We start from the raw sequence: 230686 nt of genomic DNA, 5'->3' as shown, positions 1-230686 counted from the left end.
AGCGCAGGGCGTGTTCCGGGTGCTGGGCGCGCGAGAAGTTTTTCGCCGATCCTTCCAGCGGCGAGGTCACCACGTTCCAGCCGGCGCGACCGTGGCTCAAATGGTCGAGGCTGGCGAACTGCCGCGCGGTGGTGAACGGCTCGCTATAGGAGGTGGACAGGGTGCCGACCAGGCCGATGTGATGGGTTGACGCCGCCAGCGCCGACAGCAGCGTCAGCGGTTCGAAGCGGTTGAGAAAGTGGGGAATGGACTTCTCGTTGATGTACAGGCCGTCAGCCACGAAGGCGAAGTCGAATTTCCCCTGTTCGGCTTTTTTCACGGTATCCAGCACAAAACCGAAGTTGATGCTGGCGTCCGGCACCACATTGTTGTGCCGCCAGGCCGACATGTTTCCGGCCGCGCCCTGCAATATCACGCCCAGCCTCAGCTGACGCTGGTCAGGACTCGTCTTTTGTCGGGGAATCGTTTTTTCACTCATCAGCATGCTCCCTACAGCGAAATTTGGCGAAAAGAAACCCGTCTCCGGCACGGATAAAGCGCTGGAGAAACCTCATGTTCAGGTGGTTAATGGAGAGTTAAGAAAACTGAAAAATACTATTGATGAGAGGCTACAGGATGTAAAACAACAAAATTGAATATGGCAAAGCAAAAAAACGTCTCAGGGGGTTTTGTGATTTGTTTATTCAGGAATTGAAATTGACGCTTATGCGCCTATTTTTCGAACGCGAGCAGAATAAAAATTAAGTTAGGAAAGTATGCAGTTCACTACGCTGATTATTGTGATTCTCATTTTATTTATAGTGCGGATTTGTACTAACCAAACCCTGTTTTGTTATTTATGGATTTTTCCAGGCTATGAAAATATGCGGGAAATTTAGGCTGGATCACAGAAGGGAAATATATGAGTTATCGTCTTGGCTTATTGGATCAAAGCCCGATTGCGGAGGGGATGACCGCCGCCGATGCGCTGGCCCGGACCGTCGAGCTGGCCGGCCTCGCCGAAGCGTCGGGGTATTCCCGTTTCTGGGTGTCTGAGCACCACAACTCCGATGCACTGGCGGGATCGTCGCCGGAAGTGTTGATTGCCTGGCTGCTGGCCCATACCCGCCATATCCGGATTGGTTCCGGCGGGGTGATGTTGCAGCACTACAGCCCCTATAAGGTGGCGGAGAATTTCCATGTTCTGTCGTCGCTGGCGCCGGATCGGGTCGATCTGGGCGTCGGCAAAGCGCCGGGCGGTTTTCCCCTGTCGACCCGTGCGCTGCAACAGGAGGTTGACCCGGCGCGTCAGGTGTCGTTCGCCGATAAACTGCGGCAATTGCATGAACTGCTGGAACCGGGAGCGACACAGGATGCCGACTTGCGCGCTACGCCGTCGCCACCGGCGCCGCCCACGCGTTTTCTGCTGGGCGCCAGTGCGGAAAGCGCGCGTCTGGCGGCGTCGCTGGGCTGGAATTTTGTGTTCGCCGGGTTTATCCAGCCCAGTGAAGCCCTGTTGACGGAAGCATTGTCGACCTGGCGCGAGTACCAGCCCGAGCAGGCGCAGGCGCTGTTGTCGCTATCGGTGATCGTGGCGGATAGCCATGACGAGGCGAAAGCGCTGGCGGGCGAGCGGTATAACTACAAGGTGTATATCGGGGACCGGGCGCCGCTGAACGTGCTGTCGCAGGAACAGGCGGATACGCTGGTGCAGCAGTCCGGCAGCGCGCAGTTTCGTATCGAGAAGCAGGCGCAGAACATCCTGTATGGCACGGCGGCGGAGGTCCACCGCCAGTTGCAGCACTATCACCAGCGCTTTGGCGTCAGCGAGTTCATTATTCATACCCCGGTTAACGACCCGGCAGCGCGGCTGACATCAATCAGAGGGTTGGCCGCCGGGCTCAGGGCGCAGGATTGACGGTAGCCGTCGACATTTCCCGTCTGGGGCTGTCCTGCCGGATGGCAAGCAGCATTTCCAGCAGGCTTGGGTAATCAGCCAGACCGGAAAAGTCAAAGGGGTGGGCCCCGTCGCGATTGGGCAGCAGGTGACATTGCAATTCCCGTTCGTAGTAACGCGGGTATTGCGCTTTTTCAATCGCCGACAGCGCCCGGTAGTTTTTCAGAACCTCGGTAAAAAAGCGTATTTGCCACTGAGGATGGCGGTAGTTCAAGCGGGCCTGCGTGACGACGTGCTGTCGCCAGGCTTGATCCTGGGCGTAGGCTTCACTCCAGGCGGCCCGGCGTTCATTCAGGGTAAACACGCCGCTTTCATCGTAGACAATCAGCGATAGTTGCTGGTAAGTCAGGCCGTTGAACGGGTTTGCGCCGTAGTCGTTGACAAAGGCGGAGGCCTGCCGGGCGCGCGCCAGCCGTTCAGGGGCATCGTCAGCGGGTTGCCCGGAGCGGTCATCCTGATAACTATCGTCGTTGTCTATACCGGTGAGCTGGTCGAGCAGCGCACGGGCTTTTTGATGCAATTCCTGACGGCTCAACGCTTCCGCCCGGGCGCTGGCGCGCCTGGCGGCATCATGTAATTGCCGTTCGAGCAGGGAAGAAAAAAATATATTGATATCTGGCATACGCGTTCTCTCCAGAAATGAGCCAGCAACCTGCTTCTCAAAAGCCTGCATAAAAGAAGAATGAAATAGTGGTTGTGGTGTTGTCGAGTAATAACGCTATGTGAAATTAACGGCTTTATTTTTAATTCATGACATCAACAGTGATTGATGCGCCATTAGATGTCGATTTAATTTGCCAGAATGCCAGCGTGTGCTCAATCAGATTTTATATCTACCGCATCTTATTCATTTCACTCGCCAGATATTACCGATAAACCCACGTGATGGCGAGCGTTCTAAAATGACAGTTATTCCACAGCGATATTATGACGCTGCGCAATAGATGGTAATGATTGGAGAAAAACTAAAATACGGAGAGTTGTTGCGCTGAATAACCATCTTGCCTGACAGATGGAAACCGGGAAGGCGTTGGCGTGGCCTCGGCCGCGTCGGTGTCATCCTGAGAACGGCGCCGAGGGCGGGAAAAGGGCGCGGGCGGCATTGCCGCGCTGTATCGCCAGCCGGGGGATGCGCAGTAACGGATTGTCGATATTATAAACAAACGAAACTAAAGGCACGAAAAAGCACTTGCCATAGTGGGCGAACCGGTCCATAATCAGCGCCATTCCAAACGCCTTAAAGTGTTAAAGCCTTTTTAATCAGTTGGTTACAAAGAATTAGATGCTTCAAGGCGCTTTGAATAACCATCCTACGCGGGAATAGCTCAGTTGGTAGAGCACGACCTTGCCAAGGTCGGGGTCGCGAGTTCGAGTCTCGTTTCCCGCTCCAAGTTTTCTTTCTGTTTTCTCTCATTTTCTTGTCGTTTCCCAAACAGCTTCAATCATAAGCCACTGCTATTTGGCGCTATCTCGATTTCATATATTATCGTCGCATGAGTTTCCCCTAGACGACGAACATGACATCCATTCTGCTGTTGGACTCCCGTGCGGATGAGCTACGGGACGTGCTGCGCGAAGCGGCGCCGGACTTACCGTTGCTGATTGGCTCAGGTGAGGTTGCTCAGGCTGCGACCTGTGATATCTGGGTGGGCGAGCCGGATAAGGCTGCCCTGTTGCTGGCTCAGGGGGCGAAGCCTCGCTGGTTACAATCGACCTGGGCCGGCTATAAACCTTTACTGGCAGCGGGGTTACCGCGTGATTATCGGCTGAGCCGGGCTGTCGGGGTGTTTGGGCAGCCTATTGCTGAATACGTGCTGGCTTACTTGTTGCAGCATGAGCTGCATTTATCGCAACGGTTGCAGAGTCAGCAAAGCGGCGAATGGAAAAAGATATTGCCGCGGTCGCTGTTCGGGCGTCGGGTACTGATTGTCGGCGCGGGGGATATTGGCCGGGAGGTGGCGGCTTTTTTGCAGCCTTTTGGCGTGGAACTGTTCGGGGTTGCTTATTCACCGCGAGAGATGCCGATGTTTGCACGGGTAGAAGGGTTGTCATCGCTTGAGCAAGCGGTAGCGTCTGCGGATTACGTTATCAACATTTTGCCGGATACGCCGGCGACAACGGATATCTATCACGCCGGCGTGTTTGCAGCGATGAAGCCTTCGGCGTTGTTTATCAACGTTGGCCGTGGCACCGCGGTGGTGGATACGGATTTGTGCGCGGCCTTGCACGAGGGGCAGATTGCCGGGGCGGTGCTGGATGTGTTTCGGCAGGAGCCTCTGCCGGGCGATCATCCGTTCTGGCGGACGCCGAACCTCACCATCACGGCGCATGTCGCCGGGCCGCTGGTACCCGCTCGGCTGGGGAAACTGTTTCTGGACAACCTGCCGCGCTTCCGACAAGGACAGACGTTAGCGGGAGAGGTGGATTTCGATAGAAGTTACTGATGGTAAGGCAGGAAATCAGGCATCCTTGCCGCCGGAAAAGGGGATGACTATACGTGCTCTCTATGCAGAAGTTTTTTGTAAAGATTGACGTAGTCATTCACCATTTTTTCAGCCGTGAATAACTCATGGAATCGTTTTTGGGCGTTTTGGCCCATTTCCTGCGCTTTTTCCGGGTTAATCCACAGATATTCCATCGCTTCACGCAGTTTTGCCGGATCCGATGGCGGCACGACAATTCCGGTTTGGCCATCAATGTTAATAAAAGATGTGCCTGTGCCAATTTCACAAGAAATCAGCGGTTTACCATACATTGCCCCTTCCAGCAGGGTGATTCCAAATGCCTCTGTTCGTAATTGAGACGGAAAAACAATGCCGGAGCACAGCTCAAGTAATGTGTTCTTATCGTTGTCAGGCAGTGCGCCAAGAAAATAGACATTTTCAATGTTTTTTCTTGAGACTTGTTCTTTTAGCTGTTTTTCCTGAGGCCCGGACCCAATAATAACAATGTTTATTTCCGGATTATTTTCTATGGCAGCTAAAAGCGTGCCCAGTCCTTTGTAATACCTTAGATTTCCGATAAAAAGCAGAAAGCGTTCAGGTAGGATTTTCTGCCATTTCAGCTTATTGTCATTATCAATAACCTGATGAGCACGGGAATCAAGCCCAATGGGAATCACCGAGGTTTTATGGCTGAATTTTTGCAGCGTCTCACTTGTTGCCAGATAGTTTGGCGACGTTGCCACAATTGATGTCACCGACTCCAAAAAATTGTACATCAGCGGCTTATACAATTTCAGCAGATACTTTTGTTTCAGGATATCAGAGTGATAGCTGACGACTGTCGGCTTTTTAATTTTGCAGATAAAATGCAGCATATCAGCAAAAGGATAAGGGAAATGGTAGTGAATGATATCTGCGGATTCTGCCAGCTTTTTGAATTTTCTTATAGAGGATAGGGAAAACGGGGTCGAAGATATTTCGAAAAGTTTATGGTCACAGGTAACGTTATGGTGGTGAAACTTTTCTATACCGCTGTCTTTACCAGGAGCAATATATTCAACCGTTGAGTTAACGTCATGATGAGCCGCACCCTCACAAAGCTGAAATATAACCTGCTCAATTCCACCATAAGTATAGGGATAGTAAGTTTTATAAAAATGCAGAACGTTAATCATGTTTTTCCCAGAAGATAACGAGCCGCCTCATAAAGAGACGGCTCTTTCGCTTTATTCTGTTGACAGCTTGATATAAAGCTCAGCCTGAGACTGAAGAGTATATTTCTTCTCTCCAGATGATGGTTTTTTGGGCTTGGCAGGAATAAAACGTGTTGTTTTGGTTGCCAGTTCCAAATAGTTACCGATATCGAATCGAGAATAGTTGCTGTAGTCTGGAATCAGACGGAATAATTCATCAAATGCAAATGACGAAGAACACAGCACTTGTTTGGATACGTCCATACAAATGGAGGCGATACCGGAACCATCCTGGCCGTTTTCCACATATGGCAACCAAACGTAGTCAACCGATCCTGCAAGGTTGATAAAATCTTCGTTATCGTATTCACCCATGAAGAAGACGCGGTCCGCGACTTTATCGCAATGAATCTGATGCTGAAGTGATGAAATGTAATGGTTAACCAGTTCGTTATTCTTGATCGTCTGAGGGTGCTGTCTGCCAAAGATCATTAATTTATAACCTTTCGGCATGCAGGATAACGTCTTGATCGCCATTGAGTGGCCTTTGTATTCATTCACAAAGCCAAACATACCGATGATTTTATCATTCTCACGGAATTTATATTTTACTCTAATCGCCTTCAGGAGATCCGGCGATGTTTCATGTGATTCATCAACGATTTTCAACGGATGTACATGAACGTTATCGTAATTAAAGAATAATTCAATTTGCTCCTTCGCTCTTAAGGTATGAGCGATAATATTGATTCTTCTTTTGATAAGGTTCTTGATAATGGTCGCGTTCAGGCGGGTCGATACATTACGTCTGAGTTCGGCGAAATACATTCTGATGGCTGTTTTGACGCGCAGTTTGAGAGCCTGTTTAATGGCTTCACGCTGTGACGCGCTATCGCTAACCAGTCTTGGGCTATGCAGCGTCACACTGGTGTGCGGGTTGGCGGAAACCAGTTTTAATGTGCGCTTGATGATATCGGACGGGATAGTGCCATAGAGCCCGGCTTCAAACTGAATATTCACACCGTCAAACTGTTTGAGTTTTTCACACAGATCGTCGATATGTTTGTCGGCTTTCTTTCTGATATCAGGGTTAACAGACTGAGTTAACAACAAGTTTAAGCTGAGACACTCAACATGAACGCCAGCATCTGTCATGGAGTCCATTAAAATCTTTGTAAAATAAGCATTGCCACAGCTTTCGGAGAAGCTGGAAATTATAGCTATTTTTTTCATTTTCTTATCCTGGAAACATTGTTCTCATACCAAGAAATTGTATCTGAGATTTGCAGGTTTAAATCAAACTCTGGCTGAAAGCCTGAATCATTCAAGCGTTTTATTGATACACTTCTTTTCGGAATTCCGATCGGAGCATTCGCGTCCCACACTGCCGTTATCTTGTTATCATAATAACGGGCAATCGCGTTAACGATATCTCCCATTGACGTTTCTACGCCGCTGGCAATATTGACCACACCGCTCAGGTTATTCATGACGTGTAGTGCTGCCAGACCAGCCTGCTTATTGTATAAGAAATCTCGTGTCGTTTCAGGTCTACCCCATACTGTCAGTTGATTATCACCGCGTTGCAAACTGTTGTATGTTTTATCGATCAATGAAGGAATGACATGTCCATTGATTGGATCAAACTTATCGTTTGCGCCAAACAGGTTGGTGAACAGGGCATAACAATAATCAACATTATGATACTGGTTCAATATTTTGAGATAGGCCAGGGCATGCCGTTTGGACATGGCATACCCATACTCGCCTCCATGAGGCTCGCCCAACATCAAGTCGTCTTCATCCAATGGTAGCTGAACATACGGGAAAGGATAAGAGGCGACGGTACCAGCAAAGAAGATTTTTTTTACGTTAAACTTATGGCAAGCCAGAATAACGTTCTGGTTGATAATGGTATTGTTGGATATCGATTTTAGCTGGTTATCCAGATTTCCTTTCAAACCGAATACAAGCGATGCCAGATGGAAAACATAATCAGGTTGGTGCTGATTAAAATAATCATCAACGCTTTCCTGACTCAGGCAGTTCATCTCATTTCTATTCGGTGTGAGTACATTATCATAACCATTTTTCGCCAGCGCATCGATTAAGCCATATCCTAAGACACCGCCTGCGCCAGTGATTAAAATCTTGCTCTTCCTTTCCATTTATTCACCATTATAGATAATTATCTATCTCAGAGAGTGCCAGTTCTGTAATAGTTCCGTTCTGTAGTAAGAAGAACTTATTACAGTATTTTTTGATAATATCTTTGGAATGAGAGGCCAGTACCAGGACAGATGTATTGTTGATCATCTCTTCCAGTTTTTTCCCCATTTTTTCTCTGAAATAGGTATCGCCAACGGTCAGCCATTCATCCATCAGCAGAACACTGGGTTTCAGGATAGAGATGATGGAGAAGGCAAGGCGTAACAGCATACCGCTGGAATAGGTTCTGACGGGGAGATTGATATAATCACCGAGTTCACTGAATTCGATAATGTAATCGATATGCTTGGAGATTTCTTTTCTTCTCAAACCAAGCAGGATTCCTCGTATAAAAATATTCTGGTATCCCGTTGCCTCACTGTCCATTCCCATTGCCATATCGATGAGGGAGACAACTTCCCCCTCAATATTGATAGCGCCGGAAGAAGGGTGATAGACACCGGCCAGAACACGTAACAGCGTAGTTTTCCCTGCGCCGTTATGCCCTATCAGCGCGACCCGTTCGCCTTCATGTATATCAAAGGAGACATTATTCAGGGCCTTAACCGTGACATAACTTGTGCTATCGTTGAATCCACCCCCGACGGTACGCTTGAAAAGCATCTTTTTCAGGCTTCGCTGGGATGATGAATATATCGGAAACTCAACGCTGACGTTTACCGCCTCAATTATTTTCTTCATATATTAAAGCCAGTACGCAATCTTGGTTTTAGTCTTATTGAGAGTTATCATTGACAGTATAAACAGAACAACAGTTATCGCGGTCGCGATAATTATTGAGTTCTGGTCTGGCAAATGACCAAGCATGGGCTCACGGATAATGTTAAAGAAATGAACTAATGGATTGAATTGTACCCAATAAAGCCATTGTTCATTCAGCTGATCTGTTTTCCACATGATTGGAGTAAAGTAGAAACTGACGAGCAGAATATTTTGAATAATCATCTGCATATCTCTGAATCGGGTACATATGATACCTAAGATCAGAGAGCTTGAGACTAATGCCACTGATAGCAATACAAACCCTATAATGGATAGTAGGGCGGTAACAGTCCATCCTGGGCCGACAAAGGTAATAACAAAGATAATAATAATGAAGTTATGAAGGAAAACAATAATGTTTCTACTTAATATTCTTAACATTATTGATGTGAAAGATATTTTCGACTGACGGATTATATAATCAAACTGAATAAAACCATTGCTGGCTTCTGTCAGTTGGGTAGATATATATGTCCAGAATACCTGACCAATACAGAAAAAAGGAAGGTAATCTTGTACATCCAACTTAAAGAGAGTTGACCACAATAAGCTCAACATCCCTACCAGAATAGCAGTACTGATCGTTACCCAAAAAGGGCCTAGTGTTGAACGTTTATATCTCTGCTTTATATCATACCAGGATAAAACGACCCACGACTCTGGGTTTTTTAACGCTGATTTTAAGTCATTTAACATGTAGGAAATGCCCAAATTAATAAAAGAGCTGATTAACACAGCTCTTTTAATTTGTTGTATCGAGTTATTCTACGCTTACGCTTACATCGTAACCGTTGGATTTCAGCAAAGCGAATTGCTTGGCTTTTTCCAGGTCATAAGCGACCATTTCATCGATCATTTCTTCCAGTGTTGTTTCCGGTACCCAGCCCAGTTTGTTTTTGGCTTTGCTCGGGTCACCCAGCAGCGTATCTACTTCAGCAGGGCGGAAGTAACGCGGGTCGACAGCCACGATCACATCGCCTACTTTCAGTGCCGGCGCATTATTACCGGTGATTTTGGATACTACTGCTTTTTCGTTGACGCCAGTACCGGTGAATTCCAGTTCGATACCCAGTTTGGCCGCAGACATTCTGATGAAATCACGTACGCTATACTGAACGCCGGTCGCGATGACGAAGTCTTCCGGTTTTTCCTGCTGCAGCATCATCCACTGCATTCTGACGTAGTCACGAGCATGACCCCAGTCGCGCAGAGAATCGAGGTTGCCCATGTAAATGCATTTTTCCAGGCCCTGCGCAATGTTGGACAGGCCGCGTGTGATTTTACGAGTCACAAACGTTTCGCCGCGACGCGGAGATTCATGGTTGAAGAGGATACCGTTACAGGCGTACATGCCATAGGATTCTCTGTAGTTTACTGTAATCCAGTAAGCGTACATTTTAGCTACGGCGTACGGGCTTCTCGGGTAGAACGGCGTGGTTTCTTTCTGCGGGATTTCCTGCACCAGACCATACAGTTCGGAGGTGGATGCCTGATAGAAACGGGTTTTTTCGGCCAGGCCCAGGAAACGGATGGATTCCAGCAGGCGAAGCGTGCCGATAGCATCAACATCCGCCGTGTATTCCGGGGATTCGAAGCTGACTGCAACGTGTGACTGGGCGCCCAGGTTGTAAATTTCGTCAGGCTGAACTTCAGCAATAATACGAGTCAGGTTGGAGGTATCAGTCAGATCGCCATAATGAAGGTTGAATTTTACATTCTCTTCATGGGGATCCTGATACAAATGGTCAACACGCTGTGTATTAAAGAGTGATGAACGGCGCTTAATACCGTGAACTTCGTAACCTTTTTCCAAAAGGAACTCAGCAAGATAAGAACCATCCTGCCCTGTTACACCGGAAATCAAAGCAACTTTCTTCATCTATAATTCTCCAATATTATTTTACTGTCTTGATATTAAGATTTAATAATTTTATCTAGCTTCTCAACTTCGGCACGCAGTAACTCGCTGCTGTTGTTGGTCTCTACATTCAGTCTCAGAAGCGGTTCGGTGTTGGAAACTCGGACATTGAACCTAAAATCCTCGTATTCAATACTCACTCCATCAACATATTCTGCGCGCTTGGCATTACCTACATAGGCTTCTTCAATCCGGGACAGAACTTCTTTTGAATTCTCAACGCGATAATTTATTTCTCCGCTGCACGGGAATAAATTTACTCTTTCATTCAGGGTGTCTGAAAGCGTGGTTTTTTTAATACACAGTAACTCTGCAACCAACAACCAGGGGATCATACCGCTATCGCAGTAGGCGAAATCTCTGAAGTAGTGGTGTGCGCTCATTTCACCGCCATAAATAGCGTTTTCGCTACGCATCCGTTCTTTGATGAACGCATGGCCGGTTTTTGACATGACGGGAACGCCGCCGGCTTTCTTAACGATATCAATCGTATTCCAGGTCAGGCGTGGGTCATGGATGATTTTTGCGCCAGATTCTTTCTGCAGAAAGGCTTCGGCGAGCAAGCCGACAATGTAGTAACCCTCGATAAACTCGGCATGATTATCATAAAGGAAGCAGCGATCAAAATCTCCGTCGAACGCAACGCCCATATCCGCATTATGCTTGAGCATGGCATCAGAGGTATCTTTGCGGCATTCAGGCAGTAGAGGGTTAGGGATACCATTAGGGAAATTACCATCCGCCTGATGGTGTACCTTGATAAATTCAACCGGGGCGTTGGCTTGTTTGAATCGTTTCTCGATCTCATCGATAACGTGACCAGCGGCGCCGTTGCCGGAGTTGATGACCAGCTTGAGCGGTTGCGTGAAATTGTTGAGATCGATGTAGCTCATTAGATGGTCGACATACGCATTCAGTATGTTGATCTTCTTATAAGAACCGCGCTTTTGCGGATCAACCGCAGGGAAATTGTTTTCTTCCGCAAGCCGCTGAATATCTCGTAACCCAGTGTCGCCGCTGATCGGCTTTGCATTATCCCGGACTAACTTCATGCCGTTGTAATTCATCGGGTTATGACTGGCTGTGACCTCAATGCCGCCATCGAGGTTCAGGTGGAAAGTGGTGAAATACACTTCTTCCGTGCCGCTTAATCCGATATCCAGCACATCGGTGCCAGAGTCCATCAACCCGTTTGCCAGCGCCATTTTCAGGGATTCGCTGGTTAGACGAACATCGCCGCCTACGACTACCGTTTTGGGTGAAAGGAATTGCCCGTAGGCTCGGCCGATGCGATAAGCGATATCCTCATTCAACTCTTTGCCTAATTCGCCGCGAATATCGTAGGCTTTGAAACACGTTAATGCTGACATATATCCCTTCTGAAATTTTGATTATCAGTTTATTTCAATAAAATCATCATCACCCAAATAGGAACCAGATTGGATTTCCAGCATTTCCAGCGGGATCTTCCCAGGATTCTCAAGCTTATGCATAGCGCCAATTGGGATAAAAGTGGATTGATTTTCAGTTAATAACTGGGTTTTGTCCTGAATGGTCACCTTGGCCGTACCAGACAGAATGACCCAATGCTCGGTGCGGTGATAATGCATCTGCAATGGGAATGATTCGCCGGGTTTTACGGTAATGCGGTTAACATTAAATCTGTCAGTGCGTACAATCAGGTCGCAGCGTCCCCAGGGCCAGTAAGTTTCCCGGTGACGGCGGTATTCGCGGCGGCATTTTTCTTTCAGGAATTCGACCACCCGTTTTACATCCTGAACCTGATCTTTCTGGACCACCAGCACTGCATCCTTGGTATTTACAATTACCAGGTTATCAACGCCGATTGCGGCAACCAACTGGTCATCGGTATTGATATAACAGTTCTTGGTGTTATGCAGGAAGGTATCGCCTTTCAGGGAGTTGCCGTCGTCATCTTTGTCATTGACTTCCCATAGCGCCGACCAGGAGCCGACATCGCTCCATCCTGCGTCCAAAGGAACAACAACGGCGTCTTCCGTTTTTTCCATTACAGCGTAATCGATGGACTCATCCGGGCAGGTAATAAAGTGCTCGGTCTGGACATTAATAAAGTCCCCTTGCTGACTAACGCCATCAATAGATAATTGGCACGCTTTCAAAATATCGGGGCGGAATTTTTCCAGTTCCTGCAAATAACGCTTGGCTCGGAACATGAACATACCGCTATTCCAGTAATATTCGCCCGATTGCAAATATTCCTCTGCAATCTCAAGGCTTGGTTTTTCAACAAACCGTAAAACCTTATGAGGCGCAAATTCGTCACCGGGTAATTTTTCGCCGCGCTGAATATATCCGTAGCCGGTCTCAGGGCCGGTAGGGACGATACCAAACGTGACCAAACTTCCTTTCTGGGCGTAAGCGATGGCTTTTTTGATGGAGGAGTGAAAGGCGGCTTTATTTTCAATGATGTGGTCGGCGGCCAGCACCAGGAGGAGAGGGTCTTCTCCCTGCCTGATCGCATTCAGTGCGGCTAACGCGATCGCCGGAGCGGTATTACGCCCCGCAGGTTCCAGAATGATATTGTTGGATAGCTGGTTAATTTGTCTCAACTGTTCTGCAACCAGGAAGCGATGTTCTTCGTTACAGATAACTACAGGCGCTCGTGTTTCAATACCACTCAGACGGTTAACCGTTTCCTGCAGCATGGAATTCTGACCGTGGAGACAAATGAACTGCTTGGGATAAAGTTCACGTGAAAGCGGCCACAGGCGACTACCTGTACCACCAGCCATGATTACGGGGAGTAACATCTTGTAATAACCTTGATTGTTTTCCGTTCGAAAAAGGGTTTTTCGAATCGCTTGGGGATATATTAATTCAGACAAGCTACCGCCCTTGGCTCACAGTTGCCAAAGCTCTGAATTGTATGGGTTTTATATATATCAAGCAGATGCGCCTGCATCGTCTATGTTCAGTACCTATCTTTTACTGCGCCGATTTTACAGGTTAAGTCACTATTTTACAGCAATGACAGACTTTTTTTAGTGGTGATTTTCCTATTTGCTATTTTCGATAATAAGAATCTTTATCGTTTACTGCCTTATATAGTAGAGTGTTCTGAAATAGGACAGCGCTTCCTTACTTCAAAAGTAAGGCTGGATAAGTTTTTGCGTCATCGGCAGAGTACGGAGGTGCTGCGATGGCTGGCGGATAAAATCATTTATCGGGTGTCTGCGCGGCGCAAAGAAAGTTGTTTTCCCCCCTTGTCAGAATGGGCGGATTGGTTCATAATGCTGCCCTCTTTGCGATACAGCTTTTAAAACACAGTTAAATCAATAAGTTAGCTGTGATGCAATAAAAGTAGCGCAAAATGTGATCACGTCAGTTTGCGTTTGGCGGAAAAGCGTCGATACTTAAGCGTTGCGTGTGCGGGAATAGCTCAGTTGGTAGAGCACGACCTTGCCAAGGTCGGGGTCGCGAGTTCGAGTCTCGTTTCCCGCTCCAGTTTTACACTTCTTCATCTCTTCATTTTCATACAACTTTTCTGCATATGTTCATACTTTTCTGAACAGACTTATCCACAGCCTGAAAATGGGTTTCGTGCGTCTGTCTGGAAATGTCATGAAAAAGACGTCATTTCAAGATATTGAAATAAAAAGATAAATTTATGATAAAAAACGCTATCCAGATCACTTGTACTTTTTGTGATGATTGATTGACAACGCTTTTTTAAAATTATCCACAGATGGATGGTTCAGGATCGTCAAACAATCGCAACGCAAAATTTCAGGCGTCTCTCGGCAAACCTTTCTCTATCGCGCGGATTAACCGCTTTTTTTGCGGCGGCTGAACATCAATAGGCTGAACGTCGATAGATTGCTGGCTGCGTCGGGTTAGCTGTTGGTCGATGGCCCAATGAATATGTTCATCCAGCAGGGCACTTTCTCCCAGCCTGCTCTGCAGCGCCAGGATGATCTTATCTTCGTAGGGCGCGTTGCCCAGTGCGACGGCGATATTACGCAGCCAGCGTTCGTGGCCGATGCGCCGGATAGCGGAACCTTCAGTTACCCGCAAAAAACGGGTTTCATCCCAACTAAACAGCGCCAGTAATTCTGGTGTATGCAAGGCCGCCCGTGGGCTGAAATCGGGTTCGTCGGTAAGTTGTGAGAAGCGATTCCAGGGGCAAATCAACTGGCAATCGTCACAGCCGTAGATGCGGTTTCCCATCAATGGACGCAGAGGCTCCGGAATTGCGCCTTCCAGCTCAATGGTCAGGTAGGAAATACAGCGGCGGGCATCAATAGTGTAAGGCTCGACGATTGCGCCGGTAGGGCAGGTCGTCATGCAGGCTACGCATTTACCACACTGCTCTTCAACCGGCTGGTCTACCGGCAAAGGCAGGTCAATAAGCAGTTCCCCCAGAAAGAACCAGGAACCCGCTTCCCGGTTCAACACCAGTGAGTGCTTGCCAACCCATCCAAGCCCAGCTTTAGCGGCCAGTGGCCGTTCCATGATCGGTGCGGAATCGACAAAGGGACGAAACTGTAATTCGCCGCAATGCTCCTGAATTCGGTCGCCCAGCTTTTTCAGCCGTTGGCGCAGTAACTTATGATAGTCGCGTCCCAGAGCGTAGCGGCTGACATACCCGAGATGCGGGTTTTTCAGCGTGCTGGCAAATGCGGCTTTGGCCGGCAGATAATTCATGCGCACGCTGATGACGCGTAACGTTCCGGGCAACAGTTCATGCGGGCGGGCCCGCATCATGCCGTGGCGCGCCATCCATTCCATTTCGCCGTGATACTGCTTGTCTAGCCACGCCTGAAGACGGGGTTCTTCATGAGACAAATCCGTGTCGCAAATCCCCACTTGCTGGAAACCCAATTCAAGCCCCCATTGCTTGATGAGCTGTGCGAGTTCGTTGAGATCGTAGGGGTATGTCATGCGTAACCATCAAGAAGAAATCGGGCGTCTGATTTTATCACATTGTCCCGGCATCGTTCGCGGCGAGTCGGTGGTAGCGAAAGAAACAAATAGACATAATTATTAATATTTTCCCACAAAGTGTCGATAACTTGAGCGAATTGGCGGTTTTCGTCATGGCTCTGGGAGGAGATGAAGTGGAAACAGTAGCGCTTTCAGCCTATCGGCTGGTGAATCAGGATCTGAATTTGCGTATTGACCCCAATCAGCCACAGGAGACGACGCTGGCGTATGTGACGCGCGCGGAGAAACCGATGGTTGAATACGTCCAAATCAGCAATGAGGGACGCCAGCTGGCAGAGGGCGATATTGTGGACTCGCCGGCGCGGTATTATTTTTCTTCGCAGATCGATAATGGGGTGTCGGCGGCGCTGGCCGATCAGCCGGAGCAGGTTTCGCAAGCCATATACCGCCTGATTGACGACAACTTCGTGAATGCGGCTGAGCTGGACGACGAGCAGCGTCAGCTGGCGCTGGAGCTTGGTTTGTCGCAGGCCGGCTATTTCGCCGAACGCTATCTGAGCGGTAATAAGAAAACGGCGTTTATGGAAAGCATGAACCTGCTGGCATCGGTAGTGAAAACACGCCAGGTCGATGACAACGGCAACATTTCTTATCTTACCCTGCCTGAGCGAGTTCCCGGCACGAACGAGTATAAAGTGGATGTCGCCGAACTGATGAAGGAAAAAGATCCTGGCCGCTATCAGGCATATCTGGGCGCGCTGGAAAGCGGTGGCGACTGGTTTGCGCCTTATCTCGATTTTGTGAAGCAATTTCCCCAGCACCCCGAATGGATTAGTGAATATCAGGAGAATGCGGGGAAATTGTTCCAGTCGATTGCCGGCGACCAGGTAGCGAACCGTTTTGCCTCGGCGGATCTATCTTCATCGGCGACGTTGATTAACGATGTGCGTGAAACGTTGCTGATGAGCTACGACGAACAAACCGTGCAGACGCATGTACAAGCATTAAGACAGTTTGTCGACGTGCTGGAAGGATCGCTACGCTGAATTGCGTTCAGCGTATTGTTATCCTTATTCCGTTTCTCCGCATATGGCGCTTCCCGGCAGAGCTTGCTAAGTTGAGGCGCACTATCCTGCTACCGACGGAGGGATGACATGCATCAAGACCATCGCGTGTATCAGCCCGGCGGATCATTACCCGACCTGCCTCATACTGTTTTTTTACCCGACTGGCTGCGTCGTGAGGAGCCTTATGCCGCGCGTTATGTCGGCGTCTCATTAAATACGCTGATGCAGCGTGCGGGCGATGCCGCTTTTCGTATAGCGCAACAGCGATACCCTACCGCCCGGCACTGGCTGATTCTGTGTGGGCACGGCAACAACGGCGGCGACGGGTATGTGGTCGCTGCTCTGGCGCGCGGCGCAGGAATTGCGGTCACGGTGGTTGCGGGGATCGGCGATCGGCCGCTGCCGGCAGAAGCGCACCTGGCGCGTCAGGCATGGTTCGATGCCGGGGGACGCGAGCAGCATGTCGATGCGCCGTGGCCTGATGATGTCGACCTGATCATTGACGGCCTGCTGGGAACCGGGCTGTCGTCCGCTCCCCGCGCGCCTTATGACGCCCTGATCGCTCAGGCCAACCGCCATCCGGCACCGATCGTCGCGCTGGATATTCCTTCCGGATTGAATGCGCAAACCGGCGTCTGCGCAGGGGCAGCGATCCATGCCGCTCACACGGTGACGTTTATTGCGCTGAAGCCCGGTTTATTAACCGGCCAGGCACGGGATGTCGTCGGGCAGCTTCATTACCATGATTTAGGGCTTGGCGACTGGCTGGCGCAACAATCGGCGCCGATCGCGCGTTTGACCGCGGCGTCGCTAACGCAATGGCTGAAACCACGGCGTGCGGGCGCGCATAAAGGCGAGCACGGCCGTTTGTTGATTATCGGCGGCGACGAAGGCACCGGCGGTGCGATTTTCATGGCGGGAGAAGCGGCGTTACGCAGTGGCGCAGGGCTAGTGCGAGTGCTTACTCACAAAAGCTATCTGGCCGCCTTGCTGGTGGCTCGCCCGGAACTGATGGTACAGGAGCTGACCACCGATTCGGTCAAGGCTGGCGTCGAATGGGCGGATGTAGTGGTGATCGGGCCGGGGCTGGGGCAGCGCGAATGGGGAAAAAACGCACTGCGAATCGCAGAAAATTGTAACAAATCCATGTTATGGGATGCCGATGCGCTCAACCTGCTGGCAATCAGCCCGCATAAACGTCAGAATCGCGTTTTAACGCCTCATCCCGGCGAAGCCGCCCGTCTGTTGAACTGCCGGATTGCCGATATTGAAAGTGATCGCTTACTTGCTGCACAACGCCTGGTGAAACGCTATGGCGGCGTGGTAGTGCTAAAAGGCGCCGGTACGGTGCTGGCTGGCGAGCAGGGCGAATTGGCGATCGCCGATGTGGGAAATCCCGGCATGGCGACCGGCGGTATGGGGGACGTGCTGGCAGGCATGATTGGGGCGATGCTGGCGCAAGGGCTGTCGTTGTACGACGCCGCCTGCGCCGGTTGTGTAGCCCACGGAGCGGCAGCGGACTGGCTGGCGCAGCGGCAGGGCACACGCGGGATGTTGGCAACCGATTTGATGGCGGTATTGCCGCAGTATGTAAATCCTGAGCGGATATCCTTAGAAAACACAGAATGAAGACGCTTTTGTTACCTTTGCCGGACGAGGCAGCCACGATTGCGCTGGGAGCGGCGTTAGCCCGAGCCTGCGAGCGCGCCACCATTATTTATCTGCTGGGCGATCTGGGGGCGGGTAAAACCACGCTGAGCCGCGGATTTCTGCAGGCGTTGGGGCATCAGGGCAATGTGAAAAGCCCGACCTATACGCTGGTAGAGCCCTATGCGCTGCTGCCGCGTCCGGTGTATCACTTCGACCTTTATCGACTGGCGGATCCTGAAGAACTGGAGTTCATGGGCATTCGTGACTATTTGTCGCAGGACGCCCTCTGCCTGATTGAATGGCCGCAACAAGGCGCAGGCTTCTTGCCGCAAGCCGATGTTGAATTACATCTTGGCTATCAGGGGGCGGGCCGACAGGCGGAGATCAAGGCCCGTACGCCGCAGGGCGAGCAGATCGTAGCGGCGCTGGCCGCCTGGCCGGAGCAGGAAGCGCCATGACTGTGCGGTTGATGAAGGCCCTGCTGGGGCTACTGCTGATGTTGTCATGGCCGCTGTGGGCGAGCAGCCTGACCGATATCCGGGTAAATAACGCCGCCGGCGAGGCGGTCGTTACGCTGAGTTTTAGCGGTCAGCCGGTGTATGAATACTTTTCGCTGAATAATCCAAACCGGGTGGTTATCGATATCAGCCAGTCCGGCATGATGAAAGGGCTGCCGCTAGCGTTTAACGGCCAGAATCTGATTGCCCGCATTCGCACCAGCAACGCCAAAGACCCGAAAAGCCTGCGTCTGGTGCTGGACCTGACCCAGAAGGTGCAGGTTCGGGCCGTGAAAGAAGGCAATGGCGCCGTCTTTACTCTGACCGGCGAACGCAAAACGGTGGCCCGCAAACCAGTGGCCCAGCCTATGCAACCGTCGGCGCAGGCCGGGCGTAATCCTCTGGTTCCCCAGACATCGGCCACGGCGGTAGCGGCTGCGCCGACCCGGGTATCGGGACGGGCGGGCAGCGGCGAGAAAATCATTGTCGCGATTGACGCCGGCCACGGCGGTGAGGATCCGGGCGCCACCGGGCCGGGCGGGCTACATGAAAAAAATGTCACTATCTCGATAGCCCGTAAACTTCGCGCCATTATGAGCGCCGATCCGGAGTTTAAACCGGTGCTGACCCGCGACGGCGACTATTTTATTTCGGTGATGGGGCGCTCCGACGTGGCGCGCAAGCAAGGGGCTAACCTGCTGGTGTCCATTCACGCGGACGCGGCGCCTAACCGCGGCGCGACCGGCGCATCAGTATGGGTATTGTCCAACCGGCGCGCCAACAGTGAAATGGCCAACTGGCTGGAACAGCATGAAAAACAGTCCGAATTGCTGGGGGGCGCGGGCGATCTGCTGGCCAACAGCGCGGCCGATCCGTACCTGAGTCAGGCGGTGCTGGATCTGCAGTTCGGGCATTCGCAGCGGGTGGGGTATGATGTGGCGGTGAAAGTGCTGCGCGAGCTGCAGCGTGTCGGCAGCCTGCATAAGCGCCGGCCGGAACACGCCAGCCTGGGCGTATTACGTTCACCGGATATTCCGTCGTTGCTGGTGGAAACCGGGTTCATTTCTAATCCGAGCGAGGAACGGCTGCTGGGCAGCAACGAGTATCAGGAAAAGATTGCCAACGCCATCTATCAGGGGTTGCGCAGCTATTTCCAGACTCATCCGTTACAAAATATCCCAAAGCAGGAAAACCGTCCGCTCGGCTCGCAGACGGTGAAAAACGCAGCAGCCCCTGAGCCGGCTCAGATCGCAACAGGAGCAACGGTACGCCATACTGTCGCGACCGGCGAAACATTATCGGGGATCGCCGCGCATTATGGCGTCAGTATGAACGCCATTCGTGAAGCAAACCGCCTGAAAAAAGACGTGGTCTGGGTGGGGCAACGGCTGAGGATCCCGTCCGGCGCCTCACCGGCGGTCAAGACGGCTTCGGCGACGAAGAGCAAACCCGTTGCGGCCGCGTTGTCTTCGAGCGTGAAGAAAAGCGCAACCGTGATAAAACACAAAGTGACGCGGGGCGATACGCTGAGTGCCATCGCCAGCCGGTATGGCGTGAGTATGAAAGCGATCCAGCAGGCGAACAACATGTCTTCCGGAACCGTGCAGTTGGGGCAAACGCTGATTATCCCTTCTGCCTGATCAGGGTGATAAAACGAGGAGAGTCCATGCCGATTCAGGTGCTGCCGCCCCAGTTGGCGAACCAGATCGCTGCCGGCGAGGTGGTGGAGCGGCCTGCTTCCGTCGTCAAGGAACTGGTTGAAAACAGCCTGGATGCCGGAGCGACGCGGATCGATATCGAAATCGAACGCGGCGGCGCGAAGCTGATTCGCATTCGGGATAACGGCTGTGGCATCGGTAAGGCGGATCTGGCGCTGGCGCTGGCTCGTCACGCCACCAGCAAGATCGCCACGCTTGACGATTTGGAAGCGATCGTCAGCCTGGGATTTCGCGGCGAAGCGCTGGCCAGTATCAGTTCGGTCTCTCGCCTGACGCTGACTTCCCGTACCGACGCACAGGCGGAAGCGTGGCAGGCCTACGCCGAAGGGCGAGAGATGGCGGTGACCGTCAAACCGGCGGCGCACCCGGTTGGCACGACGCTGGAAGTCCTTGATCTGTTTTACAACACCCCGGCCAGACGCAAGTTTCTGCGTACCGAAAAAACGGAATTCATGCACATCGATGAAGTGGTGCGCCGCATTGCGCTGGCGCGCTTCGATGTGGCGATCACGTTGCATCACAACGGTAAGCTGATCCGGCAATATCGCGCGGTGTCGGAGCCCGCCCAGCGCGAGAGGCGGCTTGGCAGCATCTGTGGCGCGGCGTTTCTGCAGCATGCGCTGGCGATCTCCTGGCAACATGGCGATCTGAAAATTCACGGCTGGGTGGCGGATCCGGCTGGATCGCGCCAGTTGCCGGAAATGCAATATTGCTACGTCAATCAGCGCATGATGCGTGACCGCTTAATCAATCATGCGATTCGTCAGGCGTATCAGGATCAGTTGCGCGATGAACAACAGCCGGCTTATGTGTTGTATCTGGAGGTCGACCCCCATCAGGTGGATGTCAATGTGCATCCGGCCAAGCATGAGGTTCGCTTCCATCAGGCCCGGCTGGTACACGACTTTATCTATCAGGCGGTGATAACGGTATTACAGCAGGCAGCATCGCCGGGGTTGACCGGCGTCGGCGATACGCAGACGCCGGCGACGACATGGCAGCCGGAAAACCGGACTGCCGCCGGTGAAAACCAGTTTGCCCGGCCGGCAGAACCAACGCCGGAGACGCCGAGAGCGGTATCGTCGGGTAGCGCGGGGCGTCACGTAGAGAGTCACCATGCTCGTGAGCGCCAGCCTGCCCGGACCGAGACGGCCGGTTATCAAAAGAAACAGGGCGAGCTGTACCAGCAGTTGCTGCATACTGAGTCATCGCGGCAGCAAACGGTCGCCCGAGAGATGTCGCCGGTCAGGGATGTGCCTGTGGCGCACGATGTGACGGTAAAGGCGGCGGTAGTTGGCGAAGCGCCGCTGGAGAGCCATGCGTTAGGGCTGGGGCGTGTGTTGACGGTGTATCCGCCCAGCTATGCGCTGGTGGAATATCAGCAAGGTCTGGCGTTGTTGTCGTTGACTGTGGCGGAACGTTACCTCAGGCAGGCGCAGTTGACGCCGTTGGACGCCGGCGAGGGATTACGACCGCAGCCGTTGCTGATTCCGCAACGGCTGACGCTGAACCCGTCCGAGCTGGCGGTCATGCAGCAGCAACAGCCGCTATTGACCCGTATGGGAATCGAGGTGGAACTGGCGCCGCCGCGCGCTACGCTGCGGGCGGTACCTTTACCATTGAGACAACAAAATTTACAAAACTTGATTTCTGACCTGCTAGGCTATCTTGCTGATTCTCATGACGCGAAGCCTGATGCGGTGGCGGCGTGGATAGCCGGGCGACTTGGCAGCGAGCGTGAAAACTGGACGCTTGCTCAGGCCGTACAGCTGTTGTCCGATGTAGAGCGTTTATGTCCTCTGCACGTGAAAACGCCGCCGTCAGAATTGTTATATGTGATGGATATTGAATCCGCCATCAGGGCGTTGAAGAAGCATGAATGAGTTTAAAACGGCGCAGCATCCGCCTGCTATTTTTATCATGGGGCCGACGGCGTCCGGGAAAACCGCGCTGGCGATGGCATTGCGCGAGCAACTTCCCGTTGAGTTGATTAGCGTGGATTCGGCGCTGATTTATCGCGGTATGGATATCGGTACCGCCAAGCCTGGTCCGGAAGAGCTGGCGCGAGCCCCGCATCGCCTGCTTGATATCCTTGATCCGGCCGAGGCCTATTCCGCCGCGGATTTTCGGCGCGATGCGCTGCAAGCGATGGCGGAGATCACCGCCGCCGGGCGCATTCCGCTGCTGGTGGGCGGTACCATGCTGTATTTCAAGGCGCTGTTGGAAGGGTTGTCGCCGCTGCCGTCGGCGGATGCGCAGGTTCGGCGGGAAATCGAAGAACGCGCGCGGACCGAGGGATGGGAAGCGTTGCATCGTCAGTTGAGTGCCATCGATCCGGTGTCGGCGGCTCGGATTCATCCAAATGATCCGCAGAGACTGTCTCGGGCACTGGAAGTTTTTTTCGTTTCAGGTAACACTTTAACCGAGTTGACAAAGACATCCGGTGAAGCGTTGCCCTATCGTGTTCATCAGTTTGCGATTGCTCCGGCAACGCGCGAGTTGCTGCATGAACGGATAGCGTTGCGTTTCCGGCAGATGTTGGAATCAGGTTTTGAAACAGAGGCTCGGGCGCTGTTCGCCCGGCCGGATTTGAATCCTGCGTTGCCGTCAATCCGTTGTGTCGGATATCGCCAGATGTGGTCATATTTGTCGGGCGAGATCGATTACGATGAGATGGTGTATCGTGGCATCTGCGCCACCCGGCAGCTGGCGAAGCGCCAGATGACCTGGTTGCGTGGCTGGGAAGAAGTTTGCTGGCTTGACAGCGACCAGCCCGGAGAGGCGTTACGCAAGGTGATTCAGGTTGTTAGTGCATAGGTTAGACGATTGTGTACAATTGCCTGTGTCTACAATTGACTGATTCTCGGCACAAATTTTTATAACGTTATTTTAGGGCCGCAGGGTTCTTTGTTACAAATAACAAGCAAATAAGGAAAATATAGAATGGCTAAGGGGCAATCTTTGCAAGATCCGTTCTTGAACGCTTTGCGTCGTGAACGTGTTCCGGTTTCGATTTATTTGGTTAATGGCATCAAGCTGCAAGGCCAGATTGAGTCTTTCGATCAGTTTGTGATTCTGCTGAAAAACACGGTTAGTCAGATGGTGTACAAACACGCCATTTCTACGGTAGTTCCGTCTCGCCCGGTGTCGCATCATAGCAATAATCCCGGCTCAAATAACTACCATGCCAATAACCAGTCTGCGCAGCAACAGCCGCAGCAGGAAAGTGATGACGCTGAATAACGCGTCCTTACCAGTTTACCACGGCGGGAAAAGCGCTGATTGCAGCGACTTTCACTGCCGTGGTCGCTTTTTTCTGAGAGGGTGCCCGGTTGTTTGACCGTTATGAAGCCGGTGAACAGGCCATACTAGTTCATATTTACTTTTCGCAAGAGAAAGATACTGAGGATCTGCTGGAGTTTGAATCTCTGGTGTCTTCAGCCGGAATAGACGCGTTGCAGGTGATTACCGGCAGCCGTAAGGCGCCGCACTCCAAATATTTTGTCGGCGAAGGCAAGGCGGAGGAGATCGCGCAGGCGGTCAAAGCGACCGGCGCCTTTGTCGTGTTGTTCAATCATGCGTTGACGCCCGCGCAGGAGCGTAATCTGGAACGGCTGTGCGAATGCCGGGTTATCGACCGAACCGGGTTGATTCTGGATATCTTCGCTCAGCGCGCCCGCACCCATGAGGGTAAACTGCAGGTTGAGCTGGCGCAGTTGCGCCACCTGGCGACGCGTCTGGTGCGCGGCTGGACCCACCTTGAAAGACAGAAGGGCGGGATTGGTTTGCGCGGGCCGGGTGAAACCCAGTTGGAAACCGACCGGCGTTTGCTGCGTAATCGTATCAGTCAGATCTTGTCCCGCCTTGAAAGGGTGGAAAAGCAGCGTGAACAGGGGCGTCGGGCGCGAACCCGAGCCGAAGTGCCGACGGTTTCGCTGGTGGGGTACACCAACGCCGGGAAATCGACCCTGTTCAACCGCATGACATCGGCGGATGTGTATGCCGCCGACCAACTGTTTGCCACGCTGGATCCGACCTTGCGACGCATCAATGTGGATGACGTCGGGGATACCGTACTGGCGGATACCGTCGGCTTTATCCGTGAGTTGCCGCATGACCTGGTGGCGGCGTTTAAAGCGACGCTGCAGGAAACCCGGGAAGCGACCTTGTTGTTGCATGTGGTTGATGCTTCTGACGCTCGCATTGATGAAAACATTGATGCCGTGAATGAGGTATTGGCTGAAATCGAAGCGGACGATATTCCGTTTCTGCTGATCATGAACAAGATCGACCGGTTGGAAAACATTGAACCGCGTATCGACCGTGATGAAGAGAACCGACCGATCAGGGTATGGCTTTCTGCCCAGACCGGAGAAGGGATTCCATTATTATTCCAGGCGTTGACTGAACGGCTTTCCGGAGAAATTGCGCATTATTCTCTGCATCTTCCTCCGCAGGCCGGGCGTCTGCGAAGCCGTTTCTACCAGCTTCAGGCAATAGAAAAAGAATGGATTGAGGAAGACGGCAGCGTAGGGTTGGTGGTCAGAATGCCCATTATCGACTGGCGGCGCCTGTGCAAGCAGGAGCAGAAATTGCAGGATTATATTGTCTGAGCGACACAGACAGTCTCATAACTCTGGGACATTGACCCCGAAAAATACCTATCATAATGAATGGAGCTAAACATGGCGTGGAATCAGCCCGGTAACAACGGACAGGACCGCGACCCGTGGGGGAGCAGCAATAACAATAGCGGCAACTCTGGCGGAAACAATAAAGGTGGACGGGATCAGGGACCGCCTGACCTCGACGATATCTTCCGTAAGTTGAGCAAAAAGCTCGGCGAACTGGGTGGCAAGTCGTCTGGTTCCGGTACCGGTTCTCAGGGCGGCGGCGGTAACGGCGGCCGTATTCTGGGGCTGGTCGTGGCGGCTGCCGTGGTGGTCTGGGGCGTCAGCGGTTTCTATACCATCAAGGAAGCCGAGCGCGGCGTGGTCACCCGTTTTGGCAAATTCAGCCATCTGGTTGGTCCGGGCCTGAACTGGAAACCGACCTTTGTTGATTCGGTGCGTGCCGTAAACGTTGAGTCCGTTCGTGAACTGGCGACGTCCGGCGTTATGTTGACGTCTGACGAGAATGTGGTGCGGGTGGAGATGAACGTCCAGTACCGCGTCACCCAGCCGGACAAGTATCTGTTTAGCGTCACCAATGCCGATGACAGCCTGCGTCAGGCCACCGACAGCGCGCTGCGCGGGGTGATCGGCAAATACACCATGGATAAAATCCTGACCGAAGGGCGCACCATTGTGCGTACGGATACCCAGCGCGTGCTGGAAGAAACCGTGCGTCCTTATGATATGGGTATTACCCTGCTGGACGTGAACTTCCAGACCGCTCGTCCGCCGGAGGAAGTTAAAGCCGCGTTCGACGATGCGATCGCCGCTCGTGAAAACGAGCAGCAGTACATTCGTGAGGCGGAAGCTTACGCCAACGAAGTCCAGCCGCGCGCCAATGGTCAGGCGCAGCGTATTCTGGAGGAATCCCGCGCCTATAAAGACCGCACCGTGCTGGAGGCGCAGGGTGAAGTGTCCCGCTTCTCGCGTCTGTTGCCGGAGTATAAAGCCGCGCCGGAAATTACCCGCGAGCGTCTCTACATAGAGACGATGGAGCGCGTGCTGAGCCACACCAACAAGGTGCTGGTGAGCGACAAAAGCAACAATCTGATGGTCCTGCCGCTTGATCAAATTATGCGTGGTCAGGGGGGCGTTTCGACCAGTGCGCCGACGAGCGGCAACGCCGCCAATCCGGCGCCGTTGCGTCTGCCGTCAACCTCATCAAACAGTAGTGGTGTCGGCTATGCGCCGCGTTCTTCCGGCAACAACGGCAACATTATGGATCAACGCCGCGCCAACGCGCAGCGCGACGAGAACATTCGCGTAGGGAGAGAATAAGCAATGCGTAAGTCAGTCCTCTTTATTCTTGTCCTGTTACTGCTGGTGGTCTATGCCTCGCTGTTTGTGGTGCAGGAAGGTCAGCGCGGTATCGTGATGCGCTTTGGCAAAGTCCTGCGCGACAACGAAAACAAGCCGCTGGTGTATTTGCCCGGTCTGCATGTGAAGATTCCGTTCCTTGAGTCGGTAAAAATGCTGGATGCCCGCATCCAGACCATGGAAAACCAGGCCGATCGCTTCATTACCAAAGAGCAGAAAGACCTGATTGTCGATTCTTATATCAAATGGCGTATCAGCGATTTCAGCCGTTATTACCTGGCTACCGGCGGTGGCGATGTGTCTCAGGCGGAAGTCCTGCTGAAACGTAAGTTCAGCGACCGTCTGCGTTCCGAGATCGGTCGTCTGGATGTGAAAGGCATCGTGACCGATTCCCGCGGCCAGTTGATGTCCGATGTGCGTGAGGCGCTGAACGCCGGTACCGGCGAGACTACGGAAGCGGATAACGCCATTGCCTCGGCGGCGGCGCGTGTGGAACGCGAGACTTCCAGCGGTGGTCCGCGGATCAACCCTAACAGTATGGCGGCGCTCGGGATCGAGGTGATCGACGTGCGTATCAAGCAGATCAACCTGCCAACCGAAGTATCGGACGCGATCTACCAGCGTATGCGCGCCGAGCGTGAAGCGGTTGCTCGCCGTCATCGCTCTCAGGGTCAGGAGCAGGCCGAGAAAATCAAGGCGGCGGCCGATTATGAGGTCACTCGTACGCTGGCGGAAGCTGAGCGTCAGGGTCGAATCCTGCGCGGTGAAGGGGATGCCGACGCGGCTAAACTGTTCGCCGGCGCGTTTAGTCAGGATCCGGCTTTTTATGGTTTTATTCGTAGCCTGCGAGCCTATGAGAATAGCTTTAACAGCACCAATCAGGATGTGCTGGTGCTGAGTCCCGACAGTGATTTCTTCCGTTATATGAAATCGCCCGAGAAAAGCCTCTCTACTCGTTAAGGTTATTTACCGCCACTATCAAGCCCGTGTTTACGGGCTTTTTTCTGTCTGGAGTTTTTTATGAATGTGAGCATCTGGCTGGCGCTGGGGTTGGTGCTAATCATGGAAGGGTTGGGGCCGTTGCTGTTTCCACGTATCTGGCGGCGGATGATCCTGACCATGGCACAACTGCCCGATAATGTTTTGCGCCGGTTTGGCGGGGGTATTGTGGTCGCCGGCTGTGTGATCTACTACATGTTGCGTAGTCGGGCAGGCGGCTGAAATTTCCGCTAAAAATGTGCGCAAACGTGTGCTAAAAGTACTGAAAGCCGCAAGATGAGATGCTAGAATCCTTTTTTAACCAATCTGGTGATTCTTGAGATGGGTAAGAACGTTGTCGTACTGGGCACCCAATGGGGTGACGAAGGTAAAGGCAAGGTCGTAGACCTGCTGACTGAACGGGCCAAATATGTTGTGCGCTACCAGGGTGGTCACAATGCTGGTCACACGCTGGTTATCAACGGTGAAAAAACCGTTCTCCATTTAATTCCCTCAGGTATTCTGCGCGAAAATGTCATCAGCATCATCGGTAACGGTGTGGTGCTGGCGCCGGATGCGCTTCTGAAAGAAATGACCGCACTCGAAGCACGTGGCGTGCCGGTGCGTGAGCGTCTGTTGCTTTCCGAAGCCTGCCCGCTGATTCTGCCGTACCATGTCGCGCTGGATAATGCCCGTGAAAAAGCGCGCGGCGCTAAAGCGATCGGCACCACCGGTCGTGGTATCGGCCCTGCGTATGAAGACAAGGTTGCGCGTCGCGGTTTGCGCGTCGGCGATCTGTTTGACCGGGAAAACTTTGCCGTCAAGCTGAAAGAAATTATGGAATACCATAACTTCCAGCTGGTGCATTACTACAAAGCAGATGCGGTGGATTACCAGAAAACGCTGGACGACGTGTTGGCGGTTGCCGACATCCTGACCGCGATGGTCGTGGATGTTTCCGATCTGCTGCACAAAGCGCATCAGCGTGGCGATCTGGTGATGTTCGAAGGCGCGCAGGGCACGCTGCTGGACATCGACCACGGTACTTATCCGTATGTAACCTCTTCCAACACCACCGCCGGCGGTGTAGCGACCGGTTCCGGTCTGGGGCCGCGTTATGTGGATTACGTGCTGGGTATCGTTAAAGCCTATTCGACCCGCGTTGGCGCTGGTCCGTTCCCGACCGAGCTGTTCGATGACGTTGGCGAGCACCTGTCGCAGAAGGGCAACGAGTTTGGCGCAACGACTGGCCGTCGCCGTCGTACCGGCTGGCTGGATGCGGTCGCGGTGCGCCGCGCGGTGCAGATTAACTCTCTGTCCGGTTTCTGCCTGACCAAGCTGGATGTTCTGGATGGCTTGAAAGAAGTGAAAATCTGCGTCGGCTACCGTATGCCGGATGGCAGCGAGGTGGATGTGACCCCGCTGGCTGCTGAAGGCTGGGAAGGCATTGAGCCGATTTATGAAACGCTGCCGGGTTGGTCTGAAAGCACCTTTGGCGTGAAAGAGTACAGCAAATTGCCGCAGGCTGCGCTGAACTACATTAAACGCATCGAAGAAGTGACCGGTGTGCCGGTGGATATCATTTCCACAGGCCCGGACCGTGAAGAAACCATGATTCTGCGCGATCCTTTCGACGCGTAATCATAATGGTGACTGCATGAAAAAGGACGGGCTTGCCCGTCCTTTTTGCTATCTGCTTGCCGGCAAACATGTTGCCGGCGATGTACGCAGCCTGCGATAAACCCGTTAGTCTTCGTCGTTCGTCGCCTGCGCTTTGGCGTTCAGCGCATCCAGCAGTTTGTTGTGAATATTGCCGAAACCGCCGTTGCTCATGACCAGAATATGATCGCCAGGTTGAGCGGTTTTGCTGATCATCTCCACCAGCGTGTCGATATCCGCGCTCCAGTAGGCTGGCTGAACGCAGGCGTCAGCCACTTCAGCCACCTGCCAGGGAATATGCTGGGGCTGGAACAGGAAGACACCGTCAGCGCGGCCCAGCGCCGGTGCTAACTCGTTTTTGCAATGACCCATTTTCATGGTGTTGGAGCGAGGCTCCAGCACGGCGAGAATCCGTGCGGTGCCTCCCACCTTGCTGCGTAGTGCGGCCAGCGTGGCGAGGATCGCGGTCGGGTGATGGGCAAAATCGTCATAGACCGACACGCCGTGCGCGGTGCCGCGCAGTTCCAGCCGGCGACGGGCGTTAATGAAACCGCCCAGCGCGCGGCAGGCTTCTTCCGGCGGGACGCCGACATGGCGCGCCGCGGCGATCGCCATCAGGCCGTTATGCATGTTGTGTTCGCCCACCAGATTCCAGGTGACTTCCCCGACCAGTTGGTCGTTGAGGTACACCTGAAACACGCTGGCGTCGGTGGTGACCTTTTTCGCTTTCCAGATGCCTTCCTCACCCACCAGTTCCTGTTCGCTCCAGCATCCCATGCCCATCACCTGTTTCAAATGCAGGTCGTGAGACGGAACGATGATGCGGCCCTTGCCCGGAACCAGACGCACCAGATGGTGGAACTGTTTCTGGATGGCCTTGAGGTCGTCGAAGATATCCGCGTGGTCAAATTCCAGATTATTCAGAATTAGCGTGCGCGGGCTGTAGTGCACAAACTTGGAACGCTTGTCGAAGAAGGCGCAGTCATACTCGTCCGCTTCCACCACGAAGAACGGGCTTTCGCCCAGACGGGCGGAGACGGTGAAGTTGCCCGGCACGCCGCCGATGACGAATCCCGGCTGGTAGCCGCAGTCTTCCAGAATCCAGGTCACCATGCCGGCGGTGGTGGTTTTGCCGTGGGTGCCGGCGACGGCGATAACCCAGCGTTCGCGCAGTACGTGATCATGAAGCCATTGCGGACCGGACATATAAGGGATATTTTGTTCCAGCACCGCCTCAACGCAGGGATTGCCACGGGTCATGGCATTGCCAATGATGACCAGATCCGGAGCCGGGTCCAACTGCGCAGGGTCGTATCCCTGGATAAGGGTAATCCCTTGTTCTTCCAGTAAGGTACTCATTGGCGGATAGACGTTAGCATCCGAACCGGTTACCTGATGTCCTTGTGATCGGGCCAGCAACGCCAGTCCTCCCATGAAGGTGCCACAGATTCCTAAAATATGAATACGCATACGTTTTCCATCTATATTCAGAGAGTCTGCCGTCCATTCTAACGCCTGGAATACGTCATAAGAAATGGATTTGCTAGGTACTCGCTTTCTCTTTGGGCTACACTGCAGACGCAAACGCTGGCGGTACAAAAATGAAACCGCTTTTCATTCGTAGATTCTGGAATAGTGTTATGAAAACGTTAGGCGAATTTATCGTCGAAAAACAGCACGATTTCTCTCACGCCACTGGTGAGCTGACTGCGCTGCTGTCGGCCATCAAACTGGGTGCGAAGATTATCCACCGCGACATCAACAAAGCTGGTCTGGTGGATATTCTGGGCACCAGCGGCGTTTCCAACGTTCAGGGCGAAGTGCAGATGAAGCTCGATCTGTACGCCAATGAAAAGCTGAAAGCGGCGCTGAAAGCACGTGGCGAGGTGGCTGGGATTGCTTCCGAAGAAGAAGACGAGATCGTTATCTTCGACGGTGAGCGCGCCGAAAACGCCAAATACGTGGTATTGATGGATCCGCTGGACGGTTCCTCCAATATCGACGTAAACGTCTCTGTCGGAACCATTTTCTCTATTTACCGCCGCATCACCCCGCTGGGTATGCCGGTGCGCGAAGAGGATTTCCTCCAGCCCGGCCACAAGCAGGTGGCTGCCGGTTATATCGTGTATGGCTCTTCCACCATGCTGGTGTACACCACCGGTCATGGCGTGCATGCCTTCACTTATGACCCGTCGCTGGGGGTATTCTGCCTGTCTCACGAACGTGTGTGTTTCCCGGAGAAAGGCAACATGTACTCCATCAATGAGGGGAACTACATTAAATTCCCGCAGGGTGTGAAGAAGTACATCAAATACTGCCAGGAGCAGGATGAGGCGACTCAGCGCCCGTATACCACCCGTTATATCGGTTCGCTGGTGGCGGATTTCCACCGTAACCTGTTGAAAGGCGGTATTTATCTCTATCCGAGCACGGCCAGCTATCCGGAAGGGAAACTGCGTTTGCTGTACGAATGCAACCCGATGGCGTTCCTGGCGGAACAGGCGGGCGGCAAAGCCAGCGATGGTAAAAACCGTATTCTGGACATCACACCGAAGAAACTGCATCAGCGTGCGCCGTTCTTCGTCGGCAACACGTCGATGGTGGAAGATCTGGAGGGGTTCCTGCGCGACTATCCGGACGCGTAAATTCACGCCAGCAGTTTAATTCAGGCCCGCCAATGCGGGCCTGAGTCGTTTTATGGCGTTGATAGCATCAGGAAAGGACGTGGTGTGAAACACTGAGCCTGATTTACTGCGGCCTGTCGAGTTGCAGCTCGAACCAGCTTTCCAGAATAATCACGGCGGAGGCGGCGTCTACACTGCCTTTGTCCAGCGCCCGGAACCCGCCGCGCTCGAACAGGTCTGCCCGCGCTTCTACGGTACTGAGCCGCTCGTCGTGCAGCTCAACCTTGACGCCGAAACGGCCATGCAGGCGCTGGGAAAACTTGCGCGCCCGGGCGGTCAGCGGTTGCTCGGTGCCGTCCATGTTCAGCGGCAGACCGACGATAACCAGCGCGGGCTGCCACTCGTTGAGCAGCTTTTCCACTTTTTGCCAGTCGGGTACGCCGTCCTGTGCTTTCAGCGACGTCAGCGGGCGAGCGGTGCCGGTGATCTCCTGACCGATGGCGACGCCGATGCTGCGGGTGCCGAAGTCGAAGGCCAGCAAAGTACGATTTCCCATCAGGCGTGCCCCGCTTCGGCGGCGATATTATGAATGTCCACGCCCAGTTTTTTAGCGGCGGCGCGCCAGCGCTCGGCAATCGGGGTGTGGAACAGCAGATGATGGTCCGCCTGCACCGTCAGCCAGGCATTTTCCAGCAGTTCGTTTTCCAACTGACCGCTTTCCCAGGCGGAATAACCCAGCGCCACCAGCGTATTGCGCGGTTGCTCCGGCGTGCCCAACGTTTCCAGCACATCTTTTGAGGTGGTGATCATGGTTTCGTCGGAAATGCTGATGCTGGACGCGAAGCCAGGAAGCGGCGTATGCAGGATAAAACCACGATCGTCCGCCAGCGGGCCGCCGGAAAAGACCGGTTTGTCGAGGCGAATCGCCGTATCCCGCGGGTTAGGCGTGATTTTCAGCTTTTTGAGGATATTTTCGACGGTGAACTGTTCCATTGGCTTGTTGATGATAAGGCCCATGGCGCCGTCCTCATTGTGCTCGCAGATGTAAATCACCGTCCGCCTGAACACGGGGTCCAGCAGAGAGGGCATCGCAATCAGAAAATGGTGCTGTAAATTCATCGTCTTATTATCGCTTCTCTGTCGGAGTGGATGTTTCCGGTTCGCCGCCGGGCAGCGAACCGGGCAGGGATACATCACCGACCGGGATACGGTCCGTGTATCGTTAACGCTGAGCCAGCCGGCGCTCAATGGCGTCCATCAGCATGCCGGTAATAGAGACATCCGGATAAGCCGCTTCGATTTCACGCACGCAGGTCGGGCTGGTGACGTTGATTTCAGTCAGGCGGTCGCCGATGATGTCCAGTCCGACGAAGATCAGTCCCTTCTGTTTCAGCACCGGCGCTACGGTACGGGCAATCTGCCAGTCGCTTTCGCTGAGCGGGCGGGCTTCGCCGCGGCCGCCGGCCGCCAGGTTGCCGCGGGTTTCACCGCTTTTCGGGATACGGGCCAGACAGTAGGGCACCGGCTCGCCGTCCACCACCAGCACGCGCTTGTCGCCGTCTTTGATGGCGGGCAGGTAATTCTGCGCCATGCAGTAACGACTGCCGTGTTCGGTCAGGGTTTCGATGATCACTGATACGTTGGCGTCTTCCGGTTTCAGGCGGAAAATCGACGCGCCGCCCATGCCGTCGAGCGGCTTGAGGATCACGTCGGTATGTTGCTGATGGAACGCACGCAGTCGGTCGGCGTTGCGGGTCACCAACGTGTCCGGCGTTAGTTGTGGGAACCAGGCGGTGAACAGTTTCTCGTTGCAGTCGCGCAGGCTCTGCGGTTTATTGACGATTAGCGTCCCTTTCTCTTCCGCACGCTCCAGAATATAGGTGGCGTAGATGAATTCGGTGTCGAACGGCGGGTCTTTACGCATCAGCACCACGTCCAGTTCATGCAGGGCGATGTCCTGCGTCGCGCCGAAGTCGTACCAGCCGTTGTAGTCGTACTGAACGCTCAGAATACGGGTCGTAGCGCGAGCTTCACCCGCATGTAGGTAGAGATCGCCCATTTCCATATAGTGCAGTTCCCAGCCGCGACGCTGCGCTTCCTGCAACATCGCAAAGCTGGTGTCTTTCTTGATATTGATGGACGAAATTGGGTCCATCACGATACCGAGTTTAATCATTGTTATCTCCTTTACCCCAGATCGCCGAATCGTACCTGCAGCGCGGTGATTGCGGTGAGCGCGGTGGTTTCTGTTCGCAGAACGCGAGGCCCCAGCAGAATATCAGTAAAACCCTGGGTTGCGGTCATGGCGATTTCGTCCGCCGACAACCCGCCTTCCGGGCCAATCAGCAGCCGGATGCGCGATACCGGCAACGGTAGCGTGTTGATACTGTTCGCCGCCCGCGGATGCAGATTCAGTTTTAACCCATTGTCCGGTTCCGCGCACCAGCTTTCCAGCGTCTGGACGGGGCGAATTTCCGGCACGCGGTTTCTGCCGCATTGTTCACAGGCGGCAATGGCGATTTTCTGCCACTGAGTGATTTTCTTCTCCAGCCGTTCGCCGTCCAGTTTGATGCCGCAGCGTTCGGAGAGCAGCGGGGTGATGACATTCACCCCCAGCTCAATGGATTTTTGGATGGTGAACTCCATTTTCTCGCCGCGCGACATCACCTGGCCCAGGTGCAGGTGCAACGGCGATTCCCGATCTTCGGTCTGCCCGGCGGCATAACGGACCCGCACGCTTTTTTTCCCTGCCTGCAAAATCTCGGCGTCAAATACCTGATTGCTGTCGTCGAACAGCTGCAGCGCCTGTCCGGCGTTCATGCGCAGCACTCGGCCCACATGGTTGGCGGCGTCTTCGCTCAGGTCCGTCTCTCCCCCCTGCGGGGCAAGCGTATCGGGATGAAAAATACGCGGTATTCGCATGAATAATCTGGCCTTACGTGGTTATCAGTCGGATGGGCGAATGGCCCGACGGACGTCAGCCACCGTGCGGCGACGGTGGCGACAGCGGCAGGCAATCATTATAAGAGACAAGCCGTTATAGTAGGGAGCGGCGTCAGGGCTGGCAAGCCTGTTGCACGTACGGGTTGTGGTTGCCCTGTACGGCGGCGATGCGTTTTTCGCGGGTGCACTCCCACGCGGTGACCGGATACTGCTTGTTCCAGGCGTCAAACAACTGGGTTTGCTGGCGGGACAGGTTCAGGTTGTAACGGTCGCGCATATAGAAGTAGGTGCGGGCGATCGCGCCGCGGGCGCGTTCGGGCGGCTCCGCCAACTGATTTTTAAAATCAATCTTCATCTCGCACTGGCCGTACTGGCGTTCGCCGCCATTCCACTGGCTGTACATAAAGTTGCCGCGATCGCCGTTCACTTCGCCAATCGCCGGCTGCAGGTTGTGTAAGTCGGTTTCTATCTGGCGGTAAACATCGTCTTTGGTGCAGTTTTTGCGGCCGCCGTCCTGCCAGCATTGGCGCTGATGACCAAACTGCCACGCCGGCACCACGTGTTCCCACTCGATGCGACTGGCGCGGTTGGCGTCTTTACGCACCTGATAACCGCAGGAAGCCAGGTCCGGCGTCCCTTTTTTGCCCTGCCAGTTGATCTTACAGCCGCAATAGAAGGTACCGGGCGCATCCTGATGGATTTTGGCGGCGGCGGCCTTGGCCTGCGTAAAATTGTTGATGTTCTGACCGGCGGCGGCCAGCGTCGTCAGGCCCGCGCCTAACACAGCGAAAATGACAAGATTGCGAAGCATATTCCAGAATCACCAGCAGGGTTGAAAGTGGGCAGCGTACCTGAAGAACACCATGCAGGCAAACGCAAAAAAGGCAGCATGAAACGCTGGATTTCTAGTTTAAACAGAGTTTGTTACGAGGGCGCGTAACCGCTCGCCGCAAGACCGGCAGCGGTATTCCGACTCGCCCCGAACGACCCGGTTATGGCGGCGCAGCGTCAGTTCATGTCGGCGGCAGGCGCACTGATAAGGGAAGGTTTTGCCCTGCACCGAGGCGAGCGCAAACTGGTGGGTCCGGCGGGCGGGCACGTTCAGTACGTTTTCCATCATCCAGCGCCATTCCCGGCCATGCGGCGCGGTTTTGCCGAAACGGGCGTATACCAGCAGATGCGCCAGCTCATGCGGGACGACTTCATCAATAAACGCCTGCTGGTTTTCCTGCAGCAATACCGGATTAAGGCGGATTTCCCACGTTTTTAGCCAGGCGCTGCCGGCGGTGGAGCCGCGTTGCTGATAATTGATGACGGGTTCGGGGTAATCACAGCCCAATACCGTGTTGGCCTGCTGAAGTTTTTCCCGCAAACAGCGCATCACCGCTTGCTGCAGGGCGATAGGGAGTCGTGGCGTGTTCATGCTGGCAGCTTACGGTCTGGGCGGGCCGGATGCAATAATGCCCGCGGCGGCTCTACAATAAAAAACGGCGAAGCAGAGGCTTCGCCGTTTGGCATGACAGTGCGGGTCGATTATTTCAGGCCGGCGGCGTCACGCAGTTTTTCTGCCACGTCGGTTTTTTCCCACGGGAATTCCGCACGGCCGAAGTGGCCGTAAGCCGCGGTTTGCTGGTAGATCGGGTGCAGCAGGTCCAGCATCTGGATCAGGCCGTACGGGCGCAGATCGAAGAACTGGCGGACCAAATCGACCAGACGGTCGCTGGACACTTTCTCGGTGCCGAAGGTTTCCACCATGATGGAGGTCGGCTCCGCTACGCCGATAGCGTAGGACACCTGAATTTCACAACGATCCGCCAGACCGGCGGCAACGATGTTTTTCGCCACATAACGGGCGGCGTAGGCAGCGGAACGGTCCACTTTGGACGGGTCCTTGCCGGAGAACGCGCCACCGCCGTGACGTGCTGCGCCGCCGTAGGTATCGACGATGATTTTACGACCGGTCAGGCCGCAGTCGCCCATCGGGCCGCCGATCACGAAACGGCCGGTCGGGTTGATGAAGTATTTGGTATTGGCGGAGAGCCATTCAGACGGCAGAACCGGCTTGATGATCTCTTCCATCACCGCTTCCTGCAGATCTTTCTGCGCGATGGATTCCGAATGCTGGGTAGACAGCACCACCGCATCGATACCGACGATCTTGCCGTTGTCGTATGCGAAGGTCACTTGGCTTTTGGCGTCCGGGCGCAGCCACGGCAGGGTGCCGTTTTTACGCACTTCGGACTGACGCTGTACCAGACGGTGCGCGTAAGTGATCGGCGCCGGCATCAGCACGTCGGTTTCGTTGGTCGCATAACCGAACATCAGGCCCTGGTCGCCCGCGCCTTGTTCCAGCGGGTCTTTACGGTCAACGCCCTGATTAATATCCGGAGATTGTTTGCCAATCGCGCTCAGTACGGCGCAGGAGTTGGCGTCAAAACCCATCTCGGAGTTGACATAACCAATTTCGCGGACGGTGCGGCGCGTGATTTCTTCGATATCAACCCAGGCGCTGGTGGTAATTTCGCCACCAACTAACACCATACCGGTTTTTACGTAAGTTTCGCAGGCAACCCGCGCTTTGGGGTCCTGCTCCAGAATCGCGTCAAGGACGGCGTCGGAAATCTGGTCAGCGATTTTATCAGGATGTCCTTCGGAGACCGACTCGGACGTAAAAAGGTGTTTAGCCATGAGTTTCTTTACCTTATAAGCTAAAGCCGTTAAGCAATATATCAGTTAATCAGTATAGATGGATTAACATCTGGACGGCTATTCTAGGTCACACTGTAGCCCCATGCCAGCAGTTTTTATGCCGCACGGGCCGGTTGAAGATGTTCATCGGCATCTTTTGCAGAAATGATAGGGTTTTTTACCATTTTCATTTTGCTTTTCCGGGGCTGGATAGGTATAAACGGCGGGCGGTTTTGTTGTCCGTAATTCGGGCGATTCCGGCGCGCTGCGCGACGCTTATCCAGGGTGATGCGCGAGCGTTGGCGACGGGGTTCGGCCCGATACTGTTTGACCATTTTCCTGATGGTTTTTCGTGATAGCCTGACCGCATCATCTGCGGCGAGCGTGGAGGTGATAGGATTAATGATCCGTTGTTTATTGAGTGAGTTGCGCCCGCTGCGCTTTTCTTCTGACGCCATCGCGTCACTGACTCAATCCTTTCCGACATTTGCCCGAAGTTGCCTGTCCCGCAGCGCAACGCAGGACTCCCGAGCTGGCTAACCTGCTTTTTTCTCCGCGCCAGTGAATGCGTTTGCATTCTTCCTGGTGATGTTTTCCCTGGTTTTCACCGACCCGAACCTCGGAGTCTGACATCGTGTTTTACACTAATAAGAGTCATAAAACGGCGGCATACTACTGCCCGTCGGGTTTTTCACTGCCGACGTTGCGCGCTTTTGCCGTGCCGCCGGTGTTTGTTGCGGGAAAAAATGTGATTATTCATCAAGAAGTGGAAGAAGGGGATCGCCATGTCTGACGATATGATTCAACCGTACTCGTCAGCGGCGGGTAAACACGATCATCTGCGCTCCATGCAGGAGGTAGCCATGAATGACCGCGACGCCAGCGAGATGCTGAGAACCTATAATATTGCCTGGTGGGGCAACAACTATTACGACGTCAACGAGCTGGGGCACATCAGCGTGTGCCCGGATCCGGATGTGCCGGAAGCGCGCGTTGACCTGGCCAAGCTGGTGAAAACCCGTCAACAGGGCAACCAGCGTCTGCCAGCGCTATTCTGCTTCCCGCAGATTTTGCAGCACCGTCTGCGCTCCATCAACGCGGCGTTTAAACGCGCGCGTGAGTCCTTCGGCTATGAAGGCGGCTATTTCCTGGTATATCCCATCAAAGTTAACCAGCATCGCCGCGTGATTGAATCGTTGATCAATTCAGGCGAGCCGCTGGGACTGGAGGCGGGTTCCAAAGCCGAACTGATGGCGGTGCTGGGCCACGCCGGTATGACCCGCTCCGTAATCGTCTGCAACGGCTATAAAGATCGCGAGTACATCCGTTTGGCGCTGATCGGCGAAAAGCTGGGCCACAAGGTGTATCTGGTCATCGAAAAGATGTCGGAAATCAACATGGTGCTGGAAGAAGCCGAGCGGCTGAACGTGGTGCCGCGTTTGGGCGTGCGCGCTCGTCTGGCATCGCAGGGCTCCGGCAAATGGCAGTCGAGCGGCGGCGAGAAATCCAAGTTCGGCCTGGCGGCGACGCAGGTACTGCAACTGGTAGAACTGCTGCGCAAGGCCAATCGCCTCGACAGCCTGCAACTGCTGCACTTCCATCTCGGCTCACAGTTGGCGAACATCCGCGATATCGCGACTGGCGTGCGTGAATCGGCGCGTTTCTACGTCGAACTGCACAAGCTGGGCGTCAACATCCAATGCTTTGACGTGGGCGGCGGTCTGGGCGTCGATTATGAAGGAACCCGCTCGCAGTCCGACTGTTCGGTCAACTACGGCCTGAACGAATACGCCAACAACGTCATTTGGGGTATCGGCGACGCCTGTAACGAATACGGTCTGCCGCACCCGACGGTGATCACCGAATCCGGACGCGCCGTCACCGCGCATCACACCGTACTGGTGTCCAACATCATCGGGGTGGAGCGCAACGAATTCAGCGAACCGGTAGCGCCGGATGAAGACGCGCCGCGCGCGCTGGAAAGCCTGTGGAATACCTGGCAGGAAATCAAGGAGCCGGGCAACCGTCGCTCTTTACGCGAGTGGCTGCACGACAGCCAGATGGACCTGCACGACATCCACACTCAATACACCCACGGCATGCTGGATTTGACCCAACGCGCGCAGGCGGAGCAGCTGTATCTCAATATCTGTCAGCAGATTCAGCAGCAGCTTGATCCGAGCAACCGCGCCCACCGGCCGATTATCGATGAACTGCAGGAACGTATGGCGGACAAGTTGTACGTCAACTTCTCGCTGTTCCAGTCGATGCCGGATGCCTGGGGGATCGATCAGTTGTTCCCGGTGCTGCCGCTGGAAGGGCTGGACAAGCCGCCGCAGCGTCGTGCGGTGCTGCTGGATATCACCTGTGATTCCGATGGCGCCATCGACCACTATGTCGACGGCGACGGCGTCGCCACCACCATGCCGATGCCGCCGTATGACCCGGAAAACCCGCCGCTGCTGGGCTTTTTCATGGTCGGCGCTTATCAGGAAATTCTCGGCAACATGCATAACCTGTTCGGCGACACCTCCACCGTGGACGTGTTCGTATTCCAGGACGGCACCGTCGAACTGGAAGAGTCGGACGAAGGCAACACCGTGGCCGATATGCTGGAATATGTGCAGTTGGATCCGGACGTGCTGATGTCCCGCTTCCGCGATCAGGTCAAGGAAACCGATCTGGCGCCGGAACTGCAAGCACAATTCCTTGAAGAATTTGAAACCGGCTTGTACGGTTATACGTATCTGGAAGACGAATAATATTTCGTACGGAAAGGTTGAGTACTGAAGAGGTGCTCAACCTTTTTCTTTTTCAGGGTGGCAGAATAGCCGGTTCTGATTGCTCTGCGGAATCGGGTTCCAGTTAGTATGTTGTTGCATACGGCTTATAAATACTTTGATGATAACGTTGTGGCGCAATACCGATACTGAATGTGGTATGGCATTGCGCTTTTCATATTTGATGACAGGAAAGGGTATATGTCTGATCTGAATCGTCAGCGGCTATTTTTTACCAGCTGCTTTTCCTATGCGTTGACCGGTGCGCTGGTTATCGTGACCGGTATGGTCATGGGTGATATCGCCCAGTACTTCAATGTTCCGATAGCCAATATGAGCAATACCTTTACGTTTCTGAACGCCGGTATTTTGCTGTCCATTTTCCTCAATGTGTGGCTGATGGATATTTTCCCGCTGAAAAAACAGTTGGTCTTCGGTTTTGTCCTGATCGTGCTGTCGATCATCGGGCTGTTCGTGGGTAAATCGCTGGCTGTCTTTTCCGTCTGTATGTTTACGCTGGGCGTGGTCAGCGGCATTACCATGTCGATCGGCACCTTCCTGATTACGCAACTGTATTCCGGCCGCCAGCGTGGCGCCCGTCTGCTGTTCACCGATTCGTTTTTCAGTATGGCCGGCATGATTTTCCCGATTGTGGCCGCGGCATTATTGTCCCGCCATTTCGGCTGGTACTGGATTTACGCCTGTATCGGGCTGCTGTACGTGGCGATTCTGGTGCTGACGCTGTTGTCTGACTTCCCCGCCATCGGCACGGATAAAACCAGCGCTCAGAAAACGGCTGTCGAGACGGAAAAATGGGGCATGGGCGTAGTATTTCTGTCGATCGCCGCGCTGTGCTACATCCTGGGACAACTGGCGTTTATCCAGTGGGTGCCGGAATATGTGACCAAATCCTTTGGCATGAGCATCGGCGATGCCGGCGAACTGGTCAGCAGTTTCTGGACGTCGTACATGATCGGCATGTGGGTGTTTAGCTTTGTGCTCAAATTCTTTGATTTGCAGCGCGTCGTTACCGTACTGGCTATTCTGGCCGCCGGGGCGATGTACCTGTTCGTGAGCAGCGATCAGCCCCAACTGCTGAAATACTTCATCTTCGGCCTGGGCTTTATTTCCAGCGCTATCTACACCACGCTGATTACGCTGGGTTCCCAGCAGACTAAAGTACCGTCGCCGAAACTGGTGAACTTCATTCTGACCTGCGGAACGGTCGGGACCATGCTGACCTTTATCGTCACCGGGCCGATCGTGCAGCACTTTGGCGTGCATGCCGCACTGGTGACCGCCAACGGACTGTATTTTGTGGTGTTCGTGATGTGCTTCCTGCTGGGGCTGGTGACCCGTCACCGTCTGCACGGGCATGAGGCCGCCGCGCATTAATCGGGGATAAACTCCGGCCAGTAACACCAAAAGGCATCCCTGGGGATGCCTTTTTTTATCAATCTTTCTGATGGATGCCGCGTGATTGTTTAGCGGACGCGCTCGCCCCGAGCCAGACGAACCGCCGCCCCGGTGAGTGCTGCGATTATATCCGTGCAAAATTATACCGCCCAAATGTAATGAAAAATCGCGGGCGTAAACAGGCAAAGCTGCTACATCGTGTGAGCTGGAACGAATAAAACCGCCCTGATAAAGCGAAAAGCCTGCTATCCGGCCTGCATGTCAGCAGATCCGTGCGTTTTTTCCGCTTGCTGTTCCATGTGCAATCGGCCGGGTTTTCATGTACATTTGTGGATATCTTTTCTTTGCCTTTTTGAGCTAACACATTGATTAATATGTTTTATGTTCGACAGGCAACTGTTCAATCCGATCTGGAGTAAAGCATGTCCTCTCGTAAAGAACTTGCCAATGCTATCCGTGCGTTGAGTATGGATGGCGTGCAGAAGGCCAAATCTGGTCATCCGGGCGCACCGATGGGTATGGCGGATATCGCCGAAGTCCTGTGGCGTGACCATTTGAACCACAATCCGGCCAACCCGCACTGGGCCAACCGTGACCGCTTCGTGCTGTCCAACGGCCACGCATCCATGCTGATCTACAGCCTGCTGCACCTGACCGGTTACGATCTGCCGATTGAAGAACTGAAAAACTTCCGCCAGTTGCACTCCAGAACGCCGGGTCACCCGGAAGTGGGTTATACGCCGGGCGTGGAAACCACCACCGGCCCGTTGGGCCAGGGGATCGCCAACGCAGTCGGTATGGCGATTGCCGAGCGCACGCTGGCGGCGCAGTTCAACCGTCCGGGTCATGACATCGTTGACCACCACACCTATGTGTTCCTGGGTGACGGTTGCATGATGGAAGGGATTTCCCATGAAGTCTGTTCGCTGGCCGGGACCCTGAAACTGGGCAAACTGGTCGCCTTCTACGACGACAACGGCATTTCCATCGACGGCCACATCGAGGGCTGGTTTACCGATGACACCGCCGCCCGTTTCGAATCCTACGGCTGGCATGTAGTGCGCGGTGTTGACGGCCACGACGCCGACGCTATCCAGCGCGCCATCAAAGCAGCGCAGAGCGTGACCGACAAACCGTCGTTGCTGCTGTGCAAGACCGTGATCGGTTTCGGTTCGCCGAACAAGGCCGGCACCCACGATTCCCACGGCGCGCCGCTGGGCGACGCCGAAGTGGCCGCCACCCGCGAACAGCTGGGCTGGAAATACGGTCCGTTTGAAATCCCGGCTGATATCTACGCCGCCTGGGATGCCCGCCAAGCCGGTCAGAGCAAAGAAGCGGCCTGGCAACAGGCGTTCAACGCTTACGCCAGCGCTTATCCGGAACTGGCTGCCGAATTCACCCGTCGCGTTAGCGGCGAACTGCCGGCTAGCTGGCAGGCGGAGTCGGCTAAGGTGATCGAACAACTGCAGGCCAATCCGGCCAAGATCGCCAGCCGTAAAGCCTCGCAAAACGCGCTGGAAGCCTATGGCAAGCTGTTGCCGGAATTCCTGGGCGGTTCCGCCGACCTGGCGCCGAGCAACCTGACCATTTGGTCCGGTTCCAAAGCCTTGAATGAAGACCCGGCAGGCAACTACATCCACTACGGCGTGCGCGAATTCGGCATGACCGCTATCGCCAACGGTATCTCGCTGCACGGCGGCTTCGTGCCGTACACCGCGACCTTCCTGATGTTCGTTGAATATGCCCGTAACGCGGTACGTATGGCGGCGCTGATGAAAGTGCGCAGCATCTATGTCTACACCCACGACTCTATCGGGCTGGGCGAAGACGGCCCGACCCACCAGCCGGTGGAACAGCTGGCCAGCCTGCGCGTGACGCCGAACATGAGCACCTGGCGCCCGGCGGATCAGGTAGAAACCGCGGTGGCCTGGAAATACGCCATTGAGCGCAAAGACGGCCCGACGGCGCTGATCCTGTCTCGTCAGAACCTGGCGCAGCAGGATCGTACCGCTCAGCAGTTGGCGGACGTCGCCAAAGGCGCCTATGTGCTGAAAGACAGCGGCGGCCAGCCGCAGCTGATTCTGATCGCGACCGGTTCTGAAGTGGAACTGGCGGTTGCCGCCTGGCAGAAACTGACCGACGAAGGCGTTAAGGCGCGCGTGGTGTCCATGCCGTCTACCGATGCGTTCGACAAACAGGATGCAGCCTACCGTGAAGCGGTACTGCCGTCTGCTGTGGCTGCCCGTGTGGCGATCGAAGCCAGCATCGCTGACTACTGGTACAAATATGTCGGTCTGAATGGCGCGATTGTCGGTATGGAAAGCTTTGGCGAATCCGCGCCGGCAGAAAAACTGTTCGACGTATTTGGCTTCACCACCGACAACGTGGTAGCGAAGGCGAAAGCGCTGCTGAAATAAGCACATCGCTTTGTTAGCCTCTCATGCAAGGCCGGGATCGTCTCCCGGCCTTTTTTGATCCCGTCAGCTTTTTGGTAGCAAACCGTGCGGTAATTTTTTGACGCAGATCACTCTTCTGGCATCCGCCCTGTCGCCATATTTCCTTTGACCGGCAATTCGTTTATGCTAGCTGAAGCGTTTCAGTTGTTGGTGTGACAGCATTTGGCCGTCGGGATCCCAATAGGATTCGGTTCGCAGCCCACCGCGCGCAACAAGCGGTTTATTCCTGACGACGTACTGATTATTCTATGATGCGCGATGCTTTTATCACTACACAGGGAATTTCATGACAATCCGTATTGCGATAAACGGTTTTGGTCGCATAGGTCGTAGCGTACTGCGCGCGTTGTATGAGTCCGGTCGGCGGGCCGAGATTGCGGTAGTGGCGATTAACGAACTGGCCAACGCCGAAGGGATTGCCCACCTGCTTAAATACGACAGCAGTCATGGCCGCTTTTCGTGGGATGTGCGTCAGGAATGCGATCGTTTGTCGGTAGGGGATGACACTATCCGCCTGTTGCATGAGCCGGACCTTCGTTCCCTGCCGTGGGGGGAGCTTGGCGTCGATATCGTGCTGGATTGCAGCGGGGTATATGGCAGTCGCGCCGATGGCGAAGCCCATCTGGCGGCGGGGGCGAAGAAAGTGTTGTTCTCCCACCCCGGCGCGCCGGATCTCGACGCCACCATCGTGTACGGCGTCAACCATCCGGATTTGCAGCCGGTTCACCGTCTGGTGTCCAACGCGTCCTGCACCACCAACTGTATTATTCCGATTATCAAGCTGCTGGACGATGCGTACGGCATCGAGAGCGGCACTGTCACCACGATCCATGCATCGATGAACGACCAGCCGGTGATTGACGCTTATCACCATGACCTGAGGCGCACCCGTGCGGCCAGCCAGTCGATCATCCCGGTGGACACCAAACTGGCGGTGGGCATTACCCGTTTCTTTCCGAAATTTGAAGACCGTTTTGAGGCGATTTCGGTGCGGGTGCCGACCATCAATGTGACGGCCATTGACCTGAGCGTCAGTGTGAAAAACGCGGTAAACGTAAGTGAAATCAATACGCTGTTTCGTCAATCAGCGCAGAATACATTTCGTGGTATAGTTGACTATACCGATTTGCCGTTGGTTTCCGTGGATTTCAACCATGACCCGCATAGCGCGATTGTGGATGGAACGCAAACCCGGGTCAGCGGAGGGCATCTGATCAAGACGCTGGTCTGGTGCGATAACGAATGGGGCTTTGCCAACCGGATGTTGGATACAACTCGGGCGATGGCGGCCTGCGGTTTCTGATAGGCGGCGCCGGGAGACCGACGCCTCACTCAAGCAACTTTAAAGAGAATCAACAAGAGGATTCACCATGGCTGTAATTAAGATGACCGACCTGGATCTGGCTGGCAAACGCGTGCTGATCCGTGCGGATCTGAACGTGCCGGTTAAAGATGGCAAAGTGACGTCTGACGCCCGTATCCGCGCTTCCCTGCCGACCATTGAAATCGCCCTGAAGCAGGGTGCCCGCGTGATGGTGACATCCCACCTGGGCCGTCCGACCGAAGGTGAGTACAACGAAGAATTCTCCCTGCTGCCGGTCGTGAACTACCTGAAAGATCGCCTGTCTTCACCGGTGCGTCTGGCGAAAGACTACCTGGACGGCGTTGACGTGGCGGAAGGCGAACTGGTGGTGCTGGAAAACGTCCGCTTCAACAAAGGCGAGAAGAAAGACGACGAAGTCCTGTCCAAAAAATACGCCGCGCTGTGCGACGTGTTCGTGATGGATGCGTTCGGTACCGCGCACCGCGCCCAGGCTTCTACCCACGGCGTGGGCAAATTCGCGCCGATCGCCTGTGCCGGTCCGCTGCTGTCCGACGAACTGGAAGCGCTGGGCAAAGCGCTGGGCAACCCGGCCCGTCCGATGGTCGCTATCGTGGGCGGTTCTAAAGTTTCCACTAAACTGACCGTGCTGGACTCGCTGTCCAAAATCGCTGACCAGCTGATCGTCGGCGGCGGTATCGCCAATACCTTCGTGGCCGCTCAGGGCCATAACGTCGGTAAATCGCTGTATGAAGCAGAACTGATTCCGGAAGCGAAGAAACTGCTGGAAACCTGTGATATTCCGGTACCAAGCGACGTTCGCGTTGCTACGGAATTCTCCGAAACTGCCACGGCGACATTGAAATCCGTTGCCGCCATTAAAGATGATGAACAGATTCTGGACCTGGGCGATGTGTCCGCAGAGCGTCTGGCTGAAATTCTGAAAAACGCCAAAACTATTCTGTGGAATGGCCCGGTCGGCGTATTCGAATTCCCGAACTTCCGTAAAGGTACGGAAATCATCGCCAATGCCATCGCCAACAGCGACGCGTTCTCCATCGCTGGCGGCGGCGATACGCTGGCGGCGATCGATCTGTTCGGCATTGCCGACAAGATCTCCTATATTTCTACCGGTGGCGGCGCTTTCCTGGAGTTCGTGGAAGGTAAAAAACTGCCGGCGGTGGTAATGCTGGAAGAGCGCGCTCGTCAGTAAGCGGTTTTAATCCGTTATCCGAAGCGGGAAACACGCCCGCTTCCGGTTGCCCGGTCAGCGGCCGGGCAACCAGCAAGTAAATCGTGCAGTAAAGCGTAATGATGCCGGCACAATCGCGGTTATGTCGGTAAGTAGCAACAGACAAATCTCTAACCCTCCACGGCCAACGAAACAGGACACGTGACATGTCTAAAATCTTTGATTTCGTAAAACCTGGTGTCATCACGGGTGATGACGTTCAGAAAGTATTCGCAATTGCCAAAGAAAACCACTTTGCATTGCCGGCGGTTAACTGTGTCGGTACCGACTCTATTAACGCCGTTCTGGAAGCCGCAGCCAAAGTGCGCGCGCCGGTAATCGTTCAGTTCTCCAACGGCGGCGCTGTATTTACCGCTGGTAAAGGTCTGAAAGCTGAAGGTCAGCAGGCGGCAATTCTGGGTGCGATTTCTGGCGCTCACCATGTACATCAGTTGGCTGAGCATTATGGCGTGCCGGTGATTCTGCACACTGACCATTGCGCGAAGAAACTGCTGCCGTGGCTGGACGGCCTGCTGGACGCCGGCGAGAAGCACTATGCCGCCACGGGTAAACCGCTGTTCTCTTCCCACATGATCGACCTGTCTGAAGAATCTCTGGAAGAAAACATCGAGATTTGCAGCAAGTATCTGGCGCGTATGGCCAAACTGGACATGACGCTGGAAATCGAACTGGGTTGCACCGGCGGCGAAGAAGACGGCGTGGACAACAGCCATCTGGACAACTCCGCGCTGTACACCCAGCCGGAAGACGTGGCTTACGCCTACGAAAAACTGAACGCCATCAGCCCGCGTTTCACCATCGCGGCGTCCTTCGGCAACGTACACGGCGTGTACAAGCCGGGTAACGTTCAGTTGACGCCGAAAATCCTGCGCAACTCTCAGGAATTCGTGTCCAAAAAATTCAACCTGCCGCACAACAGCCTGGATTTCGTATTCCACGGCGGTTCCGGTTCTTCTGCGGAAGAAATCGCCGAAGCGGTCAGCTACGGTGTGGTGAAGATGAACATCGACACCGACACCCAGTGGGCGACCTGGGAAGGCATCCTGAACTACTACAAGAAAAACGAAGGCTATCTGCAGGGCCAGCTGGGCAACCCGGAAGGCAGCGACAAGCCGAACAAGAAATACTATGACCCGCGTGTCTGGCTGCGTGCCGGTCAGGCGAGCATGGTAGCTCGTCTGGAAAAAGCGTTTAAAGAACTGAACGCGATCGACGTGCTGTAATTTTCTCAGTATGGTTTGACTAAGGCTCCTACGGGAGCCTTAATTTTATCTGCGCACAGATGACGCTAATAACGCTAACAGGAGCGAACAGATGGAAGAACTCAACGTAGCCGAAAGCATGGGTCGCCTGCAGTCATGGCTGGTAAACAACCAACATATCTTGCTGCAGTACGCGGTGAATATTGTCGCTTCGCTGGTGATCCTGTGCATCGGGATGCTTATCGCCCGCATTATGTCGAACACGATAAACCGGCTGATGGTGGCTCGCGGCATCGACGTCACGGTGGCGGATTTTCTGTCCGCGCTGGTGCGCTACGGTATCATCGCTTTCACGCTGATCGCGGCGTTAAGCCGGGTCGGGGTGCAGACCGCATCGGTCATTGCCGTACTGGGCGCCGCCGGCCTGGCGGTCGGTCTGGCGTTGCAAGGCTCGCTGTCGAACTTTGCCGCCGGGGTGCTGCTGGTGGTGTTCCGGCCGTTTCGTACCGGCGAATCGGTGGATCTGGGCGGAGTCGCCGGTACGGTGACGCAGGTGCAGATTTTTTCCACCACGTTGCTGACCGCCGACGGTAAAGTCATCGTGGTGCCGAACGGCAAGATTATCGCCGGCAATATCACCAACAGTTCCCGTGAGCCGGATCGCCGCACCGAAATTATTGTCGGCGTGGCGTATGACGCGGATATCGATGTGGTGAAAAAGGTACTGGGCGACATTGTGGCGGCGGATACGCGCATCCAGCAGGATAAGGGCGTCACCATTCGTTTAAATGAAATGGGTGCTTCCTCGCTCAATTTCGTCGTGCGGGTATGGACCACCAACGGCGATGCGGCGGCGGTGTACTGGGACCTGCTGGAAAGCTTCAAACGCGCGTTGGATGAACACCGTATCGGTATTCCCTACCCGCAGATGGACGTGCACCTGCATCAGACCGCTTCTTCGGCGAAGACGGGCTCCCAGGGCGCGCCTACGCTGTAACAACACGCCTCCGGTCGGCACCTGATGACGGTGCGGAGGCGGTTTCCTCTATTGCATCACATAAAATGCTGTTTCATGATGGTCCCCGTCCCGTCAGAGGTTGATGTCCTGACGGGCGTTATGATGAGGAAGATCAGACGTGATAAATGAACATAGCATTGATGAAGAGGGGAAGGCGGAAAAGCCGCTGGGTAGCCAAAGCCTGTTTCGCGGTTTGCAGTTGATCGAAATACTGAGCGATTACCCCAACGGGTGCCCGCTGGCGCGGATTGCCGAGTTGTCCGGCATGAACAAAAGCACCGTCCACCGTTTGTTGCAAGGGCTGGCCGGGTGCGGTTATGTCGCGCCGGCACGGCAGCCGGGCAGCTATCGTCTGACCACCAAGTTCATCGCTATCGGGCAGAAGGCGCTTTCGTCGCTGAATGTGTTGCACGTGGCGGCGCCGCACCTTGAAGAACTCAACCTGACGGTGGGCGAGACCGTCAATTTTTCAACCCGTGAAGACGACCACGCCATCCTGATTTACAAGCTGGAACCCACCACCGGCATGATGCGTACCCGTGCTTATATCGGCCAGCATATGTCTCTGCACAGTTCGGCGATGGGCAAGATTTTCATGGCCTATGGCGCAGATGACTACCCGGCCGAATACTGGCATACCCATCAGGACAGCATTCGTCCGCTGACCGACAATACCATCATCGAACTACCCGACATGGAGCGGGAACTGGCGGAGATTCGTCGCCAGGGGCTGGCAATGGATCGGGAAGAGAATGAACTGGGCGTCTCCTGTATTTCCGCGCCGGTGTTTGATATTCAGCACCGGGTGGTTTATGCCGTTTCCATTTCGCTGTCGATGGCGCGTTTGCAGCAGATCGGCATTGATGCGCTGGTCGCGCCGTTGCAGGAAACCGCCCGGAACATTTCTCACGAGCTGGGCTTTACGCCGTCGGCGTAAGCGTCTTCGTCCGGTTTTCATCCGGTTACGTCATTCTTAACCGGTATTCGGACATTCGCCTATATTGAATGGAGCCTGCCCGCGGTAGGCTTTGTCATTCACTCACATGCAAAGGGGATAACGTGAAGCTGAAAGTTCTGGCACTGACCACTCTGCTTGGTATTGGTCTGTCGTCGATGACGGTTCAGGCCGGCAATGAATTACCCAGCGGGCCGCACATCGTGACTTCCGGCACCGCCAGCGTCGATGCGACGCCGGATATCGCCCGGCTGGCGATAGAAGTCAGCGTTTCATCCAAGGATGTGTCCGACGCCAAAAAGCAGGTGGATGAGCGGGTCGCGCAATATTTTGCTTTTCTTGATAAAAGCGGTATCGATAAAAAAGATATTAACGCCGCCAACCTGCGCACGCAGCCGGAGTACGACTACCTGAAAAACGGCGGTTCGGTGCTGAAAGGCTACCGGGCGGTGCGCCAGGTGGAGGTGACATTACGTCAGCTGGACAAACTCAATGAACTGCTGGACGGCGCGCTCAAGTCCGGTCTTAACGAGATTCGGGCGGTGGATCTGGGCGTCGCCAATCCGGACGCCTACCGCGAGCAGGCGCGCAAAAAAGCGATAGAACAGGCAACGCAGCAGGCGCAGTCGCTGGCTAGCGGGTTTAACGCCACGCTGGGGCCTGTCTACAGCATCCGCTATCACGTCGCCAATTATCAGCCGGTGCCGGTCGCCCGCATGTTCAAAACTGCCGACATGGTGGCGCAAAGCGAAGTCTCTCAGACCTACGAACAACAGACCATTCACTTTGACGATCAGGTGGATGTGGTGTTTGAACTGCAACGCGCCCCCTGAGCCGGGCGCGGCGCAGCCCTAAAATAGACTGAATAGGGCTGCGGTTTTTAACGTCAGGACTGGCGCAGAACCTGACGCCCATGCGTGAGCAGGGCGTCGGTGACCTGCCGCATCATCCGGCTTTCCGGCGCAAAACGATGCCAGTACAGCATGCGGCGCTGGAACAGTCCCGGCGTCAGGTCGATCAGCTCGCCATTGGCCAGTTCTCTCTCGATTTGCAAATGGGGGATCATACAGCAGGTGGTGCCCTGACGAGCGAGCTGAACGAAGGCTTCGGACGAGTTAACGATGTGGCAGGGTACGCTGCCGGGCGGCAGATCGAAGTTCTGCTGCAAAAACGCCTGATGCATGTCATCCAGATGGTCGAACGCCACCACCGGCGCGCGCAGCAACGCGGAGCGGGTCACGCCGTTCGGGAAGTAACGGTTGGCGAATCCCGGCGACGCGACGAACAGGTAGTCCAGCGCGCCCAGTTTATCCACCAGACAGCTTGGCAACGGCTGAGGCTGAATACTCACCGCGCCCACCACTTCACCCCGGCGCAGGCGCTCCTGGGTGCGGGTTTCATCTTCCACCTGCAGATTCAGCCGGATCGGCGAATCCACCAGCACCGGTTGCAGCGCGGGCAGCAGCCAGGTCGCCAGGCTGTCGGCGTTGACCGCCAGCGACAGCAACAGCGGCGTTTCGCTGCTATTTTCGTTGCCCAGCCACTCTTCTTCCAGCAATTCAACCTGATGCAACAGCGCCAGCAGCTTCTGCCCTTGCTCGGTCGGACGCGGCGGAATCGTTCTCACCAGCAGCGGCTGGCCGAATAGGTTCTCCAGCTGTTTGATGCGCTGCGAGACGGCGGACTGTGTAATACAGAGTTTTTGTGCGGCGCGTTCAAAGCCTCGCTCACGGATCACGGCGTCCAGCGCCTGAAGGGTGCGATAGTCCGGGCGTTTCATGAAGGTGAAGATTCCTTTGCGTAAAAACCATTTCGGCAATATGCCACATTTTTGTGATGCGCCGCCGAAAAAAATCGCCTGACTCTGCGCGCGGAAGCTGAAATATTGCCGCGCTCAGGGTACAACCCTCTGCTTTTGAGCATGCCATGCCCTATAATACGCACACGTTTTCGTAGCTACAGGCACAAGCACACCATGACGCAGGATGAACTGAAAAAAGCCGTTGGCTGGGCCGCACTCGACTATGTTCGCCCCGGTACTATTGTTGGCGTGGGCACCGGCTCCACCGCCGCCCACTTTATTGATGCGCTGGGTTCGATCAAACATCAGATCGAAGGCGCAGTTTCCAGCTCGGACGCTTCCACCGCCAAGCTTAAAAGTTTGGGGATCCCGGTCTTTGACTGCAATGACGTCGATGTGCTCGATGTCTACGTGGATGGCGCGGATGAAATCAACCCGCACATGCAGATGATCAAGGGCGGCGGCGCGGCGTTGACCCGGGAAAAAATCGTGGCGGCGATCGCTCGTCAGTTTGTGTGTATTGTCGATGCGTCCAAACAGGTGGATGTGCTGGGACGTTTTCCGCTGCCGGTGGAAGTGATCCCGATGGCGCGCGCCTACGTGGCCCGCGAACTGGTCAAGCTGGGCGGGCAGCCGGTATACCGCGACGGCGTGATTACCGACAACGGCAACATCATTCTGGATGTGCATAACATGGATCTGTCCGATGCGGTGGCGATGGAAAACCGTATCAATGGGCTGGCCGGCGTGGTGACGGTAGGATTGTTCGCCAATCGCGGCGCGGATGTCGCGCTGGTAGGCTCATCCGACGGGGTGAAAACGGTTCGCCTGAAATAACTCGTTGTTGTTTCTTGCCCACATCCGGTGACGCTAACGGCGGCCGGATTTTTTTATCTAAAAAATCCGGCTATTCTTAACGGCTCATTTTTGGTACTTAATATCAGTTTTTCTTATTTCGCATCATCCCTGTGTGGTCCGGCTGGTGGTTGGCAGTATTTTTTGCCATGAAACCGTCTGAGCGAGGTGGCGCGAAAAAATGGGCAGGCAATCGTTTGTATTGCCGCTTGCGTATTTTTTGTTATGTTTGCAGAGACCGGTTTGCAAACCGTCATATCTGAAGTCTGAAAATAAGGTCGGGAAATGGCAAAGGTATCACTGGAAAAAGACAAGATTAAGTTTCTGCTGCTGGAGGGTGTACACCCGAATGCGCTGGAGAATCTGCGCGCCGCAGGTTACACCAATATTGAATACCATAAGGGGGCGCTTGACCCGGAAGCGCTGAAAGCATCGATTCGCGATGCGCACTTTGTGGGGATTCGATCGCGCACGCATCTGACGGAAGAGGTTTTCGCCGCTGCCGAGAAACTGGTGGCCGTTGGTTGTTTCTGCATCGGCACCAATCAGGTTGAACTGCCGGCCGCGACCAAACGCGGTATTCCGGTCTTCAACGCGCCTTTTTCCAATACCCGTTCCGTGGCCGAACTGGTGATCGGCGAATTGCTGCTGCTGCTGCGCGGCATTCCGACCGCCAACGCCAAAGCTCACCGTGGTATCTGGCACAAACAGGCGGTTGGCTGCTTTGAAGCGCGTGGTAAGAAACTGGGCATTATTGGTTACGGTCACATCGGTACCCAACTGGGTATTCTGGCCGAAAGCCTGGGGATGCACGTTTATTTCTACGATATCGAAAGCAAATTGCCGCTGGGCAACGCCCAACAGGTACGTCATTTGTCCGATCTGCTGAACATGAGCGATGTGGTCAGCCTGCATGTGCCGGAAACCGACAGCACCCAGAATATGATCGGCGCCGAGGAACTGGCGCTGATGAAGCCGGGTTCTATCCTGATCAACGCATCGCGCGGCACCGTGGTGGACATTCCGGCGCTGAGCAATGCGCTTGCCAGCAAGCACCTCTCCGGCGCGGCTATCGACGTGTTCCCGCAGGAACCGGCGACCAATAGCGATCCGTTCCTGTCGCCGCTGTGCGAGTTCGATAACGTGCTTCTGACGCCGCACATCGGCGGCTCTACTGAAGAAGCACAGGAGAACATTGGTGATGAAGTCGCCGGTAAGCTGGTGAAGTATTCCGACAATGGCTCCACGTTGTCTGCCGTCAACTTCCCGGAAGTGTCGCTGCCGACGCACAGCGACCGCGCCAGCCGTCTGCTGCACATTCATGAAAACCGCCCGGGTATCATGACGCAGATTAACCACATTTTTGCCGAGCAGGGCATCAACATTGCGGCGCAGTATCTGCAGACCAGCCCGGAAATCGGTTATGTGGTTATCGATGTGGAAACCGACGGCGCCGACACCGCGCTGCAACTGATGAAATCCATCCCTGGCACCATTCGCGCCCGTTTGCTGTACTAAGTGCGAGTGCCGGCCGGTTGTAACCGATAATTCGGCTTGATGAGGAAGCCAGCCCACCGGGCTGGCTTTTTTTACGCTGGTTTGGCGCTACAGCGTGATTACGACCTTGCCGCGCATATGACCGGCCAGTACGGCATCGTGCGCTTGTTTCAGCGTTGTCGTCGTCAGTCCGTTAAACGTCTGGCTGAGGGTGCCCTGCAATTCGCCGCTATCCACCCGTTGCGCCACCTCGCGCAGGATTTCTCCCTGACGCGCGATGTCCGGCGTAGTGAACATGCTGCGGGTAAACATGAATTCCCAGTGCAGCGCCGCGCTTTTCAGCTTAAGTTGATTCTGGTCCAACGGCCGGGTGTTTTCCACGATGGTGCAGATGTGCCCCATCGGTGCGATTAACCGGCTGATGGCATCCCAATGGCCGTCGGTGTCATTCAGGCAGAAAATGTAATCGACCTGCTCAATATTCTGCTTTTTCAATTCATCCACCAGATGGCGATAATCCACCACCAGATGCGCGCCCCGGTCGCGGCACCATTGTGCGGAGTCGGGACGGGAAGCGGTAGCGATGATCGTCGCTTCGCTGCGCTGCGCCGCCAGAGAAATAGCCAGCGAACCGACGCCGCCGGCGCCGCCGATAATCAGCAGCGTTTTACCTTTAGCCGCGTCCTGAATTTTCAGATGCTCGAATAATCCTTCCCAGGCGGTTAGGGCCGTCAGCGGCAGGGCGGCTGCTTCAGCCCAGTCCAGCGTGGCGGGTTTATGCGCGGCGATACGCGCATCGACCAGTTGGTGCGTGCTGTTGCTGCCGGGGCGGGTGATATCGCCCGCATACCAGATTTCGTCCCCAGGTTGAAAACCGCTTACCGCTGAGCCGGCCTTGATCACCACGCCGCTGGCGTCCCACCCAAGAATGCGCGGATGTTGCAGGCCGTCCCGACGCAACCCGGCATGAACTTTGGTATCTACCGGGTTAACCGATACCGCTTTTACGGCTACCAGCAGGTCGTGCTCGCCGGGTTGCGGTAATTCGGCGGTGATTTCTACGAAGTTCTCGGGTTGTCTGGGGTCAACGGCTATTGCTTTTACTGTCATGATGCGTTTTTCCATTGTTACGTGTTGGACTGCATAACAGTGTAGAACCTGTCGATAGTGCTGATAAGATGGACAATTACTAACGAAGTGTTCGGCTATGAAGAACAATTATGTTCAAACAATTACAGGATATGGCGCTATTTACGCTGGTGGCGGAATGCGGCAGTTTTACCGAAGCCGCCAGACAGGCGGGCATGGCCAAGTCGAGCCTTAGCCTGCGCATCAGTCAGTTGGAGCAGTCGCTGGGGCTGCGGCTGTTTAACCGCACCACCCGCAAGCTCAACCTGACCTTTGCCGGCGAACGCTATCTGGTGCATTGCCGGGAGATGCGACAAGCCAGCGAACGCGCCGAGATGGCGATGCAGCATTTGCGCGATAACCCCAGCGGGCGTTTGCGGATCACCAGTCCGGCCGGCTTGGGGGCTACCCTGCTGGCGCGCCTGACCGCGGAGTTTCAGTCGCGCTTTCCGGCGGTTTCGCTGGATATCATTGTTGCCGACCGGGTAATCGATCTGGTGGAGGAAGGGTTTGACGCCGCGCTGCGCACCGGCAAGCCGCAGGATTCTTCGCTGATTGGCCGCTCGCTGGGGCGGGTGCCGCATTATCTGGTCGCGTCGGCCGGGTATCTGGCTGGCTCCACGCCGATCGCGCATCCGCGTGAATTGCAGTCGCACCGGTGTATTGCACATCGAGCCTGGCCGGAGTGGGGATTTCACCATGAAGCGGAGTATTTCCTCTGGCGGCTGCCGCAGTCGCATATTACCGATAATTTGCTGTATGCCCGAGCCTGCGCGCTGGCCGGCGGCGGCATTACGTTGTTGCCGGAGTTCCTGTGCCGAGAGCAGTTGGACCGTGGCGAACTGGTCTGCCTGCTGCCTGGGTGGCGGGCGGATACCAACGATCTGTATCTGATTTATCCCGGACGCAAACTGAATTCGCCCGCCCTGAACTGCTTTATTGATTTTGCCCTGAGTTTTGAGGCATTGTGTGATTATTCTGCTCGTTAAGCTGTATCTCGTTCTCCACGGAGCCGGAGATTTGATCACGCGTGATTACACGCTGCCCGTCTGCCTCGTCAGAGAACGTTATTGCTTGCCTTAATGGCTTCAAACCTGGTGGTTTTTAAACCTCAGCGGTTTGAAACCGTGAAACCTTAATAACTTCATAGCTTCAAATCTTGCATCTTCTGGCTGCAAACGCGGTTTTTCCGGTTTATGTCCCTGCCACGCATGAATAACTCGGCCAGAAAAAGGAACCTGACCGTTTCTGTTGACCACTTATCAGCAGAGCATGCTACAGTCATCACGGTTTTTCTTTTTTAAAGAAACAACAATGCAATTAAATTAAAATGTTGTTTTGTTTTCCTGCTCCTGTGTGACGTCTGTTGCCTTTTTAGGCGCTTACGTGCAGTGGTCGGTGTTTGTCAGGAAAGAGTGAATGGCGCAAAGCTATACGTGCTTCTGCTGTTGACGCGGCGGAAGTGATCAGCATCCTGTAGTGAAAGTGAGAAATCGGAATGGCAGAACAAAAAGGGAATATCTCTTCCATAAATAACATTCGTCTTGTGACGCTCTTTATCACGCTGTTAACCATTATTCTGATTCTGTTTGCCCTCTCAATTGGTACTGCCAGTTATTTTCTCAAACAGAGTAATGCCTCTCTGGGGCGGGCTAATCTGGTGTCCGAGATCCGTGCCGGGATCAGCAGCAGCATGGACAATTTCCGTGTTTCCCGCCAGTTGCTGGTGCAGGCTGTAGCCGCATCGCGTATTGGTGATAAGGATTCCTACAATCAGGCTTTCAATGAAGGCATGGAGCGCATCAAAAGCTCGCAGAAACGCTTTGATGACTATATGGCTCGTACCGATAAGTCGGATGAAGAGAAGGCGCTGGATGCTGACCTGACCACCAATTACACCGCCTATCGGGACAAAGTAATGGTGCCGATGGTGGAGTTTGTGCGTAACGGCGAATTCGAAAGCACCATTGAGCTGGAAACCTCGCTGGCGCGCCAGCTGGATACCAGTTATGCCATGCAGGTACGAAAGGAAGTGAAATACCTGACGGACCATGCGAACAATATTAATACGCTGGCTTCTGATAATGCTCGTCTGGGGAATATCCTGATGGGCGTGTCGTTCATTCTGTCTATTCTGCTGGCAGCGTTGACTTATCTGGTGATCCGCCGGGCGATTCTGGTGCCGGTCAATGTGCTGATTACCCGTATCCAGAAAATTGCGCAGGGTGACCTGACGCAGCCGGCCGAAAATCTGGGGCGTAACGAAATCGGTATTCTGGGCCAAAACCTGCAGCATATGCAGGAGTCGTTGACCAACACCGTGACGGTGGTTCGTGAAGGCGCTGACTCTATTTATCAGGGCGCTTCCGAAATCAGCGCCGGCAACGTCGATCTTTCTTCCCGCACGGAACAACAGGCGGCGGCGCTGGAGCAGACGGCGGCCAGCATGGAGGAACTGACCTCCACGGTGAAACAGAACTCGGATAACGCCAACCATGCCAGCCAGCTGGCGCGCAACGCCTCCGGTAAGGCGGAGCAGGGCGGCAATATCGTTCAGGATGTGGTGAAGACGATGGGGGATATTTCGTCCAGCTCGAAGAAAATCTCTGAAATTACCAGTGTTATCAATAGCATTGCTTTCCAGACCAACATTCTGGCGCTGAACGCCGCCGTAGAGGCTGCACGCGCTGGCGAGCAGGGCCGGGGCTTCGCGGTGGTTGCCGGAGAGGTGCGTAGTCTGGCGCAGCGTAGTGCGCAGGCGGCGAAAGAAATCGAATCTCTGATTGGCGAATCCGGCAGGCTGGTGGATACCGGTTCGGAACTGGTTGCCAGAGCCGGGAGTACGATGGAAGAGATTGTGAAAGCGGTAGTCAGCGTGACGGATATCATGGGGGAAATTGCTTCAGCGTCTGATGAGCAAAGCCGAGGCATCGGTCAGGTGAATCAGGCCGTGCTGGAGATGGAAGGCACAACCCAGCAGAACGCCGCGCTGGTGCAGGAGGCTTCGGCCGCCGCCGTCTCGCTGGAATCACAGGCTGAACGTTTGACTCAGGCGGTGGCGGTCTTCAAGCTGAGACACCACAAGGAAAACGAGCCGGTCCGCGCCTCGTTGCCATCCCGGCCGGTCGCTCAGCCGGTGCCGGCGGTAGCCGCTCTTGGTGCGGGCAGATCAGGCCGTAACGACCAGAACTGGGAAACGTTCTGATTGCAGTGATGTGTGGCGGTCATCAGCAGGCCACATATCTGATGGAATCAAATGCGATCGAATGAAAATGGTCAAAACAGTTACCACCTCCCAGGAGGTGGTTTAACGCTGACAATGAAAAAGCCCGCCGGTTGGCGGGCTTTTGCTGTCACGGCGTCTTGACCGTGACAGGTGGCAGACGGACTGTCACGCCATTTTCTTGTACTTGATACGATGCGGCTCCAGCGCTTCCGCACCCAGAGTACGTTTCTTGTACTCTTCGTATTCTGTGAAGTTGCCTTCAAAGAATTCCACCTTACCTTCATCCTGATAGTCGATGATGTGGGTGGCGATACGGTCCAGGAACCAGCGGTCATGGGAAATCACCATGGCGCAACCGGGGAATTCCAGCAGGGCGTTTTCCAGCGCGCGCAGGGTTTCTATATCCAGGTCGTTGGTCGGTTCGTCAAGCAGCAGCATGTTGCCGCCAACCTGCAGTAGTTTTGCCAGGTGTACGCGACCACGTTCGCCGCCGGAGAGCTCCCCGATACGTTTGCCCTGATCGACGCCTTTGAAGTTGAAACGGCCGACATAGGCGCGGCTCGGAATCTCGAAATTGCCGATACGCATGATGTCCTGACCGCCGGAGACTTCTTCCCATACGGTCTTGCTGCCGTCCATCTTGTCGCGGAACTGATCCACCGACGCCAGTTGCACCGTTTCGCCCAGCGAGATCGTGCCGGAGTCCGGTTGTTCCTGCGCGGACAACATACGGAATAGGGTCGATTTACCTGCGCCGTTGGGGCCGATAATCCCGACGATGGAGCCTTTCGGGATGGCGAACGACAGGTTATCAATCAGCACCCGGTCACCGTAGGATTTGGTGAGGTTCTGCACTTCCAGCACTTTGTCGCCAAGGCGCGGGCCAGGCGGAATGAACAGTTCGCTGGTTTCGTTGCGTTTCTGGTATTCGACGCTGTTGAGTTCGTCGAAACGAGCCAGACGCGCTTTGCCTTTGGCCTGACGGCCTTTCGGATTCTGACGCACCCACTCCAGCTCTTTCTCGATGGATTTGCGACGAGCGGCTTCGGTGGAGGCTTCCTGTGCCAGACGCTGGTCTTTCTGTTCCAGCCAGGACGAGTAGTTGCCTTCCCACGGAATCCCTTCGCCGCGGTCCAGTTCCAGAATCCAGCCGGCAACGTTATCGAGGAAGTAACGGTCATGGGTGATGGCAACTACGGTACCTTCGTAGTCGTGCAGGAAACGCTCCAGCCAGGCGACCGATTCCGCATCCAGGTGGTTGGTGGGTTCGTCGAGCAGCAGCATGTCCGGTTTTTCCAGCAACAGGCGGCAGATTGCGACGCGACGGCGTTCGCCCCCGGAGAGGTTGGCGATTTTCGCTTCCCACGGCGGCAGGCGCAGCGCATCGGCGGCCCGCTCAAGCTGGTTATCAAGGTTGTGGCCGTCGTGGGCCTGAATAATCGATTCCAGCTCGCCCTGTTCTTTCGCCAGCTTGTCGAAGTCGGCATCCGGGTCGGCATAGGCGGCATAGACTTCGTCCAGACGGGTCAGCGCGCGTTTCACTTCGCTGACAGCCTCTTCAACCGCTTCACGGACGGTATGTTCCAGATTTAACTGGGGTTCCTGAGGCAGATAGCCGATTTTGATCCCCGGCTGTGGGCGGGCTTCGCCTTCGATGTCTTTATCAATCCCCGCCATGATGCGCAGCAGGGTGGATTTACCCGCCCCGTTCAGACCCAGCACGCCGATTTTGGCGCCCGGGAAAAAACTGAGGGAAATATTTTTCAGGATATGACGCTTCGGCGGAACAACCTTGCCGACGCGGTGCATGGTGTAAACGTATTGAGCCACGTTGCTCTGAGCCTCTTTCTGTCCAGTTTAGCGTTATGCCATTAAAGCATGGCGCCTGTAGGGGCATGATACCGGAAGCGCGCTGACGCCCCGCCGGCAAAAGGAATTTACTGTTGACGGAGTTTAGCTGTTTTCGCTGCATGATCCCAGCCATCCCGTCATCGTGTTGTTGACTCTGCGATGCAGCTTCCACCCATGATGGAACCATTGGGACGAATATCAGCCGAAACTGCGGGCGCTCTGGTAAAAGGATGTTAACGCTGCGAATTTCGTTCTGTTTTAAGCTGCTTTCGGCGTATCGTTGCCGGGCAGGATATGCCACACTGATTTAGTTTGAAAAAACCAACGTTAGTCAATGCAATGCAGCCGTCACGGGTATGAACGATGGCCGTGAACATTAATGACGGCGTTCGGCGGTAATGGCGGAAACGATAACGAGTGAGGTCAGGGCAGTTATGTTCAAATTAGGGTATTGGCGATATGTGGCCGCCGCACTGTGTCTCATTGGGGTATCGTGCCAGGCGTTGGCGGATTCTCTGGATGAGCAGCGGCAGCGTTATCAGCAAATAAAGTCCGCGTGGGATAATAACCAGATGGATGTGGTTTCCCAATTAATGCCGACGCTACGTGATTACCCGCTTTACCCTTATCTGGAATACCGAGCGCTGACGCAGGATTTATCGACGGTCAGCGAGGCGCAGGTCAAACAGTTTATGGCTTCGCACCCGACACTGCCTGCGGTGCGTACGCTCAATAACAGCTTTATCAATGAACTGGCTCGTCGTCAGGACTGGAATGGGCTGCTGGTGTTCAGCCCGGAGCAACCGAAGCCGGTCGCCTCTCTCTGCAACTATCTGTATGCCAAAGTCATGGTGGGGCAACCGCAAGGCGTCTGGGAGCAGACCCGCGAAATCTGGCTGACCGGTCGTTCATTGCCGCCGACCTGTGACAAGCTATTCTCTGCCTGGCAGCAGCAAGGCGGATTGACGTCGTTAATGGTTCTTGAACGGATGCGACTGGCGATGGATGCGGGCAGCGCAGGTCTGGTGAATCATCTTTCCAGACAATTGCCGGCAGATTACAAGACCATCACCGATGCGTTGCTGAGATTGCAAAGCAATCCTAAAACGATCGAGCGCTTCGCCCGCTCTGTCGGCCCGACGGATTTTACCCGGAGAGCGGTATTATCGGCGTTCAGCCGCATTGCCCGTCAGGATCCGGATGAGGCGCGGGCATTGCTGCCGCAGTTGATTCGCCTGCAGAAAATGCGCCCGCAGGAACGCCAGAGCATGGAAGATGACATCGCCTGGCGTCTGATGGGCAGCGATACCACCGAGGAGCAGGCGCTCTGGCGTGATGCCGTAATTCTGCGCAGCGCCTCGGCGCCGCTGCTGGAACGACGCGTCCGTATGGCGTTGGGTCAGGGGGATCGGCCCGGGCTGAAGCAGTGGATGGCGCGCTTGCCGGCCGACGTGCAGCAAAAGGATGAGTGGCGCTACTGGCGAGCGATACTGCTGATCGAACAAGGGCAAAAGCAGGAAGGCGAGAACCAACTGCGCGAATTGATGACGATTCGCGGTTTTTACCCGATGGCCGCCGCGCAGAAGCTCAATGTGAACTATCCGCTGACCATTATGATTGCCGCCAAACCGGAGCGCTCGATTGGGCAGTTACCGGAAGTGGCGCGGGTACGCGAGCTGATGTTCTGGGGACTGGAAAGTCTGGCTCGTTCCGAATGGGCGGGGCTGGTGGCTAGCCGGGATCGTCCGCAGCAGGAAGCGCTGGCGCGTCTTGCGTTCGAACAGCATTGGTATGACTTGAGTGTTCAGGCCACGATTGTGGCGAAACTCTGGGACAATCTGGAGGAACGCTTCCCGCTGGCATGGAATGACGATTTCCGCCGGGCGACGCAAGGTAAGGGCATCAGCCAGAGTTATGCCATGGCGATTGCCCGTCAGGAAAGCGCCTGGAACCCGCAAGCGCATTCCGCCGTGGGGGCGGCCGGCCTGATGCAACTGATGCCCGCCACCGCGCAGCACACTGCCGAAATGTTTAATATCGCCAGCTATACCAACAGCAGTCAGTTACTGGATCCGCAGATGAATATCCAGCTTGGCACCAGCTATCTGGATTATGTTTATCAATCGTTCGGTCAGAACCGCATTCTGGCATCCGCTGCCTACAACGCCGGGCCATCGCGGGTGAGTAACTGGTTGAAAGACAGCGACGGTCGGATCGACGCCATCGCGTTTGTGGAAAGTATTCCGTTTTCCGAGACGCGGGGATACGTCAAAAATGTACTGGCCTACGACGTTTTCTACCGTAGCCTGATGCAACAGCGCCCGACGACGTTGCTGATGGACAACGAGTGGCAGCGGCGTTACTGACCGTTAGCGGGGATTGCACGATATACGCATTCCCCGCCTTACGCAGGTGAAGAAAAGTCTCATCATGCTGGCAGTCGTTACCTCACGCCCGTCTCGTTAAGGCGGGCGTTTATCCTATTTGTTACGCTTTTTTTCATCATGAAGAGTATGTTATGCTGATGTACTAGTTAAATAGTATGGTGGCCGTTATGACATCACCTTCACTTCATGATCCGGTATTTTCCGAACAAGACGATGAAAACTGGCAGGCGTTTGTCAGCCTGTTCCAACAGGCGATGGCGGAAGGGCTGGAGCAACCGCTGCTGCAACTGCTGTTAACGCCGGATGAGCGAACCGCGCTGGGAACTCGGGTACGTATTATTCAGGAATTGATGCGCGGCGAGATGAGCCAGCGTGAGCTGAAAAATGAGTTGGGTGCGGGCATTGCGACCATCACCCGAGGTTCCAACAGCCTCAAATCCGCCCCGGCCAGGCTGAAAGTCTGGCTGGAGGAGCAATTGCTACCGGAGAAGAAGGGCTAGCGTTCGGGAAGCAATCAAACGGACGGCGCATGAATCGGGTGCTGATAAACCGGATTATGAAACGGCACTAGCGCCAGCAGCAACGCCTGATAATACACGCTGGTTCTGGACAGTTTGCCATCCGTGAATACGCCAATCGCGCCACCCTGACGTTTGATATCCTGAATGCCGGTCAGACGGGCCATTTCATCACCCAGTTCGCGGCCTTCGCCAATTCCCTGCAGAATGCTTTCCGGCAATACCAGACTGGCTGAACGGGATTCACCGCGGATGACCGCATTTTCAATCACCATCCAGGCGAACGTCATGCTTTCTTCAATGCCGGCTTCCACGCCTACCCAGAAATCAGCTTCCGGACGGACCTGCCGCGCTCTCATCACCCGATTCCTGGCGCCCGTTCGGGTTTCGACGGAACCTAACGGTTGACTGGGAACTCCACTATCTACATCAACCCCTTCGATGCGGCAATTATCCACACCAAAAACGTCGGCAAATGCTAAAGTGATGGCGTTAATCTTGGCCGGGTTGGTCGTAGAAGCGACAACATGGTACATAATGTTTCCCTACCTTGTAGTTAATTTGACGCAGTATAACGGAAAAAAATCATGTTACAGGTATATCTTGTTCGCCATGGTGAAACAGAGTGGAACGTGGCGCGACGCATTCAGGGGCAGTCGGACAGTCCGCTGACCTCGGGTGGCGAGCATCAGGCCCGGCTGGTTGCTGCAAGGGTCAGGAAACTGGGGATTACCCATATTTTTACCAGCGATCTGGGGCGGACCCGCCGCACTGCCGACATTATCTCGCAGGCTTGCGGCGACTGCCCGGTGATCATGGAGCCGGCTTTGAGAGAGCTGAACATGGGCGTGCTGGAGGAAAGGCTGATTGATTCGCTGAGCCTTGAAGAAGAGCGCTGGCGTAAACAGTTGGTGGATGGCACCCGCGATGGCCGTATCCCCAACGGCGAGTCCATGTCGGAATTGGCTCTGCGTATGCAGAGCGTGCTGGCAAAGTGCCTGGCGTTGCCGGAAGGCAGCCGCCCACTGCTGGTGAGTCACGGTATTGCGCTGGGCTGCCTGCTGAGTACGTTGTTGGGATTACCGGCCTGGGCGGAGCGCCGCTTGCGGCTGCGCAACTGTTCATTGTCTCGTGTTGATTATCAACAGAGCCCCTGGCTGGCGCTTGGATGGATAGTAGAAACCGCCGGAGACGTCTCCCATCTTGACGCTCCGGCGTTGGATGAATTGCAGCGTTAACGCTGAATTGGAATCAGGTATTCGCAGCGGATGATTTTGGGCGGTTCAGCTTCTTTGTGGCCTTTGGGGTAAAAGCGTTCAGCATCAAAACCTTTGCGGCGTGTCAGTTTATAAGTCGGCAGGCAGGTGTCGTAGAGGGTGATGATGAAATCCTGCAAATCATCCGCCGGGCCTTCATAAATAAACATGGCATAGTCGCCGCTCGGTAATACCACCGGTTCGCCGGGATGCACGCCCTCCGGAACATGGTGTGGTTCCAGCGCGGTGGTATACAGCACTTCATGTTCATCATCCTTCTCCTTGCTTGGGCGAGAATGATGCAGACCGTACAGCACCGGCGGGACCTGTTTGACTTCTCCCAAATACTGCCGCCAGAAATGGACGCGTATTTCGGTACGAAAACAGGTAATTTGCTCCAGATTACAGGTATAGCTCTGGGTCAGACCAACCAACTGCGTTTCCGGCAAGGTGACGAAGTGCGGTTGCGGCATGGTAAAAGCGCCGAGACGAATCGGTGGGTGGATACCGAAAGTATTCCAGTCATCCGCCCGACGATAGGATGCCGGCGTCTGGGCAAACTGCTTTTTGAACGCCCGGGTGAACGTCTGTTGTGAATCGAAACGGTACTGCAAGGCGATATCAAGAATCGGGCGACTGGTCAGACACAGTGCGACAGCCGCTTTGGTGAGCCGACGGGCACGAATGTATGAACCGATGGCATGACCCGTTACGTCCTTGAACATTCTCTGCAAATGCCACTTGGAATAGCCGGCCTTGGCTGCGACATTATCCAGCGATAAAGGCTGGTCAAGATGACCCTCCAGCCAGTTGAGCAGGTCACGTATGATACTGGCTTGATCCATAGATCGTCCTCATAGAACACACCGAGAGCTAAGCGTATAAGCCCGGCATAATAGCAACTTTTTCCCTGGGGCACTTACCAAGATTTTTGTGCCTGATGAATAAAGAATCTGATTAACATAGGCTGCTAAAGAAATCTATCCGACAAATGGTCTTTGAACCACAGAAACTACGCCATGGCGGCGACAAAGTGAGAGAAAGGCAATGATGAAAAGACGAATTGTGTTGATGGCTGCGGCCCTGCTCTGCGGTGCGACGTCAGTCTGGGCCGAGGAAATCGGATCGGTGGATACGGTCTTTAAGCTGCTGGGACCAGACCACAAAATCATCGTGGAAGCGTTTGACGATCCGGATGTGGCAAACGTGACCTGTTATCTGAGCAGAGCCAAAACCGGTGGCATCAAAGGGGGGCTTGGCCTGGCGGAGGATACATCGGATGCCGCCATTTCCTGTCAGCAAGTGGGGCCGATTACCCTGAGCGATAAGATCACCAGCAGCAAGGGAAAAGGCAGCGTGGTGTTTCAGCAGCGCACGTCGCTGATTTTCAAGAAACTGCAGGTGGTGCGTTTTTACGATGCAAAACGCAATGCGCTGGTTTACCTGACCTATTCCGATCGTATAGTGGAAGGGTCGCCGAAAAACGCGCTCAGCGCGGTGCCGATTCTGCCCTGGAGCAAGTAACGGCGATCTATCCCGGAAATAAACAACATCTCAGAAATAAAAAAGCCGGGGCAGACCCGGCTTTCTACATATTGGATATTGGCGCGTGATGACCGCGCCGGGAATCAGTCTTCCAGATCGCCGCAGAAGCGATAACCTTCGCCGTGAATGGTGGCGATGATTTCCGGCGTATCGGCAGTGGATTCGAAATGTTTGCGGATACGGCGGATGGTGACGTCTACCGTACGGTCATGCGGCTTCAGCTCGCGGCCGGTCATTTTCTTCAGCAGTTCGGCGCGGGACTGGATTTTTCCCGGGTTCTCGCAGAAGTGCAGCATAGCGCGGAATTCGCTGCGCGGCAGTTTGTACTGCTCGCCGTTCGGGCTGACCAGCGAACGACTGTTGATATCCAGCTCCCAACCATTGAAGCGGTAGCTTTCCACCAGACGACGCTCTTCGGTGCCGCCGCCCAGATTCATGGTGCGGGACAGCAGATTGCGTGCGCGGATGGTCAGTTCACGCGGGTTGAACGGCTTGGTGATGTAGTCGTCTGCGCCGATTTCCAGGCCCAGAATCTTGTCGACTTCGTTATCGCGCCCGGTCAGGAACATCAACGCCACGCTTGCCTGCTCGCGCAGTTCACGCGCCAGCAACAAGCCATTCTTGCCCGGCAGGTTAATATCCATAATGACCAGATTGATGTCATGTTCGGACAGGATGTTATGCATCTCGGCGCCGTCGGTGGCTTCGTGAACAACGTATCCCTCGGCCTCAAAAATGCTTTTGAGGGTGTTACGAGTTACCAACTCGTCTTCGACAATAAGAATGTGGGGGGTCTGCATGTTTGCTACCTAAAATTGCCAACTAATATAGAGATTCGAAAGTACAGAAGTCCTGGTTCTCTCGGGCGCTTTGGGAAATCGTGTTCACCGTTTTTTCGCCGACTGACTCAAGTACGTAAATACGTTTTGAAGCACTTGTTTCCACCCGACGCGAGCCTGATAACAGGTGGCGATGAGGTTTTGCAACAGAGCCTATTGTGGCGCACAGTTTAACCTTATTAACAGCAACATAACAGTGAGCACTGATTTCGCCGACTGGCAAATCTACGGTTCCATTGACATATATCAAATTTCATTGTAGCACGTTAGCAATTTGTGGAAAACGCACCACGAATACCGCTATCTATCACAATTTAACATTTTTATATTCACCACGGCATAATAAATGCTGATAGCTGAAGCGTTTCCATTTCCGTCGCGTCATTCGGCGGCGCGTCAATGCGGCTACGATTTCAGGCCATCTGGCGGGATGCGTCAAATCCCGGTAGGGACTTATTTTCCAGCGTAAATCATCGCTACATTTTATTCGTCAGCGCACCTGCCAGGTGCGTGCTGGGAGGTTGTGTGCAGTTTTATATCATTTTGGTGGCGCCCGCCCGGGCCGAAAACGTCGGTGCGGCGGCGCGCGCCATGAAAACCATGGGGTTTGGCCGGTTGCGGATTGTCGACAGCACTGCGCATCTTGAGCCGTCGGCGCGTTGGGTGGCGCATGGCTCCGGCGATATTCTTGATGGGGTCGACGTTTTCCCGACGCTGGCCGACGCGCTGGCGGATGTTGAGTTCACGGTAGCGACCACCGCCCGCAGCCGCGCCCGTTTTCATTACTACTGTGAGCCAGCGCAGTTGCTGAGCGTGCTGGAGGAAAAGCGGCAATGGGTCAGTTCTGCGGCGCTGGTGTTTGGCCGCGAAGATTCCGGGCTGACCAATGAGGAGCTGGCGCTGGCGGACATCCTGACCGGCGTGCCGATGGCGGCGGATTATCCGTCATTGAATCTGGGGCAGGCGGTGATGGTGTATTGTTATCAACTGGCGTCGTTGATGCAGGTGACCGCGGCCAAGCCGACGCAGGCTGAGTCCGGACAACTGGCGGCGTTGCGCGAGCGGTTTGCGCGTTTGCTGGTTCGGGTCGGCGCGCAGCAGGACGAAAAACTGCGCGACTGGCTGCAACAGCGGCTCGGATTACTGGAGCAACGTGACAGCGCTATGCTGCATAGGCTGCTGCATGATGTGGAAAAAGCGCTATCGGCAGAAGATCAGGGAAAATGAGGATTCTCTGGCGAATCATCATGACTGGCCGATTTTTCTGAATCATTGTTTGGGTTTTTTGTTTTTCCATAGTGACTTTATCCGCCGTCACCGGCGTAAAGTGGAGGGAGGAATGAAGAAATCCGTTGACTTAGCAGGGCGATTGCCATAACTAATAGGGCAGATAATTTTTCGCTCTACGAGAACGTTACGCAATGCATCACATCAGCCTGGTTACCACCACCATTATTATTACCACCGGTACGACGAGTAACGGTGCGGGCTGACGCGTACAGATGAATCCAGAAAAAGCCCGCACTTCACAGTGCGGGCTTTTTTTTTACCGTTATCGCGGGCTTATTGCTGCCCGCCAACCTTATAAGGCCGTTGCAAATGGCTTTCAAAAACGCTCCCGGCGTTTTTGGCAACTGAAAATTCAGGAGAACAGACAAAAATGCGAGTGTTGAAATTTGGCGGGACCTCGGTAGCCAACGCAGAACGATTTGCGCGTGTTGCCGATATCATCGAAAGCAATGCACGTCAGGGACAGGTCGCTACGGTGCTGTCGGCACCGGCGAAGATCACCAATCACTTGGTGGCCATGATTGAAAAAACCGTGGCTAAACAGGATATCCAGCCAAATATCACCGAAGCGGAAGTCATTTTTGCCGATTTGCTGCAGGGACTGGCGCAATCCCAGCCTGGTTTTGCCTATGACCGGCTGAAAGCGCGGGTGGACGAAGAGTTTTCCCAGCTCAAACAGGTGCTGCATGGCATCGCTTTGCTGGGGCAGTGCCCGGACAGCGTTAACGCCGCTATCATTTGTCGTGGTGAAAAGCTGTCCATCGCCATCATGGAAGCCGTATTTCAGGCGCGCGGCTATCAGGTATCGATCATCGACCCGGTGCGCAGCCTTCTGGCGCAAGGCCATTATCTGGAATCCACGGTAGATATCGCTGAATCCACCCGCCGCATTGATGAGCAGGCGATCCCCGCTGACCATGTGATCCTGATGGCGGGCTTTACCGCCGGCAATGATAAAGGCGAACTGGTGGTGCTGGGCCGCAACGGCTCTGACTATTCGGCGGCGGTGCTGGCCGCGTGTCTGCGGGCCGACTGTTGTGAGATCTGGACTGACGTCGACGGCGTGTACACCTGTGACCCGCGTCAGGTGCCGGATGCGCGGTTGCTGAAGTCGATGTCCTATCAGGAAGCGATGGAATTGTCGTACTTCGGCGCCAAAGTTCTCCACCCCCGCACTATCGCCCCCATCGCCCAGTTCCAGATTCCCTGCCTTATCAAGAATACCGAAAATCCCCAGGCGCCCGGCACGCTGATCGGTCTGGAAAGCAACGATAACCAGTATCCGGTCAAAGGCATCACCAACCTGAACAATATGGCGATGATCAACGTTTCCGGCCCTGGTATGAAAGGGATGGTCGGGATGGCGGCGCGCGTGTTCGCCGCCATGTCCCGCGCCGGTATCTCGGTGGTGCTTATCACCCAGTCCTCTTCCGAGTACAGCATCAGTTTCTGCGTGTCTCAGAGTGAGTTGCCGCGCGCGCGCAAAACGCTGGAAGACGAATTCTATCTGGAACTGAAAGAAGGCGTACTGGAGCCGCTGGACGTGGTGCAACGGCTGGCGATCATTTCCGTGGTGGGCGACGGTATGCGTACGCTGCGCGGCCTGTCGGCCCGTCTGTTCACCGCGCTGGCCAGCGCCAACATCAATATCGTGGCGATTGCCCAGGGCTCGTCCGAGCGCTCGATTTCGGTGGTGGTGAACAATGACGTAGCGACCACCGGCGTGCGGGTGGCGCATCAGATGCTGTTCAACACCAATCAGGCGCTGGACGTGTTCGTGATTGGCGTCGGCGGCGTCGGCGGCGCATTGCTGGAGCAGATTCAGCGCCAGCAGCCGTGGCTGAAACAAAAACACATCGACGTGCGGGTATGCGGCATCGCCAATTCCAAAGCGATGCTGACCAACGTGCACGGTATTCCAATGGATCGCTGGCGCGACGAGCTGGCGCGGGCGCGTGAACCGTTTAGCCCGGCTGCGCTCAGCCGTCTGGTGAAAGAGTATCACTTGCTGAACCCGGTCATCATCGACTGTACCTCCAGTCAGGCGGTTGCCGATCAATACGCCGATTTCCTGGCGAACGGCTTCCATGTCGTCACGCCTAACAAGAAAGCCAACACGGGCACGCTGCGTTATTACCACCAGTTGCGTCAGGCGGCGGCCAAATCCCGTCGCAAGTTCCTGTACGACACCAACGTCGGCGCCGGTCTGCCGGTGATCGAGAACCTGCAGAACCTGCTGAACGCCGGCGATGAGCTGATTCGCTTCAACGGTATTCTGTCCGGTTCGCTGTCCTTTATCTTCGGCAAGCTGGATGAAGGCATGTCGCTGTCCGCCGCCACGCTGCTGGCGAAAGAAAAAGGCTTTACCGAGCCGGATCCGCGCGACGATCTGTCCGGTATGGACGTGGCGCGCAAGTTGTTGATTCTGGCGCGTGAAGCGGGTTATGAACTGGAGCTGGACGACATTCAGGTCGATTCCGTGCTGCCGCCGGAATATGCGCAGGGCGATGTCGCCAGCTTCCTGGCGCGCCTGCCGGAGCTGGACGCCGAATTCGCCCGTCGGGTTGAAGCGGCGCGGGCGGAAGGTAAAGTGTTACGCTACGTCGGTAAGATCGACGACGGCAAGTGCCAGGTGACGATCAGCGCGGTGGGCGGCAACGATCCGCTGTTCAAGGTGAAGGACGGCGAGAACGCGCTGGCGTTTTACAGCCGTTATTACCAGCCGTTGCCGTTGGTGTTGCGGGGTTACGGGGCGGGCAATGATGTGACGGCGGCCGGGGTGTTTGCAGACCTGTTGCGTACGCTGTCGTGGAAGGTGGGAGTGTGAGAATGGTGAAGATTTATGCCCCGGCATCCATCGGGAATGTGAGCGTGGGGTTTGACGTGCTGGGCGCGGCGGTATCGCCGGTGGACGGCACCCTGCTGGGCGATTGCGTAACCGTGCGGGAAGCCGAACTGTTCAGCCTGCACAACGAAGGGCGTTTTGTCAGCAAGCTGCCGGACAACCCGAAAGAAAACATCGTTTATCAGTGCTGGGAACGTTTCTGTCAGGAAATCGGCAAGACCGTGCCGGTGGCCATGACGCTGGAAAAAAACATGCCGATCGGTTCCGGGCTGGGGTCCAGCGCCTGTTCGGTGGTAGCCGGCCTGATGGCGATGAACGAATTCTGCGGCAAACCGCTGGACGACACCCGCCTGCTGACGCTGATGGGCGAACTGGAAGGGCGCATTTCCGGCAGCGTGCATTACGACAACGTGGCGCCGTGCTTCCTGGGCGGTATTCAACTGATGGTGGAAGAGATGGGCATCGTCAGTCAGCCGGTGCCGGGATTTGACGACTGGTTGTGGGTGATGGCCTATCCGGGCATCAAGGTGTCCACGGCTGAAGCGCGGGCGATCCTGCCGGCGCAGTACCGTCGTCAGGATTGCATCAGCCACGGCCGCTATCTGGCGGGCTTTATCCACGCCTGCCATACCGGCCAGGCGGCGCTGGCGGCGACCCTGATGAAAGATGTCATCGCCGAGCCTTACCGCACGCGTCTGTTGCCCGGCTTTGCCGAAGCGCGCCAGGCGGCCAACGAGTTGGGCGCGCTGGCCTGCGGTATTTCCGGTTCCGGGCCGACGCTGTTCTCCGTGTGCAACAACATGGGCTCGGCAGAGCGTCTGGCAAGCTGGCTGCGGGAAAACTATCTGCAGAACGACGAAGGTTTTGTTCATATTTGCCGTCTGGATACCGCAGGCGCGCGACAATTGGGATAACGCATGAAACTGTACAATCTGAAAGATCACAATGAACAGGTGAATTTCGCCGAAGCGATCCGCAAAGGGCTGGGGAGCAATCAGGGCCTGTTTTTCCCGCTTGAGCTGCCGGAATTCGACCGCACGGCGATTGATGAACTGCTGGAACAGGATTTTGTCACCCGCAGCAGCCGCATTCTGTCGGCGTTCATTGGCGATGAGATGTCCGATGAAACCGTCTACCAGCGCGTTAAAGCGGCTTTCCGCTTCCCGGCGCCGGTAGTGCCGGTGAGCGAAGACATCGCCGCGCTGGAGCTGTTTCACGGCCCGACGCTGGCATTCAAGGACTTCGGCGGCCGCCTGATGGCGCAGATGCTGGCGGAAGTCGCGGGCGATCAGCAGATCACGATCCTGACCGCCACCTCGGGCGATACCGGCGCGGCGGTTGCGCATGCGTTCTACGGCCTGAAGAACGTGCGGGTGGTGATCCTGTATCCGAACGGCAAGATCAGTCCGTTGCAGGAAAAACTGTTCTGTACGCTGGGCGGCAACATTCACACTATCGCCGTCGACAGCGATTTCGATGCCTGTCAGGCGCTGGTGAAGCAGGCGTTTGATGATGAAGAGCTGAAACGTGCGATAGGGCTGAATTCCGCCAACTCCATCAACATCAGCCGTCTGCTGGCGCAGATCAGCTACTATTTCGAAGCGGTGGCGCAGTTGCCGCAGGAAGCTCGCAATCAACTGGTGATATCGGTACCGAGCGGCAACTTCGGCGACCTGACCGCCGGCCTGCTGGCGAAATCGCTGGGCCTGCCGGTGAAGCGCTTTATCGCCGCCACCAACGCCAACGACACGGTGCCGCGTTTTCTGCAAAGCGGCGCCTGGCAGCCGAATCCGACCGTGGCGACGTTGTCCAATGCGATGGACGTGAGCCAGCCGAACAACTGGCCGCGTGTGGAAGAGCTGTTCCGCCGCAAGAACTGGCAACTGAAAGAGCTGGCGTTCGGCGCGGTGAGCGATGAGACCACCAAAGCCACCATGCTGGAACTGGCGGCGCTGGGCTACACGTCCGAGCCGCACGCGGCGATCGCTTACCGTCTGCTGCGCGATCAGTTGCAGCCGGGCGAATACGGCCTGTTCCTGGGCACCGCCCATCCGGCGAAGTTCAAGGAGAGCGTCGAGGCGATTCTCGCTAAGACATTGCCGCTGCCGGCGGCGCTGGCCGAACGCGCCGATTTGGCGCTGCTGTCGCACCACTTCGCGCCGGACTTCGCGCAGCTGCGTCAATTCCTGATGGAACTGCCGCGCTAATTCTGCAACGTATTACTTCTGCACGTATGACGGCCGGAAAGGGGGAAACCGCTTTCCGGCCGTGTTCGTTTATGGAGCGGATAACCCGTTTTGTCAGGCGTCGCGTTCGCGGCGCTTGAAGATCAGTTCGTCTGCCGAGGAGTTGGCGGCGTCAAAGTAATAGCCTTCGCTGTCAAAGTTTTTCAGTTGCTCCGGCGTGGTCAGGCGGTTCTGAATGATGAAGCGGCTCATCAGGCCGCGCGCTTTCTTGGCGTAGAAGCTGATCACCTTAAACTTGCCATTCTTCTCATCGAGAAAGACCGGTTTTATCAGCCGCGCCTTGAGTCTGGCCGGTTTGACGGATTTGAAGTATTCGTCGGACGCCAGATTGATCAGAATATCGTCGTTCTGCGCTTTCAGCGCCTGATTGAGCGTGTCGGTGATGGTATCGCCCCAGAACTGATACAGGTCGTTGCCCGCGTCGTTTTTCAGCCGGATACCCATTTCCAGCCGGTAAGGCTGCATCAGGTCCAGTGGCCGCAGCACGCCGTACAGGCCGGACAGAATACGCAGATGCTGCTGGGCGAAATCGAAATCCGCCTCGTTGAAATCCTCCGCCGCCAGCCCGGTGTAGACATCGCCTTTGAACGCCAGCAACGCCTGACGCGCGTTATCCAGCGAAAATTCCGGGTGCCATTCCTGAAAACGGGCTGCATTCAGGTCCGCCAGCTTATCGCTGATACCCATCAGCGAGGCGATATTCGCCGGGGTCAGCTGTTTGCAATGCCGCATCAACTGCTGGGAATACTCCAGCAGAGCGGGTTGCGTGTAGCGTTGCGTGGGCAGCGGGCTGGTGTAATCCAGCGTTTTGGCAGGTGAAAGGGTGATCAGCATAAACGTATCCCGTTGGTGTCTTGAATGGCCTTACTGTAGCAAAAGCCGGTAAAAAAGGGGCGATGGCTGTGACAGGCGTGATAAATCAGCGTGGTTTAGGCTCTCGTGTGATTTTTCATCAAAAACAGGGGTAAAAGAAAAATAAATGATGTTTATTTTGTTGATTTTTAATTGAAAAAATATTTTGTTTCCTGCGTGCGGTTTTTTTCTGGTCCGCTTGCGCGGGCTTGGGCGCGTGTTATTATCAGGCTCTGGCGACAGTTCCTGCCACCAGTTCATGCACAAACAATGAGAAAGGCCAACATGACGGATAAACTGACTTCCCTACGCCAATTCACCACTGTGGTGGCGGATACCGGCGATATCGCGGCAATGAAGCTTTACCAGCCGCAGGACGCCACCACCAACCCTTCCCTGATTCTGAATGCCGCGCAAATCCCGGAATACCGTGCGCTGATTGATGACGCTGTGGCCTGGGCCCGCGCGCAGAGCGACAAACGCGAGCAGCAGGTTGTCGATGCGACGGACAAACTGGCGGTTAATATCGGTCTGGAAATTCTCAAGTTGATTCCGGGGCGCATCTCCACCGAAGTGGACGCCCGTCTTTCCTATGACACCGCAGCCAGCGTCGCCAAAGCGAAACGCCTGATCAAGCTGTACAACGATGCCGGCATCAGCAACGACCGTATCCTGATCAAACTGGCGTCCACCTGGCAGGGGATCTGCGCCGCCGAGCAGTTGGAAAAAGAAGGCATCAACTGTAACCTGACCCTGCTGTTCTCGTTTGCTCAGGCGCGCGCCTGCGCCGAAGCGGGCGTGTTCCTGATTTCCCCGTTCGTGGGCCGTATTCTGGACTGGTACAAAGCCAACAGCGACAGGAAAGAGTTTGCGCCGCACGAAGATCCGGGCGTCATCTCCGTTACCGACATCTACAAATATTACAAACAGCACGGTTATGAAACGGTAGTGATGGGCGCCAGCTTCCGCAATGTCGGCGAGATTCTGGAACTGGCTGGTTGCGATCGCCTGACCATTGCGCCGGCGCTGCTCAAAGAACTGGCGGAAAGCCAGGGCGACGTGGCGCACAAACTGTCTTACAGCGGTGAGGTGAAAGCGCGTCCGGCCAGACTGACCGAGTCCGAATTCTACTGGCAGCACAATCAGGATCCGATGGCGGTGGACAAACTGGCCGACGGTATCCGTAAGTTTGCGGTAGACCAGGAAAAACTGGAAAAAATGATCGCCGCGCTGTTGTAAGACGCGACGTCTTTTTCGTGTGGAAAACGGTCAGCTGGCGCTGGCCGTTTTTGTTTCTGCGTCGCCTTGCAGAGGCCGGGCGAGCGGGGTGGTGATCGTGCAGTTGCGGGTTCTTTTCGCCAGATACAGGTTAACGTCGGCGCGGCGGATGATTTCATCCAGCCCTTCATCCGGCGACTCGACGGTCACCAGCCCGATGCTGACGGTAATTCCCGGCGACATGGATGTTGAGGCATGGCCGAGCTCATGGATTCCCTCTCTGACGCGCTCCGCTACGCGCACCGCGTTTTCCTGCGAGATGTTGGGCAATATGACGGCAAACTCGTCGCCGCCCAGACGGCAGAGGATGTCATGACGGCGAAACGAATGCCGAATAACGTCCGCCACCGCTTTCAGCGCTTCGTCGCCCGCCGCGTGTCCCAGCGTGTCGTTGACCTGCTTGAAGTGATCGATATCAATCAGCATGGCGCACAGCGGCTTGTTTTCATGACGCGCCGCTTTCAACGCGCGGTTGGCTGACTGGTAAAACGCATCCCGGCGCAGAAAGCCGGTCAGATCGTCGTAACGGGCGGTGGTCGGCAGCTCAATCAGATATTTTTTTGCGACCAGCGACAGCAGGCTGCCCATGACGGCAACCATCAGGCTGATGCAGGCCAGCGTGATGACTTCCGCCGAGGTGGTGGCAATGTTGCCAAAGCCGGGCGAGGAGCCCAGCGTGGTGACGCGTATGCGTAAGCCGATCAGTTTGTCGGTGGGCGAGAGAATCGGCATGACGGTGGTGAGCTGCTCCTTTTCCGGCGGGTTACCGGCGGACGGCAGCAGATTCTGGCATACCCGAATGATCGCCATGTCGTTGAGGGAAAGATTCAGTTCTGACAGGCGGTTGATGCATTCGTGGCCGACGTCGCGGGTGTTGAACGCCATAATGCGCACCCGGGAAAACATCGAGTTGCCGACCTTGTAGAAATGGTCGCTTTCAGCGATTTCGCCGCTGGTGTTATAGGACTCGTACAGACGGATGATGCTGTCGAAATTGCGTTTTTCCTCCTGCCAGTCTTTCTGGCGGGAGTTCAGCAACAACAGGCTGGTTAGAGCAACCGAGAACAGGCCAAACAAAACAAAAGCGGAAACCGGATTGGCAAGCAATCTGACAATGTGATTTTTAATAAAATTCATTCACTTTTCCTGCATTTCCCGATGATGCGCCGTTGCCCGGCAATCGGTCTTACTTACCGAGTCTGCTCCGCTCGGGGATTTCGCTTACCGGGTTGAACCGAATGGTGCCCGGAATTCGCACAGTCGTGATTAACGTTGTGGTTTCCGTTCACTTTCCTTGTTCAATCTGGCTGCGACAATCACGCTGGCTGAGGTAGACTCTTAATTATTGTTATTGTCAGAAACATTAATCGATGAGCGAGAATTAACTCGTTGAATCGTTAGATATTGTGCACGGTCATAACGTATTTTCTTGTGGAACCGCGCAGATTTCGAACATTGTCGCATTAGCGAGCGGATTTTTGAACGGATTTAACGCTTCGGATTATTAATCAGACTGATAGAATAAATTTTTTGATAAACAAGAGGTGCTTATGAACAGTCTATGTGTTGGTTTGGTATCCATTTCTGATCGCGCATCCAGCGGTGTCTATCAGGATGAAGGCATTCCGGCTCTGCAGGCATGGCTGGCGGAAGCACTGACCACCCCCTTCGACGTGCAAACTCGTCTGGTGCCGGATGAACAGCCGCTGATTGAGCAGACGCTGTGTGAACTGGTGGATGAGTGCGGTTGCCATCTGGTGCTGACCACCGGCGGCACCGGCCCGGCGCGTCGGGATGTGACGCCGGACGCCACGCTGGCGGTGGCCGATCGGGAAATGCCGGGATTCGGCGAGCAGATGCGGCAGATCAGCCTGCGGTTTGTTCCCACCGCCATTCTGTCGCGTCAGGTTGGCGTGATCCGTAAACAGGCGCTGATCCTCAACCTGCCGGGGCAGCCGAAATCCATCCGCGAGACCCTGACCGGCCTGAAAGATGCGTCCGGCCAGGTCATCGTACCGGGGATTTTCGCCAGTGTTCCCTACTGCATCCAACTGCTGGAAGGACCTTATATCGAAACCAATCCGGACGTAGTAGCAGCTTTTCGCCCCAAGAGTGCGATACGCGATATAAAAAGCTGAAGTTAACGCAATTTGTTGATAACCATCGCCTGGTGCTGGTGTGCCAAAAATCTGCCGCTATAGTAAGGTTTCATTTACACAGCGATTTGAAATTATTTTCTTATTGTACTGGCATTGTGCGGTGATTTATGGCTGGCGAACAACACCGTCGATTGAATCGACACGATTATCAAACCCTTTCATTGGCGGCGCTGGGCGGCGCGCTGGAGTTTTACGACTTCATCATCTTCGTCTTTTTTGCCGCTGTTATCGGCGATCTGTTTTTTCCGTCGGATATTCCTGAATGGCTGCGGCAGGTTCAAACCTTTGGCATCTTTGCCGCCGGCTATCTGGCTCGCCCGCTGGGCGGTATCGTGATGGCGCATTTTGGCGATCGGGTCGGTCGCAAAAAAATGTTCAGCCTGAGCATCTTACTGATGGCCCTGCCCACACTGGGAATGGGGATGCTGCCGACCTATGCTTCCATCGGCATCGCGGCGCCTTTGCTGCTGCTGTTGATGCGGGTGCTGCAGGGCGCGGCGATCGGCGGTGAAGTGCCGGGTGCCTGGGTGTTTGTCGCGGAACACGTTCCCCGCTCTCGTATCGGCATCGCCTGCGGCACGCTGACCGCCGGGCTGACGCTGGGGATTTTGTTCGGTTCGATGATCGCCACGCTGCTTAATACCTTGCTGCCGCCCGCGCAGATCGTCGCCGGCGGCTGGCGTATCCCATTCTTTATCGGCGGTATCTTCGGACTTATCGCGCTGTATTTGCGCCGCTGGCTGCAGGAAACGCCGATTTTCCGCGAGATGCAGGCGCACAAAGCGCTGGCGGACGAACTGCCGCTCAAGACAATCGTGTTACGTCATAAGAAAGCGATACTGGTCAGCATGTTGCTGACCTGGATGTTGTCCGCTGGAATTGTCGTGGTGATTCTGATGGCGCCGGTGTATTTGCAAAAATTGCATGGTATCCCGGCGGCGTTGACGTTACAGGCCAACAGTCTGGCCACCGTTGCGTTAATGGTCGGCTGTATTATCGCCGGGCTGGCGGCGGACCGGATTGGCGTCGGCCGTACCTTCATCATCGGCAGTCTGTTGTTTGCGACGTGCAGCTGGCTGTTTTACTCCCATGCCGCGCAGAGCCATAGCCTGCTGTTTATCAGCTATGCGCTGGCGGGATTGAGCGTCGGGGTGGTGGGCGCGGTGCCTTACGTGATGGTGCGGGCGTTCCCGGCGGCGGTGCGTTTCTCCGGCATTTCCTTCTCGTATAACGTGGCATACGCCATTTTTGGCGGCATGACGCCCATTTTCGTTACGCTGATGATGAAGTGGACGCCGCTGGCGCCGGCCTTCTATGTGCTGGCGTTGTGCGCGTTGGGGCTGGTGCTGGGCGTTTATCTGCAAAGCCAGACTCACCGCGAGGTGGAAGCACAGGCTGAGCAGGTCGGTTCTCCGGCCGGGGTGTAGACTCGCGCGGACATCCGGACAAAAAAAGAGAGGCGCCTGATGCGCCTCTCTTTTTGCGTTGGTTTGCGTTGGTGCCGCTCTAAACGGTTTTCCGTCAGTGCGCGCCGCGAGCGCCAATCGGCAGTACGGTACGGCCGTACTGTTCGTTGAGCACTTCGGCCATCGCCAGATAGATGGCGCTGGCGCCGCAGATAATGCCTTCATAACCGGCGAAGGTCAGCAGCGCGTGGTTTCCGGTGATGTTGCCGATCGCCAGCAGGGCGAACAGCACGGTCAGGCTGGCGAACACGAACTGCAGTGCGCGGTTGGCGCCCAGGGTGCCGAAGAACATGAACAGGGTGAAGATGCCCCACAGCGCCAGGAACACGCCGAGGAACTGCGCGTCGGCCGCTTCCGCCAGGCCCATTTTCGGCAGCATGATGATGGCGACCAGCGTCAGCCAGAACGCGCCGTAGGAGGTAAAGGCAGTCACGCCAAAGGTATTGCCTTTCTTATACTCCAGCAGACCGGCCAGGATCTGGGCGATGCCGCCGTAGAAGATTCCCATGCTCAGAATAATGGAAGTCAGTGGGAAAAAGCCTGCGTTGTGCAGGTTTAACAGAATGGTGGTCATCCCGAAGCCCATCAGTCCCAGTGGGCCCGGATTCGCCAACGTTTTCGCGTGCATACATCCTCTGCAATAACAAAATGGTCAATGTGTTGTTGTGTCTCAAGGTTTGCCCGGCGGGCGTTCCCATGAGGTAAACGGAGCGTCGCCGGTACCCGCTGTCAGGCCGGGTCAATCCCTTTTCTGCGGCGAGCGCGGCATCATAGCGGGCGGGAATGGGCGATACAACCAGATAGGATGCGAATACTTTGATCAAAAACCGGGAAGATGCAGTTTTTTTTGGTTAGTGCCCCTTGATGCAGGAATTGTCGTCCCCATCTTAGAGTCATCAAAGCGGTTTGACCGAAAAGACAAAGACGATTTCGGGGTGTTGAAAAGCAACATTTCGCCCGCATAGTAGGTTAAACCACCACACCGGATATGACTTTTAAGTGGAGATGTTTAGATGGGTAAGATTATTGGTATCGACTTGGGTACAACCAACTCTTGTGTAGCGATTATGGACGGTACGCAGGTTAAGGTACTGGAAAACAGCGAAGGCGATCGCACCACGCCTTCCATTATTGCCTATACGCAAGATGGTGAAACTCTGGTTGGCCAACCGGCTAAACGTCAGGCGGTGACTAACCCGAAAAATACGCTGTTCGCCATCAAGCGTCTGATTGGTCGTCGTTTCCAGGATGAAGAAGTACAGCGCGACACCAACATCATGCCGTACAAAATCCTGCCGGCCGACAACGGCGACGCCTGGGTGGAAGTGAAAGACCAGAAACTGGCTCCGCCGCAGATTTCCGCTGAAGTCCTGAAAAAAATGAAGAAGACGGCGGAAGATTATCTGGGTGAAACCATCACCGAAGCGGTCATCACCGTACCGGCATACTTCAACGACGCCCAGCGTCAGGCGACCAAAGACGCCGGCCGTATCGCCGGTCTGGAAGTCAAACGTATCATCAACGAACCGACGGCGGCTGCGCTGGCTTACGGCCTGGACAAAGGCGTCGGCAACCGCACTATCGCTGTATACGACCTGGGTGGCGGTACGTTCGATATCTCCATCATTGAAATCGATGATGTCGACGGCGAGAAAACCTTCGAAGTACTGGCGACCAACGGTGATACTCACCTGGGCGGCGAAGACTTCGACAGCCGTATGATCAACTACCTGGTCGACGAATTCAAAAAAGAGCAGGGCTTTGACCTGCGTAACGACCCGCTGGCGATGCAGCGTCTGAAAGAAGCGGCGGAAAAAGCGAAGATCGAACTGTCTTCCGCTCAGCAGACCGATGTTAACCTGCCGTACATCACGGCGGACGCCACCGGCCCGAAACACCTGAACATCAAGGTAACTCGCGCCAAACTGGAATCGCTGGTCGAAGATCTAGTAACCCGTTCCCTGGAGCCGCTGAAAGTGGCGTTGCAGGATGCCGGGCTGTCGGTTTCCGAAATCCACGACGTGATTCTGGTCGGCGGCCAGACCCGTATGCCGCTGGTGCAGAAGAAAGTTGCCGATTTCTTCGGTAAAGAACCGCGTAAAGACGTGAACCCGGACGAAGCGGTGGCGATTGGCGCCGCGGTGCAGGGCGGCGTGCTGGCTGGCGACGTGAAAGACGTGCTGCTGCTGGACGTTACTCCGCTGTCTCTGGGTATCGAAACCATGGGCGGCGTGATGACTCCGCTGATTACCAAGAACACTACTATCCCGACCAAGCACAGTCAGGTGTTCTCGACGGCGGAAGACAACCAGTCCGCGGTGACGATCCACGTACTGCAGGGTGAGCGTAAGCGCGCCCACGATAACAAATCGTTGGGGCAGTTCAACCTGGACGGTATTCAGCCGGCGCCGCGCGGTATGCCGCAGATCGAAGTCACCTTCGACATCGATGCCGACGGTATCCTGCATGTTTCCGCTAAAGACAAGAACAGCGGTCGCGAGCAGAACATCACCATCAAGGCGTCTTCCGGCCTGAACGAAGACGAAATCCAGAAGATGGTGCGTGAAGCTGAAGCCAACGCCGAAGCGGATCGTAAGTTTGAAGAGCTGGTGCAGGCGCGCAACCAGGGCGACCACCTGCTGCACAGCACCCGCAAACAGCTGGAAGAAACCGGCGACAAACTGGCCGCTGCCGACAAGACCGCTATCGAAGAGGCGCTGAAAGCGCTGGAAACTGCGCTGAAAGGCGAAGACAAGGCGGACATCGAAGCGAAGATCCAGAAGCTGGCGGAAGCGTCTACCAAACTGCTGGAAGCCGCTCAGCAGCAACAGGCTCAGGCCGGTGCTGCCGGCGCCGACAATGCAGCCCGTCAGGATGATGATGTCGTTGACGCCGAGTTCGAAGAAGTCAAAGACAAGAAATAATCGCCCTTAAGCGGGCGCAGTAGCGGTAGCTCATACTGTTGCTGGCAACCAGCACGGGCGTCGGGGAAACTCTGCGCCCGTGCACGCATGTTGAGGGCAGGAAAAAAGAATGGCGAAGCAAGACTACTACGAGATTCTGGGCGTTGCGAAAGACGCGGATGAGCGCGAAATCAAAAAGGCTTACAAACGGCTGGCGATGAAATATCACCCGGATCGCAATCCGGGCGACAAAGACGCCGAGGCCAAATTCAAGGAAGTCAAAGAAGCCTATGAGATTTTGACCGATGCTCAGAAACGCGCGGCCTACGATCAGTATGGACATGCCGCGTTTGAGCAGGGCGGTATGGGCGGCGGTGGCGGCGCAGGTGGTTTCGGCGGCGCTGATTTCGGCGATATTTTCGGCGATGTTTTCGGTGATATCTTTGGCGGCGGTCGCCGTCAGCGTGCGAGTCGCGGCTCTGATTTACGCTACACCATGGAGCTGACGCTGGAAGAAGCGGTACGCGGCGTCACCAAAGAGATCCGTATCCCGACGCTGCAGGAATGCGACGTTTGTCATGGCAGCGGCGCCAGACCGGGCAGCAACGCGGTGACCTGTCCAACCTGTCACGGCAACGGACAGGTGCAGATGCGTCAGGGGTTCTTCACCGTGCAGCAGACCTGTCCGCACTGTCATGGCCGCGGCAAGATCATCAAAGATCCTTGCACGAAGTGTCATGGTCACGGGCGTGTTGAGAAAAGCAAAACGCTGTCGGTCAAGATTCCGGCCGGCGTGGACACTGGCGATCGCATCCGCCTGGCGGGTGAAGGGGAGGCGGGGGAATTTGGCGCCCCGGCCGGCGATCTGTACGTACAAGTGCAGGTACGCGAGCACCCGATCTTCCAGCGCGAAGACAACAACCTCTACTGCGAAGTGCCGATCAACTTCGCTATGGCGGCGTTGGGCGGTGAAATTGAAGTGCCGACGCTGGACGGGCGCGTGATGCTGAAAGTACCGGCGGAAACGCAAACCGGCAAACTGTTCCGCATGCGCGGCAAGGGCGTGAAATCGGTACGCGGCGGCATTCAGGGCGATCTGCTGTGCCGGGTGGTGGTGGAAACCCCGGTCAATCTGAGCGATCGTCAAAAACAGCTGTTGCAGGAATTGCAGGAGAGCTTTGGCGGCCCGACTGGCGAAAGCAACAGTCCGCGCTCCAAAAGTTTCTTCGACGGCGTGAAGAAATTCTTTGACGACCTGACGCGCTGATCCTGATTACCACCGTGACGCGGTGATAAAAACCGGCCGGTTTATCCTGGCCGGTTTTTTTATTGCCGTTATCCACCGATTCGGTTTTTTCGAGTATTAATCCAGTTTAAAACTGCTTTTAACGATGAGTGGTGTGGCTTAACCTTGCTATCCATTATCGGGCAGTGATGAGTGATGCCCGCCGATGCTGTAAGGGAGAAGAAACGTGATAAAGCTGTTCCGCTATCTGACCGGGCTGGAAGCGGCCGCCGGAATGATTTTGATTGCCGCGACTCTGCTGGCGCTGCTGGTCGCCAACATACCGGCCACATTGCCGTGGTATCAGTCCTTTCTGGAGATACCGGTGGTGATGGGCATTGGCGCGCTGGAAATTAACAAGCCGCTGCTGTTGTGGATCAATGACGGCCTGATGGCGCTGTTTTTCCTGCAGGTCGGTCTGGAAGTGAAACGCGAACTGGTGGTCGGCGCGCTGGCGAGCCGGCGGCAGGCGATACTGCCGGTGGTGGCGGCCTTTGGCGGGATGCTGGTTCCCGCGCTGTTTTTCCTGTTGTTTAACGCCGCTGAAGCGGAAACCCGTTCAGGCTGGGCGATTCCTACCGCGACGGATATCGCTTTTGCGGTCGGCATTCTGGTCCTGCTGGGTAAACGAGTGCCGGCAGGGTTGAAGGTGTTCCTGCTGGCGCTGGCGATCATTGACGATCTGGGGGCGATCGTGATTATCGCGTTGTTCTATACCCAGCAATTGCACTGGCTGGCGCTGTCGGGCGCGCTGGCGGCGATCGCTTTACTGGCGTACATGAATCACCAGCAGGTGATGAAAACGTCTGCTTATCTGCTGGTCGGGATTGTGTTGTGGGTCTGCATTCTGAAATCCGGCGTGCATGCCACGCTGGCCGGCGTGATTGTCGGTTTCTTTATTCCGCTGCGCGCTCCGGCGGGCCACCCCTCGCCCGCCAGTACGCTGGAACATGGGCTGGCAAGCTGGATCGCGTTTCTGGTGATCCCGCTGTTTGCCTTCGCCAATGCCGGCATTACGCTGCAGGGCGTCGCCGTCGAACACTTGCTGTCGCCATTGACGCTGGGCATCGCCAGCGGGTTATTGCTGGGTAAACCGATTGGCGTGTCATTGTTTAGCTGGCTGGTGATCCGCCTTGGGCTGGGCAGGTTGCCGGGCGGCGTGGATTTCCGTCAGGTGATGGCGGTATCGGTGCTGTGCGGCATCGGGTTCACCATGTCTATCTTCATTACGTTGCTGGCGTTTGGCGAGGTGGCCGCGCCGGACATCCTGTACGCCAAACTGGCGATCTTGCTGACGTCGCTCACGACGGCGGTGCTGGGCTACCTGACGTTGCGTTCGGTATTGCCTGCCGCGCAACGCTAAGGCGTGCATGAGAGAGAAGGGGAACGATCGTATGTCGCACATCAACTTCAATCATCTCTATTATTTTTGGCAGGTGTGCAAGACCGGTTCGGTGGCGGGCGCCGCCGAGCGGTTGTTCCTGACGCCGCAGACCATTACCGGGCAGATCAAGTCGCTGGAAGAACGTTTGCAGGGCAAGTTATTCAAACGTAAAGGGCGCGGTCTGGAGCCGACCGAACTGGGGCAACTGGTGTTCCGCTATGCGGACAAGATGTTTGCGTTGAGCCAGGAAATGCTGGATATCGTGAATTACCGCAAGGAGTCCAGCCTGCTGTTTGATGTCGGCGTTGCGGATGCCTTGTCCAAACGGCTGGTGAGCCGGGTGCTGGAAACGGTGGTGAATGAACAGACGCCGATTCACCTGCGCTGTTTCGAGTCCACCCATGAGATGCTGATCGAGCAGTTGAGTCAGCATAAGCTGGACATGATTCTGTCGGATTGCCCGGTCGATTCCGGCCAGCAGGCGGGGCTGTTTTCCCGCAAGCTCGGCGAGTGCTGCGTGAGTTTTTACTGTCGCCGACCGGAGCCGAGTCTGCCTTTCCCCGACTGTCTGTCGCAGCGTAAGCTATTGATCCCGGCGCGCCGCACCATGCTGGGCCGCAAGTTACTCAACTGGTTCAGCGAGCAGAATCTGCCGGTGGACATTATGGGCGAGTTTGATGACGCGGCGCTGATGACCGCTTTCGGTATGAACCATGACGCGGTTTTCGTCGCGCCGTCGCTGCATGCCCGCGAGATGGCCGCACAAGACGACATTATGGAAATCGGCCGCCTCGACAACATTCAGGACGAGTATTACGTCATTTTCGCGGAACGTATGATTCAACACCCGGCGGTGCAGCGTGTCTGCAATGCGGATTTCTCTTCCCTGTTTTGCGAATGAAACAATTTCACTGACGAGCAGGCACAAAAAAACCGGCCTGAGCCGGTTTTTTCAGCGATTCATCACGTAAACGTGATTATTGCATCGCGTTGATCTGCGCAGTCAGATTGGATTTATGACGAGCAGCTTTGTTTTTGTGGATCAGACCTTTGCTGGCCTGACGATCCACGATCGGTTGCATGTCATTAAATGCTTTCTGTGCAGCTTCTTTATCGCCACCGGCGATGGCCGCATACACTTTCTTGATGAAAGTACGCATCATGGAGCGACGGCTTGCATTGTGCTTGCGGCGCTTCTCAGACTGTACGGCGCGTTTCTTAGCTGATTTGATATTAGCCAAGGTCCAACTCCCAAATATATTCTATCGAGGACAATTCAAAGGCCGAGGAATATGCCCTTTTAGCCTTCTTTTGTCAATGGATTTGTGCAAATAAGCGCCGTTTGTACGCCAGCGCTTGTTACGTTGTGATGGCGCGGGATTTTAACAGCTTAAGCGTCGGGAATACAGCCTTTCGCGTCATAAATTCACCGTTTGCCGCCTTTGTGGCGTCAAGCGTTTGATTACGGGTTAAAAGCCGCACGCCCGGCGATGCGCCCGATTTTCGGTATATGAAAAATTCTCATCGAAGCGGGATGCTGAAATCCGCCGGGCCGGCACAAAAGGCATGAATCGCGGGTTAACCTTGCTCGCTGTACAAGGTATAATCCGCCGATTTCCACTGTTTTGAGCCAGTTATGCAGCTAATTCGCGGTATACACAATCTTCAGGCCTGCCATTACGGCTGTGTGCTAACTATTGGTAACTTTGACGGTGTCCACCGCGGACATCAGGCATTGCTTGAACGCCTGAAGCAGGAAGGGCAGGCACGCGGGTTGCCGGTGATGGTGATGATTTTCGAACCTCAGCCGCTGGAGCTGTTTGCCGCCGAGAAAGCGCCGGCACGGCTGACCCGCCTGCGCGACAAGGTGAAATATCTGGCGCAGGCCGGCGTGGATTACCTGCTGTGCGTGACGTTTGACGCCAGCTTTGCCGCTAACCATGCCAATACCTTTATCTCCAGTCTGCTGGTGGAAAAGCTGGGGGTGAAGTTTCTGGTGGTGGGGGATGACTTCCGCTTCGGGGCTGGCCGGGAGGGGGATTTCCTGTTATTACAGAAAGCCGGCGCCGAGCAGAATTTCGAGGTGATCAGCACCACCACTTTCTGCAGCAGCGGCAAGCGGGTGAGCAGCACCGCGGTGCGCGAAGCGCTGGCACAGGACGATCTGGTCCTGGCGGAGGAATTGCTGGGACACCCGTTCAGTATTTCTGGTCGGGTGGTGCACGGCAACGAGCTGGGTCGCACCATCGGTTTTCCAACGGCCAACCTGCCTCTCAAGCGCCAGGTATCGCCGGTCAGCGGCGTGTATGCGGTTCAGGTGTATGGATTGGGCGACGCGCCGTTACCCGGCGTGGCCAATATCGGCACCCGCCCGACCGTGACCGGAGACAAACGTCAGCAGTTGGAAGTGCATCTGCTGGATGTAACGCTGGATCTGTATGGCCGACATATAGATGTGGTGATGTGTAAAAAATTACGTAGTGAGCAGCGGTTTGCTTCGCTGGATGCGCTGAAGCAGCAAATCGCCAACGATGTGGTGGCCGCCCGTGAGTTCTTCGGGTTGAAGGCGCCGGTCTAATTTTTCTCTAGCCGAAAACGAAATCGAGAAGCGAATGAGTGACTATAAAACTACCCTGAATTTGCCGGAAACAGGGTTCCCGATGCGTGGCGATTTGGCCAAGCGCGAACCTGACATGCTGAAACGTTGGTATGAGCAGGATTTGTACGGGATTATTCGTGGCGCCAAGAAGGGTAAAAAAACCTTTATCCTTCACGATGGCCCGCCGTATGCGAACGGCAACATTCACATTGGTCACTCGGTTAACAAGATTCTCAAAGACATTATTATCAAGTCCAAAGGGCTGTCCGGCTATGATTCGCCGTACGTGCCGGGCTGGGACTGTCACGGCCTGCCGATCGAACTGAAAGTAGAACAACTGGTGGGCAAGCCGGGCGAGAAGGTGAGCGCCGCGCAGTTCCGCGAAGAGTGCCGCAAGTATGCCGCCGAGCAGGTTGCCGGGCAGAAGAAAGACTTTATCCGTCTGGGCGTGCTGGGCGACTGGGATCGTCCGTACCTGACGATGGATTTCAAAACCGAAGCCAACATTATTCGTGCGCTGGGCCGCATCATCGAAAACGGCCATCTGCACAAGGGCGCCAAGCCGGTGCACTGGTGCGCCGACTGCGGTTCCGCGCTGGCGGAAGCGGAAGTGGAGTATTACGACAAAACTTCTCCGGCGATTGATGTGGCGTTCAACGCGGTCGATCGCGCGGCGGTGCTGGCGAAATTCGGCCTGACCGACGATGCGGTAAACGGCGATGTCGCGCTGGTCATCTGGACCACCACCCCCTGGACGTTGCCGGCCAACCGCGCCATTGCCCTGAACGCCGAGATTGACTACGTGCTGATTCAGGTGGCCGGCAAAGCCATCATTGTTGCCGAAGGGCTGGCCGACGCGGTCGCTAAACGCATTGCCGGGAGCGACGTCAGCGCCCGTCTGGGTCACACCGTCAAAGGCAGCGATCTGGAACTGCTGCGCTTCCGTCATCCGTTCATGGGTTTCGACGTGCCTGCCATCCTGGGCGATCACGTTACGCTGGACGCGGGTACCGGTGCGGTACATACCGCCGGCGGCCACGGTCCTGACGACTATGTCATCAGCCAGAAATACCAGTTGGAAATCGCCAACCCGGTCGGGCCGAACGGTTGCTACCTGCCGGGCACGTTCCCGGGGCTGGATGGCCTGTTCGTGTTCAAAGCCAACGACAAGATTGTCGAGCTGCTGCGTGAGCGCGGCGCGCTGCTGCATGATGAAAAACTGCAGCACAGCTACCCTTGCTGCTGGCGCCACAAGTCGCCGATCCTGTTCCGCGCCACGCCGCAGTGGTTTGTGAGCATGGATCAGAATGGTCTGCGTAAACAGTCGCTGTCCGAAATCAAGGGCGTGCAGTGGATCCCGGACTGGGGTCAGGCGCGCATTGAATCCATGGTGGCGAACCGTCCTGACTGGTGTATCTCCCGTCAGCGTACCTGGGGCGTGCCGATGTCGCTGTTCGTTCACAAAGAGACGCAGGCGCTGCATCCGCGCACGACCGAATTGATCGAAGCGGTGGCAAAACGCGTCGAACAGGACGGCATTCAGGCATGGTGGGATTTGAACCCGGCTGACCTGCTGGGCGCGGACGCCGCCGATTATGAAAAAGTGCCGGATACGCTGGATGTCTGGTTCGATTCCGGATCGACCCACGCTTCGGTGGTGGATGTGCGTCCGGAATTCAGCGGCCATGCGGCGGATATGTATCTGGAAGGTTCCGACCAGCATCGCGGCTGGTTCATGTCCTCGCTGATGATTTCTACCGCTATCAAAGGCAAGGCGCCGTACCGTCAGGTACTGACCCACGGCTTCACCGTGGACGGTCAGGGCCGCAAGATGTCGAAATCCATCGGCAACACCGTTAGCCCGCAGGACGTGATGGATAAGCTGGGCGCCGATATTCTGCGTTTGTGGATCGGTTCTACCGATTATTCCGGCGAGATCGCGGTGTCCGACGAGATCCTCAAGCGTTCCGCCGACGCCTACCGTCGTATCCGTAACACCGCGCGTTTCCTGCTGGCCAACCTGAATGGTTTCGATCCGGCGCAGCATACGGTGAAACCGGAAGACATGGTGGTGCTGGATCGCTGGGCGGTGGGCTGCGCCAAAGCCGCGCAGGACGAAATTGTCGAAGCCTATGAGAGCTACGATTTCCACCGTGTGGTGCAGCGTTTGATGCAGTTTTGCTCCATCGAGATGGGGTCGTTCTATCTGGATATCATCAAGGACCGCCAGTACACCGCGAAGCACGACAGCGTGGCGCGCCGCAGTTGCCAGACCGCGCTGTTCCATATTGCCGAAGCGCTGGTACGCTGGATGGCGCCGATCCTCTCCTTTACTGCGGATGAGATCTGGGCTTATCTGCCGGGCGAGCGCGCGCAGTTTGTCTTCACCGAAGAGTGGTATGACGGTTTGTTCGGGCTGGCCGACAGCGAGCCGATGAACGATGCCTTCTGGGCCGACATGCTGAACGTGCGCGGCGAAGTGAACAAGGTGATCGAGCAGGCGCGTAACGACAAGCGCATCGGCGGTTCATTGGAAGCCGCGGTGACGTTATATGCCGACGACGCACTGTTTACGCAGCTCAACAGCCTGCAAGGCGAACTGCACTTTGCCTTGTTAACCTCCAAAGCGCGTCTGGAACATTACGAAAATGCGCCGGCGGATGCCCAGCAGAGTGAATTACCCGGCCTGAAAGTTGTCCTTAGTAAGGCCGACGGGGAGAAATGCCCGCGTTGTTGGCACTATGAAACGGATATCGGCAGCGATGCCGCGCATCCAGAGGTGTGTGGTCGCTGTGCGACCAATGTTGGCGGCAATGGCGAAGAGCGTAAATTTGTCTGATGAGTAAATCTATTGGAGCAACGGGTCTGCGCTGGCTGTGGCTGGCCGCACTAGTACTGGTGGTCGATTTGGGCAGCAAACAGTGGGTGATGACCCACTTTCAGCTGGGCGAATCGGTATCGTTGGTGCCATTCTTCAATTTTACCTACGCCCATAACTATGGCGCGGCGTTCAGCTTCCTGGCGGACAAAGGCGGCTGGCAGCGCTGGCTGTTTGCCGTGATCGCGTTGGTGATTATTGTGGCGCTGCTGGCGATGATGCATCGTTCCAGCGCCAGCCAGAAGCTGAATAATATTGCGTATTCGCTGATTATCGGCGGCGCGATCGGCAATCTGGCCGATCGACTGGTACATGGTTATGTGATCGATTTTCTGGATTTTTATGTCGGCAACTGGCATTACCCGACGTTTAATCTGGCGGATAGCGCGATTGTGGTCGGCGCACTGCTGATTGTGTTGGAGGGGTTTCTGGCTTCTCCGCAAAAAAAGCAGGCGGAAGGTAAATAACGCATGACGGAATTCGTGACAAACGGCGGTGAAGTGCTGGTACATTTTACGCTGATGCTGGAAGACGGTTCCGTGGCGGAAGCGACGCGCGAAAGCGGCAAGCCGGCGATGTTCCGGCTGGGCGACGGCAGTCTGTCGGCAGCGCTGGAGGCCCAGTTGCTGGACCTGCGGGTCGGCGACCGGCGCCAGTTTAGTCTGCCGCCGGAGTCGGCGTTCGGTCCCTCGAATCCGGACCTGATCCAGTTCTTTTTGCGTCGCGACTTTGCGCAGACCGGGGTGCCCGAAGTGGGCACCATCATGCTGTTCAGCGGCATGGCCGGTAACGATATGCCGGGCATTATCCGCGACGTGACGGAAGAGTCGGTAACGGTGGATTTCAACCATCCGCTGGCCGGGCACACCATCACGTTTGACGTGGAAGTACTGGAGATTCATCCCCCTTCAGACGGAGGCAACGCATGAAAATCCTGCTGGCTAATCCCCGTGGATTTTGCGCTGGCGTCGATCGCGCCATCAGCATTGTCGAGCGGGCGCTGGAAGTCTACGGCGCGCCGATTTACGTCCGTCATGAAGTGGTGCATAACCGCTATGTGGTGGAAGGGCTGCGCGAGCGCGGCGCCATCTTCATCGAGCAAATCGAAGACGTGCCGGATGGCGCTATTCTGATTTTTTCCGCGCATGGCGTATCGCAGGCGGTGAGGGCGGAAGCCAAAAGCCGGGAACTGACCGTTTTCGACGCTACCTGTCCGCTGGTGACCAAAGTGCATATGGAAGTGGCGCGCGCCAGCCGCAAGGGAACGGAAGCGATCCTGATCGGCCATGCCGGGCATCCCGAAGTGGAAGGCACCATGGGCCAGTACAACAACCCGAACGGCGGCATGTATCTGGTGGAAGGTCCCGAGGATGTCTGGGCGTTGCGGGTGAAAGACGAATCCAACCTTTGCTTCATGACCCAGACCACTTTGTCGGTAGATGATACCTCGGCGGTGATCGATGCGCTGCGGGCGCGTTTCCCGCAGATTATCGGGCCGCGCAAGGACGATATTTGCTATGCCACCACCAACCGTCAGGAAGCGGTGCGTAATCTGGCGGCGGAAGCCAGCGTGGTGCTGGTGGTCGGCTCGAAAAACTCCTCCAATTCCAATCGTTTGGCCGAGCTGGCGCAGCGCGTCGGCAAACCGTCTTATCTGATTGACTCCGCTGATGATATTCAGGAAGAGTGGCTGAAGAATGTCGCCTGTGTCGGGGTTACGGCTGGCGCTTCCGCGCCGGACGTGCTGGTTCAGCAGGTGATCAAACGCCTGCAGAACATGGGCGGACAGATCGCGATGGAGATGCAGGGGCGCGAAGAGAACATCGTGTTTGAAGTGCCGAAGGAACTGCGTATGGACGTTCGTGAAGTGGAATAACACGTTCGCCTTATCATTATGAGAAGATGCCAGACGATGAAAATCGCCTGGCATTTTTTTGGGAGCAAGCTCATGAACCGAATCCCCATTATTCTGGATACCGACCCGGGCATTGACGATGCCGTTGCTATCGCCGCCGCCTTGTTCGCGCCTGAACTGGAGCTGAAGCTCGTCACCACGGTGGCGGGAAATGTGGATGTGGAAAAAACCACCCGCAATGCGCTGCAACTGCTGCATTTTTGGGGCTCGACGGTGCCGGTCGCACAAGGCGCGGCGACGCCGCTGACGCGCGCGTTGCGTGATGCGGCCTACGTCCACGGCGAGTCCGGGATGGCGGGGTACGACTTTGTGGCGCATGACCGGGTAGCGCTGGAAAAGCCCGCCGTGCAGGCGATGTATGAATGCCTGATCAGCAGCGCCGAGCCGGTAACGCTGGTCACCATTGGGCCGCTCACCAATGTCGCACTGCTGCTGACCCAATACCCGCAATGTAAAAACAACATCAAGCGTCTGGTGATGATGGGCGGTTCGTCAGGACGCGGTAACTTTACGCCGAATGCGGAATTCAATATCGCGATTGACCCGGAAGCGGCAGGGCGGGTGTTCGACAGCGGAATCGACATTGTGATGTGCGGTCTGGACGTCACCAATAACGCGGTGCTGGCGCCGGATTACCTGGAAACGTTGCCGGGGCTTAACCAAACGGGCGCCATGCTTCATGCGTTGTTCAGTCACTACCGCAGCGGCAGCATGGCGACCGGTTTGCGTATGCATGATCTATGCGCTATTGCTTATCTGGTGAAACCGGCGTTGTTTACTCTGGCACACTGTTTTGTGGCGGTGGAAACCCGGGGCGAGTACACCGCGGGCACCACAGTGGTGGATCTTCAACATCGGCTGAATCGCCTGGCCAACGCACAGGTGGCGTTAGCGCTGGATGTGGACGGTTTCCGCGCCTGGGTGGCGCAGGTGTTGGCGCTGGCGCCCTAAGCTGTCTCGTAACGATGCGCCGTCGGCCAGCGTCATGAATAGGCGCTGGCGATATGAATACCTGCGGGGGCAGTTTACTCGCCGGCGGTGGATAACCGCGGCGGCCGGAAGGCTCTGGCTAATCGATAGCTTTTACTGATATCTCCGCTGTTTTGTCATAAATTTCTAATTATTGGCGTTTTCGGCTGGCAGCCCTTGGCCGGGCTGGTTAACCTGATAACGTTTTCTCATTCATCAACAGATAAAGAGTACGAATATGCGTGATGCACAAATCCGCGTCGCCATCGCGGGAGCGGGTGGCCGCATGGGACGGCAGTTGATTCAGGCTGCGTTGCAGATGGATGGCGTAGTGCTGGGTGCTGCGCTGGAACGTGAAGGTTCGTCCCTGCTGGGCAGCGATGCGGGAGAACTGGCCGGCGCAGGTAAAACGGATGTCACCGTACAAAGCAGTCTTGAGGCGGTCGTTGACGATTTCGATGTATTTATCGATTTCACCCGTCCGGAAGGCACGCTGAGCCACCTGGCTTTTTGTCGTCAGCACGGTAAAGGGATGGTGATTGGCACCACGGGGTTTGACGATCAGGGTAAAGCCGCGATCCAGCAGGCCGCCGCCGACATTGGGATTGTATTTGCCGCCAACTTTAGCGTTGGGGTGAACGTGTTGCTCAAGCTGCTGGAAAAAGCGGCCAAAGTGATGGGCGACTACACGGACATTGAAATCATTGAAGCGCACCACCGCCACAAAGTCGATGCGCCGTCGGGCACCGCGCTGGCGATGGGCGAAGCGATCGCCGGGGCGCTGGGCCGCGATCTGAAGCAATGCGCGGTTTATGCACGTGAAGGCTATACCGGCGAACGTGAGCCGAAAAGCATCGGTTTTGCCACCATTCGGGCCGGCGATATCGTGGGCGAACATACCGCTATGTTTGCGGATGTCGGTGAGCGTATAGAGATAACGCACAAGGCTTCCAGCCGAATGACGTTTGCAAATGGCGCAGTCAGGTCCGCATTGTGGGTAAGCTCTCGTAATCATGGTCTTTTTGATATGAGAGATGTGCTGGGGCTTGATGATATATAACAGGTGAAAATCTTCCTGTCTTTAATCTATTGATTTTAATGGCGCTAAGTTTGGCGCCATTGTTTTTATGTGAAAATGTTGGTTTGGTATTTATTTTTCATCAAAACCGATTTTTATCGGTGTTATCTGTCTTTTTCTCCGGTGTGCGTTAGCCATTTACGATTCCGGTTGCCGTTTTTGGCGTGATTTTAATCATTTCATCACTCATTGGCGCTGGCAACCGTTTACTTCCGATAGTTGATGTGTGTTTTTGCGGGTATGACCGCACATTAGCTCCTGAAGCCATAAAATAGTGAAAAAAAATCCGGTTTGGCTAGACAACGGTCAGGGGCCTCATTAAAATGCGCGCAATTTGCCAAAAATTTGCCTTACAGGTGGTTTTTGCATTGATTTAGTACGTCAAATCTGAATTAATATGCAAATAACGTGATTTTTTATTCCTTGGAGGGTGTTTTGATTAAGTCAGCGCTATTGGTTCTGGAAGACGGAACCCAATTCCACGGTCGGGCCATTGGGGCAGAGGGAACGGCGGTGGGGGAAGTGGTTTTCAATACGTCAATGACCGGTTATCAAGAAATCCTCACTGATCCTTCCTATTCCCGCCAGATTGTCACTCTTACTTATCCCCATATCGGTAATGTCGGCGCCAATAAAGCCGATGAAGAATCCCCCGCCGTTCATGCTCAGGGCCTGGTTATCCGCGATTTACCCCTGATTGCCAGCAACTACCGCAGCGAAGAAAGCCTGTCTGATTACCTCAAGCGCAACAACATCGTGGCGATTGCGGATATCGACACCCGCAAACTGACGCGACTGCTGCGTGAAAAAGGCGCGCAGAACGGCTGCATCATCGCGGGCGATGCGCCGGATGCGGCGCTGGCGCTGGAAAAGGCCAAAGCCTTCCCCGGCCTGAAAGGTATGGATCTGGCGAAAGAAGTCACCACCCGTTCCAGCTATAGCTGGCTACAGGGCAGTTGGACGCTGGAAGGCGAGCTGCCGGCGGCGAAAGAAGAGAGTGAACTGCCGTACCACGTGGTGGCGTACGATTATGGCGTGAAGCGCAATATCCTGCGTATGCTGGTGGATCGCGGCTGCCGCCTGACCGTCGTGCCGGCGCAAACCCCGGCGGAAGACGTGCTGAAACTGAATCCGGACGGCATTTTCCTGTCCAACGGCCCCGGCGACCCGGAGCCGTGCGATTACGCCATCAACGCGATCAAAGCCTTCCTGGAAACCGAGATTCCGGTGTTCGGCATCTGTCTGGGCCACCAGTTGCTGGCGCTGGCCAGCGGCGCTAAAACCATCAAAATGAAATTCGGCCACCACGGCGGCAACCATCCGGTCAAAGATCTGGACGGCAATCGGGTGATGATCACCGCACAAAACCACGGGTTTGCGGTAGATGAGACGTCTCTGCCCGCCACGCTGCGCGCGACGCACAAGTCGCTGTTCGACGGTTCGCTGCAGGGCATTCACCGCACCGATAAAGCGGCGTTCAGCTTCCAGGGTCACCCGGAAGCCAGCCCCGGCCCCCATGACGCCGCGCCGCTGTTCGATCACTTCATCGAGCTGATTGAGTCTTACCGTAGCCATACCAAATAATCAGAATCCGTTTAGTCACGCTGCGATAAAAGTACAAGGCGAAAACGCCGGCGCGGCGGTGAGTAAACGGGTTCGCAGGAGCGAAAAATGCCAAAACGTACAGACATAAAAAGTATCCTGATTCTCGGTGCCGGCCCGATCGTGATCGGTCAGGCGTGCGAGTTTGACTACTCCGGCGCTCAGGCGTGTAAAGCGCTGCGCGAAGAAGGCTACCGCGTGATTCTGGTGAACTCCAACCCGGCCACTATCATGACCGACCCGGAGATGGCCGACGCCACCTATATTGAACCGATCCACTGGGAAGTGGTGCGCAAAATCATCGAAAAAGAGCGTCCGGATGCGGTGCTGCCGACGATGGGCGGCCAGACGGCGCTGAACTGTGCGCTGGAGCTGGAACGTCAGGGCGTGCTGGAAGAATTCGGCGTGACCATGATCGGCGCTACCGCCGATGCCATCGATAAAGCGGAAGATCGTCGCCGTTTCGACATCGCAATGAAGAAAATCGGCCTGGAAACCGCTCGTTCCGGCATCGCGCACACGATGGAAGAAGCGCTGGCGGTGGCGGCGGACGTGGGCTATCCCTGCATTATCCGCCCGTCCTTCACTATGGGCGGCACCGGCGGCGGCATCGCTTACAACCGTGAAGAGTTCGAAGAGATTTGCACCCGCGGTCTGGATCTGTCGCCGACCAAGGAACTGCTGATCGACGAATCGCTGATCGGCTGGAAAGAGTATGAAATGGAAGTGGTGCGGGATAAAAACGATAACTGCATCATCGTCTGCTCCATCGAAAACCTCGACGCGATGGGGATCCACACCGGTGACTCCATCACCGTGGCGCCGGCGCAAACCCTGACCGACAAGGAATATCAGATCATGCGTAACGCCTCGATGGCGGTACTGCGTGAAATCGGGGTGGAAACCGGCGGTTCCAACGTGCAGTTCGCGGTTAATCCGAAAACCGGCCGTCTGATCGTCATCGAAATGAACCCGCGCGTGTCCCGCTCTTCGGCGCTGGCCTCCAAAGCCACCGGCTTCCCGATCGCCAAGATCGCCGCCAAGCTGGCAGTCGGCTATACGCTGGATGAGCTGATGAACGACATCACCGGCGGCCGCACCCCGGCGTCGTTCGAGCCGTCCATCGACTACGTGGTCACCAAGATCCCGCGCTTCAACTTTGAAAAATTCGCCGGCGCCAACGATCGCCTGACCACGCAGATGAAATCCGTGGGTGAAGTGATGGCGATTGGCCGCACCCAGCAGGAATCGCTGCAGAAAGCGCTGCGCGGTCTGGAAGTGGGCGCCACCGGCTTCGATCCGAAAGTGGATCTGGACGACCCGGAAGCGCTGACCAAAATCCGCCGCGAGCTGAAAGACGCCGGCGGCGACCGTATCTGGTATCTGGCGGATGCGTTCCGCGCCGGGATGTCGGTTGACGGCGTATTCAACCTGACCAACATCGACCGTTGGTTCCTGGTGCAAATCGAAGAGCTGGTGCGTCTGGAAGAGCAGGTAGCCGAGCAGGGCGCCAACGGTCTGACGAAGGAATTCCTGCGTCTGCTGAAACGCAAAGGCTTTGCCGACGCCCGTCTGGCGAAGCTGGCCGGCGTGTCTGAAGGTGAAATCCGCAAGCTGCGTTACAAATACGACCTGCACCCGGTCTACAAGCGCGTGGACACCTGCGCCGCCGAGTTCGCCACCGATACCGCCTACATGTACTCCACCTATGACGAGGAGTGCGAAGCCAATCCGAATCAGGATCGCGACAAGATCATGGTGCTGGGCGGCGGTCCGAACCGTATCGGCCAGGGCATCGAGTTCGATTACTGCTGCGTGCACGCGGCGCTGGCGCTGCGCGAAGACGGCTATGAAACCATCATGGTCAACTGCAACCCGGAAACCGTATCTACCGACTACGACACCTCCGATCGCCTGTACTTCGAGCCGGTAACGCTGGAAGACGTGCTGGAGATCGTGCGTATCGAACAGCCGAAAGGCGTCATCGTGCAGTACGGCGGCCAGACCCCGCTGAAACTGGCGCGCCAGCTTGAAGCCGCCGGCGTGCCGGTAATCGGCACCAGCCCGGACGCCATCGACCGCGCGGAAGACCGCGAGCGCTTCCAGCAGGCGGTCAACCGTCTTGGCCTGAAGCAGCCTGCTAACGCCACCGTCAGCACCATCGATCAGGCGGTGGAAAAAGCGGTCGGCATCGGCTATCCGCTGGTGGTGCGTCCGTCTTATGTACTGGGCGGCCGCGCGATGGAAATCGTTTACGACGAAGCCGATTTGCGCCGCTACTTCCAGACCGCGGTCAGCGTGTCCAACGATGCGCCGGTACTGCTGGACCGTTTCCTGGACGACGCGGTGGAAGTGGACGTTGATGCTATCTGCGACGGCGAGCGCGTGCTGATTGGCGGCATCATGGAACACATCGAGCAGGCTGGCGTGCACTCCGGCGACTCTGCCTGTTCGCTGCCGGCCTACACCCTGAGCAAAGACATTCAGGACGTGATGCGCCGTCAGGTAGAAAAACTGGCGTTCGAACTCTCCGTGCGCGGCCTGATGAACGTGCAGTTCGCGGTGAAGAACAACGAAGTGTACCTGATTGAGGTTAACCCGCGCGCCGCCCGTACCGTACCGTTCGTTTCCAAGGCGACCGGCGTGCCGCTGGCGAAAGTGGCGGCCCGTGTGATGGTTGGGCAGACGCTGGCGCAGCAGGGCGTCACCAAAGAGGTGATCCCGCCGTACTACTCCGTCAAGGAAGTGGTGTTGCCGTTCAACAAGTTCCCGGGCGTAGACCCGATCCTCGGGCCGGAAATGCGCTCCACCGGCGAGGTGATGGGCGTGGGCCGTACCTTCGCCGAAGCGTTTGCCAAAGCGATGCTGGGCAGCAACTCGCCGATGAAGAAAACCGGCCGTGCGTTGCTGTCGGTGCGAGAAGGCGACAAGGCGCGCGTGGTGGATCTGGCGGCTAAACTGCTCAAGCACGGTTTTGAACTGGACGCGACCCACGGCACCGCCGTGGTGTTGGGCGAAGCCGGTATCAACCCGCGTCTGGTGAACAAGGTGCATGAAGGCCGTCCGCACATTCAGGATCGCATCAAGAATGGCGAATACACCTACATCGTCAACACCACGGCCGGCCGTCAGGCGATTGAGGATTCCAAACTGATTCGCCGCAGCGCGCTGCAGTATAAGGTGCACTACGACACCACCATGAACGGCGGTTTCGCCACGGCGATGTCGCTGAATGCCGACCCGACCGAGCAGGTGATTTCCGTTCAGGAAATGCATGCCCGTATTCAGGGGTAACGGTACAAAAAAACCGTGCCGGTTCCGGCACGGTTCTGTGAAAGATAAAACCGGTCAATTGCGTCTGACCGGTTTTTTTTCGTCTGTATACAGGGGGCGCGTTTAGCTTAAGGCGACTTTGATACCGAGGGTGATCAACACGCCGCCGAGCAGTTTGTCGATCAGCTTCTGGGCTTTGGTCAGGCCGCGACGTACCGGCTCGCTCTGGATCAGGATAACCAGCAGCGGCCACCAAATCAGCGTCAGTCCCCAGATGATCCCGGCGTACCACAGTTTTTCGCCAAAGCTGGAATTCAGGCTCAACACCTGGGTAAACACCGCCAGGAAAAACAGCGTGGCTTTCGGGTTCAGCAGGTTGCAGAGGTAGCCCTGAATAAAGGCTTTCCACAGCCCGACGCGCTGCGGCGCCAGACCGGACAGGTCCAGCTTGTTGCCGCCGCGCGAGCGCAGCGCCTGAATGCCCAGCCAGATCAGGTAGGCGGCGCCGACGTATTTCAGCAGGCTGAACAGCCAGGGCGTGGTGGTGATGACCACCGCCAGCCCGGCGACGCAGTAGGCCATGTGGGTGGCGACGCCGGCAATGACGCCGACAGCGGTCATCATGGCGGCCAGCCGCGGGTAGCGGACCGCATTTTTGATCACCAAAAAGAAGTCCGGACCGGGAGAGATCATCCCCAGCGCGGCGATGGTCGCAACGAATAAAGAGGTTTCAAGCATGATGGATTCAGAATGACAATCAAGGAACCGACGGAAAAAGGTGGGCATAATACCGCCGGTGGCATTTTTTCGCACTATCAATCATCGATTTGAAATGTTAATAAACTTATAAAAACCGCGCTTATAGTGGTTGTATTCAGGCAGGGGACGGGAAAGTAACATGGTAAATGAAACCACACAGCAGCGGGATATCACCCGGTTGTGTATTCAGTGCGCGCTGTTGCTGTTGCAGCATGGCGCGGAAAGTATGTTGGTCGAGCAGTTGTCGTCGCGGCTCGGCGTTGCGCTGGGGATGGACAGTGTGGAAAGCTCGATTTCGGCTAACGCGATTGTGCTGACCACCATCATGCAGGGGCATTGCCTGACATCCACCCGTAAAAATGTGGATCGCGGTATCAATATGCACGTGGTGACCGAGGTGCAGCATGTGGTGATCATGGCTGAACATAAGCTGCTGGATGTGGACGGGGTGGCAAAGCGCTTTAGTCATATCAAACCGCTGCGTTATCCGCGCTGGCTGATGGTGACGATCGTGGCGCTGTCGTGCGGCTGCTTCAGCCGTCTGAACGGCGGCGGCTGGGATGCGTTTCTGGTCACGCTGATTGCCAGCGGCATGGCGATGTATGTACGGCAGGTGCTGACCGGCCGGCATCTCAATCCATTGATTAACTTCTGTATTACCGCTTTTGTGGCGACGTCGGCGTCCGGGTTGCTGATGCGAGTGCCTGGGCTGGAGCACAGCTCCTCCGTGGCGATGGCCGCCAGCGTGTTGCTGCTGGTGCCCGGCTTCCCGTTGATTAATGCGGTGGCGGATATGTTCAAAGGCCATGTCAACACCGGGCTGGCGCGCTGGACGATGGCCAGCCTGCTGACGCTGGCGACCTGTATTGGCGTGGTAACGGCAATGGCGGTATGGGGGCTGCACGGATGGGCATTGAACTGATTTGGGCGCTGATTCAGGACATGGTGCTGGCCGCGGTGCCGGCGGTGGGGTTCGCCATGGTATTTAACGTGCCGGTGAAGGCATTGCCTTACTGCGCGTTGCTGGGCGGGCTGGGGCACAGCGCGCGTTTTCTGATGATTCACTTCGGTATTCCCATCGAATGGGCGACCTTCGTGGCATCGATCATGGTGGGCATCATCGGTATTCGCTGGTCCCGCTGGTTTCTGGCGCACCCCAAAGTGTTTACCGTCGCGGCCGTAATCCCGATGTTCCCCGGTATTTCAGCCTATACCGCGATGATTTCGGTGGTGCAGCTTTCCCATCAGGGGTACAGCGAAGCGTTGATGCAAACGCTGATCACCAACTTCCTGAAGGCCAGTTTTATCGTCGGCGCGCTCTCCATCGGGCTGTCGTTGCCGGGGATCTGGATTTATCGCAAACGGCCGGGGGTATAAGGATTCGGTGTTCTCTTAAATATTGGGCGGCGACCCGGTAATCATATCGACGCATGAACGGGCTTTCCGTATAGTGGCACCAATTTTGTAGCCTGCAGGGTTTTACCATGGTGATTAGTTTGATTGCCGCACTGGCAGTGGATCGTGTGATCGGTATGGAGAACGCCATGCCGTGGCATTTGCCGGCCGATCTGGCGTGGTTTAAGCGCAATACACTCAGCAAACCCGTGATTATGGGGCGCAACACGTTCCGCTCCATCGGTCGGCCGCTGCCGGGGCGGCTGAATATTGTGGTGAGCAGTCAACCGGGCGACGATGACCGTGTGACCTGGGTGGCGTCGCTGGACGCAGCCCTGGCGGCGGCCGGCGACGTGGATGAGGTGATGGTGATCGGCGGCGGCAGTATCTATCAGCAGATGCTGTCGCAGGCTAGCCGTCTCTATCTGACCCACATTGACGCCGAGGTGGAAGGCGATACCCATTTCCCGGATTACGAGCCGGACGAGTGGGTTTCCACCTTCAGCGAATTCCATGACGCGGACGAACAAAACTCCCACAGCTATTGCTTCGAGATCCTCGAACGCCGCTGATTGCCGCTGCTTTTCCGATATCAAACCCGCTCATCGAGCGGGTTTTTCTTTTGTTATCCTAATGTATCCACATGTAACTAATTGGTCACAATCATTGCGTAGTATCTGCTTTGGTTTTTTATCATCGCCTCAGCACCGGACGGTAACGGCGCTGGAACCAGAACGAAAGCAAGAGGACGTAGTCGAACATGACCGACAAGATTGAGCACCTGAGCACTGATGAGCTGAATGTCGACCGCCTGAGCAATCCTGCCCGCCGCAAACTGCTGGGCAATGCGGGGGCGCTGGGACTGGCCGGTTTCCTCGGCGGCGGTATCTGGTCTTTTCCGGCAACGGGGCTGGCGGAAGGTCAGCCGCCGGGTAGCAAACTGTTGGGTTTCAAGGGCATTGCCGCCTCTGCCGATGATCATATCGCCATTGCCCCCGGCTACCGGGCCGAGGTGCTGATTTCCTGGGGCGACCCGCTGGTGGACGGCGCGCCGGCGTTTCATGCCGAAGGCAAGAACAGCGCCATCGATCAGGAAAAGCAGTTTGGCGACAACAACGACGGCATGAGTTTTTTCCCGATTGATGACCGTCACGGCGTGATGGCTATCAACAACGAATATGTGAACGAGCCATACCTGTTTGCGCACGGCGGCGCCAAAGCAGCCAGCTTGGAAGATGTGCGTAAATCTCAGGCGGCGCACGGCGTGTCGGTCGTGGCGGTGAAACGCGTAGCCGATTCGGCGCGCTGGGAAGTGGAACGCCCTTCACGTTATAACCGTCGCATTACCGCCAATACGGTTATGACCTTCAGCGGCCCGGCGGCGGGTCATGCGTTGCTGAAAACGGCGGCGGATCCGCAGGGCATGAACGTGCTGGGCACCTTCGGTAACTGCGCCAACGGCAAAACGCCGTGGGGCACCTATCTGACTTGTGAAGAGAATTTCGATACCTATTTCGGCACCCGGCATGCCGATTACCACACCACGCCGGAACAGAAGCGCTATACGCTGAAAGTGCATGAACCGGAACGCAACTGGGTGGATTTTGACGAGCGTTTCGATGTGGCGAAGCACCCCAATGAATTTAACCGGCATGGCTGGATTGTAGAAATCGACCCGCTTAATCCGGCATCGACCCCGGTAAAACGTACCGCGCTGGGGCGTTTCAAGCATGAGAACGCCGCGGTGACGGTGGCGAAGAATGGGCATCTGGTGGTGTACATGGGGGATGATGAGCGCGGCGAGTTCATCTACAAATACGTTTCCAACGGCAAGGTGGATCACGCTAATCCCTCGGCCAACGCACGTCTGCTGGATGACGGCGTACTGTATGTGGCGCAGTTTGACGGCGATGCGGGCGGCACGCCGCTGAAAGGCAAAGGGCGCTGGGTAGCGCTGGAGTTCGGCAAGAACGGGCTGACGCCGGAAAACGGGTTCCGCGATCAGGCGGAGGTGCTGGTTTTTGCCCGCAAAGCCGCCTCGCAGGTGAACGCGACGCGGATGGATCGCCCGGAGTGGATTGCGGTCAACCCGCATGACGGTCGCGCCTATTGTACCCTGACCAATAACAGCAAACGCGGCGAGGAAGGTATGCCGATCAATGCGGCCAATCCGCGGCCGAATAACGTCTACGGCCAGATCATTCGCTGGAACGAAAACGGCGATGCGACGGCGGACGTATTCGACTGGGACATGTACGCGCTGTGCGGTAATCCGGTGGCGCATCCGGATGGCATTAATCGCGGTACGCCGAACATCACGGCGGAAAACAGTTTCAACAGCCCGGATGGATTGGGGTTCGATCACGACGGGCGTCTGTGGATCCTGACCGACGGCAATTACAGCAACAAGGGCGATTTTGCCGGGCAGGGGAATAACCAGATGCTGGTGGGCGACCCGACCAGCGGCGAGATCCGTCGGTTTATGGTCGGTCCGAAATCCTGCGAACTGACCGGCATTGCGTTCACGTCCGACTACCGCACGATGTTCGTCAATGTGCAGCATCCCGGAGAAAAAGGGGATTCGCATTTCCCGAATAACAGTGTGCGGCCCCGTTCCTCAGTCATCATGATCACCCGTGAAGACGGCGGCGTGATCGGGGCGTAACGGCGCGAGATACACGCGAGAGGCAATATGACCGGCGGCAGAACCGCCGGTTACATCAGATGGCGAAGGCTTCCGTATCCGGCGCCATCAGCGACGGTTGGGTGAAGTAGCGTTGGTCTTCCCAGCGCAGGCAGGTGAGAACGCCGCCCCAGCAACAGCCGGTATCCAGCGCGTAGATGCCTTCCGGCGTGCCTTTGCCTTCCAGCGACGCCCAGTGGCCGAACGCAATCGCGTATTCGGCCGCTACCGGTCCCGGCAGGTCAAACCAGGGTTTCAGCAACGACGGCGCCTGTGTCGGCGGCTCCTTGCACAGCATGTCGAGCTGACCGCCGGAGAAGCAGTAACGCATACGGGTAAATACGTTGGTGCTGAACCGCAAACGCGCCAGCCCGCTCAGTTCCGGACTCCAGTGGTTCGGCATGTCGCCGTACATCGCGTCCAGAAACAGCGGGTAACTGTCGCTGCTGAGGATCGCTTCCACTTCCCGCGCGCACATTTTCGCGGTGTCCAGATCCCACTGCGGCGTGATGCCGGCATGAGACATCACCAGTTTGCGCTCGTCGTCCACCTGTAACAGCGGCTGACGACGCAGCCAGTTGATCAGGTCGTCCGCATCCGGCGCCGACAATAGCGCGTCCAGACGATCTTTGGGTTTGTTGCGGCTGATGCCGGCGTACACCGCCAGCAGATGCAAATCGTGGTTGCCGAGCACCATGCGCACCGCATCGCCCAGCGAACGGACATAGCGCAGCACGTCCAGCGAATCGGGGCCGCGGGCGACCAGATCGCCGGTCAGCCATAACGTGTCATACTCGGGGTCAAAGGCGACTTGCGCCAGCAGCGCTTTAAGTTCGACGGCGCAGCCGTGAACGTCGCCAACAAGATAGGTAGCCATAGTCTTTCAGTGTATCAGTGAGGGAATGGCCAGGCGGAATACCGTAATGGGGACCTGAAATGTTTCACCTTGATGGTCAATCATCTGGTAATGGCCTTCCATGGTGCCCATCGGCGTTTCCAGAATGGCGCCGCTGGTGTACTGGAATTCATTGCCCGGTTGAATCACGGGCTGCAGGCCGATCACGCCTTCGCCCTGTACTTCGGTTTGTTTGCCGTTGCCGTTGGTAATCATCCAGTAACGGCTGAGCAGTTTGACGTCATGACGACCCAGATTGCGGATAGTGATGGTGTAAGCGAACACGAAGCGCCCTTCCTCTGGCTGGGACTGCGCTTCTACATAGAAGCTCTGAACCTGTATACACACTCGGGGCGCGTTCATCATGACGACAACTCCAGCTTATTCCTGCGATGTGGGGTGCGCGGTCAGCCATTCGGCCAGACGGCAGTATTGCGCAATAGTGACGTTTTCCGCCCGGGCGTTCGGGTCCACTTCCAGCGCGGTCAATTGCTCCGGCGTGAACAGGTTGCCCAGACTGTTGCGCAGCGTTTTGCGTCGCTGATTAAAGGCTTCCGTGGTAATCCGGCTCAACATACGGGTATCCACCACCGGATAAGGCGACGTGGTGTGCGGCACCAGACGAACCACTGCGGAATCCACTTTCGGGGCCGGTTTGAAAGCCGTCGGCGGCACTTCAAGCACCGGAATCACCTGACAATAGTACTGCGCCATCACGCTTATACGGCCATAAGCCTTGCTGTCCGGCCCCGCCACCAGCCGGTTGACCACCTCTTTCTGCAACATGAAGTGCATGTCGCGAATAGCCTGAGTATAGCTGAACAGGTGGAACATCAGCGGTGTCGAAATATTATACGGCAGGTTACCAAAAACCCGCAGCGGTTGTCCCGCCTGTTGTGACAGGGCGGCGAAATCCACCGTCATCGCATCCTGCTGGATGATGGTCAGCTTGTCCCTGAGCGTCGGGTGAACCTCCAGCCGGGCGGCCAGATCGCGGTCCAGTTCCACCACGGTAAAGTGGTCGATACGCTCGCCGACCGGAATGGTGAGCGCCCCCAGACCGGGGCCGATTTCCACCATTGCCTGACCCGGCTGCGGGTGGATGGCGGAAACAATACTGTCGATCACAAACTGATCGTTGAGAAAATTTTGGCCGAAACGCTTACGGGCGAAGTGGCCTTGATGGACGCGATTATTCATTACGGTTAGCAATCATGTGGATAGCGAGATTTAATGCGGTGCGGAAGCTGCCCGGATCGGCCTGACCGCTGGCGGCAAGCTCCAGTGCGGTGCCGTGGTCGACGGAAGTACGGATAAACGGCAGCCCCAGCGTGATGTTGACGGCCCGGCCGAAGCCCTGATATTTCAGCACCGGCAGGCCCTGATCGTGATACATCGCCAGTACGGCGTCGGCGTGTTCGAGATACTTGGGTTGGAACAAGGTGTCGGCCGGCAGCGGGCCGACCAACTGGATACCGGACTGACGCAGTTCATCCAGCGCCGGAATAATGACATCCAGTTCTTCACGTCCCATGTGGCCGCCTTCGCCGGCGTGCGGATTCAGGCCGCAGACGTAGATGACCGGTTGGGCGAGGCCGAACTTGCGCTGCAAGTCCTGATGCAGAATGGTGATCACTTCATGCAGGCTGTCGCGGGTGATGGCGTCCGCGACGTCTTTCAACGGCAGATGCGTGGTCGCCAGCGCGACGCGCAGCTCCTCGGTCGCCAGCATCATCACCACACGCCGGCAGTGGCTGCGCTCGGCAAAAAACTCGGTGTGGCCGGAAAACGGAATCCCTGACTCGTTGATGATGCCTTTGTGCACCGGCCCGGTGATCAGCGCGGCGAAGTCGCCGTTCAGGCAACCGTCGCAGGCGCGGGTCAGCGTGTCCAGCACATAGCGGCTGTTCGCCACGTTCAGTTGCCCCGGCACCACGGTGGCGTCGGCGGCGACCGGCAGCAGCGTCAGCGTCCCGGCGGCCTGCGCCTGCGCACTCTGGTGCGGCTGGTACTCACGTAACGTCAGCGGCAGTTTCAGCGCCAGCGCGCGGCTCAACAGCAGCTCTGCGTCAGCGCACACCACCAGTTCCACCGGCCAGTTTTGCTGGGCCAGCGCCACCACCAGGTCAGGACCAATCCCGGCGGGTTCGCCGGGGGTGATCACCACTCGCTGCACCAGCGCTTCAGTCGGCATCAGTTCTGCCCATTCAGGATTTTCACGTAAGCCGCGGCGCGTTTTTCCTGCATCCAGGTTTGCGCTTCCTCGGCGAATTTACGGTTAAACAGCATGCGATAGGCGCGATCTTTCTGGGCGGCGTCGGTCTTGTCCACCTGACGGGTATCCAGCAACTGAATCAGATGCCAGCCGAAGGAGGAATGCACCGGCGCGCTGATTTCGCCTTTCTTCAATTGGGTCAACGCGTCACGAAATGAGGGGTCATACATGTCCGGCGATGACCAGCCCAGATCGCCGCCCTGATTGGCGGTGCCCGGATCCTGCGACAGCTGTTTGGCGGCGTTGGCAAAGCTTAACTTGCCGCTTTTGATCTGGCTTGCGATGTCTTCCAGTCTGGCTCTGGCCTGCGCATCGTTCATTACCACCGAGGTACGCAGCAGAATATGACGGGCGTGAACTTCGGTCACCGATACGGACTGATCGCCGCCGCGGGTGTCGTTGACGCGCAGAATATGGAAACCGACGCCGGAGCGGATCGGCCCGATAACCTGGCCTTTCTGCGGATTGGTCAGACGTTCGGCGAACAGTGACGGCAATTCCTGCGGACGGCCCCAGCCCATTTGTCCGCCTTTCAGCGCCTGCGGATCGGCGGAGTAGGTGATGGCCAGTTTGCCGAAGTCGGCGCCCTGCGAGGCTTCTTTCACCAGACGATTAGCCAGGCTTTCCGCTTTGTCGACCTGATCCTGCGTCGGGTTTTCCGGCAGCGGGATCAGAATCTGGCTCAGGTTAACCTCGGGACCGCTCGCTCCCTGGCTGGCAATCTGCTGGGCCAGCGAATCCACTTCCTGCGGCAGCACGGTGACGCGACGGCGCACTTCGCTGTTGCGCACTTCGGCAATGACCATGTCTTTGCGAATCTGGTTGCGGTAGGTATCAAAGCTGACGCCTTCGGCCGCCAGGCGGCTACGCAACTGGTCCACGCTCATGCGGTTCTGCGCGGCGATGTTGGCGATGGAACGATCCAGTTGCTCGTCGGTTACCTGAACGCCCATCTTCTGCGCCATCTGCAGGACGATGTTATCCATGATCAAGCGCTCCAGAATCTGGTGACGGAGCGTGGCGTCGTCCGGCAACTGTTGACCGGCTTCTTGCGCGTTCAGCTTGACGGACTGCAGCAGGCTATTGATATCGCTTTCCAGAACCACACTGTTGTCGACGACCGCGGCGATCTTGTTGACCTCCTGCGGCGCCGCAAACGCCATGTTGGCACTCAGTGCCAGCCCCAGAACAAGCGCTCTCCAGTTCTTCATACCTTTCCCGTTAATTTTATCCGCCAGGGCGGGTTAAATGTTTAATCGCTACCGGTCATTAGACGTTTATTGCCGCCAGAGTTCCCGGCGTTACCTCATCAGAACGCGCGCTGGTAAGGCAAAATACCGTTTTTCAGCATTTTTTCCGTACCCAGACCGTAATTGCTGCTCAGGCCGCGCAGTTCAAAGCTGAAGCCAATCTTGTTGTCGTAAACGCTTTGATTGGTGTTGCTATCCCACTTGGTGATTTTGCGCTCATAGCCGACGTTCACCGCCCAGCAGCAGGTATTGTATTGCAGGCCCAGCAACTGGTCGGCCGGTTGGTTGGCCTTGGTATCGTAGTAGTAAGCGCCCACGATAGCCCAGCGATCCGTCAACGGCCAGCTGGCGGTGGCGCCAATCTGGGAAATGCCTTGCTGGAAGCCAGGGTTGGTCACGGTCGGCAACATAGCCTGAATATATTTCGAGCTGGCGAAACGGTAGTTCAACTGGAACATACGTTCGCCGCCGCCACGGTATTCCAGCACGGCGTCGCCGAGCGTGAAATCCTTCAGGCGTTGGTCATACTGCGCGCCGCCGCGGATACCCCAGTTGTCGGCGAACTTCCAGTAAGAGTCTCCTGCCCAGCTCAGGCTGCCACGGTCATCGTTCTGGTCAATGGTGGACGCAGTCCCGGTACGCGGACGTTCAAAGTAATAAATTTGCCCCAGCGAGGCGTTGAAACGTTCTTCCAGCGTGCTGTCGTACAAACGGGTGGTGACGCCGGTCGAGACCTGATTGGCGGACGCGATGCGATCCAGACCGCTGAAGGTGCGATCGCGGAACAGGCCGGCGTAATCCGCCTGCAGCAGCGTGGAGTCATAAGCGCGGATCGTAGACTGGTCGCGGTACGGTACGTACAGGTATTGCGCCCGAGGCTCCAGCGTTTGGGTGTAGCCTTTGGCCCAATCCATGTTGCGTTCAAACACCATCTTGCCGTCGGTTTTGAACTGCGGCATCACACGGTTGACGTTGTCTTTCAATCGTTGTGATTCTAATCGTTGCTCTGCTGAATTATTGGGGTTGTTTCTATAAGTATCCAGATTTTCCTGCTGATAGTGGGTGGCCATCAGCTTGGTTTCGGTATTCAGGCTGGCCCAGCCGTTGGAAAGCGGCAACGACAGCGTCGGCTCAATGTGGAGCCGCGTAGCGTCCGGCATGTTCGGGTTGACGTTGGTAAATTTCGCCGCCTGACCGTAAAGGTATAAATCGAAGGGGCCGATATCATTCTTGGCAAAGTTGATATCCAACTGCGGCATGGCCCGGTACACGTCCCGATTAGCCAGGTTGCTGAAGATCTGATACTGGCGGGTCGACAGCGTGGCGTCCCAGTTGCGGGTGGCGTAACCCAGGCTGAACTTCTGGGTGGCGTAACCGTCGGTAGTGTTGCCGTAGACCGAGTCCAGGTCGGTGAAATAGTTCTGATCGCTGACCTTGGTGTAATCGACGTTGATACGCCAGACCTGATCGACAACGCCGCTGTGCATCCAGTGGAACAGCCAACGGTTGTAATTATCATCAGCCGCGTAGCCTGACTTTCCAGACAGCACATCGCTTTTATACTGTCTGTCGTTTTGCAGCCAGTCGAATTCGACCACGCTGAAACCGAAGCGGGACAGATTACGGAACTCGTTCTGCCACTGAATGCCGCGGTTGGTCTGCACATGCGGCGTGATGGTGGCATCGTAGTTGGGGGCGATGTTCCAGTAATAAGGGGTGATCAGTTCAAAACCATTACGGTTACCGTATTTGGCATTGGGGATCAGGAAACCGGAACGGCGCTTATCGCCGATAGGCAGTTGCATGTAAGGGCTGTAGAACACGGGTACGCCGGCGATGTGGAAGCGGGCGTTCCAGATTTCAGCCACTTCTTCCTGCCGGTCCTGGATCACTTCCGAACCGACTACACTCCAGCTATCATCACCGGGCAAACAGGATGTAAACGAGCCGTTATCCAGAATAGTGTAACGGTTATTTTCACGCTGCTTCATCTTGTCGGCATCGCCGCGCCCCTGACGGCCCACCATCAGATAGTCGCCGTTTTCCACGTCGGTATCTTTGGTGTTGAGATTGGACCAGGCTCGCGGACCTTTCAGGATGACCTGGTTGTCATCGTAATGCACGTTGCCGATGGCGGTGACGGTGCGGATAGGGTCGGCCTGACCGGGCTGCGGCTTCTGATGCAGCTGTACCTGATCGGCGGTGAGCACGCGGTTGCCCTGCTCGACGTTGACGTTACCCGTAAAAACGGCGCTATCCGGGTAATTAGCCTGTGATTGATCGGCTTTGATGTGCACCGGCAACTGGCTGGTGTCGCCATTAACCAGCGGACGATTATATACGGGGACGCCCGACATACACTGAGAGGCGAGATCGGCCAGCGCGTGCTGGCTGTACAGCGCCGACCAAATTAATGAGGCCAGCAGGGTTGGAAAACTTTTTTTCATACGCGGTATCTGGTGTTCCGTCATCAAGGGCATCATGCCGGCAAACGGTCAGAGACTATATCAGCCACCGGCGTGGCGCCAGTGCAAAATCCCCGCCATTTTCTATGCGTTGCCGTTAGGAGCAAAGATAAATGACGGGTATGATAAAGCAATTTTTGGCCGACGGCATGGGGATTTGAGGAGTATATGCGGTATTGGGGAAAGTTGCTGGGGCTAGCGCTGGGGATTGCGTCCAGCGCCGGTGTCGGCGGGTTGATAATCGGACTGTTGTTGGGTCATTTGCTTGACAGAGCCCGTGCATCCCGTCAGCGCGACTTTTTTTCCGCGCAAGCCACCCGCCAGGCGCTGTTTTGTCTGACAACCTTTCAGGCGATGGGGCATCTGGCCAAGTCGAAAGGCCGGGTGACGGAGTCCGATATCCGTATCGCCACCACCATGATGGACCGGCTGGAACTGCATGGCGAGGCGCGCAATGCCGCGCAACAGGCGTTTCGCGAAGGCAAAGCCAGCCAGTTTCCGGTACGCGGCAAACTGCGCAAACTGCGTGACGCCTGTATCGGCCGCTTTGATTTGATCCGGATGTTTCTGGAGATTCAGCTACAGGTGGCGTTTGTGGACGGCGCGCTGCACCCTAGCGAGCGGCGGTTGCTGTATCTGTTCGCCGATGAACTGGGCGTGACCCGCGAACAGTTCGAGTTGTTCATGCGTAATATGGAACGCGGCAACCACCAGTCATCAAAACAGAACAACAGCAGCGGTTACCAGTCGCGGCAGGGCAACAATTATCAATCACGACAGGGCAGCCATCAGTCGCGGCAGAACAGTAATTATCAGTCCCGACAAAACAGCAATCAGTCATCGCGTCAGGGCAACAAATCTTACCAGCGGCGAAACCAGTCGTATGGCGGACAGTCTTACGGCCAGCGGCCGCCTGTGTCGTCGCATGGGCCGACGGTTGAGAGCGCCTGCCGCACGCTGGGAGTGCGCAGCAGCGATGACGCCGCCACGGTGAAACGGGCTTACCGTAAACTGATGAGCGAACACCACCCCGATAAGATGATGGGCAAGGGCCTGTCGCCGCGCATGATTGAAATGGCCAAGCGCAAAGCGCAGGATATTCAGGCCGCCTATGAGTTTCTCAAAATCAACAAGTTTTCCCGCTGATCCTCTTCCCTTTGTCCTCTGACCGTCTCCTGTTAGCACTTGTTTGGCAGGAATCGTCGTTTTCTGCGAACCCGATTTAGCGCCCGGGCACGTGCGCTAGAAATCCGCTTCGCAGCGAAAATGCATCGGCGTGTTAAAAGCCGGATGGGTGATCGCCAGCTCCTGCGCGTGCAGCAGCAAGCGGGGCGCCATGGATTTTGCCTGCGGGTGGGCGTAGAAGCCGTCGCCGAGAATCGGGTGGCCCAGCGCCAGCATGTGGACGCGTAACTGGTGCGAGCGGCCGGTGATCGGCATCAGCTTCACGCGGGTGGTGCCGTCGCCGTCCCGTGATAACACGGCATAACCGGTCTGAGCGGGTTTACCCTGTTCAAAACAGACTTTCTGTTTTGGGCGGTTCGGCCAGTCGCAAATCAGCGGCAAATCCACCAGCCCGTCATCCGACGCCAGATGGCCCCAGACGCGGGCAATGTAGGATTTCTTCGGTTCCCGTTCGCGGAACTGGCGTTTCAATTCCCGTTCCGCCGCTTTGGTCAGCGCCACCACCATCACGCCGCTGGTCGCCATGTCCAGACGATGGACGGATTCGGCTGCGGGAAAGTCGGCCTGAATGCGGGTCATGATGCTGTCCTTGTGTTCCTCGGCGCGGCCGGGAACGGAGAGCAATCCGCTGGGTTTGTTCACCACCATGATGTGCTGATCCTGATACAGGATGTGCAGCCAGGGATCGCGGGGCGGGTTGTAGGGTTCCATGAATGGCTCCGGCATCGCGGCAAGAAGATCTTGCCGCGAAGTATATAGACAACCGATGGGGCTTACTGGTGCGCCACCACCACCAGACGGATGGCATCCAGACGCCAGTTGGCCTGCTGCAGGTTGAGCAGCACCTGTTCGCGCTGTTCTGCCAGCGCCTCCAGTTCGTCGTCACGGATGTTCGGGTTGACCGCCTTGAGCGCTTCCAGCCGCTCCTGTTCGCGGCGCAGCTGCGTTTCGGCGTTGCGCTGCGCGTCGGCGATCAGCGCTTGCGCCTGCGCTTCCACCAACGGTTGGGCTTTCTGCAGCATGTCATGCACATCGTCCTGCACCGCATTCACCAGTTTGCTGGAAGTGTGGCGATTGACCGAACTCAGTTGGCGGTTGAAGCTCTCGAATTCCACCTGCGCCGCCAGATTGGTGCCTTTGCGGTCCAGCAGCACGCGAATCGGCGTTGGCGGCAGGAAGCGAGTCAACTGCAATTTCTTCGGCGCCTGCGCTTCTACCACGTATACCAGTTCCGCCAGCAGGGTGCCGACCGGCAGCGCCTTGTTTTTCAGCAGCGACACGGCGCAACTGCCGGTGTCGCCGGACAGGATCAGATCCAGACCGTTGCGGATCAGCGGGTGTTCCCAACTGACGAACTGCGCGTCCTCGCGGGACAGCGCCTGATCGCGGTCGAAGGTGATGGTGCAACCGTCCTGCGGCAGGCCGGGGAAATCCGGCACCAGCATATGATCGGACGGCGTTAGCACGATCAGGTTATCGCTGCGGTCGTCCTGATGAATACCGATGATGTCGAACAGGTTGAGGGCGAAATTCACCAGATTGACGTCGTTATCCTGCTTGGCGATCGCTTCGGCCAGCGCCTGAGCCTGTTCGCCGCCGTTGGAATGCATCTCCAGCAGGCGGTCGCGGCCTTGTTCCAGTTGGGTCTTCAGCGCGTCATGCTGCTGGCGACAGGTGTGGATGAACTCGTCCAGTCCCGTCTGTTCGGACGGTTTGGCGAGCAGGTTGATTAATTGCTCGTAGTGGCTGTCGTAAATCGAGCGGCCGGTCGGGCAGGTGTGCTCGAACGCATCCAGCCCTTCGTGGTACCAGCGTACCAGCAGCGCCTGAGCGGTGTTTTCCAGATAGGGCACCAGAATCTGGATATCGCGGCTCTGGCCGATACGATCCAGTCGACCGATGCGCTGTTCCAGCAGATCCGGGTTGAATGGCAGATCAAACATGATCAGGTGACTGGCGAACTGGAAGTTGCGGCCTTCGGAACCGATCTCGGAACAGATCAGCACCTGCGCGCCTTCCTCTGCGGAAGCGAAGTACGCGGCGGCGCGGTCGCGTTCCAGAATCGACAGCCCTTCGTGGAACACCGCGGCGCGGATGGCTTCGCGGGTGCGCAGCACCTGCTCAAGTTGCAGCGCGGTGGCCGCCTTGGCGCAGATCACCAGCACCTTCTCGTCGCGGTGGCTGGTCAGAAAATCCAGCATCCATTCGACGCGCGGATCGAAACTCCACCAGGTGGCGTTGTCGTCTTCAAATTGCTGATAGATCTGCTCCGGATAGAGCATGTCGCGCGCGCAGTCTTCAGCGGATTTGCGGGCATTCATGATGCCGGACACGCGGATCGCCGTCTGGTACTGCGTCGGCAACGGCAGCTTGATCTGATGCAGTTCGCGTTTCGGGAAGCCTTTCACCCCCTGACGGGTGTTGCGGAACAGCACGCGGCTGGTGCCGTGGCGGTCCATCAGCATGGTGATCAGTTCCTGACGCGCCGCGGCGCTGTCGTCGCTGTCGCTGGCGATGGACTTCAGCAGCGGCTCGATATCCTGCTCGCCCAGCATGTCGCCGAGCGCGTTGCGATCGCTGTCGTTGATGCTGTTGCCGCTCAGCAACAGGGTGACCGCGTCGGCCACCGGGCGGTATTGCTGTTGTTCGGCGATAAACTCGTGGTAGTCATGGAAACGGTTCGGATCGAGCAGCCGCAGACGGGCAAAGTGGCTCTCCTGACCCAATTGTTCCGGCGTCGCGGTCAGCAACAGCACCGCGGGGATGGCGCGCGCCAGACGCTCGACCGCCTTGTATCCGGCGCTGGGCGCGGCTTCGCTCCATACCAGATGGTGCGCTTCGTCCACCACCAGCAGGTCCCAGTCGGCGTCCAGCAGTTGTTCGAAACGGGACGGGTTGCGGCGTACAAAATCCAGCGAACAGATGATCAACTGCTCGGTTTCAAACGGGTTGTCGCTGTCAAGGCGGGCTTCGGCGTAGCGCTCGTCGTCGAACAGCGAGAACAGCAGGTTGAAGCGGCGCAGCATCTCCACCAGCCACTGATGCTGTAATGTTTCCGGCACCACGATCAGCACGCGTTCCGCCCGGCCCGCCAGCAACTGCTGGTGGATAATCATGCCGGCTTCAATGGTTTTGCCCAGCCCCACTTCGTCCGCCAACAGCACGCGCGGCGCATGGCGCTGGCCCACTTCGCGGGCGATATGCAACTGGTGCGGAATCAGGCTGGCGCGCATGCCGCGCAGTCCGCCCCACGGCTGCAACGCCTGTTCGAGCTGGTGACGGTGCGCGCGGTAACGCAGCGCAAAGCGATCCATTCGGTCGATTTGACCGGCGAACAGCCGATCCTGCGGCTTATTGAACGTCAGCTTGCTGTCGAGGAACACTTCCCGCAGTTCGGCGGGTTCATCGGTGTCCAGCCGCTGGCCGATATAGGTGCGCAGACCATTCTCGTCACGCACGTCCTCCACCCGTAACTGCCAGCTTTCGTGGCTGGTGACGGTATCGCCGGGATTGAACATGACACGGGTAATGGGGGCGTCATTTCTTGAATAGAGACGGTTTTCGCCACTGGCCGGAAACAGCAGAGTGACCATGCGGGCATCCATCGCCACTACCGTACCCAATCCTAAATCGCTTTCTGTATCGCTGATCCAGCGTTGACCAAGTGTAAAAGGCATAAATTCTAAGCTCGATACTCGTCGTTGTCGGAGAATGTCTGAACAGAGGGCCGCCGACCCCTGCGTCCGGCAATACCTGACCCGCCCTGCGCGACAGTGGTGATGTCGGGCACAGCCTGTGATGCGGGTGTGGGGAACGCCCCGGGTATTCCGGTTATAACCGTCATACTTCAAGTTGCAGGTGCGTTGGCTTCCTTGGCTCATCCCGGTCACTTACTTGAGTAAGCTTCCGGGGATTCGCTGCGTCGCCGCCTTCCTGCAACCCGAATTATTTAGGGTATATTTAATTGACCGCTGTCTAACAGACAGACGTGGACTCACGCCTGATATTTTTGAAAGGGCGCTATGGTACTGGATGGTAGCCTGTTCGTCACCTGTCAGGCACCATCGGATTGTTAAAATAGCCCCATCTGTCCGGTAATCAGTGTAGCAAAATCATCGTGAATGAAAGGCAGTATCGCATCGGCCACTGGTTGTAACTGCTTTTCCACGTAGTGACTGTAATCCAACGGCGAGCGGCGATTCTCCAGCGGTTCCGGACCATTCACCGTGATGACGTAGCTTATCCAGCCGCCGCTTTGGTATTGCAACGGCCGGTCATGCTGGCGGTTGTAGTCGTCGGCCATTCTGGCGGCGCGTACCTGCGGCGGCACGTTACGCTGATAGTCGCTCAGTTTGTGACGCAGGCGTTTACGGTACACCAGCAGGTCGTCGTGTTCGCCGTTCAGCGTCTTCGCCACGTATTCCCGCACCCATTCCTGATACGGTTCGTGGTGGAAGATGCGCTGGTAAAGTTGTTGCTGGAATTGCTGCGCCAGCGGCGTCCAGTCGGAACGCACCGTTTCCAGCCCTTTGAACACCATCTGCTCGCCTTGCCCGGTAATGGTCATGCCGGCGTAGCGTTTTTTGCTGCCCAGTTCAGCGCCGCGGATGGTGGGCATCAGAAAACGGTGAAAATGGGTTTCGTACTCCATCTCCAGCGCGCTGTTCAGCCCGTGCTGCTGGTGGAGGTGCTGTTGCCACCAGTCGTTGATATAGGCCACCAGTTCACGGCCGATAGCATCCGCCTCATCTTCGCGGTGAGCGCGCTTAAGCCAGACGAAGGTAGAGTCGGTATCGCCGTAAATCACCTGATAGCCTTTGGCTTCAATCAGAGAGCGAGTCTGGCGCATGATCTCATGGCCGCGCAGGGTGATGGAGGAGGCGAGACGCGGATCGAAAAAGCGGCAGCCGCTGGATCCCAGCACGCCGTAAAATGCATTCATGATGATTTTCAGCGCCTGCGACAACGGTTTGTTGTTTTCCTGCTTGGCGAGGTCGCGCTCATGCCAGATGCCTTCCACGATGGCGGGCAGACAATGGTGCCGGCGGGAGAACCAGGCGCCGCGAAAGCCTTCCACCGCATGTTGCTCATCCGGCTGCTGTAAACCGGTTACCAGACCGACCGGGTCGATCAGAAAAGTGCGGATGATCGAGGGATACAGGCTTTTGTAGTCCAGCACCAGCACCGAATCGTACAGACCGGGGCGGGAATCCATCACGTAGCCGCCGGGGCTGGCTTCCGGCGGCACTTCGCCGAGATTGGGCGCCACAAACCCGGCCCGGTGCATACGCGGCAGGTACAGGTGGGTAAACGCCGCCACTGAACCGCCGCTGCGGTCCGCCGCCAGCCCGGTCACGCTGGCGCGCTCCAGCAGAAAAGGCATCAGATGGGTTTTCTCGAAAATGCGCGTTACCAGTTCGCAGTCTTTCAGGTTGTAGCGCGCCAGCGCGGGCTTGTCTTGCTGAAAGCGTTGTTCAATCTCTTCCAGCCGCTGATAGGGATTATCGCTGGCCTTGCCTTCGCCCAGCAGCGATTGGGAAACAAATTCCAGGCTGAACGAGGCAAAGTTCCAGGTGGCGGATTTTAGCGCTTCGATACCGTCCACGATCAGCCGGCCCGGCGCGCCGGCGAAGAAGTGCCCTTGCCGGTAGCCGTGTTCGCGCCATTCCAGCTCCTGGCCGCCGCGCCCGAACCGTAGCGGAATGCGGTAGCGCTCGGCGTGCTGTTGCAGCACCCGCAGGTCAAACTGCACCAGATTCCAGCCGATGATCACATCCGGGTCGTGGGTTTGCAGCCACTGGTTGAGTTTTTCCAGCAGTTGCGGGCGGCTGGCGACGTATTCCAGCGTCAGATCGCCAGCATCGTCGACGTTGCCGTTCTCCGGCCCCAGCATAAATACCTGACGCTGGCCGCAGCCTTCCAGACCGATGCAGTACAGCTCGCCGTGACGGCTGGTTTCGATATCCAGCGACACGGTTTTCAGCGGCGGGCGATAGTCGGGCGCCGGCTTCAGCCTGACCTGGTCGATCAAACCATCGGCGCTTTCTTCGCCGCTGAACCAGACCGGGGCGGTAATAAAGCGCTCCATCAGAAACCGTTCCGGCGGGCGGATATCCGCCTCGTACACCGGAATCCCCGCTTCCTGCAGTTTCTTTTCCAGACGCAGCAATTGGCGATATTGCAGGCAGTAGAGCCCGAGTTGCGGTTCGTGGTGGAAGTTTTTCAGCGCCAGCGGCCGCAGTTGCCAGTTCCTTTCACCGCTCAGTAGCTGGGTAATCTGTGCCTGATGCCGCATCGGCACAAACGCCACGGCCTGCTGCGGCGATAGCCTGACCCGGCAGGGGCCGTTATCGGTCGCCAGCCAGCATTCGACCTGAACCCCGGCGGGCGTGTCCTGCCAGTGGCGGGTCAATACGAATCCCTGACGCGGTGGTGAAAGGGTCATGGCGTGTAGTCAGATGGATAAATGAAATAATGCAGTAAATTATGTATATGCATACAGTATTTGTCCAGCGCTATTCCCCTGCATCGTGATGGCTGGCCTGGCGCGTTGCGTCATTGTTAAAAACGTTTATTTATTTAACCTGAGCGTATTCCATTCAGAATAAAACAACTCAGAATAAAACGACGAAAACGAAATTATTCCAGAAATAATCGCTGAAACCGGCAGGCCGAAAAAGGATAAACAGAGAATAATACATTTATGGGGAAATACATGAGCACCAATATGGCATGTTTTGCTATTGGTTGATTTATCTGTGAAAAATTACGCCGTTTTCGCACTAATAAAAAGCATGGCGGTGACGAATTGGTGCATGAGCGTTAACGGTTAATCAGCTGAGCTAGAAATTATTCATATCTTTTTCTTTTACGTTTTGATTATTAATACATTAATTATTTTTGTGTATTTGGCATATTTATTGCTGCCTCTTCCCCGGTGAACAGCCTGGATATCCTGTCACACAGATCTTCTTTTTATCACCCTGTATACAGCGTCATTTCATAGCTGAAATGTGATGTTTATTTTTGAAGAGGCGATCATGAAGAACAAATTTTTCAGATTTACTGTCGCAGCGGTAGCCGTATCGTCTTCACTGGCTTCAGTGGGGGCGTGGGCGGATGACATCAAGATTGGCGTGGTATTGCCCCTGAGCGGTGCATTGAGCGGTTACGGTCAGCCGTCCCTGAAAGGACTGGAGCTGATTAACGGTATCGAAACCAAACTGAAGAATGGCGACACCATCAAGCTGGTGGTGATTGACGACAAGAGCGACAAAGTGGAAGCGGCCAACGCCATGCAGCGACTGGTGTCCAGCGATAAGGTGGACGCGGTGATCGGCGAGGTAACCTCCACCAATACTATGGCGATGACCAAGATGGCGGAAGATACCAAAACGCCGATCGTCTCGCCGACCGCCACCAACGACCGGGTGACCAAAGGCAAAGAGTACGTCAGCCGCGTCTGCTTCTCCGACAGTTTTCAGGGCGTAGTGGGCGCCAACCTGGCGACGCGCGATCTGAAAGCGAAGAAAGCCGCCATCATGTTCGATAGCAGTAATGACTATTCGGTCGGGCTGGCCAAATCGTTCCGCACCCAGTTCCTGAAAAATGGCGGCACCATTCCGATTGAAGTACAGGCGCCCGGCGGCAGTAAGGATTTCAAAGCCCAGCTCTCCACCATCAAATCTCACAATGTGGACGTGATCTACATGCCGATTTACTACACCGAAGGCGCGCTGATCGCGGTGCAGGCCAAACAGCTCGGGCTGAAGGTGCCGGTGGTTGGCGGCGACGGTCTGGCGGCGGACCCGGTGTTCTTCAAAATGGGACAGGACGCGGTGGAAGGGTGGATGACCACCGACTACTACTCGCCGAACGCCAAAGAACAGACGCCGGAAGGGGAAAAGTTCATCAAAGCCTGGACCGCCAAATACAAGGAACCGACCCACACCTGGGGAGCGATGACGGCGGATGCCTACAAGATGATCGTCAACGCCATGAACACCTGTAGCGATCCGCACGATCGCGTTTGCGTCAACAAGGCGATCCGCGCCACCAGCAACTTCACCGGCATTACCGGCACCCTGACCCTGAAAGACGGCGACGCCATTCGTCCGGCGGTGATCAACGAGGTGAAAGGCGGCGAGATGGTGTTTAAAACGGTGATCAATCCGTAATCGGCGGTGCCCGCGGCCGACATGCCGCTATCAACGCGCAGGACGCGGGTTCACAGGAGCCGATGGACAAGCCCGATAATGCAGAAAGCGGATGCCCTATTTTTTCCGCGCCGCTGCGTGACTCGCCGCTGGTCTGGTCTACCACACTTCACGGCTGGCGCCCTGCCGCGCGGAACCCTTGCCGCCAGCGGCATCCGCGAATAAAAAGGCGGGGCGCCGCCTAACAGTAAAGGATGACATGATGGATCTTGCCGTTTTCTTACAGCAAGTGGTCAATGGCATGAGCCTTGGCAGCATGTACGCGCTGATCGCTATCGGCTACACCATGGTGTACGGCGTGCTGCGGCTGATCAACTTTGCTCATGCCGATATCATGATGGTCGGGGCTTTTATGGCCCTGCTCGGTTTTACTTCCCTCGGGCTGCCTTTCGGGGCCGCCGTGATTCTCGCGATTCTCATCGCCGCGCTGCTGGGGATCGCCATCGATCAAATCGCTTACCGCCCGCTGCGGCAGGCATCGAAGATCTCGATGTTGATCACCGCCATCGGCGTCAGCTTTTTTCTGGAGAACCTGTTCAATGTGGTGTTCGGCGGTAGCCCGCGCTACTTCGAGTCGCCGCCGTTCTTTAATCAGACCATCAATCTCGGGCCGATCGTCGTCACCAATGTGGCCTGGATCGTACCGTTGATGACGCTGGCGCTGCTGGCGGTGATCCTGTGCATTCTGTACCGCACCCGGCAGGGGATGGCGATCCGCGCGGTGGCGTTTGACGTCAACACCGTGCGGCTGATGGGCATCGACGCCAATCAGATCATCGCCTTCGTGTTCGCCCTCGGCAGCGCGCTGGCGGCGTTGGGCGGCGTGTTCTACGCCATCAGTTACCCCTCCATCGATCCGCTGATGGGGGTGTTGATCGGTTTGAAAGCCTTCGCGGCGGCGGTGCTGGGTGGCATCGGCAGCGTCACCGGCGCAGTGATCGGCGGTTTTATCCTTGGGTTCACCGAAGTGGTGGCGGTGGCGATGTTTCCGGAACTGGGCGGCTATAAAGACGCCTTTGCCTTCATGTTTTTGATTCTGGTGCTGCTGTTCCGACCGGTGGGCATCATGGGCGACGAACGACTGGAAAGGAGCCGTTTCTGATGAGAATGCCGCGGACTTCCCCGACGATGTGGCTGGGGTACCTTGCTGTGTTTGCGCTGGCTTTGCTGGCGCTGATCGGGCTGGATACGCTGTTCGACGACTATATCGTGCGCATCTTCTGTAACATCTTCATTTTTATGATTCTGGCGGTCAGCTATAACCTGATTAACGGCGTGACCGGGCAATTGTCTCTGGAGCCTAACGGTTTTGTGGCGATCGGCGCTTACATTACCGCGCTGCTGTTGCTGAGCTCGGACGCTAAAACCAACATGTTCGAGATGACGGCGCCCAGTCCGCTGATTCTGGCGGTACATGCGTCGTTTCTGCCGGCGCTGATCATCAGCGGCGTATGCGCGGCGGCGGTGGCGGTGTGCCTGTCGTTTCCGGTATTTCGCGTGCGCGGCGATTATCTGGCGATCGTCACGCTGGGGTTCGGCTTCATCATCAAGATTTTCGCTATCAACAATCCACAATTCACCAACGGCGCCATCGGCCTGAACGAGATCCCGCAGGTCAGCCACATTCTGTACTGGTGCGGTTTCATTGCGCTGGCGGCGGTGTTGTTCATCCTGCAGGTGGTGTACTCCAAATACGGCCGCGCCATGAAAGCGGTGCGTGACGATGAAGACGCCGCCATTGCGATGGGCATCAATACCTTTCGCATCAAGACCTGCGCTTTCGCCACCAGCGCCTTTTTCGAGGGGATCGGCGGCGGGCTGCTGGCGTCGCTGTTGACCATCATCTCGCCGGATCTGTTCGACTTCATGCTGACCTTCCAGTTGCTGATTATCATCGTACTCGGCGGGCTGGGCAGCACCACCGGCGCCATTCTCGGCACGATCATTGTGATCGGCAGCGGCGAGTGGCTGCGCTTCCTCGATCAACCGCTAACGCTGTTCGGACAGGATCTGGGCGCGCATCCGGGGCTGCGCATGGTGGTGTTCTCGCTGGTGCTGCTGGTGATCATGCTGTTCGCTCGTGAAGGGCTGCTGGGCAAGCAGGAAGTCTGGGATATCCGCAGGAGAAGCGCGAATGGAAAATAACCCGTTATTGCGCGTTGAGGGCGTCACCATGCAATTTGGCGGCCTGCGCGCCATCGATAGCGTCAGTTTTACTATCAACCCGGCGGAGATCTTTGGGCTGATCGGCCCCAACGGCGCCGGTAAAACCACGATGTTCAACGTGATCACCGCCAACTATAAACCGACCGGCGGCGCCGTCTGGCTGGACGGACAGACGCTGGCCGGGCTGAAACCCAATCAGGTGGTCAACCGCGGTATCGCCCGTACTTTCCAGAATATCCGCCTGTTTCCGTCGATGACGGTGCTGGAGAACGTACTGATCGGTCTCGATCGCTTTATCCCGTACTCGTTTTTGGAGGCGGCGCTGCGTATCGGCCGTTTTTTCCGCGCCGAGCGACAGGCGCGGGAAACCGGCATGGCGTTGCTGGAATACATCGGCATCGCCGAACACGCGCATTCGCTGGCCACCAACCTCAGCTACGGCAACCAGCGCAAGGTGGAGATTGCCCGCGCGCTGGCGACCTCGCCCAAGCTCTTACTGCTGGACGAACCGGCGGCCGGCATGAACCCACGAGAGACGGCCGAGCTGGCGCAGCTGATTTTCCGCATGCGCGCCGACTACGGCCTGACGGTGCTGCTGATCGAGCACGATATGTCGTTCGTCAACACACTGTGCGAACGGGTGATGGTGCTGGATTACGGCAAACCGCTATTTAGCGGCACGCCGCAGGACGCAGTGAATCACCCCGAGGTGATCGCCGCCTACCTGGGGGACATCGATTATGCTTAAAGCCAGCGATCTGCAGGTGTTTTACGGGCTGATTCAGGGGCTAAAAGGCATCGATCTTGAGGTTAACAACAGCGAAATCGTCACCCTGATCGGCAGTAACGGCGCCGGGAAAACCTCGACCCTTAACGGCATCATTAATCTGGTGAAATCCACCGGGACGGTCGGTTTCCTCAACGAAGATATTTCCCACAGCCCAACGCATCAGATCGTGCGTAAAGGGCTGGCGCTGGTGCCGGAAGGGCGCAAGGTGTTCACCAATCTGACCATTGAGGAAAACCTGCGCATGGGCGCCTACAACAACCCGGTCAATTTCGCCTATCTGCGCGACAAAATGTACGCGCTGTTCCCGCGTCTCAAAGAGCGGCGCAGCCAGATGGCGGGCACCATGAGCGGCGGCGAACAGCAGATGCTGGCGATCGCCCGCGCGCTGATGAGCGAACCGGTGTTGCTGATGCTGGACGAGCCAAGCCTGGGGCTGGCACCAAAGGTGGTAGGCGAATTATTTTCAACCATCAAGCAGTTGCAGAGGGAAGGCATCACCATCCTGCTGGTGGAGCAGAACGCCACCGCCGCATTGAAAATCGCCGATCGCGCCTATGTGCTGGAAAACGGACGTATTGCATTGCACGGTCCGGCGCAGGACATTCTCGCCAACCCAGAGGTGAAAAGGATGTATTTGGGGGGATAGAGTGAATAGCGGTACTTTGCTTATCAAATGTTAAGGTGGAGGTATCATGTGAAAAGCCGGTTGCCTCTGAGCAATCGGTTTTTTCCATATCTAGTGAGCGAGTTAGTGGAAAACCAAAACTCCTTTTGAGGCATTATGGCAGCATTGGGCCTGATCCGTTTCGGTTTTATTTATCGTTGACATAAAATGTAATGGTTAGTAACTTTATACCTCTAAACTAATGTAATCAGGGATTTGATATGGCAAACATTATTTATCTTTCGCTTCATGGAGAAAAACAAGGGCTTATATCAGCAGGATGTTCTACTGTTCCATCAATAGGGAATTTGTATCAGGCTGGGCATGAGGATGAAATATTTATATATGAATTAAATACCAATATTATGCGTGAAGAGAATATATCATTCCAGCCTGTTCAGGTACGAAAACCAATAGATAAAGCCACACCATTGATATCTCAAGCATTAAATGAGAATGAAACGCTGACATGTAATTTTTCCATTTTCAGGACTAGTATTTCTGGAGGGGTAGAGTTGTACTTTAAGATAAATCTTCTGGGAGCAATAATATCTAATATTAGCAGTTTTTATCCAAACTCATTAACGCATAACGATATACAGCCATGTGAAAATATTTCTATCAAATTCAATACAATTGAGTGGGAAAATGTTGCTGCGCGCACAAATTCTTATATGTTTTGGAGAGATTCTACAATGTAGTATCGCTTGATTATATCAAATTCAATGGAATGAGATGATTATGAGTAAACGCTCAGATATATTAAATGGCTCTGAAGCCACCTTGAAAAGCTATGGTTTAGTCTATACAGAAGTTTTGGGGTGGGTCGATTTGGGTCATGCTCAAGGTCTTGATATAAAGGCTTTGATGAGTCAGTTTGAGGCCGGTGAAAATGGAAGTCAACCATACTATGATGTCAAGTACTTCCAAGGGATGTGGAAATTCAAAAAAAAAGTTGGAATATCTAAATATATTGTTTGGAGAATAAAGAAAGGAACTACTTTATATGAAAGATATAGTATTGCTCTTGCCATGATGATGAAGGTGGCTTTTCGATTTGAGAATTTGCAGGACTCGTTCCCTTTCAGCACTATTACTGACAGTGGATTTAGCGGTGAAGACTTGGTGTCTGATTTACTTGGCTTTTATCGGGCAATATATAATAAGAATTACTTTCCTGAATTAAGACCTGTGAGTAAAGAAAGTGCTTTGAAACGATGGGATTTTTATGGCCCTATTGGCTCATTTAAGAATAAAACATTCAGGCCTATGTTGTTCCCTGAGCCAGATAAATATCCAAATTCAAGACCATATTGGGGGTTTTTGCCATCGTTTATGCTAACTATAAAACCATACTCTCGTTTCACATCAGATAAAGTTGGTATTGCAGTAGAGGATGGTACTGAGATACATAATAATTACTTTAATGGTGATTAAATGAGAAATAAATCTATAATATTGTTTTTCCTCTTAGGAGCATCGATCGCTTATTTTTTGTTTTATAATAATAGTTCAGAAAATCAAATTTCTTCTTTGGAAGATAGTAGTATAACTGAACCAATAATAAAAAACGTACCAAAAATATCTCAAAATTATCAAATCAAATATGGCGATGCAGAGGGGCCAGGGAAGCAGGTGATGGGTGTATATTTTGAAAACACTAAGGATATTAATACGTTAAGGAACTATGTTAAATCATTAGGTTTTATGATTAAGATAGATGACGGCTACCGAGAAGTGTGGGAATCGCCAGATAAAAATAAGTTTATTGTGCTTTCCGTTAACCGTGAGGATAATGCTACTTATTTTGAGGTTTTGTTATAAAAATACTATTTAATTTAAATGTTTGATAATTAAATTTAAGCTATATTAACTCAGGTTTGAATTGATAATTTTGTGGTACAGAATTATAACTAATCTGACGGATAGCTTTGTGCCAGTGGCGGATATGCTTACATTTCAGGTATGCTAATTAACCGGAAATAGGTCAGACTTGCACGAAAAAATTTGGGATTCTGATAAATAAGCTTCTCAGAAAGCGTTAAGCAATCTCCATGAAACCAAAGGGGGAGAAATGTCTACAATATTTGCGTTCGTCAAATTGTTTGAATGTAAGGAATATGCAGAAGATTTTCTTAAAGGTAAGCTTTTCATGAACACAATCCGCTCATTCAAGGAATACAAAGATGAAAATGGTGAGTTACGTGGTGATGAATATGAAGGTATTATTGCTCTTTATCAACCTGAGAAATTAAGAGAGGTAAAAATTGGTGAGGTTACAATTCCGGCTTCAGATCATGCAGCACCAATAGTCATTCATGGAGAGGATTTATTAGACCATAATGTTTTTTGTATATACTCATTGAATAGCCGAGGATATAGTTCAGTTTCAACAGAAACTTTATCTGATTTTAAGCGTACTATTGAACTTCATAAATCATGTTTTGGTTTAGGTAAATTCTGTGTAGTTGTTTTGAATGCTTCGAAATTTATCGACCGTTGCCGTGCCGCAATTGTGGAAAAAAAATTTGCCGGTCATCTTGGATTGGTCGACTATTTTGATGAGAATAAGTATCACGGATATATGGCAAAAGATAATCTTGGCTTTCAAAAACGAAGTCTTTTCGCTCATCAGCGTGAGTACAGAGTGAAAATTAAGACTAACAATAAAAAACCCGGACCTTATATTTTACCTATCGGAGATTTAAGTGATATTGCTTCTATAATGACGCCCCAGGAGTTTAATGAAAATTTGAAGTTACAACTACCTGATGGTAGTCGTGCATAATAATTTATAACGCCCACTTGCGTTAATATCCTCTTCTCGCTCGTTGCCGACTGTAAGATCTAACCGTGTTCTAATATAGAACGCAGCCAGATCAAGTTTTTATTTAATACAGATAAATTTAGGTTAACGTAATGTATTTTGAGAAAGATATTTTCTGAGCATCGCAATGCTTTTTTCATCGCCATTATTTTGTAGGCTGTCGGTAAGTGTGCTTTTGTCTACGATGGTTTTTTTATCTTTATCTAGCTCAAGCAAGAAATAGTTTTTCGCTCGTCTATTTCTTAATCCAACTGTATAAACAAATCCTATATATGTCTTCTCTTTTACCTCGATCTTCCCAACTGCATCGAGGCTTAGGCAGATTGAGTTTTCGAAATCACCCTGACCAATAGACTGAATAATATTACTAATTTCTTTTTTGTCTATCGACCAGCCAATAAAACACAATGGATTATATTGATTATAATACCCTTCGGCAGGAATTAATGTTCCTATATATTCCTCATTTTCAATGATGTTAAAAGATTGACCCTTATGTATTTTTATCTGGTCTATTCCCAGATGCTGAATTTTTGTAGCTGATTGTGATAAAAAGTGATTGCCGTCCATAGGGGCTAACGTAATCGATGCATGAGCTTGAAGTGATGCCGACAATATTATTGTTGTTAGTGTTTTCTTCATTGTTTTCTCTTGTCGATTTTCTTTATGTCTTTTCTAAGGTCAGCTATACTTTTCTTTTCTGAATCGTTTTGAAATCTTTCAATGAGCTGGCTCTTGTCTTCTATAGTTTTGTTTCCTTTGTTCAGCTCTATTAGAAAGTAGTTTTGAGCATATCTGTCTCTCAGTCCTACGGTGTACACAAAACCAATAAAGGTTCTTTCTTTTTCCTCTATTTTCCCTACTCCATCAAGCGTTGAGCAGAGTGAAAGCTCAAAGGATCCTTGTCCTATTGATGGAACAATATCTGATATTGTTTTTTTGTCAGTAGACCAGCCAATAAAGCATAACGGGTAATAGTTTTTATGAAATCCTTTGGCTGGAACTATTGTTCCTATGTATTTTCCATCTTCAATAATGTCAAAGCTCTGTTCGCTCTGACTTTTTATATCAACGACCCCTCTGGCATTTCCATATTTTACCACTTCATTTGATAAGGCTTGATCCTCATTCTTGACCAAACTAATAGAGGCCTTGGATTGTAATGAGGCCAATAACGCTATTAGCAAAGAAGTACATGCTATTTTTTTCATGTGGTTTACCCTAACTTAGCCCTGTTAACCTGCCCTTTGCCAACCGGAAAAGCAATCCTGGCTTCTTCCATGAATCAATCCATTTATTTTCTTAAAGTGATGCTTTTATAACAACAAAATGGCGCAGCTTCAAGGAAGTGGCAGTCCGGTAATGATGAACCTCGCGTCAGTTGCGTTTTTACTACTATCTGCCATATTCCCGCCGTTTCCTGCTATCATCCCGTTATCTTTGTTCATAAAAAAGCAGAAATGTAGAGATTTATGGAAGCCTGGCTGGAGCATCTGATCACTCAATCGTTAGCGTATTCGCTGACGGCGGTACTGCTGGTGGCGTTTCTGGAGTCGCTGGCGTTGGTGGGGCTGTTGTTGCCCGGCACGCTGATGATGGCGTCGCTGGGCGCATTGATCGGCAGCGGCAATATGGGGCTTTACCCGGCCTGGGGCATGGGCATTATCGGTTGCCTGCTGGGAGACTGGATTTCCTATTTCATTGGCTGGCGTTTCAAGGATCGGCTGCATAACTGGTCTTTCCTGCAAAAGCACCGCGCTTACCTGTATCGCACCGAAAAAATGCTGCATCAGCACAATATGGCGACCATTCTGATTGGACGGTTTTTTGGCCCGACTCGTCCGCTGATCCCGATGGTGGCGGGAATGCTGGAGTTGTCGCCCCGGCGCTTTGCGTTGCCGAATATCATCGGCTGTCTCACCTGGCCGCCGGTTTATCTGATGCCCGGCATTTTGGCCGGAGTGGCGATCGATATCCCCAAGCAGGCCGACAGCGGCAGTTTTAAATGGCTGCTGTTAATCACGGCTATCCTGCTGTGGGGAGCGGGCTGGTTGGTGTGGCGTCTGTGGCGTGCGCGTCGTGGAGCAAAAGCCGAATCAACCGGTTGGTTGACGCCTGCCCGTTTGTACTGGATGGCGCCGCTGGTTTCGGTTATCGCCGCCGCCAGTCTGTGGCAGTTGTGGCAGCATCCGTTGATGCCGGTGTACCGTCGCCTGTTGTGGAAAATTCTGATTGGTTGAATCCGGCTCGAGGGCCATACCAGGAATCGGTATGGCCCCTGCGGCTCAGCGGTAAAACTCCGCGACCTGATCAAAGATACGCATTTCTTCGCCGTGGCGGGTCACCTGCAGTACATCTTCCAGCTTTTCCACCTGACTGATCATCTGCGGTAGGCGCTGATCGTCTTTCACCAGCAGCCAGATGCGGCTCTGCTCGTTGCCCGGCAGCGGCATACACATGATGCCTTCCACGTTGAAAGCGCGACGGGCGAACAGCCCGCACACGTGCGACATCACGCCCGGATGGTTGCGTACCGATAGTTCCAGCGTGACCTGTGCGGTAATGGATGGGGTCTGCATGATTTAATCTCCAATCATCTCAATGTTGGCGGCACCCGGCGGTACCATCGGGAACACTTTTTCGTTGATATCGATAGCGGCGTGGATCAACGTCGGGCCGGGTCGTTGCAGTGCGTCGCGCAGGGCGGCTTGCGGATTATCCGCCGCGTTCAGATCGCAAGTGGCGAAGCCGAATCCGGCGGCAATCGCCAGAAAATTAGTCTGATAGCGGTAGTCGGACGCCACAAAATTCTGCTGGTAGAACAGATCCTGCTGCTGGTGCACCAGCCCCAGCGACTGATTGTTCATCAGCACGATTTTGACGTTCAGGTTCTCTTCCACGGCGGTAGCCATTTCCTGAATGTTCATCATCAGACTGCCGTCGCCGGAAAAACAGACCACGGTTCGCTGTGGTTCCGCCAGCGCGGCGCCGATAGCTGCGGGCACGCCAAAACCCATCGTGCCGAAACCGCCGGAGGTCAGCCACTGGCGTGAGCGTCGCAGCGGATACGCCTGCGCCACCCACATCTGATGCTGACCGACGTCGGTAGTAATGATGGCCTGATCGTCCAGTTGCTCGGCCACGGCGCGGATCAACCCGTAGTGACTGAGCGGGTCGTCGGCGTTTGGCATGCTGAATGGGAATTCACATTGCAGCGCGCGCACCTGAGCGAGCCAGTCGGCGCGTGGTTGACGGTCAACCAGCGGCAGCAACTGATCCAGCGCCTGCGCCACATCGGCGTGGAGCGCCACGTGCGGCTGACGGATCTTGCCGAACTCCGCCGGATCGATATCGATATGGACAACGCGGGCATCCGGGCAGAACTCTTCCGCTTTGCCGATGGCGCGATCGTCAAAGCGGGCGCCCAGTACGATCAGTAAGTCCGATTGTTGCAGGATCATATTGGTGTAACGGGCGGCGTGCATGCCGAGCATGCCAAGCGACAGCGGATGATCCACCGGCATGGCGCCCAGCGCCATCAGCGTCATGGTGGTGGGCAGCCCGGCGCGTTCCGCCAGGTCGATAGCCTGCTGATGTGCGCCGGCGCTGATGATGCCGCCGCCCAGATACAGGATCGGTCGCTTGGCCTGATTGATCATCGCGGCGGCGGCGCGAATGGCATCCTGATCCACTGCTGGCGCAGGGGTCAGTTCGGCCGGCGCGGGCAGCTCCGCCAGTTCGATGGTGGCCGTTTGCACGTCTTTGGGGATGTCTACCCAGACCGGGCCGGGGCGACCAGACTGCGCCAGCCGGAAGGCGTCATTGATGACCTGCGGCAGTTCGCTGATGTCGCGCACCAGATAGTTGTGTTTGGTGACCGGAATCGAGATGCCGTAAGTGTCTACTTCCTGAAAGGCATCGGTGCCGATCATGCCGGACGGCACCTGACCGGTGATGCACACCAACGGAATAGAGTCGAGTTTGGCGTCGGCGATGGCGGTGAGCAGGTTGGTGGCGCCGGGGCCGCTGGACGCCATGCAAACCGCGGCTTTACCGCTGGCGCGCGCCATACCCTGCGCGATGAATCCGGCTCCCTGCTCATGGCGGGCGAGTACGTGGCGAATGGTACGGCTTTTTCCCAGCGCATCGTACAGCGGCAGCGCCGCGCCGCCCGGGATGCCGCTCACTGTGGTGATGCCTTGCTGCTCCAGCAGACGGATGATCAGCTCAGCTCCTGTATAACGCATAGTCATATCCTTTATCAGAGCCGGTGTCAGGAGGAGCGGGGAGGGTGGACAAAAGAAACCCCGCTCGGCTTGCGCCGGCGGGGTTTGGGAATCTAGGCTTGATTCGGAACCCGTTACGGCGCGCTGCCGACCACGACCACCACGCGCACGACGACGACCGCGTCAAGCAGCGCGGTGTTGCTTAGTAGTGCGAAAGTAGAGGCGGCGTGTTTCACGGAGAACCTTATATTCGTTTGGGTTAATCAGCGTCTTCATCTAACCATGAGTGCGGAAAATCAGACAAGGCTCCGTTACGCTGAAAAAGCAAAATCGTGCGATAGATCACATTTTTTTGGTAAGGGTTTCACTTTGTCATTTCAGACCGAACTGTCATCCCAGACCGAGCACCCGCGCCGCATCCGGATGGCTAGCCAGTTCGTTGGTCGGGCCGTCGTGATAGATGCGGCCGTCCACCACCAGCACGCTGCGCGGCGCAATACGCGCGGCGTCTTCCAACTGGTGAGACACCATCAGCAGCGTCAACTGGCGATCCCGGCAGATCTCGTCCACCAGCGATAACATCTCCTGACGCAGGGCCGGGTCGAGCGCCGAGAACGGCTCGTCCAGCAGCAGGATCGGCTGCCGGCGGATCAGGCAGCGCGCCAGCGCCGCCCGTTGCCGTTGACCGCCGGAAACCTGCGACGGCAGGCGCTCCAGCAGCTCCGACAGTCCCATTCGGCTGGCGATATCGCGCAGCGTATCTCGCTGTTCCGCATTCAGTTTCAGGCCGGGGTGCAGGCCGAGCGCGATATTCTGCGCCAGCGTCAGATGGGGAAACAGGTTGTTTTCCTGAAACAGGATCGACACCGGGCGTTTTGCCGGCGGCGTGGCGCGGTGATCCTGTCCGTTAAGCTGCAAGCGGCCGCCGTCGGCCGGCAGAAAACCGGCGATCAGGCTGAGCAAGGTACTTTTTCCCGCGCCGCTTGGGCCCAGAATGGCGATACGCTCGCCGGGCTGCGCCTGTAAATCGAAGCGCATCGGCAGGTGTTGGTAGAGATAGGTCAACTTATCGAGCGCGATCATTAAGGCCTGCCAGTTTTTCAATCAGGGTAAACAGCATAAAACACAACATCAGCAGCAGCAGCGCCGTCACCGCGCCGTCGGCGCTGCGATAAGCGCCAATCTGCTGATAGAGATAAAACGGCAGGGTGCGAAACTGTTCGTTGCCGAACAGGGCGATGATGCCGAAATCGCCCACCGAGAGCACGCTGGCAAAGGCCAGCGCCTGGGCGATGGGCGCGCGCAGCGCCTTTAGTTCTACCACTCTGAGACGGTGCCAGCCGCGGATATCCAACGACTGGCACAACAGACTATAACGCGACGCCGTGTCATACATCGGGTTTTCCAGCACTTTCATCGCATAGGGGATTGCCAGCAGCGCGTTGGTCAACACCACCAGTCCGTAGGGAGAAGCCGGTAATCCGATGGTGCGGTTAAACAGCAGGAAAAAACCGGACGCCAGCACAATCCCCGGCATCGCCAGAATCAGCATCCCGCTTATATCCAGCAACTGGGCGGAGAGCCCCCGCCGGCGCAGTTTCAATTCCCGGCTGCTCCACAGCAGCATCAACGTCAGCACCACGCTAAGCGCGCCGGCGGCCAGCGCGATGCGCAGCGAGGTCCAGAGCGTTTGCCATAACGCCGGCTGGCGCAAGACATCCGGCAGCGAACGGTTCAGGCCGTCCGCCACCACCGCCAGCAGCGGCGGCAACAGCAATAGCAACGCTGCCGCAATCAGCAGCGTATCGGTAACGCGGCTGAACCCGCTGTCCTGCGGATCGCGCCATCGCAGGCGGCTACTGGCTCCCACCGCCAGCAGCCGGCTCAGCCGCTGACTGAACAACACCAGCCCCAGACAGCACGCCATCTGCAACAGCGCCAGCAGCGCGGCGCGCGCCGGGTCATAGTCGAAGCTCAACGCCTGATAGATCGCCAGTTCGATGGTGGTGGCCTGCGGGCCGCCGCCCAGCGCCAGTACGGTGGCGAAGCTGGCGAAACACAGCATGAAAATCAGCGCGCCGGCGGGCAACAACTGACGGCGCAGCCACGGCCACTCCACCAGCCGGAAAAAGTGCCAGCCGCGCAGGCCGAGCTGGGCCGCCAACTGGCGCTGCTCAGTGGCGATGCCTTCCAGCGCCTGCACAAACAGCCGGGTCGCCAGCGGCAGATTAAAAAAGACGTGGGCCAACAGAATGCCCTGCAAACCGTAAGGCGAAAAACGGTATTCGATACCGAATTGCATCAGCAGGCGCGCCAGCCAGCCTTCGCGGCCGTAGACGCTGAGGATGCCGAATACCGCCACCAGCACCGGCAGCACCAGCGTCATCGCGCACAGGCGCAGCAGCAGGCGATGGCCGGGAAAGCGGCGGCGGTACAACGCCCGCGCCAGAAACAGCGCGGGCAGAGTGGAAAGCAGCGCCGACAGCAGCGCCTGCCAGAAGCTGAAGCGAATGACATGCCACAGGTAGCTGTCATCCCACAACGACCGCCAGGGCGCGCCGGGCGCGTCCAGCCACAGCGCGGCGAACGCCAGCGCCGCGGTGCCGGTCAGCAGCGCGGCCGCCAGCAGCCCTGGCCACAGCCAGCCGGGAATCAGCGGCTGACGGCGCGTTGCCATGCCAGTACCCAATTCGCGCGCTGCTCGGCCACCTGTTGCGAGGTGAACTCCAGCGCGGTAGCCGGCAACAACAGGGTGTTATAGCCCGCGGGCAGCTCGGTTTTGACAACCGGGTACATCCAGTTGGTGGTCGGGATGATCTGCTGGAAGGTCGGGCTGACCATAAACTGCAGGAAGCGCGCCGCCAGTTGCGGATTTTTGCTGCCGGCCAATTGCGCGGCTACTTCGACCTGTAGATAGTGGCCTTCGCTGAAATTGGCCGCCGCGTAGCTGTCTTTCTTCTCGGCGATGAGGTGGTAAGCCGGGGAGGTGGTGTAGCTCAACACCAGATCGGCTTCGCCTTTCAGGAACAGGCCGTAGGCTTCGCTCCAGCCTTTGGTGACGGTGACGGTTTTGGCCGCCAGTTTCTGCCAGGCTTGCGGCGCCTTGTCGCCATAGACTTTCTGCATCCACAGCAACAGGCCCAGACCCGGCGTGCTGGTGCGCGGATCTTCATAGATCACTTTCCACGGCTGGTCGCTTTCCACCAGTTCGCGCAGGCTCTTGGGCGGGTTTTTCAGTTTGTCCTTGTTGTAGACGAAGGCGAAATAGCCATAGTCGAAGGGCAGGAAGGTGTCATTATGCCAGCCGCCCGGCACCGTCAACTCGCTGGTGTTGACACCATGCGGGGCGAACAGGCCGGTCTGCGCTGCCGCCTGTACCAGATTGTTATCCAGCCCCAGCACCACATCCGCCGGGGTATTTTTGCCTTCCATACGCAGGCGGTTGAGCAGAGCGACGCCATCTTCCAGCGCCACGAATTTCAGCTCGCAGTTGCACTCTTTTTCAAACGCGGTTTTGACGCCCGGACCGGGGCCCCATTCCGAGGCGAACGAGTCGTAGGTGTAGACCGTCAGGGTCGGTTTGGCGAACACAGGGGCGGACAGCAGTAACAGGCAGGACAGTAATTTCTTTAACACTTTGCGCTCCAATTGTTGAAGGCGGCAAAGGTCTTTGAGCAAGCGGGATGCAGTCTCAAATCCCTTCGCCGGTATTAACCGGATCAGGTTCGACGGGTATTTTCTCAGCGATGCAACGCCTATGCGCGTTGACCGCACCCCGTTGAGAACGGCGGTATTGTAAAGTGTTTGTCACATCAGGAAAAGCGCCATGACCGGCGACGAGCGCTCATGGCGTCGGGTTCGGCGGTGCAAACCAGGCGGATTTGAAATCGAACCAGCCCAGCGTGTTCATGCGTAGCCCCCGCATGCTGGCCTGCCCCTGCAACCGCAACCAGTGGTGGAACAACGGGTGGAGTTGCTGGCGGCTGACCAGCGACTGGCACCATTCCGCCAGCGACAACTCGCCCTGACGCCACTGACGCGCAGTGTGTTCCAGTTCGTCATCGCCCAGACAGTGCCGCAGCAGCGGCAGCTCGTACAGCATCGCGAACAGCGAAAATTCCAGCGGTAGATAAAAGTTGGCGCTGCCAAGCCAGAGATCGCTGGCGTCGTCGCCCTGACACCAGGCATCGAACTCCAGACAGCGTAGCGTCAGCGTGACGCCGTGCGACGCCAGCAGCCGGCCCATGATGCTGCTTATCACCGCGTATTCGGGATGGTCACGGTAGCAGGTGAGGGTGAGGTGGGTCAGGCCAACCGGTTTTTCCCGTACCGCCCGCGGTGGGCTGTGATGCCAGCGCGGCAGCAGGCCATAGGCGGGGGACCAGTCGCTCTGGTACGGGCTATCGGCCAGGCCAAGCATCGCCACCGGGCTTAACACCTGACACAGCCAGTGACGGATCTCCGGATCCGCCATCTGCGGCGAACGGCGGTCGAACAGCAGGAAATAGCAGCCTTCTTCCAGCCGGTTCTCCAGTTCATTGTCCGTGGTGTCGTCTCCCTGCAATGTAACCGTACAGGCGGGAATGATCGGCGCGTCCGGCAGCACCCAGATACTGACTTCGTCAATCAGCGCCCGGTAGCCGAAGTAGTCGTCAAACGCGGCGATTTTCAACTGGTTGGGCGAGTTGCGCACCACCTGATACGGCCCGGTGCCGATGGGCTGGCGCATAAAGTCCGGCAGCGTTTGCCACTCTTTGGGCAAGATCATCGCCGGTACGCTGCCGAGCAGCCACGGCAGCCAGTCATCCGGCATGCTGAGCCGGATATCCAGCACGAACGGCGTAGGGGAAGCGATGTCGCTCAGGTGTGAGAACAGCGGCAGCGCCGTCAGCCGGGACAGCGAGGCGATCACGTCCTCCATGGTCAGCTCCCGACCGTGGTGAAAACGGATGGCCGGGCGCAGATAGAAACGCCAGTGCAGCGGCGACAGCGCCTGCCAGTGGTGAGCGATATCCGGCAACAGTTCCCCATTTTCCTCATTTAAGCTGGTCAGCCCGCTGAAAATCTGACGGGCGATGTGGGTTTCCGAACGCCGCAACGCGCTGCCGGGCAACAGGTTGTGCATCGGCCGGTAGTACAGGATACGCAGCAGATGGCGCCCTTGCCGCACGCTACGCCCGAGGTGAGACAGCAACATCTGGCGCACGGTTTCCTTGTCGCCCACCAGTTGCACCAACTGGTCGATGCGGTCCTGCTCCAGCAGGTCTTCGGCGCGCTGCTGTTGCAGGGCTAACCCCGTGTAGAGAAAGCCGAGGCGCGAGCGTTTGCCGCGCCCGGCTTCCGCCTGCCAGGTGAGCCAACCCTGCTGTTGCATGGCGTTCAGCAGAGAGCGGATATGACGGCGGGAGCAGTTGAGCAGCAGCGCCAGTTCCTGCAGCGTGGTGTCGGTATCCTGACCTTGCAGGCATTGCCATAACCGGATGAATTGTTGTTGCAGGCGTGGCGAGGACATAAAAGAGGAACTCCGTGGCTCAAGCTCATCAATATATTTTTCCCTATATTACGCGGATACTTTCAGTCAGTGAATGGTTCAGTACGTGAACCGCCGCGAAGGGGAGGCAATATGTGCCGGTTATTCCGCTTTTATCATCACTGGCTCTGCCGGGGATGCCGCCGGGGATGGGGCGCACTCACCGCCGCCCAGCGGATGGCGTTGCTGCTGCAGGTTACCCAATGGCAGATCCGGGACATGGATGAGGAAGACTATCGTCGCTGGTTGTAAGGCCGGCGGCGACATCGAATGAGAGTGAGAACAGCGGCGGGAAACCGCCGCAGTGTTCTGAGTAATGGTGCTGTTCACCAGCCAGCGGAGTATTCCGCTGGCTTTTTTTATGGCGGAGCGTTATTCCACCGGTTTCAGGCGGGCGACAAAGTGGCGTAATACCGGCGGTTCGTAGGTAAAGGTCAGGCCTTTGATGCTGCCGGCTCTTTCCTTCAGCGCGATCAGCGAGTCGGCGATGTAATCCATGTGGTCGTTGGTATACACCCGACGCGGGATGGTCAGGCGCAGCAGTTCCAGCGGCGACGGTTTCTGCTCGCCGGTGTCCGGATCCCGCCCCAGCAACAATGAGCCGATTTCCACGCTGCGGATACCCGCTTCCAGATAGAGCTCGTTATTCAGCGCCTGCGCCGGGAACTGTTCCGCCGGGATATGCGGCAGCAGCTTTTTGGCATCGACAAACACCGCGTGCCCGCCCACCGGGTATTGAATCGGGATACCGCCGGCGCGCAGGCGCTCGCCGAGGTAGGTCACCTGACCAATGCGGTAGGTCAGATAGTCCTCGTTCATGCCTTCTTCCAGCCCGATGGCTAACGCTTCCATGTCGCGCCCGGCCAGGCCGCCATAGGTGACGAAGCCTTCCATCGGCACGCAGCGAATACGCACCTCATTGAACAGCTCTTCGTCACTGCGAAAACAGCACAGGCCGCCGATGTTCACCATCGGATCCTTTTTCGCCGACATGGTGAGCATGTCGCCGTACTGATACATCTCGTGGACGATCTCTTTGATCGAACGGTTTTCATAGCCGGCTTCGCGCTGTTTGATAAACCAGGCGTTTTCGCAGAACCGGGCCGAGTCGATCACTACCGGGATCCCGTGCTGCTGCGCGATGCGATACACCGCGCGCATGTTGCCCATCGAGATCGGCTGGCCGCCGGAGCTGTTACAGGTGACGGTGGTAATGATCGCCACCACGTTGTCCGCGCCGTGCTGTTCAATGGTGGTTTGCAGCAGGTCAAGGTCGAAATCGCCCTTCCAGTCGTAATAGGTGGTGGTATCGAAGGCTTTTGGCGTCACCACGTTGATGGCGCGCGCGCCGTTCAGTTCCACGTGGGCGGCGGTGGTATCGAAATGGAAGTTGGAAATAAACACCGGTTTCTTGCCGCCGCCGGCGCGCTGTTTTTTGGCGATCAGACACGGGAACAGGATTTGCTCCGCGCCGCGCCCCTGATGGGTCGGAATGGTGAACGGATAACCCAGCAGCGCCTTCACCTGATCACACAGGTGGTAGTAGTTGCGCGACCCGGCGTAGGCCTCGTCGCCCATCATCAGCCCCGCCCACTGGCGGTCGCTCATGGCGCCGGTGCCGGAGTCGGTCAGCAGGTCGATATAAACATCTTCGCTGCGCAGCAGAAACGGGTTGTAGCCTGCTTCCTGCAGGGCGCGTTCCCGTTCGTCGCGGGTGGTCATACGGATGTTTTCTACCATTTTGATGCGAAAAGGCTCAGGAATGCGTTTCATGCGATATCTCCATGACGCCCGTCGGCAGACGTAACCGCCGCGGTATGACGTCAAAAATAAATTGAAATAAAAGGGAAAAATCAGAGCAAAGCTGAATCAGGCATGAAACGGGCGTGGGAAATCGTTGGTGAGACGGTGGTCGATGTTGAACCAGGGGCGACAATCGCCGGAGAGGCTCAGGCGATAACACCGGATAACGCGTGTCATGAGGTCTCCTTATCTCGTGAGTAACGAATAATCAGAATAGGCGAAAAGCGGCGGACAAAACCGTGATCCCGCAGGCAATCCGGAGGTGGCTGGCGATGATTGGTATGAGAATAGAAATTGAGTCAATAATGTTTCTCATTATCGTGAGTAAATGATAAAACTGTGCGGGGTTTGAGGCCGTTATCGGCACAAGTCATTAACAGGCGGCACGTTGCCGGAGAGTCACAAGCAGAGAGGTAGAGGCGAGTTATGGCTGGGGTAAAGGAATATAAAGTGTTTGATGTTACGTTGGCCCACAAGACATTGCTTACCCCATCGCTGATGCGTTGTGTATTCAGCGGCGAAGCGGTGAAGAAGATGAAAATCTGCTCGCCGGATCAACGAATTAAAGTATTGCTGCCTGCCGAGGACGGCACGCCGCCGCGTCTGCCGGATGTCGGCGAGTGGTACAAGCTGGTGCAGGCAATGCCCAAAGCGCAACGCCCGATTCCCCGCACCTACACGCTGCGCAGTCTGGATACCGTCGCCGGAGAAATGGTGGTGGAGTTCGTGGTGCACGGCACCGAAGGCCCGGCTTCAGCCTGGGCGATGAGCGCGCAGCCTGGCGAAGAATTGCAGGTAGTGGCGCCGCGCGGCGATTTTGCCGGCGATAACGGCGGCTATGAATGGGTACTGTCGGAAAATACCCGTCAGGTGCTGCTGATGGGGGATGAAACCGCGCTGCCGGCGATCAAAGGCATTCTGGAACAGTTATCGCAACTGGATAACCCGCCGCAGGTGCAGGCTTTTATCGAAGTACCGTTGCAGGCGGATTGCATCGACTATCGCCATCTGACGTTCGCCGAGGTGGTGTGGCTACCGCGCGAAGGTACCGACGAGAGCTATGGCGAGCGCTTGCTGGACGCGGCGCGTCAGTCGGTTCGTCTGCCGGAAAACATTCACGCTGGCGCGGTAACGGTGGCTGAGATTCCGGATGGTGAAATCATGTGGGAGCGGGCAAATGCCCAGCAAGGTCAGTTCTTCGGCTGGGTAGCGGCCGAATCGTCAGCGGTGAAAGCACTGCGCCGTTACCTGTTGGGAGAAAAAGGCATGACGCAGGAGTCCATCACTTTTATGGCTTACTGGAGCCGCGGCCCGCGTCCACACTGAGGTTGTTGACAACAAAGGCCACCGAAGTGGTCTTTCAGACTGCTGAAAAACCCTATAAGCGCAAATGAAGGGTTTTCAGGCGTTAAAACTGTGCTGAGGCGGGTGACTTCGCCGGATGCGCGGCAGGGAAGCCGCGCAAGCCCGTGCCGCTCCGGGAGAGCGTCACGGGCGGTCCGAACAGCGAAGGCAAACGCCGAAGGAACCGCGTCAGCGGCACGGTTTAGCCCCTAGCCAGTGGTCAAGGAGAGGTGGCGTTTGAACCTCTCCTTGTCGTGCGTGCGATGAAATCGCAAAGAAGCAACACTGTTTATCCCGCACGAAATCATTCACTGCTCAGACAGACATCATCGTTCAAAACAATCCGGCTGTTTGTCAACAGCTACAAAACCCACCGAAGTGGGCTTTGTGCGTGTTGTCAAACGGCGAGGCCGAATTAACGGAGGAATGCCGGTTGTTGCTGCTCGTAGCGGGAGATGGCCGCTTCGTGCTGCAGCGTCAGGCCGATGCTATCCAACCCGTTGATCATGCAGTGACGGCGGAAGCTGTCGATATCGAACGAGTAGGTTTTGTCGCCTGCGTTCACCTGCTGCGCTTCCAGATCCACCGTGAAGGTGATGCCTTCGTGGCTCGCCACCAGTTTGAACAGGGAGTCGATATCGGATTCGCTCAGTTTGACCGGCAACAGCTGATTGTTGAATGAGTTGCCGTAAAAAATGTCGGCGAAGCTGGGGGCGATCACCACCCTGAAACCGTAATCGGTCAGCGCCCACGGCGCGTGCTCGCGGGAAGAACCGCAGCCGAAGTTCTCGCGCGCCAGCAGGATGCTGGCGCCTTTGTAGCGCGGCTGGTTCAGCACGAAATCCGGGTTGGGCTGCTGGCCCGCGTCATCCAGAAAACGCCAGTCGTGAAACAGATGCTGACCGAAACCGGTGCGGGTCACCTTTTGCAGAAACTGCTTCGGGATAATCGCGTCGGTATCGACGTTGGCGGCATCCAGCGGCACCACCAAACCAGTGTGTTGGGTAAATTTAGCCATGGGTTGCCTCTCTTAATTCAGTTCACGAATGTCTGCGAAACGACCGGTAACCGCCGCCGCCGCCGCCATAGCCGGGCTAACCAGATGGGTGCGGCCGCCGCGGCCCTGACGCCCTTCAAAGTTGCGGTTACTGGTGGAGGCGCAACGCTCGCCCGGATTCAGGCGGTCGTTGTTCATCGCCAGACACATGGAGCAGCCGGGCAGACGCCATTCGAAGCCGGCATCCAGAAAGATTTTATCCAGACCTTCTTCTTCCGCCTGCGCCTTGACCGGACCGGAGCCGGGGACGACATACGCCTGCACGCCGGCAGCCACTTTACGGCCTTTGGCGATGGCGGCGGCAGCGCGCAGATCTTCGATACGAGAGTTGGTGCAGGAACCGATGAATACCTTGTCGATCGCCACTTCCGTCAGTTTCACGCCCGGCTGCAGGCCCATATAAGCCAGCGCTTTTTCCGCCGAGGCGCGCTCCACCGGGTCGCTAAAGGATTCCGGCGCCGGGATGATTTGATCGACGGCGATCACCTGACCGGGGTTGGTGCCCCAGGTCACCTGCGGGGCGATATCGGCGGCGTTCAGCGTCACTACTGCGTCGTAATGCGCGTCGGCATCGGAGCGCAGGGTTTTCCAGTATTCCACCGCCGCGTCCCAGTCGCTGCCGGTGGGCGCGAACTGGCGGCCTTTCAGGTAAGCGAAGGTGGTGTCGTCCGGCGCTACCAGACCGGCTTTGGCGCCCATTTCGATCGCCATGTTGCACAGGGTCATGCGGCCTTCCATGCTCAGCGCTTCAATCGCCTTGCCGGTGAATTCCACCACATGGCCGGTGCCGCCGGCGCTGCCGGTTTTACCGATGATCGCCAGCACGATGTCTTTGGCGGTGATGCCGGCGGCGGCGTCGCCGGCGACATCAATCTTCATGGTTTTGGCGCGGCCCTGTTTCAGGGTTTGCGTCGCCAGCACATGCTCTACTTCCGAGGTGCCGATGCCGAACGCCAACGAGCCGAACGCGCCGTGGGTGGCGGTGTGGGAGTCGCCGCAGACGATGGTCATGCCCGGCAGCGTCATGCCTTGCTCCGGCCCGATAACGTGCACGATGCCCTGAAACGGGTGATTCAGGTCGTACAGCTGCACGCCGAACTCGGCGCAGTTCTTGATCAGGTCCTGCATCTGGATGCGGGCCATCTCGCCGCTGGCGTTGATGTCGCGGGTCTGGGTGGACACGTTGTGGTCCATGGTGGCGAAGGTTTTGCCCGGCTGACGGACTTTGCGGCCCATGGCGCGCAGGCCGTCGAACGCCTGCGGCGAAGTCACTTCATGCACCAGATGACGGTCGATATACAGCAACGGGGTTTCATTCGGCGCCTCGTGCACCAGGTGCGCGTCGAACAGTTTCTGATATAAGGTCTTACCCATGATTAGGCCCCTTCTGCTACAAATCGGGCGATGGCGTCGCCCATTTCATCGGTGGTGACGGCGTTGCCGCCGCTGACCAGATCGCCGGTACGGTAACCTTCCGCCAGCGCCTGATTGACCGCCTGCTCAATGGCGGTGGCGGCGTCATCAGCCCCCAGGCTGTAGCGCAGCAGCAGCGCGGCGGACAGGATCTGGGCGATCGGGTTGGCGATGTTCTTGCCGGCGATGTCCGGCGCGGAACCGCCTGCCGGCTCGTACAGGCCGAAACCTTGTTCATTCAGGCTGGCGGACGGCAACATGCCCATCGAACCGGTGATCATCGCGCACTCGTCGGACAGGATGTCGCCGAACAGGTTGGAGCACAGCAGCACGTCAAACTGAGACGGATCCTTGATCAACTGCATGGTGGCGTTGTCGATGTACAGATGGTTCAGACGGACATCCGGGTAGTCGCGGGCGATCTCGCTGACGATTTCGCGCCACAGGATCGAGCTTTGCAGCACGTTGGCCTTGTCGATGGAGGTGACGATGCTGCGGCGTTTGCGCGCGGACTCAAAAGCGATGCGGGCAATACGCTCGATTTCGAAACGGTGATACACCTCGGTGTCAAAGGCGCGTTCGTACATGCCGCTGCCTTCGCGGCCTTTCGGCTGACCAAAGTAGATGCCGCCGGTCAGTTCACGCACGCACAGGATGTCAAAGCCGTTGGCGGCGATGTCGCTACGCAGCGGACAGAAGGCTTCCAGCCCCTGATACAGGCGCGCCGGGCGCAGGTTGCTGAACAGACGGAAGTGTTTGCGCAGCGGCAGCAGCGCTCCACGCTCCGGTTGTTCCGCCGGCGGCAGGTGTTCCCATTTCGGGCCGCCGACCGAACCGAACAGAATGGCGTCCGCCTGCTCGCAACCTTCAACCGTGCCCTGCGGCAGCGGCGTGCCCTGACGGTCGATGGCGATGCCGCCCACGTCGTACTCGCTGGTGGTGATGCGCAGACCAAAACGCTGGCGAACCGCATCCAATACTTTATACGCCTGAGCCATTACTTCCGGGCCGATGCCGTCACCGGGTAAGACGGCAATATGGTAACTCTTGCTCATCACACTGTTTCCTGACTGTTGTGTTTGTTGTGTTGCTGCAAACGCTGCACTTCTTTTTCAACCAGTTGCGCGCGTTTGATGTTGTTTAATACGTTAACCATCGCGTTGGCGGAGGATTCCACGATATCGGTCGCCAGACCCACGCCGTGGAAACGGCGTCCCTGATATTCCACCACGATGTCCACCTGACCGAGCGCTTCTTTACCCTGTCCCTTGGCGGACAACTGGTATTTGACCAGCGTAATCGGGTAGCCGGTGATACGGTTGATGGCCTGATACACGGCGTCTACCGGGCCGTTGCCGGTGGCGGCTTCGGACAGTGTCTCTTCGCCGCATGACAATTTGACGGACGCGGTCGCCATCACGCTGGAGCCGGACTGAACGCTGAAGTAGTCCAGACGATAGAACTCGGTGCTTTCCTGCTGACTATTAATGAACGCCAGCGCTTCCAGGTCATAATCGAACACCTGGCCTTTCTTGTCGGCCAGCTTGAGGAAGTCGGCGTACAGGGTATCCAGATTGTAGTCGCCTTCTTTATAGCCCATCTCTTCCATGCGGTGTTTGACCGCGGCGCGACCGGAACGGGAAGTCAGGTTCAACTGCACTTCTTTCAGGCCGATGGATTCCGGCGTCATGATTTCGTAGTTTTCGCGGTTCTTCAGCACGCCGTCCTGATGGATGCCGGAAGAGTGAGCGAAGGCGTTGGAACCCACCACCGCCTTGTTGGCCGGGATCGGCATGTTGCAGATCTGGCTGACTGTCTGGCTGGTGCGGTAGATTTCCTGATGATTGATGCCGGTGTGCAGGTTCATCAACTGGCTGCGCACTTTGATCGCCATAATCACTTCTTCCAGCGAGCAGTTGCCGGCGCGTTCGCCGATACCGTTCAACGTGCCTTCCACCTGACGTGCGCCTGCGTGCACCGCCGCCATAGCGTTGCCCACCGCCAGGCCGAGATCGTCGTGGGTGTGCACGGAAATGATGGCTTTATCGATGTTGGGAACGCGCTGATACAAGGAAGCGATGATGTTGCCGAATTCGTGGGGCAGGGTGTAACCGACGGTGTCCGGGATGTTGATGGTGCGGGCGCCGGCGTTGATCGCGGCTTCCACTACCCGGCTCAAATCTTCGATCGGGGTGCGGCCGGCGTCTTCGCAGGAGAACTCCACGTCGTCGGTGTAGTTGCGGGCGCGTTTGATCATGTAGGTCGCGCGTTCAATCACCTCATCCAGCGTGCTGCGCAGCTTGGTGGCGATATGCATCGGCGAGGTGGCGATAAAGGTGTGGATGCGGAATGCCTCGGCGACGCGCAAGGATTCGGCGGCGACATCGATATCTTTCTCGACGCAGCGGGCGAGGGCGCAGACGCGGCTATTCTTGATATTGCGGGCGATGGTCTGTACGGATTCGAAATCGCCGGGGGAGGACACCGGAAAACCCACTTCCATCACGTCGACGCCCATTCTTTCCAGCGCCAGCGCGATCTGGAGTTTTTCCTTCACACTCAGGCTGGCCTGCAGCGCTTGCTCACCGTCACGCAACGTCGTATCGAAAATAATAACTTGTTGGTTCATCGGTCTGGTTCCTTTGTTCTGTTTGCTTGGGCGCCCGGCGAGTAAAAAAAAACCCGCGCAACGGCGCGGGTTTTTTATATGAGGTGTGACGTGAAATCAGCTCTGGATTTCGCCCACCGGCATACCGCGCACGTGAGATGCGTTTAGTAGTAGGCCTAGTAGCTGAGCGAAGTTAAACATGCTGTTTCGTTGTCCAAATCGATTAAAAATTCAGTTCTGCTTTTATTGGTACTTGATTCCCGCATTGATGTCAACCTCGGGATCGCATACGGTAGCCGTATCCGGTGTGTTTTACCCGTCACATTCCCGGCTGAAAAGCGGCGGAAAGCGCTTTGAGGCTGTTGATGGGCGCGGTAGACTGCCTGCCCAATTTTTACGCCCATTTTTGAGATTGCCAGGCCCGCACGCGCATGAAGACGAATTCACTCTCGCACTACCATCTGGTTCACCGTATTCAGCAGCAAATTGCTCAGCGCCCTAACGCGCTGGCGTTTCGCGAATGGGCGCCTGAACAGGAACAGCAGCTCGACTGGCATCAGGTAGGCGAGCGTATCCGCCGCATTGCCTGCGGCCTGCTGGGGCTGGGCGTTGATGTTCAGGAACGGGTGGCGATCTTTTCCGACAACGCCATCACCTGGTCGCTGGCGGATCTGGCGTTGCTGCACCTGCGGGCGATTACCGTACCGCTGTATGCCACCAGCGCGGCGGCGCAGGCGTCGTTCATTCTGAATGACGCGGATATCCGTACCGTTTTTGTCGGCGGTCAGGCGCAGTTTGATCTGCTGATGTCGCTGCGCGACAGCTGTCCGCAACTGCGCACCATTATTCTGCTGGATGAGCAGATTCGCCGTCGCGGTTGCGACATCGCGGTATCGCTGGAGGAATTTGAAGCGCAGGCGGAGTTGTCGGTGTGGGAGCCGGTGCTGCGCCAACGGGTGGCCGATCGGGATTTGAGCGATCTGTTTACGTTGATCTACACCTCCGGCACCACCGGCGAGCCCAAAGGGGTGATGCTGGATTATGCCAACATGGCGACCCAACTGGTGCTGCATGATGGGCGGCTGCAGACGAGCGAACAGGACGTATCGCTGTGCTTTTTACCGTTGTCGCATGTCTTCGAACGCGCCTGGAGCTTCTTCATCATGCACCGCGGCGCGCAGAACGTGTACCTGCGCGACACCGATCAGGTCCGTGCGGCGATGGCGGCGGTCAGCCCTACCGTTATGTGCGCGGTGCCGCGTTTCTACGAGAAAGTGTTCAGCGCCATCCATGAGAAAGTGGCGCAGGCGCCGTGGCACCGGCGCACGTTGTTTCACTGGGGGATCGCCCAGGGCCATAAACGGTTTTTACGCCGGCAGGATGGGAAACGCGCCGGAGTGTGGAACGCGCTGACGTATCGTCTTGCCGATCGGCTGGTGCTGTCGCGTCTGCGCCAGTTGCTGGGAGGAAAGGTCCGTTTTCTGCCGGCGGCGGGTGCGCGTCTGGATGACAATATCATCGCCTTTTTCCAGGCGATGGGCGTCCGTATCGTTTATGGTTACGGCCTGACGGAGACCTGCGCCACCGTGTCCTGCTGGGAAGCCGACCACTACCGGTTGGGGTCGGTCGGGACGCCGCTGCCGGGCATCGATGTGCGCATCGGCGAACAAAATGAAATCCAGGTGCGCGGCGCCACCGTGATGCGCGGCTACTATCGCCGCCCACAGGATACGGAAGCCGCCTTTACGCCGGATGGCTGGTTCAAAACCGGCGATGTGGGCGAGGTGGACGCCAATGGCAACTTGTTCATCACCGAACGCCTTAAGGATCTGATGAAAACCTCGGGCGGCAAATACATTGCGCCGCAACATCTGGAAGGCGCGTTGGGACAGGATCGCTTCATTGAACAGGTGGCGGTGATCGCCGACGCGCGCAAGTACGTCTCCGCGCTGATCGTCCCCTGCTTTGAGGCGCTGGAGGAGTATGCCCGTTCGATCAATCTGGGGTATCAGGATCGATTGGAGTTGTTGCGCCATAACCATATCCTGTCGCTGTTTGAACAGCGGTTGCGCGATGTGCAAAAAGAGTTCGCGCGTTTTGAACAGGTGAAGAAATTTACCCTGCTGCCTGCGCCGTTTAGTCAGGAAGAAGGCGAACTGACCCCGACATTAAAACTCCGCCGCAAGGTCATTCATCAGCGTTATCAGCTGGAAATCGAGGCCATGTACGCCGACTAGCAGACGTATCGGTGGCAAATCATCGCGCTGCATCGCAATTTTATCGTCAATATTTCACTCTGTAATGCCTGACCACGGCGGGATATTTTTTAACGCTGTGGTCACTCCTTAGCGTTTTATCTCTTTGCTTTCTCTTTTAACAGTTGATTTACCATAATCACGTCACTCCCAGCGGCGGCGCGGCGTTTGCCTGCTTCATAATCCGGCGTTATGTTAATAAGTTATATGTAAAAACCCGGGCGGTGTTGGGCGATGAGGCCGGCGTGTGATTGGAAACCGAATCCCCGCTTTGCGTCTTCATTCACCAGACGCCGTCTCAATGAGCACGGGGTGTTCCCTGTCAATACAGAAGCGACCCGCTATCTGAACAATTCGCATCTGAACAATAAAATAAGAGGCAAACCCATGGAGATGTTGTCAGGCGCCGAGATGGTGATTCGATCGCTGATCGATCAGGGCGTAAAACATGTGTTCGGCTATCCGGGCGGCGCGGTGCTGGATATTTATGATGCGCTACACACCGTCGGCGGCATAGAACACATTCTGGTGCGCCACGAGCAGGGCGCGGTGCATATGGCCGACGGTTACGCCAGAGCGACCGGCGAAGTGGGCGTGGTGCTGGTCACCTCCGGCCCGGGCGCCACCAACGCCATTACCGGCATCGCCACGGCGTATATGGATTCCATTCCGCTGGTGGTGATTTCCGGTCAGGTCGCCACCTCGCTGATTGGCTATGACGCCTTTCAGGAGTGCGACATGGTGGGGATTTCCCGCCCGGTGGTGAAGCACAGCTATCTGGTCAAACAGACCGAAGACATTCCCACCGTGCTGAAAAAAGCCTTCTATCTCGCGTCTACCGGCCGCCCCGGCCCGGTGGTGGTGGATTTGCCGAAAGACATTCTCAACCCGGCCAAAAAACTGCCTTATGCCTATCCCGATCAGGTCAGCCTGCGCTCCTATAACCCGACGGTGCAGGGCCATAAAGGCCAAATCAAACGCGCGTTGCAGACGTTGCTGGCCGCCGAGCGTCCGGTGATTTACAGCGGCGGCGGCGTGATCAACGCCAATTGCCATCAGGAACTGCGCGAACTGGCGGAAAAACTCAACCTGCCGGTGGCAAGCTCGCTGATGGGGTTGGGCGGTTTTCCGGGCACGCATCGCCAGAGTCTCGGTATGCTCGGCATGCACGGCACGTATGAAGCCAATATGGCGATGCACAACGCCGACGTGATTTTTGCCGTCGGGGTGCGTTTTGACGACCGAACCACCAATAACCTGACCAAGTACTGCCCGAACGCTACCATTTTGCATATCGATATCGACCCGGCGTCCATTTCCAAAACCGTGGCGGCGGATATCCCGATCGTCGGCGATGCCCGTCAGGTGCTTGGCCTGATGCTGGAACTGCTGGCGCAAGGGGAAGCGCAACAACAATTCGACGCGATGCGCGACTGGTGGTTGCGCATCGAACAGTGGCGCGCGCGTCAGTGCCTGAAATACAACACCGACGGCGACGCCATCAAACCGCAGGCGGTGATCGAAACCCTGCATCGTCTGACGGCAGGCAAGGCTTACGTGGCATCCGACGTGGGGCAGCACCAGATGTTCGCCGCGCTGTACTACCCGTTTGATTTGCCGCGCCGCTGGGTCAATTCCGGCGGCCTGGGCACTATGGGCTTCGGCCTGCCCGCCGCGCTCGGCATCAAGCTGGCGTTGCCGCAGGAAACGGTCATCTGCGTCACCGGCGACGGCAGTATCCAGATGAATATTCAGGAGTTGTCCACGGCGTTGCAGTATGACCTGCCGATTGTGGTAGTCAGCCTCAACAACCGCTTCCTCGGTATGGTGAAACAGTGGCAGGACATGATCTACTCCGGCCGTCACTCCAGTTCCTACATGGAATCCCTGCCGGATTTCGTCAAACTGGCGGAGGCTTACGGTCACGTCGGCATCACCATCGATACTCCGGATGAGCTGGAGCCGAAGCTGAAAGCGGCGCTGGAACAGAAAAACCGTCTGGTGTTCGTGGATGTGCGGGTGGACAGCAGCGAGCATGTCTATCCGATGCAGATCCGCGGCGGCGGGATGGATGAGATGTGGTTAAGCAAAACGGAGAGGACCTGATCATGCGTCGTATTTTGTCGGTATTGCTGGAGAACGAATCGGGTGCTCTGTCGCGCGTGATTGGCCTGTTTTCTCAACGCGGTTACAACATTGAAAGTCTGACCGTCGCCCCGACGGACGACCCAACCCTGTCGCGGATGACCATCCAGACGGTGGGCGACGAAAAAGTGCTGGAACAGATTGAAAAGCAACTGCACAAGCTGGTGGACGTGTTGCGGGTCAGCGAGCTGGGGCAAGGGGCCTACGTTGAACGCGAGCTGATGCTGGTCAAGCTGCAGGCTACCGGTTACGGCCGTGAAGAAGTTAAGCGCAGCGCGGAAATCTTCCGCGGGCAGATCGTCGATGTCACCGCATCGCTGTATACCGTGCAACTGGCGGGAACCAGCGAGAAGCTGGATGCGTTTCTCAATAGCGTGCGCGAAGTGGCGGAAATTGTTGAAGTCGCGCGCTCAGGCATCGTGGGCGTATCGCGCGGCGATCGCGTCATGCGCTGACGCCGTGCTGAAATTCGGCCATTTGTCTGATGGTTTGCTGATTTTCATACAGCAATACTGGCTTTTCTGATGGTAATATCTGGCCCGGCCATGACGCCGGGCTTTTCTGATCCTGATTGAAGTAAATAATAAAAGCGGTTGCCCGTCAGTGTTTTCTGCGCTTAGATCGGTATCATATCCACGGTTAATTCATGGTTATCGTTTCATTCTTTATTTTTTGTCCGGCTTATTAAGGGGTTGCCAGTGAAACTGGATGAAATCGCGCGTCTTGCTGGGGTTTCGCGTACAACGGCCAGTTACGTTATTAATGGTAAGGCGAAACAATATCGCGTAAGCGATAAGACCGTTGAGAAAGTGATGGCGGTAGTCAGGGAGCACAACTACCATCCGAACGCTGTCGCAGCCGGTCTGCGCGCCGGACGCACCCGTTCCATCGGGCTGGTTATTCCGGACCTGGAGAACACCAGTTATACCCGTATCGCCAATTATCTGGAGCGTCAGGCTCGTCAGCGCGGCTATCAATTGCTGATTGCGTGTTCTGAAGATCAACCCGATAACGAGATGCGCTGCATCGAGCATCTGCTGCAACGTCAGGTGGATGCGATTATCGTCTCAACGGCGCTGCCGCCGGAACATCCGTTTTACCAGCGCTGGGCTAATGATCCCCTGCCGGTGATCGCGCTCGATCGGGCGTTGGATCGCGAGCATTTCACCAGCGTGGTCGGCGCGGATATGGAAGACGCGGAGATGCTGGCGCAGGAGCTGCGCAAGGTGCCGGCGGAATCGGTGATGTACCTCGGCGCGCTACCGGAGTTGTCGGTCAGTTTCCTGCGCGAGCAGGGATTCCGACGCGCCTGGGAGGAAGATCCGCGTCAGGTGAATTACATCTATGCCAACAGCTATGAACGCAGCGCGGCGGCGGCGGTGTTTGAGGAATACCTGAAAACCAACCCGATGCCGCAGGCGTTGTTTACGACCTCGTTCCCGCTGCTGCAAGGGGTGATGGACGTGACGCTCAGACAGAGCGGACGCCTGCCGAACAATCTGGCTATCGCCACATTCGGCGATAATGAATTGCTGGATTTCCTGGAATGCCAGGTGTTGGCGGTGGCGCAGCGCCATCGTGAGGTGGCGGAGCGGGTGCTGGAGCTGGTGCTGGCGAGTCTGGATGAGCCGCGTAAACCGAAACCGGGTTTATACCGTATTCGTCGTAATCTCTATCGCCGCGGTTTTCTAAGCCGTCTCTGATCGTAAGCCGTTGCGGATCGCAAGTCGTTTCTGATCGGTAAGTCGTTTCTGAACGATAGCATGCGGCGCTGGAATAATTTTCTGTTCCACGCCGCATCGGATAATTCTTATTTTTTCCCCGCTTTTCTCTTCTTTTATATTTATACCCAAAATAATTCGAGTTGCAGGAAGACGGCAAGTGAGTGAATCGTGATGAGCTTACTCAGGTAAGTGATTCGGGTGAGCGAACGCAGCCAACACACCAGCAACGTGGAGTAGGACGGATATATTCCACAGCCGCTTGTTGCGCTGGATTAATGGCTGACAATTTGCGGACGAGCCGGAACGCCGACCCGGAACAGGCGACGGCAATATTCCAGAAAATAACCGTACGCCACGCCCATGAACATGGAAATTACCGCGTTGCTGGCAACCGCCTTCATGATTTGCGACGGCTCGGCGCCAATCGTCAGCAGAATGGCGGCATAAACCGGCGATTGAAAACTGACATAGGCAAACAGATCCGCCATATTTTTTCCCCAGCGTAAATCCGCGTTTAGGCGTAACGCCAGGGCAACGATGCGATCGCGATAAAGGCCGTAGGGCCAGGCAATGACGATATTGACCGGAATCGACAGCAGTCGGGAAGAGAGCGACTGCTGGAAGGTCATGCCGGACAGCAGGATTTCAATCGCCATGCCGGTCAGGAAGCAATACACCACCATAGCAACGGTATCGGCAACGATGCCACGCACGCGGAAAACGGGGGAAAACATATTGTATGGCTCCATGGTGAAGGATAATAACGTTGCTTGTGGCGTATTTTATTGGTGTTTAGTTTTGCTTTATTGCTTTGTTTGTAGTCTACATAACTATTTATTGCGTTTTAACTAGCTTAAAAAACTTATTTTTGCTCGTTTTTTGTTCAGTGGCGCAACTTTATGGTTGCAAATCGTCTTTTTCATTCGATTATCATGAGTTGGGTATTTAATTTTATATAAAACAACCAATTAATGAGATGCTGGCGATAGGAGGAAAAGCCGACCGGAAACGGCGTGGTTTGGAATGAAAAAGTTGCGGAACGGTAAAGTGCAAGTGAATGTGAATAATACTGGAAATAAATCCAGTTATTCTTTCTGACACTGATGAAACAGCGGGTTAATGTTTCAGACATGAATAGATAACCTGAGTTGAAGTAACCGACAGTGTGGTTCAGGTCAAAAAAATGGGATCCCGCGTCCAATAAATTCATTTTTCCCGTCATATTTTGTGCAGGCAGGAAAAATGACTTTTAAAAGTGCTTAAAAATCAGTCGATAAAAATATTTCGATATCGTATGAAGATTTAAGAAATACGTATCGAACTGTGACAGACAAAATAATATTGCACCGAATGAAAAATCCTATATCTTTATGCGCCTCCCCGAGAGCCATTAATTTTCCTTAAATAATCACAGCGTTAATCCTCATTATTTCTTCGTGGTGGTTTTTTTGCGGTTTTTTCACTCTCTGATTCGACGGGAAATAATGCCCGGGCGCATCCGTGCTGGCTTGACAAGCTTTTCATCCCCTCCGTAAACTCTCAAGAGTGGGGATTTGTGGGGCAAAGTGGTGAAAAAGGTCATGAAGGGTTAAATACTGTCATGTTTCGTGGGGCGACACTGGTCAACCTCGACAGTAAAGGACGGCTTGCCGTTCCCACCCGTTACCGGGACTTACTGAACGAGGAAGCTCAAGGGCAAATGGTATGCACCATTGACCTTCATCAGCCCTGCCTGCTGCTTTACCTGCTACCCGAATGGGAAATTATCGAACAGAAACTTTCTCGCCTGTCGAGTATGAACCCCGCTGAACGCCGTGTTCAGCGCCTGCTACTCGGGCATGCCAGCGAATGCCAGATGGATAACGCCGGAAGGATACTGATTGCATCTACGCTGCGGCAGCATGCGGGTCTTACGAAAGAAGTGATGCTGGTCGGCCAGTTCAACAAGTTTGAACTGTGGGATGAACAGACCTGGTATCGACAAGTCAAGGAAGATATTGACGCTGAGCAGTCAACTCAGGAGCCCTTATCTGAGCGGCTGCAGGACTTATCACTATAGTCATGGCAGAAACGTTTAAACACACCACCGTGTTGCTGGATGAAGCCGTCAACGGCCTGAACATTCGCAGCAACGGTATCTACATTGACGGTACGTTTGGCCGGGGTGGCCATTCCCGTCTCATTCTGTCCCGCCTTGGGCCGGAAGGCCGTTTGTTGGCCATCGATCGCGATCCGCAAGCTGTCGCGGTCGCCAATACCATTGATGATGCGCGTTTTTCCATCATTCACGGACCTTTTTCCGAACTGGCTGAGTATGTCGACGAGCGCGGGCTGACCGGAAAAATCGACGGCATCCTGCTGGATTTGGGCGTCTCTTCGCCTCAGCTCGACGATCCCGAACGGGGATTCTCGTTTATGCGCGACGGGCCGCTGGACATGCGCATGGACCCCACTCGGGGCCTGTCAGCGGCGGAATGGCTGATGAAAGCGGAAGCGGAAGACATCGCCTGGGTGCTGAAAACCTTCGGCGAAGAGCGTTTCGCCAAGCGCATCGCGCGCGCCATTGTGGAGCGTAACCGCGTCGAACCGTTGACCCGTACCAAAGCGCTGGCGGAATTGATCGCCGCCGCCAGCCCGATTCGCGAGAAGCACAAGCATCCGGCGACCCGTTCCTTCCAGGCCATTCGTATCTATATCAACAGCGAACTGGAAGAGATCGAGCGGGCGTTGGATGGCGCGCTGCAGGTGCTGGCGCCGGAAGGACGCTTGTCGGTGATCAGCTTCCATTCGCTGGAAGACCGGATTGTGAAACGCTTTATCCGCCAGCACAGCCGGGGGCCGCAGGTGCCCGCTGGTCTGCCGCTGACGGAAGAACAACTGCGTAGCCAGGGCGGCCAGACGCTCAAGGCGGCGGGCAAGATGATGCCGCCTGATGACGAAGTGGCGGAAAATCCGCGCGCGCGCAGTTCGGTGTTGCGCTTTGCCGAGAGACTGCCGTCGTGATCGGGAACGAGCGCCATTCGCTGGGCGGCGTGATTGGCGACGATCTGCTGCGACACGGAAAACTGCCGCTGTTGCTGCTGATAGCGGTGTTGGTGTCCGCCATTCTGGTGGTGACCACCGCGCACCGCACGCGCCTGCTGACGGCGGAGCGTGAGCGTCTGTTGCTGGAACGTGATGCGCTGGATATCGAGTGGCGCAACCTGATTCTGGAAGAGAATGCCCTGGGCGATCACAGCCGCGTCGAGCAGATCGCCACCGAGAAACTGCATATGGTGCACGTTGATCCTTCACAGGAAAATATTGTGGTTAAACAACAATGAATTGACAGGTATCGCCTAAATTATGAGAGCAGCGCGACCGGGAAAATTGAAGCGTCAGGAAGAACATGCCAGCTTTGTCAGCTGGCGTTTTGCGTTGCTTTGCGGCGGTATTCTGTTGTGCATGGTCGGGTTGATGTTGCGTGCGGCGTACCTGCAGGTGATCGCGCCCGACAAGCTGGTGCGTGAAGGCGACATGCGTTCCCTGCGCGTGCAGGAGATTCCGACCGCTCGCGGCATGATCAGCGATCGCGCCGGTCGCCCGCTGGCGGTGAGCGTGCCGGTTAACGCGGTCTGGGCCGACCCGAAAGACGTCAACGATCATGGCGGCATTTCACTGGATACCCGCTGGAAGGCGCTGGCGGATGCGCTGGGAATCCCGCTGGACCAAATCGCTTCTAAGGTGAACGCCAACCCGAACGGCCGTTTTGTCTATCTTGCCCGCCAGGTGAACCCGGCGATCGGCGAATACATCCACAAACTGAAACTGCCGGGCATCAATTTGCGGCAGGAATCTCGTCGTTACTATCCTTCCGGTCAGGTAACGTCGCATCTGATTGGTTTTACCAATATTGACGGCCAGGGGATTGAAGGCATCGAGAAGAGCTTCGATCGCTGGCTGACCGGCCGCCCCGGCGAGCGTACCGTGCGTAAAGACCGCTTTGGTCGGGTCATCGAAGACATTTCCTCGGTGGACAGTCAGGCGGCGCACAACCTGATGCTCAGTATCGATGAGCGCCTGCAGGCGCTGGTGTACCGCGAGCTGAACAACGCGGTGGCGTTCAATAAGGCCGAATCGGGCACCGCCGTACTGGTGGATGTGAACACCGGCGAAGTGCTGGCGATGGCCAACAGTCCCTCCTACAACCCGAACAACCTGACCGGCACGCCGACCGACGTGATTCGTAACCGCGCCATCACCGATATTTTCGAACCCGGTTCGACCGTGAAACCGATGGTGGTGATGACGGCGCTACAGCGCAACGTGGTCAAGGAAAATGCGGTGCTCAACACGTTGCCGTATTACATCAATGGCCATGAAATCAAGGACGTGGCGCGTTATAGCGAATTGACCCTGACCGGCGTGCTGCAGAAGTCCAGTAACGTCGGCGTATCGCATCTGGCGCTGGCGATGCCGGCTTCCGCGTTGGTGGACACTTACTCCCGTTTTGGTCTGGGCAAAGCCACCAATCTGGGGCTGGTGGGGGAAAGTCTGGGTCTGTACCCCAATCGCCAACGCTGGTCGGATATCGAGCGCGCGACGTTTTCGTTTGGCTACGGCCTGATGGTGACCCCGCTGCAACTGGCGCGTGTCTACGCCACCATCGGCAGCTTCGGCATTTATCGCCCGCTATCCATCACCAAAGTCGATCCGCCGGTGCCGGGCGAGCGCGTCTTTTCCGAACAGATTGTCCGTACCGTGGTGCACATGATGGAGAGCGTGGCGCTGCCTGGAGGCGGCGGCACCAAGGCGGCGGTGAAAGGCTATCGCATCGCGATTAAAACCGGTACGGCGAAAAAGGTCGGCCCGGACGGCAAGTACATCAACAAATATATCGCCTATACCGCCGGGGTGGCGCCGGCCAGTAACCCGCGCTTTGCGCTGGTAGTGGTCATTAACGACCCGCAGGCGGGGAAATACTACGGTGGCGCGGTGTCGGCGCCGGTCTTCGGGGCGATCATGGGCGGCGTACTGCGCACCATGAATATCGAACCGGATGCGTTGCCGACGGGTGAAAAAAGCGAGTTTGTAATCAACAGAAAAGAGGGTTCAGGTGACAGATCGTAACTTGCGCGATGTCCTGGCTCCGTGGGTGACCGATGCCCCGGAGCGCGCGCTGCGGGAAATGACATTAGACAGCCGCGTGGCGGCTGCCGGGGATCTGTTTGTGGCGATAGTCGGCCACAAGACGGATGGGCGGCACTATATTCCGCAGGCTATTGCGCAGGGCGTCGCGGCGGTTGTCGCACAGGCGGATGATGCCACGCCCGATGGCACCCTGACTGAAATGCACGGCGTACCGGTGATTTATCTGGGTAACCTGAACCAGCGTTTATCCGCGCTGGCAGGGCGCTTTTATCGCCAGCCATCGGCCTCGTTGCAACTGATCGGCGTTACCGGCACCAACGGCAAGACCACCACCACCCAGTTGCTGGCGCAGTGGAGTCAGGCGCTGGGCAAAACCAGCGCGGTGATGGGCACCGTCGGCAACGGCTTGCTGGGGCATGTGGTGCCGTCGGAAAACACTACCGGTTCGGCGGTGGATGTGCAGCAGATCCTGAGTCAGTTGGTGGAGCAAGGGGCGGATTTCGCCGCCATGGAAGTGTCTTCGCATGGGCTGGTGCAGCACCGGGTGGAGGCGCTGTCGTTCGCCGCCGCGGTATTTACCAACCTGAGTCGCGATCATCTTGATTATCACGGCGACATGGCGAATTACGAAGCGGCCAAATGGCGGCTGTTCGCCGAGCATCAGGTCGGGCAGAAAATCATTAACGCCGATGACAACGTTGGCCGTCGTTGGTTAAGCCGCCTGCCGGAAGCGGTGGCGGTGAGCGTGGCGGGCAAGATCGATGCCGGCCGGGCGCACTGGCTGAAAGCCACCCGTATCGATTATCACGACAGCGGTTTCACCGTGCAATTCGACTCCAACTGGGGCGCCGGTGAGATCAATAGCCGCCTGATGGGCGAGTTCAACGTCAGTAACCTGTTGCTGGCGCTGGCGACGCTGTTGTCGCTGGGCTATTCGCTGGAACAGCTGGTGAAGACCGGCTCTGCGCTGCAGCCGGTCTGCGGTCGAATGGAAGTTTTTCTTGCCGGCGGCCGGCCGACGGTGGTGGTGGATTACGCCCATACTCCGGACGCGCTGGAAAAAGCGCTGGCGGCGGCGCGTTTGCACTGCCGGGGCGTACTGTGGTGCGTATTCGGTTGCGGTGGCGATCGCGACAGAGGTAAGCGCCCACTAATGGGCGCGATTGCGGAACAGCTGGCGGATCGGGTGATTGTTACCGACGATAACCCGCGCAGCGAAGACCCGCAGGCGATTGTGACCGATATCCTGAGCGGATTGCTGGATGCGGGCCGGGTGCAGGTGATTGCCGGTCGGGCGGAAGCCGTCACCAGCGCGGTGATGCAGGCTGGCGCCGATGATGTGGTGCTGGTCGCAGGCAAAGGACACGAAGACTATCAGTTGGTAGGAAATGAGCGGTTGGATTATTCGGATCGCATTACTGTCGCGCGTCTGCTGGGGGTTATCGTATGATCAGCGTTTCGTTGCGGCAGTTGGCTGATGTGCTGGGCGCCCGGTTGGTGGGGGAAGACCTGATTATCAGCGAGGTGTCCACGGATACCCGTAAACTCACCGACGGCTGTCTGTTCGTCGCGTTGCGCGGGGAAAAATTTGACGCTCATGATTACGCGGCGGATGCCGTTAATCATGGGGCGGCCGCGTTATTGGTAAGTAAGCGCTTACCAATAGAAGTGCCGCAACTGGTGGTGGATGATACGCGTCTGGCGCTGGGTTCGATGGCGGGCTGGGTGCGGCAGCAAAGCCGGGCGCGCGTAGTGGCGCTGACCGGTTCATCGGGAAAAACCTCCGTCAAGGAAATGACCGCGGCGATTTTGCGTCAGTGCGGCAACGTGCTGTATACCGCCGGTAATTTCAACAACGATATCGGCGTGCCGCTGACGCTGTTCCGCCTGACGCCGGAGCATGATTACGCGGTGATTGAGCTGGGCGCCAACCATATCGGCGAGATTGCTTACACCACGGCGATGGTGCGCCCGGAAGCGGCGCTGGTGAATAACCTGGCCGCCGCTCATCTGGAAGGATTTGGTTCGCTCGAAGGCGTGGCGCAGGCTAAAGGCGAAATCTTTAGCGGCTTGCCGGCTCAGGGCGTGGCGATCCTCAATGCCGACAGCCACGATGAGGCGCGCTGGCACGATGCGCTGACCGGGAAAACCCTGTGGCGCTTTTCGCCGCAGGCGCGCGCGGGCGTCGATTTTTACGCCAGCGATGTCAGCATCAGCGAGCGTGGGACCGATTTCGTGCTGCATACGCCGGCAGGCAATATCGCGGTGACCTTGCCGCTGCCGGGGCGGCATAACATCGCCAACGCGCTGGCGGCGGCGGCGCTGTCGCTGGCGGTAGGCGCGTCGCTGGCTGCGGTGAAGGCCGGACTGGCGCAATTGCAGGCTGTGCCGGGGCGGTTGTTCCCGATTGCGCTGGCGCCTGGAAAATTGCTGCTGGACGACAGTTACAACGCCAACGTCGGGTCAATGACCGCGGCGGCGCAGGTGCTGGCGGAGATGCCGGGCTACCGGGTGATGGTGGTCGGCGATATGGCCGAACTGGGCCAGAATGCGCAGGCGTGTCACCGTCAGGTGGGCGAGGCGGCCCGCAAGGCAAACATTGAGAAAGTATTGAGCGTAGGCGTGCTGAGCGCGCTTATCGGCGACGCCAGCGGCGCAGGCGAGCATTTTGACAATAAAACTGCGTTGATCGCCCGTTTGCGGGCGTTGGTGGCACAGCACAATACCATTACCGTTTTAATTAAAGGTTCACGCAGCGCTGCGATGGAACAGGTAGTACACGCATTACAGGAGAATGCCACATGTTAGTTTGGCTGGCCGAGCATCTGGTCAAGTTTTATTCCGGCTTTAACGTCTTTTCGTATTTGACGTTCCGGGCCATTGTCAGCCTGCTGACGGCGTTAATCATTTCCCTGTGGATGGGACCGCATCTGATCGCCTGGCTGCAACGCCTGCAAATCGGTCAGGTGGTGCGTAACGAAGGGCCGGAGTCCCATTTCAGCAAACGCGGCACGCCGACTATGGGCGGGGTGATGATTCTGGCGTCGATCATTATTTCGGTGCTGTTGTGGGTCAACCTGGCTAACCCGTATGTCTGGTGCGTGCTGCTGGTGCTGGTGGGTTACGGCATCGTCGGGTTTGTGGATGACTACCGCAAGGTGGTGCGTAAGGACACCCGCGGGCTGATTGCCCGCTGGAAGTACTTCTGGCAGTCGGTACTGGCGCTGGCAGTCGCGTTTTCCATGTACGCGATTGGCAAGGATACGCCAGCGACGCAGCTGGTGGTGCCGTTCTTTAAGGACGTGATGCCGCAACTGGGCCTGATGTACATCGTGCTGGCCTATTTCGTGATTGTCGGCACCAGCAACGCCGTCAACCTCACCGATGGTCTGGACGGGTTGGCCATCATGCCGACGGTGTTTGTGGCGGTCGGTTTCGCGCTGGTGGCCTGGGCGACCGGCAACATGAATTTCGCCAGCTACCTGCACATTCCGTATATCCGGCATGCCAGCGAGCTGGTGGTGGTGTGTACCGCGATTGTCGGCGCCGGTCTCGGTTTTCTGTGGTTTAACACCTATCCGGCGCAGGTGTTTATGGGTGATGTCGGATCGCTGGCGCTGGGTGGCGCGCTGGGCACCATCGCGGTGCTGCTGCGTCAGGAGTTCCTGTTGGTGATCATGGGCGGGGTGTTTGTGGTGGAAACCCTGTCCGTGATTTTGCAGGTGGGTTCCTTCAAGCTGCGCGGCCAGCGGATTTTCCGTATGGCGCCGATCCACCATCACTACGAACTTAAGGGGTGGCCGGAGCCGCGGGTGATCGTGCGGTTCTGGATTATTTCGCTGATGCTGATGCTCATCGGTCTGGTAACGCTCAAGGTACGGTAAAAAATGGACTATCAGGGTAGAAAGGTTGTCATTATCGGGTTAGGGCTGACAGGGCTCTCCTGTGTTGATTTTTTCCTTGCACGCGGGGTGGTGCCGCGCGTGGTGGATACCCGTATTAGTCCGCCGGGCCTGGATAAACTGCCTGAGTCCGTTGAGCGTCATCTGGGTAGCCTTAATGATGAGTGGCTGCTGTCCGCCGATTTAATCGTCGCCAGTCCGGGTATTGCGCTGGCGACGCCGATCCTGTGCGAGGCGGCGGAAGCCGGCATTGAAATTATCGGCGATATCGAACTGTTCTGTCGCGAAGCGCAGGCGCCGATCGTCGCTATCACCGGGTCCAACGGTAAAAGCACCGTTACCACGCTGGTGGGTGAAATGGCGCGTGCGGCCGGTTGGGCCGTTGGCGTAGGCGGCAACATCGGCGTACCGGCGCTGGAGCTGCTCAAGCAGGAAAGCCAGCTGTATGTGCTGGAGCTGTCGAGCTTCCAGTTGGAAACCACTTACAGCCTGCACGCCGCCGCCGCCACGATCCTCAACGTTACCGAGGATCACACCAACCGCTACCCGTTGGGGCTGCAGCAGTACCGCGCCGCCAAATTGCGCATTTATGAAAACGCCAAAGTCTGCATTGTGAACGCGGACGACGCCCTGACCATGCCGGTGCGCGGCGCCGACGCGCGTTGCCTGAGTTTCGGCGTGGATGTGGGCGATTACCACCTGAACCGGCAGCAGGGTGAAACCTGGCTGCGGGTGAAAGGCGAGCGGGTGCTGAATACCCGCGAAATCAAACTGGTCGGTCAGCACAACTACACCAATGCGCTGGCTGCGCTGGCGCTGGCGGACGCTGTGGGCATTCCCCGCTCGTCGGCCCTGATCGCGCTGACTACCTTTACCGGCCTGCCGCACCGTTTCCAACTAGTGCTGGCGCGTCATGACGTGCGCTGGGTCAATGATTCCAAGGCTACCAATGTCGGCAGCACCGAGGCGGCGCTGAGCGGGCTGCATGTCGATGGCACGCTGCATCTGCTGCTGGGCGGCGACGGGAAATCAGCGGATTTCTCTCCGTTGCTGCGTTACCTGCAAGGCGACAGCATTCGTCTGTACTGCTTTGGCCGTGATGGCGGGCAACTGGCGGCGCTGCGTCCGGAAATCGCCGAGCAGACCGAAACCATGGAGCAGGCGATGCGTCTTATCGCCGGCCGCACCCAGCCGGGTGACATGGTGTTGCTGTCGCCGGCTTGCGCCAGTCTCGATCAGTTCCGCAGTTTCGAACAGCGCGGCGACGAGTTCGCTCGCCTGGCGGAGGAGCTGGGATAATGCGTTTTATCGGGGCCGGCATAGTCGAACGTCTGAAAAGCTGGGTGATGGGGACGCGTGAAAGCGACAACCTCAGCACCGTGCTGTATGACCGGACGCTGCTGTGGTTGACCCTGGGGCTGGCGGTGATCGGCTTTGTGATGGTGACCTCGGCGTCGATGCCGGTCGGGCAGCGGCTGGCCAGCGATCCCTTTTTATTCGCCAAGCGCGATGCGCTGTATCTGGGGCTGGCGTTTGGTTTGTCGCTGGTCACCATGCGGGTACCGATGGAGGTCTGGCAGCGTTACAGCGTGGTATTGCTGCTGGCGTCGATAGTGATGCTGTTGATCGTGCTGGTAGTGGGCAGCTCGGTTAACGGGGCGTCACGCTGGATTTCTCTCGGTCCGCTGCGTATTCAGCCGGCAGAGTTATCGAAGTTGTCGTTGTTTTGCTACCTCTCCAGCTACATGGTGCGCAAAGTCGAAGAGGTACGAAATAACTTCTGGGGCTTTTGCAAGCCGATGGGCGTGATGGTGGTGCTGGCGGTGCTACTGCTGGCTCAGCCGGACCTCGGTACGGTGGTGGTGCTGTTCATCACCACGCTGGCGATGTTGTTTCTGGCCGGAGCAAAACTGTGGCAGTTCCTGGCGATCATCGGTTGTGGCATCTTCGCCGTCGGGTTGCTGATTATCGCAGAGCCGTACCGCGTGCGCCGCGTGACGTCGTTCTGGAATCCGTGGGACGACCCGTTCGGCAGCGGCTATCAGTTGACCCAGTCGTTGATGGCGTTTGGCCGCGGCGAACTGTGGGGGCAAGGGCTCGGCAATTCCATCCAGAAACTGGAATATCTGCCGGAAGCGCATACCGACTTCATTTTCTCCATTCTGGGGGAGGAACTGGGCTATATCGGTGTGGTTTTGGCGTTGTTAATGATATTCTTCGTCGCTTTTCGGGCGATGTCGATAGGAAGACGGGCGCTGGAAATCGATCAGCGTTTTTCGGGCTTTCTGGCCTGCTCCATCGGTATCTGGTTCAGTTTTCAGACTCTGGTGAATGTCGGCGCGGCCGCGGGCATGTTGCCGACAAAAGGGCTGACATTGCCGCTGATCAGCTACGGCGGTTCCAGTCTGTTGATTATGTCGACGGCTATCGTGTTGTTGCTGCGAATTGATTATGAAACGCGCCTGACCAAAGCGCAGGCGTTTACGAGAGGTGCCCGATGAGTGGCGAAGGCAAGCGTTTGATGGTGATGGCCGGCGGTACCGGCGGGCATGTGTTCCCCGGTCTGGCGGTGGCGCATCATCTGATGGCGCAGGGCTGGCAGGTGCGCTGGCTGGGCACGGCCGACCGGATGGAAGCGGATCTGGTGCCGAAACACGGCATCGACATCGACTTTATCCGTATTTCCGGTCTGCGCGGCAAAGGATTGGCGGCATTGGTGCTGGCGCCGGTGCGTATCTTTCGGGCGGTGCGGCAGGCGCAGGCGATTATGCGCCGCTATCAGCCGGACGTTGTGCTGGGGATGGGCGGTTATGTGTCCGGCCCCGGCGGTCTGGCTGCCTGGCTGTGCGGCATCCCGGTGGTTTTGCACGAGCAAAACGGTATCGCCGGGTTGACCAACCGCTGGCTGTCGCGCATCGCCAAAAAAGTATTACAGGCATTCCCGGGGGCGTTTCCTCACGCGGATGTGGTGGGAAATCCGGTGCGTACCGATGTGCTGGCGCTGCCGTCGCCGACGGAACGACTGGCTGAGCGCAGCGGCCCGGTGCGGGTGTTGGTGGTTGGCGGAAGCCAGGGCGCGCGAGTGCTGAATCAAACCCTGCCCGGCGTAGCGGCGCGGTTGCATGACGCCGTTACCATCTGGCACCAAACCGGCAAAGGCGCTCAGGCGGAAGTAGAGGCTGCTTATGCGCAAGCCGGTCAGCCGCAGCACCGGATTACCGAGTTTATCGACGACATGGCGGCGGCGTATGCCTGGGCCGATGTGGTGGTGTGCCGCTCCGGCGCGCTAACCGTCAGCGAGATTGCCGCGGCCGGGTTGCCGGCGTTGTTTGTGCCGTTCCAGCATAAGGATCGGCAGCAGTACTGGAATGCGTTGCCGTTGGAACAGGCGGGCGCCGCAAAGATTATCGAACAGGCCGACCTCAGCGTGGACGCGATAAGCGAGGTGTTGTCGGCCTGGGATCGCGCCACGTTACGCGATATGGCGCAAAAAGCCCGAACCGTGGCGATTCCCGATGCGACGGAACGGGTGGCGGCCGAAGTCGCGGCGGCGGCGATGCAGCGGGCGGCTCACGCTGTCCGGAATTAATGATAATGGCCGGCAATAGCCGGCGTTGATGTAGGTTGCGATAGAAGATAGTGAATACTCAAGAACTGGCGAAACTGCGTTCAATCGTGCCCGAGATGCACCGCGTCCGGCACATCCATTTTGTTGGCATCGGTGGTGCCGGCATGGGCGGTATCGCCGAAGTCCTGGCTAACGAGGGCTATCAGATCAGCGGTTCTGATCTGGCGCCCAACGCCGTGACGCAGCAATTGACCGATCTGGGCGCCCAGATCTATTTCCACCATCGCCCGGAAAATGTGAACGAAGCGAGCGTGGTGGTGGTATCCAGCGCGATTACGGCGGATAACCCGGAGATTATCGCGGCACATGAGGCCCGTATTCCGGTGATTCGCCGGGCAGAGATGCTGGCAGAATTGATGCGCTTTCGTCATGGCATCGCCATCGCCGGGACACATGGCAAGACCACGACCACGGCGATGGTGACCAGTATCTACGCCGAAGCGGGGCTGGATCCGACGTTCGTCAACGGCGGGCTGGTCAAAGCCGCGGGGACGCACGCCCGGTTAGGGTCGAGCCGTTACCTGATTGCGGAAGCGGACGAGAGCGATGCGTCGTTCCTGCATTTGCAGCCGATGGTGGCGATTGTGACCAACATCGAAGCCGACCATATGGACACGTATCAGGGCGATTTTGAGAACCTCAAGCAGACGTTCATCAACTTCCTGCATAACCTGCCGTTTTACGGCCATGCGGTGATGTGCCTGGATGACGCGGTGATTCGGGAACTGTTGCCGAAAGTGGGGCGTCACATCACCACTTATGGTTTCAGCGACGATGCGGATGTGCGGGTGGCTGACTACCGGCAGGTCGGGGCGCAGGGGCTGTTTACGCTGGCGCGTCAGGGCAAACCGCTGCTGAATGTGACGCTGAACGCGCCGGGCCGCCACAATGCGCTGAATGCCGCGGCGGCGGTAGCGGTGGCGACGGAAGAAGGTATTGACGACGACGCGATTCTGCGAGCGCTGGCTCGCTTTCAGGGAACGGGGCGTCGGTTTGATTTTCTGGGCGAATTCCCGCTACAGCCGGTCAACGGCAAAAGCGGCAGCGCCATGCTGGTGGATGATTACGGGCACCACCCGACGGAAGTGGACGCCACCATCAAGGCGGCGCGCGCCGGCTGGCCGGATAAACGCCTGGTGATGATTTTTCAGCCGCATCGCTATACCCGCACGCGGGATCTGTACGATGACTTCGCGCACGTACTGTCCCAGGTGGATGTGCTGCTGATGCTGGATGTGTATCCGGCCGGCGAAGCGCCGATTCCGGGAGCGGACAGCCGGTCGCTGTGTCGCACCATTCGCGGACGCGGCAAAATCGACCCGATCATGGTGCCGGATGTGGAGACGCTGCCTGAATTGCTGGCGCAGGCGCTGCAGGGCGATGATCTGGTGCTGGTTCAGGGCGCCGGCAACATTGGCAAACTGGCGCGTCGGCTGGCGGAAAATCGTCTGCAGGCGAAGACCAAAGACTGAGAACAGGATGACTGAGCACGTGATGGTAGTGATGAAACGCACCCACGCTGACCACGACGAAACCGGCCGATGGCCGGCTGAGGTTCGGTGCGCCGACGTTTCGCGCTCAGTCCAGACAGACAACGGTTACCGCCGCGTATCTGTTGTGGAGTTGGCTGATTAGTATGTCGCAGGCGGCGTTGAATACACGCGGACGTGAGCAGGAAAAGGGCGCACGACGCAGCAATGGCAGTCAGCTGGCGGGGATTTTTTTCCTGCTGATGGTGGCCGGCACCATCCTGTGGGGAAGCTGGATGGTGCTGGGTTGGATGAAAGATGCCAGCCGTCTGCCGCTGTCCAGACTGGTGGTGACCGGCGAGCGACACTACACCACCAATGACGATATTCGCCAGGCGATTTTGTCGCTGGGCTCGCCGGGGACGTTCATGACGCAGGATGTGAATGTCATCCAGCAGCAGATCGAGCGCCTGCCCTGGATTAAACAGGCCAGCGTACGTAAGCAGTGGCCGGACGAATTAAAGATTCATCTGGTTGAATACGTTCCGTTTGCGCGCTGGAATGACCAGCTCATGGTTGACAGCGAGGGTAACACCTTCAGCGTGCCGGCTGAGCGCATCGGCAACAAAAAAATGCCGATGTTGTACGGTCCGGAGGGCGGTGAAGAAGACGTGCTGGAGGGGTATCGCGAGATGAACCAGGTACTGGCGGCAGGCAAGTTCACGGTGAAGATGGTGGCGATGACCGCGCGCCATTCATGGCAGGTTGGGCTGGACGATGATATCCGCCTCGATCTGGGACGTGATGACAGAAGTCGGCGTCTGGCGCGTTTTTTGGAGATCTATCCGTTGTTGCAGCGGCAGGCCCAGAATGAAAACAAGCGGGTTAACTACGTGGATTTGCGCTATGAAACCGGCGCAGCGGTAGGTTGGAGCCCGGCATTTATTGATCAGCAAAAAGACATTGATCAGCAAAAGAACGGTAATCAGCAACAAAATCAGGCACAGGCTAAACAGCAATGATCAAGTCGACGGACAGAAAACTGGTAGTTGGGCTGGAAATCGGTACAGCAAAGGTGGCTGCGCTGGTAGGTGAAGTTCTGCCAGATGGCATGATCAATATCATCGGTGTGGGAAGCTGCCCGTCACGGGGCATGGATAAAGGCGGCGTTAACGATCTGGAATCGGTGGTCAAGTGCGTTCAGCGCGCCATCGATCAGGCCGAACTGATGGCTGATTGCCAGATTTCATCCGTGTATCTGGCGTTGTCCGGTAAGCACATCAGCTGCCAGAACGAGATCGGCATGGTGCCTATCTCCGAAGAAGAAGTCACGCAGGACGATGTCGAAAGCGTGGTGCATACGGCCAAATCTGTCCGGGTCCGTGATGAGCACCGTATTCTGCATGTGATCCCGCAGGAATACGCCATCGATTATCAGGAAGGGATTAAAAATCCGGTCGGGCTGTCTGGCGTGCGGATGCAGGCCAAGGTGCACCTGATCACCTGTCATAACGACATGGCGAAGAACATTGTTAAAGCGGTGGAGCGTTGCGGTCTGAAGGTGGATCAACTGATTTTCGCCGGGCTGGCATCGAGTTATGCGGTGCTGACTGAAGACGAGCGCGAACTGGGCGTGTGCGTAGTGGATATCGGCGGCGGCACCATGGATATGGCGGTGTATACCGGCGGCGCGCTGCGTCACACAAAAGTGATTCCTTATGCTGGTAACGTAGTCACCAGCGATATAGCCTATGCGTTTGGCACGCCGCCCACGGATGCGGAAGCGATCAAGGTACGTTACGGTTGCGCGCTCGGTTCCATCGTCAGCAAAGATGAAACCGTAGAAGTGCCGAGCGTCGGCGGTCGTCCGCCGCGTAGTCTGCAGCGTCAGACGTTGGCGGAGGTGATTGAGCCTCGCTATACCGAGTTATTGAATCTGGTGAATGACGAGCTGTTGCAGTTGCAGGAACAGCTGCGCCAGCAGGGCGTGAAGCATCATCTGGCGGCCGGCATCGTGCTGACCGGCGGTGCGGCGCAGATTGACGGTCTGGCGGCCTGCGCGCAGCGCGTGTTCCACACGCAGGTGCGCATCGGCCAGCCGCTGAATATCACCGGATTAACGGATTATGCGCAGGAGCCCTATTACTCGACAGCAGTGGGGCTGCTGCATTACGGCAAAGAGTCTCATCTGAGTGGCGAACACGAGGTTGAGAAACGCGCCTCAGTCAGCAACTGGTTTAAACGCCTGAACAGCTGGCTGAGAAAAGAATTTTGACGGTTATCAAAAGAGATCATTTAGCACGACTTTTTTGATCTTGAAGTAACACAGGCACAAGACGGAGAGAAACTATGTTTGAACCAATGGAGTTAACCAACGACGCGGTGATTAAAGTCATCGGCGTCGGTGGTGGCGGCGGCAACGCTGTCGAACACATGGTGCGTGAACGCATCGAAGGTGTTGAATTCTTTGCGGTTAACACCGACGCTCAGGCACTGCGCAAAACGGCGGTCGGCCAGACCATCCAGATCGGTAGCGGTATTACCAAAGGTCTGGGCGCTGGCGCCAACCCGGAAGTGGGCCGCAATTCCGCCGAGGAAGATCGCGAAGCACTGCGTTCTGCGCTGGAAGGTGCGGACATGGTGTTCATCGCAGCCGGTATGGGCGGCGGTACCGGTACCGGCGCAGCGCCGGTGGTGGCGGAAGTCGCCAAGGATCTGGGTATCCTGACGGTTGCCGTGGTGACCAAGCCGTTCAATTTTGAAGGCAAGAAACGCATGGCGTTTGCCGAGCAGGGGATCGCGGAGCTGTCCAAGCACGTTGATTCGCTGATCACCATCCCCAACGATAAACTGTTGAAAGTGCTGGGGCGCGGCATCTCCCTGCTGGACGCGTTCGGCGCGGCTAACGACGTGTTGAAAGGCGCGGTGCAGGGGATTGCCGAGTTGATTACCCGTCCGGGTCTGATGAACGTCGACTTTGCCGACGTGCGCACCGTGATGTCCGAAATGGGTTACGCCATGATGGGTTCCGGCGTGGCTCGCGGTGAAGACCGTGCGGAAGAGGCGGCGGAAATGGCTATCTCCAGCCCGCTGCTGGAAGATATCGACCTTTCCGGCGCGCGCGGCGTGTTGGTTAACATTACCGCTGGTTTCGATCTGCGTCTGGATGAATTTGAGACTGTTGGTAATACCATTCGCGCGTTTGCATCCGATAATGCGACGGTAGTGATTGGTACGTCGCTGGATCCGGATATGAACGACGAACTGCGGGTGACCGTGGTCGCCACCGGCATCGGCATGGACAAACGTCCGGAAATTACGCTGGTTACCAACAAGCAAAGCAGCCAGCCGGTTATGGACCACCGCTATCAGCAACATGGCATGGCGCCGCTGACGCAGGAAAAACCTGCGGCCAAAGTGGTGAATGACCAGAGCGTGCAAACCAATAAAGAGCCGGACTATCTCGATATTCCTGCTTTCCTGCGTAAGCAGGCTGACTAAGGTTAGGTTGGAATCTCCGCTCTTTGTGCTAAACTGTGCCGCCGGCCTTGGTGTAAGCTAAGGCCGTAGGTTCAGATGAATGCGAGATAATACGATGATCAAACAACGTACATTAAAACGTATCGTACAGGCGACAGGGGTCGGTCTTCATACCGGCAAAAAAGTCACCCTGACTATGCGTCCTGCACCGGCGAACACCGGGGTCATCTATCGTCGTACTGACTTGAATCCACCGGTTGATTTTCCGGCTGATGCCAAATCCGTGCGTGATACCATGCTCTGTACTTGCCTGGTTAATGAGCATGACGTGCGCATTTCGACGGTGGAGCATCTGAATGCGGCCCTGGCGGGATTAGGCATCGATAACATTGTTGTTGACGTAGATGCGCCTGAAATTCCGATCATGGACGGCAGCGCCAGTCCGTTTGTCTACCTGCTGCTGGATGCTGGTATCGAAGAACTGAACTGTGCCAAGAAGTTTGTTCGTATCAAACAGCCTGTACGCGTAGAAGACGGTGACAAATGGGCAGAATTGAAGCCGTTCAACGGCTTTAGCCTCGATTTCACCATCGACTTCAATCATCCGGTGATTGATGCCGGTTCACAGCGCTTCAAGCTGGATTTCTCCGCTGATGCGTTTGTGCGCCAGATCAGCCGCGCGCGGACCTTTGGGTTTATGCGCGATATCGAGTATCTGCAGTCCCGCGGTCTGTGCCTGGGCGGTAGTCTCGATAGTGCGATCGTGGTGGATGATTACCGTGTGCTGAACGAAGACGGTCTGCGCTTTGACGATGAGTTCGTGCGCCACAAAATGCTGGACGCGATTGGCGACCTGTTCATGTGTGGTCACAACATCATTGGCGCGTTCACGGCGTTCAAATCCGGCCACGCGTTGAACAACAAACTGCTGCAGGCTGTGCTGGCTAAACAGGAAGCGTGGGAATTCGTGACCTTTGAAGATGAAGCGGAAATGCCGCTGGCTTTCAAAGCGCCGTCAACCGTTCTGGCCTGATCCGCAATACATGACATCATGACGACTGGTTTTCGCTGGTATTCTCTCCGGCCAGCGAAGCCAGTCGTTTTAATATTTTCTGTAGTCGTTCCGGACTTTGCTCCGCCAGCCCCTTTAATATCTCCGCACTCTGCGCACTGAGAATTCGTGTTGTTGTCACAGCGGTTTCATCTGTCGGTGCAATGGCATGGGTTTTCTCGTTTTCATGCATTTTTGCGGCCAGCGCTGGATTAATCCTGATGTCGATTGCCGCCAATGATGGTAGTATTTGTGCGCGCAGAGCGGAAAGCAGGGCTGGTTGTTCATAACGTAATCGCATCAGCCAGTTGGCGCCGGCGGTTTCCAGTACCAGCAGACCATGACGATAGTTAGCCACTCGGCAGTATGAACGCAGCGCTGTTGGCAACAGGGCGTGCACCGCTCGATTGAGTTTCAACAGTGCGAGCGCACGTTGTTGAATATCATGCAGCGGGCCTGACCCGGCTTGCGATGCGCCATCGAAAAATGACTCCAGTGATTGTGGACGGTTATCACGCATAACGCAGGCTCCGACGGAAAGAAACTTGTGATTGGTATTTTAAATCGTTGGCGACAATTTGGCAGACGTTATTTCTGGCCTCACCTGCTGCTGGGGATGGTCGCGGCGACGCTCGGCCTGCCTGCCAACTTCACCGAATCACGTGATGCCTCTACTGCACCCAATTCCGCATCGGCGATCAGTCGTCCGAACGTATCTTATTTCAATCTCACCGATCTGGCGGCCTTAAAAGATTCTCGCCGTCGTTCGCCATTCAGTAATGATTTCTGGCATCAGCATGCCATCCGCACGGTGATTCGTCACCTGTCGTTTGCTTTTACGCCACCCGTTACCGTGGTTGAGGCGACGGAGGCTTCCCGGTTACATCACCAGGTATTGCTGGAAACGCTGAATGCGTTGCTGACGCGCGAAGCGACACCGCACGCTTCTGTCAGTGCCGATCTGGCGCCGACTCATTTTTCACCTTCTCATCATACCGGCCTATGGCTGGCGCAGGTTCAGGGCATTCGTGCCGGGCCGCGCGCCTGACTTCGATAGTGTGCTGCTCTATGGCAAGTAGCCGTAGATTCCTTTTCTGATGTCGTGCCAGCATCGATGGACTGGCATTGTTGAGATTAAAATTACTATGTTAATCAAGTTATTGACCAAAGTTTTCGGTAGCCGTAATGACCGTGCGTTGCGCCGTATGCGCAAAATTGTGGATGTGATCAATCGCCTCGAACCGGACATGGAAAAACTCTCCGATGATGAGCTGAAGGCGAAAACTCAGGCATTTCGTGACCGTATCAAGAAGGGCGAAACACTGGAATCGCTGTTGCCGGAAGCTTTTGCTGTGGTGCGTGAAGCCAGTAAGCGTGTTTTTGGCATGCGTCACTTCGACGTACAGCTGATCGGCGGTATGGTGCTGAACGAGCGCTGCATCGCGGAAATGCGCACCGGTGAAGGTAAAACCCTGACCGCAACTCTGCCGGCGTACCTCAATGCTCTGACTGGTCGAGGCGTGCATGTGGTGACCGTCAACGACTATCTGGCCCAGCGCGACGCCGAAAATAACCGCCCGTTGTTTGAATTCCTGGGGCTGACCGTCGGCATCAACCTGCCGGGGATGCCGGCGCCGGCCAAGCGTGAAGCCTACGCTGCCGATATTACCTACGGCACTAACAACGAATACGGTTTTGACTACCTGCGCGACAACATGGCGTTCAGCCCGGAAGAGCGTGTGCAGCGTGAACTGTATTATGCGCTGGTGGACGAAGTGGACTCCATCCTGATCGATGAAGCGCGTACTCCGCTGATCATCTCTGGTCCGGCGGAAGACAGCTCCGAACTTTATATGCGGGTAAACAAAATCATCCCGCACCTGATCCGTCAGGAGAAAGAGGATTCGGATACTTTCCACGGCGAAGGTCATTTCTCGGTGGACGAGAAAGCCCGTCAGGTTAACCTGACCGAACGCGGTCTGGTCAAAATCGAAGAGTTGCTGGTGAAAGGCGGCATCATGGAAGAAGGCGAGTCGTTGTATTCGCCGGCCAACATTATGCTGATGCACCACGTGACGGCGGCATTGCGCGCTCATGTGCTGTTTACCCGCGACGTCGACTACATTGTGAAAGACGACGAAGTCATTATCGTTGACGAACATACCGGCCGTACCATGCAGGGGCGCCGCTGGTCCGATGGTTTGCACCAGGCGGTGGAAGCCAAGGAAAACGTCAAGATCAACAACGAGAACCAGACGCTGGCCTCGATCACTTTCCAGAACTACTTCCGTATCTATGAGAAGCTGGCCGGGATGACCGGTACGGCAGATACTGAAGCGTTCGAATTCAGCTCGATTTATAAGCTGGATACTATCGTCGTGCCGACCAACCGCCCAATGATCCGTAAAGATCTGCCGGATCTGGTGTACATGACCGAACAGGAAAAAATCGGCGCCATCATTGAAGATATCAGAGATCGTACCGCCAAGGGGCAGCCGGTGTTGGTGGGGACCATTTCCATCGAAAAATCCGAAGTGGTATCGCATGCGCTGACTAAAGCCGGCATCAAACACAACGTACTGAACGCCAAATTCCATGCGATGGAAGCGGATATCGTGGCGCAGGCCGGGCGCTCGGGGGCGGTGACCATCGCCACCAACATGGCGGGCCGTGGTACCGATATCGTGCTGGGCGGCAGCTGGCAGGCAGAAGTGGCGCAACAGGAAAATCCGGACGAAGCCCAAATAGCCGCCATTAAAGCTGAATGGCAACAACGTCATGATGAGGTGTTGGCTGCAGGCGGTCTGCACATTATCGGCACCGAACGTCATGAATCCCGCCGTATCGACAACCAGTTGCGTGGTCGTTCCGGCCGTCAGGGCGACCCGGGTTCTTCCCGTTTCTACCTGTCGATGGAAGATGCGCTGATGCGTATTTTTGCGTCGGATCGCGTTTCCAACATGATGCGTAAATTGGGGATGAAGGAAGGCGAAGCGATTGAGCATCCGTGGGTGACCAAGGCGATTGCCAATGCGCAACGCAAGGTGGAAAACCGCAACTTCGACATTCGTAAACAGCTGCTTGAGTACGATGATGTGGCCAATGACCAGCGTCGCGCTATCTATACTCAGCGCAACGAACTGTTGGATGCATCTGATATCAGCGAAACCATCAATAGCATTCGTGAAGACGTGTTCAAGGTCACCATCGATGCCCATATTCCGCCGCAGTCGCTGGAGGAGATGTGGGATATTCCGGGGCTGGAACAGCGTCTGAAAAATGACTTTGACCTCGAACTGCCGATCGCCGAATGGCTGGACAAGGAGCCTGATCTGCACGAAGAGACGCTGCGGGAACGTATCTACGCGCAGGCGGTGGAAGTGTATGGCCGTAAGGAAGAAGTGGTCGGCAGCGATGTCATGCGCAACTTCGAGAAGGGCGTGATGCTGCAGACGCTGGATTCGCTGTGGAAAGAACACCTGGCGGCGATGGACTATCTGCGTCAGGGGATTCATCTGCGCGGGTATGCGCAGAAAGATCCGAAGCAGGAATACAAGCGCGAGTCGTTCGCCATGTTTGCTGCTATGCTGGAAGGCCTCAAATACGAAGTGATCAGCACCCTGAGTAAGGTTCAGGTGCGGATGCCGGAAGAAATCGAAGCGCTGGAACAGCAGCGCCGTGAAGAAGCCGAGCGTCTGGCCCGCCAGCAGCAATTGAGCCATCAGGATGAAGCGGCTACCGGTTCACCTTATGCCGATCGCAAGATCGGTCGTAACGACCCATGCCCGTGCGGCTCCGGCAAGAAATACAAGCAGTGCCACGGTCGCCTGCAGAAATAAGGCCGGTAACGTAGCGATATATCAAATAAAAGGCGGTCATTGACCGCCTTTTCACTGGTTGAAAGGATAATGATGCAAAAAACTTTATCTGTGGCGGTGGGGATTATTCGGAATCCGCAGCGAGAGTTCTTCATCGCCTGTCGCCCGGCCGGGGTGCACATGGCCGGCAAATGGGAGTTTCCCGGCGGCAAGGTCGAAGAAGGTGAAACGCCGGAGCAGGCGCTGGTGCGAGAACTGCATGAAGAAGCGGGGATTGAGGTGATCAATCCAAAACCGCTGGACAGCAAAACGTTTTCGGCAGGCGAACGCCTGATTACACTGCATTTCTTCCTGGTGGAGCAATGGCGCGGCGAGCCGTATGGTCGTGAAGGCCAACCCTCGCGCTGGCTGACGGCTGACGAACTGGATGAAGCAGAATTTCCGCCCGCCAACGCCGAGATGATTCGTCGCCTGAAGGCGGGCATCGCCTAAATTCCAGCCGGGGTTTGCCGTACTGCCGACGATTCATGCGCTGAAGCCAGCATGAATCGCGGTGCGAAATGGCAATAAGCGAATACCGAAATTAGTAGCAATACCGGAATTAGTAGCAATACCGGATTAGTGCTGCGGCTCGCTCCAGACGTCGCTGTCGGATACATCTTCCGCACTGGGAATGTATTTTTCCTCGTCGGCCCATTCCCCTAAATCGATCAACTGGCAACGTTTGCTGCAAAACGGCCGATAAGGGCTATTTTCGCTCCATTCCACCGGTTTGGTGCAGGTGGGGCATTTTACAACGGTCATCTCGTTATCCTCGGCACGGTTATCTCCAGAAAACAGTTCTCGCTTAGCAACAAGCCAGTTCGAATGCCAGTCGCGCAGGTGTTTGCCCATCGCTATCCAGCGGCAGGAAACGGATAGCGTAACGGGTCTTGTGACCGGATATTTGCGGATAGATCTGATGCTCAAGACCAATCCGTAAACGTAACAGGTCGGCGTCGGTCGCATTATCCTGATAGAAACCGTTAAGGCTGATTTGTTCCTTGAAGGCGCCCGCATGGCGGATCAATTCCAGTATGCTGTCGAGCGAGCGTTTCAACGGCGAGACACTGTCCAGCCAGATGCTGGTTTGCCACTGTTTTTGTTCTGGCAACTGGTGTAACCAGATATGCAGTGTGGGCAGGTCAAAACTGCAACATCCGCCCGGCAGGCTCAGGCGTTGCCGAACCATACCGATCAACTTGTCTTCACGCAACCCTTGCCCCATGCGCGGAGCGGCAATCAGTTCGCCCGACAGGTTTCGTAACTTCTGACGCAGCGTGTTAATGCGCTCAATGTCCGCTTCCGGCAGTTCGCCCCACTGCGCCAGTTTTTGTTGCTGACGTTCCAGCTCTTTCAGTAGGTCGGGGCGGGCGTCCCCGCGTTCGAGAATATCCAGCAATTCCGCCACCGCGCGGAAGAAGGTCAGGGCAACGCCAATATCCTTCAACGCGTGGTTGTCGTACATCTGTTGCAGCAGAAACTCCAGGCGTAGCCAGGTACGCATTTTTTCATTCAGCGGATATTCAAAAAGAACTGTTGAGGAAACGTCACTCATTATGGGTCGTCCTGTCAGTTGCGGATGTAGCCAGCGCCAGATAATGCTGATGCAGAGCGGCAATCCGCGGAGCGAGTACGCTCGGATTGCTATTATTATCGATAATATCATCGGCGCAGGCTAACCGCTGTTCACGGCTGGCCTGCGACGCCAGAATGTTTTGCGCCTGAGCGCGGGAAACGCCATCCCGGGCCATGGTGCGTTGCAATTGCGTCTCCAGGGGAACATCCACCACCAGAATACGCTGCGCCTGCTCCTGAAGCTGATTTTCCACCAGCAGGGGAACCACCCATAACGCGTAAGGGGTGGTGACGGCCGCCAACTGACGCCGGGTCTCCTGATGGATCAGCGGATGCAGCAAGGCGTTGAGCCAGCGTTTGTCCTCCGGGCTGGAAAAAATGCGTTCTCGCAGGGCGCTTCGGTTCAGCGCGCCGTCAGGCTGTAATATCTCCCGGCCAAAATGTTCAACAATGGCTGTCAGAGCGGGCTGCCCGGGAGAAACCACCTGGCGGGCGATTATGTCCGCATCGACAATGCTGGCGCCCAGCGCTGCAAAGCCCTGAGCAACCGTACTTTTTCCGCTGCCTATGCCGCCTGTCAGCGCGACGATGTATGCCATGGTAATCAACTGGAAATGGCTGGGTAAATTTATCGGATTCTAGCCCAAATCGAGGGAAAATCGCAGTCTTGCCGCCGGATTATTCGGGCGTATGATCATTATGAATTGGCGCTTATCGCCCGTTCCTTCCTTGACCATCATTCTCACTTCATCAGGTCGTTTACCATGCGTATTGAAGAAGATATCAAGTTGGGTTTTAAAGATGTGCTTATCCGCCCCAAACGCTCTACGTTGAAAAGCCGAGCAGACGTGGAGCTGACGCGTGAGTTTACCTTTTTGCATGCCGGCGGCGACTGGTCCGGCGTCCCGATTATTGCAGCCAACATGGATACGGTGGGTACGTTCCAAATGGCGCGGGTACTGGCGTCATTTGAGCTGCTGACCGCCGTACACAAGCACTATTCGGTAGCCGAGTGGCGGCAGTTTATCGAGAGTACGCCCGCTGCTGTATTACGTCATGTGATGGTATCGAGCGGCACGTCTGACGGTGATTTCGAGAAAATGACGCAGATTCTGGCGTTATCGCCGGCTCTGAAATTTATCTGCATTGATGTGGCTAACGGGTATTCGGAGCATTTCGTCAATTTTGTGCAGAAGGCACGCGAAGTCTTTCCGGACAAAGTGATTTGTGCCGGTAACGTGGTAACCGGGGAGATGGTGGAAGAGCTGTTATTGTCAGGGGCGGACATTGTCAAAGTAGGTATTGGTCCCGGTTCCGTCTGTACTACGCGGGTGAAAACCGGCGTGGGTTATCCGCAGTTATCGGCGGTTATCGAGTGCGCTGATGCCGCGCATGGTCTGGGCGGGCAGATTGTCAGCGATGGCGGCTGTAGCGTGCCGGGCGATGTCGCCAAAGCCTTTGGCGGCGGTGCAGACTTCGTGATGCTGGGCGGGTTACTGGCGGCCCATGAAGAGAGCGGCGGCGATATCATTGAGGAAGAAGGCCGCAAAATGATGCTGTTTTACGGCATGAGTTCCGCTTCGGCGATGGAGCGACATGTCGGCGGCGTTGCCGATTATCGTGCCGCGGAAGGCAAGACGGTACGTTTGCCGTTGCGCGGTCCGGTAGAACATACCGTGCGCGATATTCTCGGCGGACTTCGCTCCGCCTGCACTTACGTGGGCGCAGCGCGGCTGAAAGAACTGACCAAACGAACTACTTTCATTCGGGTTGCCGAGCAGGAAAACCGGGTGTTTAACGGCTGATCCCCTGCTGATATACCCCAAATATTCGAGCTGCAGGAAAGCCAGCGCACCGGCGACCTGAAGTATGACGAGTAAAGCATGGTGAGTATATGTGCTGGCGAGCTCAGGCGCCCGCCAGTACATTCCCTAACTGGAAAATCGGCAGATACATGGCGATAACCAGTGTTCCCACCAGCCCGCCGACGATGACCAGCAACAGCGGTTCCAGCGTTTGCGTCAGTGTATCCGCAAATTGCCGGGTATGGTTCTCATACCAGCCTGCCAGTCGGGCGAACAGCTGATCCAGCGCGCCGGTTTCCTCCCCGACGCTGATGAGTTGATGGCAAGGAGCCGGATAGAGCCAGGGCTCATCATGGATAGCTTGTCCGAGCGGAATGCCCTGCTCAAGCTGGCTTTTGATCTCAGCGAGCGATTGCCGATAAACCGGGTTATTCAGCGTCGCGGCGGCGCTCAGGCCGGAAGGCAGCGTTAATCCCGCCTGCTGCGTCATCGCCAGAGTATGAAAGATTTGGCTCAGGCAATGGCCTCGTACCAGTGTGGATAGCAGCGGTAGCCTCAACAATAACCGCTGCTCCCGTTTTTGCCATTCTGCTTTTTGTCGGCGTATCTGCCGGTAGCTCAGCAATATCGCCACGGGAAGAGTGACGAGCAGCGTACCGTGACGACTCAGCGTATCCGATAATCCCAGCATCATGCGGGTCAGCCAGGGGAGCGGCGCATTAAAGGAGGCGTACAATCCGGCGAATTCCGGTAATACCAGCGTTAACATCAGCAGCGCAACGAGCAGCCCTACTGTTATCACAAAGGCCGGATAGCGCAGGGCTTTGACCACTTTTCCGGTTAGTTGGCGCTGGTTTTCCTGATAGTTTGCCAGCCGGTCGCAACAGTCATCCAGTTTACCGGTCAGTTCGCCGATAGCCACCAGCGAGCTGCACATCACCGGAAAAACGGCGGGATAGTCGGCTAATACTTCTGATAACGCTCGCCCCTGAGACACCTGCAGGCGAATTTCCTGCAACAGGCAGCGCCAGCCTGCTTTTTCGTGCTGGCGGCCCAGCAGGTCCAATGCATCCAGCAATGGCAGCCCGGCCTGCAGCAGTGTCGCCAGTTGCCGGATGATGACTGATAGCTGAGGGCCGCGCCAGTAACGCGGCGTTAGGTATTGCCCGGTTTTGAGGCGCAACGGCTGGTAGCCAAGCTCCAGCAGATACTGGTAAATCTCATCCCGGTTAGTGCCGATGCGTTCACCGGCGCAGAATTCGCCATTGCTGCGAAGCGCTTGCCAGTAATAGAGTTTTTGTACCGCCATCATTCGCCCTTATTCAATGCGATCGCCCACTACCCGATAGACTTCCTCCAGCGAGGTAATGCCTTCGTGGACCAGCGACAGCCCGGCGGATAGCAGCCCGGTTTCCTGTTGCAGAGGCTGTGCCTGACCGCTATCGGACCATGATGCGGAACCAGCCAATGCCTGCTGAAGCGCTGGCGTGACTGGCAGCAGTTCATAAAGCGCCGCCCGGCCGTAGTAACCGGAGAAACAGTGTTCGCACCCTGTCGCTCGCCATTGTCGTAACGGGCCTTGCCACAGATTATCGGGCAAGGTTGCGGCATCCCCGGCTAACTGACGGCAATGCGGGCACAATCGCCTGACCAGCCGCTGGGCTATCACCAGCTTGAGCGCGGCAGCCAGCAGATAACCGGGAATTCCCAGGTGCCCCAGGCGGACCAGCGTGTCGGCGGCGGAATTGGTATGCAGGGTCGATAGTACCAGATGGCCGGTTTGCGCCGCTTTGACGGCAATTTCTGCGGTTTCGGCATCGCGGATTTCGCCAATCATGATCACGTCCGGATCCTGACGCAGCAGGGCGCGCAGTACCCGGGCGAAATCCAGCTGGCTTTGGGCATGGATAGCGGTTTGATTGATGCCGGCCAGCGGAATTTCAACGGGATCCTCTACGCTGCAAATATTGCGGCTGACGTCATTCAGCCAGCGAATGGCGCTATACAGTGTGAACGTCTTGCCGCTGCCGGTAGGGCCGGTAACCAGAATCAGCCCTTGCGGCAAACTCAGCGTCCGTTTGAATTGCTGCAACGCGCGGGCAGGCAGACCCAGCGCATCCAGTTCCAGGGCTTGCTGTTGTGTCTGCAGTACTCTCAGCACCACTTTCTCACCGCCCTGAACCGGCAACGTGGCGATGCGCAGCGAGTAGGCGTACTGATCCAGCCGCAGGCTGAACTGGCCGTCCTGCGGCAAACGCCGCTCGGCGATATTGAGTTTTCCCATGATTTTGAGCCGGGCGATCAGCCGTCCGGCCAAAGAATCCGGTGCCGGCGGGATTTCATGCAAGACCCCGTCAATACGTAATCTGACGCGATAACCGGCAGGCAACGGTTCGAAATGGATATCAGAGGCACGCCGCTGGATCGCCAGTTTCAGCGTCTGATTGATGAACTGGACCACCGGTGCATCATCGGGTTCGTCGAGCGTTGTTGCATCGGCCTGATAAGGCGCGATGGTTTCTTCGGCCTGTGGCGACGTGAGCTGTTGTTCCAGTCGTGCGGCAGGCCATTGTTCGACCAGAACTCGCCGGTGACTGGCGAAACGTAGCGCGGCGACCAGTTCCTCCGCCACCAGACCTGAAACGGCGATAGAAACCACCTGCTCATCCATATCCAGCAGCAGGGCGTGGTAGCGCCGACAAAGTAATTGCAGTTCATGCTGTAATGCGTTGTGAGTCATGATGATCATCCGCCTGTAGCGTCAAAACGAAAGACGTCTTCACATGCCTGACGCAGGCTATCTGCGTTGGCGCCGGTCTGGCAGGCTCTCGTCCAACGGGAGGCGCCGTTCTGCGCATCCAACGTCGGCGTCATGACGATGCTCAGCCCCTGCAGGGTCGACTGGCCGGTCAGGGTAATGATGCCCTGATTGACCGTGACCGCGCTGACATAACGCGATGTGGTTGGCGTTGGAATTCCCTGGCTGCCCGCGCTGCACCCATCCAGTCCCGCGTTACTGAGGCCGCAGAGATCTACGGCGGTTTTATAAGCGCTCATGGTTTGCAGCATGTCGGTCATGGCGGCTTTTTGCAGATAGCCCTGATACGCCGGGATCCCCAGCGCGCTCAGGATGGCGATGATGACAATGACCACCATCAGTTCAATCAGTGAAAATCCTTGTTGTGTCATGTTATTGGTTCCCTGGTGTGGCTGGTGGCGGCAGGATAACGGCAAGGGGCATGGCTGGCGACGGCCATGTTTTCAATCAGGAATCCGCTACGAAAACAGGGAGTGCAACGATTGGTAATTGCAGAAAACAGGCGTGCTCGCTCGCAAAATGATGGGGTAAAGCGAAAGATGTATTAGCGAAAAAGCCAGAGAGGAAGCAGGATAGCCACCAACCCGGAGATGCCGGGCTGATGGAGTTGAGCCATGATGGAGCGAGAAGAACTAACTGAAACGCATCGACAGATCGAGTGCCTGCACATGCTTGGTCAGCGCGCCTACCGAGATATAGTCAACGCCGGTGGCGGCGTAATCCGGCAGCGTTTGCAGCGTCACGTTGCCGGACACTTCCAGCAGCGCACGGCCATGCGTCAACGTTACCGCTTCGCGGATGCCTTCCAGCGTGAAGTTGTCCAGCATGATGATATCCGCGCCGGCGCTCAGCGCTTGCTGCAGTTCATCCAGCGTTTCCACTTCGACTTCTACCGGCACATCGCTACGCAACAGGAAGGCTTGCTCGACGGCCTGTTTGATGGAGCCGGCGGCGATAATGTGGTTTTCCTTGATCAGAAACGCATCCGACAGGCCGAGACGGTGGTTGCTACCGCCGCCGCACAGTACCGCGTATTTGAGCGCTGTTCGCAGGCCGGGCAACGTTTTACGAGTGTCCAGCAATCGGGTAGGGGTACCTGCCAACTGCGCTACATAGCGGCTGACTTCGGTTGCCACTCCGGACAGTGTTTGCAGGAAATTCAGGGCGGTACGTTCACCGGTCAGCAGTATGCGGGATGGTCCGTGCAGACGGCACAGCGGCTGGTTTTCCGTCAGGACATCGCCGTCGCGGACCAGCCAGTTAATGGCAATGTGGCCTCCCAACTGACGAAACACCTCGTCCAGCCAGCGCTGCCCGCAGAAAACGCCGGCTTCGCGGGTAATGATCACCGCGTTGGCCTGCGTTTCCGCTGGCAACAGCTGTGCGGTGATATCGTGCTCCGGGTTGACTTCGCCACCCAGGTCTTCACGCAATGCCAGACTTACGCTGACGGGAATATCCTGCTCGATGCGGCTGAACAGTTCAGCCTGACGCTGTTCCTGACTATAACGACGTGTTGTCATCATTTTACTCCGACGGAAATCCGGAATTCGTGCCACCCGCTGGTTAGTAGGCGGTGTTTACATTAAATATCTATATGATTCAGTGTATTGCTTTTATCTTTTTGGTATCCCGGCCGTGACCGGGATACGCAATGGTGGAGGATCAGAAGTTGTAACCGGCCACCAGATAATAGCCCCATCCAGTGGAGCGGACATTAAACGGACCACGGCCGAAATCCAGCTCGGTGCCATCGGCCCACTGGCCGCCATTATGGAAGTAACGGGCGACTACCGAGTAGTGCCAGTGATCATAATTCAGCGCCAGAATATGGCTGGAGGCAATCGCATTGCTGGTGCGGGACGGGCCGGCGTTATTAGCCAGATCGGAACCGAAGTCGAAGTTGGTGAAGCCGATATAAGTCAGCTTGCCGCCCCACAATGAGGTAATCGGGTAGAAGTATTTGATTTTAAAGCGGTAGCCATCCCAGCGATCTTCATTCGGCGCGCCGTAGTTCTGCCACTGGTACTTGGCATAGATATTGGCGGACAGCGACAGGTCTGTTCCGGTATTGATATCGGTTCCCAGACCTACGTACCAGGTGCTCTGGCGTGAGTCGTTATTTTGCCCTTGATCGTAAATGATGTTGTTGGCGACGTACCACTCTTTGAACGGCCCGAAGCCCAGTTGGGTGTTGGTCAGCTTATCAATGGAAAAGCGTGGCTCGATCTCCATGAACAGCGGGGAGCCTTTATCCCAGATGCCGCGATCTGGCGTGTTGCCGGCGCCAAAAACTTTCGGCACGTCGACATAGCCATAGAAATCAAACCAGTCCTTATGGGCGAAAGCTTCATATTCCAGATACAAATCATTGTTTAACTGAGGTCCGAAACGGGTGTGATAGCTGCCCACCACATTGACGCTCTGGTGCCACCAGTCGGAGAGATATTGCGGGGAATTCCCCTCGGCAAGGGTGGGTAAACTGTATGACAGTGTGCTGATTGCACAGGCGGCAAGGATTTTTTTCATGGCGATTCTCTGTATTGCCTGAACCGTTGTCGGCCGCCTGGCATGCACATGCCGGGTCAGCGGATAGCGATTCGGACCGTGATAACAAAACTGTGAAACATAAGTGCTGAAAAACTTTCCGGCGATGCGCAGTGACGAAAACGTTTGCCTGTTATGGCGCGCACGTCGGGTGCCTGTCGGAAAGAAGGGGCGCAGCATACCAGAAGAAGAGAAGAACATCATGATTTGTGTGCGTATCCTGACATGGTGTCGGCGGATGAGCCGGAATGGTTTTTTTAACACGTCAGGAACATGATGGATGCGGTAAGATGGTCGCATGATGAGCGCGATCAGTCGGTTAGATTACGTAACGCCTTGTCCGGATTGGACCGGATATAAACAGGCTGGATGGGCGACGAGAGTTTGCTGAATGGCAGGTCAGATTAAAGGAGCGTTGATGAAAGTGGAACATGGCTGGCTAACAGACGTCAGGCGCGTTCTGTCGCCGCATCAGGACGACCGTCCGGAAGGCGAGTCGCCTTCTCTGCTGGTGATTCACAACATCAGCCTGCCTCCGGGTGAATTCGGCGGGCCTTATATCGATCAACTATTTACCGGTACGCTGGATGGGGGGGAACACCCCTATTTTGCCTCGATATGCCATCTGCGGGTGTCGGCGCACTGCCTGATCCGCCGCGACGGCGAAATCGTACAGTACGTGGCGTTCGGTCAGCGAGCCTGGCATGCCGGGGTGTCGCAGTTTGAAGGGCGGGAGCGTTGTAACGATTTCGCCATCGGCATTGAACTGGAAGGCACCGATACGCTGCCGTTTACCACGGAACAGTATGCCCGGCTGGCGGAAGTGACCCGTCTGTTGAGCGCAACCTATGGCATTACGCCAGCACACATTACCGGACATAGCGATATCGCGCCGGGACGCAAGACCGACCCCGGTCCCATGTTCGACTGGGCGCGGTATCAATGGTTATGGCAGACACAGCCGGAACAAGGGGGGTAACCACTGATGACGTTGTTTAGCCTATTGCTGGTTCTGGGGTGGGAGCGGTTGTTTAAACGTGGCGACCATTGGCAACTGGATCACCATCTGGAACGGGTGTTCCGTCATCTTTCCGCGCCATCGCTGGTACAGACCTTGCTGCTGACGATCGCTGGAATGGCGATAGTGCTGGCGGCGCAGTGGCTGCTTAGCGGATGGCTGTTTGGCTTGCCGCTGTTGCTCTTATGGATTGCGGTTGGGTTGCTGTGCATCGGCGCCGGGGAAACGCGGCAGCACTATCATCGTTATATTCAGGCCGCCCAGCGTGGCGAAGCGAATGCCTGCCGGGAAATGGCTGAGGAACTGGCGCTGATTCACGGCCTGCCGCTGGATGCCAGCGAACGTGAACGGCTAAGGGAATTGCAGAACGCGTTGCTGTGGCTGAATTTCCGCTTTTATCTGGCGCCGTTGTTCTGGTTTGTGGCTGCCGGCCCTTATGGCCCGGTGGCGCTGGTCGGTTACGCGGTGTTGCGCGCACGTCAGTGCTGCCTGGCCCGGCATCACACGCCGCTGGAGCGGGCAAATTCCGGCGTCGATACTTTATTGCATTGGCTGGACTGGATCCCGGTGCGGTTGGCCGGCGCGGCTTATGCGCTGTTGGGGCATGGCGAGAAGGCGCTGCCGGCCTGGTTTGCCGCCATGACGGACGTGCGTTCCTCCCAATACTGGGTACTGACGCAACTGGCGCAATTTTCACTGGAGCGGGAGACGCATAGCGATCCGATTTCCACACCGAGGGCGGCGGTGTCGCTGGCGAAGAAGGTAACGCTGGTGCTGGTTGTCGTCGTAGCGTTGCTGACTATTTACGGTACGTTGGTATAACGCGAGGCGAGATGAAAACATCATGGCCGCCGACGCGGCCATGATAGTTGCGTCACGGATTAGCGACGCTTTTTGAAACGATAACCGATGCCCAGCACTGCCAGCCAGACCGGGATCAGCAAGACGGAGATCTGGATTCCCGGCGTCAGGTACATGATCACCAGAATACCGGCCATAAAAGCCAGGCACAGGTAGTTGCCGAACGGGAACCACAGCGCTTTGAAGCGGGTCTGTACCCCTTCGCGCTCTTTACTGGCGCGGAATTTCAGGTGCGCCAGACTGATCATCGCCCAGTTGATGACCAGCGCGGACACCACCAACGCCATCAGCAGTTCAAACGCTTTGCCGGGCAACACATAGTTGATCAGCACACACAGCGCGGTTGCCAGCGCAGAAATACCAATCGCCACCACCGGCACGCCGCGACGGTCGACTTTCAGCAGCGATTGCGGGCCGTTCCCCTGTTTAGCCAAACCGTACAGCATGCGGCTGTTGCAGTAGACGCAGCTGTTGTAAACCGACAGCGCCGCCGTCAGCACCACGATATTCAGGATATTGGCGACCAGCTCACTATTCAGCGCATGGAAAATCATCACGAACGGACTACCGCCTTCCACCACTTTACCCCACGGATAGAGCGACAGCAGAACGGTCAGTGAACCGATATAGAAAATCAGGATGCGATAAATAACCTGGTTGGTGGCACGGGGAATGCTTTCTTCCGGTTTGTCCGCTTCTGCGGCGGTAATACCCACCAGTTCCAGCCCGCCGAAAGAGAACATAATCACCGCCATCGCCATAACCAGACCGACGACGCCGTTGGGGAAGAAACCGCCTTGCGCCCAGAGATTGGTGATGGTGGCTTCCGGTCCGCCATGACCACTCATCAGCAGCCAACCGCCGAACGCGATCATGCCGACAATCGCCACTACCTTGATAATCGCAAACCAGAACTCCAGTTCGCCGTACATTTTCACATTGGCGAGGTTAATGGCGTTAATCAGCACAAAGAACACCGCGGCGGAAACCCAGGTGGGAATGTCCGGCCACCAGTATTGAACGTAGATGCCGACGGCGCTCAGTTCCGCCATCGCCACCAGCACATAGAGCACCCAGTAGTTCCAGCCAGAAGCGAAACCCGCGAAGTTACCCCAGTATTTATAGGCAAAGTGGCTGAACGAACCGGCAACCGGCTCTTCCACCACCATTTCGCCCAACTGGCGCATGATGAAAAACGCGATCAGACCGCCGATTGCATACCCCAGCAGGACGGACGGCCCGGCCATCTTGATCGTTTGCGCGATACCAAGAAACAGCCCGGTACCGACCGCACCCCCCAGAGCAATCAACTGTATGTGACGGTTTTTGAGGCCGCGTTGCAGCGTACCGTCTTGTTGATCTTGCATACTTTTACCCTCTGCCGATGAAAAGACAAACCGTTCACCGACGGTGTGGCGCGGGCTGGTGTTTGTCTTTTTACGTATGTGTAATTTTATATTTACGACGCTGACAAACCTAAATCGCCGCCAACGCTATCGCGCGTCAGAGAATAGTGATACGCGCAGAGAATTGCACTGATTTCTTGCGAGATACGACATAAAAGTGTGATGTCATGATCACCGTCATCTGTACGGTATGAGGTTGTTATTTTATCGTGGCGAGGACAGGAACCGGCGAGGTTGCCTTATCCATGTCATACAGCTGCGATATGTTAGGGATATTGCTGAATAAGACGATGACAGGTCATCATCGTTTTGATTTTTTATTCTTTTATTTCGCATAAAAATGCAAAATGTTGCGGGTTGAACGGTTCAGCTTTGCCTGATTAGGGTTTCAAAAAAGTTAAAACGTCCGGGCTTCAAGAATGGTCATACCACTGACCGATTCGTGCTTTTGCCGCAAGATTATGGGCATTTGTTAAAAAGTGAGGTGATTGGTGATTTCGCACAACGTCCGTATGGACAGAAGGTGAATACTTTGTTACTTTGTGCGTCACGTTTTTAAAATTGGTATTACCAATTGACTCCGCGCTTTTTCGCCGGGAAGAATCTACATGGCCTACAGCAAGATCCGTCAGCCCAAACTGTCAGATGTGATTGAACAGCAACTGGAGTTTCTGATCCTTGAGGGAACCTTGCGCCCCGGTGAGAAACTGCCGCCGGAACGCGAACTGGCAAAACAGTTTGATGTTTCCCGTCCCTCGCTGCGCGAGGCGATTCAACGGTTGGAAGCTAAAGGTTTGCTGTTGCGCCGTCAGGGCGGCGGCACCTTTGTGCAGAACAACCTCTGGCAGAGCGTTAGCGATCCGCTGGCGGAACTGTTGAGTAATCACCCCGAATCTCAGTTCGACCTCCTCGAAACCCGTCATGCCCTTGAAGGGATAGCTGCTTACTACGCGGCGTTACGCGGCACTGAAGAAGATCTGCAGCGCATCCGCGATTGCCATGCCCAGATTGAAACCGCGCGCGAAGCCAGTGACCTGGAAGGGGAGTCCGAGGCCGTCATGCACTATCAGGTGGCGGTGACCGAGGCCACGCATAACGTCGTGCTGTTGCACCTGTTACGCTGTATGGGACCGATGCTCGAACAGAACGTCAGACAGAATTTTGAGTTGCTTTATCTGAGTCGTGAAGTCCTGACGCAGGTGAGTAGCCATCGTGCCAGGATTTTTGAGGCGATTGTCGCCCGCGAGCCGGAAAAGGCGCGCGAAGCATCACATCGCCATCTGGCATTTATTGAGGAAGTACTGCTGGAACTTAACCGGGAACATAGTCGGCGGGAACGCTCGTTGCGCCGGCTCCAGCAACGCAAGGATTAGACCGCCAGGTGGCGGTCGTGTGCGGTAACAAGACGAAGGGCCTGTCTTCCTGCGCTTTCTCCGGCAGGAACAGAACGCAGGAAGACAGGCTCCAGACAAATCCACTGATTAGAAACAGATAAGGAATACACCATGTCAGAACGTTTGAACAATGACGTGGATCCGATCGAAACGCGTGACTGGCTGCAGGCGATCGAATCGGTTATCCGTGAAGAAGGTGTTGAGCGCGCTCAGTTCCTGATTGATCAGGTACTGTCCGAAGCACGCAAAGGTGGTGTGAAAGTGGCTGCGGGCAGCGCTGGCAGCAACTACGTTAACACCATCGCGGTTGAAGATGAGCCCGCATATCCGGGTAACCTTGATCTGGAAAGCCGTATTCGTTCCACCATCCGTTGGAACGCGATCATGACAGTTCTGCGTGCATCTAAAAAGGATCTGGAGCTGGGCGGTCACATGGCGTCTTTCCAGTCCTCCGCCACCTTCTATGAAGTGTGCTTCAACCATTTCTTCCGTGCCCGTAACGCACAGGATGGCGGTGATTTGGTGTTCTTCCAGGGACATATTTCTCCAGGGGTTTACGCGCGTGCGTTCCTGGAAGGTCGTCTGACCGAAGATCAGATGAACAATTTCCGTCAGGAAGTTCATGGTAACGGCTTGTCCTCCTATCCGCATCCGAAGCTGATGCCGGAATTCTGGCAGTTCCCGACCGTATCAATGGGGTTGGGTCCAATCAATGCCATCTATCAGGCTAAGTTCCTGAAGTATCTTAATAATCGTGGTCTGAAAGACACCACGAAACAAACGGTTTACGCTTTCCTGGGCGACGGTGAAATGGATGAGCCGGAATCCAAAGGCGCCATCACCATCGCGACCCGCGAAAAACTGGACAACCTGGTATTCGTCATCAACTGTAACCTGCAGCGTCTGGATGGTCCGGTCACCGGTAACGGCAAGATCATCAACGAGCTGGAAGGCATCTTCGGTGGCGCAGGCTGGGAAGTAATCAAGGTTATCTGGGGTGGTCGTTGGGACGAACTGCTGCGTAAAGACACCAGTGGTAAGCTGATTCAACTGATGAACGAAACCGTTGACGGCGACTACCAGACCTTCAAATCCAAAAACGGCGCTTACGTGCGTGAGCACTTCTTCGGCAAATACCCGGAAACCGCCGCACTGGTCAAAGACTGGACCGACGATCAGATTTGGGCGCTCAACCGTGGCGGCCACGATCCGAAGAAAGTCTTCGCTGCACTGAAAAAAGCGCAGGAAACCAAAGGCAAGCCGGTGGTTATCCTGGCTCATACCATCAAAGGTTACGGTATGGGTGACGCAGCCGAAGGCAAGAACATTGCTCACCAGGTCAAGAAAATCAACATGGACGGCGTGCGCTACTTCCGCGACCGTTTCAATGTGCCGGTGTCTGACGCCGATATCGAAAACCTGCCGTTCATTACCTTCAACAAAGATTCCGAAGAGTACAAATACCTGCACGAACGTCGTCAGGCGCTGGAAGGCTACCTGCCGTCCCGTCAGCCGAAGTTTGATGAAAAACTGGATCTGCCGACGCTGGAAGATTTCGGTCCTCTGCTGGAAGAGCAGACCAAAGAAATCTCTACCACCATCGCGTTTGTTCGTGCTCTGAACGTGATGCTGAAGAACCAGTCGATCAAAGACCGTTTGGTTCCGATCATCGCCGACGAAGCGCGTACCTTCGGTATGGAAGGTCTGTTCCGCCAGATCGGTATCTACAGCCCGAACGGCCAGCAGTACACCCCGCAGGACCGTGAACTGGTTGCTTACTACAAGGAAGACCAGAAAGGTCAGATCCTGCAGGAAGGCATCAACGAACTGGGCGCAGGCGCTTCCTGGCTGGCGGCGGCAACGTCTTACAGCACCAACAACCTGCCGATGATCCCGTTCTACATTTACTACTCCATGTTCGGGTTCCAGCGTATCGGCGACCTGTGCTGGGCGGCGGGCGACCAGCAGGCGCGCGGCTTCCTGATCGGCGGGACCTCCGGTCGTACCACGCTGAACGGCGAAGGTCTGCAGCATGAAGACGGTCATAGCCACATTCAGTCGCTGACCATCCCGAACTGTATTTCCTACGACCCGGCTTTCGCTTACGAAGTTGCGGTAATCATGCATGACGGTCTGGTCCGCATGTATGGCGAAGCGCAGGAAAACGTTTACTACTACATCACGACGCTGAACGAAAACTACCACATGCCGGCCATGCCGCAGGGCGCCGAAGAAGGCATCCGCAAAGGTATCTACAAGCTGGAAACCGTGGCGGGCAGCAAAGGCAAAGTTCAGTTGCTGGGTTCCGGTTCTATCCTGCGTCACGTGCGCGAAGCCTCGCAGATTCTGGCGAAGGATTACGGCATCGGTTCCGATGTGTACAGCGTTACCTCCTTCACGGAACTGGCCCGCGACGGTCAGGACTGCGAACGTTGGAACATGCTGCACCCGACCGAAGCTCCGCGCGTACCGTACATCGCTCAGGTGATGAACGATGCACCGGCGGTCGCGTCTACCGACTACATGAAACTGTTTGCCGAGCAGGTTCGCACCTACGTTCCGGCCAGCGATTATCGCGTACTGGGCACCGATGGCTTCGGTCGTTCCGACAGCCGTGAGAACCTGCGTCACCACTTCGAAGTGGACGCGTCCTACGTGGTCGTGGCTGCGCTGGGCGAACTGGCTAAACGCGGTGAAGTTGAAAAATCCGTGGTGGCTGAAGCCATCAAGAAATTCAACATCGACCCTGAAAAAGTTAACCCGCGCGTAGCATAAGAGGGAAAGAGTAATGGCTATCGAAATCAACGTACCGGATATCGGTGCAGATGAAGTTGAAGTCACCGAAGTGCTGGTCAAAGTGGGTGATAAAGTGGAAGCCGAGCAGTCGCTGATTACCGTTGAAGGCGACAAAGCGTCCATGGAAGTGCCCTCACCGCAAGCCGGTGTGGTTAAAGAGATTAAAGTGGCGGTGGGCGACAAGGTCGCAACCGGCAAACTGATCATGGTCTTTGAAGCAGAAGGTGCGGCGGCTGCCGCACCGGCTCCGGCTCCGGCTGCTGCTGCGCCAGCGCCTGCCGCGGCTCCGGCCGCCGCCAGCGCTGCCAAAGAAGTCGAAGTGCCGGACATCGGCGGTGACGAAGTTGAAGTGACCGACGTGATGGTAAAAGTCGGCGACACCGTGGCGGCAGAACAGTCGCTGATCACCGTGGAAGGCGATAAAGCCTCGATGGAAGTCCCGGCGCCGTTCGCCGGTACGGTGAAAGAAATTCGCATCAAGACCGGCGACAAGGTGAAAACCGGTTCGCTGATCATGGTGTTTGAGGTGGCCGGCGCTGCGCCTGCCGCTGCCCCGGCTCCGGCTGCCAGCGCCCCGGCGGCTGCTCCGGCAGTGAGCAGCGGCGCTAAAGACGTCAACGTGCCGGATATCGGCGGCGATGAAGTCGAAGTGACCGAAGTGCTGGTGAAAGTCGGCGATAAAGTGGCTGCCGAGCAGTCGCTGATCACCGTGGAAGGCGACAAGGCTTCCATGGAAGTGCCGGCGCCGTTCGCGGGCACCGTCAAAGAAATCAAGGTCAGCACCGGCAGCAAGGTGAAAACCGGTACGCTGATCATGGTGTTCGAAGTAGAAGGCGCCGCTCCTGCTGCCGCTGCTCCGGCCGCTGCCGCACCGGCACCGGCTGCCAGCGCGCCGACCGCCGCTCCTGCTGCTGCGAAAGCCGACAGCAAAGGCGAGTTCGCCGAGAACGACGCTTACATTCACGCTACTCCGGTTATCCGTCGTCTGGCGCGTGAGTTCGGCGTCAATCTGGCGAAAGTCAAAGGTACCGGCCGTAAAGGTCGTATCCTGCGCGAAGACGTTCAGGCTTACGTGAAAGAAGCGGTGAAACGTGCTGAGTCCGCACCGGCGGCTGGCGCTACCGGTGGTTCTCTGCCGGGTCTGTTGCCGTGGCCGAAAGTCGATTTCAGCAAGTTTGGCGAAGTCGAAGAAGTGGAACTGGGCCGTATCCAGAAGATTTCTGGCGCGAACCTGAGCCGTAACTGGGTCATGATCCCGCACGTTACGCACTTCGACAAAACCGACATCACCGATCTGGAAGCGTTCCGCAAACAGCAGAACGCAGAAGCTGAGAAGCGCAAACTGGACGTGAAGTTCACTCCGGTTGTGTTCATCATGAAAGCCGTTGCCGCTGCGCTTGAGCAGATGCCGCGTTTCAACAGTTCGCTGTCTGAAGATGCTCAACGTCTGACGCTGAAGAAATACATCAACATCGGTGTGGCGGTTGATACCCCGAATGGTCTGGTGGTTCCGGTGTTCAAAGACGTGAACAAGAAAGGCATCGTCGAGCTGTCTCGTGAACTGACGGTTATCTCCAAGAAAGCCCGTGACGGTAAGTTGACCGCAGGCGAAATGCAGGGCGGATGCTTCACCATCTCCAGCATCGGCGGCCTCGGTACCACTCACTTCGCGCCGATCGTCAACGCGCCGGAAGTGGCTATCCTGGGTGTGTCCAAGTCCGCGATGGAACCGGTCTGGAATGGTAAAGAGTTCACTCCGCGTCTGATGATGCCGATATCTCTGTCCTTCGACCACCGTGTCATTGACGGTGCTGATGGTGCACGCTTCATTACCATCATCAACAATACGTTGTCTGACATCCGCCGTCTGGTGATGTAATCGAAAAGCCGGCCTGACGGCCGGCTTTTTTCTGATAAGCTGTTATTTGTTGCAGCTATCAGTGATTAAGGACAAATCGTTAGTCGCTTGTTGTTTCAAAATTGTTAACGATTTTGTAAACTACCGCGGCAAAGACACGTCCCGGTGGAAGAGGGCGTTAAGACTCACAATAATGACGTCACAGACCCGCCGGAAATTAATTAAGAGGTCATGATGAGTACTGAAATTAAAGCTCAGGTGGTGGTACTTGGCGCGGGCCCCGCAGGTTACTCCGCGGCGTTCCGTTGTGCAGACTTGGGTCTGGACACCGTGCTGGTCGAGCGCTACTCCACGCTGGGCGGCGTATGTCTGAACGTAGGCTGTATCCCTTCCAAAGCACTGCTGCACGTTGCGAAAGTTATCGAAGAAGCCAAAGCGCTGGCTGAGCACGGCATCGTGTTCGGCGAACCGCAGACCGATATCGATAAGATTCGTACCTGGAAAGAAAAAGTCATCAATCAGCTGACCGGCGGTCTGGCTGGTATGGCCAAAGGCCGTAAAGTCAAAGTGGTCAACGGCTTTGGTAAATTCACCGGCCCGAACACCCTGGTGGTGGAAGGCGAAAACGGCAGCACCACGGTGAACTTCGACAACGCTATCATCGCGGCCGGTTCTCGTCCGATTCAGTTGCCGTTCATTCCGCATGACGACGCGCGCGTATGGGATTCCACCGATGCGCTGGAGTTGAAGAGCGTTCCCGGACGTCTGCTGGTAATGGGCGGCGGTATCATCGGTCTGGAAATGGGCACCGTGTATCATGCGCTGGGCTCTCAGATCGACGTGGTTGAAATGTTCGACCAGGTGATCCCGGCTGCCGACAAAGACATCGTCAAAGTCTTCACCAAGCGCATCAGCAAGAAATTCAACCTGATGCTGGAAACCAAAGTGACCGCGGTAGAAGCCAAAGAAGACGGTATCTACGTGTCGATGGAAGGCAAGAAAGCGCCGGCTGAACCTCAGCGTTATGACGCGGTGCTGGTTGCTATCGGCCGCGTACCGAACGGCAAACTGCTGGATGCCGGCCAGGCTGGCGTGGAAGTTGACGATCGCGGCTTCATCCGTGTCGACAAGCAGATGCGCACCAACGTGCCGCACATCTATGCTATCGGCGACATCGTCGGTCAGCCGATGCTGGCGCACAAAGGCGTGCACGAAGGCCACGTGGCGGCTGAAGTCATCGCGGGCAAGAAACACTACTTCGATCCGAAGGTGATCCCGTCCATCGCTTACACCGAGCCGGAAGTGGCTTGGGTCGGTCTGACCGAGAAAGAAGCGAAGGAAAAAGGCATCAGCTATGAAACCGCGGTATTCCCGTGGGCGGCATCCGGCCGTGCGATTGCCTCTGATTGCTCCGACGGTATGACCAAACTGATTTTCGACAAAGAAACGCACCGCGTAATCGGTGGCGCGATTGTCGGCACCAACGGCGGCGAGCTGCTGGGTGAAATCGGCCTGGCGATCGAGATGGGTTGCGATGCGGAAGATATCGCACTGACGATCCATGCTCACCCGACCCTGCACGAATCCGTGGGTCTGGCCGCTGAAGTGTTCGAAGGCAGCATCACCGACCTGCCGAACCCGAAAGCGAAGAAGAAATAATCCGTTTCCCCGTCGCGATAGCGGCGGGGCGCGATGCTTCTTGCCATTTCAATGTCTATCCGGCACATGTTGCCGGATTTTTTTTACCTGCCTCCCAGAATTCCGATCTCTTCCTGCCAGAGTTATCTGCTTCATTTACAATCCAAATCACCGAAAAGAAACGATGTTTTATTTTTGGAGAATAATAATGAAAAGACGCGGATTACGTCGTACCCTCTGTGTTCTGATGTGCTGTCTGGCGAGCGCCCCGCTTATGGCAAATGATCATTCCTATACAACGGCGTCGGTAACCGATGACGCGCTGCCCACGTTCTACCCGCAACTGAAACAGCAACTGACCTATCCCGACTCGTGGCTGTCCGGGCGTTATGCGCATTTCGGCGAATGGCGGCAACATGCCCGCCAGGTGGTGCGCTCGCTGCTGCTGACGCCGGATTCCCACCGCGCTTTTGAGCCGCAGGTTGTCGACAGTCAGGATCGCGACACGTATGTGGCGCAGAAGGTTGCCTTCAACCTTACCGATGAAAGCCGGGTGCCCGGATTACTGCTGACGCCGAAAACGCCGGGGCCGCATCCGGCGGTGTTGCTGCTGCATGATCACGGCGCGAAATTCGATATCGGTAAGGAAAAAATGATCCGGCCGTGGGGCGACGACACCCGTTTAGCCTCCGCTAACGCCTGGGCTGACCGTTACTTCACCGGCCGGTTTGTCGGCGATGAACTGGCAAAACGGGGCTATGTAGTGCTGGCGGTGGATGCGCTGGGGTGGGGCGATCGCGGGCCGCTCAAGTACGAACAGCAGCAGGCGCTGGCCAGTAATTTCTTCAATCTGGGGCGCTCGCTGGCGGGCTCGCTGGCGTATGAAGACATGCGTTCGCTGGATTTTCTGGCTTCGCTGCGTTCGGTCGACCCGAAGCGGGTCGGGGTGGTGGGGTTCTCTATGGGCGCTTACCGCGCCTGGCAACTGGCGGCGTTGTCGGATAAGGCCGCCGCGACGGCGGCCATTTCCTGGATCGGCACCTATGACGGATTGATGGTGCCGGGCAACAACGTGCTGCGCGGTCAGTCTTCTTTCTACATGTTGCACCCAGGGCTGCCGGCCCGTCTTGATTTCCCGGATGTCGCCAGTATTGCCGCGCCGCGGCCGATGCTGTTCTTCAACGGCGGCAAAGACACTTTGTTCCCGCAGCAGGCGGTGCAGGCGGCGTACGACCGTATGCATCAGGTGTGGCAGTCGCAGCATGCCGACGAGCGGTTGGAAACCCGTATCTGGCCCGAATTGGGCCATGTGTTCTATCAGGAGCAGCAGGAAGCGGTGTTCCAGTGGCTGGATCGCTGGCTGGCATCGCCGCCGGGAAATGCGGCGCGCTAGCCTGATGGCATCGCGGCGAGGTACCGGCGGCTGTTATGACAGCAGCCGAACCAGTGCCGCCAGTGAGCCGGGCGTACGCAACTGACAATGCTGGAGCACGTTGTCGGCCGGTAACTGCGGCAGCAGGCTCAGCGTCTGACGCAGTTTGGCGGCGACATCGGTTTTTACGGCCGCGGTTTGCCGCCAGGTGACTCTGGCGTTAAGACGCGAGCCGTCTTTCAACCACAGACTGACGTCGTGAAAACGGGCGTCGGGATTCTGCTCATCCGGCGGGGCGCTGGGGTCTGCCTGACGCGATACCTTGTCAGCCAGTGCGGCAATGCGGGGATCGACCGGGCCTTCGGTAAAACGATCCAATCGCAGCTCGCCTTCCAGCAGCGCGGCGGCAATCACGTATTCGAGGCTGAATCGTCCTTCGACGCCGGTAGCGGCCTGCCGGATAAACGGCGCGGCGTCACCGCCCGGCGGAAACGTCACCGTGATGCGATCAACGGCGGCGGACACGTCGTCTGAGGGTTGTCCGGGGCGTTGCAGTCCTTGTTTTTGCAATCCTGGTGCCTGCAACCCCTGTTCTTGCAGGTATTGTTCCCGCAGGATAAACGCCGCTTCCGCCGCGCTGTGGGTGCCGCCGCAGGTAGGGTAACGCTTGAAGGTCAGCCCGGGAGCAACAAGGCGCCACGGTTTGCCCCAATCGGTTATCAACGCGTCGCTGTGATGCTGACCGTCGCCATGAGCCGCGAGAAAAGCCTCCAGCACGGTATCGTGGTTGCCGTGGAACCCGGCCAATGCCAGCTGAGCGGCGCTTAACCCGGCCCGCGCCGCCAGCCCGGCGTGCAGCGGTTTCATGGCGGAGCCGAATTGCGCGCGTAGCCCGGCGGCTTGTGAAGCGGCCAGCCCCAGCGCATTGGCGGTCTGGTCGGTCGTGGCGCCTGTCAGGCGACAAATCGCCGCGGCCGCGGCGACGGCGCCCAGCGTAGCGGTGTTGTGATAACCCTGGCTGTAATGGCGCGGGCCGGCGGCCAGCCCCAATCGACCGGCGGTTTCTACGCCAATGACATAGGCAACGAGAAATCGTTCTTCCGTGATTGCCGGCTGCTCGCCGGCCAGCGCCAGCAGGGCCGGCAGGATAACCGTGCCGGGGTGGCCGCGAAAGCCGGAATGGAAATCGTCAAAATCCAGCGCGTGACCGGCGTAGCCCAGCAGCAGGCTGCGGGTCTGGCTGTCGTGGCCGGGATAGACCGATTTCAACGGCGCGAGCCCGCTGTCCGCTACCGCGCCATGCCAGACCGGCAGCGCGCAGGCGATAAAATCCGTCACCCCGTCGCGGGCGAGGTCGATGACGGCGGTATCCGGCTGGGTGGCGACGATCAGGCGCGCCAGTTGGGTGGTGATGCTGGAATGGGCGGACATGGCGATATCGGTACGTGTTATTGAGCGGTGGACATGATGACAGACAATGCCGCGAATGACGCGCGAAGCCTAGTGATTTTTCATTTCCGGGCGGGTCGGGTGGCCAGTCGAAGATGCTAAACGCGATTTTTCAACTGCCCCGGCGTCAGTCCGTAGACGCGCCGCAGGGCGGTGGCGAAATTGGCCGGGCTGGTGTAACCGGCAAGGCTGGCGGCCTGGGCGATACCGACGCCTTCCCGCTGCATCGCCAGCACCGCGCGCTGCAGGCGGCAGTTGCGCAGGTATTCAAACACCGTCATATCAAAGGTCTGGCGGAAATAGCGTTGCAGCGAGCTTTCGCTCATATTGACGCTTTTGGCGATATCGGCGATGGCAAGATGATCGGCCTCGCCGCTTTCCAGCATCTCCTTCACCTGCTGCATCCGCTGGCGGTGGCGCAGCGGCAGCCCCGACATCTGTTTATTCATCGACGCCTGCTCGGTGAGCGAACTGAACGCTTCGATAATCAGCGTCATGCACTGGGTTTCCAGATACAGGCGTTGCAGCGGCGTCCGACAGTCGCCGGCGTTAAGGATCTGCCAGGCGGCGGCCAGCGCCTGACGCGACGGCATCCAGCGATGAGTGGCCAGGTGAGTCTGCGTGAAATCATAGATGGCTTGCCAATCGTCGACGCTGTCCATCAGGTTGCCGTACAGCCATTCCCGGCTAAAGGTCAGAGAAACGGTGCGCTCATAGTCGTCACGTTTGCCGTAGCGGCTAAATAGCGTGGGTTCGGTCAGCGAAACCAGCGAGGCTGGCTGGCGTTCGCCCAAATGCAGCCGCCGTTCGCCATAGCTGATATGCGCGTTGCCGTTCACGACAACCGCCAGCTTTAGCGCGCCGTTCAGCGTGGTCTGGGTTTGCATGCTGTGCAGGTTGATCACGTCGGCGGTGTGCAGAATCAAATCGCGGTGCAGCGGCGTGACGTTGAAATGGCCGAACAGCAACGGCGTTTCATCAATCATCTGAGGGCCGAGGAAACGGTAATGGTTGGAGACCAGGCTGGACATCTGCATAATCTGGTTCTTATAAATGGATGCTGATGACGGAACATGATTACGCATGATTTCCCCTTGCTCTGTCTGGTTATTTCAGGCCATTTTGCCGCTTTCGCAAAGCAATTTGCGGTTTATACAAACCCCATCCCGAACAACAAATGTAACAATGATCGCGCCTGAATGGTAATGCAAATACTTCTCAGTAGCACCTTTCGTTGCTGACTTTAATTTATACAGGGCGACTTTGATGATAACACTACGACCACGCCATTATCTGGCGACGCTGATCGGGTTAAGTTGCGCGACTTTCCCGAGCCTGAACTGGGCGGCAGACACAGTAACCTCTGCGACAACAGCAAATACCGCGACAACAGCAACCACCGCGACAACAGCGACCAATAAAACCGCGGCCAATACGGCATCAGCTAATACCACATCAGCCAGTACCACCTTGGCCGGCGATACCGGTCAGACGCAGAGCGATACGATGGTAGTGACGGCGGCGGAGCAGACGCGTCAGGCGCCGGGGGTATCGGTGATTACCGCCGAGGATATCGCCAAACATCCTCCTGCCAACGATCTGTCCGATATTATCCGTACCCAACCGGGGGTTAACCTGACCGGCAACTCCACCAGCGGGCAGCGCGGCAACAACCGCCAGATCGATATCCGCGGCATGGGGCCGGAGAATACCCTGATTCTGGTGGACGGCAAGCCGATTTCCAGCCGCAATGCCGTGCGCTACGGCTGGCGCGGCGAGCGCGATAGCCGCGGCGATACCAACTGGGTGCCGTCCGACATGGTGGAGCGCATTGAAGTGCTGCGCGGCCCGGCGGCGGCGCGCTACGGCTCTGGCGCGATGGGCGGGGTGATCAATATCATCACCAAACAACCGAGCGAGGAGTGGCACGGTAGCTGGAATACCTATTTCAATGCGCCGGTGCATAAAGCGGAAGGCGCCACCAAACGCACCGATTTCAGCCTGTCCGGCGGGTTGAGCGACAATCTGAGCCTGCGGTTGTACGGCAACCTCAACAAAACGCAGGCGGACGCCGCCGACATCAACGAGCCTTATAAATCGGCGCGAACCGGCAGCTACGCCAATTCGGTGCCTTCTGGTCGCGAAGGGGTACGCAACAAAGATATCAACGGCGTATTGCGCTGGGATATCACCAAACAGCAGTCGCTGGAGTTTGAAGTCGGCTCCAGCCGTCAGGGTAATATCTATGCCGGCGATACCCAAAACACCAACACCAACAGCTATGTCGCCAGCAACTACGGCAAAGAGACTAACCGCATGTACCGGCAGACCTATGCCGTGACGCATCGCGGCTTCTGGGACAACGGCGTGAGCTCCACGTCTTATCTGCAATACGAGCGCACCCATAACACCCGCATCAGCGAAGGGCTGGCGGGCGGCACCGAGGGGATTTTCTCTTCCCCCGACGACTACACCACCGTCAAGCTGGGCACCCTGACTGCCCATAGCGAGGTTAATATCCCGTTTGAGGCGTACTTCAGCCAGACTGCTACCCTGGGCATCGAAGCGTCGGATCAACGAATGACGGACCCCGGCTCTACCTCGTATGACATGTCGTCCACCGGCACGATTGCGGGTTATGGCAGCAGTAACCGCAGCGGCGATATCAAGGCCCATACTTTCTCGCTGTTCGCCGAAGATAACGTCGAACTGACCCAAAGCACCATGCTGACTCCGGCGCTGCGTTTTGATTACCACTCGCTGGCGGGCAGCAAGGTCAGCCCCGGTCTGAACCTGTCGCAGGGGCTGGGCGATGATTTCACCCTGAAAATGGGCATCGCGCAGGCTTACAAAGCGCCCAACCTGTATCAGGTCAACCCTAACTATCTGCTCTACAGCCGCGGGCAGGGCTGCTATCTGATCAACGGCGCCAGCAATAACTGCTATCTGATCGGTAACGAGGAACTGAAGGCGGAAACCAGCGTCAACAAAGAGATCGGTATCGAGTTCAAACGCGACGGCTATCAGGCCGGGGTGACGTATTTCCGCAACGATTACCGTAATAAGATTGAATCCGGGCTGACGCCGGTGGGGACCACCACCAACGGCAAAACCAATGTTTACCGCTGGGAGAACATTCCCCGCGCGGTGGTCGAGGGACTGGAAGGCACCCTGAACGTGCCGGTATCGGAAAACATCAAGTGGAACAACAACATCACCTGGATGCTGCGTTCGAAGAACAAGAGCACCGGCGATATTCTGTCGGTGACGCCGGAGTTCACGCTGAACTCCTCGCTGAGCTGGCAGGCGACCGACGATCTGTCGTTGCAGTCGACGTTGACCTGGTACGGCCGTCAGAAACCGAAGAAATACAACTATCGCGGCCTTGCCGCCTCGGGTGACGAACTGAACGAACTCAGTCCGTACGCGGTAGTGGGAACCAGCGCGACTTACGCCATCACCAAGAACGTCAGCGTGACCGGCGGGGTGAGCAACCTGTTCGACAAACGCCAGTTCCGCCGCGGCAACGCCTCTGCCGGTTGTACCGTGGCGTCCGACGGCAGTTGCAGCGTGATTAACATCGCCGGCGCCGGGGCGGCGACCTACAATGAGTCTGGCAGAACTTTCTACATGAGCATCAACACCCACTTCTGACAATAAGCGGTGACACGGCCGGCGCGTTGACGCCGGCCGATGCCGTAACTAATCAGTGAGAATGTCGATATGTACCAATTGTCCAACACCCGGGTCGAGACGTTTGCGTCGGCGGCGTGCGGGCACTACCGCCTGTTGATCGCCTGGCCGGACGGCCCGGCGCCCAAACGGGGCTGGCCGGTGATGTACCTGCTGGACGGCGAGCGCTACTTTGCCACGGCGGTATCGCTGTTGACGGCGATGCGCGAGCCGCGTTGCGGCATGACGCCGGGCGTTATTGTGGCGGTGGATTACGACGGCCCGACCCGGCGCGACCGGGACTACCGCCCGGCGGTGGAACGACTGATTCCGGAACCTGACCCGGCGGGCGGGCTCCGTCCCCCCGGTGAACAAGGGGATGCCGCCGGTTTTCGCCGTTTTTTACTGGAGGAACTCAAACCGTTCATCCATCAACGCTACGACATCGACAGCCAGCGCCAGGCGCTGTTCGGCCACTCCTACGGCGGGTTATTCACGGTGGATACGCTGCTTGAGCAGCCGGACAGTTTTCAGCATTTTTATGCCTCCAGCCCGTCGGTGTGGTGGAACGGCGGCTATCTGTCCCGGCAGGCCGAAGCGTTTGTCGAGCACGTGTTTGTCGAGCACGTAGATGCGCAGCCGTTGAATACGCCGGTGAGCCTGGCGCTGTCGGTGGGGGAACACGAGCAATCGCTGGAAGCGTGGGAGCAGCGGCTGCCTGACGAGCGGCAACGCTGGCTGCGCCAGCACCGCGGCCAGCGGCGTATGGTGGATGGCATTCGGGAACTGGCGACGCAACTGCGCCTGACGACGCCGCTGCTGACGGTTTCGCTGCATGTTTACGCCGAACAGTCCCATATGTCGGCGTCGTTTCCCGCCCTGTTGCACGCTTTGCGCCATCACTTCCAGCCGTCGTAACGACGTCAAACGCCGGACGTGCGCTAACGCGTCCGGCACCAGCGACGCACGCGCGTTTTTCTTTATTCTCCTTGTCGTTTCTGCGGGGTAACCGGTGGTTGATTTTGCCGCTAACTGCTATGCTGGCCTGAAGTCAGGACGTCCGGATTCATGCTTCTGAACGCAGTAATACCTCTGAAAGGGCACTGTATTTATAAAATGTTGCCTTTATGTAAACGAATTAACAATCGATTCAAACTCTGATATGCTCAACGGGCTGGACCGGGCACTCTGACCTTACTTATCCACACGCTGATAATCAGCCTAAACCTGGAACTGAGCGCCGGGCATAATTAGACAATGAGAGCGAGGAGAACGTCGTGCTAGAAGATTATCGCAAGCACGTAGCCGAGCGGGCTGCACAAGGGATCGTACCCAAACCGCTAGAGGCTTCGCAAATGGCGGCACTGGTGGAATTGTTGAAAACTCCCCCCGCCGGAGAAGAAGAGTTTTTAGTCGATCTGTTAGTCAATCGTGTGCCGCCGGGTGTTGATGAAGCGGCCTACGTCAAAGCCGGTTTCCTGGCTGCCATCACCAAAGGCGAGACCGTTTCTCCGCTCATTACCCCGGAAAAAGCCACCGAGCTGCTGGGCACCATGCAAGGCGGCTACAACATTCAGCCGCTGATTGAAGCGCTGGATAATCCCGCCCTGGCCCCGGTCGCCGCCAACGCGCTATCTCACACCCTGCTGATGTTCGACAATTTCTACGATGTGGAAGAAAAAGCCAAAGCCGGCAATACCCACGCGCAGCAGGTGGTCACATCCTGGGCCGACGCCGAGTGGTTCCTGTCCCGCCCGAAACTGGCGGACAAGATTACCGTCACCGTGTTCAAGGTGACCGGCGAAACCAACACCGATGACCTGTCCCCGGCGCAGGACGCCTGGTCGCGTCCGGACATTCCGCTGCACGCGCTGGCGATGCTGAAAAACGCCCGCGAAGGCATCGAGCCGGATCAGCCCGGCGTGGTCGGTCCGATCAAACAAATCGAAGCGCTGAACCAGAAAGGGTTCCCGCTGGCCTACGTCGGCGACGTGGTCGGCACCGGCTCGTCCCGTAAATCCGCCACCAACTCGGTGCTGTGGTTCATGGGCGACGATATCCCGAACGTGCCGAACAAACGCGGCGGCGGCGTGGTGCTGGGCGGCAAGATCGCGCCGATTTTCTTCAACACCATGGAAGACGCCGGCGCGCTGCCGATCGAGGTGGATGTCGCCGGACTGAACATGGGCGACGTGATTGATATCTACCCGTACCAGGGTGAAGTGCGTCACCACGACAGCAACGCATTGCTGGCCAGCTTCGAACTGAAAACCGACGTGCTGCTGGATGAAGTGCGCGCGGGCGGCCGTATTCCGCTGATTATCGGCCGCGGCCTGACGTCCAAAGCGCGTGAATCGCTGGGCCTGCCGCACAGCGACGTGTTCCGTCACGCCAAAGACGTGGCGCCGAGCAGCCGCGGCTTCTCGCTGGCGCAGAAGATGGTCGGCCGCGCCTGCGGCGTCGCCGGCATTCGCCCCGGCGCTTATTGCGAACCGCGGATGACCTCGGTCGGCTCGCAGGACACCACCGGCCCGATGACCCGCGACGAGCTGAAAGACCTGGCCTGTCTGGGCTTCTCCGCCGATCTGGTGATGCAGTCCTTCTGCCATACCGCCGCCTATCCGAAGCCGGTGGACGTCAACACCCACCACACCCTGCCGGATTTCATCATGAACCGCGGCGGCGTGTCGCTGCGTCCGGGCGACGGCGTGATCCACTCCTGGCTGAACCGCATGCTGCTGCCGGATACGGTGGGCACCGGCGGCGACTCCCACACCCGTTTCCCGATCGGGATTTCCTTCCCGGCCGGCTCCGGTCTGGTGGCGTTTGCCGCCGCCACCGGCGTGATGCCGCTGGATATGCCGGAATCGGTGCTGGTGCGTTTCAAAGGCCAGATGCAACCGGGCATCACGCTGCGCGATCTGGTGCACGCGATCCCGTACTACGCGATCAAGCAGGGCCTGCTGACCGTGGAGAAGAAGGGCAAGAAAAACATCTTCTCCGGCCGCATTCTGGAAATCGAAGGCTTGCCGGACCTGAAGGTGGAGCAGGCGTTCGAACTGACCGACGCCTCGGCGGAGCGCTCGGCGGCGGGCTGTACCATCAAGCTCAACCAGGCGCCGATCGTCGAGTACCTGAACTCCAACATCATTCTGCTCAAGTGGATGATTGCCGAAGGCTACGGCGATCGCCGTACGCTGGAGCGTCGTGTGCAGGGCATGGAAAAATGGCTGGCGGACCCGCAACTGCTGGAAGCCGACGCCGATGCGGAATACGCTGCGGTGATCGACATCGATCTGGCGGATATCAAGGAGCCGATCCTGTGCGCGCCGAACGATCCGGACGACGCGCGCCTGCTGTCCGATGTGCAGGGCGACAAGATTGATGAAGTGTTCATCGGCTCGTGCATGACCAACATCGGTCACTTCCGTGCCGCCGGCAAACTGCTGGATCAGCACAAAGGGCAGCTGCCGACGCGGCTGTGGGTGGCGCCGCCGACCCGCATGGACGCGGCGCAACTGACCGAAGAAGGCTACTACAGCGTATTCGGCAAGAGCGGCGCGCGGGTCGAAATCCCCGGCTGTTCGCTGTGCATGGGCAACCAGGCGCGGGTGGCGGATGGCGCGACGGTGGTGTCGACGTCGACCCGTAACTTCCCGAACCGTCTGGGAGCGGGTGCCAATGTGTATCTGGCGTCAGCCGAACTGGCGGCGGTGGCGTCGCTGCTGGGGCGTCTGCCGACGCCGGACGAGTACCAGCAGTACATGGTGCAGGTGGACAAGACCGCGGACGACACTTACCGCTATCTGAACTTTGACCAGTTGCAGCAGTACACGAACAAAGCGGACAAGGTGATCTTCCAGACCGCCGTGTAAACCGCTATAGTTCGCAGCAATTAACAGGAAGGGAGGCCGAGAGGTCTCCCTTTTTTACTGTGGTGGCGCGCGGTGGCGAATCAGGCAGAGGAGAACGATCATGGACTATGAGTTTTTGCGTGATGTGACCGGGCAGGTAGTGGTCCGGATGTCGATGGGCCATGAAGTGGTAGGGCACTGGCTGAATGAAGAAGTTAAAGGCCAGCAGGCGGTGCTGGATGAAGTGGAAGCCGCGGTTCGTGAGCTGGCCGGCAGCGAACGTCAGTGGGAGCGCCCCGGCCATGAATACACGCTGTTGCTGGACAGCGAGGAAGTGATGGTGCGTGCCAATCAGCTGGCGTTTGAAACCGACGAGCTGGAAGAAGGCATGAGTTATTACGATGAAGAAAGCCTGTCGTTGTGCGGGCTGGAAGACTTTCTTGAGCTGCTGGAGAAATACCGGGCGTTTGTGGATAAGTCCTGACCCGGATGCAACCGGGTCAGATAAACGAAACCGCAGGAATACGGATTACTGTTCGCTGAGGCGTGTTTCCATCGCCGGGTGATGCTTGTGCTGGCGCGCCAGATTGAGTATCTCCACGCCGATGGTAAAGAACATGGCGAAGTAGACATAGCCTTTTGGCACATGGATTTGCAGGCTGTCCAGCATCAGGGTGCCGCCTACCAGAATCAGAAACGCCAGCGCCAGCATTTTGACTGACGGGTGCGCATCGATGAATTCGCCGATGGTTCGCGCCGCCAGCATCATGATCACTACGCCCAGCACCACCGCCAGCATCATGATCAGCAGGTGCTGCGACAGCCCGACCGCGGTGATCACCGAATCCAGACTAAAGATGATATCCAGCAGCATGATCTGCACGATCGCGCCCCAGAACGCGGTGGTGCGGCTGCGGCGCTGTGCCTCTTCTTCCCCCGCCAGCGTGGCGCGAATCTCGCCGCCGGATTTAACGATCAGGAACAAACCGCCAGCCAGCAGGATCAGGTCGCGGGCGGAAAATGCGCGATCGGCGATGCTAAACAGTGGGTCGGTGAGGTGCATCAGCCAGGCTATCGAGGCCAGCAGCGACAGGCGCATCAGCATTGCGCCCGCCAGTCCGGTAAAACGGGCGCGGGATTGCTGAGCGTGCGGCAGTCGGGCGACGACCAGGGACAGAAAAATAATGTTGTCGATACCAAGGATGATTTCCAGCAGCGTCAGGGTGAACAAGGTCAACCAGGCGTTGGGATCGGCCAGCCACATCAACATGGGGTACTCCTTTTTCCGGGCGGCGCGGTGGCGGCGTCGAGGTCCGGTTGATTATACCCCTGTCTAACGTATGGGTTAACTGTGGCTGACCGTGACTATCATGCTGTGGCTATTTCGTGGCGTCGCTATTAGTGCGGCATGGCTATAACGAGGCGCCGCCGCAAATCACCAACTGCTGCCCGGTGATGGCCGCCGCTGAAGGCGACAGCAGGTACGCCACCAGATCCGCCACCTCCTGCGGTTGGATAAACCGGCCGATTGGCGGCAGCTTTGGCGGCGAGCTTTGCCGTCCCGGCTGATTCAGCATCGGCGTTTCGGTGGCGCCCGGCGCGACGATATTGACGGTGATGCCGCGCGGCGCCAGTTCCGCCGCCCAGCTTCTCACCATGCCGATCATCGCCGACTTGGTGGCGACATACTGGCTGCGCCCGGCGGCGCCGCTGGATGTACGACTGCCCAGCAGTACGATACGGCCGCCCTGCGGCAGTTTGTCCACCAGCCGGTCGGCCAGCACTTCAGCCACCTGAATATGCAGCTTCCACAGTTGCTCGCTGTCGGCATACGACAGGGTGCCCAGCGTGGCGGCTTTCATCACCCCGGCGGCGTGGATCACCGCATCGACGGCGGGCAGGCTGTCCAGCAACGCGATAAGCGCCGGCGTATCGGTGATATCCAGCGGGTGATGTGTGAAGTTCGGGTGCTGATGCGCGCCCGGCTGACGCGATAGCCCGACAACCTTCCAGCCCGCCGCCAGCAGGGTAGCGGTAATGGCGGCGCCGATACCGGAACTGCTGCCGGTGATCACCACCTGTTTTGGTCCTGACATACGGCGTTACCCCTGTGCGTTCAGTAATTCGACCGGCACCTTGAACACCGCTTTTTTCACCGGAGCCGGCTGATCGTCAATGGCGCACAGCGCCTGATGCGGTTCACCCGGATAGAAGGTGACGAAATCCCCGGCGGCCAGCCGGATGGCGTGCGGCACCTGCGGCTGTTCCAGAATGAACAAGTCCGGTTTACGTTCGGTCGCGGCGCGATCGCCGGCGTCATTCAGGTCGTAGCCGATGATCTCTTCGCCGGCGAGAATCAGCTGAATATCGAGAAAACGGCGGTGGAATTCGGTATGGCGCTCGGCTTTCGGGGCGGTGGAGACGGTACCGATGGAGTAGAACCAGTCGACATTGTCCGGCTGGTACTTGCCTTCCGGCAGGGCGTTCAACTGGTCGAGCGTGAAACCGGAAAGGATGCGCCACAGCGGCTCGGGTAACGTCGCCAGCGGCAGATGATTCAGATTGCCTGCGATCATGGATGGCTCCTTAACTGAAGGAGGCGGAGATAGCCTCCCTGAAGGCAATGGATATGACAGCCCACCGGGCGGCGTCGTGCGTCGGCGAGTGGGAAACCGGTGTTGTCCCTCCCCCTGGGCAGGGGAGGGCGAGCGAGGTATTAACCCTTGACCCACTCTTCGCTAACGCAGACGTACTTGATGGCCTGCCGGAAGTAGGTAAAGGCGATGTGCAGCTTGCCGTCCGGCCCTTGCTTGATGCTGGGGTAGGAGAACTCGCGGTTAAGTTTCTCGGTCGAGTTGTTGGTCATGCAATAACCGTCGCCCACTTCCAGATTACGCTGCCACGGCCAGGTTTTGCCGCCGTCTTCGGAGATAGCCAGCGTCATCGGCGCGCGCGGCGCACCCCAGAAGGCGCTGCGTCCGGATGAGATCTCCGGCATTTTGGCGTCGTTTTCTTCTTCGTCCTCGATTTCGTCATACAGCGACAGGCGACGCTCGGTGGCGCCTTCGGCGCTCATGGCGTTGAACACCAGCGCCAGATGGCCGTTGTCCAGCGTGGTCACCTGAATGGACGAGTTGTTGTTGGGCAGAACGGTCGGCACCGGTTCGGACCAGGTGGCGCCGCCGTCGGTGGAGTGGCTACGGTAGATGAAATCGGCCCAGCGGCTGCGGAACAGCGCCAGCAGAGAACCATCCTTGAGCGGCGTAATGTTCATGTGCACGCAGCCGGTGCTGTTCGGCACCACCGATTCACGCCAGGTTTTACCCTGATCGCTGGAGATTTTCACCGCGCTGATGTCGTCGTTGCCGACCCATTTTTCACCCGGCTGGGTGCGGCAGTAGAACACCGGCAGCAGCCAGTCGCCGTTGGGCAGCACGGTAATCGGCTGGCGGATGAAGGTACCGGGCTGTTCCAGCAGTGTACCGATTTCGCCCCAGGTGTAGCCCTGATCCAGCGACTGACGGTAACGCACGATGGCGGTGTCCTGATTACCGGATTTCTGCGCGGTATACAGCAACCACAGCACGCCGTCCGGCGCCAGGAACAGCACCGGGTTTTGTTCGGAACGGGTCGGGTCGTCGGACAGCTTGACTGCGGGCGTCCATTGCCCGCTGTCTTTTACCAGCCTTGACTGGTAAATCGAAATGTCGGACACCCCTTCCTGGGTGCCGCCGAACCAGACGCACAGCACATCGCCGTTAGGCAGGTGCAGCAGGTTGGCGGCGTGATTCTGCGGGCGTTCCGACGGGATATAGGCGTCGATGCGCTGGCTGTCGCCGTCTGCCGGATGAACCAGGCCGCTGCGTTCGATGGTAATGGTTTCGGTCGTCATGACTATTTATGCTCCAGAATGAGGTACGGAGGGTTCGCTTTGCTGTTTGGCCTTGGCCGCCTTGTTGGGGATCAGACGGTCGATCGCCATCACCACCGCCGGGGTCAACAGTGCAATGTACATATTGTCGATGCCGAACGGGTTACCCATGATGTACCAGATGGAGGTAACCACGCAGGACAGGATCAGGCCGGTGTTGACGCCGCGGGAGCTGCTAAAGAACGGCAGGTAGAACGCGACCATCGCCACCACGGAAATCGACAGACGAATGGCGCGGGTGAAGAACGACAGCTTCAGCACTTCCGGCACCAGCAGCACGAACACCAGCGGCAGGAAACCGATGATCAGCGAGAACACGCGGGTCATCTTGAACTCTTTTTCCGGCGTCGGTTTGCAGTAAGGCACGTAGAAATCTTTCACGATCAGCGAGGCGATCGCCAGTGCGACGGTACTCACGCTGATGAAGATCGACGCCACCAGTGAGGTGGTCACCACGCCGGCCAGCCACGGGTTCATATCCTGCAGGAAGATCGGCAGGGCGTACAGGCTCTTGATTTCCGGGTGTACGAACTTGGCGGCGACGCCGATAATGGCAATCGCCAGCGCGATCGGCATACAGAATAGGAACGCAATCCAGGTGGCGCGCTTGGCGGATTTCTCATCCTTGGTGGAGGCGATAGCCTGAATCACGAACTGGGTACAGAAAATGGAGCCGATGGTGCCGATGAGCCACGCGCCGATGGTGCTGGCGCCGATGTTGCCGTCCCAGGTCCAGTAGAATTCCGGCATCTTCTCGACCATCGGCGTGATGCCGCCGGTCATTTTCAGCGCCACGTACAGGATGATCATCACCCCGACGTACTTCAGGCCGCTGTGGATCAGCGTCACGTACGCCACGCCTTTGATGCCGCCGAAGTAGAAGTAGAAGGTACTGACGATGGCGGTAATCAGCGCCGCTACCGGCAGACTCACTTTCAGCACGGTGGAGATGGCGGCGGCGCCGCTGACGTAGTTACCCACGTTTACCAGCAACAGCGCGTAGATCATGATGATGGAGATGATGTTCTTGGTGGTATTGCCGTAACGTTCGGCGATAGCGCCAGAAATAGTAATTTTCCCGGTGTTATAGATCTTTTTCACCAGAATCATCCCGAACAGCAGGAAGCCGATGGCGGCGCCGATCACCGACCACGAAGCGGCGATGCCGCTTTCAAAGGCGGCCTGCGAGGTACCGACCGTGGACTTGGCGCCGATAAACTCGGTCATCAGCAGCACGCCGACGATAAACGCCGGCAGCGCGCGTGAGCCTTCCATGAACTCCGAGTTGGAGTTACTGCGCAGCCGCAGCGTCAGCAAGGATGTAAGGGCGATGTAGACGACAATTATCCCGACGATGATAAGTGTGTCTGTCAGATCAAAATGGTTCATGGTTTTCGATCCTGTAGGAGTAAGGGTAAGTTCTCATTCAGTGCGAGAACGGTTTGATAATGGTGCGAATAACGTCTTCGTCTTGTGCTGAGAACTGAATCGGGTAGCGACTGACGCCCACATCCTGTCCCATCAACGTCAGCGCTTTCTTCACCACGGCCGGCGAGAACGCCACGGCGTACAGCGTTTTACGCAGTTCGCTCACCTGCTCCTGCGCCTGGCGGGAACCGTCGATGTCGCCAGCGTGGAAGCGATGCCAGATCTGGCTGATGGCTTCCGGCGCCACGTTGGCGAGGCCGGAAATACAGGCGGAACAGCCGTCGACGAAGCCCTGGTGGATCAGCGAGTCCGGCCCGTTGAGTACGTCGCAGTTCGGCATGTCTTTCACCGCCTGCAGGAAGCCGCTCAGGCTTTCGTAGCTGCCGGCGCTGTCCTTGATGCCGATGATGTTGGGATGCTCGGCCAGAACCCGCACCGTTTCCGGTTGTAGGGTGTTGCCGGTGCGAGCCGGAATGTTGTACAGGAATATCGGCACCGGCAGCGCGTCCGCCACTTCACGGTAGTGGGCGATCAGCTCGCTTTGTTTAAGCGGTACGAAGTAAGGGGTGATCACCGACACCGCGTCCACGCCCAGCGCGGCGATGCGTTTGCCGAGCTTGATGGTTTCGCGGGTGGAGATTTCCCCGATGTGCGCCACCACCGGCACCTTGCCGGCGACTTCATCGACGCAGGTTTCGGTGACGGCCACTTTCTCGTCGGTGTGCAACACAAAGAACTCACCGTTGGTGCCGTTACAGAAAATGCCGTTGCCGTAGCGCATCTGGCGTTGAACCTGCTGGCGCATGGCGGCGGGGCTAAATTCCCCCTGATGGTCAAAAGGCGTGACGATCGCCGTCAGTACGCCTGTAATCGGTCTAGTCATCGTTATTGTTCCTCGTTATCTTCATCATCCAGAGCGACGTTGTTAAAAATCGAAGTTAAAACAAACAGTTAAAACTCACGATTAAAACAGCGTTGAATAAATGGCATGGACGTCTTGCGCCGTAACGGCGGTCGGGACGTTTTTCATCAGCCGCTGCACCTGCAGTGCGGATTCCACCAGATACGGCAGGTGATCCGGGCTGATCCCCAGTTGTTGCAGCGAAGACGGCAGGTTCAGCCGTTTCACCAGTGCAGTGAAGTAATCCACCAGCGCCTGGGCTTTTTGTTCGGTGGTCAGCGACAGGTCGGCATCCGGCAGCAGGTCGTAGGCCTGTGCGAATTTTTCCGCCGCCGCGTGCTGAACAAAGCGCATGCAAGGCGCCAGCAGGATGGCGTTCGCCACGCCGTGCGGGATGTGGTACTTGCCGCCCAGCGGGTAAGACATGGCGTGCACCAGATGGGTGCCGGAATGCGCGATGGAGGCGCCGCCATAGTAGGAGGCCCACAGCATATTCAGACGGGCTTCCAGATTGTCCGGTTCGTTCACCGCAGTTTCGATGTTGGCGAACAGTTTCTTCATGCCGATCAGCGCGTAGTTGTCCGCTACCGGGTTGGCGATGGTGGCGGTGAAGCATTCGATCAGGTGGCACAGCGCATCGATGCCGGTAGACGCGGCGATATGCGCCGGCATGCTGGTAGTCAGTTCCGGCACCAGCGCCACGTAATCCGGCAGCATGACCGGGGTGATGATGCCGACTTTGGTTTCTTTCTCCGGGATCGCCAGAATGGCGTTCGGCGTGGCTTCAGAGCCGGTGCCGGCGGTGGTCGGGATCAACAGGGAAGTGGTGCGGCGGGTCGGCTTGCGGCCTTCCAGCAGGCTGTCGAGCGTGATGCCCTCTTCGCCGGCGCACAGCAGCGACAGCAGTTTCGCCACGTCCAGCACGCTGCCGCCGCCCACGCCGACCACCAGGTCCGGCTGGGTGGCCGGCAACTGTTGCAGCACGGCCGCCACATCATGCTGGCTGGGTTCGGCCGGCACATTATCAATCAGGGAAAGCTGCGGCACGCCCGCTTTCAGCTGCGCGATCAGGGCCTGTACCCCGGCCAGCCCCACGATATTCTTGTCCGTCACCAGCAGTACGTGCTGTCTGCCGCGCAGGAGGTAGCCCAGATCCTGAAGTGCCTGATAACCGCTGATGAGGGTGCTGTTGATATTCATACTGGTACCTTGTCTTTTCGCTGTGACTTCAGCTGGATAAGTCTGATTTTTTTCAATCACATTTCCGTTATATGACAGAAAAAAATCGTTTTGCTCGCATTGTGTGGATAATTTATAGGTTAAATTGGTTTTGAATAATTTGATGTTGCTCACATATAATCAAACGTGATTCAATATAATCATTTTCAGGTAATCGAACTGACGGAGAGCGGTTATGTCGGACGGGCGTGAACTCACCCGGATATTGGTGGTGGCGGATGACTTCACCGGCGCCAACGATGCGGGCGTCGGACTGGCGCTGCAGGGCGCACGGGTGAATGTGATGTTTGACGCCGCGGCGATCCGTGCCGGGCAGCCGGATGACGCGCTGGTGGTCAACACCGACAGCCGTGCGGTCGCGGCTTCGCTGGCGGCGGAACGCACCGCGCAGGCGGTGGGGATGTGGCGTAAAAGCGGCGCGCGCGGCTGGATTGTCAAAAAGGTGGACTCCACGTTGCGCGGCAACCCAGGCGCGGAAATTGAAGCCGCGCTGAACGCCGCCGATCTGTCGCTGGCGTTGATAGCGCCTGCGGCGCCGGCGCTGGGCCGCATCACCCGTGACGGGCAGGTATGGGTGCACGGTAAGTTGCTGACCGACACCGAGTTCGCCAGCGACCCGAAAACGCCGGTGCGTTCGGCGTCCATCGGCGAGCGGCTGGCGGAACAAACCGGCCTGGCGCAGGCGGCGCTGTCTCTGAATGAGATTCGCGGCGGCGATCTGGCGGCGCGCCTGCAACAGTTGCAACACAGCGGGATACGGCTGGTAGTGCTGGATGCCGAACGTCAGCAGGACCTCGACCGTATTGTTGATGCGGCGGCACAACTGGCGGAAAAACCGCTGCTGGTCGGCTCCGCCGGACTGAGCGAGGCGCTGGCGCAACATCTGGCGTTTCCGGCGCCCTGTCGCGCGTTGCTGGCGGTGATTGGTTCGATGAGTGAAATCGCTCAATTACAGATTAAGGCGGTCAGTCAGCGGCCGGACGTCACGCTGATTGACCTGGATATCGCCGGATTGCTGGCGACCGGCGACGACACGCTGGCGCAAACGTGCCGGCAGGCGGCGGCGGTGTTGGCGGCGGGCCGCCACTGCGTGATTCGTACCTGTCACGACGATAACCAGCGATTTGAAGTGGACCGTCTGTGCCAGCGCTACGGTATGAGCCGTCAGCAACTGGGAGACACGATCAGTCGCCGGCTGGGCGAGCTGACGCGGCAAATTGTGCAGCGTCAGCGGCCGGGCGGGCTCTATTTATCCGGCGGTGATATCGCCATTGCCGCGGCGACCGCATTGCAGGCCAGCGGATTCCGCATCAATGGACAGATTGCATCCTGCGTACCCTGGGGGCGTCTGCTGGACAGTCTGGTAGGCGATATTCCCGTGATGACGAAAGCGGGCGGGTTTGGCGATGAGGCCACCCTGCTAAATGTTTTGCGATTTATTGAGGAGAGCGCGTGTGAGTAAAATTATTGCGGTAACTATGGGCGACCCGGCGGGCATCGGCCCGGAAATCATCATCAAATCGTTGGCGGAAGGTGAACTGTCCGGCGCGCCGGCGGTGGTGGTGGGCTGTGTACAGACGCTGCGCCGCATTCTGGCGTTAGGTGTCGTGCCGCAGGTGGAGCTGAACGAGATTACGCGTCCTGCCGAAGCGCGTTTTGCGCCTGGCGTTATCAACGTGATCAACGAACCGCTGGCCGATCCGCAGGGCCTGAAAAAAGGGGTGGTACAGGCGCAGGCCGGCGATCTGGCGTATCGTTGCGTGAAACGCGCCACCGAACTGGCGATGGCGGGCGAGGTACATGCCATTGCCACCGCGCCGCTGAACAAAGAAGCGCTGCACTCCGCCGGGCATCTCTATCCGGGGCACACCGAACTGCTGGCGAAGCTGACCAACAGCCGCGACTACGCGATGGTGCTGTACACCGACAAACTGAAGGTAATCCACGTTACTACCCATATTGCGCTGCGCAAATTCCTGGATACGCTGAATCGTGAGCGGGTGGAAACCGTGATTGCGATGGCGGACACCTTCCTGAAACGCGTGGGCTACCAGGCGCCGCGCATCGCCGTGGCCGGGGTGAACCCGCACGCGGGCGAAAACGGCCTGTTCGGCGACGAAGAGATCACCATCGTCGGCCCGTCCATCGAGGCGATGAAAGCCAAAGGCATCGACGCCTACGGCCCGTGCCCGCCGGATACCGTCTACCTGCAGGCGTACGAGGGGCAATACGACATGGTGGTGGCGATGTACCACGATCAGGGGCACATTCCGCTCAAGCTGCTGGGCTTTTATGACGGCGTGAATATCACTGCCGGACTGCCGTTTATCCGCACCTCCGCGGACCACGGCACCGCGTTTGATATCGCCTGGACAGGTAAAGCGAAGTCTGAGAGCATGGCGATCTCTATCAAATTAGCGATGCAACTGGCCTGATAGAATCGCAGAGTATATACCCTAAATAATTCGAGTTGCAGAAAGGCGGCAACCGAGTGAATCCCCAGGAGCTTACATGAGTAAGTGACTGGGGTGAGTGACAAATCGGCGTAAGCCGATTTGAACGCTGCTAGCAGCGGCCCCGAAGGGGCGAGGCCCATGAAATGGGGCGAGTAACGCAGCCAACGCATCTGCAACTTGAAGTATGACGGGTATGATTTTTTTGAATACGTCGTGGGGCACACACATTGACTGATACGTTGCGTGTAAATGGAGAACGAGTGAAAGGACAAAGCCGTCTCGATCAGATTCTGGACTATCTGAAAAGCCATAATCTGGTGACGGTGGATGAACTTGTGACGGTCATTGATGCGTCCCCGGCGACGATTCGCCGCGATTTGATCAAGCTGGACGAGCAGGGCGTCATCAGCCGTAGCCACGGCGGGGTGACGCTCAACCGCTTTATCCCTTCCCAGCCGACCACCAATGAAAAGCTGCAGCGCAATCTGTCGGAAAAACAGGCCATTGCGCGGCAGGCGGCGTCGCTGGTGCAGCCCGGCAACGCGGTAGTGCTGGATGCCGGCACCACCATGCTGGAGCTGGCGCGCAATTTAACGCATCTGCCGCTGCGGGTGATCACCGCCGATTTGCAGATCGCGCTGTTTCTCTCCGAGTTCAAGCAGATCGAAGTGACGATCATCGGCGGGCGCATCGACGACAGCAGCCAGTCCTGCATCGGTGAGCACGGTCGCCGTTTACTGCGCAGCGTCTATCCAGACATTGCCTTTATCAGTTGCAACTCCTGGAGTCTGGAGAAAGGCATCACCACGCCCACCGAGGAAAAAGCCGGCATCAAGCAGGATCTGGGCACGAACGCCAGCCGCCGGGTGTTGCTGGCGGACAGCAGCAAATACGGCGCTTACTCGCTGTTCTGTGTGTCGCCGTTGTCTGAACTGACCGATATCATCACCGACAGCGATTTGCCGCCGGAGGTGGAGCGCCAGCTGCGGGCGCAGCCGTTCAATCTGCAACTGGTGAACGTGGCGGGCCGCTGACCGGCGGCTTTCCCTTTATTCTCTATTTCCCTTTATTCCCCATTTCCCTTTACTCTCTATTTCTCTTCACTCTCTATTTCTCTTTACTCTTGCGTTGCTCTTCACTCTCTTTTTCCTTCGTTGTCTTGCCCGTTTTGATTTCCTCCGACTCATGCGTACGGCGACTTTGGTTGCCGGAAATCGGCATATGTTCCACCGCGATAGTGTGTCAGGATGACTGCTTATACCATCAGGCTACAAGGAGATAAGCATGGGGATTACCCGCCTGAATCACGCGGTGCTGTATGTGTCCGACGTGGAGAAAAGCACCGCATTCTACCGCGATACGTTAGGTTTTCGCCCCAAACCGGGCGGCAGTCAGGCCGTGTTTACCCAGGCGGCGGAATCGGATAACGATCATGATCTGGCGCTGTTCGCCAAAAATCTCGGTCAGCAGCGGGCCGGCGTGTTTCGCGCCCGCGGCGAGCAGCCCGGCGAACATGAGCCGCCGGCGGGGTTGTACCATCTGGCGTGGGAAGTGGATACGCTGCATGAACTGAAGCGGATTCGTGACCGGCTGGCGCAAGACGGGCGGCTGGGGCTGGAGGAAGACCACGGCGTACACAAGAGCGTGTACGGCCACGACCCGGACGGCCTGCTGTTTGAGGTCATCTGGTTTATTCCCGCCGACCAACTGACGGACGCGGACCGCGATCACCAGGGCATTCAGCCGCTGGACTTCGAGCGCGAACTGGCGCGTTTCGGTTGATTGATGACGTTTCGGTTGATTAATGAATAGTTAAAAAGCTGAGGCACGGCTGCCTCAGCGTAGCGCTGCGGTTATTTATCCCACTTGGCTTTGGGCGGAACATAGGACAGTGCGCTATCCAGCACCGCTTCCGGGCGGTCGGAAACAATCAGCATGTCGAGGTACTCTTTTTTCATGAAGCCTTCGGTGACGATCTTGTTCACGAAGGTGATGTATTCGTCGTAATAGCCATTCACGTTGAACAGGATGCAGGGCTTGTGATGAATGCCCAACTGCGCCCAGGTCCACTGTTCGATGATCTCTTCGAGCGTACCGGCGCCGCCCGGCAGCGCGATGAATACATCCGACAGTTCGGCCATTTTCGCTTTGCGTTCATGCATATCCGCGGTGATGACCAGCTCCGTCAGTTTCGGGTGGGCAATCTCTTTTTCCACCAGATGTACGGGCATGACTCCGGTCACGGAGCCGCCGTGCTGCAACGCGGTATCCGCCACCAGCCCCATCAGACCCACTTTGCCGCCGCCGTAGACAATACCGGCCTCTTTCCCGACCAGATATTGAATAAGTTTTTCGGTTTCCTGCTGATAAATATTGTTATTGCCAGGCGCGGAACCACAGAATACGCAGAAATTTAACATATATTCCCTTTTAGTCAGGCGGTGCCAGCAATGAAATAAATCCAGAGTCTGGCGCTGCGGGCAAATATACCGGAGAGCAATGAGGGTACTGGAAGTGTCAGGGGCAATCAAGCGATGTTATTCAGCGAGAAATAGCCGGTAATATATTCTTCCTGCTTCAGGTTGTCGGTGTGATAAATGATAAGCGAAATAATAATCTACTGATTTTAAAATAAACCCTAACTGGTTTCGTTAATTATTATTCGGATGGTTTATGAGAGCGATTCACCACCTGACAGCGGTATCGCGCAAGCATATATCCGTCATCCTGTGCGTTGGTTCCCCAGTCACCTGCTGATGCTGGTGACTGGGGATTCGCTGCGTCGCCGCGGTGTTACTGGCAGTAGCGCGATAGATAGGCTTCCATCCGGCGAACCTGTTCGGCGTGCTGAGGTCGCTGGCGCATCACCTGCAGGATATCCGCGATGGTGGTCAGCGCGGACACGCGGAATGTGTTTTCCTGTCGAACGCTTTCCAGCGCATATCGCCCGCTGTCGTCCGCTTCCTGCCGGTCGATAGCCACAATATAGTCGGTGATGACGCCTTGTTGCTCCGTTACCCGTTCGCGTGTTTCCGCTACGGTTTTGCCGGAGGTCATGACGTCATCCAGCACGATCAGCGGCTGGTTGGCGATATCGGCGCCGATGGTAATGCCGCCGTCGCCGTACTGCTTCGCTTCCTTGCGATTGAAGACGTAGCTGATACCCGGTTTACGTCCGGATAACGCCAGCGCGGTGGCGATCGCCAATGGAATGCCTTTATAGGCCGGGCCATAAATAATATTCGCGGAGATATTTTCCCGCAGAATATATTCAGCGTAGAAGTTTGCCAGCGTATTGAGCTTTTCTGCTGAGGAGAACCGGCTGAAATTGAAAAAATAAGGGCTTTGTCGTTTGGATTTTAGCGTGAAGTCGCCAAAAATAATGATCTCGGCGTCAACAATAAATTTGGCGACGCGCGCTGATAAATCACTCATAGTAACTTCCTTTTATTGAAGATAAATGACGAATGCCTTGCTGGTCCATAATTTCCCGCAGTTGCCGCAGCATGGTGTAAATAATGCCGGGGCCGTGATAGACAAACGACGTTAATATTTGCACCAGATCGGCGCCGCGAATAATGCGGTCGTAAATATCCTGCCCGGTGAACAGGCCGCCGGAGGCGATAATCGCCAGTCTGTTTTTAGCCAGCGGATAGACGCGTTCCAGCATCTGTTCCGACAGCTTTTTCAGCGCCAGGCCGGACAAGCCGCCGCCAAGCGAGCGTGCTTGCGGGTGGTCGATGCTCTCTCTTTGCGTGGTGGTGTTGCTGACGATAATCCCATCCACCTGATGCTCGATGAGCAGTTCAATCAGGTCACGAACGGCGCTGTGTTCCATGTCGGGCGAGAGCTTGAACAAGATTCTGGCCGGTGCCGACGACGCCTGCCGGAGAGACTGGACCGTCGCCAGTACCGGACGCAGGTGCTTTTCGTCGACCAGACTGCGCAGGCCCGGCGTATTGGGCGACGAGAAATTGAGAGTGATGAAATCTACCTGTTCCATCAGCCTCGATGCGCAGGTTGCATAATCTTGCAGCGGATCGTCGCTGTGTTTGTTTTTGCCGATGTTGATCCCCACCGGCGTGTCGCGTCGAACCTGAGCCAGATTGGCGGCAACGTAATCCAGCCCGCGGGAGTTGAAGCCATACTGGTTGATCAGGCTCTGCTGTTTGGGAAACCGGAACAGCCTCGGCTTGGGGTTGCCCGGCTGCGGCAAAGGCGTCACCGCGCCCGCTTCGACGAAGGAAAACCCCAGCGCCGCCAGCGCATTCACGGCTTGTGCATCTTTGTCAAAACCGGCCGCCAGCCCAATCGGGTGCGAAAAATGCCTACCCAGCAACGGTTGCGACATACCGGCCGTCAGCTCGGCCGACAGCGTTCCTGCGCGGATGCGCGGCGCATAGCGCAGTCCGTTGATGGCGCAACGGTGTGCGAATTCCGGCGGCAGACGGCGCAGCACGTGGGTAATCAGGCGATGAAGGTGCTCAGTCATAATCGTACGGATTGAAATGGGTGATGTGATGCTGCAGCGCCGGTCTGTCGAGCAGCGCGACCCCTTTGTGCTGTAGCCAGTCGCGATCGTAAAGGCTATCCAGATAGTTGACGCCGGTGTCCGGCGCGACCACGACCACGCTGTTGATATCGCTGCGTTGCAGCGCAACCAGACCGGCGAAGAGCACCAGACCCGCCGACCCGCCCAACAACAGCCCGCGGCTGGCGGCAATCTCGTGACACATCGAAATCGCCAGTTGGTCCGGCACTTTCATGATGTCGTCAAATTGCTCCAGCGCCGTATTGTCCGACCGCCAGGCCAGCCCGATGCCGTTGAGCAGATAAGGCCGAAACTGGCCGCCCAGCACGGCGGAGCCGACGACATCGCAGGCCAGTACTTTCTTGCCGGGGTGGCGCGCCTTGATGCCTTTGGCGATGCCGGAAAGATGACCGCCGGTGCTGACGCAGCCCACCAGCATGTCGAACGCCAGATCGTCAAATTCACCGGCGGTATTGGCTTCGTGATAGGCGGGATTGTCAGGGTTGTCGTACTGATTCGGCCAATAGGCGTTCGGAAGCCGGTTCAGCAGTTCTTTGACTTTTTCGATGCGCCGGGATTGGTAACCGCCGCTGGCGTCCGGCTCGGTAACGCAAATCACCTCGGCGCCGTAGGCTTTGAACCAGTTGAGCGTGGTTTGCGAAATTTTCGGGTCAACGACCACCATGACCTTGATGCCCAGCGAGGCGCCGATCATCGCCAGCGACTTGCCCAGATTACCCGAGGTGGATTCGACGATGACGCCGTCCCGTTTCAGCCGCCCGTCCGCCAGCGCCTGACTGATAAGTCCCCAGGCGGTGCGATCCTTGATGCTCAGATTAGGATTGAACTGCTCCAGTTTGATGTAGCAGGATTTTCCTGCCGGCACGAAATCATGCTGCAACCGATAGACCGGGGTGTGACCGATCAGTTCGTGAGTATGGTTGACGATCTGAGTATGGTTGACGATCTGAGTGTGGTTGACGGTCTGGGTAGGGTTAACGGTTTGGGTATGGTGTTCGCTCATAGTGACATTCCTTTAATGACAGTCCATTCAGGCGCCCATTCGCGGGTCAGGCAGATATTGTGCTGGCGGGCAACCAGCAGCGGAGATTCAATGTGCAGCGCCCCGGTGCCAAACTGGTAGTAGGGCGTTTCGACGGACAGGACCATGCCTTCTTCAATCGGCGTCGTGTCGTTGGGGCCCAGCAGCGGCAGTTCATACGGCTCCAGCCCGATGCCGTGTCCGACGTGATGGCGGCGGTAGTGAAACAGGCCTCTGCTGTTAATCTTGTCCATCACCATATGAAAGACGTCCCGCCCCGTCATACCGGGTTCAATCTGTTGCAGTGCGAGGTCCATGCCTTGCTTCAGCGCGCCGTACTTTTCCCGGTACTCCTCGTTGTCGTGATCGAAAATCACGGTGCGGGCGATATCGGACCAGAACCCCTGATAACTGGCGTCGGCGTCGAACCAGAGTACGTCGCCGCGTTGCAGACGGTTCTCCACGCGAGGCAGGCGTTGGCCGCCGACGGCATGCCGACCGATTTTCAACATCGTAAGATCGGGAATGCTGCCGTCGCCCGCCAGCGAGGCATTGAATAGCCGGACGATTTCGGTTTCCGGCATGCCGGCGTGTACGTGCTCGCAGACATGGCGCACGGCTTTTTCGTTGTTGATGGCGGAGGCGGACAACTGTTCGATTTCAAACGTGGTTTTGACCTGCCGGGTGCGGTGCAGCATGGCGGAAAACGGCACAAAGCGGATCGCCGGGAATGTGCGTTGCAACGTGAGCAGCGTCATGGCGTGCAGGCCGTCTTCGTCGATGCCGATTCGGCGCATTTCGGGGGAAATCAGCGCGGCGACAGCCTGTATTAACGCGGTTTCCGCATCGGCGAACGCCGTGTTCTGGCAGGAATACAACTGCAGGCGGCGTTCCTCATCGTTGAGCATGACTTCATCGTTCGGCTCACGGAAAAACGTGCCGTAGGTATGCACCAGCCCGATGTCGCTCGGACTATCCAGCACCTGATCGATTTCGCCGATCGCATGTACCAGGTGGATCTGCCCGACGTTGCTGGCGGTAATCATGACGTAGCATTCGCCCTGATAAGGCCGCAGCGTTTTCACTACGGGCATAAAGCCGGAAAAATATTTGATGTTCTGCGCCGTTGCGGCGATAACCATCTCAACATCATGCTCTTGCATGATGCTTTTTAGACGATTTGAATGATAAATCATATTGTCACCTGATAAATGCGGTCACCAGAGGCGCTACCTCAACATCGCCGGAAGTAATATATTTCACCTGTTCAATTTCATTATCCGGCCGAATATTCAGTGACGCCGACGTCGTAAAACAATGCAGTAGCGTGTCGTCGGAATAATCATGTGATGGACCGATAACGCTGCGCAGATACGTCATGTCTTCTTCGCGTAACTGGATATTCAATTCTTCCTGCAATTCCCGAATTAATGCGGTGCGAATATTCTCTCCGTCATTAATTTTGCCGCCCGGTAGATACCAGACATTCTTATTTCGGGGTTTTACGACCAGCAATTGATTATTCAGATAATGAACCAGGCAGGCGCATCTAATCATGGTTTCTCTCCTGGCAGGATGAATGCAGCAGCTGATCGAGCGTCGCGAGAAGATCCCGTTTGTCATATTCCTGATGATGTTTGGCGGCAATACGCAGCGGATCGCCGGCGTGGTAGATTTCATACACCATTTGTCGCTGGCCGAAGCCGTCGCCGGTCAGGTCCCAGCCCAGATTCAGCAGCGCGGTCCGGTATGGATCGAACAGTTCGTCCTGCTGCTGCGGCGGCAGAACGCCCAGCGTGACGGCATCGGGAATCGATAGCATCGAACCCGCGCACAGCGACTGGATGGTTTGCTGCATGTCTTTGTACCATAAAGGGAAATGGTAGCGGATCGCCTGAATGGCGCTGATGTCGGGGTTGCAGACGCCGTGGTCGTCGATGGTCGCCGCGTTTTCGGCAAGCTGGATAGCGCCTTTGAGCAAATCAAGGCTGGTGGTCATACGCCCCAACTTCTCCTGCACGTGCAGAAACCGGTCCAGCCCCAGCGTTTGCGCAATGCGGGTGGCGACGCCGGTCAGCAATTCGGCTTTGGCTTGCCCCCGGATGATGCCCTGATGGCCGGTATGGTTGCGGGCCTTGGTTCTGTCGTAGAACGCGTTGGATTTCTCCACGTCGCGGAAAATCAGCACCCGTTCCCAGGGCACCTGAACGTTATCCAGCAGCAGCAGGCAGTCGATTTCATCAAACAGATTGGCGATGGGATGGTCGAGCGGCGAGTGTTCCGGATAGGTCAGGGTTTTGCGGCACAGCATCCTGAGATTGGGGTCGGTGACATCAAGGGTAAAGGCGATGGCGAAGTCTTTGTCGTTCTCGGTCAGGCCGGGCATGTTAAAGATCAGCACTTCGTCGGAAACCGGCGTCAGCGTGGCGATCATCTTGGCGCCGCTGACGGTAATGCCGTTGCTGTCGTAGTGGGTTACCCTGACGCCGGCGGATGGGCTGCGCAGTTCGGACAGCGCGCGGCTGCGGTCCACCTGCGGATTGATGGCCGCATGCGAGACATACAGGTTATTCTCCCGGCAGTAGTCGTAATAACGGCGGGCGTTATGCGCGTAATCGCAATACTGGTCGCGTCCCAGCGCTTCCGCATGACTGGCGATGGCCGCAATCGCGCTGTTGATGAAGTCCGGCGTTCTGCCCAGCATGCCGTAGGAGGTGTCCGCCACCGCTTTGTAGGAGCGGCCTTTTTGTCTCAGGTCTTCAATGGAGCGGGGGATCAGCAGGCTGGCGGCGTACTCGTGATTAACCAGATGTACGGCCGGGTCCTGCTGCTGTAATTCATAATAGCGATTGATAAACCGAATAGCGCCGCAGAACATGGGATGTCGGGAGAGATGACTGACCGGTTCGCCATTAACATAAACATTCCGGGGTTTTTGCATCCTCTGTAGATAATCAGACATAAATCCTCTGTTAAATTCCGTTTCGGTAAAACCGTGAATAGGGACGAGAATTGTCCCTGCCTTCAACAATGAATAATTGTCTCTTTCATCAATCGATATACCCGTCACGCTTCAGGTTGCTGGTGCGTTGTTCAACACGCAGGCGTGTTGCCCCGCAACGTGAATTAGTCAGGTATAAAACGCCAATAATCCATCATGTCTGGAAATATCCGACATGGCGGCGTGTTTCAGGGTGCTGGTTAAATATATGGGTGATGCAATGTTGCCTTATTGTAACGAAAGGCATACTACGCTTTTTTATTCGGAATGCAAACGGTTGCTTTTTTCGGGTAATAGAGGGATTTGAATAAATTAATATTTAAATTAATTTCTAATAAATGCTTTTATTATATTTTTATCGCGTGGGGTTTTTTATTTGGTTGATATAATTTGAAGGGTTTTTATTGCGTCGCCCGACGCTGCCGCCGGGCGAAATAAGAAAATAGCCGTGGCCGGTTTTATCCCGATTACTTCATGCCTGCCGCAATGGTGTCGACGTTGTGTTTAAACGCGGCGGTGTAGGTAGCGGCCGGGCCGTTGCTGTCGGTCAGCGCTTCCGGATAGAGTTCGCCGCCCGGCTGCGCGCCGCTGGCGTCGGCGATCTGTTTCACCAGACGCGGATCGGTCTGATTCTCGATGAAGTACAGTTTCACGTGCTCTTTCTTGATCTGATTGATCAGTTTGGCGACGGTTTTGCTGCTGGCTTCGGACTCGGTGGAGTAACCGATCGGCGACAGGAAGCGTACGCCGTAGGCGGCGGCGAAATAGCCGAAGGCGTCATGGCTGGTCAGCACCTTGCGCTTTTCCTTCGGAATAGCGGAAAACGTTTGGGTGGCGTAGTCATCCAGTTGTTGTAGCTGCTGAATGTAGCTGTCGCCCTGTTTGCGGTAATCATCGGCGTGTTCCGGGTCGGCTTTGACCAGCGCATCGACGATATTGTGGGCGTAGGTGATGCCGTTTTTCATGCTGTTCCAGGCGTGCGGGTCGGTGACGGTTTTACCGTCTTCTTCCATTTTCAGGGTTTTGATGCCTTTGGACGCGGTGATGACGTCGCCTTTGTAGCCGGAGGCTTTGATCAGACGGTCCAGCCAGCCTTCCAACCCGAGGCCGCTGACGAACACCACGTCGGCCTGCGACAGGGTTTTGCTGTCTTTCGGCGACGGTTCGAACTCATGCGGGTCGCCGTTCGGCTGCACCAGGTCGGTCACGTGCACGTGCTGGCCGCCAATCTGGCTGACCATGTCGCCCAGTACCGAAAAACTCGCCACCACATTCAGATCTTTCGCCATCGCCAGCGGGCTCAACAACAGGCTGGACAGCGCCATAACCAAAACAGAACGTTTCATCTTTTCCCTCTCAGTGTATTTGTGACGGACAATGTATTTGTGACAGGCAGTGTGCTTGTGACAGACAGCGTGTCATGCAAAAACCATCAAATATCAGCGGCGCGTACGCAACATGCCGCCATTCGAGCCAAACAGTACCGAAAAACAGAACAACAGCGTGGTAGTGAGGATCACCGCCGGGCCGGCCGGCAGGTCGGCGTAATAAGACCAGGTTAGCCCCACCAGACTGGCGCAGGCGCCGATGCCCACCGCCACCAGCAGCATGACCGGCAGGCGCTGGCTCCAGAAGCGGGCGCAGGCGGCGGGCAGCATCATCATGCCGACCGCCATCAGCGTGCCGAGCAACTGGAAGCCCGCTACCAGATTCAGCACCACCAGCGACAGAAACAGACCGTGGATCAAGGCGCGCGAGCGGCGCGACAGGATCTTCAGGAAGGTGACGTCAAACGATTCGATCACCAGCGCCCGGTAGATCAACGCCAGCACCAGCACCGAGCAGGAACTGATGACGCCAATGGTGATCAGCGCGTCGGCGTCGATGGCCAGAATCGATCCGAACAGCACATGCAGCAGGTCGACGCTGGAACCGCGCAGCGATACCAGTGTCACCCCCAGCGCCAGTGAGCCGAGATAAAACCCGGCGAAACTGGCGTCTTCCTTCAGTTCGGTGTGGCGGCTGACCACGCCGGACAGCATCGCCACCGCCAGCCCGGCGATAAACCCGCCCACGCCCATCGCCACCAGCGACATGCCGGAAATCAGGTAGCCGATCGCCACGCCGGGCAGCACCGCGTGAGACAGCGCATCGCCGATCAGACTCATGCGGCGCAGTAACAGAAAACAGCCGAGCGGCGCCGCGCTCAGGGTCAGCGCCAGACAGCCCACCAGCGCCCGGCGCATGAAACCAAAATCGCCGAACGGTTCGGTCAATAAATGAATCAGCATCATGGCACCAGCCTCAGTTGCGGCGGCATAGCTGTTTGCAAAGATGTTGTTGCTTGCAAAGGCGTGGTTACGCCGGCTGTGGACGACAGCACCTCGCCGCAGTCGCCCCAGCGGTGGCCTTCCGGGTGGAGCATCAGCACGCGGGGGAAGTGGGCTTCCACCTGTTCCAGGTCGTGCAGCACCGCCAGAATGGTGCGGCCTTCCTGATGCAATTGCCGGATCACCATCAGCAGCGCGCGGGTGGTCTGGGCATCAATGCCGGTGAAGGGTTCATCCAGCAGGATTACCGGCGACTGCATCACCAGCAGCCGGGCAAACAGGACGCGCTGCAACTGGCCGCCGGAAAGCGTGCCGATGTGCGCCTGCGCGAATTCCGCCATGCCGACGGTATCCAGCGCATTGAGCGCGTTGTTGCGCCATGCGCCGGAAATGCGCCCGAACATGCCGCAGTGCGGTACGCACCCCATCAGCACCAGATCGTTGACGCTGAGCGGAAACTGGCGGTCGAACTCGGTCAGTTGCGGCAGGTAGCCCAGTTGGCGGCGCGCCTGCGGAGCCATGCAGAAATGACCGCCAAGCGGCGGCAACAAACCGGCCAGAGTTTTAAGCAGGGTGGATTTACCGGTGCCGTTGGCGCCGACGATCGCGGTCAGCGAACCGCTGTCAAAACAACCGTCCAGCGTGCCCAGCGGGGGCTGGCCGGTATAGCCGAACATCAGTGTATGTAGTGTTATCGAGTGTGGTGCAATCATGCCAGCGTCACCGCCCAGGAAATCAGACCCCATAACAGCGCCAGCACAACACCGGCGATACCCAGCCGGGCAAAAGCGGAAAAAGCGTAAAGACTGGTCACAGTATCCTCCATCATTATCGTTATAATATAACATAACGATTTTGCGCCAGCCGACGAGAGGTAAAAAAATGTGTCTGAATCGTAAGGCGGCAAGCCGACGAAGAAAACGTCGTGGCGAAAGGCGTTATCGAGGAATTTCAATGTATTGACGTCGCTGCCCGGCCCTGTAACGCCTTACGGCACGATCGAGATCACATATTTTGTCGCATTTTATTTTTTGAATTTGCCCGCATTCAGGAGGAACCTCGTTGTTTCTTTTTGTATATAACGGATGGAGTCGAGAGTGAACATTCGGGTTAGGTATCAACTGGCTGCCGTATTGGCGGCCGCGCTATTTGGGGGCAGCGTCGCGCAGGCGCAGGATAAAATTCAGTTAACCTACGCCGGGTCGATGGGCGTGGTGATGGACAAGGCGTTGGGGCCGACGTTCGCCAAAAAAGAGAACCTGACCTATCAGGGGCAGGGGCAAGGTGCGTACGGTATGGCGCGCCTGCTGGCCAGCAAGAAGGTGGTGGCGGACGTATTCGTGTCGATCACGCCGGGGCCGATGCAGATTCTGAAAGACGCCGGACTGATCGACGACGCCATCCCGGTCGCCAGTACCCGTATGGTCATCGCCTACAACCCGAAAAGCCCGTTTGCCGCCAGACTGGCGGCGTCCGATAAAGCGAAAAACAGTGATTGGCTGAGCGTGTTGCAGGACAAATCGCTGAAATTCGGCCGCACCGATCCGTATAACGACCCGCAGGGACAGAATATCGTCTTCACCATGCTGCTGGCCGAGAAGTACTACCATCAGCCGGATGCCGCCAAAAAGGCGCTGGGCGAGGTGCAGAACCCGGCGCAGGTGTTCATGGAAGGCGGGCTGCTGACCCGGCTGGAATCCGGCCAGATCGACGCCACCTCCGGTTACGAAAGCGCGGTACGCTCCGCCAAACTGCCGTATGTGTCGCTGCCGGATGAGATTAACCTCAGCAACCCGGCGATGTCGAAACAGTGGTATGACACCGTTAGCTTCACCATCAAAGACAGCGCGGGCAAAGATCAGGTGCTGCACACCCAGCCGCTGGTGTTTTACGCCGCGGTGCTGAAAAACGCGCCCGATGCGGCGCAGGCCCGTAAGTTCGTCGACTTTATGCTCAGCCCGGAAGGGCAGGCGCTGTTCCGCCAGAACGGCTACGACGTTCCGAAAGGAACCGCGCTCTACGCCGCGAAGTAACCGCCGCGATGGCGTTTTGGCTGGCGATACCGGCACTGCTGCTGTTGGCGGTGCCGTTTGTCACGCTGCTGGGCATTACGCCGTGGCATCATTTCCAACTGGCGTGGGGCGACGGCGACGCTATCGCCGTTTCCGTCTGCCTCGGCCTGCTGTCGATCGCGCTGGTGATACTGCTGGGGTTGCCGGTGGCGCTCAGGCTGGCGCGCGCGAATAGCTCTCGCCGCCGCTGGCTGGTGGAACTGCTGGTGATGATCCCGCTGCTGACGCCGCCGCTGGCGATGGGCATCCTGCTGGTGTCGGTGTACGGACCGTACAGCCCGATCGGCGGCCTGTTATCCCGCGTCGGGTTGGCGCTGGTGAATAACCCGGCGGCGTTCGTGACGGCGCAGGTATACGGGGCTTTGCCTTATTTCATCACCGCGGCGCGCTCCGCTTTCGCCGGTATTCCGGCGGCGGTGGACGAGGCCGGACGCATTCTGGGGGCCACCGCCTGGCAACGCCTGCTCTACCTGACCTTGCCGCAGGCCGCTTCCGGGCTGGCGGCGGCTGTCGCCATCGCCTGGGTGCGGGCGATGGGCGAATTCGGCATCGTGATGATTTTCGCCTATTTTCCGCAAGGCATCCCGGTGAAGCTGTATATCAACCTGCAAAATGACGGCGTGGACGCGGTGTACGCGCTGGTGTGGCTGCTGCTGGCGATGACGTTGCCGCTGCCGTTGCTCTGCCTGCGCTGGGCGACGCGCCGGCAGGCGCGTGCGTGAGGTATCAGCGGTGTGAACGTCAGGCGTAGAGCGCGTAACGGTTGACGGCGATCAGCCGCGCGCCGTCCAGCGCGTCGCCGGCGGGCGGCGACAGCCGCTGTTGCCATGCTTCGGCCAGCCAGGGCCGGATATGCAAACCGATGCTGCCCATCAGCGACAGGCGGGGCGGTTCATGTTTCGCCACCGCAGTGAGCAGCCCTTCAATTTCACGGGCCGTCTGTTGCAGCAGGCGGGTCGCCAGCGCATCGCCCTGACGGGCGCAGTCAAACACCGGTCGGGCGAAACGGGCGTAATCGCCCGGCTTGGCCTGATTCAGCCAGTCCGTCGCTTGCGCGTCGCCGTCAAACGGCAGCGCCTGCTGGCGGCTTAATGCCGACGGCGCTGCCCAACCCTGTTTGACCCCCCAGAGATATTGCAGCGCCGCCAGCCCGAGACGCGCGCCGCTGCCCTGATCGGAAATCGGAAATTCGTGGCCGCCGTAAGCGGTGATGGCGCGTTGATGCCACGCCAGCCCGCACGAGCCGGTGCCGGCGATCACCACCCCGGCGTCTGCTCCCTGATTTACCGCCAGACAGGCGCCCAGCGCATCGGTATTCAACACCTGCGCGGCATAGGAATGCGGCAAAGCCAGAAACGCCTGATAAGCGCTGCGGTGTTCGGCGCCGGCCAGCGCCAGCCCGACGTGCAGACGCGAGCTGTCCTGCTCGCCCAATCCGCTGTGTTTCAGCGCCTGCATCAGCGCGTCGTCCACCGCCTGACGTACCGTTTCCACGCCCAGCAGCAGATTGGCGCGACCGCCGCCGCCCTGACCGAGCGGCGTGCCGTCGGCCCGGTAAATCCGTGCCCGACAGCCGGTGCCGCCGCCGTCAACGCCGGCATAAAGCGTTTCTCCAGCATAGGGTATGTCAGTGGCATAAGGCGCGGCGGTCATGAGCGAGCCTCCTGCGTGAAATAAGGAAGACAGGCCGCCGCCAGCGCGCCGCTAAAGCAGACCTGCTCCGGCTGGCGTGCCTCAGACATACGCAGCAACGCCGCCAGTTCACGGGCACTGCGTTTTAGCAGCGGCACCGCCAGCGGGTCGTCCGGCTGCGCGAGAATATCGGCCGCCAGCGCGGCGTAATCACCGGCCTGCGCCTGCTTCGACCAATCCACCACCTGTTCGATGTGGTTGTCGAAACGGGCAAACAGCGTGCCGGCCAGCGGCGTGAGCGGCGTCATACCTTCCACCGCCTGCAGCATCGCCTGCACGCCCCACAGCCCGAGCCGCGCCTGACTGGCCGGGTCGCCCACCGGAAACAGGCTGCCGCCGTAGCGTTGCAGCCGACCTTGCCGCCAGCACAGCAGCCGGGTGAAGGTGCCGGTCACCACCAAAAAACGGTCTTCATCCGGCCACCGTTGCTGGCAGAGGTCGTTTTCCGTCTGCCAGTCAAACGGCGTGTCGCCATCGATGGGCAGGTGAATCAGCTGGCGTTTCATACCCCTCCGTTACTGAGCTTTCTGCTGCTGACGGTTGGCGGCGATGGTCTGATTGAGCCGTTTCACGTCGTTTTCCGTCAGGCGCAGATACTCGTCATAGGACACCTGATTGTTTAGGTACTGGGTAAAACGGGTCAGGATAATCGGGTACAGCTCGTTGCCGCCCAGACTTTCCATTTTCTCCCAGTCGAACACGTAGGCCGGGATGTTGGCGATCTCGGCGCGGGCGGTGTTCAGCCCGTCGATCACGTGCTGATCCTTGGTCTGGTAATGCAGATCCGGAATGTCGGCGCCGACGATGATATTAAAGTGCTCGGCAATGTCTCGCTGGTTGGCGTCGCTGCCCAGCCATTCCATGAATTCCGCCACTTCTTTCGGATGCTTGGTGGTCTTGAACGGCATGATGAAGGTGGCGCCGCCCATCGAGATACATTTTTCCTTACAGGGAGCGGGCAGCATTTTCCAGTCGAAGCCGTTGCCGATCTGCTTGCTGAACTGGTTCAACTGCCAGTTGCCGGAGAAGTAGGTGACGATGTTGCCGTTCACAAAATCGTCCGCCATGCTCTTGTACTGACCGCCGCCGGCGGCGCCCCACATTTCACGCGGGAAGATGCCTTCGTCCGACCAGCGCTTCAGATCCTTGATCCACGCCTGCGCAGCGGCGTCCGGGAAGTTGATCAGGCCGTCTTTGTCGTAGCGCGTGCCGTAGGAGTAGGCCGGGCCGGAGAAGCGAAAACCACTGCGATCAATGGTGAAGGGAATGGCGACGCCGGTTTTTTCCGCCACCTGTTTCGACGCCTGCATCAGCTGTTCCAGGGTGTAACCCGGTTGCGGCAGCGGCACGCCGGCCTGCTGGAACAGGGTCACGTTGACGAACGGCAGGTCGGCGGTCCAGGAGGCGACGAAGCCGGGCAGGGCGTTATCCTTGTGTACCCCTTTGATGCGCATGATTTTTTCAATACTGGCGCCGTAGCGTTTTTCAAAACCGACCGGGTCGGCCAGATAAGGGCGCAGGTCGAGCGTGTAGGAGAGCAGGCCCATCTGGGTGGTTTTGGCGATATCCGGCCCCAGACCGGCGGCCAGTTGCATCGGCAACTGGGTTTGCAGCGCGTTGTAGCCGGTGCTGACGAAATTCACGTCGATGTGATCGTTGCTTTGTGAAAACGTCTTAACCTTCTGCTCCATGAAATGGACCAGCTCCGGATCGTCGTCGCTGTATAAAAAGGTGATTTGCGTTTTGGCGGCAATGGCATTGCTGCTGGCAAAAGCGCCCAGCGTCATAAAGGAAAATAACAGCGCGTGCTGATAGCGATTCATCATACTCTCCCACCCATATGGATATATATACCCGTCATACTTCAAGTTGCCGGTGCGTTGGCTTCCCTCACTCACCCCAGTCACTTACTTATGTAAGCTCCTGGGGATTCACTCGGTTGCCGCCTTCCAGCAACTCGAATTATTTTGGGTAGCCCCGTCATACTTCAAGTTGCTGGAAGTTGCAGGCGCGTTGGCTTTATTACTCCGGGTATATTCGACAGCCCTGATGCGTTATGCAAATTTGCATGAATAGCCTATTCAGTGACTAATCATGAACAAAAATAGCGTTCTTTTTTGTGAAGCATATTAAATATATTTCGACTCATGGCTGAGTCAACGTCTTTTTGTGATAAGAATCGCATATTGTTCACGCGATAATTTACTCTATAATGCAAAAATACGATGTTAAGTGCAAATTACCAATGTATGCAAATTTTGCATTAATTGCCGTTGATTTCCGGGTTGGGCACTGAAAAGTTGCATTGCGCCAAATAAAGGCGGCGAGCGCACAATAACGGTGCAAATAAATGCAATGGTGCAAATAAATGCCATAAGGTATTTCTTATTCATTAGCGTTTTTTATTTGGCAATGCGTTTTCGATATTTCATTTATTCGCTCGCGCGGTAACAAGGATTCGCCATGAATATCGGTTGGGTGTTAAAGAAAAATAGCGTGATTAACCGGTTTATGATTACCGAACTGGAGGAAAAATATTATCCTGCCGAAGCGGACACCCTGCCGGATAATGTTAATTACCGCTTTATTAACGGCTTTGTGGATGTCGGCGTATTGCCTTGTCGGGTGCGGTTCCTGAAAGAAACCGCGCCGCGCGCCGTCAGCCTACCGGAGCATCTCCGTTTTCATACGCTGTGGAGCGGCGGCGATGACGGCCAGTCGGTCAATTTCAGCGATTTCTGGCCTTGCCCCACCCATGTGCAGCGTTTTGCCCGCTGCTACCTGCACAGCGATAGCCTGCAACCGGCGCGTTTCCGGCTGTCTACCTGCGGCGGCGTGACCGTCTGGCTTAACGGCCGTCAGATCTGCCGGTTTACCCCGTTTAGCCGCAACACCGAACAACACTGTGAACTGACGCTACCGCTGCAACTGGGGCTGAATACGCTGGTGGTGCACGCCGAGGAGCTGTGCGAGCGTGATACCGACTACCTGTTCAGCCTGCGCTATCTTGATGAGCCGCCGCTGCGCTGGCAGGCCACGCCGGACGCCGCCTGCAGCGAACGTATACAGGCGCTGGACCGCTGGCTCAACAACCTGTCGCTGGTCGATAACCTGACCGACCGCGATACCCTGACGCTGCGGGCCGCCGCGCCGTTGCCGGAAGCGGCCAGCGTCAGTCATCGGCTGCTATGCAACGTCAACGAATCGGCGCCGGCCTGGCGGCAACAGCAATCGCTGGCGGCGGGCAACGCCGGCTGG

Annotated in this window: 201 protein-coding genes, 2 tRNA genes, 1 riboswitch and 1 other annotated feature (2 of these 205 cut by a window edge); of the genes, 113 read left to right on the top strand and 90 right to left on the bottom strand. The window is 56.6% G+C overall.

Features of this window, described 5'->3' with window-relative positions:
• Nucleotides 1-478, bottom strand: partial view of an LLM class flavin-dependent oxidoreductase gene (locus tag CVE23_RS19570; RefSeq protein WP_100850501.1) — the 5' portion only. It extends 899 nt beyond the left edge of the window; 478 of the gene's 1377 nt are visible here — the first part of the coding sequence; it begins with the start codon at nucleotides 476-478; its stop codon lies beyond the left edge, outside the window.
• 423 nt (nucleotides 479-901) lie between these two features.
• Here CVE23_RS19570 and CVE23_RS19565 point away from each other — a divergent pair, with 423 nt between their 5' ends.
• Nucleotides 902-1897, top strand: coding sequence for an LLM class flavin-dependent oxidoreductase (locus tag CVE23_RS19565; RefSeq protein WP_038920321.1), 996 nt, complete (start codon nucleotides 902-904; stop codon nucleotides 1895-1897).
• On the opposite strand, the gene CVE23_RS19560 is transcribed toward CVE23_RS19565, so the two are convergent.
• Both CVE23_RS19560 and CVE23_RS22920 read right to left on the bottom strand, forming a co-directional pair.
• Entirely contained in the window at nucleotides 1881-2558 is a 678-nt protein-coding gene (locus CVE23_RS19560; RefSeq protein WP_100850190.1) for a hypothetical protein, read from the bottom strand. The two genes, CVE23_RS19565 and CVE23_RS19560, sit on opposite strands and share 17 nt — an antisense overlap.
• 434 nt (nucleotides 2559-2992) lie before the next feature.
• Nucleotides 2993-3163 (bottom strand): hypothetical protein, encoded by a 171-nt coding sequence (locus CVE23_RS22920; RefSeq protein WP_157987360.1) that lies wholly within the window; start codon nucleotides 3161-3163, stop codon nucleotides 2993-2995.
• A gap of 87 nt (nucleotides 3164-3250) precedes the next feature.
• Here CVE23_RS22920 and CVE23_RS19555 point away from each other — a divergent pair.
• Both CVE23_RS19555 and CVE23_RS19550 read left to right on the top strand, forming a co-directional pair.
• Nucleotides 3251-3326, top strand: a tRNA-Gly gene (locus CVE23_RS19555).
• Between the two features lie 127 nt (nucleotides 3327-3453).
• The gene (locus tag CVE23_RS19550) at nucleotides 3454-4380 is read left to right on the top strand and encodes a D-2-hydroxyacid dehydrogenase (RefSeq protein WP_100850189.1); all 927 of its coding nucleotides are present in this window, start codon (nucleotides 3454-3456) and stop codon (nucleotides 4378-4380) included.
• A gap of 47 nt (nucleotides 4381-4427) precedes the next feature.
• Here the strand turns inward: CVE23_RS19550 and CVE23_RS19545 are convergent, their stop codons facing one another.
• From CVE23_RS19545 to CVE23_RS19510, 8 genes are all read right to left on the bottom strand, one after another.
• A complete protein-coding gene (locus CVE23_RS19545) occupies nucleotides 4428-5555 on the bottom strand; it encodes a glycosyltransferase (RefSeq protein WP_038920317.1) in 1128 nt (375 codons plus the stop codon).
• A 51-nt stretch (nucleotides 5556-5606) separates the two neighbouring features.
• A complete protein-coding gene (locus tag CVE23_RS19540) occupies nucleotides 5607-6806 on the bottom strand; it encodes a glycosyltransferase family protein (protein WP_038920316.1) in 1200 nt (399 codons plus the stop codon).
• A complete protein-coding gene (locus tag CVE23_RS19535) occupies nucleotides 6803-7741 on the bottom strand; it encodes a GDP-L-fucose synthase family protein (protein ID WP_038665376.1) in 939 nt (312 codons plus the stop codon). The genes CVE23_RS19540 and CVE23_RS19535 overlap by 4 nt, the downstream gene beginning before the upstream one ends.
• 10 nt (nucleotides 7742-7751) lie before the next feature.
• Nucleotides 7752-8483: an ABC transporter ATP-binding protein gene (locus CVE23_RS19530; protein ID WP_038920315.1), complete on the bottom strand. Its 732-nt coding sequence runs from the start codon at nucleotides 8481-8483 to the stop codon at nucleotides 7752-7754.
• A gap of 3 nt (nucleotides 8484-8486) precedes the next feature.
• A complete protein-coding gene (locus CVE23_RS19525) occupies nucleotides 8487-9260 on the bottom strand; it encodes an ABC transporter permease (RefSeq protein ID WP_038921132.1) in 774 nt (257 codons plus the stop codon).
• A 64-nt stretch (nucleotides 9261-9324) separates the two neighbouring features.
• Nucleotides 9325-10443 carry a GDP-mannose 4,6-dehydratase gene (gene gmd, locus CVE23_RS19520; protein WP_038665385.1) on the bottom strand — a complete coding sequence of 373 codons (1119 nt, stop codon included), beginning with the start codon at nucleotides 10441-10443 and terminating at the stop codon, nucleotides 9325-9327.
• Between the two features lie 35 nt (nucleotides 10444-10478).
• On the bottom strand, nucleotides 10479-11852 hold the full coding sequence (locus CVE23_RS19515; protein ID WP_100850188.1) for a phosphohexomutase domain-containing protein: 1374 nt from the start codon (nucleotides 11850-11852) through the stop codon (nucleotides 10479-10481).
• Between the two features lie 24 nt (nucleotides 11853-11876).
• Complete coding sequence (locus tag CVE23_RS19510) at nucleotides 11877-13274, bottom strand: mannose-1-phosphate guanylyltransferase/mannose-6-phosphate isomerase (RefSeq protein ID WP_038665391.1); 1398 nt, start codon at nucleotides 13272-13274, stop codon at nucleotides 11877-11879.
• 618 nt (nucleotides 13275-13892) lie between these two features.
• On the opposite strand from CVE23_RS19510, the gene CVE23_RS19505 reads away from it, so the two are divergent.
• Nucleotides 13893-13968, top strand: a tRNA-Gly gene (locus CVE23_RS19505).
• Between the two features lie 282 nt (nucleotides 13969-14250).
• Here the strand turns inward: CVE23_RS19505 and queG are convergent.
• Nucleotides 14251-15405, bottom strand: coding sequence for a tRNA epoxyqueuosine(34) reductase QueG (gene queG, locus CVE23_RS19500; protein ID WP_100850187.1), 1155 nt, complete (start codon nucleotides 15403-15405; stop codon nucleotides 14251-14253).
• A gap of 155 nt (nucleotides 15406-15560) precedes the next feature.
• Here queG and CVE23_RS19495 point away from each other — a divergent pair, with 155 nt between their 5' ends.
• The 12 genes from CVE23_RS19495 (at nucleotide 15561) to CVE23_RS19440 (ending at nucleotide 28949) form a co-directional block, all read left to right on the top strand.
• The gene (locus CVE23_RS19495) at nucleotides 15561-16454 is read left to right on the top strand and encodes a hypothetical protein (RefSeq protein WP_225623140.1); all 894 of its coding nucleotides are present in this window, start codon (nucleotides 15561-15563) and stop codon (nucleotides 16452-16454) included.
• Between the two features lie 108 nt (nucleotides 16455-16562).
• Nucleotides 16563-18104, top strand: coding sequence for a bifunctional ADP-dependent NAD(P)H-hydrate dehydratase/NAD(P)H-hydrate epimerase (gene nnr, locus CVE23_RS19490; RefSeq protein WP_100850186.1), 1542 nt, complete (start codon nucleotides 16563-16565; stop codon nucleotides 18102-18104).
• Nucleotides 18101-18583: a tRNA (adenosine(37)-N6)-threonylcarbamoyltransferase complex ATPase subunit type 1 TsaE gene (tsaE, locus tag CVE23_RS19485; RefSeq protein ID WP_038920311.1), complete on the top strand. Its 483-nt coding sequence runs from the start codon at nucleotides 18101-18103 to the stop codon at nucleotides 18581-18583. The genes nnr and tsaE overlap by 4 nt, the downstream gene beginning before the upstream one ends.
• Nucleotides 18580-20262 (top strand): N-acetylmuramoyl-L-alanine amidase AmiB, encoded by a 1683-nt coding sequence (amiB, locus tag CVE23_RS19480; protein ID WP_100850185.1) that lies wholly within the window; start codon nucleotides 18580-18582, stop codon nucleotides 20260-20262. The genes tsaE and amiB overlap by 4 nt, the downstream gene beginning before the upstream one ends.
• Nucleotides 20263-20288: 26 nt before the next feature.
• Nucleotides 20289-22223: a DNA mismatch repair endonuclease MutL gene (gene mutL / locus CVE23_RS19475; RefSeq protein WP_100850184.1), complete on the top strand. Its 1935-nt coding sequence runs from the start codon at nucleotides 20289-20291 to the stop codon at nucleotides 22221-22223.
• Nucleotides 22216-23157: a tRNA (adenosine(37)-N6)-dimethylallyltransferase MiaA gene (gene miaA, locus CVE23_RS19470; RefSeq protein WP_049854713.1), complete on the top strand. Its 942-nt coding sequence runs from the start codon at nucleotides 22216-22218 to the stop codon at nucleotides 23155-23157. Before mutL ends, miaA begins: the two co-directional genes overlap by 8 nt.
• A gap of 126 nt (nucleotides 23158-23283) precedes the next feature.
• Nucleotides 23284-23583 carry an RNA chaperone Hfq gene (gene hfq, locus CVE23_RS19465; protein ID WP_033567471.1) on the top strand — a complete coding sequence of 100 codons (300 nt, stop codon included), beginning with the start codon at nucleotides 23284-23286 and terminating at the stop codon, nucleotides 23581-23583.
• Between the two features lie 89 nt (nucleotides 23584-23672).
• Nucleotides 23673-24953, top strand: a complete 1281-nt coding sequence (gene hflX / locus CVE23_RS19460) for a ribosome rescue GTPase HflX (RefSeq protein ID WP_038920306.1) — start codon at nucleotides 23673-23675, stop codon at nucleotides 24951-24953.
• 72 nt (nucleotides 24954-25025) lie between these two features.
• Nucleotides 25026-26291: an FtsH protease activity modulator HflK gene (hflK, locus tag CVE23_RS19455; RefSeq protein WP_038920305.1), complete on the top strand. Its 1266-nt coding sequence runs from the start codon at nucleotides 25026-25028 to the stop codon at nucleotides 26289-26291.
• A gap of 3 nt (nucleotides 26292-26294) precedes the next feature.
• Nucleotides 26295-27290, top strand: a complete 996-nt coding sequence (gene hflC / locus CVE23_RS19450; RefSeq protein WP_038665419.1) for a protease modulator HflC — start codon at nucleotides 26295-26297, stop codon at nucleotides 27288-27290.
• 60 nt (nucleotides 27291-27350) lie between these two features.
• Nucleotides 27351-27551 carry a DUF2065 domain-containing protein gene (locus CVE23_RS19445; RefSeq protein ID WP_033567467.1) on the top strand — a complete coding sequence of 67 codons (201 nt, stop codon included), beginning with the start codon at nucleotides 27351-27353 and terminating at the stop codon, nucleotides 27549-27551.
• Nucleotides 27552-27650: 99 nt separating this feature from the next.
• Complete coding sequence (locus CVE23_RS19440) at nucleotides 27651-28949, top strand: adenylosuccinate synthase (RefSeq protein ID WP_038920304.1); 1299 nt, start codon at nucleotides 27651-27653, stop codon at nucleotides 28947-28949.
• A gap of 105 nt (nucleotides 28950-29054) precedes the next feature.
• Here the strand turns inward: CVE23_RS19440 and mpl are convergent, their stop codons facing one another.
• Entirely contained in the window at nucleotides 29055-30437 is a 1383-nt protein-coding gene (mpl, locus tag CVE23_RS19435) for a UDP-N-acetylmuramate:L-alanyl-gamma-D-glutamyl-meso-diaminopimelate ligase (RefSeq protein WP_038920303.1), read from the bottom strand.
• 170 nt (nucleotides 30438-30607) lie between these two features.
• On the opposite strand from mpl, the gene fbp reads away from it, so the two are divergent.
• A complete protein-coding gene (gene fbp / locus CVE23_RS19430) occupies nucleotides 30608-31612 on the top strand; it encodes a class 1 fructose-bisphosphatase (RefSeq protein ID WP_038665429.1) in 1005 nt (334 codons plus the stop codon).
• Between the two features lie 103 nt (nucleotides 31613-31715).
• Here the strand turns inward: fbp and ruvX are convergent, their stop codons facing one another.
• The 8 genes from ruvX to CVE23_RS19390 all read right to left on the bottom strand — a co-directional run bounded on the left by ruvX (nucleotide 31716) and on the right by CVE23_RS19390 (nucleotide 37680).
• The gene (gene ruvX, locus CVE23_RS19425; protein ID WP_100850183.1) at nucleotides 31716-32147 is read right to left on the bottom strand and encodes a Holliday junction resolvase RuvX; all 432 of its coding nucleotides are present in this window, start codon (nucleotides 32145-32147) and stop codon (nucleotides 31716-31718) included.
• Complete coding sequence (locus CVE23_RS19420; protein WP_038665434.1) at nucleotides 32147-32710, bottom strand: YqgE/AlgH family protein; 564 nt, start codon at nucleotides 32708-32710, stop codon at nucleotides 32147-32149. Before CVE23_RS19420 ends, ruvX begins: the two co-directional genes overlap by 1 nt.
• Nucleotides 32711-32813: 103 nt before the next feature.
• Entirely contained in the window at nucleotides 32814-33767 is a 954-nt protein-coding gene (gshB, locus tag CVE23_RS19415; protein WP_038665436.1) for a glutathione synthase, read from the bottom strand.
• An 11-nt stretch (nucleotides 33768-33778) separates the two neighbouring features.
• Nucleotides 33779-34513 (bottom strand): 16S rRNA (uracil(1498)-N(3))-methyltransferase, encoded by a 735-nt coding sequence (gene rsmE, locus CVE23_RS19410; RefSeq protein ID WP_038920300.1) that lies wholly within the window; start codon nucleotides 34511-34513, stop codon nucleotides 33779-33781.
• 133 nt (nucleotides 34514-34646) lie between these two features.
• On the bottom strand, nucleotides 34647-35345 hold the full coding sequence (gene endA, locus CVE23_RS19405) for a deoxyribonuclease I (protein ID WP_038920299.1): 699 nt from the start codon (nucleotides 35343-35345) through the stop codon (nucleotides 34647-34649).
• Nucleotides 35346-35444: 99 nt separating this feature from the next.
• On the bottom strand, nucleotides 35445-35957 hold the full coding sequence (locus CVE23_RS19400; protein ID WP_038920298.1) for a SprT family zinc-dependent metalloprotease: 513 nt from the start codon (nucleotides 35955-35957) through the stop codon (nucleotides 35445-35447).
• A gap of 110 nt (nucleotides 35958-36067) precedes the next feature.
• Complete coding sequence (metK, locus tag CVE23_RS19395) at nucleotides 36068-37222, bottom strand: methionine adenosyltransferase (RefSeq protein WP_038665452.1); 1155 nt, start codon at nucleotides 37220-37222, stop codon at nucleotides 36068-36070.
• Nucleotides 37223-37338: 116 nt separating this feature from the next.
• The gene (locus tag CVE23_RS19390) at nucleotides 37339-37680 is read right to left on the bottom strand and encodes a hypothetical protein (protein WP_100850182.1); all 342 of its coding nucleotides are present in this window, start codon (nucleotides 37678-37680) and stop codon (nucleotides 37339-37341) included.
• 176 nt (nucleotides 37681-37856) lie between these two features.
• Here CVE23_RS19390 and CVE23_RS22915 point away from each other — a divergent pair, with 176 nt between their 5' ends.
• The 10 genes from CVE23_RS22915 to CVE23_RS19345 all read left to right on the top strand — a co-directional run bounded on the left by CVE23_RS22915 (nucleotide 37857) and on the right by CVE23_RS19345 (nucleotide 50455).
• Nucleotides 37857-38015, top strand: a complete 159-nt coding sequence (locus CVE23_RS22915) for a hypothetical protein (protein ID WP_157987359.1) — start codon at nucleotides 37857-37859, stop codon at nucleotides 38013-38015.
• Entirely contained in the window at nucleotides 38008-39984 is a 1977-nt protein-coding gene (gene speA / locus CVE23_RS19385; protein ID WP_038665455.1) for a biosynthetic arginine decarboxylase, read from the top strand. The genes CVE23_RS22915 and speA overlap by 8 nt, the downstream gene beginning before the upstream one ends.
• Before the next feature lie 219 nt (nucleotides 39985-40203).
• On the top strand, nucleotides 40204-41397 hold the full coding sequence (gene tsgA, locus CVE23_RS19380) for an MFS transporter TsgA (protein WP_038920297.1): 1194 nt from the start codon (nucleotides 40204-40206) through the stop codon (nucleotides 41395-41397).
• 443 nt (nucleotides 41398-41840) lie between these two features.
• Nucleotides 41841-43835: a transketolase gene (gene tkt, locus CVE23_RS19375; RefSeq protein WP_100850181.1), complete on the top strand. Its 1995-nt coding sequence runs from the start codon at nucleotides 41841-41843 to the stop codon at nucleotides 43833-43835.
• A gap of 325 nt (nucleotides 43836-44160) precedes the next feature.
• The gene (epd, locus tag CVE23_RS19370) at nucleotides 44161-45177 is read left to right on the top strand and encodes an erythrose-4-phosphate dehydrogenase (RefSeq protein WP_038920294.1); all 1017 of its coding nucleotides are present in this window, start codon (nucleotides 44161-44163) and stop codon (nucleotides 45175-45177) included.
• 67 nt (nucleotides 45178-45244) lie between these two features.
• Nucleotides 45245-46408, top strand: coding sequence for a phosphoglycerate kinase (gene pgk / locus CVE23_RS19365; RefSeq protein ID WP_038920293.1), 1164 nt, complete (start codon nucleotides 45245-45247; stop codon nucleotides 46406-46408).
• 185 nt (nucleotides 46409-46593) lie between these two features.
• Nucleotides 46594-47670 carry a class II fructose-bisphosphate aldolase gene (gene fbaA / locus CVE23_RS19360; protein ID WP_024107364.1) on the top strand — a complete coding sequence of 359 codons (1077 nt, stop codon included), beginning with the start codon at nucleotides 46594-46596 and terminating at the stop codon, nucleotides 47668-47670.
• 91 nt (nucleotides 47671-47761) lie between these two features.
• Nucleotides 47762-48646, top strand: a complete 885-nt coding sequence (gene mscS, locus CVE23_RS19355) for a small-conductance mechanosensitive channel MscS (RefSeq protein ID WP_100850180.1) — start codon at nucleotides 47762-47764, stop codon at nucleotides 48644-48646.
• 157 nt (nucleotides 48647-48803) lie between these two features.
• Nucleotides 48804-49604 (top strand): IclR family transcriptional regulator, encoded by an 801-nt coding sequence (locus CVE23_RS19350; RefSeq protein ID WP_167389581.1) that lies wholly within the window; start codon nucleotides 48804-48806, stop codon nucleotides 49602-49604.
• A gap of 122 nt (nucleotides 49605-49726) precedes the next feature.
• Nucleotides 49727-50455 carry an oxidative stress defense protein gene (locus CVE23_RS19345; protein WP_100850178.1) on the top strand — a complete coding sequence of 243 codons (729 nt, stop codon included), beginning with the start codon at nucleotides 49727-49729 and terminating at the stop codon, nucleotides 50453-50455.
• A gap of 53 nt (nucleotides 50456-50508) precedes the next feature.
• Here CVE23_RS19345 and CVE23_RS19340 read toward each other — a convergent pair whose 3' ends face one another.
• The gene (locus tag CVE23_RS19340) at nucleotides 50509-51402 is read right to left on the bottom strand and encodes a LysR family transcriptional regulator ArgP (protein WP_038665480.1); all 894 of its coding nucleotides are present in this window, start codon (nucleotides 51400-51402) and stop codon (nucleotides 50509-50511) included.
• A gap of 195 nt (nucleotides 51403-51597) precedes the next feature.
• Here CVE23_RS19340 and rpiA point away from each other — a divergent pair, with 195 nt between their 5' ends.
• Both rpiA and serA read left to right on the top strand, forming a co-directional pair.
• Entirely contained in the window at nucleotides 51598-52260 is a 663-nt protein-coding gene (rpiA, locus tag CVE23_RS19335) for a ribose-5-phosphate isomerase RpiA (protein ID WP_049854705.1), read from the top strand.
• Nucleotides 52261-52563: 303 nt separating this feature from the next.
• Complete coding sequence (serA, locus tag CVE23_RS19330) at nucleotides 52564-53796, top strand: phosphoglycerate dehydrogenase (protein WP_038920288.1); 1233 nt, start codon at nucleotides 52564-52566, stop codon at nucleotides 53794-53796.
• 87 nt (nucleotides 53797-53883) lie between these two features.
• Here serA and CVE23_RS19325 read toward each other — a convergent pair whose 3' ends face one another.
• Entirely contained in the window at nucleotides 53884-54885 is a 1002-nt protein-coding gene (locus CVE23_RS19325; protein WP_038921127.1) for a zinc-binding alcohol dehydrogenase family protein, read from the bottom strand.
• 110 nt (nucleotides 54886-54995) lie between these two features.
• Here CVE23_RS19325 and CVE23_RS19320 point away from each other — a divergent pair, with 110 nt between their 5' ends.
• Both CVE23_RS19320 and CVE23_RS19315 read left to right on the top strand, forming a co-directional pair.
• Nucleotides 54996-55892, top strand: a complete 897-nt coding sequence (locus CVE23_RS19320) for a LysR family transcriptional regulator (protein ID WP_049854704.1) — start codon at nucleotides 54996-54998, stop codon at nucleotides 55890-55892.
• Nucleotides 55893-56401: 509 nt separating this feature from the next.
• Nucleotides 56402-58108 (top strand): methyl-accepting chemotaxis protein, encoded by a 1707-nt coding sequence (locus tag CVE23_RS19315; RefSeq protein WP_049854703.1) that lies wholly within the window; start codon nucleotides 56402-56404, stop codon nucleotides 58106-58108.
• Nucleotides 58109-58294: 186 nt separating this feature from the next.
• On the opposite strand, the gene ettA is transcribed toward CVE23_RS19315, so the two are convergent.
• Nucleotides 58295-59959 (bottom strand): energy-dependent translational throttle protein EttA, encoded by a 1665-nt coding sequence (gene ettA, locus CVE23_RS19310; RefSeq protein WP_038665495.1) that lies wholly within the window; start codon nucleotides 59957-59959, stop codon nucleotides 58295-58297.
• A gap of 455 nt (nucleotides 59960-60414) precedes the next feature.
• Here ettA and sltY point away from each other — a divergent pair, with 455 nt between their 5' ends.
• Both sltY and trpR read left to right on the top strand, forming a co-directional pair.
• On the top strand, nucleotides 60415-62346 hold the full coding sequence (gene sltY / locus CVE23_RS19305; protein ID WP_100850177.1) for a murein transglycosylase: 1932 nt from the start codon (nucleotides 60415-60417) through the stop codon (nucleotides 62344-62346).
• A gap of 188 nt (nucleotides 62347-62534) precedes the next feature.
• Nucleotides 62535-62867, top strand: coding sequence for a trp operon repressor (trpR, locus tag CVE23_RS19300; RefSeq protein WP_033567439.1), 333 nt, complete (start codon nucleotides 62535-62537; stop codon nucleotides 62865-62867).
• 14 nt (nucleotides 62868-62881) lie between these two features.
• Here trpR and yjjX read toward each other — a convergent pair whose 3' ends face one another.
• Entirely contained in the window at nucleotides 62882-63421 is a 540-nt protein-coding gene (yjjX, locus tag CVE23_RS19295) for an inosine/xanthosine triphosphatase (RefSeq protein ID WP_038665502.1), read from the bottom strand.
• 51 nt (nucleotides 63422-63472) lie between these two features.
• Between yjjX and gpmB the strand changes: the two genes are divergently transcribed.
• Nucleotides 63473-64123 carry a 2,3-diphosphoglycerate-dependent phosphoglycerate mutase GpmB gene (gene gpmB / locus CVE23_RS19290; RefSeq protein ID WP_100850176.1) on the top strand — a complete coding sequence of 217 codons (651 nt, stop codon included), beginning with the start codon at nucleotides 63473-63475 and terminating at the stop codon, nucleotides 64121-64123.
• On the opposite strand, the gene robA is transcribed toward gpmB, so the two are convergent.
• Entirely contained in the window at nucleotides 64120-64986 is an 867-nt protein-coding gene (gene robA, locus CVE23_RS19285) for an MDR efflux pump AcrAB transcriptional activator RobA (RefSeq protein ID WP_038920283.1), read from the bottom strand. The genes gpmB and robA overlap by 4 nt on opposite strands.
• A gap of 202 nt (nucleotides 64987-65188) precedes the next feature.
• On the opposite strand from robA, the gene creA reads away from it, so the two are divergent.
• Nucleotides 65189-65665 carry a protein CreA gene (creA, locus tag CVE23_RS19280; protein WP_039693199.1) on the top strand — a complete coding sequence of 159 codons (477 nt, stop codon included), beginning with the start codon at nucleotides 65189-65191 and terminating at the stop codon, nucleotides 65663-65665.
• 104 nt (nucleotides 65666-65769) lie between these two features.
• On the opposite strand, the gene arcA is transcribed toward creA, so the two are convergent.
• A complete protein-coding gene (arcA, locus tag CVE23_RS19275; RefSeq protein WP_012768295.1) occupies nucleotides 65770-66486 on the bottom strand; it encodes a two-component system response regulator ArcA in 717 nt (238 codons plus the stop codon).
• A 564-nt stretch (nucleotides 66487-67050) separates the two neighbouring features.
• Between arcA and CVE23_RS19270 the strand changes: the two genes are divergently transcribed.
• The 4 genes from CVE23_RS19270 to thrC all read left to right on the top strand — a co-directional run bounded on the left by CVE23_RS19270 (nucleotide 67051) and on the right by thrC (nucleotide 72867).
• Nucleotides 67051-67752 carry a tRNA/rRNA methyltransferase gene (locus CVE23_RS19270; protein ID WP_100850175.1) on the top strand — a complete coding sequence of 234 codons (702 nt, stop codon included), beginning with the start codon at nucleotides 67051-67053 and terminating at the stop codon, nucleotides 67750-67752.
• 201 nt (nucleotides 67753-67953) lie between these two features.
• Nucleotides 67954-68073, top strand: a sequence feature (Thr leader region).
• Between the two features lie 112 nt (nucleotides 68074-68185).
• On the top strand, nucleotides 68186-70642 hold the full coding sequence (thrA, locus tag CVE23_RS19265; RefSeq protein WP_038920281.1) for a bifunctional aspartate kinase/homoserine dehydrogenase I: 2457 nt from the start codon (nucleotides 68186-68188) through the stop codon (nucleotides 70640-70642).
• 2 nt (nucleotides 70643-70644) lie between these two features.
• Nucleotides 70645-71574: a homoserine kinase gene (thrB, locus tag CVE23_RS19260; protein ID WP_039693202.1), complete on the top strand. Its 930-nt coding sequence runs from the start codon at nucleotides 70645-70647 to the stop codon at nucleotides 71572-71574.
• A 3-nt stretch (nucleotides 71575-71577) separates the two neighbouring features.
• Entirely contained in the window at nucleotides 71578-72867 is a 1290-nt protein-coding gene (gene thrC, locus CVE23_RS19255) for a threonine synthase (RefSeq protein ID WP_038920279.1), read from the top strand.
• Nucleotides 72868-72960: 93 nt separating this feature from the next.
• On the opposite strand, the gene yaaA is transcribed toward thrC, so the two are convergent.
• On the bottom strand, nucleotides 72961-73740 hold the full coding sequence (gene yaaA, locus CVE23_RS19250; RefSeq protein ID WP_038920278.1) for a peroxide stress protein YaaA: 780 nt from the start codon (nucleotides 73738-73740) through the stop codon (nucleotides 72961-72963).
• 303 nt (nucleotides 73741-74043) lie between these two features.
• Between yaaA and tal the strand changes: the two genes are divergently transcribed.
• Nucleotides 74044-74997 carry a transaldolase gene (gene tal, locus CVE23_RS19245; protein ID WP_100850174.1) on the top strand — a complete coding sequence of 318 codons (954 nt, stop codon included), beginning with the start codon at nucleotides 74044-74046 and terminating at the stop codon, nucleotides 74995-74997.
• 30 nt (nucleotides 74998-75027) lie between these two features.
• Here the strand turns inward: tal and CVE23_RS19240 are convergent, their stop codons facing one another.
• On the bottom strand, nucleotides 75028-76173 hold the full coding sequence (locus tag CVE23_RS19240) for a GGDEF domain-containing protein (protein ID WP_038920276.1): 1146 nt from the start codon (nucleotides 76171-76173) through the stop codon (nucleotides 75028-75030).
• A gap of 413 nt (nucleotides 76174-76586) precedes the next feature.
• Between CVE23_RS19240 and mog the strand changes: the two genes are divergently transcribed.
• Nucleotides 76587-77174, top strand: a complete 588-nt coding sequence (gene mog / locus CVE23_RS19235) for a molybdopterin adenylyltransferase (protein ID WP_038665531.1) — start codon at nucleotides 76587-76589, stop codon at nucleotides 77172-77174.
• Between the two features lie 128 nt (nucleotides 77175-77302).
• Nucleotides 77303-78622: an MFS transporter gene (locus tag CVE23_RS19230; RefSeq protein WP_038665534.1), complete on the top strand. Its 1320-nt coding sequence runs from the start codon at nucleotides 77303-77305 to the stop codon at nucleotides 78620-78622.
• A gap of 94 nt (nucleotides 78623-78716) precedes the next feature.
• Here the strand turns inward: CVE23_RS19230 and satP are convergent, their stop codons facing one another.
• The gene (satP, locus tag CVE23_RS19225) at nucleotides 78717-79289 is read right to left on the bottom strand and encodes an acetate uptake transporter (protein ID WP_022634932.1); all 573 of its coding nucleotides are present in this window, start codon (nucleotides 79287-79289) and stop codon (nucleotides 78717-78719) included.
• Nucleotides 79290-79674: 385 nt separating this feature from the next.
• Between satP and dnaK the strand changes: the two genes are divergently transcribed.
• From dnaK to nhaR, 4 genes are all read left to right on the top strand, one after another.
• Nucleotides 79675-81585: a molecular chaperone DnaK gene (gene dnaK, locus CVE23_RS19220; RefSeq protein WP_038920274.1), complete on the top strand. Its 1911-nt coding sequence runs from the start codon at nucleotides 79675-79677 to the stop codon at nucleotides 81583-81585.
• Nucleotides 81586-81694: 109 nt separating this feature from the next.
• Nucleotides 81695-82831, top strand: coding sequence for a molecular chaperone DnaJ (dnaJ, locus tag CVE23_RS19215; protein WP_038920273.1), 1137 nt, complete (start codon nucleotides 81695-81697; stop codon nucleotides 82829-82831).
• Between the two features lie 205 nt (nucleotides 82832-83036).
• Entirely contained in the window at nucleotides 83037-84212 is a 1176-nt protein-coding gene (gene nhaA / locus CVE23_RS19210) for a Na+/H+ antiporter NhaA (protein ID WP_100850173.1), read from the top strand.
• 31 nt (nucleotides 84213-84243) lie between these two features.
• Nucleotides 84244-85134 (top strand): transcriptional activator NhaR, encoded by an 891-nt coding sequence (nhaR, locus tag CVE23_RS19205; protein WP_100850172.1) that lies wholly within the window; start codon nucleotides 84244-84246, stop codon nucleotides 85132-85134.
• Nucleotides 85135-85210: 76 nt separating this feature from the next.
• Here nhaR and rpsT read toward each other — a convergent pair whose 3' ends face one another.
• On the bottom strand, nucleotides 85211-85474 hold the full coding sequence (rpsT, locus tag CVE23_RS19200) for a 30S ribosomal protein S20 (protein WP_038665549.1): 264 nt from the start codon (nucleotides 85472-85474) through the stop codon (nucleotides 85211-85213).
• A 395-nt stretch (nucleotides 85475-85869) separates the two neighbouring features.
• On the opposite strand from rpsT, the gene ribF reads away from it, so the two are divergent.
• From ribF to carB, 9 genes are all read left to right on the top strand, one after another.
• The gene (gene ribF / locus CVE23_RS19190) at nucleotides 85870-86811 is read left to right on the top strand and encodes a bifunctional riboflavin kinase/FAD synthetase (RefSeq protein ID WP_038665552.1); all 942 of its coding nucleotides are present in this window, start codon (nucleotides 85870-85872) and stop codon (nucleotides 86809-86811) included.
• A 34-nt stretch (nucleotides 86812-86845) separates the two neighbouring features.
• Nucleotides 86846-89671 carry an isoleucine--tRNA ligase gene (ileS, locus tag CVE23_RS19185; RefSeq protein ID WP_049854699.1) on the top strand — a complete coding sequence of 942 codons (2826 nt, stop codon included), beginning with the start codon at nucleotides 86846-86848 and terminating at the stop codon, nucleotides 89669-89671.
• Nucleotides 89671-90177 carry a signal peptidase II gene (gene lspA / locus CVE23_RS19180; protein ID WP_038920268.1) on the top strand — a complete coding sequence of 169 codons (507 nt, stop codon included), beginning with the start codon at nucleotides 89671-89673 and terminating at the stop codon, nucleotides 90175-90177. The genes ileS and lspA overlap by 1 nt, the downstream gene beginning before the upstream one ends.
• 3 nt (nucleotides 90178-90180) lie before the next feature.
• On the top strand, nucleotides 90181-90639 hold the full coding sequence (fkpB, locus tag CVE23_RS19175) for an FKBP-type peptidyl-prolyl cis-trans isomerase (RefSeq protein WP_038920267.1): 459 nt from the start codon (nucleotides 90181-90183) through the stop codon (nucleotides 90637-90639).
• Nucleotides 90636-91586, top strand: a complete 951-nt coding sequence (ispH, locus tag CVE23_RS19170) for a 4-hydroxy-3-methylbut-2-enyl diphosphate reductase (RefSeq protein ID WP_100850171.1) — start codon at nucleotides 90636-90638, stop codon at nucleotides 91584-91586. The genes fkpB and ispH overlap by 4 nt, the downstream gene beginning before the upstream one ends.
• A gap of 72 nt (nucleotides 91587-91658) precedes the next feature.
• Entirely contained in the window at nucleotides 91659-92576 is a 918-nt protein-coding gene (gene rihC, locus CVE23_RS19165; RefSeq protein WP_100850500.1) for a ribonucleoside hydrolase RihC, read from the top strand.
• 256 nt (nucleotides 92577-92832) lie between these two features.
• Nucleotides 92833-93654: a 4-hydroxy-tetrahydrodipicolinate reductase gene (gene dapB / locus CVE23_RS19160; RefSeq protein WP_038920265.1), complete on the top strand. Its 822-nt coding sequence runs from the start codon at nucleotides 92833-92835 to the stop codon at nucleotides 93652-93654.
• A gap of 453 nt (nucleotides 93655-94107) precedes the next feature.
• Nucleotides 94108-95256: a glutamine-hydrolyzing carbamoyl-phosphate synthase small subunit gene (gene carA / locus CVE23_RS19155; RefSeq protein WP_038921124.1), complete on the top strand. Its 1149-nt coding sequence runs from the start codon at nucleotides 94108-94110 to the stop codon at nucleotides 95254-95256.
• Between the two features lie 87 nt (nucleotides 95257-95343).
• Nucleotides 95344-98568, top strand: a complete 3225-nt coding sequence (gene carB / locus CVE23_RS19150) for a carbamoyl-phosphate synthase large subunit (protein WP_100850170.1) — start codon at nucleotides 95344-95346, stop codon at nucleotides 98566-98568.
• A 102-nt stretch (nucleotides 98569-98670) separates the two neighbouring features.
• Here the strand turns inward: carB and CVE23_RS19145 are convergent, their stop codons facing one another.
• On the bottom strand, nucleotides 98671-99285 hold the full coding sequence (locus CVE23_RS19145; protein WP_049854697.1) for a LysE family translocator: 615 nt from the start codon (nucleotides 99283-99285) through the stop codon (nucleotides 98671-98673).
• A gap of 160 nt (nucleotides 99286-99445) precedes the next feature.
• Here CVE23_RS19145 and CVE23_RS19140 point away from each other — a divergent pair, with 160 nt between their 5' ends.
• From CVE23_RS19140 to CVE23_RS19125, 4 genes are all read left to right on the top strand, one after another.
• Nucleotides 99446-100228, top strand: coding sequence for a threonine/serine exporter family protein (locus CVE23_RS19140; protein ID WP_038665576.1), 783 nt, complete (start codon nucleotides 99446-99448; stop codon nucleotides 100226-100228).
• Nucleotides 100213-100683, top strand: coding sequence for a threonine/serine exporter (locus CVE23_RS19135; RefSeq protein WP_024107322.1), 471 nt, complete (start codon nucleotides 100213-100215; stop codon nucleotides 100681-100683). Before CVE23_RS19140 ends, CVE23_RS19135 begins: the two co-directional genes overlap by 16 nt.
• A gap of 110 nt (nucleotides 100684-100793) precedes the next feature.
• Nucleotides 100794-101273, top strand: coding sequence for a type 3 dihydrofolate reductase (folA, locus tag CVE23_RS19130; RefSeq protein WP_174213778.1), 480 nt, complete (start codon nucleotides 100794-100796; stop codon nucleotides 101271-101273).
• A 188-nt stretch (nucleotides 101274-101461) separates the two neighbouring features.
• Nucleotides 101462-103366 carry a PhoX family protein gene (locus CVE23_RS19125; RefSeq protein WP_100850169.1) on the top strand — a complete coding sequence of 635 codons (1905 nt, stop codon included), beginning with the start codon at nucleotides 101462-101464 and terminating at the stop codon, nucleotides 103364-103366.
• A 55-nt stretch (nucleotides 103367-103421) separates the two neighbouring features.
• On the opposite strand, the gene apaH is transcribed toward CVE23_RS19125, so the two are convergent.
• The 6 genes from apaH to lptD form a co-directional block, all read right to left on the bottom strand.
• Nucleotides 103422-104261, bottom strand: coding sequence for a bis(5'-nucleosyl)-tetraphosphatase (symmetrical) ApaH (gene apaH / locus CVE23_RS19120; RefSeq protein WP_100850168.1), 840 nt, complete (start codon nucleotides 104259-104261; stop codon nucleotides 103422-103424).
• Between the two features lie 6 nt (nucleotides 104262-104267).
• Nucleotides 104268-104645, bottom strand: coding sequence for a Co2+/Mg2+ efflux protein ApaG (gene apaG / locus CVE23_RS19115; RefSeq protein WP_038665589.1), 378 nt, complete (start codon nucleotides 104643-104645; stop codon nucleotides 104268-104270).
• Between the two features lie 15 nt (nucleotides 104646-104660).
• Nucleotides 104661-105479 carry a 16S rRNA (adenine(1518)-N(6)/adenine(1519)-N(6))-dimethyltransferase RsmA gene (rsmA, locus tag CVE23_RS19110; protein WP_100850167.1) on the bottom strand — a complete coding sequence of 273 codons (819 nt, stop codon included), beginning with the start codon at nucleotides 105477-105479 and terminating at the stop codon, nucleotides 104661-104663.
• Nucleotides 105472-106473 (bottom strand): 4-hydroxythreonine-4-phosphate dehydrogenase PdxA, encoded by a 1002-nt coding sequence (gene pdxA, locus CVE23_RS19105; RefSeq protein WP_100850166.1) that lies wholly within the window; start codon nucleotides 106471-106473, stop codon nucleotides 105472-105474. Before pdxA ends, rsmA begins: the two co-directional genes overlap by 8 nt.
• Complete coding sequence (gene surA, locus CVE23_RS19100; RefSeq protein ID WP_038920258.1) at nucleotides 106473-107765, bottom strand: peptidylprolyl isomerase SurA; 1293 nt, start codon at nucleotides 107763-107765, stop codon at nucleotides 106473-106475. Before surA ends, pdxA begins: the two co-directional genes overlap by 1 nt.
• 98 nt (nucleotides 107766-107863) lie before the next feature.
• Nucleotides 107864-110287 (bottom strand): LPS assembly protein LptD, encoded by a 2424-nt coding sequence (gene lptD / locus CVE23_RS19095; RefSeq protein WP_082170982.1) that lies wholly within the window; start codon nucleotides 110285-110287, stop codon nucleotides 107864-107866.
• 150 nt (nucleotides 110288-110437) lie between these two features.
• Between lptD and djlA the strand changes: the two genes are divergently transcribed.
• Nucleotides 110438-111415 carry a co-chaperone DjlA gene (gene djlA / locus CVE23_RS19090; protein WP_038665599.1) on the top strand — a complete coding sequence of 326 codons (978 nt, stop codon included), beginning with the start codon at nucleotides 110438-110440 and terminating at the stop codon, nucleotides 111413-111415.
• Between the two features lie 96 nt (nucleotides 111416-111511).
• Here djlA and rluA read toward each other — a convergent pair whose 3' ends face one another.
• The 3 genes from rluA to CVE23_RS19070 form a co-directional block, all read right to left on the bottom strand.
• Entirely contained in the window at nucleotides 111512-112165 is a 654-nt protein-coding gene (gene rluA / locus CVE23_RS19085) for a bifunctional tRNA pseudouridine(32) synthase/23S rRNA pseudouridine(746) synthase RluA (protein ID WP_100850165.1), read from the bottom strand.
• A gap of 62 nt (nucleotides 112166-112227) precedes the next feature.
• Nucleotides 112228-115131 carry an RNA polymerase-associated protein RapA gene (gene rapA, locus CVE23_RS19080; RefSeq protein ID WP_100850164.1) on the bottom strand — a complete coding sequence of 968 codons (2904 nt, stop codon included), beginning with the start codon at nucleotides 115129-115131 and terminating at the stop codon, nucleotides 112228-112230.
• A 395-nt stretch (nucleotides 115132-115526) separates the two neighbouring features.
• Nucleotides 115527-117899, bottom strand: a complete 2373-nt coding sequence (locus CVE23_RS19070) for a DNA polymerase II (RefSeq protein WP_100850163.1) — start codon at nucleotides 117897-117899, stop codon at nucleotides 115527-115529.
• A 595-nt stretch (nucleotides 117900-118494) separates the two neighbouring features.
• On the opposite strand from CVE23_RS19070, the gene CVE23_RS19065 reads away from it, so the two are divergent.
• From CVE23_RS19065 to CVE23_RS19025, 9 genes are all read left to right on the top strand, one after another.
• Nucleotides 118495-119631 carry an ABC transporter substrate-binding protein gene (locus CVE23_RS19065; RefSeq protein ID WP_038669270.1) on the top strand — a complete coding sequence of 379 codons (1137 nt, stop codon included), beginning with the start codon at nucleotides 118495-118497 and terminating at the stop codon, nucleotides 119629-119631.
• 241 nt (nucleotides 119632-119872) lie between these two features.
• Nucleotides 119873-120772 carry a branched-chain amino acid ABC transporter permease gene (locus tag CVE23_RS19060; RefSeq protein WP_038920254.1) on the top strand — a complete coding sequence of 300 codons (900 nt, stop codon included), beginning with the start codon at nucleotides 119873-119875 and terminating at the stop codon, nucleotides 120770-120772.
• Complete coding sequence (locus CVE23_RS19055; protein WP_100850162.1) at nucleotides 120772-121815, top strand: branched-chain amino acid ABC transporter permease; 1044 nt, start codon at nucleotides 120772-120774, stop codon at nucleotides 121813-121815. Before CVE23_RS19060 ends, CVE23_RS19055 begins: the two co-directional genes overlap by 1 nt.
• Entirely contained in the window at nucleotides 121805-122584 is a 780-nt protein-coding gene (locus CVE23_RS19050) for an ABC transporter ATP-binding protein (protein WP_038920252.1), read from the top strand. The genes CVE23_RS19055 and CVE23_RS19050 overlap by 11 nt, the downstream gene beginning before the upstream one ends.
• Nucleotides 122577-123272, top strand: a complete 696-nt coding sequence (locus CVE23_RS19045) for an ABC transporter ATP-binding protein (protein WP_038665620.1) — start codon at nucleotides 122577-122579, stop codon at nucleotides 123270-123272. Before CVE23_RS19050 ends, CVE23_RS19045 begins: the two co-directional genes overlap by 8 nt.
• A 239-nt stretch (nucleotides 123273-123511) precedes the next feature.
• On the top strand, nucleotides 123512-123991 hold the full coding sequence (locus tag CVE23_RS19040) for an Hcp family type VI secretion system effector (protein WP_071603990.1): 480 nt from the start codon (nucleotides 123512-123514) through the stop codon (nucleotides 123989-123991).
• Nucleotides 123992-124031: 40 nt separating this feature from the next.
• Nucleotides 124032-124727, top strand: coding sequence for a hypothetical protein (locus CVE23_RS19035; protein WP_100850499.1), 696 nt, complete (start codon nucleotides 124032-124034; stop codon nucleotides 124725-124727).
• Nucleotides 124728-125114 carry a hypothetical protein gene (locus CVE23_RS19030; protein ID WP_225622614.1) on the top strand — a complete coding sequence of 129 codons (387 nt, stop codon included), beginning with the start codon at nucleotides 124728-124730 and terminating at the stop codon, nucleotides 125112-125114.
• 250 nt (nucleotides 125115-125364) lie between these two features.
• The gene (locus CVE23_RS19025) at nucleotides 125365-126078 is read left to right on the top strand and encodes a hypothetical protein (RefSeq protein ID WP_100850161.1); all 714 of its coding nucleotides are present in this window, start codon (nucleotides 125365-125367) and stop codon (nucleotides 126076-126078) included.
• 123 nt (nucleotides 126079-126201) lie between these two features.
• Here CVE23_RS19025 and CVE23_RS19020 read toward each other — a convergent pair whose 3' ends face one another.
• Together CVE23_RS19020 and CVE23_RS19015 are read right to left on the bottom strand one after the other, a co-directional pair.
• On the bottom strand, nucleotides 126202-126759 hold the full coding sequence (locus tag CVE23_RS19020) for a hypothetical protein (RefSeq protein WP_100850160.1): 558 nt from the start codon (nucleotides 126757-126759) through the stop codon (nucleotides 126202-126204).
• Complete coding sequence (locus CVE23_RS19015) at nucleotides 126756-127328, bottom strand: hypothetical protein (RefSeq protein ID WP_100850159.1); 573 nt, start codon at nucleotides 127326-127328, stop codon at nucleotides 126756-126758. Before CVE23_RS19015 ends, CVE23_RS19020 begins: the two co-directional genes overlap by 4 nt.
• A 261-nt stretch (nucleotides 127329-127589) precedes the next feature.
• Here CVE23_RS19015 and CVE23_RS19010 point away from each other — a divergent pair, with 261 nt between their 5' ends.
• Nucleotides 127590-128357 (top strand): DedA family protein, encoded by a 768-nt coding sequence (locus CVE23_RS19010; protein WP_100850158.1) that lies wholly within the window; start codon nucleotides 127590-127592, stop codon nucleotides 128355-128357.
• 45 nt (nucleotides 128358-128402) lie between these two features.
• On the opposite strand, the gene ilvN (CVE23_RS19005) is transcribed toward CVE23_RS19010, so the two are convergent.
• The 7 genes from ilvN (CVE23_RS19005) to sgrR all read right to left on the bottom strand — a co-directional run bounded on the left by ilvN (CVE23_RS19005) (nucleotide 128403) and on the right by sgrR (nucleotide 135855).
• Nucleotides 128403-128696, bottom strand: coding sequence for an acetolactate synthase small subunit (gene ilvN / locus CVE23_RS19005; RefSeq protein WP_013319493.1), 294 nt, complete (start codon nucleotides 128694-128696; stop codon nucleotides 128403-128405).
• 3 nt (nucleotides 128697-128699) lie between these two features.
• Nucleotides 128700-130364 (bottom strand): acetolactate synthase large subunit, encoded by a 1665-nt coding sequence (ilvB, locus tag CVE23_RS19000; RefSeq protein WP_038920246.1) that lies wholly within the window; start codon nucleotides 130362-130364, stop codon nucleotides 128700-128702.
• Between the two features lie 113 nt (nucleotides 130365-130477).
• Nucleotides 130478-130579, bottom strand: a complete 102-nt coding sequence (locus CVE23_RS18995) for an ilvB operon leader peptide IvbL (protein WP_225622613.1) — start codon at nucleotides 130577-130579, stop codon at nucleotides 130478-130480.
• Nucleotides 130580-130733: 154 nt separating this feature from the next.
• Entirely contained in the window at nucleotides 130734-131426 is a 693-nt protein-coding gene (gene thiQ, locus CVE23_RS18990; protein ID WP_100850156.1) for a thiamine ABC transporter ATP-binding protein ThiQ, read from the bottom strand.
• A complete protein-coding gene (gene thiP / locus CVE23_RS18985; protein ID WP_100850155.1) occupies nucleotides 131410-133020 on the bottom strand; it encodes a thiamine/thiamine pyrophosphate ABC transporter permease ThiP in 1611 nt (536 codons plus the stop codon). The genes thiQ and thiP overlap by 17 nt, the downstream gene beginning before the upstream one ends.
• On the bottom strand, nucleotides 132996-133979 hold the full coding sequence (gene thiB / locus CVE23_RS18980; protein ID WP_100850498.1) for a thiamine ABC transporter substrate binding subunit: 984 nt from the start codon (nucleotides 133977-133979) through the stop codon (nucleotides 132996-132998). Before thiB ends, thiP begins: the two co-directional genes overlap by 25 nt.
• A 42-nt stretch (nucleotides 133980-134021) precedes the next feature.
• A riboswitch (TPP riboswitch) is annotated at nucleotides 134022-134131 on the bottom strand.
• A gap of 56 nt (nucleotides 134132-134187) precedes the next feature.
• Nucleotides 134188-135855: an HTH-type transcriptional regulator SgrR gene (gene sgrR / locus CVE23_RS18975; protein WP_100850154.1), complete on the bottom strand. Its 1668-nt coding sequence runs from the start codon at nucleotides 135853-135855 to the stop codon at nucleotides 134188-134190.
• Between the two features lie 111 nt (nucleotides 135856-135966).
• Here sgrR and sgrT point away from each other — a divergent pair, with 111 nt between their 5' ends.
• Entirely contained in the window at nucleotides 135967-136125 is a 159-nt protein-coding gene (sgrT, locus tag CVE23_RS18970; protein ID WP_038920241.1) for a glucose uptake inhibitor SgrT, read from the top strand.
• Between the two features lie 120 nt (nucleotides 136126-136245).
• Here sgrT and tnaA read toward each other — a convergent pair whose 3' ends face one another.
• Both tnaA and tnaC read right to left on the bottom strand, forming a co-directional pair.
• Nucleotides 136246-137646: a tryptophanase gene (tnaA, locus tag CVE23_RS18965; RefSeq protein WP_049854682.1), complete on the bottom strand. Its 1401-nt coding sequence runs from the start codon at nucleotides 137644-137646 to the stop codon at nucleotides 136246-136248.
• 96 nt (nucleotides 137647-137742) lie between these two features.
• The gene (tnaC, locus tag CVE23_RS18960; protein ID WP_071603989.1) at nucleotides 137743-137853 is read right to left on the bottom strand and encodes a tryptophanase leader peptide; all 111 of its coding nucleotides are present in this window, start codon (nucleotides 137851-137853) and stop codon (nucleotides 137743-137745) included.
• 249 nt (nucleotides 137854-138102) lie between these two features.
• Between tnaC and CVE23_RS18955 the strand changes: the two genes are divergently transcribed.
• On the top strand, nucleotides 138103-139002 hold the full coding sequence (locus CVE23_RS18955) for a siderophore-interacting protein (protein WP_100850153.1): 900 nt from the start codon (nucleotides 138103-138105) through the stop codon (nucleotides 139000-139002).
• Between the two features lie 433 nt (nucleotides 139003-139435).
• Here CVE23_RS18955 and leuD read toward each other — a convergent pair whose 3' ends face one another.
• The 5 genes from leuD to leuL form a co-directional block, all read right to left on the bottom strand.
• Complete coding sequence (leuD, locus tag CVE23_RS18945; RefSeq protein WP_038920236.1) at nucleotides 139436-140038, bottom strand: 3-isopropylmalate dehydratase small subunit; 603 nt, start codon at nucleotides 140036-140038, stop codon at nucleotides 139436-139438.
• Nucleotides 140039-140050: 12 nt separating this feature from the next.
• Nucleotides 140051-141451, bottom strand: a complete 1401-nt coding sequence (gene leuC / locus CVE23_RS18940) for a 3-isopropylmalate dehydratase large subunit (protein ID WP_100850152.1) — start codon at nucleotides 141449-141451, stop codon at nucleotides 140051-140053.
• 2 nt (nucleotides 141452-141453) lie between these two features.
• Nucleotides 141454-142545: a 3-isopropylmalate dehydrogenase gene (leuB, locus tag CVE23_RS18935; RefSeq protein ID WP_100850151.1), complete on the bottom strand. Its 1092-nt coding sequence runs from the start codon at nucleotides 142543-142545 to the stop codon at nucleotides 141454-141456.
• Complete coding sequence (gene leuA, locus CVE23_RS18930; protein ID WP_038920233.1) at nucleotides 142545-144119, bottom strand: 2-isopropylmalate synthase; 1575 nt, start codon at nucleotides 144117-144119, stop codon at nucleotides 142545-142547. The genes leuB and leuA overlap by 1 nt, the downstream gene beginning before the upstream one ends.
• 96 nt (nucleotides 144120-144215) lie before the next feature.
• The gene (gene leuL / locus CVE23_RS23280; protein WP_107760451.1) at nucleotides 144216-144299 is read right to left on the bottom strand and encodes a leu operon leader peptide; all 84 of its coding nucleotides are present in this window, start codon (nucleotides 144297-144299) and stop codon (nucleotides 144216-144218) included.
• A gap of 230 nt (nucleotides 144300-144529) precedes the next feature.
• Between leuL and CVE23_RS18925 the strand changes: the two genes are divergently transcribed.
• From CVE23_RS18925 to cra, 4 genes are all read left to right on the top strand, one after another.
• On the top strand, nucleotides 144530-146335 hold the full coding sequence (locus CVE23_RS18925; protein WP_049853550.1) for an AMP-dependent synthetase/ligase: 1806 nt from the start codon (nucleotides 144530-144532) through the stop codon (nucleotides 146333-146335).
• Nucleotides 146336-146740: 405 nt separating this feature from the next.
• Entirely contained in the window at nucleotides 146741-148459 is a 1719-nt protein-coding gene (gene ilvI / locus CVE23_RS18920) for an acetolactate synthase 3 large subunit (protein WP_100850150.1), read from the top strand.
• 2 nt (nucleotides 148460-148461) lie between these two features.
• Nucleotides 148462-148953: an acetolactate synthase small subunit gene (gene ilvN, locus CVE23_RS18915; protein ID WP_013319477.1), complete on the top strand. Its 492-nt coding sequence runs from the start codon at nucleotides 148462-148464 to the stop codon at nucleotides 148951-148953.
• 243 nt (nucleotides 148954-149196) lie between these two features.
• Nucleotides 149197-150201 (top strand): catabolite repressor/activator, encoded by a 1005-nt coding sequence (gene cra / locus CVE23_RS18910; RefSeq protein ID WP_038920230.1) that lies wholly within the window; start codon nucleotides 149197-149199, stop codon nucleotides 150199-150201.
• A gap of 293 nt (nucleotides 150202-150494) precedes the next feature.
• Here cra and CVE23_RS18905 read toward each other — a convergent pair whose 3' ends face one another.
• Nucleotides 150495-150956 carry an L-alanine exporter AlaE gene (locus CVE23_RS18905; protein WP_100850149.1) on the bottom strand — a complete coding sequence of 154 codons (462 nt, stop codon included), beginning with the start codon at nucleotides 150954-150956 and terminating at the stop codon, nucleotides 150495-150497.
• 866 nt (nucleotides 150957-151822) lie between these two features.
• On the opposite strand from CVE23_RS18905, the gene mraZ reads away from it, so the two are divergent.
• The 15 genes from mraZ (at nucleotide 151823) to lpxC (ending at nucleotide 168864) form a co-directional block, all read left to right on the top strand.
• Nucleotides 151823-152281, top strand: coding sequence for a division/cell wall cluster transcriptional repressor MraZ (gene mraZ / locus CVE23_RS18900; RefSeq protein WP_012768364.1), 459 nt, complete (start codon nucleotides 151823-151825; stop codon nucleotides 152279-152281).
• Nucleotides 152282-152283: 2 nt separating this feature from the next.
• Nucleotides 152284-153225 carry a 16S rRNA (cytosine(1402)-N(4))-methyltransferase RsmH gene (rsmH, locus tag CVE23_RS18895; protein ID WP_038665692.1) on the top strand — a complete coding sequence of 314 codons (942 nt, stop codon included), beginning with the start codon at nucleotides 152284-152286 and terminating at the stop codon, nucleotides 153223-153225.
• On the top strand, nucleotides 153222-153545 hold the full coding sequence (gene ftsL / locus CVE23_RS18890) for a cell division protein FtsL (RefSeq protein WP_013319471.1): 324 nt from the start codon (nucleotides 153222-153224) through the stop codon (nucleotides 153543-153545). Before rsmH ends, ftsL begins: the two co-directional genes overlap by 4 nt.
• 22 nt (nucleotides 153546-153567) lie before the next feature.
• Entirely contained in the window at nucleotides 153568-155331 is a 1764-nt protein-coding gene (locus CVE23_RS18885) for a peptidoglycan glycosyltransferase FtsI (RefSeq protein ID WP_038665695.1), read from the top strand.
• Nucleotides 155318-156802 carry a UDP-N-acetylmuramoyl-L-alanyl-D-glutamate--2,6-diaminopimelate ligase gene (gene murE, locus CVE23_RS18880; RefSeq protein WP_167389556.1) on the top strand — a complete coding sequence of 495 codons (1485 nt, stop codon included), beginning with the start codon at nucleotides 155318-155320 and terminating at the stop codon, nucleotides 156800-156802. Before CVE23_RS18885 ends, murE begins: the two co-directional genes overlap by 14 nt.
• Nucleotides 156799-158160, top strand: coding sequence for a UDP-N-acetylmuramoyl-tripeptide--D-alanyl-D-alanine ligase (murF, locus tag CVE23_RS18875; protein WP_038920227.1), 1362 nt, complete (start codon nucleotides 156799-156801; stop codon nucleotides 158158-158160). The genes murE and murF overlap by 4 nt, the downstream gene beginning before the upstream one ends.
• Nucleotides 158154-159236, top strand: a complete 1083-nt coding sequence (gene mraY / locus CVE23_RS18870) for a phospho-N-acetylmuramoyl-pentapeptide-transferase (RefSeq protein ID WP_038665704.1) — start codon at nucleotides 158154-158156, stop codon at nucleotides 159234-159236. The genes murF and mraY overlap by 7 nt, the downstream gene beginning before the upstream one ends.
• Before the next feature lie 3 nt (nucleotides 159237-159239).
• Complete coding sequence (murD, locus tag CVE23_RS18865) at nucleotides 159240-160553, top strand: UDP-N-acetylmuramoyl-L-alanine--D-glutamate ligase (protein ID WP_100850147.1); 1314 nt, start codon at nucleotides 159240-159242, stop codon at nucleotides 160551-160553.
• A complete protein-coding gene (ftsW, locus tag CVE23_RS18860) occupies nucleotides 160553-161755 on the top strand; it encodes a cell division protein FtsW (protein ID WP_038920225.1) in 1203 nt (400 codons plus the stop codon). The genes murD and ftsW overlap by 1 nt, the downstream gene beginning before the upstream one ends.
• Nucleotides 161752-162843 (top strand): undecaprenyldiphospho-muramoylpentapeptide beta-N-acetylglucosaminyltransferase, encoded by a 1092-nt coding sequence (murG, locus tag CVE23_RS18855; RefSeq protein ID WP_100850146.1) that lies wholly within the window; start codon nucleotides 161752-161754, stop codon nucleotides 162841-162843. The genes ftsW and murG overlap by 4 nt, the downstream gene beginning before the upstream one ends.
• A gap of 50 nt (nucleotides 162844-162893) precedes the next feature.
• Nucleotides 162894-164354, top strand: a complete 1461-nt coding sequence (murC, locus tag CVE23_RS18850; RefSeq protein ID WP_038920223.1) for a UDP-N-acetylmuramate--L-alanine ligase — start codon at nucleotides 162894-162896, stop codon at nucleotides 164352-164354.
• 164 nt (nucleotides 164355-164518) lie between these two features.
• On the top strand, nucleotides 164519-165373 hold the full coding sequence (gene ftsQ, locus CVE23_RS18845; RefSeq protein ID WP_038920222.1) for a cell division protein FtsQ: 855 nt from the start codon (nucleotides 164519-164521) through the stop codon (nucleotides 165371-165373).
• Nucleotides 165370-166626 (top strand): cell division protein FtsA, encoded by a 1257-nt coding sequence (gene ftsA / locus CVE23_RS18840; protein ID WP_013319461.1) that lies wholly within the window; start codon nucleotides 165370-165372, stop codon nucleotides 166624-166626. The genes ftsQ and ftsA overlap by 4 nt, the downstream gene beginning before the upstream one ends.
• A 74-nt stretch (nucleotides 166627-166700) precedes the next feature.
• Entirely contained in the window at nucleotides 166701-167852 is a 1152-nt protein-coding gene (ftsZ, locus tag CVE23_RS18835) for a cell division protein FtsZ (RefSeq protein WP_012886159.1), read from the top strand.
• Nucleotides 167853-167946: 94 nt separating this feature from the next.
• On the top strand, nucleotides 167947-168864 hold the full coding sequence (lpxC, locus tag CVE23_RS18830) for a UDP-3-O-acyl-N-acetylglucosamine deacetylase (RefSeq protein ID WP_024107274.1): 918 nt from the start codon (nucleotides 167947-167949) through the stop codon (nucleotides 168862-168864).
• 16 nt (nucleotides 168865-168880) lie between these two features.
• On the opposite strand, the gene CVE23_RS18825 is transcribed toward lpxC, so the two are convergent.
• Nucleotides 168881-169402 carry a DUF721 domain-containing protein gene (locus tag CVE23_RS18825; RefSeq protein WP_038665723.1) on the bottom strand — a complete coding sequence of 174 codons (522 nt, stop codon included), beginning with the start codon at nucleotides 169400-169402 and terminating at the stop codon, nucleotides 168881-168883.
• A gap of 27 nt (nucleotides 169403-169429) precedes the next feature.
• Here CVE23_RS18825 and secM point away from each other — a divergent pair, with 27 nt between their 5' ends.
• The 3 genes from secM to mutT all read left to right on the top strand — a co-directional run bounded on the left by secM (nucleotide 169430) and on the right by mutT (nucleotide 173192).
• The gene (gene secM, locus CVE23_RS18820; RefSeq protein ID WP_049853544.1) at nucleotides 169430-169930 is read left to right on the top strand and encodes a secA translation cis-regulator SecM; all 501 of its coding nucleotides are present in this window, start codon (nucleotides 169430-169432) and stop codon (nucleotides 169928-169930) included.
• A gap of 97 nt (nucleotides 169931-170027) precedes the next feature.
• Nucleotides 170028-172721 carry a preprotein translocase subunit SecA gene (secA, locus tag CVE23_RS18815; protein ID WP_049853543.1) on the top strand — a complete coding sequence of 898 codons (2694 nt, stop codon included), beginning with the start codon at nucleotides 170028-170030 and terminating at the stop codon, nucleotides 172719-172721.
• A 69-nt stretch (nucleotides 172722-172790) separates the two neighbouring features.
• Nucleotides 172791-173192 carry an 8-oxo-dGTP diphosphatase MutT gene (mutT, locus tag CVE23_RS18810; RefSeq protein WP_072093485.1) on the top strand — a complete coding sequence of 134 codons (402 nt, stop codon included), beginning with the start codon at nucleotides 172791-172793 and terminating at the stop codon, nucleotides 173190-173192.
• A gap of 126 nt (nucleotides 173193-173318) precedes the next feature.
• Here the strand turns inward: mutT and yacG are convergent, their stop codons facing one another.
• Genes yacG through coaE form a run of 3 tightly spaced genes read right to left on the bottom strand, consistent with a single transcriptional unit; the run spans nucleotide 173319 to nucleotide 174916 of the window.
• On the bottom strand, nucleotides 173319-173504 hold the full coding sequence (gene yacG, locus CVE23_RS18805; RefSeq protein WP_038920217.1) for a DNA gyrase inhibitor YacG: 186 nt from the start codon (nucleotides 173502-173504) through the stop codon (nucleotides 173319-173321).
• A 43-nt stretch (nucleotides 173505-173547) separates the two neighbouring features.
• Nucleotides 173548-174297: a cell division protein ZapD gene (gene zapD / locus CVE23_RS18800; RefSeq protein ID WP_038665739.1), complete on the bottom strand. Its 750-nt coding sequence runs from the start codon at nucleotides 174295-174297 to the stop codon at nucleotides 173548-173550.
• Nucleotides 174290-174916 carry a dephospho-CoA kinase gene (gene coaE / locus CVE23_RS18795; RefSeq protein ID WP_100850145.1) on the bottom strand — a complete coding sequence of 209 codons (627 nt, stop codon included), beginning with the start codon at nucleotides 174914-174916 and terminating at the stop codon, nucleotides 174290-174292. Before coaE ends, zapD begins: the two co-directional genes overlap by 8 nt.
• 165 nt (nucleotides 174917-175081) lie before the next feature.
• On the opposite strand from coaE, the gene CVE23_RS18790 reads away from it, so the two are divergent.
• Nucleotides 175082-176122, top strand: a complete 1041-nt coding sequence (locus CVE23_RS18790) for a GMP reductase (protein ID WP_100850144.1) — start codon at nucleotides 175082-175084, stop codon at nucleotides 176120-176122.
• Nucleotides 176123-176225: 103 nt separating this feature from the next.
• Here the strand turns inward: CVE23_RS18790 and hofC are convergent, their stop codons facing one another.
• The 5 genes from hofC to CVE23_RS18765 all read right to left on the bottom strand — a co-directional run bounded on the left by hofC (nucleotide 176226) and on the right by CVE23_RS18765 (nucleotide 181469).
• Nucleotides 176226-177431, bottom strand: coding sequence for a protein transport protein HofC (hofC, locus tag CVE23_RS18785; RefSeq protein ID WP_100850497.1), 1206 nt, complete (start codon nucleotides 177429-177431; stop codon nucleotides 176226-176228).
• Between the two features lie 9 nt (nucleotides 177432-177440).
• Nucleotides 177441-178862, bottom strand: a complete 1422-nt coding sequence (gspE, locus tag CVE23_RS18780) for a type II secretion system protein GspE (RefSeq protein ID WP_038921119.1) — start codon at nucleotides 178860-178862, stop codon at nucleotides 177441-177443.
• A 5-nt stretch (nucleotides 178863-178867) separates the two neighbouring features.
• Nucleotides 178868-179311, bottom strand: coding sequence for a prepilin peptidase-dependent pilin (gene ppdD, locus CVE23_RS18775; RefSeq protein ID WP_038665751.1), 444 nt, complete (start codon nucleotides 179309-179311; stop codon nucleotides 178868-178870).
• 261 nt (nucleotides 179312-179572) lie between these two features.
• On the bottom strand, nucleotides 179573-180463 hold the full coding sequence (nadC, locus tag CVE23_RS18770) for a carboxylating nicotinate-nucleotide diphosphorylase (RefSeq protein WP_049853554.1): 891 nt from the start codon (nucleotides 180461-180463) through the stop codon (nucleotides 179573-179575).
• A gap of 142 nt (nucleotides 180464-180605) precedes the next feature.
• Nucleotides 180606-181469 carry a nucleoside-specific channel-forming protein Tsx gene (locus CVE23_RS18765; protein WP_049853541.1) on the bottom strand — a complete coding sequence of 288 codons (864 nt, stop codon included), beginning with the start codon at nucleotides 181467-181469 and terminating at the stop codon, nucleotides 180606-180608.
• 436 nt (nucleotides 181470-181905) lie between these two features.
• Here CVE23_RS18765 and ampD point away from each other — a divergent pair, with 436 nt between their 5' ends.
• Nucleotides 181906-182466 (top strand): 1,6-anhydro-N-acetylmuramyl-L-alanine amidase AmpD, encoded by a 561-nt coding sequence (gene ampD, locus CVE23_RS18760; RefSeq protein ID WP_100850143.1) that lies wholly within the window; start codon nucleotides 181906-181908, stop codon nucleotides 182464-182466.
• 6 nt (nucleotides 182467-182472) lie between these two features.
• Nucleotides 182473-183327 (top strand): beta-lactamase regulator AmpE, encoded by an 855-nt coding sequence (ampE, locus tag CVE23_RS18755; RefSeq protein ID WP_100850142.1) that lies wholly within the window; start codon nucleotides 182473-182475, stop codon nucleotides 183325-183327.
• A 59-nt stretch (nucleotides 183328-183386) separates the two neighbouring features.
• Here ampE and CVE23_RS18750 read toward each other — a convergent pair whose 3' ends face one another.
• The gene (locus CVE23_RS18750) at nucleotides 183387-184733 is read right to left on the bottom strand and encodes an amino acid permease (protein WP_038920213.1); all 1347 of its coding nucleotides are present in this window, start codon (nucleotides 184731-184733) and stop codon (nucleotides 183387-183389) included.
• Nucleotides 184734-185380: 647 nt separating this feature from the next.
• On the opposite strand from CVE23_RS18750, the gene pdhR reads away from it, so the two are divergent.
• From pdhR to CVE23_RS18725, 5 genes are all read left to right on the top strand, one after another.
• Nucleotides 185381-186145, top strand: a complete 765-nt coding sequence (gene pdhR / locus CVE23_RS18745; RefSeq protein ID WP_038665766.1) for a pyruvate dehydrogenase complex transcriptional repressor PdhR — start codon at nucleotides 185381-185383, stop codon at nucleotides 186143-186145.
• A gap of 132 nt (nucleotides 186146-186277) precedes the next feature.
• A complete protein-coding gene (gene aceE / locus CVE23_RS18740; protein WP_038665768.1) occupies nucleotides 186278-188941 on the top strand; it encodes a pyruvate dehydrogenase (acetyl-transferring), homodimeric type in 2664 nt (887 codons plus the stop codon).
• A 13-nt stretch (nucleotides 188942-188954) separates the two neighbouring features.
• A complete protein-coding gene (aceF, locus tag CVE23_RS18735; RefSeq protein ID WP_100850141.1) occupies nucleotides 188955-190841 on the top strand; it encodes a pyruvate dehydrogenase complex dihydrolipoyllysine-residue acetyltransferase in 1887 nt (628 codons plus the stop codon).
• 213 nt (nucleotides 190842-191054) lie between these two features.
• Nucleotides 191055-192479: a dihydrolipoyl dehydrogenase gene (lpdA, locus tag CVE23_RS18730; RefSeq protein ID WP_038669278.1), complete on the top strand. Its 1425-nt coding sequence runs from the start codon at nucleotides 191055-191057 to the stop codon at nucleotides 192477-192479.
• Between the two features lie 187 nt (nucleotides 192480-192666).
• Nucleotides 192667-193851 carry a dienelactone hydrolase family protein gene (locus CVE23_RS18725; protein WP_038920210.1) on the top strand — a complete coding sequence of 395 codons (1185 nt, stop codon included), beginning with the start codon at nucleotides 192667-192669 and terminating at the stop codon, nucleotides 193849-193851.
• A gap of 33 nt (nucleotides 193852-193884) precedes the next feature.
• Here CVE23_RS18725 and CVE23_RS18720 read toward each other — a convergent pair whose 3' ends face one another.
• Both CVE23_RS18720 and CVE23_RS18715 read right to left on the bottom strand, forming a co-directional pair.
• Nucleotides 193885-195261, bottom strand: coding sequence for an MmgE/PrpD family protein (locus CVE23_RS18720; protein ID WP_100850140.1), 1377 nt, complete (start codon nucleotides 195259-195261; stop codon nucleotides 193885-193887).
• 116 nt (nucleotides 195262-195377) lie between these two features.
• A complete protein-coding gene (locus tag CVE23_RS18715) occupies nucleotides 195378-196364 on the bottom strand; it encodes a helix-turn-helix transcriptional regulator (RefSeq protein ID WP_038920207.1) in 987 nt (328 codons plus the stop codon).
• 181 nt (nucleotides 196365-196545) lie between these two features.
• Here CVE23_RS18715 and CVE23_RS18710 point away from each other — a divergent pair, with 181 nt between their 5' ends.
• The 4 genes from CVE23_RS18710 to yacL all read left to right on the top strand — a co-directional run bounded on the left by CVE23_RS18710 (nucleotide 196546) and on the right by yacL (nucleotide 203289).
• Nucleotides 196546-198933, top strand: coding sequence for a TonB-dependent siderophore receptor (locus CVE23_RS18710; protein WP_145958433.1), 2388 nt, complete (start codon nucleotides 196546-196548; stop codon nucleotides 198931-198933).
• A 69-nt stretch (nucleotides 198934-199002) separates the two neighbouring features.
• On the top strand, nucleotides 199003-199869 hold the full coding sequence (locus CVE23_RS18705) for an alpha/beta hydrolase (protein WP_038920205.1): 867 nt from the start codon (nucleotides 199003-199005) through the stop codon (nucleotides 199867-199869).
• A 359-nt stretch (nucleotides 199870-200228) separates the two neighbouring features.
• On the top strand, nucleotides 200229-202826 hold the full coding sequence (gene acnB / locus CVE23_RS18700) for a bifunctional aconitate hydratase 2/2-methylisocitrate dehydratase (RefSeq protein ID WP_100850139.1): 2598 nt from the start codon (nucleotides 200229-200231) through the stop codon (nucleotides 202824-202826).
• A gap of 100 nt (nucleotides 202827-202926) precedes the next feature.
• Nucleotides 202927-203289 carry a protein YacL gene (yacL, locus tag CVE23_RS18695; protein ID WP_038920204.1) on the top strand — a complete coding sequence of 121 codons (363 nt, stop codon included), beginning with the start codon at nucleotides 202927-202929 and terminating at the stop codon, nucleotides 203287-203289.
• 45 nt (nucleotides 203290-203334) lie between these two features.
• On the opposite strand, the gene CVE23_RS18690 is transcribed toward yacL, so the two are convergent.
• The 7 genes from CVE23_RS18690 to CVE23_RS18660 form a co-directional block, all read right to left on the bottom strand.
• On the bottom strand, nucleotides 203335-204075 hold the full coding sequence (locus tag CVE23_RS18690) for a TerC family protein (RefSeq protein ID WP_049842478.1): 741 nt from the start codon (nucleotides 204073-204075) through the stop codon (nucleotides 203335-203337).
• Nucleotides 204076-204217: 142 nt separating this feature from the next.
• Nucleotides 204218-204901: an SDR family NAD(P)-dependent oxidoreductase gene (locus tag CVE23_RS18685; protein ID WP_042861040.1), complete on the bottom strand. Its 684-nt coding sequence runs from the start codon at nucleotides 204899-204901 to the stop codon at nucleotides 204218-204220.
• Between the two features lie 6 nt (nucleotides 204902-204907).
• Nucleotides 204908-205381 (bottom strand): NanQ anomerase/TabA/YiaL family protein, encoded by a 474-nt coding sequence (locus CVE23_RS18680; RefSeq protein WP_049855505.1) that lies wholly within the window; start codon nucleotides 205379-205381, stop codon nucleotides 204908-204910.
• Nucleotides 205382-205521: 140 nt separating this feature from the next.
• On the bottom strand, nucleotides 205522-206697 hold the full coding sequence (locus CVE23_RS18675) for a sialidase family protein (RefSeq protein ID WP_049842476.1): 1176 nt from the start codon (nucleotides 206695-206697) through the stop codon (nucleotides 205522-205524).
• A 6-nt stretch (nucleotides 206698-206703) separates the two neighbouring features.
• Nucleotides 206704-208125, bottom strand: a complete 1422-nt coding sequence (locus tag CVE23_RS18670; RefSeq protein ID WP_038920201.1) for a sodium:solute symporter family protein — start codon at nucleotides 208123-208125, stop codon at nucleotides 206704-206706.
• A gap of 37 nt (nucleotides 208126-208162) precedes the next feature.
• Nucleotides 208163-209047 carry a dihydrodipicolinate synthase family protein gene (locus CVE23_RS18665; RefSeq protein ID WP_100850138.1) on the bottom strand — a complete coding sequence of 295 codons (885 nt, stop codon included), beginning with the start codon at nucleotides 209045-209047 and terminating at the stop codon, nucleotides 208163-208165.
• 81 nt (nucleotides 209048-209128) lie between these two features.
• A complete protein-coding gene (locus tag CVE23_RS18660) occupies nucleotides 209129-210265 on the bottom strand; it encodes an iron-containing alcohol dehydrogenase (RefSeq protein ID WP_038920200.1) in 1137 nt (378 codons plus the stop codon).
• Nucleotides 210266-210479: 214 nt separating this feature from the next.
• Between CVE23_RS18660 and dtnK the strand changes: the two genes are divergently transcribed.
• The 4 genes from dtnK (at nucleotide 210480) to CVE23_RS18640 (ending at nucleotide 214542) form a co-directional block, all read left to right on the top strand.
• Nucleotides 210480-211766, top strand: a complete 1287-nt coding sequence (dtnK, locus tag CVE23_RS18655) for a D-threonate kinase (protein ID WP_049855506.1) — start codon at nucleotides 210480-210482, stop codon at nucleotides 211764-211766.
• Nucleotides 211759-212739: a D-threonate 4-phosphate dehydrogenase gene (locus CVE23_RS18650; RefSeq protein WP_038665817.1), complete on the top strand. Its 981-nt coding sequence runs from the start codon at nucleotides 211759-211761 to the stop codon at nucleotides 212737-212739. Before dtnK ends, CVE23_RS18650 begins: the two co-directional genes overlap by 8 nt.
• A gap of 227 nt (nucleotides 212740-212966) precedes the next feature.
• A complete protein-coding gene (locus CVE23_RS18645; protein WP_049842472.1) occupies nucleotides 212967-213794 on the top strand; it encodes a DeoR/GlpR family DNA-binding transcription regulator in 828 nt (275 codons plus the stop codon).
• A 250-nt stretch (nucleotides 213795-214044) separates the two neighbouring features.
• The gene (locus CVE23_RS18640; protein ID WP_100850137.1) at nucleotides 214045-214542 is read left to right on the top strand and encodes a VOC family protein; all 498 of its coding nucleotides are present in this window, start codon (nucleotides 214045-214047) and stop codon (nucleotides 214540-214542) included.
• Nucleotides 214543-214613: 71 nt separating this feature from the next.
• Here CVE23_RS18640 and CVE23_RS18635 read toward each other — a convergent pair whose 3' ends face one another.
• The 10 genes from CVE23_RS18635 to CVE23_RS18590 all read right to left on the bottom strand — a co-directional run bounded on the left by CVE23_RS18635 (nucleotide 214614) and on the right by CVE23_RS18590 (nucleotide 224377).
• Complete coding sequence (locus CVE23_RS18635; RefSeq protein ID WP_038920196.1) at nucleotides 214614-215180, bottom strand: LOG family protein; 567 nt, start codon at nucleotides 215178-215180, stop codon at nucleotides 214614-214616.
• A 373-nt stretch (nucleotides 215181-215553) separates the two neighbouring features.
• Complete coding sequence (pyrE, locus tag CVE23_RS18630; protein WP_100850136.1) at nucleotides 215554-216195, bottom strand: orotate phosphoribosyltransferase; 642 nt, start codon at nucleotides 216193-216195, stop codon at nucleotides 215554-215556.
• Entirely contained in the window at nucleotides 216188-217252 is a 1065-nt protein-coding gene (locus CVE23_RS18625; RefSeq protein ID WP_100850135.1) for a quinone-dependent dihydroorotate dehydrogenase, read from the bottom strand. The genes pyrE and CVE23_RS18625 overlap by 8 nt, the downstream gene beginning before the upstream one ends.
• Nucleotides 217245-218315 (bottom strand): cysteine synthase family protein, encoded by a 1071-nt coding sequence (locus tag CVE23_RS18620; RefSeq protein WP_100850134.1) that lies wholly within the window; start codon nucleotides 218313-218315, stop codon nucleotides 217245-217247. The genes CVE23_RS18625 and CVE23_RS18620 overlap by 8 nt, the downstream gene beginning before the upstream one ends.
• Nucleotides 218312-219529 carry a M24 family metallopeptidase gene (locus CVE23_RS18615; protein ID WP_100850133.1) on the bottom strand — a complete coding sequence of 406 codons (1218 nt, stop codon included), beginning with the start codon at nucleotides 219527-219529 and terminating at the stop codon, nucleotides 218312-218314. Before CVE23_RS18615 ends, CVE23_RS18620 begins: the two co-directional genes overlap by 4 nt.
• 4 nt (nucleotides 219530-219533) lie before the next feature.
• A complete protein-coding gene (locus tag CVE23_RS18610) occupies nucleotides 219534-219890 on the bottom strand; it encodes an NUDIX hydrolase (protein ID WP_049842468.1) in 357 nt (118 codons plus the stop codon).
• Entirely contained in the window at nucleotides 219883-221295 is a 1413-nt protein-coding gene (locus tag CVE23_RS18605) for a 4-hydroxyphenylacetate 3-hydroxylase N-terminal domain-containing protein (RefSeq protein WP_100850131.1), read from the bottom strand. The genes CVE23_RS18610 and CVE23_RS18605 overlap by 8 nt, the downstream gene beginning before the upstream one ends.
• Before the next feature lie 506 nt (nucleotides 221296-221801).
• Nucleotides 221802-222680, bottom strand: a complete 879-nt coding sequence (locus tag CVE23_RS18600; protein ID WP_038665845.1) for a metal ABC transporter substrate-binding protein — start codon at nucleotides 222678-222680, stop codon at nucleotides 221802-221804.
• 93 nt (nucleotides 222681-222773) lie between these two features.
• Complete coding sequence (locus CVE23_RS18595; RefSeq protein ID WP_100850130.1) at nucleotides 222774-223628, bottom strand: metal ABC transporter permease; 855 nt, start codon at nucleotides 223626-223628, stop codon at nucleotides 222774-222776.
• A complete protein-coding gene (locus tag CVE23_RS18590) occupies nucleotides 223625-224377 on the bottom strand; it encodes a metal ABC transporter ATP-binding protein (RefSeq protein WP_225622612.1) in 753 nt (250 codons plus the stop codon). The genes CVE23_RS18595 and CVE23_RS18590 overlap by 4 nt, the downstream gene beginning before the upstream one ends.
• Before the next feature lie 384 nt (nucleotides 224378-224761).
• On the opposite strand from CVE23_RS18590, the gene CVE23_RS18585 reads away from it, so the two are divergent.
• Nucleotides 224762-225697 carry an extracellular solute-binding protein gene (locus tag CVE23_RS18585; RefSeq protein ID WP_188726112.1) on the top strand — a complete coding sequence of 312 codons (936 nt, stop codon included), beginning with the start codon at nucleotides 224762-224764 and terminating at the stop codon, nucleotides 225695-225697.
• Nucleotides 225698-225705: 8 nt separating this feature from the next.
• Entirely contained in the window at nucleotides 225706-226458 is a 753-nt protein-coding gene (locus CVE23_RS18580; RefSeq protein ID WP_100850127.1) for a molybdate ABC transporter permease subunit, read from the top strand.
• Between the two features lie 19 nt (nucleotides 226459-226477).
• Here the strand turns inward: CVE23_RS18580 and CVE23_RS18575 are convergent, their stop codons facing one another.
• From CVE23_RS18575 to CVE23_RS18565, 3 genes are read right to left on the bottom strand one after another with little or no spacing between them, the layout of a single operon-like run.
• Nucleotides 226478-227389, bottom strand: coding sequence for a glucosamine kinase nucleotide-binding domain-containing protein (locus CVE23_RS18575; protein WP_100850126.1), 912 nt, complete (start codon nucleotides 227387-227389; stop codon nucleotides 226478-226480).
• Entirely contained in the window at nucleotides 227386-227934 is a 549-nt protein-coding gene (locus tag CVE23_RS18570; protein ID WP_038665859.1) for a glucosamine kinase, read from the bottom strand. The genes CVE23_RS18575 and CVE23_RS18570 overlap by 4 nt, the downstream gene beginning before the upstream one ends.
• A 9-nt stretch (nucleotides 227935-227943) precedes the next feature.
• A complete protein-coding gene (locus CVE23_RS18565; RefSeq protein WP_100850495.1) occupies nucleotides 227944-229251 on the bottom strand; it encodes an ABC transporter substrate-binding protein in 1308 nt (435 codons plus the stop codon).
• Between the two features lie 640 nt (nucleotides 229252-229891).
• On the opposite strand from CVE23_RS18565, the gene CVE23_RS18560 reads away from it, so the two are divergent.
• Nucleotides 229892-230686 carry the 5' portion of a hypothetical protein gene (locus CVE23_RS18560; RefSeq protein WP_100850125.1) on the top strand. The gene runs 1671 nt beyond the window's last position, so 795 of the gene's 2466 nt are visible here — the first part of the coding sequence; its start codon is at nucleotides 229892-229894; its stop codon lies off the right edge, out of view.

The sequence above is a fragment of the Dickeya fangzhongdai genome, from assembly GCF_002812485.1.
In the GTDB taxonomy this organism is placed as follows: domain Bacteria; phylum Pseudomonadota; class Gammaproteobacteria; order Enterobacterales; family Enterobacteriaceae; genus Dickeya; species Dickeya fangzhongdai.
This window is presented reverse-complemented; position numbering and strand designations above follow the sequence as displayed.

Excerpts from the sequence above, each read along its gene's own strand:
- CVE23_RS19565 (WP_038920321.1), top strand. The coding sequence starts at position 902 with ATGAGTTATCGTCTTGGCTTATTGGATCAAAGCCCGATTGCGGAGGGG.
- CVE23_RS19560 (WP_100850190.1), bottom strand. The coding sequence starts at position 2,558 with ATGCCAGATATCAATATATTTTTTTCTTCCCTGCTCGAACGGCAATTA.
- CVE23_RS22920 (WP_157987360.1), bottom strand. The coding sequence starts at position 3,163 with ATGGCGCTGATTATGGACCGGTTCGCCCACTATGGCAAGTGCTTTTTC.
- CVE23_RS19550 (WP_100850189.1), top strand. The coding sequence starts at position 3,454 with ATGACATCCATTCTGCTGTTGGACTCCCGTGCGGATGAGCTACGGGAC.
- CVE23_RS19545 (WP_038920317.1), bottom strand. The coding sequence starts at position 5,555 with ATGATTAACGTTCTGCATTTTTATAAAACTTACTATCCCTATACTTAT.
- CVE23_RS19540 (WP_038920316.1), bottom strand. The coding sequence starts at position 6,806 with ATGAAAAAAATAGCTATAATTTCCAGCTTCTCCGAAAGCTGTGGCAAT.
- CVE23_RS19535 (WP_038665376.1), bottom strand. The coding sequence starts at position 7,741 with ATGGAAAGGAAGAGCAAGATTTTAATCACTGGCGCAGGCGGTGTCTTA.
- CVE23_RS19530 (WP_038920315.1), bottom strand. The coding sequence starts at position 8,483 with ATGAAGAAAATAATTGAGGCGGTAAACGTCAGCGTTGAGTTTCCGATA.
- CVE23_RS19525 (WP_038921132.1), bottom strand. The coding sequence starts at position 9,260 with ATGTTAAATGACTTAAAATCAGCGTTAAAAAACCCAGAGTCGTGGGTC.
- gmd (WP_038665385.1), bottom strand. The coding sequence starts at position 10,443 with ATGAAGAAAGTTGCTTTGATTTCCGGTGTAACAGGGCAGGATGGTTCT.
- CVE23_RS19515 (WP_100850188.1), bottom strand. The coding sequence starts at position 11,852 with ATGTCAGCATTAACGTGTTTCAAAGCCTACGATATTCGCGGCGAATTA.
- CVE23_RS19510 (WP_038665391.1), bottom strand. The coding sequence starts at position 13,274 with ATGTTACTCCCCGTAATCATGGCTGGTGGTACAGGTAGTCGCCTGTGG.
- queG (WP_100850187.1), bottom strand. The coding sequence starts at position 15,405 with ATGACATACCCCTACGATCTCAACGAACTCGCACAGCTCATCAAGCAA.
- CVE23_RS19495 (WP_225623140.1), top strand. The coding sequence starts at position 15,561 with ATGGCTCTGGGAGGAGATGAAGTGGAAACAGTAGCGCTTTCAGCCTAT.
- nnr (WP_100850186.1), top strand. The coding sequence starts at position 16,563 with ATGCATCAAGACCATCGCGTGTATCAGCCCGGCGGATCATTACCCGAC.
- tsaE (WP_038920311.1), top strand. The coding sequence starts at position 18,101 with ATGAAGACGCTTTTGTTACCTTTGCCGGACGAGGCAGCCACGATTGCG.
- amiB (WP_100850185.1), top strand. The coding sequence starts at position 18,580 with ATGACTGTGCGGTTGATGAAGGCCCTGCTGGGGCTACTGCTGATGTTG.
- mutL (WP_100850184.1), top strand. The coding sequence starts at position 20,289 with ATGCCGATTCAGGTGCTGCCGCCCCAGTTGGCGAACCAGATCGCTGCC.
- miaA (WP_049854713.1), top strand. The coding sequence starts at position 22,216 with ATGAATGAGTTTAAAACGGCGCAGCATCCGCCTGCTATTTTTATCATG.
- hfq (WP_033567471.1), top strand. The coding sequence starts at position 23,284 with ATGGCTAAGGGGCAATCTTTGCAAGATCCGTTCTTGAACGCTTTGCGT.
- hflK (WP_038920305.1), top strand. The coding sequence starts at position 25,026 with ATGGCGTGGAATCAGCCCGGTAACAACGGACAGGACCGCGACCCGTGG.
- hflC (WP_038665419.1), top strand. The coding sequence starts at position 26,295 with ATGCGTAAGTCAGTCCTCTTTATTCTTGTCCTGTTACTGCTGGTGGTC.
- CVE23_RS19445 (WP_033567467.1), top strand. The coding sequence starts at position 27,351 with ATGAATGTGAGCATCTGGCTGGCGCTGGGGTTGGTGCTAATCATGGAA.
- CVE23_RS19440 (WP_038920304.1), top strand. The coding sequence starts at position 27,651 with ATGGGTAAGAACGTTGTCGTACTGGGCACCCAATGGGGTGACGAAGGT.
- mpl (WP_038920303.1), bottom strand. The coding sequence starts at position 30,437 with ATGCGTATTCATATTTTAGGAATCTGTGGCACCTTCATGGGAGGACTG.
- fbp (WP_038665429.1), top strand. The coding sequence starts at position 30,608 with ATGAAAACGTTAGGCGAATTTATCGTCGAAAAACAGCACGATTTCTCT.
- ruvX (WP_100850183.1), bottom strand. The coding sequence starts at position 32,147 with ATGGGAAATCGTACTTTGCTGGCCTTCGACTTCGGCACCCGCAGCATC.
- CVE23_RS19420 (WP_038665434.1), bottom strand. The coding sequence starts at position 32,710 with ATGAATTTACAGCACCATTTTCTGATTGCGATGCCCTCTCTGCTGGAC.
- gshB (WP_038665436.1), bottom strand. The coding sequence starts at position 33,767 with ATGATTAAACTCGGTATCGTGATGGACCCAATTTCGTCCATCAATATC.
- rsmE (WP_038920300.1), bottom strand. The coding sequence starts at position 34,513 with ATGCGAATACCGCGTATTTTTCATCCCGATACGCTTGCCCCGCAGGGG.
- endA (WP_038920299.1), bottom strand. The coding sequence starts at position 35,345 with ATGCTTCGCAATCTTGTCATTTTCGCTGTGTTAGGCGCGGGCCTGACG.
- CVE23_RS19400 (WP_038920298.1), bottom strand. The coding sequence starts at position 35,957 with ATGAACACGCCACGACTCCCTATCGCCCTGCAGCAAGCGGTGATGCGC.
- metK (WP_038665452.1), bottom strand. The coding sequence starts at position 37,222 with ATGGCTAAACACCTTTTTACGTCCGAGTCGGTCTCCGAAGGACATCCT.
- CVE23_RS19390 (WP_100850182.1), bottom strand. The coding sequence starts at position 37,680 with ATGGCGTCAGAAGAAAAGCGCAGCGGGCGCAACTCACTCAATAAACAA.
- speA (WP_038665455.1), top strand. The coding sequence starts at position 38,008 with ATGTCTGACGATATGATTCAACCGTACTCGTCAGCGGCGGGTAAACAC.
- tsgA (WP_038920297.1), top strand. The coding sequence starts at position 40,204 with ATGTCTGATCTGAATCGTCAGCGGCTATTTTTTACCAGCTGCTTTTCC.
- tkt (WP_100850181.1), top strand. The coding sequence starts at position 41,841 with ATGTCCTCTCGTAAAGAACTTGCCAATGCTATCCGTGCGTTGAGTATG.
- epd (WP_038920294.1), top strand. The coding sequence starts at position 44,161 with ATGACAATCCGTATTGCGATAAACGGTTTTGGTCGCATAGGTCGTAGC.
- pgk (WP_038920293.1), top strand. The coding sequence starts at position 45,245 with ATGGCTGTAATTAAGATGACCGACCTGGATCTGGCTGGCAAACGCGTG.
- fbaA (WP_024107364.1), top strand. The coding sequence starts at position 46,594 with ATGTCTAAAATCTTTGATTTCGTAAAACCTGGTGTCATCACGGGTGAT.
- mscS (WP_100850180.1), top strand. The coding sequence starts at position 47,762 with ATGGAAGAACTCAACGTAGCCGAAAGCATGGGTCGCCTGCAGTCATGG.
- CVE23_RS19340 (WP_038665480.1), bottom strand. The coding sequence starts at position 51,402 with ATGAAACGCCCGGACTATCGCACCCTTCAGGCGCTGGACGCCGTGATC.
- rpiA (WP_049854705.1), top strand. The coding sequence starts at position 51,598 with ATGACGCAGGATGAACTGAAAAAAGCCGTTGGCTGGGCCGCACTCGAC.
- serA (WP_038920288.1), top strand. The coding sequence starts at position 52,564 with ATGGCAAAGGTATCACTGGAAAAAGACAAGATTAAGTTTCTGCTGCTG.
- CVE23_RS19325 (WP_038921127.1), bottom strand. The coding sequence starts at position 54,885 with ATGACAGTAAAAGCAATAGCCGTTGACCCCAGACAACCCGAGAACTTC.
- CVE23_RS19320 (WP_049854704.1), top strand. The coding sequence starts at position 54,996 with ATGTTCAAACAATTACAGGATATGGCGCTATTTACGCTGGTGGCGGAA.
- CVE23_RS19315 (WP_049854703.1), top strand. The coding sequence starts at position 56,402 with ATGGCAGAACAAAAAGGGAATATCTCTTCCATAAATAACATTCGTCTT.
- sltY (WP_100850177.1), top strand. The coding sequence starts at position 60,415 with ATGTTCAAATTAGGGTATTGGCGATATGTGGCCGCCGCACTGTGTCTC.
- trpR (WP_033567439.1), top strand. The coding sequence starts at position 62,535 with ATGACATCACCTTCACTTCATGATCCGGTATTTTCCGAACAAGACGAT.
- yjjX (WP_038665502.1), bottom strand. The coding sequence starts at position 63,421 with ATGTACCATGTTGTCGCTTCTACGACCAACCCGGCCAAGATTAACGCC.
- gpmB (WP_100850176.1), top strand. The coding sequence starts at position 63,473 with ATGTTACAGGTATATCTTGTTCGCCATGGTGAAACAGAGTGGAACGTG.
- robA (WP_038920283.1), bottom strand. The coding sequence starts at position 64,986 with ATGGATCAAGCCAGTATCATACGTGACCTGCTCAACTGGCTGGAGGGT.
- creA (WP_039693199.1), top strand. The coding sequence starts at position 65,189 with ATGATGAAAAGACGAATTGTGTTGATGGCTGCGGCCCTGCTCTGCGGT.
- arcA (WP_012768295.1), bottom strand. The coding sequence starts at position 66,486 with ATGCAGACCCCCCACATTCTTATTGTCGAAGACGAGTTGGTAACTCGT.
- thrA (WP_038920281.1), top strand. The coding sequence starts at position 68,186 with ATGCGAGTGTTGAAATTTGGCGGGACCTCGGTAGCCAACGCAGAACGA.
- thrB (WP_039693202.1), top strand. The coding sequence starts at position 70,645 with ATGGTGAAGATTTATGCCCCGGCATCCATCGGGAATGTGAGCGTGGGG.
- thrC (WP_038920279.1), top strand. The coding sequence starts at position 71,578 with ATGAAACTGTACAATCTGAAAGATCACAATGAACAGGTGAATTTCGCC.
- yaaA (WP_038920278.1), bottom strand. The coding sequence starts at position 73,740 with ATGCTGATCACCCTTTCACCTGCCAAAACGCTGGATTACACCAGCCCG.
- tal (WP_100850174.1), top strand. The coding sequence starts at position 74,044 with ATGACGGATAAACTGACTTCCCTACGCCAATTCACCACTGTGGTGGCG.
- CVE23_RS19240 (WP_038920276.1), bottom strand. The coding sequence starts at position 76,173 with ATGAATTTTATTAAAAATCACATTGTCAGATTGCTTGCCAATCCGGTT.
- mog (WP_038665531.1), top strand. The coding sequence starts at position 76,587 with ATGAACAGTCTATGTGTTGGTTTGGTATCCATTTCTGATCGCGCATCC.
- CVE23_RS19230 (WP_038665534.1), top strand. The coding sequence starts at position 77,303 with ATGGCTGGCGAACAACACCGTCGATTGAATCGACACGATTATCAAACC.
- satP (WP_022634932.1), bottom strand. The coding sequence starts at position 79,289 with ATGCACGCGAAAACGTTGGCGAATCCGGGCCCACTGGGACTGATGGGC.
- dnaK (WP_038920274.1), top strand. The coding sequence starts at position 79,675 with ATGGGTAAGATTATTGGTATCGACTTGGGTACAACCAACTCTTGTGTA.
- dnaJ (WP_038920273.1), top strand. The coding sequence starts at position 81,695 with ATGGCGAAGCAAGACTACTACGAGATTCTGGGCGTTGCGAAAGACGCG.
- nhaR (WP_100850172.1), top strand. The coding sequence starts at position 84,244 with ATGTCGCACATCAACTTCAATCATCTCTATTATTTTTGGCAGGTGTGC.
- ribF (WP_038665552.1), top strand. The coding sequence starts at position 85,870 with ATGCAGCTAATTCGCGGTATACACAATCTTCAGGCCTGCCATTACGGC.
- ileS (WP_049854699.1), top strand. The coding sequence starts at position 86,846 with ATGAGTGACTATAAAACTACCCTGAATTTGCCGGAAACAGGGTTCCCG.
- lspA (WP_038920268.1), top strand. The coding sequence starts at position 89,671 with ATGAGTAAATCTATTGGAGCAACGGGTCTGCGCTGGCTGTGGCTGGCC.
- fkpB (WP_038920267.1), top strand. The coding sequence starts at position 90,181 with ATGACGGAATTCGTGACAAACGGCGGTGAAGTGCTGGTACATTTTACG.
- ispH (WP_100850171.1), top strand. The coding sequence starts at position 90,636 with ATGAAAATCCTGCTGGCTAATCCCCGTGGATTTTGCGCTGGCGTCGAT.
- rihC (WP_100850500.1), top strand. The coding sequence starts at position 91,659 with ATGAACCGAATCCCCATTATTCTGGATACCGACCCGGGCATTGACGAT.
- dapB (WP_038920265.1), top strand. The coding sequence starts at position 92,833 with ATGCGTGATGCACAAATCCGCGTCGCCATCGCGGGAGCGGGTGGCCGC.
- carB (WP_100850170.1), top strand. The coding sequence starts at position 95,344 with ATGCCAAAACGTACAGACATAAAAAGTATCCTGATTCTCGGTGCCGGC.
- CVE23_RS19145 (WP_049854697.1), bottom strand. The coding sequence starts at position 99,285 with ATGCTTGAAACCTCTTTATTCGTTGCGACCATCGCCGCGCTGGGGATG.
- CVE23_RS19140 (WP_038665576.1), top strand. The coding sequence starts at position 99,446 with ATGGTAAATGAAACCACACAGCAGCGGGATATCACCCGGTTGTGTATT.
- CVE23_RS19135 (WP_024107322.1), top strand. The coding sequence starts at position 100,213 with ATGGGCATTGAACTGATTTGGGCGCTGATTCAGGACATGGTGCTGGCC.
- CVE23_RS19125 (WP_100850169.1), top strand. The coding sequence starts at position 101,462 with ATGACCGACAAGATTGAGCACCTGAGCACTGATGAGCTGAATGTCGAC.
- apaH (WP_100850168.1), bottom strand. The coding sequence starts at position 104,261 with ATGGCTACCTATCTTGTTGGCGACGTTCACGGCTGCGCCGTCGAACTT.
- apaG (WP_038665589.1), bottom strand. The coding sequence starts at position 104,645 with ATGATGAACGCGCCCCGAGTGTGTATACAGGTTCAGAGCTTCTATGTA.
- rsmA (WP_100850167.1), bottom strand. The coding sequence starts at position 105,479 with ATGAATAATCGCGTCCATCAAGGCCACTTCGCCCGTAAGCGTTTCGGC.
- pdxA (WP_100850166.1), bottom strand. The coding sequence starts at position 106,473 with ATGCCGACTGAAGCGCTGGTGCAGCGAGTGGTGATCACCCCCGGCGAA.
- surA (WP_038920258.1), bottom strand. The coding sequence starts at position 107,765 with ATGAAGAACTGGAGAGCGCTTGTTCTGGGGCTGGCACTGAGTGCCAAC.
- lptD (WP_082170982.1), bottom strand. The coding sequence starts at position 110,287 with ATGATGCCCTTGATGACGGAACACCAGATACCGCGTATGAAAAAAAGT.
- djlA (WP_038665599.1), top strand. The coding sequence starts at position 110,438 with ATGCGGTATTGGGGAAAGTTGCTGGGGCTAGCGCTGGGGATTGCGTCC.
- rluA (WP_100850165.1), bottom strand. The coding sequence starts at position 112,165 with ATGGAACCCTACAACCCGCCCCGCGATCCCTGGCTGCACATCCTGTAT.
- rapA (WP_100850164.1), bottom strand. The coding sequence starts at position 115,131 with ATGCCTTTTACACTTGGTCAACGCTGGATCAGCGATACAGAAAGCGAT.
- CVE23_RS19070 (WP_100850163.1), bottom strand. The coding sequence starts at position 117,899 with ATGACCCTTTCACCACCGCGTCAGGGATTCGTATTGACCCGCCACTGG.
- CVE23_RS19065 (WP_038669270.1), top strand. The coding sequence starts at position 118,495 with ATGAAGAACAAATTTTTCAGATTTACTGTCGCAGCGGTAGCCGTATCG.
- CVE23_RS19060 (WP_038920254.1), top strand. The coding sequence starts at position 119,873 with ATGGATCTTGCCGTTTTCTTACAGCAAGTGGTCAATGGCATGAGCCTT.
- CVE23_RS19055 (WP_100850162.1), top strand. The coding sequence starts at position 120,772 with ATGAGAATGCCGCGGACTTCCCCGACGATGTGGCTGGGGTACCTTGCT.
- CVE23_RS19050 (WP_038920252.1), top strand. The coding sequence starts at position 121,805 with ATGGAAAATAACCCGTTATTGCGCGTTGAGGGCGTCACCATGCAATTT.
- CVE23_RS19045 (WP_038665620.1), top strand. The coding sequence starts at position 122,577 with ATGCTTAAAGCCAGCGATCTGCAGGTGTTTTACGGGCTGATTCAGGGG.
- CVE23_RS19040 (WP_071603990.1), top strand. The coding sequence starts at position 123,512 with ATGGCAAACATTATTTATCTTTCGCTTCATGGAGAAAAACAAGGGCTT.
- CVE23_RS19035 (WP_100850499.1), top strand. The coding sequence starts at position 124,032 with ATGAGTAAACGCTCAGATATATTAAATGGCTCTGAAGCCACCTTGAAA.
- CVE23_RS19030 (WP_225622614.1), top strand. The coding sequence starts at position 124,728 with ATGAGAAATAAATCTATAATATTGTTTTTCCTCTTAGGAGCATCGATC.
- CVE23_RS19025 (WP_100850161.1), top strand. The coding sequence starts at position 125,365 with ATGTCTACAATATTTGCGTTCGTCAAATTGTTTGAATGTAAGGAATAT.
- CVE23_RS19020 (WP_100850160.1), bottom strand. The coding sequence starts at position 126,759 with ATGAAGAAAACACTAACAACAATAATATTGTCGGCATCACTTCAAGCT.
- CVE23_RS19015 (WP_100850159.1), bottom strand. The coding sequence starts at position 127,328 with ATGAAAAAAATAGCATGTACTTCTTTGCTAATAGCGTTATTGGCCTCA.
- CVE23_RS19010 (WP_100850158.1), top strand. The coding sequence starts at position 127,590 with ATGGAAGCCTGGCTGGAGCATCTGATCACTCAATCGTTAGCGTATTCG.
- ilvN (WP_013319493.1), bottom strand. The coding sequence starts at position 128,696 with ATGCAGACCCCATCCATTACCGCACAGGTCACGCTGGAACTATCGGTA.
- ilvB (WP_038920246.1), bottom strand. The coding sequence starts at position 130,364 with ATGCGTTATACAGGAGCTGAGCTGATCATCCGTCTGCTGGAGCAGCAA.
- thiQ (WP_100850156.1), bottom strand. The coding sequence starts at position 131,426 with ATGATCGCGCTCGATAAGTTGACCTATCTCTACCAACACCTGCCGATG.
- thiP (WP_100850155.1), bottom strand. The coding sequence starts at position 133,020 with ATGGCAACGCGCCGTCAGCCGCTGATTCCCGGCTGGCTGTGGCCAGGG.
- sgrR (WP_100850154.1), bottom strand. The coding sequence starts at position 135,855 with ATGTCCTCGCCACGCCTGCAACAACAATTCATCCGGTTATGGCAATGC.
- sgrT (WP_038920241.1), top strand. The coding sequence starts at position 135,967 with ATGTGCCGGTTATTCCGCTTTTATCATCACTGGCTCTGCCGGGGATGC.
- tnaA (WP_049854682.1), bottom strand. The coding sequence starts at position 137,646 with ATGAAACGCATTCCTGAGCCTTTTCGCATCAAAATGGTAGAAAACATC.
- tnaC (WP_071603989.1), bottom strand. The coding sequence starts at position 137,853 with ATGACACGCGTTATCCGGTGTTATCGCCTGAGCCTCTCCGGCGATTGT.
- CVE23_RS18955 (WP_100850153.1), top strand. The coding sequence starts at position 138,103 with ATGGCTGGGGTAAAGGAATATAAAGTGTTTGATGTTACGTTGGCCCAC.
- leuD (WP_038920236.1), bottom strand. The coding sequence starts at position 140,038 with ATGGCTAAATTTACCCAACACACTGGTTTGGTGGTGCCGCTGGATGCC.
- leuC (WP_100850152.1), bottom strand. The coding sequence starts at position 141,451 with ATGGGTAAGACCTTATATCAGAAACTGTTCGACGCGCACCTGGTGCAC.
- leuB (WP_100850151.1), bottom strand. The coding sequence starts at position 142,545 with ATGAGCAAGAGTTACCATATTGCCGTCTTACCCGGTGACGGCATCGGC.
- leuA (WP_038920233.1), bottom strand. The coding sequence starts at position 144,119 with ATGAACCAACAAGTTATTATTTTCGATACGACGTTGCGTGACGGTGAG.
- leuL (WP_107760451.1), bottom strand. The coding sequence starts at position 144,299 with ATGTTTAACTTCGCTCAGCTACTAGGCCTACTACTAAACGCATCTCAC.
- CVE23_RS18925 (WP_049853550.1), top strand. The coding sequence starts at position 144,530 with ATGAAGACGAATTCACTCTCGCACTACCATCTGGTTCACCGTATTCAG.
- ilvI (WP_100850150.1), top strand. The coding sequence starts at position 146,741 with ATGGAGATGTTGTCAGGCGCCGAGATGGTGATTCGATCGCTGATCGAT.
- ilvN (WP_013319477.1), top strand. The coding sequence starts at position 148,462 with ATGCGTCGTATTTTGTCGGTATTGCTGGAGAACGAATCGGGTGCTCTG.
- CVE23_RS18905 (WP_100850149.1), bottom strand. The coding sequence starts at position 150,956 with ATGTTTTCCCCCGTTTTCCGCGTGCGTGGCATCGTTGCCGATACCGTT.
- mraZ (WP_012768364.1), top strand. The coding sequence starts at position 151,823 with ATGTTTCGTGGGGCGACACTGGTCAACCTCGACAGTAAAGGACGGCTT.
- rsmH (WP_038665692.1), top strand. The coding sequence starts at position 152,284 with ATGGCAGAAACGTTTAAACACACCACCGTGTTGCTGGATGAAGCCGTC.
- CVE23_RS18885 (WP_038665695.1), top strand. The coding sequence starts at position 153,568 with ATGAGAGCAGCGCGACCGGGAAAATTGAAGCGTCAGGAAGAACATGCC.
- murF (WP_038920227.1), top strand. The coding sequence starts at position 156,799 with ATGATCAGCGTTTCGTTGCGGCAGTTGGCTGATGTGCTGGGCGCCCGG.
- mraY (WP_038665704.1), top strand. The coding sequence starts at position 158,154 with ATGTTAGTTTGGCTGGCCGAGCATCTGGTCAAGTTTTATTCCGGCTTT.
- murD (WP_100850147.1), top strand. The coding sequence starts at position 159,240 with ATGGACTATCAGGGTAGAAAGGTTGTCATTATCGGGTTAGGGCTGACA.
- ftsW (WP_038920225.1), top strand. The coding sequence starts at position 160,553 with ATGCGTTTTATCGGGGCCGGCATAGTCGAACGTCTGAAAAGCTGGGTG.
- murG (WP_100850146.1), top strand. The coding sequence starts at position 161,752 with ATGAGTGGCGAAGGCAAGCGTTTGATGGTGATGGCCGGCGGTACCGGC.
- ftsQ (WP_038920222.1), top strand. The coding sequence starts at position 164,519 with ATGTCGCAGGCGGCGTTGAATACACGCGGACGTGAGCAGGAAAAGGGC.
- ftsA (WP_013319461.1), top strand. The coding sequence starts at position 165,370 with ATGATCAAGTCGACGGACAGAAAACTGGTAGTTGGGCTGGAAATCGGT.
- ftsZ (WP_012886159.1), top strand. The coding sequence starts at position 166,701 with ATGTTTGAACCAATGGAGTTAACCAACGACGCGGTGATTAAAGTCATC.
- lpxC (WP_024107274.1), top strand. The coding sequence starts at position 167,947 with ATGATCAAACAACGTACATTAAAACGTATCGTACAGGCGACAGGGGTC.
- CVE23_RS18825 (WP_038665723.1), bottom strand. The coding sequence starts at position 169,402 with ATGCGTGATAACCGTCCACAATCACTGGAGTCATTTTTCGATGGCGCA.
- secA (WP_049853543.1), top strand. The coding sequence starts at position 170,028 with ATGTTAATCAAGTTATTGACCAAAGTTTTCGGTAGCCGTAATGACCGT.
- mutT (WP_072093485.1), top strand. The coding sequence starts at position 172,791 with ATGATGCAAAAAACTTTATCTGTGGCGGTGGGGATTATTCGGAATCCG.
- yacG (WP_038920217.1), bottom strand. The coding sequence starts at position 173,504 with ATGACCGTTGTAAAATGCCCCACCTGCACCAAACCGGTGGAATGGAGC.
- zapD (WP_038665739.1), bottom strand. The coding sequence starts at position 174,297 with ATGAGTGACGTTTCCTCAACAGTTCTTTTTGAATATCCGCTGAATGAA.
- coaE (WP_100850145.1), bottom strand. The coding sequence starts at position 174,916 with ATGGCATACATCGTCGCGCTGACAGGCGGCATAGGCAGCGGAAAAAGT.
- CVE23_RS18790 (WP_100850144.1), top strand. The coding sequence starts at position 175,082 with ATGCGTATTGAAGAAGATATCAAGTTGGGTTTTAAAGATGTGCTTATC.
- hofC (WP_100850497.1), bottom strand. The coding sequence starts at position 177,431 with ATGGCGGTACAAAAACTCTATTACTGGCAAGCGCTTCGCAGCAATGGC.
- gspE (WP_038921119.1), bottom strand. The coding sequence starts at position 178,862 with ATGACTCACAACGCATTACAGCATGAACTGCAATTACTTTGTCGGCGC.
- ppdD (WP_038665751.1), bottom strand. The coding sequence starts at position 179,311 with ATGACACAACAAGGATTTTCACTGATTGAACTGATGGTGGTCATTGTC.
- nadC (WP_049853554.1), bottom strand. The coding sequence starts at position 180,463 with ATGACAACACGTCGTTATAGTCAGGAACAGCGTCAGGCTGAACTGTTC.
- CVE23_RS18765 (WP_049853541.1), bottom strand. The coding sequence starts at position 181,469 with ATGAAAAAAATCCTTGCCGCCTGTGCAATCAGCACACTGTCATACAGT.
- ampD (WP_100850143.1), top strand. The coding sequence starts at position 181,906 with ATGAAAGTGGAACATGGCTGGCTAACAGACGTCAGGCGCGTTCTGTCG.
- ampE (WP_100850142.1), top strand. The coding sequence starts at position 182,473 with ATGACGTTGTTTAGCCTATTGCTGGTTCTGGGGTGGGAGCGGTTGTTT.
- CVE23_RS18750 (WP_038920213.1), bottom strand. The coding sequence starts at position 184,733 with ATGCAAGATCAACAAGACGGTACGCTGCAACGCGGCCTCAAAAACCGT.
- pdhR (WP_038665766.1), top strand. The coding sequence starts at position 185,381 with ATGGCCTACAGCAAGATCCGTCAGCCCAAACTGTCAGATGTGATTGAA.
- aceE (WP_038665768.1), top strand. The coding sequence starts at position 186,278 with ATGTCAGAACGTTTGAACAATGACGTGGATCCGATCGAAACGCGTGAC.
- aceF (WP_100850141.1), top strand. The coding sequence starts at position 188,955 with ATGGCTATCGAAATCAACGTACCGGATATCGGTGCAGATGAAGTTGAA.
- lpdA (WP_038669278.1), top strand. The coding sequence starts at position 191,055 with ATGAGTACTGAAATTAAAGCTCAGGTGGTGGTACTTGGCGCGGGCCCC.
- CVE23_RS18725 (WP_038920210.1), top strand. The coding sequence starts at position 192,667 with ATGAAAAGACGCGGATTACGTCGTACCCTCTGTGTTCTGATGTGCTGT.
- CVE23_RS18720 (WP_100850140.1), bottom strand. The coding sequence starts at position 195,261 with ATGTCCGCCCATTCCAGCATCACCACCCAACTGGCGCGCCTGATCGTC.
- CVE23_RS18715 (WP_038920207.1), bottom strand. The coding sequence starts at position 196,364 with ATGCGTAATCATGTTCCGTCATCAGCATCCATTTATAAGAACCAGATT.
- CVE23_RS18710 (WP_145958433.1), top strand. The coding sequence starts at position 196,546 with ATGATAACACTACGACCACGCCATTATCTGGCGACGCTGATCGGGTTA.
- CVE23_RS18705 (WP_038920205.1), top strand. The coding sequence starts at position 199,003 with ATGTACCAATTGTCCAACACCCGGGTCGAGACGTTTGCGTCGGCGGCG.
- yacL (WP_038920204.1), top strand. The coding sequence starts at position 202,927 with ATGGACTATGAGTTTTTGCGTGATGTGACCGGGCAGGTAGTGGTCCGG.
- CVE23_RS18690 (WP_049842478.1), bottom strand. The coding sequence starts at position 204,075 with ATGTTGATGTGGCTGGCCGATCCCAACGCCTGGTTGACCTTGTTCACC.
- CVE23_RS18685 (WP_042861040.1), bottom strand. The coding sequence starts at position 204,901 with ATGTCAGGACCAAAACAGGTGGTGATCACCGGCAGCAGTTCCGGTATC.
- CVE23_RS18680 (WP_049855505.1), bottom strand. The coding sequence starts at position 205,381 with ATGATCGCAGGCAATCTGAATCATCTGCCGCTGGCGACGTTACCCGAG.
- CVE23_RS18675 (WP_049842476.1), bottom strand. The coding sequence starts at position 206,697 with ATGACGACCGAAACCATTACCATCGAACGCAGCGGCCTGGTTCATCCG.
- CVE23_RS18670 (WP_038920201.1), bottom strand. The coding sequence starts at position 208,125 with ATGAACCATTTTGATCTGACAGACACACTTATCATCGTCGGGATAATT.
- CVE23_RS18665 (WP_100850138.1), bottom strand. The coding sequence starts at position 209,047 with ATGACTAGACCGATTACAGGCGTACTGACGGCGATCGTCACGCCTTTT.
- CVE23_RS18660 (WP_038920200.1), bottom strand. The coding sequence starts at position 210,265 with ATGAATATCAACAGCACCCTCATCAGCGGTTATCAGGCACTTCAGGAT.
- dtnK (WP_049855506.1), top strand. The coding sequence starts at position 210,480 with ATGTCGGACGGGCGTGAACTCACCCGGATATTGGTGGTGGCGGATGAC.
- CVE23_RS18640 (WP_100850137.1), top strand. The coding sequence starts at position 214,045 with ATGGGGATTACCCGCCTGAATCACGCGGTGCTGTATGTGTCCGACGTG.
- CVE23_RS18635 (WP_038920196.1), bottom strand. The coding sequence starts at position 215,180 with ATGTTAAATTTCTGCGTATTCTGTGGTTCCGCGCCTGGCAATAACAAT.
- pyrE (WP_100850136.1), bottom strand. The coding sequence starts at position 216,195 with ATGAGTGATTTATCAGCGCGCGTCGCCAAATTTATTGTTGACGCCGAG.
- CVE23_RS18625 (WP_100850135.1), bottom strand. The coding sequence starts at position 217,252 with ATGACTGAGCACCTTCATCGCCTGATTACCCACGTGCTGCGCCGTCTG.
- CVE23_RS18620 (WP_100850134.1), bottom strand. The coding sequence starts at position 218,315 with ATGAGCGAACACCATACCCAAACCGTTAACCCTACCCAGACCGTCAAC.
- CVE23_RS18615 (WP_100850133.1), bottom strand. The coding sequence starts at position 219,529 with ATGATTTATCATTCAAATCGTCTAAAAAGCATCATGCAAGAGCATGAT.
- CVE23_RS18610 (WP_049842468.1), bottom strand. The coding sequence starts at position 219,890 with ATGATTAGATGCGCCTGCCTGGTTCATTATCTGAATAATCAATTGCTG.
- CVE23_RS18605 (WP_100850131.1), bottom strand. The coding sequence starts at position 221,295 with ATGTCTGATTATCTACAGAGGATGCAAAAACCCCGGAATGTTTATGTT.
- CVE23_RS18600 (WP_038665845.1), bottom strand. The coding sequence starts at position 222,680 with ATGAAACGTTCTGTTTTGGTTATGGCGCTGTCCAGCCTGTTGTTGAGC.
- CVE23_RS18595 (WP_100850130.1), bottom strand. The coding sequence starts at position 223,628 with ATGATGCTGATTCATTTATTGACCGAACCGTTCGGCGATTTTGGTTTC.
- CVE23_RS18590 (WP_225622612.1), bottom strand. The coding sequence starts at position 224,377 with ATGATTGCACCACACTCGATAACACTACATACACTGATGTTCGGCTAT.
- CVE23_RS18580 (WP_100850127.1), top strand. The coding sequence starts at position 225,706 with ATGGCGTTTTGGCTGGCGATACCGGCACTGCTGCTGTTGGCGGTGCCG.
- CVE23_RS18575 (WP_100850126.1), bottom strand. The coding sequence starts at position 227,389 with ATGACCGCCGCGCCTTATGCCACTGACATACCCTATGCTGGAGAAACG.
- CVE23_RS18570 (WP_038665859.1), bottom strand. The coding sequence starts at position 227,934 with ATGAAACGCCAGCTGATTCACCTGCCCATCGATGGCGACACGCCGTTT.
- CVE23_RS18565 (WP_100850495.1), bottom strand. The coding sequence starts at position 229,251 with ATGAATCGCTATCAGCACGCGCTGTTATTTTCCTTTATGACGCTGGGC.